This window comes from Streptomyces sp. NBC_00341, assembly GCF_041435055.1.
GTDB lineage: Bacteria > Actinomycetota > Actinomycetes > Streptomycetales > Streptomycetaceae > Streptomyces.
On record NZ_CP108002.1, the window covers coordinates 7,423,151 to 7,653,836 of the forward strand.

General features: G+C 71.7%; 181 protein-coding genes, 1 tRNA gene and 3 pseudogenes (1 of these 185 only partly in view). 114 read left to right on the forward strand and 71 right to left on the reverse strand.

From position 1 onward, the window contains the following. Nucleotides 1–111: 111 nt before the first annotated feature. Nucleotides 112–1,020: a hypothetical protein gene (locus OG892_RS33350; protein WP_328864780.1), complete on the reverse strand. Its 909-nt coding sequence runs from the start codon at nucleotides 1,018–1,020 to the stop codon at nucleotides 112–114. Nucleotides 1,021–1,033: 13 nt separating this feature from the next. Further along, nucleotides 1,034–1,576, reverse strand: coding sequence for an RNA polymerase sigma factor (locus OG892_RS33355; RefSeq protein ID WP_327339813.1), 543 nt, complete (start codon nucleotides 1,574–1,576; stop codon nucleotides 1,034–1,036). Between the two features lie 787 nt (nucleotides 1,577–2,363). Here OG892_RS33355 and OG892_RS33360 point away from each other — a divergent pair. The 3 genes from OG892_RS33360 (at nucleotide 2,364) to OG892_RS33370 (ending at nucleotide 5,178) form a co-directional block, all read left to right on the forward strand. Then, the gene (locus tag OG892_RS33360; protein ID WP_073735131.1) at nucleotides 2,364–3,659 is read left to right on the forward strand and encodes an alpha/beta fold hydrolase; all 1,296 of its coding nucleotides are present in this window, start codon (nucleotides 2,364–2,366) and stop codon (nucleotides 3,657–3,659) included. Between the two features lie 22 nt (nucleotides 3,660–3,681). After that, a complete protein-coding gene (locus OG892_RS33365) occupies nucleotides 3,682–4,335 on the forward strand; it encodes an MBL fold metallo-hydrolase (RefSeq protein WP_371631731.1) in 654 nt (217 codons plus the stop codon). A 63-nt stretch (nucleotides 4,336–4,398) separates the two neighbouring features. Beyond that, complete coding sequence (locus OG892_RS33370) at nucleotides 4,399–5,178, forward strand: exodeoxyribonuclease III (RefSeq protein WP_371631030.1); 780 nt, start codon at nucleotides 4,399–4,401, stop codon at nucleotides 5,176–5,178. A gap of 62 nt (nucleotides 5,179–5,240) precedes the next feature. On the opposite strand, the gene OG892_RS33375 is transcribed toward OG892_RS33370, so the two are convergent. Continuing rightward, nucleotides 5,241–6,431: a Cmx/CmrA family chloramphenicol efflux MFS transporter gene (locus OG892_RS33375; protein WP_371631031.1), complete on the reverse strand. Its 1,191-nt coding sequence runs from the start codon at nucleotides 6,429–6,431 to the stop codon at nucleotides 5,241–5,243. A 482-nt stretch (nucleotides 6,432–6,913) separates the two neighbouring features. On the opposite strand from OG892_RS33375, the gene OG892_RS33380 reads away from it, so the two are divergent. From OG892_RS33380 to murJ, 6 genes are all read left to right on the forward strand, one after another. Next, complete coding sequence (locus tag OG892_RS33380) at nucleotides 6,914–7,354, forward strand: DUF6278 family protein (protein ID WP_073735135.1); 441 nt, start codon at nucleotides 6,914–6,916, stop codon at nucleotides 7,352–7,354. 194 nt (nucleotides 7,355–7,548) lie between these two features. Further along, nucleotides 7,549–8,292 (forward strand): amino acid ABC transporter ATP-binding protein, encoded by a 744-nt coding sequence (locus tag OG892_RS33385; RefSeq protein WP_073735136.1) that lies wholly within the window; start codon nucleotides 7,549–7,551, stop codon nucleotides 8,290–8,292. A gap of 14 nt (nucleotides 8,293–8,306) precedes the next feature. Beyond that, the gene (locus OG892_RS33390; protein WP_073735137.1) at nucleotides 8,307–9,218 is read left to right on the forward strand and encodes a glutamate ABC transporter substrate-binding protein; all 912 of its coding nucleotides are present in this window, start codon (nucleotides 8,307–8,309) and stop codon (nucleotides 9,216–9,218) included. Nucleotides 9,219–9,234: 16 nt separating this feature from the next. Then, on the forward strand, nucleotides 9,235–9,879 hold the full coding sequence (locus OG892_RS33395) for an amino acid ABC transporter permease (protein ID WP_073735138.1): 645 nt from the start codon (nucleotides 9,235–9,237) through the stop codon (nucleotides 9,877–9,879). Beyond that, complete coding sequence (locus OG892_RS33400; protein WP_073735139.1) at nucleotides 9,876–10,748, forward strand: amino acid ABC transporter permease; 873 nt, start codon at nucleotides 9,876–9,878, stop codon at nucleotides 10,746–10,748. Before OG892_RS33395 ends, OG892_RS33400 begins: the two co-directional genes overlap by 4 nt. Nucleotides 10,749–11,239: 491 nt before the next feature. Then, a complete protein-coding gene (gene murJ / locus OG892_RS33405) occupies nucleotides 11,240–12,928 on the forward strand; it encodes a murein biosynthesis integral membrane protein MurJ (protein WP_073735225.1) in 1,689 nt (562 codons plus the stop codon). Nucleotides 12,929–12,997: 69 nt separating this feature from the next. On the opposite strand, the gene OG892_RS33410 is transcribed toward murJ, so the two are convergent. The 4 genes from OG892_RS33410 to lanL all read right to left on the reverse strand — a co-directional run bounded on the left by OG892_RS33410 (nucleotide 12,998) and on the right by lanL (nucleotide 17,983). After that, nucleotides 12,998–13,855, reverse strand: coding sequence for an ABC transporter permease (locus tag OG892_RS33410; protein ID WP_371631032.1), 858 nt, complete (start codon nucleotides 13,853–13,855; stop codon nucleotides 12,998–13,000). Then, nucleotides 13,852–14,976 carry an ATP-binding cassette domain-containing protein gene (locus OG892_RS33415; protein ID WP_371631033.1) on the reverse strand — a complete coding sequence of 375 codons (1,125 nt, stop codon included), beginning with the start codon at nucleotides 14,974–14,976 and terminating at the stop codon, nucleotides 13,852–13,854. Before OG892_RS33415 ends, OG892_RS33410 begins: the two co-directional genes overlap by 4 nt. A gap of 119 nt (nucleotides 14,977–15,095) precedes the next feature. Further along, on the reverse strand, nucleotides 15,096–15,251 hold the full coding sequence (locus tag OG892_RS33420) for a VenA family class IV lanthipeptide (RefSeq protein ID WP_199884376.1): 156 nt from the start codon (nucleotides 15,249–15,251) through the stop codon (nucleotides 15,096–15,098). Nucleotides 15,252–15,298: 47 nt separating this feature from the next. Further along, the gene (gene lanL, locus OG892_RS33425; RefSeq protein ID WP_371631034.1) at nucleotides 15,299–17,983 is read right to left on the reverse strand and encodes a class IV lanthionine synthetase LanL; all 2,685 of its coding nucleotides are present in this window, start codon (nucleotides 17,981–17,983) and stop codon (nucleotides 15,299–15,301) included. A gap of 434 nt (nucleotides 17,984–18,417) precedes the next feature. Between lanL and ggt the strand changes: the two genes are divergently transcribed. Next, nucleotides 18,418–20,226 (forward strand): gamma-glutamyltransferase, encoded by a 1,809-nt coding sequence (gene ggt, locus OG892_RS33430; protein WP_371631035.1) that lies wholly within the window; start codon nucleotides 18,418–18,420, stop codon nucleotides 20,224–20,226. 146 nt (nucleotides 20,227–20,372) lie between these two features. Next, complete coding sequence (locus tag OG892_RS33435) at nucleotides 20,373–21,212, forward strand: glycoside hydrolase family 75 protein (RefSeq protein ID WP_371631036.1); 840 nt, start codon at nucleotides 20,373–20,375, stop codon at nucleotides 21,210–21,212. A gap of 74 nt (nucleotides 21,213–21,286) precedes the next feature. Here the strand turns inward: OG892_RS33435 and map are convergent, their stop codons facing one another. Continuing rightward, on the reverse strand, nucleotides 21,287–22,054 hold the full coding sequence (gene map, locus OG892_RS33440) for a type I methionyl aminopeptidase (protein ID WP_371631037.1): 768 nt from the start codon (nucleotides 22,052–22,054) through the stop codon (nucleotides 21,287–21,289). 41 nt (nucleotides 22,055–22,095) lie between these two features. Here map and OG892_RS33445 point away from each other — a divergent pair, with 41 nt between their 5' ends. The 5 genes from OG892_RS33445 (at nucleotide 22,096) to OG892_RS33465 (ending at nucleotide 26,669) form a co-directional block, all read left to right on the forward strand. Beyond that, nucleotides 22,096–22,365, forward strand: coding sequence for a helix-turn-helix domain-containing protein (locus tag OG892_RS33445; RefSeq protein WP_073735146.1), 270 nt, complete (start codon nucleotides 22,096–22,098; stop codon nucleotides 22,363–22,365). 79 nt (nucleotides 22,366–22,444) lie between these two features. Beyond that, entirely contained in the window at nucleotides 22,445–22,825 is a 381-nt protein-coding gene (locus OG892_RS33450; RefSeq protein ID WP_073735147.1) for a PPOX class F420-dependent oxidoreductase, read from the forward strand. Between the two features lie 173 nt (nucleotides 22,826–22,998). Next, nucleotides 22,999–24,345: a hypothetical protein gene (locus tag OG892_RS33455; RefSeq protein ID WP_371631038.1), complete on the forward strand. Its 1,347-nt coding sequence runs from the start codon at nucleotides 22,999–23,001 to the stop codon at nucleotides 24,343–24,345. 201 nt (nucleotides 24,346–24,546) lie between these two features. Further along, nucleotides 24,547–25,389, forward strand: coding sequence for a nitrilase-related carbon-nitrogen hydrolase (locus OG892_RS33460; protein ID WP_073735148.1), 843 nt, complete (start codon nucleotides 24,547–24,549; stop codon nucleotides 25,387–25,389). Then, complete coding sequence (locus OG892_RS33465) at nucleotides 25,386–26,669, forward strand: aspartate aminotransferase family protein (protein ID WP_371631039.1); 1,284 nt, start codon at nucleotides 25,386–25,388, stop codon at nucleotides 26,667–26,669. Before OG892_RS33460 ends, OG892_RS33465 begins: the two co-directional genes overlap by 4 nt. 58 nt (nucleotides 26,670–26,727) lie before the next feature. On the opposite strand, the gene OG892_RS33470 is transcribed toward OG892_RS33465, so the two are convergent. After that, the gene (locus tag OG892_RS33470) at nucleotides 26,728–27,678 is read right to left on the reverse strand and encodes a hypothetical protein (protein ID WP_371631040.1); all 951 of its coding nucleotides are present in this window, start codon (nucleotides 27,676–27,678) and stop codon (nucleotides 26,728–26,730) included. 270 nt (nucleotides 27,679–27,948) lie between these two features. Between OG892_RS33470 and hydA the strand changes: the two genes are divergently transcribed. The 4 genes from hydA to OG892_RS33490 all read left to right on the forward strand — a co-directional run bounded on the left by hydA (nucleotide 27,949) and on the right by OG892_RS33490 (nucleotide 33,830). Then, nucleotides 27,949–29,349, forward strand: a complete 1,401-nt coding sequence (hydA, locus tag OG892_RS33475) for a dihydropyrimidinase (RefSeq protein ID WP_371631041.1) — start codon at nucleotides 27,949–27,951, stop codon at nucleotides 29,347–29,349. Nucleotides 29,350–29,360: 11 nt separating this feature from the next. Beyond that, nucleotides 29,361–30,362: a TIGR03842 family LLM class F420-dependent oxidoreductase gene (locus tag OG892_RS33480; protein WP_327339829.1), complete on the forward strand. Its 1,002-nt coding sequence runs from the start codon at nucleotides 29,361–29,363 to the stop codon at nucleotides 30,360–30,362. A gap of 74 nt (nucleotides 30,363–30,436) precedes the next feature. Then, nucleotides 30,437–31,750: an acetyl-CoA carboxylase biotin carboxylase subunit family protein gene (locus tag OG892_RS33485; RefSeq protein ID WP_371631042.1), complete on the forward strand. Its 1,314-nt coding sequence runs from the start codon at nucleotides 30,437–30,439 to the stop codon at nucleotides 31,748–31,750. A 34-nt stretch (nucleotides 31,751–31,784) separates the two neighbouring features. Continuing rightward, the gene (locus OG892_RS33490) at nucleotides 31,785–33,830 is read left to right on the forward strand and encodes a CocE/NonD family hydrolase (protein WP_371631043.1); all 2,046 of its coding nucleotides are present in this window, start codon (nucleotides 31,785–31,787) and stop codon (nucleotides 33,828–33,830) included. Nucleotides 33,831–33,944: 114 nt separating this feature from the next. Here the strand turns inward: OG892_RS33490 and OG892_RS33495 are convergent, their stop codons facing one another. The 3 genes from OG892_RS33495 to OG892_RS33505 form a co-directional block, all read right to left on the reverse strand. Beyond that, the gene (locus OG892_RS33495) at nucleotides 33,945–35,210 is read right to left on the reverse strand and encodes a sodium:proton antiporter (RefSeq protein WP_073735228.1); all 1,266 of its coding nucleotides are present in this window, start codon (nucleotides 35,208–35,210) and stop codon (nucleotides 33,945–33,947) included. A 314-nt stretch (nucleotides 35,211–35,524) separates the two neighbouring features. Then, nucleotides 35,525–35,878, reverse strand: a complete 354-nt coding sequence (locus OG892_RS33500) for a PRC-barrel domain-containing protein (RefSeq protein ID WP_328864766.1) — start codon at nucleotides 35,876–35,878, stop codon at nucleotides 35,525–35,527. A 272-nt stretch (nucleotides 35,879–36,150) separates the two neighbouring features. Continuing rightward, complete coding sequence (locus OG892_RS33505; RefSeq protein ID WP_073735156.1) at nucleotides 36,151–36,924, reverse strand: hypothetical protein; 774 nt, start codon at nucleotides 36,922–36,924, stop codon at nucleotides 36,151–36,153. Between the two features lie 207 nt (nucleotides 36,925–37,131). Here OG892_RS33505 and OG892_RS33510 point away from each other — a divergent pair, with 207 nt between their 5' ends. Together OG892_RS33510 and OG892_RS33515 are read left to right on the forward strand one after the other, a co-directional pair. Continuing rightward, on the forward strand, nucleotides 37,132–37,494 hold the full coding sequence (locus OG892_RS33510) for a hypothetical protein (RefSeq protein ID WP_371631044.1): 363 nt from the start codon (nucleotides 37,132–37,134) through the stop codon (nucleotides 37,492–37,494). A 216-nt stretch (nucleotides 37,495–37,710) separates the two neighbouring features. Continuing rightward, a complete protein-coding gene (locus OG892_RS33515) occupies nucleotides 37,711–39,162 on the forward strand; it encodes an amidase (RefSeq protein WP_073735158.1) in 1,452 nt (483 codons plus the stop codon). Nucleotides 39,163–39,174: 12 nt separating this feature from the next. Here the strand turns inward: OG892_RS33515 and OG892_RS33520 are convergent, their stop codons facing one another. Further along, complete coding sequence (locus OG892_RS33520; protein ID WP_371631045.1) at nucleotides 39,175–40,149, reverse strand: carboxymuconolactone decarboxylase family protein; 975 nt, start codon at nucleotides 40,147–40,149, stop codon at nucleotides 39,175–39,177. A gap of 169 nt (nucleotides 40,150–40,318) precedes the next feature. Here OG892_RS33520 and OG892_RS33525 point away from each other — a divergent pair, with 169 nt between their 5' ends. Then, nucleotides 40,319–41,467, forward strand: coding sequence for a sensor histidine kinase (locus OG892_RS33525; RefSeq protein WP_371631046.1), 1,149 nt, complete (start codon nucleotides 40,319–40,321; stop codon nucleotides 41,465–41,467). Then, nucleotides 41,464–42,168, forward strand: a complete 705-nt coding sequence (locus OG892_RS33530) for a response regulator transcription factor (protein ID WP_328864764.1) — start codon at nucleotides 41,464–41,466, stop codon at nucleotides 42,166–42,168. Before OG892_RS33525 ends, OG892_RS33530 begins: the two co-directional genes overlap by 4 nt. A gap of 15 nt (nucleotides 42,169–42,183) precedes the next feature. Here OG892_RS33530 and OG892_RS33535 read toward each other — a convergent pair whose 3' ends face one another. Then, a complete protein-coding gene (locus OG892_RS33535) occupies nucleotides 42,184–43,248 on the reverse strand; it encodes a biotin/lipoate A/B protein ligase family protein (protein WP_328864763.1) in 1,065 nt (354 codons plus the stop codon). A 405-nt stretch (nucleotides 43,249–43,653) separates the two neighbouring features. Between OG892_RS33535 and OG892_RS33540 the strand changes: the two genes are divergently transcribed. Continuing rightward, the gene (locus OG892_RS33540) at nucleotides 43,654–43,938 is read left to right on the forward strand and encodes a hypothetical protein (RefSeq protein WP_371631047.1); all 285 of its coding nucleotides are present in this window, start codon (nucleotides 43,654–43,656) and stop codon (nucleotides 43,936–43,938) included. A gap of 171 nt (nucleotides 43,939–44,109) precedes the next feature. On the opposite strand, the gene OG892_RS33545 is transcribed toward OG892_RS33540, so the two are convergent. Then, nucleotides 44,110–44,868, reverse strand: a complete 759-nt coding sequence (locus OG892_RS33545; RefSeq protein WP_371631048.1) for an SDR family NAD(P)-dependent oxidoreductase — start codon at nucleotides 44,866–44,868, stop codon at nucleotides 44,110–44,112. A 155-nt stretch (nucleotides 44,869–45,023) separates the two neighbouring features. Here OG892_RS33545 and OG892_RS33550 point away from each other — a divergent pair, with 155 nt between their 5' ends. Then, nucleotides 45,024–45,671, forward strand: coding sequence for a TetR/AcrR family transcriptional regulator (locus OG892_RS33550; RefSeq protein ID WP_371631049.1), 648 nt, complete (start codon nucleotides 45,024–45,026; stop codon nucleotides 45,669–45,671). Between the two features lie 517 nt (nucleotides 45,672–46,188). On the opposite strand, the gene OG892_RS33555 is transcribed toward OG892_RS33550, so the two are convergent. After that, a complete protein-coding gene (locus OG892_RS33555) occupies nucleotides 46,189–48,891 on the reverse strand; it encodes a glycoside hydrolase family 97 catalytic domain-containing protein (RefSeq protein WP_371631050.1) in 2,703 nt (900 codons plus the stop codon). A 691-nt stretch (nucleotides 48,892–49,582) separates the two neighbouring features. Between OG892_RS33555 and OG892_RS33560 the strand changes: the two genes are divergently transcribed. Further along, nucleotides 49,583–51,823: a DNAJC11 domain-containing protein gene (locus OG892_RS33560; protein WP_371631051.1), complete on the forward strand. Its 2,241-nt coding sequence runs from the start codon at nucleotides 49,583–49,585 to the stop codon at nucleotides 51,821–51,823. Between the two features lie 90 nt (nucleotides 51,824–51,913). Here OG892_RS33560 and OG892_RS33565 read toward each other — a convergent pair whose 3' ends face one another. Continuing rightward, on the reverse strand, nucleotides 51,914–52,861 hold the full coding sequence (locus OG892_RS33565) for a methionyl-tRNA formyltransferase (protein WP_328864757.1): 948 nt from the start codon (nucleotides 52,859–52,861) through the stop codon (nucleotides 51,914–51,916). Nucleotides 52,862–53,110: 249 nt separating this feature from the next. On the opposite strand from OG892_RS33565, the gene OG892_RS33570 reads away from it, so the two are divergent. The 5 genes from OG892_RS33570 to OG892_RS33590 all read left to right on the forward strand — a co-directional run bounded on the left by OG892_RS33570 (nucleotide 53,111) and on the right by OG892_RS33590 (nucleotide 71,725). Further along, a complete protein-coding gene (locus tag OG892_RS33570; RefSeq protein ID WP_073735169.1) occupies nucleotides 53,111–54,460 on the forward strand; it encodes a lysine N(6)-hydroxylase/L-ornithine N(5)-oxygenase family protein in 1,350 nt (449 codons plus the stop codon). A 119-nt stretch (nucleotides 54,461–54,579) separates the two neighbouring features. Then, a complete protein-coding gene (locus OG892_RS33575) occupies nucleotides 54,580–55,623 on the forward strand; it encodes an iron-siderophore ABC transporter substrate-binding protein (RefSeq protein WP_371631052.1) in 1,044 nt (347 codons plus the stop codon). Nucleotides 55,624–55,747: 124 nt separating this feature from the next. After that, nucleotides 55,748–70,060, forward strand: a complete 14,313-nt coding sequence (locus OG892_RS33580; protein ID WP_371631053.1) for an amino acid adenylation domain-containing protein — start codon at nucleotides 55,748–55,750, stop codon at nucleotides 70,058–70,060. Continuing rightward, nucleotides 70,057–70,266: an MbtH family protein gene (locus OG892_RS33585; RefSeq protein WP_073735172.1), complete on the forward strand. Its 210-nt coding sequence runs from the start codon at nucleotides 70,057–70,059 to the stop codon at nucleotides 70,264–70,266. The genes OG892_RS33580 and OG892_RS33585 overlap by 4 nt, the downstream gene beginning before the upstream one ends. Nucleotides 70,267–70,492: 226 nt before the next feature. Further along, the gene (locus OG892_RS33590) at nucleotides 70,493–71,725 is read left to right on the forward strand and encodes a hypothetical protein (RefSeq protein ID WP_073735173.1); all 1,233 of its coding nucleotides are present in this window, start codon (nucleotides 70,493–70,495) and stop codon (nucleotides 71,723–71,725) included. Nucleotides 71,726–71,792: 67 nt separating this feature from the next. Here the strand turns inward: OG892_RS33590 and OG892_RS33595 are convergent, their stop codons facing one another. Next, nucleotides 71,793–73,676: an ABC transporter ATP-binding protein gene (locus OG892_RS33595; protein WP_371631054.1), complete on the reverse strand. Its 1,884-nt coding sequence runs from the start codon at nucleotides 73,674–73,676 to the stop codon at nucleotides 71,793–71,795. Next, the gene (locus OG892_RS33600; RefSeq protein ID WP_073735175.1) at nucleotides 73,673–75,370 is read right to left on the reverse strand and encodes an ABC transporter ATP-binding protein; all 1,698 of its coding nucleotides are present in this window, start codon (nucleotides 75,368–75,370) and stop codon (nucleotides 73,673–73,675) included. The genes OG892_RS33595 and OG892_RS33600 overlap by 4 nt, the downstream gene beginning before the upstream one ends. 258 nt (nucleotides 75,371–75,628) lie before the next feature. On the opposite strand from OG892_RS33600, the gene OG892_RS33605 reads away from it, so the two are divergent. From OG892_RS33605 to OG892_RS33620, 4 genes are all read left to right on the forward strand, one after another. Continuing rightward, a complete protein-coding gene (locus tag OG892_RS33605) occupies nucleotides 75,629–76,696 on the forward strand; it encodes an iron ABC transporter permease (RefSeq protein ID WP_079193377.1) in 1,068 nt (355 codons plus the stop codon). Then, the gene (locus OG892_RS33610; protein ID WP_328864752.1) at nucleotides 76,693–77,793 is read left to right on the forward strand and encodes an iron chelate uptake ABC transporter family permease subunit; all 1,101 of its coding nucleotides are present in this window, start codon (nucleotides 76,693–76,695) and stop codon (nucleotides 77,791–77,793) included. Before OG892_RS33605 ends, OG892_RS33610 begins: the two co-directional genes overlap by 4 nt. A gap of 125 nt (nucleotides 77,794–77,918) precedes the next feature. Next, nucleotides 77,919–78,806, forward strand: coding sequence for an ABC transporter ATP-binding protein (locus OG892_RS33615; protein WP_371631055.1), 888 nt, complete (start codon nucleotides 77,919–77,921; stop codon nucleotides 78,804–78,806). A 148-nt stretch (nucleotides 78,807–78,954) separates the two neighbouring features. Beyond that, on the forward strand, nucleotides 78,955–79,494 hold the full coding sequence (locus OG892_RS33620) for a GNAT family N-acetyltransferase (RefSeq protein ID WP_371631056.1): 540 nt from the start codon (nucleotides 78,955–78,957) through the stop codon (nucleotides 79,492–79,494). A gap of 87 nt (nucleotides 79,495–79,581) precedes the next feature. Here the strand turns inward: OG892_RS33620 and argB are convergent, their stop codons facing one another. From argB to OG892_RS33635, 3 genes are all read right to left on the reverse strand, one after another. Further along, nucleotides 79,582–80,352, reverse strand: coding sequence for an acetylglutamate kinase (gene argB / locus OG892_RS33625; protein ID WP_371631732.1), 771 nt, complete (start codon nucleotides 80,350–80,352; stop codon nucleotides 79,582–79,584). A gap of 181 nt (nucleotides 80,353–80,533) precedes the next feature. Further along, nucleotides 80,534–81,190 carry an isochorismatase family protein gene (locus OG892_RS33630; RefSeq protein WP_371631057.1) on the reverse strand — a complete coding sequence of 219 codons (657 nt, stop codon included), beginning with the start codon at nucleotides 81,188–81,190 and terminating at the stop codon, nucleotides 80,534–80,536. A gap of 121 nt (nucleotides 81,191–81,311) precedes the next feature. Next, entirely contained in the window at nucleotides 81,312–82,031 is a 720-nt protein-coding gene (locus tag OG892_RS33635) for a DUF2470 domain-containing protein (protein ID WP_371631058.1), read from the reverse strand. Between the two features lie 144 nt (nucleotides 82,032–82,175). Here OG892_RS33635 and OG892_RS33640 point away from each other — a divergent pair, with 144 nt between their 5' ends. From OG892_RS33640 to OG892_RS33660, 5 genes and pseudogenes are all read left to right on the forward strand, one after another. Beyond that, entirely contained in the window at nucleotides 82,176–82,742 is a 567-nt protein-coding gene (locus tag OG892_RS33640; protein ID WP_371631059.1) for a GNAT family N-acetyltransferase, read from the forward strand. A gap of 499 nt (nucleotides 82,743–83,241) precedes the next feature. Continuing rightward, the gene (locus OG892_RS33645; RefSeq protein WP_371631060.1) at nucleotides 83,242–84,516 is read left to right on the forward strand and encodes a ricin-type beta-trefoil lectin domain protein; all 1,275 of its coding nucleotides are present in this window, start codon (nucleotides 83,242–83,244) and stop codon (nucleotides 84,514–84,516) included. Then, nucleotides 84,516–85,916, forward strand: a complete 1,401-nt coding sequence (locus OG892_RS33650) for a ricin-type beta-trefoil lectin domain protein (protein ID WP_371631733.1) — start codon at nucleotides 84,516–84,518, stop codon at nucleotides 85,914–85,916. The genes OG892_RS33645 and OG892_RS33650 overlap by 1 nt, the downstream gene beginning before the upstream one ends. A gap of 158 nt (nucleotides 85,917–86,074) precedes the next feature. Then, the gene (locus OG892_RS33655; protein WP_371631734.1) at nucleotides 86,075–88,258 is read left to right on the forward strand and encodes an RICIN domain-containing protein; all 2,184 of its coding nucleotides are present in this window, start codon (nucleotides 86,075–86,077) and stop codon (nucleotides 88,256–88,258) included. 105 nt (nucleotides 88,259–88,363) lie between these two features. Beyond that, nucleotides 88,364–89,224: pseudogene (locus OG892_RS33660) on the forward strand (ThuA domain-containing protein); the annotation flags it as partial. Nucleotides 89,225–89,242: 18 nt separating this feature from the next. On the opposite strand, the gene cynR reads toward OG892_RS33660, so the two are convergent. After that, complete coding sequence (gene cynR, locus OG892_RS33665; RefSeq protein ID WP_371631061.1) at nucleotides 89,243–90,175, reverse strand: transcriptional regulator CynR; 933 nt, start codon at nucleotides 90,173–90,175, stop codon at nucleotides 89,243–89,245. 123 nt (nucleotides 90,176–90,298) lie between these two features. Between cynR and OG892_RS33670 the strand changes: the two genes are divergently transcribed. From OG892_RS33670 to OG892_RS33700, 7 genes are all read left to right on the forward strand, one after another. Then, on the forward strand, nucleotides 90,299–90,892 hold the full coding sequence (locus OG892_RS33670) for a carbonic anhydrase (RefSeq protein ID WP_371631062.1): 594 nt from the start codon (nucleotides 90,299–90,301) through the stop codon (nucleotides 90,890–90,892). Between the two features lie 122 nt (nucleotides 90,893–91,014). After that, a complete protein-coding gene (gene cynS, locus OG892_RS33675) occupies nucleotides 91,015–91,485 on the forward strand; it encodes a cyanase (protein ID WP_073734186.1) in 471 nt (156 codons plus the stop codon). Between the two features lie 53 nt (nucleotides 91,486–91,538). After that, complete coding sequence (locus tag OG892_RS33680; protein ID WP_371631063.1) at nucleotides 91,539–92,036, forward strand: nucleoside deaminase; 498 nt, start codon at nucleotides 91,539–91,541, stop codon at nucleotides 92,034–92,036. 98 nt (nucleotides 92,037–92,134) lie between these two features. Then, entirely contained in the window at nucleotides 92,135–92,509 is a 375-nt protein-coding gene (locus tag OG892_RS33685; protein WP_371631064.1) for a VOC family protein, read from the forward strand. Between the two features lie 169 nt (nucleotides 92,510–92,678). Continuing rightward, nucleotides 92,679–94,799, forward strand: coding sequence for a phosphocholine-specific phospholipase C (locus OG892_RS33690; RefSeq protein ID WP_371631065.1), 2,121 nt, complete (start codon nucleotides 92,679–92,681; stop codon nucleotides 94,797–94,799). A gap of 151 nt (nucleotides 94,800–94,950) precedes the next feature. Further along, on the forward strand, nucleotides 94,951–96,804 hold the full coding sequence (locus OG892_RS33695; protein WP_371631066.1) for a gamma-glutamyltransferase family protein: 1,854 nt from the start codon (nucleotides 94,951–94,953) through the stop codon (nucleotides 96,802–96,804). 63 nt (nucleotides 96,805–96,867) lie between these two features. Continuing rightward, a complete protein-coding gene (locus OG892_RS33700; RefSeq protein WP_371631067.1) occupies nucleotides 96,868–97,695 on the forward strand; it encodes an inositol monophosphatase in 828 nt (275 codons plus the stop codon). A gap of 67 nt (nucleotides 97,696–97,762) precedes the next feature. Here OG892_RS33700 and OG892_RS33705 read toward each other — a convergent pair. Then, nucleotides 97,763–98,209 (reverse strand): annotated as a pseudogene (locus tag OG892_RS33705) (3-oxoacyl-ACP reductase); the annotation flags it as partial. Nucleotides 98,210–98,245: 36 nt separating this feature from the next. On the opposite strand from OG892_RS33705, the gene OG892_RS33710 reads away from it, so the two are divergent. Continuing rightward, nucleotides 98,246–98,617, forward strand: a complete 372-nt coding sequence (locus OG892_RS33710; protein ID WP_073734192.1) for a MarR family winged helix-turn-helix transcriptional regulator — start codon at nucleotides 98,246–98,248, stop codon at nucleotides 98,615–98,617. 103 nt (nucleotides 98,618–98,720) lie between these two features. Here OG892_RS33710 and OG892_RS33715 read toward each other — a convergent pair whose 3' ends face one another. After that, nucleotides 98,721–99,527 carry a nucleotidyltransferase domain-containing protein gene (locus OG892_RS33715; protein WP_371631735.1) on the reverse strand — a complete coding sequence of 269 codons (807 nt, stop codon included), beginning with the start codon at nucleotides 99,525–99,527 and terminating at the stop codon, nucleotides 98,721–98,723. Nucleotides 99,528–99,716: 189 nt separating this feature from the next. On the opposite strand from OG892_RS33715, the gene OG892_RS33720 reads away from it, so the two are divergent. Further along, nucleotides 99,717–101,135 carry an NAD(P)/FAD-dependent oxidoreductase gene (locus tag OG892_RS33720; RefSeq protein WP_073734194.1) on the forward strand — a complete coding sequence of 473 codons (1,419 nt, stop codon included), beginning with the start codon at nucleotides 99,717–99,719 and terminating at the stop codon, nucleotides 101,133–101,135. A 213-nt stretch (nucleotides 101,136–101,348) separates the two neighbouring features. Continuing rightward, nucleotides 101,349–105,413 carry a molybdopterin-dependent oxidoreductase gene (locus tag OG892_RS33725; protein ID WP_371631736.1) on the forward strand — a complete coding sequence of 1,355 codons (4,065 nt, stop codon included), beginning with the start codon at nucleotides 101,349–101,351 and terminating at the stop codon, nucleotides 105,411–105,413. Nucleotides 105,414–105,448: 35 nt separating this feature from the next. On the opposite strand, the gene OG892_RS33730 is transcribed toward OG892_RS33725, so the two are convergent. Next, on the reverse strand, nucleotides 105,449–105,760 hold the full coding sequence (locus OG892_RS33730) for a UBP-type zinc finger domain-containing protein (protein WP_073734196.1): 312 nt from the start codon (nucleotides 105,758–105,760) through the stop codon (nucleotides 105,449–105,451). A gap of 183 nt (nucleotides 105,761–105,943) precedes the next feature. Here OG892_RS33730 and OG892_RS33735 point away from each other — a divergent pair, with 183 nt between their 5' ends. After that, nucleotides 105,944–107,431 (forward strand): AlkA N-terminal domain-containing protein, encoded by a 1,488-nt coding sequence (locus OG892_RS33735; protein ID WP_371631068.1) that lies wholly within the window; start codon nucleotides 105,944–105,946, stop codon nucleotides 107,429–107,431. Then, nucleotides 107,428–107,958, forward strand: coding sequence for a methylated-DNA--[protein]-cysteine S-methyltransferase (locus OG892_RS33740; protein WP_073734198.1), 531 nt, complete (start codon nucleotides 107,428–107,430; stop codon nucleotides 107,956–107,958). Before OG892_RS33735 ends, OG892_RS33740 begins: the two co-directional genes overlap by 4 nt. A gap of 69 nt (nucleotides 107,959–108,027) precedes the next feature. Here the strand turns inward: OG892_RS33740 and OG892_RS33745 are convergent, their stop codons facing one another. Both OG892_RS33745 and OG892_RS33750 read right to left on the reverse strand, forming a co-directional pair. Beyond that, on the reverse strand, nucleotides 108,028–108,612 hold the full coding sequence (locus OG892_RS33745) for a TMEM165/GDT1 family protein (RefSeq protein ID WP_371631069.1): 585 nt from the start codon (nucleotides 108,610–108,612) through the stop codon (nucleotides 108,028–108,030). Nucleotides 108,613–108,873: 261 nt separating this feature from the next. Further along, nucleotides 108,874–109,374 (reverse strand): NUDIX hydrolase, encoded by a 501-nt coding sequence (locus OG892_RS33750; RefSeq protein WP_073734200.1) that lies wholly within the window; start codon nucleotides 109,372–109,374, stop codon nucleotides 108,874–108,876. A 139-nt stretch (nucleotides 109,375–109,513) separates the two neighbouring features. Between OG892_RS33750 and OG892_RS33755 the strand changes: the two genes are divergently transcribed. Further along, nucleotides 109,514–110,629, forward strand: a complete 1,116-nt coding sequence (locus tag OG892_RS33755) for a glycerate kinase (protein WP_371631070.1) — start codon at nucleotides 109,514–109,516, stop codon at nucleotides 110,627–110,629. A gap of 106 nt (nucleotides 110,630–110,735) precedes the next feature. Here OG892_RS33755 and OG892_RS33760 read toward each other — a convergent pair whose 3' ends face one another. Beyond that, on the reverse strand, nucleotides 110,736–113,129 hold the full coding sequence (locus tag OG892_RS33760; protein WP_371631071.1) for a discoidin domain-containing protein: 2,394 nt from the start codon (nucleotides 113,127–113,129) through the stop codon (nucleotides 110,736–110,738). 396 nt (nucleotides 113,130–113,525) lie between these two features. Between OG892_RS33760 and OG892_RS33765 the strand changes: the two genes are divergently transcribed. Together OG892_RS33765 and OG892_RS33770 are read left to right on the forward strand one after the other, a co-directional pair. Continuing rightward, nucleotides 113,526–113,948: a hypothetical protein gene (locus OG892_RS33765; RefSeq protein ID WP_328864740.1), complete on the forward strand. Its 423-nt coding sequence runs from the start codon at nucleotides 113,526–113,528 to the stop codon at nucleotides 113,946–113,948. Beyond that, nucleotides 113,948–114,640 carry a DUF6338 family protein gene (locus tag OG892_RS33770; RefSeq protein ID WP_371631072.1) on the forward strand — a complete coding sequence of 231 codons (693 nt, stop codon included), beginning with the start codon at nucleotides 113,948–113,950 and terminating at the stop codon, nucleotides 114,638–114,640. Before OG892_RS33765 ends, OG892_RS33770 begins: the two co-directional genes overlap by 1 nt. 282 nt (nucleotides 114,641–114,922) lie before the next feature. On the opposite strand, the gene OG892_RS33775 is transcribed toward OG892_RS33770, so the two are convergent. Beyond that, a complete protein-coding gene (locus tag OG892_RS33775; protein ID WP_371631073.1) occupies nucleotides 114,923–117,814 on the reverse strand; it encodes a CHAT domain-containing protein in 2,892 nt (963 codons plus the stop codon). A 328-nt stretch (nucleotides 117,815–118,142) separates the two neighbouring features. Here OG892_RS33775 and OG892_RS33780 point away from each other — a divergent pair, with 328 nt between their 5' ends. Then, a complete protein-coding gene (locus tag OG892_RS33780; RefSeq protein ID WP_371631074.1) occupies nucleotides 118,143–118,850 on the forward strand; it encodes a trypsin-like serine protease in 708 nt (235 codons plus the stop codon). A gap of 69 nt (nucleotides 118,851–118,919) precedes the next feature. Here OG892_RS33780 and pssA read toward each other — a convergent pair whose 3' ends face one another. The 8 genes from pssA to OG892_RS33820 form a co-directional block, all read right to left on the reverse strand. Further along, a complete protein-coding gene (gene pssA, locus OG892_RS33785; RefSeq protein WP_199884337.1) occupies nucleotides 118,920–119,774 on the reverse strand; it encodes a CDP-diacylglycerol--serine O-phosphatidyltransferase in 855 nt (284 codons plus the stop codon). After that, on the reverse strand, nucleotides 119,761–120,408 hold the full coding sequence (locus tag OG892_RS33790) for a phosphatidylserine decarboxylase (RefSeq protein ID WP_073734208.1): 648 nt from the start codon (nucleotides 120,406–120,408) through the stop codon (nucleotides 119,761–119,763). The genes pssA and OG892_RS33790 overlap by 14 nt, the downstream gene beginning before the upstream one ends. 181 nt (nucleotides 120,409–120,589) lie before the next feature. Then, nucleotides 120,590–121,795 (reverse strand): acyl-CoA dehydrogenase family protein, encoded by a 1,206-nt coding sequence (locus OG892_RS33795; protein ID WP_371631075.1) that lies wholly within the window; start codon nucleotides 121,793–121,795, stop codon nucleotides 120,590–120,592. Between the two features lie 2 nt (nucleotides 121,796–121,797). After that, nucleotides 121,798–122,325 (reverse strand): MaoC family dehydratase, encoded by a 528-nt coding sequence (locus OG892_RS33800; protein WP_073734210.1) that lies wholly within the window; start codon nucleotides 122,323–122,325, stop codon nucleotides 121,798–121,800. A gap of 1 nt (nucleotide 122,326) precedes the next feature. Then, complete coding sequence (locus tag OG892_RS33805) at nucleotides 122,327–123,346, reverse strand: CoA ester lyase (RefSeq protein ID WP_107421709.1); 1,020 nt, start codon at nucleotides 123,344–123,346, stop codon at nucleotides 122,327–122,329. Next, a complete protein-coding gene (locus tag OG892_RS33810; protein ID WP_073734211.1) occupies nucleotides 123,343–125,355 on the reverse strand; it encodes a protein meaA in 2,013 nt (670 codons plus the stop codon). Before OG892_RS33810 ends, OG892_RS33805 begins: the two co-directional genes overlap by 4 nt. Nucleotide 125,356: 1 nt before the next feature. Then, on the reverse strand, nucleotides 125,357–126,730 hold the full coding sequence (gene ccrA, locus OG892_RS33815; protein WP_073734212.1) for a crotonyl-CoA carboxylase/reductase: 1,374 nt from the start codon (nucleotides 126,728–126,730) through the stop codon (nucleotides 125,357–125,359). A gap of 358 nt (nucleotides 126,731–127,088) precedes the next feature. Continuing rightward, entirely contained in the window at nucleotides 127,089–127,898 is an 810-nt protein-coding gene (locus tag OG892_RS33820) for a GNAT family N-acetyltransferase (protein WP_371631076.1), read from the reverse strand. A 174-nt stretch (nucleotides 127,899–128,072) separates the two neighbouring features. On the opposite strand from OG892_RS33820, the gene OG892_RS33825 reads away from it, so the two are divergent. Further along, nucleotides 128,073–128,840 (forward strand): restriction endonuclease, encoded by a 768-nt coding sequence (locus OG892_RS33825; protein ID WP_371631077.1) that lies wholly within the window; start codon nucleotides 128,073–128,075, stop codon nucleotides 128,838–128,840. 49 nt (nucleotides 128,841–128,889) lie between these two features. Here the strand turns inward: OG892_RS33825 and OG892_RS33830 are convergent, their stop codons facing one another. Both OG892_RS33830 and OG892_RS33835 read right to left on the reverse strand, forming a co-directional pair. Continuing rightward, nucleotides 128,890–129,705: a TetR family transcriptional regulator gene (locus OG892_RS33830; protein WP_327339884.1), complete on the reverse strand. Its 816-nt coding sequence runs from the start codon at nucleotides 129,703–129,705 to the stop codon at nucleotides 128,890–128,892. A 91-nt stretch (nucleotides 129,706–129,796) separates the two neighbouring features. Continuing rightward, nucleotides 129,797–131,578 (reverse strand): 3-hydroxyacyl-CoA dehydrogenase family protein, encoded by a 1,782-nt coding sequence (locus tag OG892_RS33835; RefSeq protein WP_073734215.1) that lies wholly within the window; start codon nucleotides 131,576–131,578, stop codon nucleotides 129,797–129,799. 372 nt (nucleotides 131,579–131,950) lie between these two features. On the opposite strand from OG892_RS33835, the gene OG892_RS33840 reads away from it, so the two are divergent. Continuing rightward, complete coding sequence (locus OG892_RS33840) at nucleotides 131,951–132,523, forward strand: adenylosuccinate lyase (RefSeq protein ID WP_371631078.1); 573 nt, start codon at nucleotides 131,951–131,953, stop codon at nucleotides 132,521–132,523. A 20-nt stretch (nucleotides 132,524–132,543) separates the two neighbouring features. Here the strand turns inward: OG892_RS33840 and OG892_RS33845 are convergent, their stop codons facing one another. The 3 genes from OG892_RS33845 to OG892_RS33855 form a co-directional block, all read right to left on the reverse strand. Then, nucleotides 132,544–133,098: a GNAT family N-acetyltransferase gene (locus tag OG892_RS33845; RefSeq protein ID WP_073734217.1), complete on the reverse strand. Its 555-nt coding sequence runs from the start codon at nucleotides 133,096–133,098 to the stop codon at nucleotides 132,544–132,546. 50 nt (nucleotides 133,099–133,148) lie between these two features. Beyond that, complete coding sequence (locus tag OG892_RS33850) at nucleotides 133,149–134,750, reverse strand: alpha/beta hydrolase (protein WP_371631079.1); 1,602 nt, start codon at nucleotides 134,748–134,750, stop codon at nucleotides 133,149–133,151. A 159-nt stretch (nucleotides 134,751–134,909) separates the two neighbouring features. Beyond that, the gene (locus tag OG892_RS33855) at nucleotides 134,910–135,959 is read right to left on the reverse strand and encodes an Rv2578c family radical SAM protein (protein ID WP_073734219.1); all 1,050 of its coding nucleotides are present in this window, start codon (nucleotides 135,957–135,959) and stop codon (nucleotides 134,910–134,912) included. A 148-nt stretch (nucleotides 135,960–136,107) separates the two neighbouring features. Between OG892_RS33855 and OG892_RS33860 the strand changes: the two genes are divergently transcribed. From OG892_RS33860 to OG892_RS33875, 4 genes are all read left to right on the forward strand, one after another. Continuing rightward, nucleotides 136,108–136,551, forward strand: coding sequence for an SRPBCC family protein (locus OG892_RS33860; protein ID WP_073734220.1), 444 nt, complete (start codon nucleotides 136,108–136,110; stop codon nucleotides 136,549–136,551). Between the two features lie 187 nt (nucleotides 136,552–136,738). Next, nucleotides 136,739–139,189, forward strand: coding sequence for an MFS transporter (locus OG892_RS33865; RefSeq protein ID WP_073734221.1), 2,451 nt, complete (start codon nucleotides 136,739–136,741; stop codon nucleotides 139,187–139,189). Between the two features lie 159 nt (nucleotides 139,190–139,348). Further along, nucleotides 139,349–141,805 (forward strand): SpoIIE family protein phosphatase, encoded by a 2,457-nt coding sequence (locus OG892_RS33870; protein WP_328864729.1) that lies wholly within the window; start codon nucleotides 139,349–139,351, stop codon nucleotides 141,803–141,805. A 113-nt stretch (nucleotides 141,806–141,918) separates the two neighbouring features. Further along, nucleotides 141,919–142,638, forward strand: a complete 720-nt coding sequence (locus OG892_RS33875) for a class I SAM-dependent methyltransferase (RefSeq protein ID WP_073734223.1) — start codon at nucleotides 141,919–141,921, stop codon at nucleotides 142,636–142,638. Nucleotides 142,639–142,681: 43 nt separating this feature from the next. Here the strand turns inward: OG892_RS33875 and OG892_RS33880 are convergent, their stop codons facing one another. Further along, the gene (locus tag OG892_RS33880; protein WP_073734224.1) at nucleotides 142,682–143,572 is read right to left on the reverse strand and encodes a LysR family transcriptional regulator; all 891 of its coding nucleotides are present in this window, start codon (nucleotides 143,570–143,572) and stop codon (nucleotides 142,682–142,684) included. A gap of 129 nt (nucleotides 143,573–143,701) precedes the next feature. Here OG892_RS33880 and OG892_RS33885 point away from each other — a divergent pair, with 129 nt between their 5' ends. The 8 genes from OG892_RS33885 to OG892_RS33920 all read left to right on the forward strand — a co-directional run bounded on the left by OG892_RS33885 (nucleotide 143,702) and on the right by OG892_RS33920 (nucleotide 151,516). Continuing rightward, nucleotides 143,702–144,703: an aldo/keto reductase gene (locus tag OG892_RS33885; protein ID WP_073734225.1), complete on the forward strand. Its 1,002-nt coding sequence runs from the start codon at nucleotides 143,702–143,704 to the stop codon at nucleotides 144,701–144,703. Between the two features lie 78 nt (nucleotides 144,704–144,781). Continuing rightward, nucleotides 144,782–145,336, forward strand: coding sequence for a DinB family protein (locus tag OG892_RS33890; RefSeq protein ID WP_371631080.1), 555 nt, complete (start codon nucleotides 144,782–144,784; stop codon nucleotides 145,334–145,336). Between the two features lie 87 nt (nucleotides 145,337–145,423). Then, a complete protein-coding gene (locus tag OG892_RS33895; RefSeq protein WP_371631081.1) occupies nucleotides 145,424–146,257 on the forward strand; it encodes a M55 family metallopeptidase in 834 nt (277 codons plus the stop codon). Beyond that, nucleotides 146,250–147,593, forward strand: coding sequence for a M20/M25/M40 family metallo-hydrolase (locus tag OG892_RS33900; protein ID WP_371631082.1), 1,344 nt, complete (start codon nucleotides 146,250–146,252; stop codon nucleotides 147,591–147,593). Before OG892_RS33895 ends, OG892_RS33900 begins: the two co-directional genes overlap by 8 nt. A gap of 21 nt (nucleotides 147,594–147,614) precedes the next feature. Next, entirely contained in the window at nucleotides 147,615–149,600 is a 1,986-nt protein-coding gene (locus OG892_RS33905; RefSeq protein WP_371631083.1) for an LpqB family beta-propeller domain-containing protein, read from the forward strand. Then, nucleotides 149,597–150,559, forward strand: a complete 963-nt coding sequence (locus tag OG892_RS33910) for an LD-carboxypeptidase (RefSeq protein WP_073734229.1) — start codon at nucleotides 149,597–149,599, stop codon at nucleotides 150,557–150,559. The genes OG892_RS33905 and OG892_RS33910 overlap by 4 nt, the downstream gene beginning before the upstream one ends. A gap of 134 nt (nucleotides 150,560–150,693) precedes the next feature. Further along, the gene (locus OG892_RS33915) at nucleotides 150,694–150,933 is read left to right on the forward strand and encodes a LapA family protein (protein WP_073734230.1); all 240 of its coding nucleotides are present in this window, start codon (nucleotides 150,694–150,696) and stop codon (nucleotides 150,931–150,933) included. A gap of 34 nt (nucleotides 150,934–150,967) precedes the next feature. Next, complete coding sequence (locus OG892_RS33920; RefSeq protein ID WP_371631084.1) at nucleotides 150,968–151,516, forward strand: GNAT family N-acetyltransferase; 549 nt, start codon at nucleotides 150,968–150,970, stop codon at nucleotides 151,514–151,516. A gap of 19 nt (nucleotides 151,517–151,535) precedes the next feature. Here the strand turns inward: OG892_RS33920 and OG892_RS33925 are convergent, their stop codons facing one another. Beyond that, nucleotides 151,536–152,486: a MerR family transcriptional regulator gene (locus tag OG892_RS33925; protein ID WP_371631085.1), complete on the reverse strand. Its 951-nt coding sequence runs from the start codon at nucleotides 152,484–152,486 to the stop codon at nucleotides 151,536–151,538. Between the two features lie 94 nt (nucleotides 152,487–152,580). Between OG892_RS33925 and OG892_RS33930 the strand changes: the two genes are divergently transcribed. Beyond that, nucleotides 152,581–154,101, forward strand: coding sequence for an alpha/beta fold hydrolase (locus OG892_RS33930; protein WP_371631086.1), 1,521 nt, complete (start codon nucleotides 152,581–152,583; stop codon nucleotides 154,099–154,101). A gap of 10 nt (nucleotides 154,102–154,111) precedes the next feature. On the opposite strand, the gene OG892_RS33935 is transcribed toward OG892_RS33930, so the two are convergent. The 3 genes from OG892_RS33935 to OG892_RS33945 are packed head-to-tail and all read right to left on the reverse strand — an operon-like array spanning nucleotide 154,112 to nucleotide 155,828. Then, nucleotides 154,112–154,903: a uracil-DNA glycosylase gene (locus OG892_RS33935; RefSeq protein WP_371631087.1), complete on the reverse strand. Its 792-nt coding sequence runs from the start codon at nucleotides 154,901–154,903 to the stop codon at nucleotides 154,112–154,114. 6 nt (nucleotides 154,904–154,909) lie between these two features. Then, nucleotides 154,910–155,473, reverse strand: coding sequence for a DJ-1/PfpI/YhbO family deglycase/protease (locus OG892_RS33940; RefSeq protein WP_371631088.1), 564 nt, complete (start codon nucleotides 155,471–155,473; stop codon nucleotides 154,910–154,912). Between the two features lie 28 nt (nucleotides 155,474–155,501). After that, nucleotides 155,502–155,828 (reverse strand): hypothetical protein, encoded by a 327-nt coding sequence (locus OG892_RS33945; protein WP_024489858.1) that lies wholly within the window; start codon nucleotides 155,826–155,828, stop codon nucleotides 155,502–155,504. Between the two features lie 325 nt (nucleotides 155,829–156,153). Between OG892_RS33945 and OG892_RS33950 the strand changes: the two genes are divergently transcribed. Further along, nucleotides 156,154–156,813, forward strand: a complete 660-nt coding sequence (locus OG892_RS33950) for an endonuclease (RefSeq protein ID WP_328864721.1) — start codon at nucleotides 156,154–156,156, stop codon at nucleotides 156,811–156,813. A 98-nt stretch (nucleotides 156,814–156,911) separates the two neighbouring features. Here OG892_RS33950 and OG892_RS33955 read toward each other — a convergent pair whose 3' ends face one another. Continuing rightward, complete coding sequence (locus OG892_RS33955) at nucleotides 156,912–158,435, reverse strand: catalase (RefSeq protein WP_073734238.1); 1,524 nt, start codon at nucleotides 158,433–158,435, stop codon at nucleotides 156,912–156,914. A gap of 399 nt (nucleotides 158,436–158,834) precedes the next feature. On the opposite strand from OG892_RS33955, the gene OG892_RS33960 reads away from it, so the two are divergent. Together OG892_RS33960 and OG892_RS33965 are read left to right on the forward strand one after the other, a co-directional pair. Further along, nucleotides 158,835–159,044 carry a hypothetical protein gene (locus OG892_RS33960; RefSeq protein ID WP_073734239.1) on the forward strand — a complete coding sequence of 70 codons (210 nt, stop codon included), beginning with the start codon at nucleotides 158,835–158,837 and terminating at the stop codon, nucleotides 159,042–159,044. 78 nt (nucleotides 159,045–159,122) lie between these two features. Beyond that, a complete protein-coding gene (locus OG892_RS33965; protein WP_073734240.1) occupies nucleotides 159,123–159,950 on the forward strand; it encodes an aldo/keto reductase in 828 nt (275 codons plus the stop codon). Nucleotides 159,951–160,268: 318 nt separating this feature from the next. Here OG892_RS33965 and OG892_RS33970 read toward each other — a convergent pair whose 3' ends face one another. Continuing rightward, complete coding sequence (locus OG892_RS33970; protein ID WP_073734241.1) at nucleotides 160,269–160,613, reverse strand: DUF6204 family protein; 345 nt, start codon at nucleotides 160,611–160,613, stop codon at nucleotides 160,269–160,271. 98 nt (nucleotides 160,614–160,711) lie between these two features. Here OG892_RS33970 and OG892_RS33975 point away from each other — a divergent pair. Beyond that, nucleotides 160,712–160,900 (forward strand): annotated as a pseudogene (locus OG892_RS33975) (arginase family protein); the annotation flags it as partial. 96 nt (nucleotides 160,901–160,996) lie between these two features. Beyond that, nucleotides 160,997–162,967: a DUF5107 domain-containing protein gene (locus tag OG892_RS33980; protein ID WP_073734242.1), complete on the forward strand. Its 1,971-nt coding sequence runs from the start codon at nucleotides 160,997–160,999 to the stop codon at nucleotides 162,965–162,967. A 16-nt stretch (nucleotides 162,968–162,983) separates the two neighbouring features. Here OG892_RS33980 and OG892_RS33985 read toward each other — a convergent pair whose 3' ends face one another. From OG892_RS33985 to OG892_RS33995, 3 genes are all read right to left on the reverse strand, one after another. Beyond that, on the reverse strand, nucleotides 162,984–163,346 hold the full coding sequence (locus tag OG892_RS33985) for a VOC family protein (protein ID WP_073734243.1): 363 nt from the start codon (nucleotides 163,344–163,346) through the stop codon (nucleotides 162,984–162,986). 51 nt (nucleotides 163,347–163,397) lie between these two features. Beyond that, a complete protein-coding gene (locus OG892_RS33990) occupies nucleotides 163,398–164,207 on the reverse strand; it encodes a methyltransferase domain-containing protein (RefSeq protein ID WP_073734244.1) in 810 nt (269 codons plus the stop codon). Nucleotides 164,208–164,447: 240 nt separating this feature from the next. Further along, nucleotides 164,448–165,953, reverse strand: a complete 1,506-nt coding sequence (locus OG892_RS33995) for a bifunctional phosphatase PAP2/diacylglycerol kinase family protein (RefSeq protein ID WP_073734245.1) — start codon at nucleotides 165,951–165,953, stop codon at nucleotides 164,448–164,450. A gap of 251 nt (nucleotides 165,954–166,204) precedes the next feature. Between OG892_RS33995 and OG892_RS34000 the strand changes: the two genes are divergently transcribed. The 3 genes from OG892_RS34000 (at nucleotide 166,205) to OG892_RS34010 (ending at nucleotide 169,252) form a co-directional block, all read left to right on the forward strand. After that, nucleotides 166,205–166,978, forward strand: coding sequence for an IclR family transcriptional regulator (locus OG892_RS34000; RefSeq protein ID WP_371631089.1), 774 nt, complete (start codon nucleotides 166,205–166,207; stop codon nucleotides 166,976–166,978). Beyond that, nucleotides 166,975–167,826, forward strand: coding sequence for an SMP-30/gluconolactonase/LRE family protein (locus OG892_RS34005; protein ID WP_328864716.1), 852 nt, complete (start codon nucleotides 166,975–166,977; stop codon nucleotides 167,824–167,826). Before OG892_RS34000 ends, OG892_RS34005 begins: the two co-directional genes overlap by 4 nt. Nucleotides 167,827–167,986: 160 nt before the next feature. Beyond that, complete coding sequence (locus tag OG892_RS34010) at nucleotides 167,987–169,252, forward strand: aminotransferase class I/II-fold pyridoxal phosphate-dependent enzyme (RefSeq protein ID WP_371631090.1); 1,266 nt, start codon at nucleotides 167,987–167,989, stop codon at nucleotides 169,250–169,252. A 37-nt stretch (nucleotides 169,253–169,289) separates the two neighbouring features. Here OG892_RS34010 and OG892_RS34015 read toward each other — a convergent pair whose 3' ends face one another. Both OG892_RS34015 and OG892_RS34020 read right to left on the reverse strand, forming a co-directional pair. Then, on the reverse strand, nucleotides 169,290–169,910 hold the full coding sequence (locus OG892_RS34015; protein ID WP_328864714.1) for a VTT domain-containing protein: 621 nt from the start codon (nucleotides 169,908–169,910) through the stop codon (nucleotides 169,290–169,292). Further along, entirely contained in the window at nucleotides 169,907–170,689 is a 783-nt protein-coding gene (locus tag OG892_RS34020) for an MBL fold metallo-hydrolase (RefSeq protein WP_199884338.1), read from the reverse strand. The genes OG892_RS34015 and OG892_RS34020 overlap by 4 nt, the downstream gene beginning before the upstream one ends. 174 nt (nucleotides 170,690–170,863) lie before the next feature. Between OG892_RS34020 and OG892_RS34025 the strand changes: the two genes are divergently transcribed. Next, nucleotides 170,864–171,268, forward strand: coding sequence for a hypothetical protein (locus tag OG892_RS34025; protein ID WP_327339919.1), 405 nt, complete (start codon nucleotides 170,864–170,866; stop codon nucleotides 171,266–171,268). Between the two features lie 138 nt (nucleotides 171,269–171,406). Next, nucleotides 171,407–173,485: a phage holin family protein gene (locus OG892_RS34030; RefSeq protein ID WP_073734251.1), complete on the forward strand. Its 2,079-nt coding sequence runs from the start codon at nucleotides 171,407–171,409 to the stop codon at nucleotides 173,483–173,485. 12 nt (nucleotides 173,486–173,497) lie between these two features. Here OG892_RS34030 and OG892_RS34035 read toward each other — a convergent pair whose 3' ends face one another. The 4 genes from OG892_RS34035 to OG892_RS34050 all read right to left on the reverse strand — a co-directional run bounded on the left by OG892_RS34035 (nucleotide 173,498) and on the right by OG892_RS34050 (nucleotide 177,670). Continuing rightward, nucleotides 173,498–174,550, reverse strand: coding sequence for a LacI family DNA-binding transcriptional regulator (locus tag OG892_RS34035; protein WP_073734252.1), 1,053 nt, complete (start codon nucleotides 174,548–174,550; stop codon nucleotides 173,498–173,500). A gap of 74 nt (nucleotides 174,551–174,624) precedes the next feature. Beyond that, on the reverse strand, nucleotides 174,625–175,236 hold the full coding sequence (locus OG892_RS34040) for a DUF305 domain-containing protein (RefSeq protein ID WP_371631091.1): 612 nt from the start codon (nucleotides 175,234–175,236) through the stop codon (nucleotides 174,625–174,627). A gap of 109 nt (nucleotides 175,237–175,345) precedes the next feature. Continuing rightward, nucleotides 175,346–176,308: a DUF1996 domain-containing protein gene (locus OG892_RS34045; RefSeq protein WP_073734254.1), complete on the reverse strand. Its 963-nt coding sequence runs from the start codon at nucleotides 176,306–176,308 to the stop codon at nucleotides 175,346–175,348. Between the two features lie 282 nt (nucleotides 176,309–176,590). Then, a complete protein-coding gene (locus tag OG892_RS34050; RefSeq protein WP_371631092.1) occupies nucleotides 176,591–177,670 on the reverse strand; it encodes a transposase in 1,080 nt (359 codons plus the stop codon). Between the two features lie 237 nt (nucleotides 177,671–177,907). On the opposite strand from OG892_RS34050, the gene ligA reads away from it, so the two are divergent. The 5 genes from ligA (at nucleotide 177,908) to OG892_RS34075 (ending at nucleotide 184,970) form a co-directional block, all read left to right on the forward strand. After that, nucleotides 177,908–180,034, forward strand: coding sequence for an NAD-dependent DNA ligase LigA (ligA, locus tag OG892_RS34055; RefSeq protein WP_371631093.1), 2,127 nt, complete (start codon nucleotides 177,908–177,910; stop codon nucleotides 180,032–180,034). Nucleotides 180,035–180,198: 164 nt separating this feature from the next. Continuing rightward, entirely contained in the window at nucleotides 180,199–181,017 is an 819-nt protein-coding gene (locus OG892_RS34060; RefSeq protein ID WP_371631094.1) for a rod shape-determining protein MreC, read from the forward strand. After that, entirely contained in the window at nucleotides 181,014–181,745 is a 732-nt protein-coding gene (locus tag OG892_RS34065) for a hypothetical protein (protein WP_371631095.1), read from the forward strand. The genes OG892_RS34060 and OG892_RS34065 overlap by 4 nt, the downstream gene beginning before the upstream one ends. Nucleotides 181,746–181,791: 46 nt before the next feature. After that, the gene (gene secD / locus OG892_RS34070; RefSeq protein WP_371631096.1) at nucleotides 181,792–184,089 is read left to right on the forward strand and encodes a protein translocase subunit SecD; all 2,298 of its coding nucleotides are present in this window, start codon (nucleotides 181,792–181,794) and stop codon (nucleotides 184,087–184,089) included. A 137-nt stretch (nucleotides 184,090–184,226) separates the two neighbouring features. Continuing rightward, nucleotides 184,227–184,970, forward strand: a complete 744-nt coding sequence (locus OG892_RS34075; protein ID WP_327340785.1) for a YoaK family protein — start codon at nucleotides 184,227–184,229, stop codon at nucleotides 184,968–184,970. 3 nt (nucleotides 184,971–184,973) lie between these two features. On the opposite strand, the gene OG892_RS34080 is transcribed toward OG892_RS34075, so the two are convergent. Beyond that, nucleotides 184,974–185,780, reverse strand: a complete 807-nt coding sequence (locus OG892_RS34080) for a helix-turn-helix domain-containing protein (protein ID WP_371631097.1) — start codon at nucleotides 185,778–185,780, stop codon at nucleotides 184,974–184,976. A 50-nt stretch (nucleotides 185,781–185,830) separates the two neighbouring features. On the opposite strand from OG892_RS34080, the gene OG892_RS34085 reads away from it, so the two are divergent. Beyond that, nucleotides 185,831–186,136: a 4a-hydroxytetrahydrobiopterin dehydratase gene (locus OG892_RS34085; protein ID WP_073734260.1), complete on the forward strand. Its 306-nt coding sequence runs from the start codon at nucleotides 185,831–185,833 to the stop codon at nucleotides 186,134–186,136. Between the two features lie 17 nt (nucleotides 186,137–186,153). Here the strand turns inward: OG892_RS34085 and OG892_RS34090 are convergent, their stop codons facing one another. Beyond that, nucleotides 186,154–187,116: a LysR family transcriptional regulator gene (locus OG892_RS34090; protein WP_371631098.1), complete on the reverse strand. Its 963-nt coding sequence runs from the start codon at nucleotides 187,114–187,116 to the stop codon at nucleotides 186,154–186,156. 91 nt (nucleotides 187,117–187,207) lie between these two features. On the opposite strand from OG892_RS34090, the gene OG892_RS34095 reads away from it, so the two are divergent. Then, on the forward strand, nucleotides 187,208–190,414 hold the full coding sequence (locus tag OG892_RS34095) for a BTAD domain-containing putative transcriptional regulator (RefSeq protein ID WP_371631099.1): 3,207 nt from the start codon (nucleotides 187,208–187,210) through the stop codon (nucleotides 190,412–190,414). On the opposite strand, the gene OG892_RS34100 is transcribed toward OG892_RS34095, so the two are convergent. From OG892_RS34100 to OG892_RS34115, 4 genes are all read right to left on the reverse strand, one after another. Beyond that, the gene (locus OG892_RS34100) at nucleotides 190,372–191,160 is read right to left on the reverse strand and encodes an ABC transporter permease (RefSeq protein ID WP_073734262.1); all 789 of its coding nucleotides are present in this window, start codon (nucleotides 191,158–191,160) and stop codon (nucleotides 190,372–190,374) included. The genes OG892_RS34095 and OG892_RS34100 overlap by 43 nt on opposite strands. Then, nucleotides 191,157–192,134, reverse strand: coding sequence for an ATP-binding cassette domain-containing protein (locus tag OG892_RS34105; protein WP_371631100.1), 978 nt, complete (start codon nucleotides 192,132–192,134; stop codon nucleotides 191,157–191,159). Before OG892_RS34105 ends, OG892_RS34100 begins: the two co-directional genes overlap by 4 nt. 84 nt (nucleotides 192,135–192,218) lie before the next feature. After that, nucleotides 192,219–192,584: a DoxX family protein gene (locus OG892_RS34110; protein ID WP_073734264.1), complete on the reverse strand. Its 366-nt coding sequence runs from the start codon at nucleotides 192,582–192,584 to the stop codon at nucleotides 192,219–192,221. Beyond that, nucleotides 192,581–193,198: a TetR/AcrR family transcriptional regulator gene (locus OG892_RS34115; RefSeq protein ID WP_328864702.1), complete on the reverse strand. Its 618-nt coding sequence runs from the start codon at nucleotides 193,196–193,198 to the stop codon at nucleotides 192,581–192,583. Before OG892_RS34115 ends, OG892_RS34110 begins: the two co-directional genes overlap by 4 nt. Nucleotides 193,199–193,405: 207 nt before the next feature. Here OG892_RS34115 and OG892_RS34120 point away from each other — a divergent pair, with 207 nt between their 5' ends. Further along, nucleotides 193,406–194,170, forward strand: a complete 765-nt coding sequence (locus OG892_RS34120) for a class I SAM-dependent methyltransferase (RefSeq protein ID WP_371631101.1) — start codon at nucleotides 193,406–193,408, stop codon at nucleotides 194,168–194,170. Between the two features lie 33 nt (nucleotides 194,171–194,203). Here OG892_RS34120 and OG892_RS34125 read toward each other — a convergent pair whose 3' ends face one another. Next, nucleotides 194,204–195,070, reverse strand: coding sequence for an NmrA family transcriptional regulator (locus OG892_RS34125; RefSeq protein WP_371631102.1), 867 nt, complete (start codon nucleotides 195,068–195,070; stop codon nucleotides 194,204–194,206). Between the two features lie 81 nt (nucleotides 195,071–195,151). On the opposite strand from OG892_RS34125, the gene OG892_RS34130 reads away from it, so the two are divergent. Next, the gene (locus tag OG892_RS34130) at nucleotides 195,152–196,177 is read left to right on the forward strand and encodes an AraC family transcriptional regulator (RefSeq protein WP_371631103.1); all 1,026 of its coding nucleotides are present in this window, start codon (nucleotides 195,152–195,154) and stop codon (nucleotides 196,175–196,177) included. A gap of 20 nt (nucleotides 196,178–196,197) precedes the next feature. Continuing rightward, nucleotides 196,198–197,124 (forward strand): class I SAM-dependent methyltransferase, encoded by a 927-nt coding sequence (locus tag OG892_RS34135; RefSeq protein WP_328864700.1) that lies wholly within the window; start codon nucleotides 196,198–196,200, stop codon nucleotides 197,122–197,124. 110 nt (nucleotides 197,125–197,234) lie between these two features. On the opposite strand, the gene OG892_RS34140 is transcribed toward OG892_RS34135, so the two are convergent. The 3 genes from OG892_RS34140 to OG892_RS34150 form a co-directional block, all read right to left on the reverse strand. Further along, on the reverse strand, nucleotides 197,235–198,071 hold the full coding sequence (locus OG892_RS34140; RefSeq protein ID WP_371631104.1) for an aldo/keto reductase: 837 nt from the start codon (nucleotides 198,069–198,071) through the stop codon (nucleotides 197,235–197,237). A gap of 166 nt (nucleotides 198,072–198,237) precedes the next feature. Beyond that, complete coding sequence (locus OG892_RS34145) at nucleotides 198,238–200,037, reverse strand: long-chain fatty acid--CoA ligase (RefSeq protein ID WP_371631105.1); 1,800 nt, start codon at nucleotides 200,035–200,037, stop codon at nucleotides 198,238–198,240. A 333-nt stretch (nucleotides 200,038–200,370) separates the two neighbouring features. Beyond that, complete coding sequence (locus tag OG892_RS34150) at nucleotides 200,371–201,255, reverse strand: LysR substrate-binding domain-containing protein (protein WP_073734271.1); 885 nt, start codon at nucleotides 201,253–201,255, stop codon at nucleotides 200,371–200,373. A gap of 134 nt (nucleotides 201,256–201,389) precedes the next feature. Here OG892_RS34150 and OG892_RS34155 point away from each other — a divergent pair, with 134 nt between their 5' ends. Next, complete coding sequence (locus tag OG892_RS34155; RefSeq protein WP_371631737.1) at nucleotides 201,390–202,418, forward strand: bile acid:sodium symporter family protein; 1,029 nt, start codon at nucleotides 201,390–201,392, stop codon at nucleotides 202,416–202,418. 40 nt (nucleotides 202,419–202,458) lie between these two features. On the opposite strand, the gene fdhD is transcribed toward OG892_RS34155, so the two are convergent. Beyond that, complete coding sequence (gene fdhD, locus OG892_RS34160; protein WP_328864698.1) at nucleotides 202,459–203,313, reverse strand: formate dehydrogenase accessory sulfurtransferase FdhD; 855 nt, start codon at nucleotides 203,311–203,313, stop codon at nucleotides 202,459–202,461. 317 nt (nucleotides 203,314–203,630) lie between these two features. Between fdhD and OG892_RS34165 the strand changes: the two genes are divergently transcribed. The 19 genes from OG892_RS34165 (at nucleotide 203,631) to OG892_RS34255 (ending at nucleotide 228,647) form a co-directional block, all read left to right on the forward strand. Then, nucleotides 203,631–204,581, forward strand: a complete 951-nt coding sequence (locus OG892_RS34165; protein WP_073734273.1) for a beta-ketoacyl-ACP synthase III — start codon at nucleotides 203,631–203,633, stop codon at nucleotides 204,579–204,581. 72 nt (nucleotides 204,582–204,653) lie between these two features. Beyond that, nucleotides 204,654–205,322 carry a GntR family transcriptional regulator gene (locus OG892_RS34170; protein ID WP_371631106.1) on the forward strand — a complete coding sequence of 223 codons (669 nt, stop codon included), beginning with the start codon at nucleotides 204,654–204,656 and terminating at the stop codon, nucleotides 205,320–205,322. A 208-nt stretch (nucleotides 205,323–205,530) separates the two neighbouring features. Then, a complete protein-coding gene (locus OG892_RS34175) occupies nucleotides 205,531–206,712 on the forward strand; it encodes an ROK family transcriptional regulator (protein ID WP_073734275.1) in 1,182 nt (393 codons plus the stop codon). A gap of 305 nt (nucleotides 206,713–207,017) precedes the next feature. Then, nucleotides 207,018–208,544, forward strand: a complete 1,527-nt coding sequence (locus OG892_RS34180; protein ID WP_073734276.1) for a sugar ABC transporter ATP-binding protein — start codon at nucleotides 207,018–207,020, stop codon at nucleotides 208,542–208,544. Then, on the forward strand, nucleotides 208,541–209,590 hold the full coding sequence (locus tag OG892_RS34185) for an ABC transporter permease (protein WP_327339943.1): 1,050 nt from the start codon (nucleotides 208,541–208,543) through the stop codon (nucleotides 209,588–209,590). The genes OG892_RS34180 and OG892_RS34185 overlap by 4 nt, the downstream gene beginning before the upstream one ends. 71 nt (nucleotides 209,591–209,661) lie before the next feature. Further along, complete coding sequence (locus OG892_RS34190; RefSeq protein ID WP_073734278.1) at nucleotides 209,662–210,702, forward strand: substrate-binding domain-containing protein; 1,041 nt, start codon at nucleotides 209,662–209,664, stop codon at nucleotides 210,700–210,702. A gap of 68 nt (nucleotides 210,703–210,770) precedes the next feature. Next, nucleotides 210,771–212,021 (forward strand): Gfo/Idh/MocA family protein, encoded by a 1,251-nt coding sequence (locus tag OG892_RS34195; RefSeq protein WP_371631107.1) that lies wholly within the window; start codon nucleotides 210,771–210,773, stop codon nucleotides 212,019–212,021. A gap of 12 nt (nucleotides 212,022–212,033) precedes the next feature. Beyond that, nucleotides 212,034–213,038 carry a sugar phosphate isomerase/epimerase gene (locus OG892_RS34200; protein ID WP_073734280.1) on the forward strand — a complete coding sequence of 335 codons (1,005 nt, stop codon included), beginning with the start codon at nucleotides 212,034–212,036 and terminating at the stop codon, nucleotides 213,036–213,038. A 414-nt stretch (nucleotides 213,039–213,452) separates the two neighbouring features. Further along, the gene (locus OG892_RS34205; RefSeq protein WP_371631108.1) at nucleotides 213,453–217,163 is read left to right on the forward strand and encodes a ThuA domain-containing protein; all 3,711 of its coding nucleotides are present in this window, start codon (nucleotides 213,453–213,455) and stop codon (nucleotides 217,161–217,163) included. A gap of 163 nt (nucleotides 217,164–217,326) precedes the next feature. Beyond that, a complete protein-coding gene (locus tag OG892_RS34210; RefSeq protein ID WP_328864693.1) occupies nucleotides 217,327–218,445 on the forward strand; it encodes an inositol-3-phosphate synthase in 1,119 nt (372 codons plus the stop codon). Beyond that, nucleotides 218,442–219,377, forward strand: a complete 936-nt coding sequence (locus tag OG892_RS34215) for an SCO3242 family prenyltransferase (protein WP_371631109.1) — start codon at nucleotides 218,442–218,444, stop codon at nucleotides 219,375–219,377. The genes OG892_RS34210 and OG892_RS34215 overlap by 4 nt, the downstream gene beginning before the upstream one ends. Then, the gene (locus OG892_RS34220) at nucleotides 219,374–220,261 is read left to right on the forward strand and encodes a sugar phosphate isomerase/epimerase (protein ID WP_073734284.1); all 888 of its coding nucleotides are present in this window, start codon (nucleotides 219,374–219,376) and stop codon (nucleotides 220,259–220,261) included. Before OG892_RS34215 ends, OG892_RS34220 begins: the two co-directional genes overlap by 4 nt. Continuing rightward, nucleotides 220,252–220,950: an EboA domain-containing protein gene (locus OG892_RS34225; protein WP_371631110.1), complete on the forward strand. Its 699-nt coding sequence runs from the start codon at nucleotides 220,252–220,254 to the stop codon at nucleotides 220,948–220,950. Before OG892_RS34220 ends, OG892_RS34225 begins: the two co-directional genes overlap by 10 nt. Continuing rightward, complete coding sequence (locus OG892_RS34230) at nucleotides 220,950–221,798, forward strand: TatD family hydrolase (RefSeq protein WP_327339949.1); 849 nt, start codon at nucleotides 220,950–220,952, stop codon at nucleotides 221,796–221,798. Before OG892_RS34225 ends, OG892_RS34230 begins: the two co-directional genes overlap by 1 nt. Before the next feature lie 4 nt (nucleotides 221,799–221,802). Beyond that, entirely contained in the window at nucleotides 221,803–222,978 is a 1,176-nt protein-coding gene (eboE, locus tag OG892_RS34235; RefSeq protein ID WP_371631111.1) for a metabolite traffic protein EboE, read from the forward strand. Next, complete coding sequence (locus tag OG892_RS34240; RefSeq protein ID WP_371631112.1) at nucleotides 222,975–224,363, forward strand: alkaline phosphatase family protein; 1,389 nt, start codon at nucleotides 222,975–222,977, stop codon at nucleotides 224,361–224,363. Before eboE ends, OG892_RS34240 begins: the two co-directional genes overlap by 4 nt. A 52-nt stretch (nucleotides 224,364–224,415) precedes the next feature. Continuing rightward, complete coding sequence (locus OG892_RS34245) at nucleotides 224,416–225,594, forward strand: sugar phosphate isomerase/epimerase (RefSeq protein ID WP_073734288.1); 1,179 nt, start codon at nucleotides 224,416–224,418, stop codon at nucleotides 225,592–225,594. 354 nt (nucleotides 225,595–225,948) lie between these two features. Continuing rightward, nucleotides 225,949–227,652: a DUF4157 domain-containing protein gene (locus OG892_RS34250; protein WP_371631113.1), complete on the forward strand. Its 1,704-nt coding sequence runs from the start codon at nucleotides 225,949–225,951 to the stop codon at nucleotides 227,650–227,652. Next, on the forward strand, nucleotides 227,649–228,647 hold the full coding sequence (locus OG892_RS34255; protein WP_371631114.1) for a hypothetical protein: 999 nt from the start codon (nucleotides 227,649–227,651) through the stop codon (nucleotides 228,645–228,647). The genes OG892_RS34250 and OG892_RS34255 overlap by 4 nt, the downstream gene beginning before the upstream one ends. Before the next feature lie 44 nt (nucleotides 228,648–228,691). Here OG892_RS34255 and OG892_RS34260 read toward each other — a convergent pair whose 3' ends face one another. After that, nucleotides 228,692–229,996, reverse strand: a complete 1,305-nt coding sequence (locus OG892_RS34260; RefSeq protein WP_073734291.1) for a DUF2254 domain-containing protein — start codon at nucleotides 229,994–229,996, stop codon at nucleotides 228,692–228,694. Nucleotides 229,997–230,231: 235 nt separating this feature from the next. On the opposite strand from OG892_RS34260, the gene OG892_RS34265 reads away from it, so the two are divergent. Together OG892_RS34265 and OG892_RS34270 are read left to right on the forward strand one after the other, a co-directional pair. Beyond that, nucleotides 230,232–230,319: transfer RNA gene (locus OG892_RS34265), tRNA-Leu, on the forward strand. A 298-nt stretch (nucleotides 230,320–230,617) separates the two neighbouring features. After that, nucleotides 230,618–230,686 carry the beginning of a PLP-dependent cysteine synthase family protein gene (locus tag OG892_RS34270; RefSeq protein ID WP_371631115.1) on the forward strand. The gene runs 1,092 nt beyond the window's last position, so only the first 69 of its 1,161 coding nucleotides appear in the window; its start codon is at nucleotides 230,618–230,620; its stop codon lies beyond the right edge, outside the window.

A 230,686-nucleotide genomic window follows, 5' to 3' on the forward strand; every position in this document is an offset into this window, starting at 1 on the left:
GGGATCCTGTGGATCGCAAGTCCGGGAATCAGTCCACAGCGAGTGACTCGGCTGTTGGTGTGTCCTTCCTCGGACCGAGAAACGGGTGGACCTTCGGGCGGCCTGCCGGTGTCACTCGGTACGGCGGCTTGACGCCGGTCCTGACTCCAGGTAGGTCCGCCAGTCCACGCCCCCGCGGTCGCTGCGGTGAGACTCCTCCAGGATGCTTCCGGATGCCCTGTCGATCACGACCCGTATCGTGATGGCTGGGATTCCGAAATGCGGATCGGCAGCAATTGTTGTCTCGATCGCGGTCCCCGGTCGGCCCATGCTGTCCTTGACGTTCTTGAGGAGTCTCGCCCCCTCTGTCCGGGCCAGTACGTCGAACAGTGCCGAGCGCAGTGCCGGGCTCGCGGGCGAGTCTGCCAGGACGCCGGAGATCGAGCCGAACGGATTGTCGCCGAAGCGGTCCGCGAGCGCGTCCGGATCTGAGGGCAGGGCGTCCAGTTGGTCCCAGGTCAGCCTGTCCTCACCCACCAGCCACCGCATCTTCTTGCCTGAGACGACTCCGTAGCCGGGGGAGAGACTGTTCTGCGTCCAGATGGTGCCCGCACGGTCGAAGACGAGTGTGCTGGTGCCGGTTCCGTCATCCTCGTTCTCGAACTTGGTGCGGACCTTCCAGTACGGTGCCTGCGACGGGCGTGCGGCTCCTGCAGTTTCCGCCATGTCGTGCAGGAATTCGGCAGCCGACGCGGTCTGCGCGGGAGGGCGCCCGAGGTCGAGCACTGGATACGCGACCGCTCCGGTCGTCAACGTGGCCACCGCCGCTGCCGCCACGAGCAGGCGGCGGGTGAGCGGCACGCGGGTCCTCAACTCAGTGACCTGCTCGGCCGCCACCCGTCCGGCGACCGCGGTGACTGCCGCGTTCACCGCTGCCGCCGTCACGGGTGGCACCTTTGCCGCGGCAAGTAGCTCGTCCGCGCCGGGGAAGTCCAGCATGGCCGCCCGCGAAGACCTCGGTACGTCGTCGCTGTCGTTCATCGGTTCTCCTTCGTCATGCCGTGAAGAGAAAGGGAAGGGCTTCGCGGAGCCGTGTGCGAGCCCGGTACAGCCGTGATCTAGCGGTGCCGGCTGGTATACCGGTCACTACTGCGGCCTCCGTGGGACTGAGCCCCTCCCAGGCCACAAGGAGGAGTAATTCCCGCTCCGCCGGGGGGAGGTCGCCGATGGCGCGGCGCAGCTCAGGTCCGGCGGCCGCCGCGTCGAGCCGGTGGTCGACCGCCTGCCACGGATCGCCCACGAGGTCCGAGTGCGGCCCGCTGGCCCGCTCCTGACTCGTATGGCGCCAGTGGCCGGCCAGCACGTTCCTGGCCACTCCGAAGAGCCATGCCCGCGCGGAGCCGCGGACAGGGTCGAATCCCCGCCGTGCGGAGTACGCCTGCAGCCACAGCTCCGCGAGCAGGTCGTCGGCCGCGGCGGGTGCCCGCCGCGCGAAGTAGGCGTGCAGTGCCGCCGAGTGCCGTCGAACCAGTGGTTCGAAGGCCGATCCGTCGTACTGGGCGCGGGTCAGTTGATCGTCGTCCGGATTCCTGTCCACCGGCCGTCCTCTCCGGCCGCCGTTCGGCGCCCACACCCCCTACTTGTCGGCCGGCCGCGTGTGCGTTCGCGGTGGCGTCGAGGCCGGGCCGTCACTGAACCGTTCCGGGTTCGGTCGGGACTCGATCATCCCGCCACGGACCGTGCCGCGGCAGCGTCTCCGGGCCGGGCTGTCCGGCTGAACCACCGTGTGCCGGCCCGGGCCAAGTTTCCGCCGCTGCGTGCCCTGCCCGGCGGAGAGGCGGTCACGAGACCGGGCGAGCGGGAAACGTAGGAACCTCGTGGCTGACGTCGCGCCTTGGCCGCCGGCCTCTGGGGTGGCCAAGCCCGCCACATGGTGAGCTTGCCCAGGGCCCCCTCGAAGTCCCTTGCGGGGGAGCGTGAGCTTCCCCTGCCTGACCTGGTGGGCGAGGCTCTTGCCGCTTTCCAGGCCACGCAGGTCACCGAAAGCTCGATGCGGGGGAGAGGTACGAGGACAACGGTTACGTGCTCGTGGACGGGCTCGGCAGGGCACTCAACGGGCGCCAGTTGCGTGAGCGGGCATACAGAGTCATGGCCGAGAATTCGCTGCGCCGGGTGCGTTTTGTACGACGCCCGCGCGAGCTGCTTCACGTACCTCGCAAACAGGGGGTGCCGGACCATCTTCTTGCCCGCCGGGTCGGGCACACCGACGTCCGCACGGCCAAGCGCCGGTACGCGAAGCCGGATGTGGAGGATTTACGTCCGGGGCCGGATATGTGGGGAGAACTGGCGAGTGCCCCGGCCCCCGTTCACGGAGCGCGTCCGAGATGTGGGAGCGTGAGTGGGTGAGTCAGAAGAACGTTGAAACCCTCCAATACCGCTTTGACGGGCCGGAAGACGCACCAGTCCTGGTGATCGGTCCCTCCCTCGGTACCACATGGCACATGTGGGACCGGCAGATAGCCGAGCTCACCCAGCACTGGCGAGTCTTCCGCTTCGACCTTCCGGGTCACGGCGGCGCGCCCGCCCACCCGGCCACCGCCGTGGGTGAGCTCGCCGACCGGCTGCTCGCCACCCTCGACGGCCTCGGCGTCCAGCGCTTCGGATACGCGGGCTGTTCCATCTCCGGCGCGATCGGGGCCGAGCTCGCGCTGCGCCACCCGCACCGGGTGGCATCGCTGGCCCTGGTGGCCGCCTCCGCGCGGTTCGGCAGCGCCGACGAGTTCCGGCAGCGCGGGGTGATCGTCCGCACCAACGGGTTGGAGCCGATGGCCCGCGCCGCCCCGGAACGGTGGTTCACCTCGGGGTTCGCCGCCGCGCAGCCGGCCATCGTCGAGTGGGCCGTCCAGATGGTCCGGACCACCGACCCCGGGTGCTACATAGCCGCCTGCGAGGCCCTCGCCGCCTTCGACATCCGCGGGGAACTGGGCCGGATCGGTGTCCCCACGCTCGTCCTGGTCGGGGCCGAGGACCAGGTCACCGGGCCCGGCGATGCCCGCACCCTGGTCGCGGGCATACCCGACGCCCGGCTGGCCCTGGTCCCCGGCGCCTCGCACCTGGCCCCGGTCGAGCAGCCCGGAGCCGTCACCGATCTCCTGCTCACCCACTTCTCCGCCGCCTGGCAGGACACCCAGGCGGCGATCCCCGCCCCCTCCTTTGCACCCCGGCTCTCCGCCCCCGTACTGCCCGTCGCGGAGCTCACCGCGGCCACCGCGCGGCCCGCGGACCCCTCGCAGGGGCGCGCCGATCCGTACCCGCAGGGCATGCGGATCCGCCGCGAGGTGCTCGGGGACGCCCATGTGGACGCGGTCACTGCCGCCTCCGACGGGTTCACGGACGACTTCCAGGAGCTCGTCACCCGCTACGCCTGGGGCGAGGTGTGGGGCCGGGAGGGGCTGGACCGGCGCACGCGCAGCACCGTCACGCTCACCGCGCTGGTCGCCTCCGGGCACCTGGAGAGCCTCGCCGCACATGTCAGCGCGGCCCTGCGCAACGGCCTCACCCCGGTCGAGATCCGGGAGGTCCTGCTGCAGACGGCCGTCTACTGCGGCATTCCGGCCGCGAGTGCCGCGTTCACGATCGCGCAGTCGGTGATTCAGGCCGAAACGACACCGCCCGCGTAGCAGGATGGGGCACATGAACGCTGTGAACCCCGAGCCGTTCGCGCTCACGCTGACCAAGAAGTCCCACTCCTGTATCCGTCTGGAGAAGGCCGGGCGCACGCTCGTCATCGACCCGGGCGGCTTCTCCGAGCAGGACGCCGCGATCGGCGCGGAGGCGATCCTGGTCACGCACGAGCACCCCGACCACTTCAACGAGGAGCGGCTGCGGGCCGCTCTGGAGGCCAACCCGGCCGCCGAGATCTGGACCCTGCGCAGCGTGGCCGGACAGCTGAGCGCGGCGTTCCCCGGGCGCGTCCACACCGTCGGGCACGGTGACACCTTCACCGCCGCCGGGTTCGACGTCCAGGTGCACGGCGAACTGCACGCGGTGATCCACCCGGACATCCCGCGGATCACCAACATCGGCTTCCTGGTCGACGGCTCGCTCTTCCACCCCGGCGACGCGCTCACGGTGCCCGAGCGGCCGGTCGACACGCTGATGCTTCCGGTGATGGCTCCGTGGAACAAGATCTCCGAGGTCATCGACTACGTCCGCGAGGTGAAGCCGCGCCGCGCCATCGACATCCACGACGCGCTGCTCACCGATCTCGCCCGCCCGATCTACGACGCCCAGATCGGCGGCCTCGGCGGTACCGACCACGGCCGGCTGGCGCCGGGGGACTCGACGGAGGTGTGAGGGGCGGCGCCCCGGCGGCGGCCACGCGTATCGATGTCAGTGGGAGCCGCTAGGTTTACGTACATGCGCATCGCCACCTGGAACGTCAACTCGATCACCGCCCGCCTGCCCCGGCTGCTCGCCTGGCTGGAGAGCACCGGCACGGACGTGCTGTGCATCCAGGAGACCAAGTGCACCGCGGAGCAGTTCCCCACAGAGGCGCTCCGCGAGCTCGGCTACGAGTCCGCGGTCAACGCCACCGGCCGGTGGAACGGGGTGGCGATCGTCTCCCGGGCCGGCCTGTCCGACGTCGTGACGGGGCTGCCGGACGGGCCCGCGTACGACGCCGTGCAGGAGCCCCGCGCGATCAGCGCGACCTGCGGCCCGCTGCGCCTGTGGTCGGTGTACGTCCCCAACGGCCGCGAGGTCGAGCACGAGCACTACGCGTACAAGCTGCGCTGGTTCGAGGCACTGCGGACGGCGGTCGCGGCGGACGCCGCCGGAGCGCTGCCGTTCGCGGTCATCGGTGACTTCAACGTCGCCCCGACCGACGAGGACGTCTGGGACCCGGCCCTCTTCGAAGGCGCCACCCATGTCACGCCCGCCGAGCGGGCCGCCCTCGCGGCGCTGCGCGAGGAGGGCCTCTCCGACGTCGTGCCGCGCCCCCTGAAGTACGACCACCCCTACACCTTCTGGGACTACCGCGAGCTGCGCTTCCCGAAGAACAAGGGCATGCGGATCGACCTCGTCTACGGCAACGCCCCGTTCACCGCCGCCGTCAAGGACAGCTACGTGGACCGCGAGGAACGCAAGGGCAAGGGCGCGTCCGACCACGCCCCGGTGGTCGTCGACCTCGACCTCTGAGCGCGGGGGCTCGGCCGGGGGTGTCCGGCCCGGGGTCGGGCCGGACACCCCCGGCACGCACCTCAGCCGGAGCCTGGTGCCCCGCCCGGCACGGCTGCCGCCGCCTCCGGCGCCGGCCGGCAGGCCCACGCGGCTCCGGCGGCACCGAGCGCCAAGGCCATCAGCAGCGCGCTCACCCAGAGCGGCGCCCGGAAGCCGTACCCCGCACCGATCGCGAGCCCGCCGATCCAGGGTCCGAGCGCGCCGCCCACGTTGAACGCCGCGGTGGCGAAGGACCCGGCCAGCGTCGGCGCACCGGGCGCCAGGCGGAACACGTGCGAGATCAGCGCGGTGCCGGTGCCGAACGCCAGCATCCCCTGGACGAGAACGAGAACCACCACCGCCGCGGGGCTGCCCGCCGTACACGCGAACAGGGCCCAGCCGAGGGCCAGCGCCACCAGGCCGGCCGCGGTCAGCGCGATGGGCCGGGAGTCGATGACCCGGCCGCAGACGGTGACCCCGATGAACGAGCCGGTCCCGAACAGGGCGAGCAGGACCGGCACCCACGCCGGGCCGAACCCGGTGACCCGCGTGGCGATCGGTTCGAGATACGAGAACGCGCAGAAGGTCGCGCCCTGGACGAGCGCGCTCGTCAGCAGTGTCAGCCGCAGCCCGCGCCCGGCCAGGCTGCGCAGTTCGGCGCTGGCGCTCGGCAGGGCCGACGGAGGCCGGCCCGCCGGAATCGCCGCCGCGATCACGGCGATCGCAGGCAGCGAGACGAGGGCGACGGCCCAGAACGCCGCCCGCCACCCCCACTGCCCGCCCAGCCACGCCCCGGCGGGCACCCCCGCCACACAGGCGACGGTGACGCCCCCGACCACCACGGAGGTGGCGCGGGCGCGGGCCCCGGGCCCGGCCAGGGCGACCGCGGTCACCAGGGCGACCGCCCAGAAACCGGCGTTCGCCAGCGCGCCGACGACCCGCGTCGCGAGCAGCAGACCGTAGCTGGAGGTGACCGCGCCGACGACATGGACGGCCGCGAAGACGCAGAGGAAGAACAACAGGGCGCGGCGCCGCGGCCAGTTACGCCCCAGCAGCGCCATCAGCGGCGCCCCGATCACGAGCCCGACGGCAAACGCCGAGGTCAGGAGGGCTGCGGCGGGGATGGAGACGTGGAGCTCGGAGGAGATGCCCGAGAGCAGGCCGGACAGCATGAACTCGGAAGTGCCCTGCGCGAAGACGGCGAGCCCGAGCGCGTATACGGAAAATGGCATGAAGGAACCCCATGGACGGCTGATGGACAGAACCGGTCGGGGATGCGGGCCGCACCCGCTCGAATCGACGAGCGGCGACACGGCGGAACGGTCAGCGCGATCGTGGCCGTGAAACGACACGTCGGCGGAGCCGTGAATACCGGGGGATCAGCACCCCGGCGCGTACGCCCAAAGGCAACCCGCAACCGCATGGGTCCGGGATGGCAGCCGTATGTGACCGGCGAAGACCCTCAGGTCCGGCCGGTCCGGAAGCCACCGCGGACCGGTGGCCGGCTTCTGTCGGACTCGGGGCTGCACATGAGGCGAAAGTATCAGTCCGCGGCGGGCCGTCACCACCGCTTTCACCGGGCCGGACGCGGGGCCGCCGAACGTGTCCGGGTGTGTCCGGGTGAAGTCACGGGGTGCATCAGGTGTTCAGCGCTCGAACGGCGGGCCGCGCGTCCTGTGGTGCGGACACGGGGCGGGATGCGACCCTGAGCGGTATGAACATCCCTTTCTTGGACAACTGGCGTAAGCGTCACGACGGTAGGCCGGAGGCGGGGCTCGCCGCCGCCGTCGACGCCGATCCGGAAGGCGTGGCGCAGCTGCTCGCCGAATGTGACCTGCTCCGCGTCCGGGCGGGGGAGCGCGGGCTCGAACTCGACGACAGCCCGGTCTCTTTGGCGGCGCTGGACCAGCTTCCGCCGCGCTGGCGCGACGATCCGGAGGAGCTGCCCTGGCTGGGCAACGACGCGGGGCTCTACCTGGGCACGGTACTGGTGCGCAACGTTCCCGGCGCGCACTGGCACATCTGGCCGAGCGGTCAGCCCGTGGTGCGGCTCGCGTCCGGGCGTGAGATCGACGTGGTCGAGGCCGGACTGGGCTGGGCGATGTCCGGCAGTCCCGAGCTGTCCCAGATCTACTCGGAGTCGGCCGAGGGCTGAGGAGTCCGGCGCCCGGATCACGACGCTTCCCGAGCCGGTCCCCAAGCCGATCCCCGGGGCAATCCCGAGCCGTTCCGCGGCCCGGCTAGATAAAACGCCTTATGCCCCAATTGCGCGTGTCGGGTGTGAAGTCCCTTGCCGGGATGGATAGTTTGCGCTGACCTGGACCAAGCGACAAGTGGGTAGGGCAGCGTATGGCCGTCGATCCGTTGATCGAGCTGCGTGGCGTCAATAAGTTCTACGGAAAGTTGCACGTACTGCAGGACATCAATCTCACCGTCGGCCGCGGAGAGGTGGTGGTGGTCATCGGCCCCTCGGGCTCCGGCAAGTCAACGCTCTGCCGGACGATCAACCGGCTCGAAACGATCGAGTCGGGCCACATCACGCTCGACGGCAGACCCCTTCCGGAGGAAGGCAGGGGGCTCGCCGAGCTGAGGACCGAAGTCGGCATGGTCTTCCAGTCGTTCAACCTGTTCGCGCACAAGACCGTACTGGCGAACGTCTCGCTCGCCCAGCTCAAGGTCCGCAAGCGGAAGAAGGGCGAGGCCGACCGGCGCTCCCGGGAACTCCTGGACCGGGTGGGGCTCGCCTCGCAGGCCGACAAGTTCCCGGCCCAGCTCTCCGGCGGCCAGCAGCAGCGGGTGGCCATCGCCCGCGCCCTCGCCATGGACCCCAAGGCGCTCCTCTTCGACGAGCCCACCTCTGCGCTCGATCCGGAGATGATCAACGAGGTGCTGGAAGTGATGCAGCAGCTCGCCCGGGAGGGCATGACGATGGTCGTCGTCACGCACGAGATGGGGTTCGCCCGGTCCGCCGCCAACCGGGTCGTCTTCATGGCCGACGGCCGCATCGTCGAGGACCGCGTCCCGGAGGACTTCTTCACCGCGCCGGAGAGCGACCGCGCCAAGGACTTCCTGTCCAAGATCCTCAAGCACTGACGGGAGGCCCTGTGTTGCGTACGAGAAAAGTACTGGCCGTCTGTGCCGTCCTGCTGCTGGCCCTCCTCGCCGCGGGCTGTGGCAAGGACGGCAGCCCGCCGGTGAAGGGGCCGAAGGCCGGGGCGCTGCCCGTGTACCGGGTCGACACCGGATTCCGGCTGCCGGACTCCAGGACCTGGACGCAGGCGAAGAAGCGCGGATACCTCCGGGTGGGCGCCAAGGAGGACCAGCCCTACCTGGGCGAGAAGGACCCGGCCACCGGCGTCTACTCCGGCTTCGACATCGAGATCGCCCGGATGATGTCGGCCTCGCTCGGCTTCGACCCGAAGACGATCCGGTTCAAGACGATCGCCTCCGCCAACCGCGAGACGGCACTGCAGAACGGGCAGATCGACTACTACGTCGGCACCTACACGATCAACGACATGCGCAAGAAGCTCGTCGGATTCGCCGGCCCCTACTACATGGCCGGGCAGGGGCTGCTGGTCCGCACGGACGAGAACGACATCCACGGCCCACAGGACCTGGCGGGCAAGACGGTCTGCTCCGCGGCGGGTTCGACCCCGTACCAGCGGATCGCCGCCGACTACCCGAAGGCCGACCTGGTCTCGTACGACACGTACTCCATCTGCGTCGACAACCTGCTGACCTACCAGGTCGACGTCGTCACCACCGACGACGCGATCCTGCTCGGCTTCGCGGCCAAGGCGCCCGACGAGATGAAGGTCGTCGGCAAGCCCTTCTCGAAGGAGCCGTACGGCATCGGGGTCCCGCGCGGCGACAACGCCCTGCGGGCCGCGCTGAACAACGCGCTGGAGGCCAACGAGAAGAACGGCAACTGGAAGAAGGCCTACGAGGCCACGCTCGGTCTCTCCGGGGCGCCCGCGCCGAAGCCGCCGCCCATCGACCGCTACCCGGCGACCTGAGAGGACGACCAGAACCATGGACGTACTCACCGAGAACTTCTCGCTCTACGGCAAGGGCTTCCTCGGCACCCTCGAACTCACCGTCTACGCCTCGATCCTGGCGATGGTCCTCGGCTTCGTCATGGCCTCCTGCCGGGTGGCGCCCGTCGGCTCGTTCCGGGTGATCGGCACGGTCTGGGTCATGGTGCTGCGCAACACCCCGCTCACCCTGCTCTTCTTCGCCGTGCTGCTCGGCCTGCCACGCTTCGGCCTGGTACTGCCGTTCAAGGTCTTCGCGGTCATCGCGCTCGGCTGCTACACCTCCGCGTTCATCTGCGAGGTGCTGCGCTCCGGGATCAACACCGTGCCCACGGGACAGGGTGAGGCCGCGCGCAGCCTCGGCATGACGTTCGGGCAGACACTCGGCAACGTGGTGCTCCCGCAGGCGTTCCGCTCGGTGATCCCGCCGATCGGCTCGACGCTCATCGCACTGGCCAAGAACTCCGCGATCGCCGGGGCGTTCAGCGTCACCGAACTGCTCGGCACCTACAAGACCCTCAACGAGCTGGGATACAGCATCATCTGGACCTTCGTCTGGATCGCCGTCGGCTACCTGATCATCACGTTGTCCATCAGCGCGGTCTTCAACGTGATGGAGAAGCGCTGGGGAGTCGCCCGATGACCAGTCACTCCGCGCCCTCCGCCACCGCGCTCTACGACATCCCCGGACCGCTGACCCGCAGACGGCACCTCGTCTACGGAGTCGTCTCGACGGTCCTGATCCTCGCCCTCGTCGGCTGGGTCATCTACCTGCTCTTCGACACCGACCAGTTCACCAGCGCCAAATGGACGCCCTTCGAGTACAAGGGCATCCAGGAACTGCTGCTGCGCGGCCTCGGCAACACCCTCAAGGCGTTCGCGTACGCCGCGGTGCTCTCCCTGGCCCTCGGGGCCGTCCTGGCCGTCGGGCGGCTCTCCGACCACCGGCCGGTGCGCTGGGTGGCCACCGTCCTCGTCGAGTTCTTCCGCGCCATGCCCGTACTGGTGATGATCTTCTTCATCTTCGTCGCGCTGAAGGTACAGCCGCTGCCGGCGCTGGTCGCCGGGCTGACCCTGTACAACGGCTCGGTGCTCGCCGAGGTGTTCCGCTCCGGCATCAACTCGGTCGAACGCGGCCAGCACGAGGCGGCGTTCGCGCTGGGCATGCGCAAGACGCAGGTCACGACCTTCGTGCTGGCCCCGCAGGCGGTGCGCGCGATGCTGCCCACCATCATCAGCCAGCTGGTGGTGGCGCTGAAGGACACCTCGCTCGGCTATCTGATCACTTACGAGGAATTCCTTCATGCCGGGAAGCTCATCGCCTCCAACCTCGACTACGATCTTCCCTTCATCCCCGTGGTGATGGTGATCTCGCCGATCTACATCGGGATGTGCATGCTGCTCTCCTGGTTCGCGACCTGGGTGGCGAAACGGCAGCGGCGCAATCCGAGGACGGAGGCGGTGGACGTCGCACCCGCCCCACCAGGAACGCTCCAGCCGGGAGCGCAGTAGCCGGGAACTGCCGTGAGGCGGTGCCCGGGAGCGGTGCCCGCCCGGTAGCAGCCGGTGATCACTTCTCGTGCAACGGTACGGACCGCATGACGGTCCGCATCGGCGAGGGGAAGGTCAGCTGTGAGCCGGCCGGGCTGTGCTCGGTGCGCAACGGGCCGACGGTGTCGGCCATCGGGGCGCGTCGGTGACCGGCCGGGTCGCCGTGGGAGCCGGAGAACCACTCCGGGCCCACGGGGAACGGCCGGCCCGGCGTCCGCCGTGACGTGCCCGGCGGCCCGTGGCAGCGCCGCACACACCGGTACGAGAACGCCTTCACCGCGTCCGGTATCGTCCCCCCTTCGATCCCGACGACCGCCCCTCGTCCTGCCGCGCCCGCGAGCCGGGACCGGCGAGGAGGTCGTGGAGACCCTCGGAGAGTGGGAGACATCGGTGCGCGGAGCAGACGGCAACACCACCCCGTCCCGGACGGACCGGGCCTGCCCGGCGCGCCGGTGACGGCCGCGGACGCGACCACCGGGGCCGCCACCCAGGAGCACGAGCAGCCGGGATCCCGCTCGGTGCTGCGCAGCGGCGCCGTCATGGCCGCCGGCTCCGTCGTCTCACGGGCCACCGGATTCATACGCTCGGCGGTCGTCGTCGCCGCGCTCGGCACCGGACTGCGGGCCGACGGCTACACGGTCGCCAACACCCTGCCCAACATCCTGTACATGCTGCTGATCGGCGGCGCCCTGAACGCCGTCTTCGTCCCCGAACTCGTCCGCGTCGCAAAGGAGCACACCGACGGCGGGGCCGCCTACACCGACCGGCTCCTCACCCTCTGCACGGCGGGGCTCCTCGCCCTGACCGCGCTCGCCGTCGTCGGCGCCCCGCTGATCATCTCCCTGTACGCGCCCACCTACGACGGCGACCAGGCCGAACTCACCATCGCCCTGGCCCGCTACTGCCTGCCCCAGATCCTCTTCTACGGGCTCTTCACCCTCCTGGGACAGGTGCTCAACGCCCGCAACAGGTTCGGGGCGATGATGTGGACCCCGGTCCTCAACAACGTCGTGATCATCGCCGTGTTCGGGCTCTACCTCTGGACCGCGACGGACTCGGACGGCAGCCTCACCTCCGCCCAGGCCCAGCTGCTCGGCTGGGGGACCACGGCCGGAATCGCCGTACAGACCCTGGCACTCGTACCCGCCCTGCGCGCGGCGAAGTTCCGCTGGCGGCCGAGGTTCGACTGGCGCGGCAGCGGCCTCACCCGGCCGCTGCGCGCGGCCGGCTGGCTCGTCATGCTGGTGCTGACCAACCAGGCCGCCTACTGGGTGGTGACCCGGCTCTCCACCGCGACCGGCCAGCACGCGGTGGACCAGGGCGTGGCCGGCGGCGCCGGGTACACCGCGTACAGCTACGCCTTCCAGCTGTGGGTGGTGCCGCAGGGCATCGTGACCGTCAGCCTCGTCACGGCGCTGATGCCGAGGATGAGCCGGGCGGCGGCCGAGGGCGATCTGGCCGGGGTGCGCCGCGACGTCTCGTACGCGCTGCGGACCTCTGCCGCCGTGGTGGTCCCGGCCGCCGCCGCGCTGCTCGCGCTCGCGCCGTGGGTGATGGGAGCGGTGTTCGGCTACGGACAGACGGGCCCGGCCGACATCACCGTGATGGCGGGCATGATGGCGGCCTTCGCACCGGGGCTCATCGCCTACTCCGGGCAGTACGTGCTCTCCCGCGGCTTCTACGCGATGAGCGACACCCGCACCCCGTTCCTCCTGAACCTGGTCATCGCGGCGCTCAACGCCGGTCTCACGGTCGCCGCCTACCTGCTGCTCCCCGCGCGCTGGGCGGTCACCGGGATGGCCGGGGCGTACTCCGTCGCGCTGTTCGCCGGTTTCGCCGTCACGGCGTACGTACTGCACCGCAGGGTCTCCGGGAGCGGCGTGGAGCGGCCCTCGCTGTCGCGCTCGCCCGGAGTGCGGGCGCACGCGCGGCTGGTGGCCGCCTGCGTGCCGGCGGGGCTGCTGGCGTACGCGGCGGCCCGCGCCGTGGACACGGCAGGGTCCGGGCTCGGGGACTTCGGCGCTGCGGGCACCGGGATGGCCGTGCTCCTCCTGGTGGTGGCGCTGCTGGCGCGTCCGCTGCGGCTGACCGAGGTCAGCACCGCGTTGGCGGCCGTCCGGAGCCGGCTGCGCCGGGGCTGAGTCCCGCCACCGGGTCCCGTCCGCGCGGGCGCGGTGGGCGCGACCGGGGCCCGAGCCAGGACGGCGGGGCTACTCCAGGCGGTTGAAGCGGTGGCCGGCCCACAGCAGAGCCCCCGCACCGCAGGCCAGGAGCAGGACGGCTTCGAGCAGAAGAGAGGGCTGCCGGCCCGCCCAGTCGATCCCTCCGACGGCTGTCCGGCCCGGTGCCCGCATGGCGATGCAGCGGCGGAGCAGATCCACTCCGTAGGCCAGCGGGTTGGCGGCGGTGAGGGCGTGGGTCCAGGACGGCAGGGTCTGGAGTGGGAAGAAGCCGCCGGAGAGGAACAGGAGCGGCGTCATCACCACCCCGAGCAGCGTGTGGAACGTCTCGGCCCTCCGCAGGCTCACGGCCAGGGCCAGGGCGAGCGAGGTGATGGTGAAGGAGATCAGGATCATGCCGCTGAGAAGCAGCACCAGCAGGAGCGGGTCGTAGGGCAGGCCGACCAGGCCGGCCAGCCCGAGCAGTACGGCGCCCTGGACCGTGGCGACCAGCGTTCCACCGGCACAGTTGCCCAGGAGCAGGGTCGAGCGGCGGACCGGGGCCATCAGGAGTTCGCGGAGGTAGCCGCTCTGACGGTCCATGATCAGACGGATGCCGACCATGATGGCCGGTGTCTGCACCGTCATCATCAGCATGCCGGGGAAGAGGTAGGTCTGGTAGCCGACGCCCAGGGACGCGGTGGGGATGAGGGCGTTCAGCCCGCCTCCGAGGACGAGGAGGTACAGCACCGGGTGGAGCAGCATCAGCGCGACGTGGGCGCGCTGGCCGGTCAGGCGGAGCAGATCGCGGTAGACCAGACCGTGGACCGCGCGGAGTTCGTGCCGGGGGCGGCTCGCCCGTTCGCTGCCCGGGGCGATCACGGAGGGGCGCAGGGGGAGCGTGGTCATCGGCCACCGCCGGATTCCGCCGCTGCTCCGGACGGGCCGGAAGCGGCGGCTGCCGGCCCGGGGCGCGCCGTGTGGATGCTGCGGCCGGTGTGGTGGAAGAAGACGTCGTCGAGCGTGGGCGGGGTCGCCGACGCGGAGTGTACGGCGATGCCGTGGCCTGCCAACTCCGCGCACAGTCGGGGAATCCAGGAGCTGCCCTCGGGGACCCGGAGGCAGACGCCGTTCGCGTCCACCGTGACGGAGTGTCCCGGCGGCGCGCTCCGGCGGACGATCCGGTGCGCCGTGGCGTCCTCGCTGGTGCGCAGCACGACCCGGTCGTCCCCGATCGCGACCTTCAGCGCGAGCGGAGAGCCCTGTGCCACCAGTTCGCCGTGGTCGATGATGGCGATGCGGTCGCAGTTCTCCGCCTCTTCGAGGTAGTGCGTGGTGACGAAGAGCGTGCTGCCGTGCTGTTCGCGCAGGGCGAGCAGATGCTCCCAGATCTGCGCACGGGCGTGCGGGTCGAGACCGGTGGTCGGCTCGTCCAGGAACAGCACGGCGGGTGCGTGCAGCAGCTGACGGGCGATCTCCAGGCGGCGGCGCATACCGCCGGACAAGGTGCTCACGGGGGAGCGGCGCCGGTCGCTCAGCCCGGCCGTCGCGAGTACCTCTGCGGCGCGGCGGCGTGCTACGTCCCGTCTCAGCCCGTAGAGGCGTGCGTGGATGCGCAGGTTCTGCTCTGCCGTCAGGTCGGGGTCCAGAGCGCTGTGCTGGAACAGCATGCCTACCTGGCGCCGCAGTTGATGGGCCTGGGTGCGGACATCGGCTCCGGCGACGGTGGCGTCACCGGAGGTTGGGCGGGTCAGGGCGCACAGCATGGCGATCGTGGTGGACTTCCCGGCGCCGTTGGGACCGAGGAAGGCGAAGGTCTCCCCCTCCTCCACATCCAGGTCCAGTTCGCGCACGGCGTGGGTGGTGGTGCCGTCCGGGCCGGGGTAGCTCTTGGCCAGACCCCGCGTCCTGATCGCGTACCCGGGCCGGGGGCCCGGTACGGGAGCGGGGCGGGTGGCCTCCGGACCGGTGCGGGTGCTTGTCATGAGGGCTGCTCGGGAGAGATCGTCATCACCGGCGTGAAGCTGCATGTGGTCCGGTCCTCCTCTTGGGATGTTCGTCTCGACCCCCGCGAACCCGGCATGATCCAGACGCTGATCCGGCCGGCGGCTGTCCCGGGACAGCCGCCGGCCGGGTGGTGCCACCACGCCTAGGCGCAGCTGATGCCGATACACACCGTGTTCAGCACGGTCAGCAGACCGACGCACTCACACGTCCCGGAGAACGACGCTCCGTCGACGCCGACCGGGTCCGTCTCGGGAAGGGCGTGGAGGTGGGCGAGCAGTTCGAGGTCCTGGATGTCCATGGGATTCTCCTTTTTCTCTGAGGGGTTTGCGGCAGAGTTTCTGCCGCTCAGTCCGGCAACTGGACCATCCAGTGCCGGAGGTCTGTGTGGTGGATCCGCAGCAGGAACGCCAGGGTCCCGGCGGACCCGTCGCTCCAACTGGTCGAGACGTCCCCGTACTCGTTGGGGAAGACCACGTGGCCGTGGCGACGGGCTCCCTCCGCGGCGATGAGGCGGGCCAGCTCCTCCGCCTTCGCGCGGTAGTCGGGGTCGCCCGTGGCGACGGCCATGTCGAGCAGGAAGTCACCGTTGCCCGCCAGCCCGTGGCACTGGCTGAGCGGCGCGCGGGAGGCGCGTTCCGTAACGGACCGCGCGCTGCGCCGGGCGAGGTCACCGAACCTGTCGTCCCCGGTGACCTGCCACAGGCGGACGAGGAAGGTGCCGATGCCCGCTGCGCCGTGGCACCAGTACGGGGCCGTGGGCAGGTCCGCGGCCTGCGCGGGCCACTGGGCCGCCCGGCCGACGAGGACGGCGCTGTTCGCCAGATGCTCGCCGACCTCCACGGCCAGGTCCAGGTGCTCGGGGCGCCGTGAGACGAGCGCGGCGGAGAGGAGGAAGCAGCCGATGCCGGCCGAGCCGTGGGCGAAGCCGAGATAGCGCTTGCCGGCCTCTCCGGAGAGGGCCTCGGCAGGGATCGCCCAGCTCACCCCGGACGGCTCGCGTCGTGCCGCGCGGACCAGCCGGTCGGCCGCGTCGACGGCCAGCTCGGCGAAGCGCGGGTCCCCGCTGCGGTGCCAGAAGTGCAGGGCGGCCATGCCGCTGCCCGCGGTGCCGTGGGTGATGTCGTGGTGGAGTGTGGACTCCTGCGGAGCCAGCGCCAGTGCCAGCGCGTGGTCGACGAGTGCCCGGTCGTCAATGGCGCGTCCGGCGTCGTACAGCGCCCAGGCGGTGCCGCGGCCGCCGAAGTGCAGGCCGGGGCGGGTGGAGCGGGTGTCGGTGCGGTCCGCGATCCAGCGGCCCGCGGTGGCGAGCAGCGGGGGGACGCGGGGGTCGTTGACGTGTTCGCAGTACCGGGTCAGGACGGCCAGGACACCGGCCGCGCCCTGCTGAACGGTGCAGGGGTCGGTCTCCCCGGCCTTGGTGGACACCGGCCAGAGCCGCCGTTCGTCCGCCGGGGTCATCGAGTCGACGAGATGGGCGACGAGCCCGGTCACCGTGTCCTGAGGGGAGTCCGTACGGATGGTGAGCGCGGTACGGGCCGTGCGGTCCGCCGAGTGGGGCCCTGGGCGGGCCGGGGCGCCTGCCTGCTGGAGCGCCTCACGTGCCAGGGACGGATTCCAGCGCTCGGCGGGAACGTCCCGCATCAGGCCGAGGACCATGTCCACCAGGCTGTCGGCCAGTTGAAGGGATTCGGCGCAGGCCGTCAGCCATCCGGCAAGCCGCTCCTGGTCGGACCTGGCGGCGGGTTCCTCCGGCAGCAGGTTCGGGACCTTCCCGGCCAGGACGAAGCAGATGGTGGCGCCGAGGCTGTAGTAGTCGGCCGTCGTGGCGACGGGCGCGTCGGCCAGGCGTTCGGGGGCGCTGAAGCCGGGGGTTCCGACCCGGGTGGGCAGGGAGGAGCCGTCGGCGACGACGGCGAGTTCGAGGTCGATCAGGCGCAACTCACCGTCGGGGCGCACCATGACGTTGCCGGGGGTGAAGTCCCGCAGGACGCAGCCGTGGGCGTGAGCCGCTTCGACCAGCTCCACCAGGCGTGCCACCTGGGCCAGGGCATCGACGCGGTAGCGCTCGCTCCCGACATCACGGAAGTGCTCGGCGACCCAGACCCGCAGGGGGACGCCCGGGATCTCGCTCTGGGCCAGGAACAGATGCCGGCCGTGCTCGAAGAGCGCCAGCGCCTCCGGCGCCAGCCCCGAGCCCGTGAGTCTCTCCAGCGCACTGGCCTCGGCGCGCAGCCAGTCGCGGACATCGCGGCCGGAGGCGTCGGCCTCCACGTGCGGCCGGGTCTCCTTGATCACCACGGGGGCGCCGGTGGTGACATCGGTTCCCCGGTAGACGCCGCCCTTGTTGGTCTGCCGGATCGCCTCACGTACGGCGAAACGGCCTCCGAGCAGCACCGGTCCGCTCGCCGCTTCCGCCGTACGCGGAGCCTCGGGCATTGAGGCGGGGAACGGGCAGGCCGCCCAGGAGGGCGGAGCGTAGTGACCGGTGCGCTCGTCCTCCACGGGGTTTCCGTCGGGGTCCTCGATGCACCACACCAGCAGCCCCGACTCCGACAGCCGCTGCCGGCCGGCGAAGGCGCCGTAGCGGTAGTGCACCAGGCTGTCCGCGGCGTAGGGCCGATCCGACAGGATGCGCGGTCCGGCCAGCCCTGCCGTGGCCCGGTGCAACTTCTGGGCGAGCCGGATCGCGTCGCTGTCGGAGCGTGGGTAGACGGTGATGAACTTTCCCGAGCTTCCGCGGGGCGTGGAACGGGAGTTGAGCGCACTCACCTGGTCGAGCGACTGGGCGAACTTGAACGCGGACTCGTCGCGCAACAGCACGTCCAGGGACTTCGCGAGGACGGCGGGTGCGGAGGCGACCGTCGCCGACACATGGAGCTTCCAGCCCTGGGCGCGCCGGCTCCCCGACCACGGCACGACACGGCACCACATCTCGTCCGTATCGGCCGTCCAGCGTGCGATGGTGTCCGTCGCGTGCAGTGCTTCGCGGAGAAGGCTTCCCAGCCCGACCTCAGTTGCGTGGCTCGTCATCTGTCTCCCTCTCAACGGTGGGAACCGCTGATTGGAATGTGCCCACGTCACATGAGCTGCAACTCGCTGGCCTGCGGATTCACTTGACCGAGCGAGCGCGCGGCGTGCGTTTCGACGGGAGGGCGCCGCTCGGCGCGGAACAGCGCACTGACTCCAGCGCCGAGTGCGGCACGAGTGCGCGGTACGGGACCGCTGCCGGCGCGGGCGGGGCTGCCTCCGGCGAGGTCCGCGCCGGCACGCGGGTCGCCGGGTGGGCCGGGGCGGAGATGGTGCGGCGACGAGGCCGACGGCTATCACGCCCTGTTCCGCGTCGCGTACGCCGTCAGTCAGGGGCGGGCATGTCGGCGGGCATTCGGCCTCAAGTTCGAGGCGGTCCTGACGGGGCGGCCGGGGCGGCGCTACCCTGCGCGGACGATCCTGCACTGGAGGTGCGCATGCGACGTTCCGTCGCGCGGAATGTGTCGTTGTTAGGTGTTCTCGCCGCAGTGGTGTCGGTCGGGGCGGCTGCCCCGTCCTCGTCCGCGCCACCGGCCACGCCGACAGCCAAGTCCCCCGTCGCGGTGGGATACGGGGGAGCGGTCTCCAGCGTCGACGCCGACGCGACCGCCGCCGGTATCGAGGTGCTCCGCAAGGGCGGCAACGCGGTGGACGCGGCGGTGGCGACCGCGGCGGCGCTCGGGGTGACCGAGCCCTACTCGGCGGGGCTGGGCGGTGGCGGCTACTTCGTCCGCTACGACGCCAGGACCCGGACCGTGCAGACCATCGACGGCCGGGAGACCGCACCGCACAGCGCGGACTCCTCGCTGTTCATGGAGAACGGGAAGCCCCTCGCCTTCGACGACGCCGTCACCAGCGGACTCGGCGTCGGCACGCCCGGCACCCCCGCCACCTGGGAGACCGCACTCGACACCTGGGGCAGCAAGTCGCTCCGGCAGGTGCTGAAGCCGGCCGAACGCCTCGCCCGGGACGGTTTCGTCGTGGACAGCACGTTCCGGTCCCAGACGGAGGGCAATCAGGCCAGGTTCGCGGACTTCCCGGCGACCCGGAAGCTCTTCCTGCCCGGGGGGCAACTGCCGGTGGTCGGATCGGTGTTCAAGAACCCGGACCTGGCCCGTACCTATGACGAGATCGGCCACAAGGGGCTCGACGAGATCTACCGGGGCAAGCTGGCCGACGACGTCGTGCGCACGGTGCGCAATCCCCCCGTCGACCCCAGTTCTTCCCGGGTGGTACGGCCGGGCGATCTGACCACCAAGGACCTGCGCTCCTACCGGGCGCTGCGCCAGGCGCCGACGAAGACCGGCTACCGGGGGCTCGACGTGTACGGCATGGCGCCGTCCTCCTCCGGTGGTACGACGGTGGGCGAGGCGCTGAACATCCTCGAGTCGACCGACCTCTCGAAGGCGAGCGAGACGCAGTACCTGCACCGCTACATCGAGGCGAGCCGGATCGCGTTCGCCGACCGGGGCCGCTGGGTCGGTGACCCGAAGTTCGAGGACGTGCCGACGAAGGAGCTGCTCAGCCGGCGGTTCGCCGACTCACGGGAGTGCCTGATCAAGGACGACGCGGTGCTGACCAGCCCGCTCGCCCCGGGTGACCCCCGGCATCCGGCCGACTGCGCCACCGGCGGGAAGGCCGCGCCGACGACGTACGAGGGGGAGAACACCACTCACCTGACGACCGCCGACAAGTGGGGCAACGTCGTCGCGTACACCCTGACGATCGAACAGACCGGCGGCAGCGGCATGACGGTGCCGGGGCGCGGCTTCCTGCTCAACAACGAGCTGACGGACTTCTCGTTCGCGCCCGCCGACCCGGCCGTCCACGACCCGAACCTGCCGGGTCCGGGCAAGCGGCCCCGGTCGTCGATCTCCCCGACCATCGTGCTCAAGCACGGACAGCCCGTACTGGCCCTGGGCTCGCCGGGCGGCGCCACGATCATCACCACCGTGCTGCAGTCGCTGATCGGCAAGGTCGACCGGGGGCTTCCGCTGGTGGACGCCATCGCGGCGCCCCGCGCCAGCCAGCGCAACGCCGCGAAGACGGAGCTCGAACCGGGGCTGTGGAACAGCCCGGTGCGGGCGCGGCTCGAAGCGCTGGGGCACGTCTTCACGCCGAATCCGGAGATCGGCGCGGCGACGGGGGTGCAGCGGCTGCCGGACGGGCGCTGGCTCGCGGCCGCGGAGACGGAGCGCCGGGGCGGCGGTTCCGCGATGGTGGTGAGGCCCGCCGGACGGCCATGACGAGCCGTCGATAACCGTACGCAGGGGGGTCGGCCGACCGCGGGGGAGCCGCGGCGGCCGGCCTCGGCGGTATTGACGCGGGCATGACTGGGGGGCATCTTGGCATCTCGGTAAGGAAACTTTCCTAACAGAAGGGCACCCCCACCATGCGTATGCAAGCGCTTGCCCTCGCCGCAGCCTCCGGCGCCGCACTCCTCGCGGCCGGATCGCTGACACCGGCCGCCTCCGGCGGCTCCCTCACCCCCTCCACGGCAGCGCGGAACGCGCACCCGGGAGCGGTGCGCCTGGCGCCCGTCGCCCAGACCGCCCGGCTGTCCCACGACGGCCCCTCCAGCGGTTCCGGCTCCACCGCGGACGGCGCCTCCCGGGCCGGGGGGAAGCCGTCCGCCGGTATCAAGGAGGGCTCCGTCAGCGCGGCAGACCTGCTGGCCAAGGTCTCGTCGTGTTCGCAGATCTCTAACGGCAAGTACCGCACGGACGAGGAGACTTCGGCCACGGTGCCGGTCTGCGGCGCGAACGGCGCGGTGTTCTGGAAGGCCGACATGGACATCGACTGCGACGGGCAGGTGACCACGGCCTGCAACGAGGACACCGACCCCTGGTTCCAGGACGACACCGCGTTCCACACCTCCGGCGACAAGCCGCTGAGCGCCGAGAAGCTGCCGTACGTCGTCGTGCCGAGCAGCAGCTCGATCTGGAACTACAGCAGTGCCGGGATCAAGGGCGGTGGCGTCGTCGCCGTCATCTACGGCGGCAAGGTGGAGTACGCCGTCGTCGGGGACACCGGCCCCGACAAGATCATCGGTGAGGCCTCGTACGCCACGGCGAAGGCCCTCGGAATCGACCCCGATCCGGAGACCGGCGGCGCCGAATCCGGCGTCACGTACATACTGTTCAAGAACTCGAAGGTGTCACCGATCGAGAGCCATGACGCCGCCGTGACCGCCGGGGACGCGCTTGCGAAGGAGTTCTTGCAGAACAACTAGGGCACTGTCCGGTGGCCGTCCCCCGACGGCCGCTCCTCGGCGGTCGTCCCTCTGTGGTCGTCCCTCTGTGGTCGTCACAGTGCGGTCAGGATCCTGGGGCCTTCGTCCGTGATCGCCACCGTGTGCTCGGCGTGGGCGGCCCTGCTGCCGTCGGACGTGCGCAGCGTCCAGCCGTCCGGGTCGGTGCGGAAGGTGTCCAGGCCGCCGCCGAGCAGCATCGGTTCGATCGCCAGCACCATGCCGTGCCGCAGTGGCATGCCGCGGCCCGGTCGTCCCTCGTTGGGGACGCCCGGGTCCTCGTGCATGGACCGGCCCACGCCGTGGCCGCCGAACCCCTCCAGGATGCCGTAGCCGGCCGTGCGGCAGACCCGGCCGATCGCGTGCGCGATGTCCCCGATCCGGTTGCCGACGACGGCCGCGGCGATGCCCGCGTCCAGCGCCGTGAACGCCGTCTCGATCAGCCGGGTGTCCGCGGGCCGGGCGCGGCCGACGGTGAAGCTGATCGCCGAGTCCCCGACCCAGCCGTCGAGCGTGGCGCCCGCGTCGACGCTCACCAGATCACCCTCGCGCAGCCGCAGGTCCGTCGGGATTCCGTGCACGACCGCGTCGTTGACGGACGTGCAGATCACGCCGGGGAACGGGACCGGGGCGAAGTCCGGCCGGTAGTTCAGGAAGGGGGAGCCGGCGCCCGCCTCGCGCAGGACGTCGCGGGCCACCTCGTCGAGCTCGCGCAGCGAGACGCCGGGCGCCGCCGCGGCCCGGGCGGCTGTGAGCACCTGCGCCACGATCCGGCCGGCCTCGCGCATGGCTTCGATGGACGTGTCCGTCTTGAGTTGCACCATACCAATTACTATACCGGTTCAGGCGGTATTAGAATGACGGCATGGTACGAACACCCCTGACCCCGGAAGAGCACCTGCGCGGCGAGCGGCTCGGTCGTCTGCTCCGCGAGGCGCGCGGCAACCGCAGCATGGTCGACATCGCCCGCTGTGCCGGAATCTCGGCGGAGACGCTCCGCAAGATCGAGACCGGCCGCGCTCCCACCCCCGCCTTCTTCACCGTCGCGGCGCTGGCCGGGGCGCTCGGCCTCTCGATGGACGAGCTGCTCCTGCGCTGCGCGGCGGAACCGGCCGTCGTCCCGCTGGCGAGTTAGCCGAACCGGCTGCGGCCGGGGGCTGTTGGGGATTTCGGGCCGTGCGGCGGACCGGGCGCGAGGTGCGTAAGGTTGCGCCATGAGTCTCCAGGATTTCGCGCGCAGTGAGTACGTCAGCCTCACCACGTACCGGAAGGACGGCACGCCCGTCGCCACCCCGGTCTGGGCGGCCGTCGGCGGGGACGAACTGCTCATCTGGACCAAGGCCGATTCATGGAAGGTCAAGCGGCTGCGCAAGGACCCCCGCGTCCTCGTCACGGTCTGTGACGTGCGCGGCCGGATCGCGGAGGGTGCCCCGAGCGCCGAGGGGACCGGACGACTGGTCGATGCCAAGGACATGAGCGCGGTGCGCAAGGCCATCGGCCGCAAGTACACCTGGAAGTACTGGCTGCTCGACTACCCGGCGCTGGTCTTCCGGCTCGGCAAGCGGCCGCACACCGGGATCGCCATCACCTTCTGAACGCCGGACGCGTGTGCCCCGCGTAGCAGGCCTACTCGTACAGGCCACTCGTACAGGCCTGCTAGTGGGCGCCCGCACCGCTACCGAAAAGAGCGCGTAGCCGTCCCGTAACACGCCTGCGGTCGAATGCCTGCGGACTGGAAGGCTCCAGCCGACGGCGGCCGAAGGCGGAAATGACAGTGCATCAACCTGCGTTGTCCCTGGGTGAGTTCGCGCACTACCTGCGGTATCTGACGCGGCTGCTCGATCCCGCCCGGGGCTGGTACGGGGTCTTCTGCGCACGCGATCCGGAAGGGATGCGGGCCTGTCTGGAGGGCACCGAGATCCCGCCCTGGGATGTGGTGGATTCGCTCCTGGTGGACCTCGCGACGGTACGCGGCGACGTGTTCGCCGACCGGGAGTCGGTGCGCGCAGCCGAGCTCCACGCCACTTCGGCCGCCGCCCATGACCGCCGCCCCGGCGGGCGGCAGCAGCTCGTGGAGCGGCTGGAGCTGATGCTGCGGGAACAGGCACATGCCGCCCAGCGGCTGCGTGCGGCCCACGAGGGCGGCGCGGCGGGCGCGGTGGACGCCCAGGCGGCGGCCTGGGCCCGCGACGACCACGAACGCGCCGCCGCCCGCTGTGTGGAGCTGCGCCGACGGCTGGCGGCGGTACGGGACGCCGCCCCCGAAGTCGCGCCGCCGCCGGCCGCCCCGGCCCCCGCTGCGCCCGCGCCCGCCCCGGCGGCCCCCGGCCCGCCCGCTCCGTCCACCCCGGTCGCGCCCGCTCCGGATCCCGCCGCGCCCGCGTCGAATCCCACCCCCGCCCCCGCCGCACCCTTGCGCAGAAGGCCTCGCGGTGCCCGGTTCGCCGGTCTGGACGCGGATGAGGAAAGCCCCGCGTCCGCGGTGCCCGTCCTGCCCGTGCCGCCGGTGGCGGCCACCGTCCCGCGCGGGGCCCGGTTCGGCGGTGCGCCCGGCGTGGAGAAGGGCCCCGCAGAGGCCCCCGTGGACCCCGAGGCGGTGAAGGCCGCCCGGAACACCGTCGCGGCGCTGCTCCGGCTGCGGGCGGAGGGCCGCAGCGGGGAGGCGCACGGGGTGCTCTGCGAGGCGGCCGGCCGGCCCGCGGACCGGTTGCCGGTGCTCGCGGCCGAGCTTCAGCGGGCGGGGCTCGACGCGGACTGGGCCACCCTGCTGTGGGAGGTCTCCTCGCTGCCTCCGGCCGCACTCGCGGCAGCGGCCGCCGCGCTGTCCGAGGCGGGGCGGCCGGAGGACTGCGGCCGGCTGCTGCGCCAGGGCGTGGCGCGTCCGGCCGCCGAGATCGCCGACGCCGTGACCGCCCTCGACCGGGCCGGCCGGGGCCCCCAGGCGCAGGCGCTGCTCGGCGCCTTCGTCCGGGTCCGGACACCGCAGGACGCGGCCAGGATCGCGGAGAGCGATCCGCGCCGCCTCGTACCGCAACTGCTGGCGGCGGCCCGGGGGGTGTCACCGGCGCGGGAGCGGGACGTGGTGCACGCGCTGAGGGTCGCGGGGATCGGTTAGGGCGGCTCGTAGGCCATCCGGCCGATCCCCCCGCGCTCCCCGGGCTGGACCGCACGGGTGTGAAACATGATCGACTCCGCTGGTTCACGGCGATGGTCTTGCCCCGCTGTGTGACGGGGCTTACGTTCTCCTCCTACGCACGTGTCTACGGGCGTAGAAACTGCCAAGAGGCTCTCTGACGCCGCGTCGAAGGAGCAGCTCATGTCCCACGTCGTACGCGCCGCACTCGTCCAGGCGACCTGGACCGGCGACACCGAATCCATGATCGCCAAGCATGAGGAACACGCTCGCGAGGCAGCCCGGCAGGGGGCGAAGATCATCGGATTCCAGGAGGTGTTCAACGCCCCCTACTTCTGCCAGGTGCAGGAACCCGAGCACTACCGCTGGGCCGAGGCCGTGCCCGAGGGTCCGACCGTGCAGCGGATGCGGGAGCTGGCCCGGGAGACCGGCATGGTGATCGTGGTTCCGGTCTTCGAGGTCGAGCAGTCCGGTTTCTACTACAACACCGCAGCGGTGATCGACGCCGACGGCTCGTATCTCGGCAAGTACCGCAAGCACCACATCCCGCAGGTCAAGGGTTTCTGGGAGAAGTACTACTTCAAGCCCGGCAACGTCGGCTGGCCGGTCTTCGACACGGCGGTCGGCAAGGTCGGCGTCTACATCTGCTACGACCGGCACTTTCCCGAGGGCTGGCGTCAACTCGGTCTCAACGGGGCTCAGTTGGTTTACAACCCGTCCGCGACCTCGCGGGGCCTGTCCGGTCATCTCTGGCAGCTGGAGCAGCCGGCGTCCGCCGTCGCCAACGAGTACTTCGTCGCCGCGATCAACCGCGTCGGCCAGGAGGAGTACGGCGACAACGACTTCTACGGCACCAGCTACTTCGTCGACCCTCGGGGGCAGTTCGTCGGTGACGTGGCCAGTGACAAGGAAGAGGAACTGCTCGTCCGTGACCTCGACTTCGGGCTGATCGACGAGGTCCGCCAGCAGTGGGCGTTCTACCGGGACCGCCGACCCGACGCGTACGAGGGACTGGTCGAGCCGTGAGCAGCCTGCACCACCGCCATCTCGCCGTCAGCCCGGACTGGCTGGCCCTCTACTACCGGCACCCGCTGGAGATCACCCACGGCGAGGGCCGTCACGTCTGGGACGCGGACGGCAACCGCTACCTCGACTTCTTCGGCGGCATCCTCACGACCATGACCGCCCACGCGCTGCCAGAGGTCACCAAGGCGGTCACCGAGCAGGCCGGGCGGATCATCCACTCCTCCACGCTCTATCTGAACCGGCCGATGGTCGAGCTCGCCGAGCGCGTGGTCAGCCTCTCCGGCATCCCGGACGCGCGGGTCTTCTTCACCACCTCGGGCACCGAGGCCAATGACACGGCGCTGCTGCTGGCCACCGCGTACCGCAGGTCCAACCAGATCCTCGCGATGCGCAACAGCTACCACGGCCGGTCCTTCTCCGCCGTCTCCATCACCGGCAACCACGCCTGGTCGCCCACCGCCCTGTCCCCGCTCCAGACGCTGTACGTGCACGGGGGCGTCCGCGGCCGGGGGCCGTACGCGCACCTGAGCGACGCGGAGTTCATCGCGGCCTGCGTGGCGGACCTGGAGGACCTGCTCGGCCACACCAGGGACGCCGCCGCACTGATCGCGGAGCCCTTCCAGGGCGTGGGCGGGTTCACCTCACCGCCCGACGGCCTGTACGCGGCGTTCCGCGAAGTCCTCGACCGGCACGGCATCCTGTGGATCTCCGACGAGGTGCAGACGGGCTGGGGGCGCACCGGGGAGCACTTCTGGGGCTGGCAGGCCCACGCGGAGAACGGTCCGCCGGACATCGTCACGTTCGCCAAGGGCATCGGCAACGGCATGTCGATCGGAGGCGTCATCGCCCGCGCCGACGTCATGAACTGCCTGGACGCCAACTCCATCTCGACGTTCGGCGGTTCGCCGGTCACCATGGCCGCCGGACTCGCCAACCTCTCGTACCTCCTCGAACACGATCTCCAGGGCAACGCCCGCCGGGTCGGCGGACTCCTCGCCGAGCGGCTGCGGGCGATCGCGGCCGGTTCGGAGTGCGTCCGGGAGGTACGCGGCCGGGGCCTGATGATCGGCATCGAGCTGGTGAAGCCCGGCACGGACGAGGCGAACCCCGAAGCGGCCTCGGCCGTCCTGGAGGCGGCCCGGGAGGGCGGCCTGCTCATCGGCAAGGGCGGCGGCCACAACACCAGCGTGCTGCGTATCGCCCCGCCCCTCTCGCTCTCCGTCGCGGAGGCGGAGGAGGGCGCGGCGATCCTCGCCGACGCGCTGCGGGCGGCGGGGTGATCCCATGACGGGGCGCCGCCGGTCCGGCGCCCCCTCGGGCCCCTCGTCGGGCGGCCGGCTACCGCCCGACCGCATCGAACTTCACGGAGCCTCCGTAGTTCTCGTCGTCGGTGCCCCATACGGCCTGCCTGCCCGGCGCGAAGGCGATGGCCTCGATCTTCCGGTTGTCCCGTTTGGTGAAGAGGGCGAACGGGACGAGGTCGTCCTTCGGCGTCAGGCGCAGCACCGCGTCATGGGCCCCGTTCACGGTGAGCCGGCCCGCTTCGTAGACGGCGGAGGCGAACGGCCCGTCGTCCACATTAGGATCCGAGGCCGACGACGCCAGGACGGTGCCGTCGTCAAGGACCTTCAGGTCGCTGGCGTGGCGGACCTCGTCCTCGTTCGGGAACGGTACGGCGAACTCCTGCCGGGCCGTGACGGTGCCGAATTCCGGTCCGTGCGCACCGACGCGTACCGAGGAGGCGCTCACGACGGCCGCGCGGGGGCCGCTGCCCCGCGTCGCCCACACGGCGAAGGTCCGGCCCGACCTGTCGCGGTGCAGCGCGAAGCTCTCGTAGTTGTCCCCGTCGTGCCGGCCCGGCAGCGCGGCCGGGCCGCCCTGGACCACGGCCCGGCCGTCCGCCACGACGATGTGGTAGGCGTCGCCCCTGCTGGCCACGGCGATGTAGTGACCGGGGCGGCCGGGCACCGCGTCGAGCGCCTCCAGGTCTGCGGGGAGCACGCCGAGCCAGGGGAGTTCGCTGACGGCAGGTGCCCGGCCGGGCCGCAGGCGCAGCGTCGCCACCCTGCTCTCGTGATCGCCCTTGTTGTCCCGTACGACAACCGCGTCGGCCAGGCCCTGGGCCACCGGCGCGCCCTCGACGAGCGCCATGCCGCTGACCCCGCCCAGGATGCCGGAGCCGACCCGCTGCCAGCCGTCGGACGGGCCGGGAGCCCCGGCGGCCGGGGGAGCGGTGGCAAGGAAGGCGCAGAGGGCGGTGGCCGAGGCGATGACTGCGTTTCTGATCATGGAGCGAAGCTAGGCGACCGACCCCCGGATCCGGGACGAACTGCCGCCCGCCGCCCGGTGGGTTCCCCCGCACGGACTCGCTCCACTCGCCCGTCCGGTGCCAGGCGCGGGGCGCCGCGATGGGCCGGTGGAGTGCCGGACGGATGAAACGGAAACGTCTTCAGCGGTTGACCGCAGCGGTATTGCCACAGTGGGCAACCCACTTCTACGTTCTTCACCACGCACCGGTCTACGTGCGTAGACCCGTTCCGCCACAGTGAGGAGGGGTACATGAGCCGCACCGTCATCCACGGCGGCCTCGTCGTCACCGCATCCGACGAGATCCACGCCGACGTACTCGTCGAGGGCGGCCGCATCGCCGCACTCGCCGCGCACGGCACCGACGCCGCAGCGAGCTGGACCGCAGAGCGGACCATCGACGCCACCGGCAAATACGTCATCCCGGGCGGCGTCGACGCGCACACCCACATGGAGATGCCGTTCGGCGGCACCTACGCCGCGGACACCTTCGAGACCGGGACCCGGGCGGCGGCCTGGGGCGGCACCACCACCATCGTCGACTTCGCCATCCAGTCCGTGGGGCGCTCCCTGCGCGAGGGGCTCGACGCCTGGTACGCGAAGGCGGACGGCAACTGCGCCATCGACTACGCGTTCCACATGATCCTCGCCGACGTGAACGCCTCCTCGCTCAAGGAGATGGACCTGCTGGTGGCGGAGGGCGTCACCTCCTTCAAGCTGTTCATGGCCTACCCCGGCGTCTTCTACAGCGACGACGGCCAGATCCTGCGCGCCATGCAGCGGGCCGAGTCCAACGGCGGCCTGATCATGATGCACGCGGAGAACGGCATCGCCATCGACGTCCTGGTCGAGCAGGCGCTCGCCGCGGGCCGCACCGATCCGCGCTACCACGGAGACGTGCGCAAGGTGGCGCTGGAGGCGGAGGCCACCCACCGCGCCATCCAGCTCGCCCGCGTCGCGGGGGCCCCGCTGTACATCGTGCACGTCTCCGCCGACGAGGCCGTCGCCGAGGTCGCGGCCGCCCGCCACAAGGGACTGCCCGTCTTCGGGGAGACCTGCCCGCAGTACCTCTTCCTCTCCACCGACAACCTCGCGGAGCCGGACTTCGAGGGCGCGAAGTACGTCTGCTCCACACCGCTGCGGCCCAGGGAGCACCAGGAGGCGCTCTGGCGGGGGCTGCGGAACAACGAGCTCCAGGTCGTCTCCACCGACCACTGCCCCTTCTGCTTCTCCGGGCAGAAGGAGATGGGACGCGGCGACTTCTCGAAGATCCCCAACGGCATGCCGGGCGTCGAGAACCGGATGGACCTCCTGCACCAGGCTGTCGTCGACGGCCACATCTCGCGCCGCCGCTGGATCGAGATCGCCTGCGCCTCGCCGGCCCGGATGTTCGGCCTCTACCCGAAGAAGGGCACCATCGCGCCCGGGGCCGACGCGGACATCGTCATCTACGACCCGGCCGCCGAACAGACCGTCTCCGCCGAGACCCACCACATGAACGTGGACTACTCGGCGTACGAGGGAAAGCGGCTCACCGGACAGGTGGAGACCGTGCTCTCGCGCGGTGAGGTCGTCATCGACCGCCGCACCTTCACCGGCCGCGCCGGACACGGCATGTACACCCCCCGGGCCACCTGTCAGTACCTCAACTAGGAGCATCCGAAATGGACTTCGGACTCGTCCTGCAGACCGACCCGCCCGCCTCCGCCGTCGTAGGCCTGATGCGCCGCGCCGAACGCAACGGCTTCCGCTACGGCTGGACGTTCGACTCCGCGGTGCTCTGGCAGGAGCCCTTCGTCATCTACAGCCGCATCCTCGAACACACCGACCGCCTCGTGGTCGGGCCCATGGTCACCAACCCCTCCACCCGCACCTGGGAGGTCACCGCCTCCACGTTCGCCACCCTCAACGACATGTACGGCAACCGGACGGTCTGCGGCATCGGCCGCGGCGACTCCGCGATGCGGGTGGCGGGCCGCAGTCCCAACACGCTGGCCAGGCTGGGCGAGGCGATGGACGCCATCCGCGACCTCGCGGAGGGACGCGAGGCCGTGGTCGACGGGCAGCCGATCCAGATCCCCTGGGTCAAGGACGGCCGGCTGCCCGTCTGGATGGGTGCGTACGGGCCCAAGGCGCTCGCGCTGGCCGGGCAGAAGGCCGACGGCTTCATCCTCCAGCTCGCGGACCCCTTCCTCACCGAATGGATGATCAAAGCGGTGAGGGACGCGGCCGCGGAGGCGGGCCGTGACCCGGACTCCGTCACCATCTGCGTCGCCGCGCCCGCCTACGTGGGCGACGATCTCGACCACGCCCGCGAGCAGTGCCGCTGGTTCGGCGGGATGGTCGGCAACCACGTGGCCGACCTGGTCACCCGGTACGGCGAGCACTCCGGTCTCGTCCCCGAGGCGCTGACCGCGTACATCGCGGGACGGGCGGGCTACGACTACAGCCACCACGGCCGCGCCGGAAACCCCGACACGACCTTCGTACCGGACGAGATCGTCGACCGGTTCTGCCTGCTGGGACCCCCGGCGGCGCACATCGAGAAGCTCCGGGCCCTGCGTGATCTGGGCGTCGACCAGTTCGCCGTCTACAACATGCACGACGCCCGCGAGGCCACCATCGACGCCTACGGCGCCGAGATCATCCCCGCCCTCTCCGACTGACCCCTCCGCGGGGTGGGCCGGTTTGGAGCCTGTGTGGTGGGTACGCGCCGTGGACCCCACGAAAGGACCACGCCGTGCCCGTACAGCGGAAGAACATCTTCATACTCGGCCTGGACGAGGCGAATCTGCCGACTCTGGAATCCGTCCCCGAATCCGACACGTACCGCTTCCATCCCCTGCTGAGCATCAGCGAGCTGCAGGAGGGCGAGGTCTCGGTGGCCGATCTGATGAACCGTGCCCGCGAGATCCTGGACGCGCACGAGGGCAGCATCGACGCGATCGTCGGCTACTGGGACTTCCCCGTGAGCACGCTCGTGCCGATGCTCGGCAGCGAATACGGCACGCGCACCACGAGCCTTGAGTCCGTCGTCAAATGTGAGCACAAGTACTGGAGCCGGCTGGAACAGCAGAAGGTGATCGACGAATACCCGAGCTTCGGCGTGGTGGATCTGGACAGCGCGGATCCTCAGCCGCCCGAAGGCGTGGGCTTCCCCATGTGGCTCAAGCCTGCCCTCGCGTACTCGTCGGAACTGGCTTACGGCGTCTCGGACATGACGGAGTTCCGCACGGCCGTGAACAAGATCCGTGAGGGCATCGACCGGGTCGGAAGGCCGTTCAACGAGGTACTGGAGCTCCTGGAACTTCCGCCGGAGATGGCGGGAGTGGGAGGCCAGGTCTGTCTGGCCGAGGAAGCGATGACCGGCATTCAGGTGGCGGTCGAGGGATATGTGAACGACGGGGAGGTGACCGTCTACGGAGTACTCGACTCGATCAACTACTCCGGTTCCTCCTGCTTCCTGCGTCACCAGTACCCGAGCGCTCTGCCGCCCTCGGTGATCCAGAAACTGCACGAGGTGAGCGAGCGGACCATGCGGCAGATAGGCATGGACTCCGCCACCTTCAGCATCGAGTACTTCTACGACCCCAAGACCGGTGACGTCAGCCTGCTGGAGATCAATCCTCGGCACTCCCAGTCACACGCGGAGTTGTTCGACTATGTCGACGGCGCCCCCAACCATCACCGGATGATCAGCCTCGCACTCGGAAACGACCCCGCCCTCCCCGGCGGGCAGGGCCCGTACGGCGTGGCCGCCAAGTGGTACTACAGGTGGTTCGGGGAGGGGACGGTGCACCAGGTGCCCACCCCTGACGAGCTCGCGGCGATCGAGCGGGAGATACCCGGGGTGCGGATAGACGTCGTGCCCGCAGAGGGGCAGAAGCTCTCCTCCGTGTCCCAGCAGGACAGCTACAGCTACGAGATCGCCCACATCTTCACCGGGGCGGACGACGAGGAGGGCCTGCGACGCAAGTTCGACCAGTGCATCGCAGCCCTCGGCCTCACCTTTGACCACACCGCACCGGGCGGCCGTGACGAGAAGACGTCCTGAAGAGGCCCCGAGCGGAAAGGAGCACATCATCGGTATGCGATACGTCGACCAGCTTCCCCAAGCGGTCGAGCGGGAGGACCACGTCACCATCAGGATGTCGGACGGGGTCCGGCTGTCAGCGAGGATCTGGCGTCCGGTCACCTCCGGCCGGGAGCCGGTACCGGCGATCCTGGAGGCCATTCCGTACCGGAAGAACGATCTGACCTCCACTCGCGACGCGATCCACCACCCCTACATCGCCGGGCACGGCTATGCCTGCGTACGCGTCGACCTGCGGGGCACGGGCGAATCGGAGGGCGTCCTGCTGGACGAGTACCTGGAACGGGAGCAGTGCGACATCGAGGAGGTGCTCGCCTGGCTCGCCGAGCGGCCCTGGTGCGACGGAACCACGGGAATGATGGGCATCTCCTGGGGCGCGTTCGCCGCACTCCAGGTCGCCGCCCGGCAGCCGCCGAGTCTGGGCGCCATCGTCATCGCGTCCTTCACGGACGACAGGTACGCGGACGACATGCACTATCTCGGCGGTGCGATGCTGTCCGACAACCTGGCCGAGGCCGGGACCATGTTCGCCTACGCCACCTGCCCTCCCGATCCCGCCGTGGTCGGTGAGCGCTGGCGGGACATGTGGCACGAACGGCTGGCATCCGCGCACCCCTGGGTCCTGGAATGGCTGCGCCACCAGCACCGCGACGACTACTGGCGCCATGCCTCGCTCAATGAGAACTATGAGGCCCTGCGTTGCCCCGTGCTGGCCTCCAGCGGCTGGGCGGACGGGTACTCCAATGCCGTCACCCGGCTGCTGAGCCGTGTCCAGGTGCCCCGCAAGGGCCTGATCGGGCCCTGGTCGCACAAGATGCCGCACCTCGGCGAGCCGGGACCGGCCATCGGCTATCTGCAGGAGGTGGTCCGGTGGTGGGACCACTGGCTCAAGGGCGTCGACAACGGTGTGATGGACGGCCCCATGATCCGCGCCTGGATGCAGGAGAGTGTGCCGCCGTCCACCTCCTACGAGGAGCGGCCGGGCCGCTGGGTGGGGGAGCCGAGCTGGCCCTCGCCGCACATCCAGGAGGTGCCGCACCCCCTGCGCGACCGCGCCATCGTGCGCGCCGGCGCGGAACCCGCGTCATCGGAGGAAGACGAATCCGCGGGCCGGGTCCACACGGTGCAGTCGCCGCTCTCGGTCGGGCAGTTCGCGGGGAAGTGGGCCTCGTACAACGCCCCACCGGATCTGCCGTACGACCAACGAGAGGAGGACGGCGGCTCTCTCGTCTTCGACACCGAGCCGCTGACCGAACGCGTGGAGATCCTCGGCGCGCCCGCCGTGGAACTCCTGGTGTCCTCGCCCAAGGAGACGGCACAGATCACTGTCCGGCTCTCCGACGTGGCGGCCGACGGCCGGGCGACCAGGGTGACCTACGGTGTGCTCAACCTCGCGCACCGGGCGGGCGACAGCCCGGAACCGCTGGAACCGGGCCGGGCGTACCGGGTGCGCATTCCCCTCAACGGGGTCGCTCAGGTCTTCCCGGCCGGGCATCGCATCCGGCTCTCGCTCTCCACCTCGTACTGGCCGCTGGTCTGGCCGGCGCCCGAACCCGCTCTCCTGAGCGTCCACGAGAACGGCAGTTCCCTCACGCTGCCGATCCGGCCCACCGACACCCCGGACGATGGGACCTTGCAGCCCTTCGGTGAGCCCGAGGGCTGCACACCGGCGGAGGTGACCCAGCTGACCGAGCCCGAACAGGCCTGGACCGTGTCGAGGAATCTGGTCGACTACCACTCCTCGCTCGACATCATCAAGGACCGCGGACTTCAGCGGTACGAGGAGAACGGGATCGAGGTCGGGCTGCGAGCCGTCGAGAAGTACACGTCCGTCGCGGACGACTTCGATTCGGTGAGCGGCGAGTCCGCCTGGACGATGCGGTTCAGGCGTCCCGCATGGGACATCCGGGTGGAGACGCGCACCATCCTGACATCGGACGAGAACGCATTCCACGTCGATGCCACGCTGGACGGCTACGAGGACGGCCGCAGGGTCTTCTCCCGCACCTGGAACGAGAGCGTTCCGAGGACGAACGTCTGAGTCGCGACGTTCCCGGCCGCTGTAGGCGCCGGTTGCCGGAGGGCCGCCGAGTGGGGGGCGGCCCGGCGTCGAGGACGGGTCATCGGCCGGACCCGGGCCGCAACTGACGGCTGGTCACCCGGTGCGGCTCTGCGGTGCGTCGTCGCCCAGCCTGTCGAGGTGGGCGATCACCGGAGGCGCGGAGGCGCCGTGGAGGAGGACCGACACCAGGATGGTGAAGACCACCACTGACCACATCTCGTTCTGGTACGCGCCGAAGTCGCCCTTGCCGCAGGCGTAGGCGAGATAGAAGAGGGATCCGATTCCGCGGATCCCGAAGAACGCGGTGACCAGGCGCTCCTTCCGGCCGCCCCGCCCGCCGGACTGTGCGAACCACCCCGACACCGGTCGTATCAGCAGATGGAGGAGCAGACCCACGACGGCGCCCCGCCAGGTGAGGTGGCGCAGGGCACCCGTGGCCACGAAGGCGCCCACTCCGAAGAGCAGGACGGCCATCAGCAGCCTTTCGATCTGGTCGGTGAACTCGTGCAGGACCTTGTGATAGCCGTGGCCGTGCTCGAACCTGCGCACGGTGCAGGCAGTCACGAACACGGCGAGAAAGCCGTAACCGTGCAGGGACTCGGTGATGCCGTAGGAGGCGAACGTCGCTCCCAGCGCCACAAAGCCTCCGCCGTTCTCGGAGAGCCGGAAGGACCGCGTGTCGGAGCGGAAGACCATCCGCCCGAGCAGCAGGCCGGCACCCACGCCGACTGCCAGGCCCACGCCGATCCTGAGGAGAACGTCGCTCAGGACCCAGTGCGAGATCCAGTTGGTGGACCAGCCGTCGCCGGCCGCCGCCAGCGCGACGGCGGCCAGAACGAAGGGGAAGGCGAGCCCGTCGTTGAGGCCGGCCTCGCTCGTCAGCGCGAAGCGCACCTCGTCCTCGTCGTACTCGGCGTCCGTCGGTTCGCCGACCCTCACCTCGGAGGCGAGTACCGGGTCCGTCGGCGCCAGCACGGCCGCCACCAGAAGGGCGACGGACAGCGGCCAGTCGAGCAGCCACCAGGCCGCGAGCGCGGTGGCACCGATCGTCAGGGGCATGGCCAGTCCGAGCAGCCGCCATGTAGTGGACCACTGCCGCCACCCGAAGGGACGGTTGATGGCCAGCCCCGCGCCCATCAGCGAAGTGATGACGCACAGCTCGGTGAGATGCTCCACCCAGATCCGGTCCGTGACGGGGTCCACCGTGGGAAGAGGCAGAGGAAGCAAGTACGTGGCCGTACCCGCTGCGAGGAACACCATCGGAACGGAGACCGGCAGGCGGAAAAGCAGTCGGGGCAGCACCGCGGCGAGCAGGACGCCGATGCCGAGACACGCGTAGACCGCACCGGTGGTGGTTATCACGTCCGGCCGCTCCTTTCGGTTGGCCGCACGTGAGGCCGACGGAACGAATTCCGTCGGAGCGGGAACCTCGCGATTATCGGGGCGGTCAAGGAATAAGTGTCCCGCTTCAATGGCATGACCCCGGGCGTGGGGTGAAGGCTGAGGTGGAGGAAAGCAGACCGTAATAGACGTCGATACTTTGGTGAAGTGCGGGTTCCCGCTACGGAGCCGGCCGGTGCCGTCGGTACGCGTACTCCAGGGCCGTTGTACGCGCACGCCAGGGCCGGCCAGAATCTGCTGGCCGGCCCTGGCTTGAGGGTGGTGCCGCGGGGTCAGCGGCGGCGGTAGCTGTCGTAGTAGCCGCCGACCTGCTCGTGATATCCGGCGTCACCGACGTGCTTGTCCTTGTCGAACTCGGGGGAGTCCTTGATCTGGTCCTTCGTCAGTTCGACGAATATCTTGCGCTCGGCCTGGTCGACGGTGCGTACCGTACCGGCGGGCAGCATGACGTGCTTGCCGAAGATCCAGACACCTGTATCGACCACGATGTACGAGGAGTTGACGTCGTCCGAGTGCTTGTCGACCTTGCCGATGCTTCCGTCGGTGGCCTCGACCTTGTAACCGATGAGGTCAGTGCCCGCCGTGTGGCCCGCGGTCGGCTGATAGCCCCAGATGTTGTCACTCATAAAACTGCTCCCTCATTGAGATTCTTCGCTGCTCCACCGTCAAGACCGTGGAGTCGGCCGGCGTCTCTGAAATAGCCGGTGACGCGCTCTCAGAAGTTCGGGTGCCCTGCATCCTGGACCCCACACACATATGTTGCGGATGTTTTGTTGCGTCGATTTCACGGGACCGCAATGCCATGAATCCGGGCCGCGACGACGGTGCGTCGCGGCCCGGATTCATGGCACCCGCTGCTTCCTCGGGGGCTACGTACCCTGCCCGAGGAGACCGGGCGTCACGCCGTCCCCGTCGAGCGGCCCAGCAGGGCGTTGATGTCGAAGGTCTGGTCCGGCGGCGGGGTGGAGGTGGGCACCGGCTTGTCGAAGGCGGAGAAGTCCACGGTCGCGTCCGCCCCGTCGCCCTGGAGGGTGAGCCGCAGCGGGTACGGCTTGCCGGTGGCCGTCACGTACAGGACCAGCGTCCTGTCGTCCCGCGTCCTGGTCAGCGGTACGACCGATGTCGTGCCGAGCGTGGTCTTCGTGCCCTTGTTGAGCGTGCCGGCCTCGTTGTCCGCGTTGTCGCTGACCAGCTTCTGGAAGGTGTCCAGATCGCAGGCCTTCGTCAGCGGGAGCAGCCGGGAGTCGGTGGCCGAGGCCCTCATGTAGCGGCCGTTCAGGATCGCGGCGAAGGCCTGCCCGCCGTCGGGGACCTGGTTCTTCCAGAAGTCCGCGTCGGGTTTGACCCAGACATCGTTGCCGCGCTTGACGATCTGTACCGAGCCCTGGCTGTTGCCGAGGTCCACCGAGCCGTCGCAGTTGCCGCTCCGGTCCAGGGTGAGGTCCAGGGACATCGCCGTACTGCCCCTGCCGAGGTCTCCGCGGACGCTCAGGTGCATGGAATGGGCGTCGAGCAGGGCGTCGCGGGCGCGGTCCGCGATCTGCTGGGCGGTGAGGGTGTCGATGTCGTCCGCGTGTGCCACGCCGCCGCCGACGAGGCCGCCGCCGGTGACGGAGAGCACGATCGCCGCGGTCCATGCGGCCGGGCGTGTGCCGAGGTGTGGACCGGTCACGTCGCCTCCTCGAAGGGTGATGGCGGGGCTGCGCGGGGTTGAGGTCCGCGGTCCGGTCTTTCGAGCGTACGCCGGGGCAGGGACGGCCGCCCGACGGAGAAAACGGCGCCCGGACGGGTACCCGGCGTGACGTCCCGGGCCGATTCCGGTTATGCGGGTGAGGGGCGGCCGCGAGGGCGGCCGGTTCGTCACGACCGAGAGGAAACCATGAGGAAGACCATGCGGAATCTGTCCGTGACCATGCTGCGGAGCATCGCCGTCGCGGGCCTGACCGCGGCGCTCGCGGCCTCCACCGGACTGGCCACGACCGCCACGGCGGCGGCCCCGGCGGCGACGCCCCCCGGGCTGTCCTGCGAGACGGGCAAGCACGCCATCGACGACTACACCGGCTACGCGCTGTGCCGGAACAACGGCGGCGCGACGCAGACCTTCTGGGTACACCTGGTCTGCGGCTGGTCCCCGGACGTGGACGGCGAACACGTCACGCTCAACCCGGGCCAGTCCGGTCAGTCGACCGCGCACTGCGCCGGGCTCGGCACCGGAATCGGTGAGATCACGGTGCAGCCGTAGTTTCGTAGCTCCGGAGCCGCTGTGGGGGCCGTGGGGTCGGCGCGGGCCGGCTCCACACCCCTTGTCCGGGATCCGGCGGCCGCACCGTGGCTCCCGCAAGCCGTACCCGACACTCCCCGCCGAACGGTTGAGCGGACCGCGCCGACTCGTTACCCTCCAGTAGCGACCGGGCGGACAGGTGCGCGCACCTGACGGCACGAGGGAGGCGGGCAGCACATGTCCTCAGCGGAGTCCATCGAGACGGACGCGGCGGCCCCGGCCGGGCTGTCCGACAGCGCGCGGGCCCTGGCGGACGGGAGCACCACCGCCACCCGGCTGGTCTCCGAGGCACTCGCCCGGATCGAGGCGAGCCAGGGCACCCTGAACGCCTTCCGGCACCTGCGCGCGGAGGCCGCACTCGCCGAGGCGGCCGAGGCCGACCGCCGGCTGGCGGCCGGGGAGCGGCTGCCGCTCCTCGGAGTGCCCGTCGCGGTCAAGGACGACACCGATGTCGCCGGGATGCCCACCTACTTCGGCTGCGCGGGGGAGCTGCCCGCCGCCACCGCCGACAGCGAGGCCGTACGCAGACTGCGCGCCGCCGGGGCCGTGATCGTCGGGAAGACCAACTCCTGCGAACTGGGCCAGTGGCCGTTCACCGAGGGGCCGGCCTTCGGCGTCACCCGCAACCCCTGGAACACCGACCACACCCCCGGCGGCTCCTCCGGAGGATCCGCGGCCGCCGTCGCCGCCGGTCTGGTGCCCGCCGCGCTCGGCTCCGACGGCGCCGGGTCCGTCCGCATCCCGGCCGCCTGGACCCACCTCGTCGGCATCAAACCCCAGCGCGGCCGGATCTCGGTCCACCCCCACAGCGACGCCTTCCAGGGCCTCACCGTCAACGGGCCGCTGGCCAGGACCGTCGCGGACGCCGCCCTCCTCCTGGACGCCGTCGCGGGGGCGCACCCCGACGACCCGCACCGCCCGCCGCCCGTCGAGGCCCGCGCCGCCGCCCGCCGCGACCCGGGCCGGCTGCGCATCGCCGTTGCCTGGCGGCCGCCGCTCACCCTGACCAGGACCGCGCCCCACCCCGAGGTACGGCGCGCCGTCGCCGCCCTCGCGGAGACCCTGGCCGCGCTCGGCCACCACGTCGAGGAGGCCCGCCCCCGCTATGGGCTGATCGGCCTCGGCTTCGTGCCCCGCGCCACGGCGGGGATCGCGGAACTCGCCGCACTGCACCCCGAACCCGCGCTCCTGGACGCGCGCACCCGCAGCGCCCTGCGCACCGGCACCCGGCTCGGCGGCCGGGTGGTGCGGGCGGCCAGGGAGCGCGAACTGCGCCAGCACCGCCGGATCGGGGCACTGTTCCACCCCACGCGAGGTCGGGCAGGATCGGGATTCGACGTGCTGCTCACCCCGACCACCGCCCTCCCGCCGCCCCGCATCGGCAGCTTCGACGGGCTGAGCGCCTGGCGCACCGACGTGGCGATCACGGAGGCCTGCCCGTACGCCTGGCCCTGGAACGTACTGGGCTGGCCGGGGATCAGCGTCCCCGCAGGGTTCACCTCCGACGGCCTCCCGGTCGGCGCCCAGCTGCTCGGCCCCTCCCGCAGCGAGGAACGGCTGATCTCGCTGGCCGCCCAGCTGGAGGCCGACCGGCGCTGGTACGAACACCGCCCGCCGGCCCTGCCGTAGCTCCGGCGGCCTTCACACGGGCTGGGTGGTCAGGGTGGCCTCGACGCGTCCGACGGCGCGGATCGCGCCGAACGCGATCAGATGGACCAGGCAGTGATCGGTGAACGGCGGAACCAGCCAGGCCGCCACGTCCTCGTCCGTGATCCGGTAAGGGGCGCGCGCCGCGAGCAGCGCCAGCCTGGCACCCGGCCGCTCCGCCCGGTCCGGCAGCACCGCTCCGTGCGGCGGCAGCGGGGACACCCCGTCCCAGGCCGCCACCGATTCCCGGACGAACGCGGCGTCCTCCTCGCTGAGCAGCCCGGCACCCAGCTCCGCCGCGGTGCGCAGCGCGCCGAACGCGGTGCCGATGGCGGTGCCGGCCGCCCAGGACGGCGCCTCGCCCTCGGTTTCGAGCAGGGGCAGGCTCAGCCCCGTCGCCAGCTCCTGGCGCACGGTCCTGGCCAGGGTGCGGCCGGCCGCGCTCCGTACGGCACGGAGCCTCTGCAGACCGAACGGCAGCATGCTCTCGGTCAGCAGCGAGGAGACGACACGGTTGATGAAGTGGAAGGACAGTGCGGTCCCGATGTGTTCGGGCGCGTCGGTCGAAGGGAACGGCTGCGGTGTACTCATGTCCTTTCCCCAGGACAGGAGTTGACGGTGGGCCGGGTCCTGTGGCTGTTCGTCGCGGGCGATCGTCTCGGCCAGCCGGTGGTCACCGGTGGCGTGCAGCAGCACGGTGTGCGCGTCCACGCAGAACGGGCAGCGGTTGGCCAGCGACACTCCGGCCGCCACCACCTCCTTGTCAGTCCGGGACACCCGTCCGGCCAGCAAGGACTCGCGCACCAGCGCCCAGGCACCGGTCAGCAGTGGAGGGGAGGCGGCCAGTACGACGAAGGCGGAGGCACGCTCGATGCCGAAGTCCTTGGCCATCTGGGCGTACACATCGGCGACCACTCCGGTGGCCGACTCGGGCGGGGCGGGTGAGGTGTAGCGAAAAGGTCCGGTCATGGCACCGATGCTCACCCGCGGACCCGCCCCCGGTCGTCGTACCGCCGAAGGCCGTTCCCGCTGCTCCGGCCCGACGCCGGCCGGCCCCGCACTACTGCCCAGGGAGTAGTCCCGGGCCGGTCCTCGCGGGCGATGCCGCCGTCGGCGTACGGGAGTTAGGGTGCGGCACATGAAGGGCGAAACGGGGGAGAGCGGCCGGCGTGCGCTGCTGCTGGACGCGGCCCTGGCGGTCGCGATCGGGGCGGCGGTCCTCGGCGCGGCCTCGGTCGCGTCGGCGCCCGGCGCCCTCGATCTGCTGCTCGTCGCGACCGGTGCGCTGGCACTGGCCGGGCACCGCCGGGCGCCCCGCACGGTACTCGTCGTCACGACGCTCGCCATGTCCGGCTACGTGCTCCACGCGCATCCGGGCAGCTGGGCGGCGTTCCCCGTGCTGGCCGCGGTGCACGCCGCCGCCCGCAGCGGACACCGCCTCTGGGGAGTCGCGGCGGGCGCCCTCTTCCTCGCCGGCTACTTCACCGTCATGACGGCCGCCGCACCCGCCGCAGAGGGCACCGTGGAGCGCACCCTGCTGCTGCTCGGCTGGTTCCTGTGCGCCGGGGTCACCGGGCTCATCGACAAGAACTGGCAGGCCTACCTGCGCCAGACGGAGCAGCGCGCACTCGACGCCGAACGCGGCCGCGACGAGATCGCGCTGCGCCGGGCGGGGGAGGAGCGGCTGCGGATCGCCCGCGAACTGCACGACTCCCTCACCCACTCCATCTCGATCGTCAAGCTCCAGGCGGGAGTCGCCGTCCACCTCGCGCGCAAACGCGGCGCCGAGGTGGAGCCCGCCCTCCTCGCCATCCAGGAGGCGAGTGGCGAGGCGATGCGCGAGCTGCGCGCCACGCTGGAGGTGCTGCGCACGGACGTGGTCGAGCCCGGCACCGGCCTCGACCGGATCGGTGAGCTGGCCGAGCGCGCCCGCAGCGCGGGCATCGTCCTCGCGGTCACCGTCAGCGGCGACGAGCGCCCGCTGCCGGTGGACGTGGACCGGACCGCCTACCGCATCGTGCAGGAGGCCCTCACCAACGTGGCCCGGCACGCCGGCCGTGCCCGTACCACCGTCGAACTCGGTTACGGGGAACGGTCCCTGACCGTGCGCGTCGAGGACAACGGGCCCTGTGCCCCGGGTGACGCGGTCACCGCCGGCACCGGCCTCACCGGCATGCGTGAACGCGTCACGGCCCTCGGCGGCACGCTGGACGCCGCGCCGAGGCGGGCCGGCGGCTTCTCCGTACGCGCCGAACTACCGCTGCGTACCGCGCGGACCACCGCATGAGCGAGGACACCGGCGGCCCGTTGCGGGTACTGATCGTCGACGACCAGGCCCTGATGCGGGCTGGATTCCGGGCCCTGCTCGACGCGGAGGACGGCATCGAGGTGGTCGGTGAGGCCGCGGACGGCCGCGCGGGCCTGGAACTGGCCCGGCTGCACACCCCCGACATCGCGCTCGTCGATGTGCAGATGCCGGTGATGACCGGGATCGAGGCGACCCGGGCCATCGCCGCGGACCCGCTGCTGAACGGGGTACGCGTCGTGATCCTGACCAACTACGGCCTGGACGAGTACGTGTTCGAGGCGCTGCGTGCCGGGGCGGCGGGCTTCCTGCTCAAGGACACCGAGCCGGCCGAGCTGCTCCGGGCCATCCGCGTCGCGGCGAGCGGCGACGCGCTGCTGTCGCCCGCCATCACCCGCAGACTGATCGGCGCGTTCGTCGCCCGGCCCCCCGACCGGTCCACCGCCCCCGGATTCGAGACCCTGACCCGCCGGGAACGCGAGGTGAGCGCCCTCGCGGCCCGCGGGCTGACGAACGAGGAGATCGCCGCGCACATGGTGATCAGCCCCTTCACGGCCAAGACGCACATCAGCCGCGCCATGGTCAAGCTGGGCGCCCGGGACCGCGCCCAACTCGTCGTGTTCGTCTACGAGTCGGGTCTCGTCACCCCCGGCGGACCGGGGCGCGGTCCGTCTCCGTCCTGACCGGAACGACAGGCCCTACGGCACCCGGGCGGTCCACTCGGCCGTGCCGAACTTGGTGCGGACGAGCTCCTCCGCCCGGTCCTGCTCGTCCTGGCTCACGGTGCCGGTGGTGAGCCCGTGGCGGGTGCGGAACGACTCGATCATGTTGTCGATGACGGCACCGCGGGGGAGCCCGGTCTGCCGACGGAGGGGGTCGACGCGCTTCTTGGCGCTCTTGGTGCCCTTGTCGGACATCTTCTCGCGGCCGATCCGCAGGACGTCGAGCATCTTGTCGGCGTCGATGTCGTAGGACATCGTCACGTGGTGCAGCACCGCACCCGGTCCGCCGTCGTGGCCCACGACGCGCTTCTGCGCCGCCCCGGCGATCTTCCCGACCTCGGTCGCGATGTCGTTCAGCGGCTGGTACCAGGCCTTGATGCCCATGTCGCCGAGGGCTTCGAGCACCCAGTCGTCGAGGTAGGCGTAGCTGTCGGCGAAGGAGAGCCCGGAGACCAGGGCGTCGGGGACGGAGAGGGAGTAGGTGATGGTGTTGCCCGGCTCCACGAACATCGCCCCGCCGCCCGAGACCCGGCGCACGACGCTCACCCCGTGCCGGGCGGCGGCCTCGGCGTCGACCTCGTTGCGCAGCGACTGGAAGCTGCCGATGATCACGGCGGGCGAGTCCCACTCCCAGACCCGGAGCGTCGGCGGACGCCGTCCGGCCGCGACCTCCGCGGTGATGACCTCGTCGAGGGCCATGTGCAGGGCGGGGGACTGCGGCTGCTCGTGGATGAGCTGCCAGTCGTAGTCGCTCCACTCGGTGGCGTGGGCCAGTGCCCGGCGTACGGCGACGGCGATGCCCTCGGAGGTGAGGCCGAACATCACGGTCGAGGCGGGGAGCGCCGCGTCGATCCTGGCGGTCAGGTCCGCGGTGCCGGTGTTGGCCGGGGCCCCCTCCAGCGCCGTGTCGATGGCGAGGATCGCCTCGTCCGGTTCCAGGAAGAAGTCCCCGGCCACCCGTACGTCGCGCAGGGCGCCGCCCTCGACGTCCAGGTCCACCACGACGAGCTTGCCGCCGGGCACCTTGTACTCTCCATGCACGGCTTCTGTCCTTTCCCGTGCGCGGCAGGGGATAGACGCGCACATACCTCTCATCGCACTCTAATACCTGCTCGTGACGAGTGGCTGCGGAGCCTCGGAGCGACGGTTCGGACCGCAGTATCAGCTCCGGCACTGCCTGATACCCCGCGATCTTCGCCGGTCACCCGGACGGAGTCCCCCGGCGGGTCGCCTTGTCACTGGGACGACTTTCCACGTCTCTACCGCCGCCGCGTCCCGCGCATCATCCGCCCTCTTGTCGCCGGTCAGTTCCACGTCTCCGAGGAGCTGATCGCCACCCGCCTGGTCGAGGCGGGCCGGAGCACCTGGGAGGCGCCCCTGGCCGACGCTCTTCGCAACGTCTGGACCGCGTGGTGGCAGGCCACATTGCACACCTACCCCAGCCCGGTGTCGATCAGGGACACCCTCGCCGTGATCACCGTCGCCACCGACAGCCTGCGCCCCTGGCTGGACACCTGGACCGTCACCCGGACCCCGGCCGCCGACACGCACTTGGCGGACCTGATGGACGACGTGCTGTGCGAGTACGAGATCACCGACCTGAGCCTGGGGTTCTACAGCGAGTACCACGCCACCGCGGAGCTGGTGGATTGGCTCCTCACGGATGTGCGCGACCGTGTCACTGACTCCGTCTCGACGACCCGGATTTCATTCACCACCTCCAGCAGCTGATCAGCGCTCCAACTGGCGTCCCAACCGACGCGATTCACAACGACGACTTCTGAGCTCTTGGGGTCGGTGTCGGCCGGTCGGTGAGTGTGACTCCGGTGACGGCGAGGTTCCGGCTCGTCTCGGATCCTTGGTCGGGTGTCTGTGTAGGGGCTCGCGTATCACCGCGACCCCCTACAGCAGGACGCCGCCGGACACTTCGAGGCGCTGGGCGGTGACCCATCGCAGGTCCTCGGAGGCGAGGGCGGCGATGGCGTCGCCGATCTCCTGTGGTTCGCCGACGCGGCCGAGCGCGGTCTGCGCGCTCAGGCCCTCGCGCATCTGTGCGTCGTCCCGCATGGCGCCGCCGTTGAAGTCGGTGGCGGTCGGCCCCGGCGCGATGGCGTTGACGCGGATCTTGCGCGCCCCCAGCTCCACGGCCAAGGTCCGGCTCAGGACCTCGACCGCCGCCTTGGAGGCCGAGTAGACCGAGGTGCCGGCGCTGGTGTGGCGGCTGAGGGAGGAGGAGACGTTGATGATCCGCCCCCCGTCGGCCAGCACGGGCACGAGCGCCTGGATGAGGAAGAACGTGCCGCGCACGTTGGTGTCCATCACCGCGTCGTAGTCGTCGACCGTGACCGCTTCCAGCGGTCCGAACAGCCCGATCCCTGCATTGTTGACCAGGACGTCCAGCCGGGTCGCGTCCCAGCGCTCCAGTTGCGCGGCCAGGTGGGAGACGAAGGCGGGAAAGGCGGCGACGTCGCTGATGTCCAGCCGCAGTGCGGCGGCTGTGGCGCCGGTTTCCTGGATGCTTCTTACCGTCTCCTCGGCCTCCTGCGCGTCGCCGCGGTGGGTGACGATGACGCGCAGCCCGTGCCGGGCCAGCGCCTGGGCCGTGGCCCGGCCCAGCCCGCGATTGCCGCCGGTCACCAATGCGATCCTGCCTGACTCCATGAGTGCTTCTCCTTGCGGGAACGGAACGGAACGACGCCGGCGGGGAGGGTTCCCGCCGACCAGATGCGAGTCATCCGACTCGCCTCCTTGTCCACGTAAGCATCTGCATAGTGGCGAGTCAAGTGACTCGCCTCGTGATGGGGCATACTGGGCCCATGACCGCAGGACTCTCCGCGCACCATCAACGACTCGCTCAGCGCAAGCGCGAGGCGATCACCGCAGCGGCCACGAAGCTGTTCCTGGAGCGGGGCTACGACGGGACCTCACTGGCGAAGATCGCGCAGGAAGCGGTCGTCTCGAAGTCCACGCTGTTCAAGCAGTTCCCCACCAAGGCCGCGCTCTTCGAGGCCATCGTCACCGAGTACTGGAAGGGCGGGCCGGACCCGGCGGCGCCCGCGACGCAGCCCGGGGACCTGCGCGCCGGCCTGAGCGCGATCGGCCGCCAGTACGCCGAGCTGATCGGCCGGCCCGCGATGGCGGCCCTCTTCCGGATCGTCATCGCCGAACTGCCGCGCTTCCCGGAATTGGGACGGGCTCAGTTCGAGCTGGGCAAGCTGCCCTACTTCATCTCCGTCCAGCACTACCTGGACGCCGAGCACGCCGCGGGCACCGCGGTGGTGCCCGACGCGGAGAGCGCCACCAACCAGTTCCTCGGAATGATCGCCAACTACGTCCTGTGGCCGCGGATGCTGCTCGCCGACTGGAGCCCCGCACCTGCCGACGTCGACCGCGCCGTCGAGGAGGCGGTCACGACGATGCTCGCCCGCTACGCCCGCGGCGCCGGCGACCCGCAGCACTCCTGAGGGCTCCGACGCCGCCGCGGGACACCGTGGCGCGGGCCAGGAGCGTGGGTCAGTCATGGCTTAGCTGGAGCGCGGGGTCTGGCTGCTGGTCATGAATCCGGCCATGACCAGCTGTATGACCGCTGAGCCCGTCATCCTTGACGCCGAGGAGCTGGCATCCGATCCGGAGCTGGAGGCCCGGTTCACGGAGTCGGCCCACCGGATCCCGGCGGTCCTGGTCGGGGGAGGTGCCGCGCTGGGCTGGATCGAACCTCCCTCGCGGGAGGACGTGGTAGAGCCTCTCGGCCACGTCGTCTCCGCGGTGCGGGCCGGGGATGCGGCCCTGCGTGCCGCTTACCTCGACCGTCGGCCCCTCACCGATCCTGGCGGACTGCACCGCACAGCGCGGCTGCCCACCCTTCACGGGGATTCGCGGACGAGGCCGCGCCGGTCCGCCGGGTCTGTGACGTGGCCGCGCTGCTGTGAGCCGCGGAGGTTTCCGCGGCTCACGGCAGGGACGTCTCCTGGGCCCGTCCGGTTACCGGCGGGCGGAGCCGGCTGCGGTGTGCAGCCTTGCGTCGGCCCAGTCCGCGTGGTCCGAGTCGTTGCCGTCGCCGCCGTCCGTCACGCGCAGGGTCAGCTGCTGCACGCCGGTGACGTCGATGTCGAAGGCATGGGCGGCGTCATTCGGGCCCATGGTCCCGCTCGTGCCCAGTGCCTTCCCGTCGCCGATGACTTCGAAGACGACGGAACCCTTGTCCGACTTCTCCTCGTCGATGCCGGCGTCGGCGCTGAAACGGTCATAGGCACCGCCCAGGTCGACCGTCACCTCGGAGGGCGCGTGTGTGCCGAGCCCCTTGTCGTAGGTCCGGTCGCCGATACGCAGCGGGCCCCCGTCACCCTCGGCCGACTCGCCGTTGGACGTGTCCCGCTCGACCGGTCCCCAGCCGTTGCTCTCCGCCGAGAAGGGGAGATCGCTGACGTAGTCGATGCCGGGCGGTGACACGAAGACACGGGCCTGCCTCCGCAGGCTCAGTTTCGGGGCTGTCGCCCCCGCGGCCGGGTCCCGATAGGTGACGGTGACCGGAATTTCCGTCCAGCCGTAGGCGGGCTGCTTCGGCACAGTGATCCGCCAGCCCGCGGTCAGCGGCTGACCGGTGGCCAGCTCGGCGGCGGTCGCCCCCGGCCCCTCGACGCTCCAGCCCTCCGGGGCCTTCGCGCCCAGGGTGACATCGGTGACCGGACCGGACTCGTCGATCGCGAAGCTGCCGTCGAGCTTCACCTCCGTGCCCGGATCCGCCACGGTCTGCTGGGGGTCCACCGTCAGCGTGCCCGAGGGGACATGGCGTACGGGCTCGTCGCAACTGGCCCGGCCGGGCACAGCACGGCAGGCGATCGCGACGAATCCACCGTTCTCGGCACCCGGTACCTTCAGGGTGTCGTGGCGCGTGAGCAGTCGGCTCTCCCGGACCAGACCGTCCGAGCCGTCGCGGACCAGATCGACGCGCCACTTCCCGCCGCTCAGGAAGTCCAGCGGCACCTGGTGGGTGCGAGCCGAGCCTGCGGCCATCTCACCCAGGAACCATCGGGCGCCACTGCGTCGTGCGAAGCCGGCGCTCCGACCGGGCGCGCTGCCCTTGAGCAGCTTCGTCTCGTCCCAGACCGTCGGTACCTGCTCCAGGAAGCGGGCCAGTTCAGGACGGGCCCGGTACTCCTCGATGCTGCCCGCGAAGTTCTGCAGACCCGACTCGAATATGACGGACAGGGCCAGTTCCGCCGCATCGGATGTGTTGCGCTGACCGAACTGGAAACCCATCGGGGTGAAGTCCATCGACCCGACGACGTTACGGGTGAACGGCAGCGTCGCGATGTTGTCGGCCCGGACGTTGCCCTGCTCGGCGCCGTGCACCGCCTCCATCGACATCACCTGCGGCCAGGTGCGCTGGATGCCGTTCGGGATCGTGGAGCCGTGGAAGTCGACGACGAGTTCGCGCTCGGCCGTTGCCTTGAGTATTTCGTCGTACCACTGATAACGCTCACGGGTGTCGGAGTCCATGAAGTCGATCTTGAGTCCCGCGGCGCCCCATTTCTTGACCTTGTCCAGCTGGGCGTCACGCTCGGCGGCGGTGTCGAGGTCCGTCCAGGCCATCCACAGCAGGATCTTCACTCCGCGCCGTTTCGCGTAGTCCATGAGCTGCGGCATCCAGTCCGTGGTCTTCCAGCCGTCGTCGACGAGGGCGTACTGCCACCCGTGCGCCGCGGCGTAGTCCACGAACTTCTCCTGCGTCTCAAGGCTGCGCTGGGCCTCGCTGAACCCGGCCAGCCATGACCAGGCGACCTTCCCGGGTTTGATCCAGGAGGTGTCGCGGATCCGGGACGGCGGCGCCAGGTCGTCGATGAGGGTGGACTCGGTGACGGTCGCGAGATCGCCGATTACGGCGGTGCGCCACGGGGTGGCGAGCGGCCCGTCCGAGTGGACGTCCTTGTCGGCCAGGGCCACCTCGTAGCGTCCGCTGCCCTGTTCGTGTACGAGACGGCTGCCGGAGTACCGGCCGTCGAGGTCCGATTCGGCGAGCAGGACGTTCTCGGCGCCCACCTGGAAGAGTGCCGGGTAGCCGTACTCGCCGCTGCCCGCGGAGGCCGCCGTGGTCCGGTCGTAAGGCTGCTCGTGAGGGGCGGCGTAGGAGCTGAGCCAGGCCGGCGAGGAGGCCGGGAGCCGGAAGGCGGAGGCCTCGTGCTCGATGGTCACGCCGTCCTTGCCGGGCAGCACATAGCGGTATGCCACGCCGTCGTCGGAGGCCCGGACCACCAGGTCGAGGCGTGCACCGTCCTTCCCCTCGAATGCGAACCGCGACTCGTTCATGTGGACGGACCGCCGGAGCTGCTTGCCGACGGTCGTCGTGTACGTCTCGTTGACGGCCCGGCTGTCACGGTGCAGCAGGCGCAGTCCCGAGGTCAGATCCGCCCGCTCGGTGACCACACCGACGGGCGCGGGTTCCAGGACCGTCCGTCCGTGTTGCCGGACGGAGAAGTCGAGCGAGCCGTCGGCCCGGTCGAGGGTGACGACCGCGGTGGGCCCGCCGCGCTGCACGGTCCATGACGTGGCCGCGCGGCCGGAATGCGCGCTGACAACGTTGTCGGGGTGCGCGCTCGCCGGATTGGCCGAACCCAGGGCCAGTGCGGCGCTGACCGCCGCGGCCATCAGGGCCATGGGGCCGGCACGTAGGTTTCGCCGTCTCATTCGGTCCTCCGTATCGAAATCGACCAACTATCAACAGCACCGGACGACTTCGCACAGTGCTGGTGCTTGCTTACCGTCGGAGCGATGTCTGTAAACAGGCTGCGTCGGAATGGTTTCGTCGCATACAGCTGTGCAGGAGGGATTGAAACGTTCAATGGCGTCAGGCGTGGCTCGGTGAGGTTGCGTGCCGAGGGGTAGCGCAGATGAATTGCTTCCAGCGCATTGCCTGAATCGAAGCAACTGACTTAGCCTGTCGCACAGTTTGAATCGAATCAACGACATCGACGACGTCATCGTCTCCGTGAGCTGCCCGGCGTTCGACGCCGGTGGAGGAGCACGGCGAGCACTGGTCAGCCGGCCGGCCGGCCGGTCTCCCGCCGAGCGCGTGATGTGCGGACCGGGACACTTCGCCCGTCCACTGATGTCGCATCAGGTCCCGTGATGAGTGCAGAGACAACCGCCGGTACCTCGCCTGCATGGCCGAGACGGGTGGCCGTTCCATCTCTCAGTCAGGAAGCACCCTATGGTCACTCGTAGAACGTTCCTGTCCGGCTCGGCGGCAGCGGCGGTGGTCGGCGTCGCTTCGGAGCCCGCTGCCGCTTCGGAGCCCTCCGCCGCGGCTCGAACACCGGCCGATGCCCCGGCGCTGCGTCCGATCGATCGGCAATCCGTCGTGGCCCGCCATCGAGTCGTGCGCGGGAAACTCGACACGCAGAGCCCGCTGCAGGTCGGCAACGGCGGGTTCGCATTCGGTGTCGACATCACCGGGCTGCAGACGTTCGTCCCCTTCAACACCATGTCCGACTGGGGCTGGCACAGCTTCCCGCTGCCGCCCGGCCAGGAGCCGTCGGACTTCCGCGGCCAGACCTGGGACACGCACGGCCGCCCTGTCGACTACCCCATCCCGAATCCGGACCAGCCCGACCTGTCGTCGTGGCTCTACGCCAACCCGGCTCGCATCAACCTCGGACGTATCGGTCTGGAGCTGGCCATGCCCGACGGCCGCGCCGCCGGCGTCGGCGACCTCACGGGAATCCACCAGGAACTCGACCTGTGGACCGGCGTCGTCGACAGCCGGTTCGAGATCGCCGGTGAGCCAGTGCACGTCCGCACCTGCTGCCACCCGGATCACGACACGGTCGCGGTGGAAATCGACTCGCCGCTCGTCGCTGCCGAGCGGTTGGCGGTCTTTCTCGACTTCCCGTACGCCGATGGGCAGGAGTTCGCCGCGTATGTCGGCACCTACGGCGCACCCGACGCCCACGAGACGACGGCGACGACCCGCGGGCACGACCACGCCGACATCACACACCGCCTGGACTCCACCGAGTACCACGCCGCGCTCGCCTGGGAAGGCCACGGGGTGTTCACCGGCCCGGGCTCTCCCACCGGAGGACTCGCCATCCGCACCGCGCGGTACGGAACCGACGGACATTGGGCCGACGTCACCGGCAAGCTCGCACAACTGGTCGCGGACAACTCGCTCATCCTCCTCGTCAACCACCTGAACCTCGGCGACCCGGCGCCCGGCCTGGCCAAGCGCCTGGAGCTCGGGTACACGTTCGCGGGCCAGGACCACGACATCGTCGTCCCCGACGACCAGAGCCTGTCGATCGGAGCAGCGGCCAACCGGCACCGTTACCGTCTCGCCGGCGACCGCCACACCGGTCGGCTGCGCTTCACCTGCACGTTCACGCCCACGCCGTCCGGGCATGTGCCGACGTCGAGCGCGACCTTCGCGGCGAGCACGCGGTCCTGGCGGCAGTACTGGCTCTCCGGCGGAGCGATCGACCTCTCCGCGAGCAGGGACCCGCGCTGGAGGGAACTGGAGCGGCGTGTCGTGCTCTCCCAGTACCTGATGCGCGCGAACGAGGCGGGCTCGCAGCCGCCGCAGGAATCCGGGCTCGTCAACAACGGCTGGAACGGCAAGTTCCACATGGAGATGTACTGGTGGCACGGTGCGCACTGGGCGTTGTGGAACCGCTGGCCGATGCTCGACCGCAGCCTGGACGTCTATGAACGCTTCCACCGGTCGGCGCGCGAACGTGCGGAGTCCCAGGGCTTCCGCGGAGCGCGCTGGCCGAAGTGCACGACGGCCGACGGGCGCGAGTCGCCACACGTCATCCACGCCCTGCTGATGTGGCAACAGCCGCACCCGATCTTCCTGGCAGAGATGGACTACCGGGCGCATCCCGACGAGAGCACGTTGCGGAAGTGGCGCGACATCGTCTTCGACACCGCCGACTTCCTCTCCTCCTGGGCCTTCTGGGACGAGGAAACGCGCCGCTACATCCTCGGCCCTCCCATGCACATCGTCTCGGAGAACACCGACCCGAAGACCACGCGGAACCCGACGTTCGAGCTCGCCTACTGGCGCTTCGGCCTGCGGGTCGCGCAGCAGTGGCGCCAACGGCTGGGCCTGCACAGCGACCCGGGGTGGCAGCGTGTCCACGACGGGCTCGCGCCGTTGCCGGTGCAGGACGGCGCGTACGTCCTGCACGAAGGCGTTCAGGACATGTGGACACGGTGGAACTACGAGCACCCGGCCCTGATCGGCGCGTACGGCTGGCTGCCGGGCGACGGTGTCGACGTCCCCACGATGGCGCGCACCGCCGAGAAGGTCTTCACCGGCTGGCAGTTCGACCGGACCTGGGGATGGGACTTCCCGATGCTCGCCATGTGCGCCGCACGGCTCGGACGCCCCGACGACGCCGTGGACTTCCTGCTGCACCCGGCCGACGGTTTCCAGTTCGACGACGCGGGCCTGGCAACCGGCGGGCCGTTCCCGTACTTCCCGAGCAACGCCGCGCTGCTGTACGCCGTCGCGTTCATGGCAGCCGGCTGGGAGGGCGCACCCGACCGGCACGCGCCGGGCTTTCCGGCGGACCGGCGCTGGACGGTGCGCTTCGAAGGGCTACAGCCGGCCCTGTGAGTTCACGGACGACGAGCGAGTCGCCATGGCCATGAACTGCTCCCGCCGGCAAGCACGCCGGGGCTCCGGCCGGCGGGAGCCCCGCAGCGCTCAGGGGCGGCTGGTGAGGTATCCGCCCATGGAGGTGAAGTACTCGGTCGCGGGCAGCTCCCGGCCGTCCTCCGTACGCACCCGGGTGATGGCGAGACCGTGGTTGAGGCCCGTGCGCGCGTCGGCGCCGGCGACGATCACGACTCCCTCGCCCTCGCGGTAGAAGACGCGGCCGGGCGTGCCGCCGTACCGGCCCTCCGACACGACGGCGGACACCACCTCCAGCCGCTTGCCGCGGTGGAAGGTGAAGGCGTTCGGGTACGGCGACGTCTGGGCGCGGACCAGCCGGTCCAGCACCTCGGCGGGCCAGTCCCAGTTGATGCGGATGTCCTCCTCCGCGCGCTTGTGGAAGAACGTCGCCTGCGAGCGGTCCTGCCGGGTGAACTCCGTCTCCCCGGAGGCGATCCGGTCCAGCGCGCCGATGGTGACCGGGGCGATCAGGTCGACGGTCTTGTGGAACAGGTCCACGGAGGTGTCGCCGGGCTCGACCTTCACCGCGCGCTGGTCCACGATGTCGCCGGCGTCGAGCACCTCGTCCATCATGTGGGCCGTGACGCCGACTTCGGTCTCACCGTTGATGAGCGCCCAGATCAGCGGCGAGAACCCGGCGTACTTCGGCAGCAGCGAGTCGTGGACGTTCAGCGTGCCGTGCGGGGGCAGGTCGTAGATGCGCGGCGGGATCCAGGTGCGCCAGTTGTTGGCGACGATGATGTCCGGAGCGGCCTCCTGGAGCAGCCGGAACAGCTCCTCGTCGTCGGGCCGGTTGCGGATGATCACCGGGACGCCGTGCTCCTCGGCCAGGTCCGCTACGGAATCGCTCCAGATCTTCTCGTACGCGTGCTCGCTCTTGGGATGCGTCACGACTGTCACCACGTCGTGCTCGGACTCCAGGAGGGCTCGCAGGGTGCGGTGGCCCCAGGTCTGGTAACCGAACATGGCGACCCGCATGGGTTCCTCCTCAGGTGAGCGACTGATCGACGTCAAGTAAAGCAAGCCTTACCTAATGGCGCAACGGGCCCTGTTTTCTGGCGTGTTAGGTAGGGCACTTGGTGATTAGTCCGGTTTTGTCTGGTCGACAGAGTCGCTGAAGTCAGGTTAGCTTTACCTAAGTTCGACTGGCTGCCGCTCTCGGTGTGCCCGCGTCCCGTTCTTTTCGTCCACGCCTGACAGGCGGCTGTCCCGCACGATGGGAGTGACATGTCACAGGTTGATCCTGGCGACGCACCTCTGATCCACGACCTCATAGGAATCGGCTTCGGGCCGTCCAATGTGGCCCTGGCGATCGCGCTCAGCGAGCACAACGCGCGAGTGGGCAGGCAGGAGGCGGTCACGGCACACTTCTTCGAGCGCCAGCCCGCCTTCGGCTGGCACCGCGGCATGCTGATCGACGACGCGACGATGCAGGTGTCGTTCCTCAAGGATCTGGTGACGCTGCGGGATCCGTCCAGCGAATACACCTTCCTGCGCTACCTGCAGAGCAGGGGCCGGCTGATCGACTTCGTCAACGGCAAGAACCTCTTCCCGCTCCGCGTGGAGTTCCACGACTACTTCGAGTGGGCCGCCGCGAAGGTCGACGACATGGTCAGTTACGGCCACGACGTGATCTCGGTCGAACCCGTCCTGCGCGACGGGGTGGTGGAGTACGTCGATGTGACGGCCCGCTCCGGCACCGAGACGGTGGTCCACCGCGCCCGCAACCTCGTCGTCGGCACCGGGCTGCGCCCGCTGATGCCGGAGGGCGTCGAGCGCACCGACCGGGTCTGGCACAACTCCGACCTGCTGGCCAAGGTCGACGCGCTGGAGGGCACGGAGCCCGCCCGGTTCGTCGTGGTCGGCGCCGGACAGAGCGCCGCGGAGAACGTCGCCTACCTCCACCGCCGCTTCCCGCGCGCCGAGGTGTGCGCGGTCTTCTCCCGCTACGGCTACAGCCCGGCCGACGACAGCAGCTTCGCCAACCGGATCTTCGACCCGGAGGCGGTCGACGAGTACTTCACCGCCCCGGACGACGTCAAGCGCAAGCTGATGGGCTACCACGGCAACACCAACTACTCCGTGGTGGACATCGACCTGATCGACGACCTGTACCGCCAGGCGTACCAGGAGAAGGTGCTCGGCACGGAGCGGCTGCGCTTCATCAACATCTCCCGGCTGACCGGCGTGGAGGAGGCCGGGGACAAGGTCCGCGCCACCGTCACCTCCCTGGTCAGCGGCGAGGAGAGCACGCTGGAGGCCGATGTCGTGGTCCTCGCCACCGGCTACAGCCCCGTCGAGCCCCTGAGCCTCCTCGGTGACGTCGCACGCCACTGCCACCGCGACGGGGAGGGCCGGGTCCGGGTCGAGCGTGACTACCGCATCGCGACGGACGACGAACTGCGCTGCGGCATCTACCTCCAGGGCGGCACCGAGCACACCCACGGCATCACCTCCTCGCTGCTGTCCAACACCGCGATCAGGGTCGGCGAGATCCTCGACTCGATCGTCGAGCGCGGCCTGAAGAGCGCCTCGGACGGGCCCCGCCCGCTCGCCGGCGGCGTCGCCGCGCCCTGATCACCCCCGTTCCCGGCCCGTCATCGGTCCGCCCCCCACATCTCGCCCCGCCCGCCGCTCGTACGGCAGTACGCGGCGGGCCGGGCACGCACAGTGAAAACCCCTTGAAAGGAACATCCGTGTCCACTGGTACACGCCCCGCACTGACGCGGCTCGTCAGATTCGCACCCCGAGTGGCAGTCGCGGCCGTCGCCGCCGTCGCTCTGGCCGCCTGTGGGGGCGGCAACGACAAGGCACCGTCCAGCGCCTCGGCAGAGGCGGGCGCGAAGTCCGGTGCCTTCCCGGTGACGGTCCAGCACAAGTACGGCAGCACGACGATCGACTCGGAGCCCAAGCGGATCGTCACCCTCGGCCTCTCGGACCAGGACGCGGTCCTCGCGCTCGGTATCAAGCCCGTCGGCTCCGTGGACTGGTTCAAGGAGAAGCCGTACGGCAAGTGGCCCTGGACCAAGGCCAAGTGGGGCTCCGACACGCCGGACATCGTCGGTGAGCGCGACGAGTACAACATGGAGAAGATCGCCGCACTCAAGCCGGACCTGGTCATCGCCCAGTACTCGGGGATGAAGAAGGAGCAGTACGACACCCTCTCCAAGTTCACCAAGGTCGTCGCCCAGCCCAAGGACCTGCCCGACTACGGAGCCTCCTGGCAGGTGATGACCCGGCAGATCGGCGCGTCGCTCGGCAAGAAGGCGCAGGCCGAGAAGCTGATCACCGGCATCGACGCCGACTTCAAGAAGGTCCGCGACGAGCACCCCGAGTTCGCCACCAAGACCCTCGCCGTGGCAGACAGCTTCGAGGCGGGGAAGTACTCGGCGTTCACGAAGACCGACCCCAAGTCCATCTTCTTCTCCGAGCTGGGCTTCAAGCTGAAGCCGGGGATCGACAAGCTGGCCAAGCCGGGCTGGAACGCCGCAGAGCTCAGCTCGGAGAAGCTGAACGTGCTCGACGTCGACCGCCTGGTCTGGGTGACCTCCAGCACCGACGCCAACGACCGGATCAAGGCCGAGCCGCTCTACAAGAACCTCAAGGTGAGCAAGGACAAGCGCGATCTGTTCGTGCCCTACCAGGACCCGGACGTCGGCGCCGCGTTCTCCTTCAACACGGTCCTCTCGATCCCCTACGCGATCGACCAGATCGTGCCGCTGCTGACCGCCGTCAAGTAGCGCACCGCCCCACCTCAGCAGGACCGCACAGGGGTGCCCGTCCGATGGCGTGCCGGCCCGGCACGCCATCGGACGGGACGTCCTCTCCTTGCCGTACATCATCAGGGAAAGGCCATTTCGTACGATGTTTGACGCCGAGTCGGACCGCACATCCGCATCCGGAATCCCCATGACCGGCGGGCAGGCCGGGATCTGGCCGGCCCAGCAGATCGAGCCGGACAGCTCCGCCTACAACATCGTCTTCGCCCTGGACCTGCGCGGCTCCACCGATCTCGGCAGGCTCGCCGCCGCCGTCCGGCAGGCCGTCACGGAAGCCGACTGCCTGCACGTCGAGTTCGCCCCCGGTGACGGCGACGGCGGCCCGCGCCAGAGCGCCGCGACCGTCCCCTTCGAGGTGCCCGTCGTCGACCTGCGCGACGCCCCGGACCCCGGGGCGGCCGCCGCCGACTGGGCCACGGCCGAACGCGAACGGCCCGCCCCCCTGGACCGGGCACCGCTCTTCGCCCAGGCACTGCTGCGGCTCGCGGACGACCATGTCCGCTGGTACCAGCGCTACCACCACATCGTGCTCGACGGCATGGGCGTGACGCTGCTCAACCGCCGGGCCGGAGAGCTCTACACCCTGGGCACGAGGGCCCCCGCCCGCCCCGACCTGTCCCTCGCCCGGCTGGTGGACGCCGACCGGGCGTACCGCGCCTCCGCGCGGCACGAGGCGGACCGCGCCTGGTGGCAGGAGCACCTGACCGGCCGGGCTGAGCCCGTACGCCTCGTCGAACGCGGCCACTCCCTGACGGCCCGGCGGCTGCGGCGCACCGTCGAACTCACCGGTCAGGACGCCGAGCGGCTGCGCACCGCCGCCGGGAACGCCGGGGTCCGGCCCTCCCGGCTGCTGGTCGCGGCTGTCGCCGCGTATCTGCACCGGGCCACCGGCGAACAGGACCTGGTCCTCGGGCTGCCGGTCGCCGCCCGCCAGGACCCCGTGTCCGCCGTCGTCCCGGGCATGGTCTCCAACGTCGTCCCGCTGCGGCTGACCGTCCGCCCCGGCACCACGGGCGCGGACCTTGTCGCGGACGTGCGCCGGGGGATCTCGGAGGCGGCCGCGCACGGACGCCACCGCGCCGAGCACCTGGCCAGGGACCTCGGACTGGTCGACGGGGTCCGCGAGCTCGTCGGACCCACCGTCAACATCCTGCCCAGGGGCGAGGAGTTCGGCTTCGACGGGCTGCGGACCGAACTCCGCCCCGATTGGCTCGGACCGGTCAGCGACCTGGCGTTCGCCTTCTCCGAGAGCCGCGACGGCCACGCCGTCACCGTCCACCTCGACGCGGACGCGGACCTCTGCGACGCGGACACCCTCCACGACCACGAACGCCGCTTCCGCACCGTGCTCAGCGCCCTCATCGACCACCCGCAGCGGCCGGTGGGCCGGATCGAGCTGACCTCCGGCGCCGAACGCGAGCGACTGCTCGGCGAGCTGGCCGTCTCCCCGTGCGAAGTGGCCGAACTTTCCTGGCCCGCCGCCTTCGAAGCACAGGTCCGCCGCACACCGGAGGCCGTCGCGCTCGTCTGCGAGGACCGCGAACTCAGCTACGCCGGACTCGACGCCGCCGCCAACCGGCTCGCCCGGCTGCTGGCCTCCCGCGGCGTGGGCGCCGCCGACGTCGTCGCCGTGGCCCTCCCGCGCTCACCCGAACTCGTGGTGGCGCTGCTCGCCGTGATGAAGGCCGGCGCCGCCTACCTCCCGCTGGACGCCGACCACCCCCGGGACCGGACCGCCTACATGCTGGCCGACGCGGGGGCCACCACCGTGCTCACCGTCCGGGACCTCGCGCCCCACCTCCCGGCGTCGGACGCCGGCCACCTGCTGCTCGACGACCCGGAGACCGCCGCCGCCCTGGCCGCCCAGGACAGCACGGAGCCGGGCGTCCCGGTCGTCCTGGACCAGGCCGCCTACGTCATCTACACCTCCGGCTCCACCGGCCGCCCCAAGGGCGTGATCGTCACCCACGACGGCGTCGGCAGCCTCATCGCCACGGCCACGGAACGGATCGGCGTCACCTCGGAGAGCCGCGTCGTGCAGTTCGCCTCCGTCGGCTTCGACGTGACGGTCTGGGACCTGATCATGTCGCTGTGCGTCGGCGGCCGGATCATCGTCGTCCCCGCAGAGCGGCGGGTCGCCGGACCCGCCCTCACCGACTACATCGCCCGCCACCGCGCCACCCACATGATCCTGCCCCCGTCGCTCGTCTCCGCGCTGCCGCCGGAGTGCGAACTGCCCGAGGGCGCCGTCCTCGTCGTCGGCACCGAAGCCGTCCCGAGCGAGCTGATCGCCCGCTGGGCCGGGCGGCTCCAGGTCGTCGTCGCGTACGGACTGACCGAGGCCAGCGTCAACTCCACGCTGTGGCTCGCCCGTTCCGGACGGCCGGGCCCCACCCCCATCGGCCGGCCCGACCCCAACACCCGCACCTACGTCCTGGACTCCGCACTGCGGCCGGTGCCGGTGGGCGTCGAGGGCGAGCTGTACGTCGCCGGGCGCGGCCTCGCCCGCGGCTACCTGGGCCGGGCCGCCCTGACCTCGGAACGCTTCGTCGCCGACCCGTACGGCGAGCCCGGCACCCGGATGTACCGCACCGGCGACCGGGTCCGCTGGGGGGCCGACGGCAATCTGGAGTTCCTGGGCCGGGCCGACGGCCAGATCAAGATCCGCGGACACCGGATCGAGCCGGGCGAGATCGAGAGCGCCTTCATGGCCGCCCCCGGGATCGCCCAGGCCGCCGTCCTGGTCCGCGACGACCACCGGGGCGTCAAGCGCCTCGTCGCCTACCTCGTCGGGGACGGCGACGACGCCACCACCACCGGGACGGCCGTCACCGCCGCCCGCGCCCAGGTGGCCGGCGCCCTGCCGGACCACATGGTGCCGACCGCCGTCGTCGTCCTGGACGGGCCCCTCCCGCTCACACCCAACGGCAAGCTCGACACCCGCGCCCTGCCCGAGCCCCGTTGGACGGAGGTCAGCGGGACCGACGCGCCCACCGGCCCGGCCGAGACCGTGCTCGCCGCCCTGTTCGCGGAACTGCTCGACCTACCCGCAGTGGGCGTCCGGAGCAGCTTCTTCGAGCTCGGCGGCGACAGCATCGTCGCGATCCAGCTGGTGAACCGGGCCCGCGACGCCGGTCTCGCGATCACCCCGCGCGAGGTCTTCCGGCTCCGCACCGTCGAGGCCCTGGCCCGCGCCGCAGGGGCGACGCCCGCCCCGCCGGCACCCGCGCACGGTCTGGACGAGGACGCGCTGCCCGTCTCCCCGCTCCAGGAGGGCTTCTTCTTCCACGCCGCGTTCGACGCGGGCGCCGCCGACCTCTACCTCGTCCAGGAACTCCTGGAACTCGACGGGCTCGTCGACCCGGACCGGCTGCGCGGGGCACTCCAACTGCTGCTGGACCGGCACCCGTTGCTGCGCGCCTCGTTCCGCCAGCTCCCCGGCGGAGAGGTCGTCCAGCGCCTCGCCGGCCACGTCACCCTGCCCTGGCAGCAGGCCGACACCGCGGAGACCACCCTGGACGACGTGCTCCGCGCCGACCGCGCCCGGCCCTTCGACCTGGACCGGCCACCGCTGCTGCGCGCCACTCTCGTACGGGACGGCCACCGGCACCGGCTGCTGCTCACCCTGCACCACATCGTCGCGGACGGCTGGTCCGTCTCCGTACTGCTGCGCGAACTCACCGCCGCCTACCGGGGCGAGGAACTCCCCGCACCGGCCGCCCCCCACCCGTACCTGGCGTGGCTGGCCACCCGGGACCGGGACGGCGCGCGGGAGGCGTGGCGGCAGGCGCTGTCCGGGCTGGCGGGGCCGACCCGGCTCTCCGCCATCGCCGCCGCGGCGGACGGCGAGCGGGCCCCGGCCAGGCCGGAACAGGTGGACACCCGGCTGCCCGAGGAACTGACCGAGGCCCTCACCACGTACGCCCGCACCCACGGACTCACCCTGAGCACCGTCATGCACGGCGCCTGGGCGCTGCTGCTCGGCGCGCTCACCGGCAGCGACGACATCGTCTTCGGCACGACCGTGTCCGGCCGGACCACCGAGGTTCCGGGCCTGGACTCCGCGGTGGGCCTGTTCATCAACACCGTGCCCGCCCGGGTGGCCCTGCGGCCCGAGGAGTCGCTCACCGCACTGCTGCGCCGCGTCCAGGACGAGCACACGGCGCTCCTGGACCACCAGCACCTCGGCCTGGCCGACATCCAGCGGATCGCGGGCGGCGGTGAACTCTTCGACACCCTGGTGGTGTTCGAGAACCACCCGGCCCCGCGGACGCCCGCGGACCACGGCCCGGACGCGCTGCGCATCACCGCCAACGACGTCACCGATGCCGTGCACTACCCCCTCGCGCTCGTCGTCGAGCCCGGCGGCGACGGGCTGCTGCTGCGGCTCAAGCACGACGCGGCCCGCCTCGACCAGGTGACCGTGGCCGTCCTCGCCAACCGCTTCACCGCACTGCTGCGCACCCTGGTCGCAGAGCCCGGCCGCACCGTCGCCCGCACCGGCCTGCTGTCCGAACGCGAACACGCGCACCTCGCCGGGCTGAACGCCACCGCACGGCCCGTCCCGGAGGCCACGCTCGCCTCGCTGTTCGCCGCGCAGGCGGCCCGTACCCCCGAAGCCCCGGCCGTGGTCTTCGAGGACACCACGCTGACCTACGCCGAACTCGACCGGCAGGCGGAGGCGCTGGCCCGGCGGCTGCGCTCGCGCGGGGCAGGCCCCGAGCAGTACATCGCGGTGGCCGTGCCCCGCTCCGCCGAACTGATGGTCGCGCTGCTGGGCGTACTGAAGACCGGCGCCGCCTATCTGCCGGTCGACCTGGACTACCCGGCGGAGCGGGTCGCCTTCGTGCTCGGTGACTCCGGCACCCGTACGGTCGTGACCACGGCGGAGGCGGCCGGGCGGCTGCCCGTCGTCCCCGGCACCGACCTGCTGCTCGTCGACCGGGACGAGCCGGACGACAGGGACGCGCGTGTCCCCGGGGCCTCTGTACGGCACGCCGGTCCGGACCACCCCGCCTACCTGATCTACACCTCCGGCTCCACCGGCCGCCCCAAGGGCGTCACCGTCACCCACCGCGCCGTCGTCAACCGGCTCGGGTGGATGCAGGGGGAGTACGGGCTCGGCGCGGACGACCGGGTCCTGCAGAAGACCCCGGCCGCCTTCGACGTCTCCGTGTGGGAGTTCTTCTGGCCCCTGGTGGAGGGCGCGACCGTCGTCCTCGCCCGCCCCGGCGGCCACCGCGACCCCGGCTACCTGGCCGGGCTGATCCGGGCACGGCGGATCACCACGCTGCACTTCGTCCCGTCCATGCTGGCCGCTTTCACGCAGGCCCTGGAGTCCGACACGGAGCACCCGGACTGGGCGGCGAGCCTGCGGCGGGCGTTCTGCAGCGGCGAGGCCCTCACCGGGGCCCAGGCCGCCAACTGGTCTGAGCTGACCGCGCGTTCCGGGCGGGCTCCGGTGCCGCTGCACAACCTCTACGGGCCCACGGAGGCCGCGGTGGACGTGACCTCCTTCGCCTACCGCCATGACAGCGACGGCGGCTCCGGGCCCGCCGTCCCCATCGGCCGCCCGGTCTGGAACACCCGGCTGCACGTACTGGACCCGTTCCTGCGCCAGGTCCCCGACGGGGTGGCGGGGGAGCTGTACCTCGCCGGGGTGCAACTGGCGAGGGGCTACCACGACCGGCCGGGCACGACCGCGGAACGCTTCGTGGCCGACCCCTTCGGCGGACCGGGCGAGCGCATGTACCGCACCGGGGACCTGGTGCGGCGCCGCGCCGACGGCGCCGTCGAGTACCTCGGCCGCACCGACCGGCAGGTCAAGGTCCGGGGCAACCGCATCGAACTCGGTGAGATCGAGGCCGCCCTGGCCGCCCTGCCGGGCGTCGCCGCAGGAGCGGTGATCGTCCGTGACGGCGCACTGGCCGGCTACGCCGTGCCCGTACCCGGCACGGTCCTGGACACCGGCGCCCTGCGCGCGGCGCTGGCGGAGGTACTGCCCGCGCCCATGGTGCCGGGCACCGTCCTGGCCCTGGACTCCCTGCCGCTGACGCCCAGCGGCAAGCTCGACCAGAACGCCCTGCCGTCCGCCGCGCCCGCCCCCCTGACCGGCGGCAGGGCCCCGCGCGACGAGCGCGAGAGCGCCCTGTGCGAGATCTTCGCGGAGGTGCTCGGCGTACCCGGGACCGGCGTGGACGACGACTTCTTCGTCCTCGGCGGCGACAGTCTCAGCTCGATCGCCGTCGCCACCCGGGCCCGTGCGCGGGGTCTGGTGATCGGCCCCCGCGACGTGTTCGAGTGCCGGACCCCGGCCGCCCTGGCCGCCGCCGCGCAGACGGCCAACCCTGCACCGTCCGCCTCCTCCGCCCCTGAGCCGGTCGCTGCTGCCCCCGCCGACGCCGTCACCGTGACCGCCGCCGAGGCCGGACCGGCGGCCGCCGCCCTCCAGGCCGTGCTGGCCCTCCAGGAGCAGTCCGGCGCCGACGTGGACCCCGCCCTGCGGGCCCTGCTCGCCCAGCTGACCTCCGCCACGGGCACCGAGCAGTCGCCGGAGCCGGAGCAGCCCGCCCCGCTCGGCGGACTGGTGCTCTCGGCGGAGGAGAACGAGCGCGTCGCCGCCACCGCCGGGCTCCCGGTCGACGACATCTGGCCGCTCTCCCCGCTCCAGGAGGGCATGTACTTCCACGCCACCTACGACGCGGGCGAGGCGCTCGACGTCTACCTCTCCCAGGAGACCCTGGACTTCGACCACCGCGTCGACGCGGACCGGCTGCGCGCCGCCTGCCGGACGCTGCTGGCCCGCAACACCGGCCTGCGGGCCGGATTCACCGCCGACGGGCTGCCCCGCCCCGTCCAGTTCATCGTGGACGGCGCCGAGATCCCGTTCGTAGAGGAGGACCTCTCCGGACTGCCCGTGGCGCAGCAGCACAGCCGGACCCGGGAGCTGCTGGCCGCCGACCGGCGCCGCCGCTTCGACCTGTCCTCGCCCCCGCTCTGCCGGCTGCTGCTCATCCGGCTCGGGGACGGCCGGGACCGGCTCGTGATCACCCATCACCTCATCCTGTGGGACGGCTGGTCCGCGTGGCTGTTCCTGGAGGAGCTGTTCACGCTGTACGAGCGGGCCGGCGACGCCGCCGGACTTCCGGTGCCCGGTTCGTACCGCGACTACCTCGGCTGGCTGGACGAGCAGGACACCGGGGCCGCGCTCGGGGCCTGGCGCCGGTCGCTCTCCGGATTCGACGAGCCGACCCTGCTCGCCCCCTCCGGGCGCGACACGGGACCGGTCATCCCGGCGGACCACGACACCGTGCTCGGCCCGGAGACCAGTGAACTGCTGCGGGCCACGGCCCGCCGGCACGGGCTCACCCTGAACACCGTCCTGAACGCGGCCTGGGCCCTGGTGCTCTCCGCGACGACCGGCCGGGCCGACGTCGCCTTCGGCACCGCCGTCGCCGGACGGCCCGCCGACGTCCCGGACGCGGCCGGAATCATCGGGATGTTCCTCAACACCATCCCCGCCCGCGTCGCGTTCGCCCCGGACGAGCCGCTCCTCGCCCTCCTGCGCCGGATGCAGTCGGAGCGCGCGGCCGTCATGCCGTACGAGTACGTCGGACTCGGCGCCCTCCAGCAGGAGACGGGACACCGCCGGCTCTTCGACACCCTGTTCGTCCTGCGCTCGGCCGACGGCGAGGACCGCGCGGCCGAACTGCGCCGGCGGCACGGCATCACCGCCATGTCCAACGTGGACGGCACGCACTTCCCGCTCACCCTGATCGTCACTCCGGGCAGCCGGCTGCGGATCACCCTGGCGGCCAGGCCGGACCTGTTCGACGCCGAGGCCGCGGCCACCATCCTCGACCGCTTCACCGCGGTGCTCGGCCGACTGGCCGAGAGCCTCGACGCCGACCCCACGGGTCCGGCCGGGGCGCGGACCGCCGGTCTCGACCTGCTGCTGCCCGCAGAGCGGACCGCCACCGCCGCCGCGCACCGCACCGGTCGCGAACCGGTTCCCGACGAGACCGTCGCCGACCTGCTCGCCGCCCAGGTCGCCCGCACCCCGGACGCGGTGGCGCTCGTCTTCGGCGGCCGGGCCCTCAGCTACGCGGAGCTGGACGCCCGCGTCAACCGGCTCGCCCGGCTGCTGCTGGCCAGGGGAGCCGGTCCGGAGAAGGTCGTGGCGCTCGCGCTGCCGCGCTCCATCGAGATGGTGGCCGCGCTCTTCGCCGTACTGCGCACCGGAGCCGCCTACCTGCCGCTCGACCTGGACCACCCCGCGGACCGGCTGCGCCTGATGGCGCGCGACTCCGGGCCGCTTTGCCTGGTGTCCACCACGGCCGTCGCCCCCTCCCTGCGCGACGCGGACGGCTCCGTCGCTCCCGAACTCCTGCTGGACGACCCGGCCGTGGCCGCCGAACTGGCCGCGCTGCCGGGCGAGGAGATCACCGACGCGGAGCGTCCCGCGTTCGCGCACGGGGTGCCGGGCCGCCTCGACCACCCCGCGTACGTCATCTACACCTCGGGCTCGACCGGCCGCCCCAAGGGCGTCGTCACCCCGTACCGAGGGCTGACGAACATGCAGTACAACCACCAGAAGGAGATCTTCGACCCGGCCATCGCCTCGGCGGGCGGACGCCGGCTGCGCATCGCGCACACCGTGTCCTTCGCCTTCGACATGTCCTGGGAGGAACTGCTCTGGCTCGTCGAGGGCCACGAGGTGCACGTCTGCGACGAGGAGCTGCGCCGCGACGCGGAGGCGCTGGTCGCGTACTGCGACAGCCACCGCATCGACGTGGTCAACGTGACGCCCACCTACGCCCAACTCCTCATCGAGGAGGGCCTCCTCGACCAGGACGAGGCCGCCGGGAAGCACCGGCCCGCGCTCGTCCTGCTCGGCGGCGAGGCCGTCCCCGACCCGGTCTGGACCCGGCTGCGCCGCACCGAGGGCACCTACGGCTACAACCTCTACGGGCCGACCGAGTACACGATCAACACACTCGGCGCCTCCACCGCGGACAGCGCGACCTCCACGGTCGGGGTACCGATCCGGGGCACCCGCGCCCACGTGCTCGATTCGATGCTGCGCCCCGTCCCGCCCGGCAGCCCCGGCGAGCTGTACATCGCCGGTACCGGCCTGGCCCGGGGCTACCACGACCGGACCGCGCTGACGGCCGAGCGGTTCGTCGCCGACCCGTTCGGCGAACCGGGCGAGCGCATGTACCGCACGGGCGACCTGGTGCGCCAACGCCCGGACGGCCTGATCGACTTCCTCGGCCGCACCGACGACCAGGTGAAGATCCGCGGCTACCGCATCGAACTGGGCGAGATCTCCACGGCCCTGTCCACGCACCCCGAGGTCGCACACGCGGCGGTCGTCGTCTCCGAGCGGGCGGGCACCAAGCGCCTGGTCGGCTACGTCGTGCCCGAGGAGGGCGCCGGGACCGGTGACGCGCTGACCCGGCGGCTGCGCGACCACGTGAAGACCCGGCTGCCCGACTACATGGTCCCCGCCGCGCTCGTCACCCTCGACACGCTGCCCCTGACCGTCAACGGCAAGCTGGACGTCAGGGCGCTGCCCGCACCCGACCTCGCCGTCGCGGGCACCGGCCGCGCTCCCCGCGATCCGCGCGAGGGGACGCTCTGCGCCCTGTTCGCGGAGGTGCTCGGACTGCCCGAGGGCAGCGTGGACATCGACAGCGACTTCTTCGATCTGGGCGGGCACTCACTGCTGGCCACCCGGCTGGTCAGCCGGGCCCGTACCGCGCTCGACGCCGAACTGGCGATCCGGGACCTCTTCGAGGCACCGACCGTCGCGGAACTGGTGGCCCGTGCCGCCCGCACCGGCGGTGCTGCCCGTCCGGCGCTGACCGCGGGCGAGCGGCCCGACCGGCTTCCGCTGTCCCACGCCCAGCAGCGGCTGTGGGTCATCCAGCAGATCGAGTGCACCTCGGCCGCGTACAACTTCTCGCTGGCCATGCGGCTGCGCGGCCCGCTCGACCTGGCTGCCTGGCGCACCGCGCTCGCGGATGTGACCGCCCGGCACGAGGCCCTGCGCACCGTCTTCTCCACGTCCTCCGACGGCCAGGTGTTCCAGCGGGTGCTGCCCGCCGAGCAGGCGCACCCGGTGGTGGAGCACCTCCGGGCCACGGAGGACGAGGTGCCCGGCATCATCGACACCGTCGTCAACCGGCCGTTCGACCTCGCCGCCGAACTGCTGCTGCGCGCCACCGTCGTGGAGCTGTCGCCGGAGGACCACGTCGTCGTGCTGCTCCTGCACCACATCACCACCGACGAATGGTCCGACCGGCCGTTCCTGCGCGACCTGGCCACCGCCTACGCGGCCCGCCTCTGCGGCACGGCCCCCGACTGGGAGCCGCTGCCCGTCCAGTACGCCGACTACGCCCTGTGGCAGGACCGGCTGCTCGGCGACCCCGCCGACGGATCAAGCCTGGCCGCCCGGCAGCTGGACCACTGGCGCACGGCCCTGGCCGGAGCCCCGGAAGAGCTCGAACTGCCCACCGACCGGCCCAGGCCCGCCCGCCCGGCGTTCTCCGGAGCCGAACTCGACATCGCCTTCGACGCCCCGGTGCACGCCGGACTGAAGCGGCTCGCCCGGGAGACCGGCGCCAGCATGTTCATGGTCGTGCACGCGGCCGTCGCCGCGCTGCTCCACCGGATGGGCGCCGGGACGGACATCCCGCTCGGCTCGCCCATCGCGGGGCGCGGCGACGAGGCGCTGGACGAACTCGTCGGCTTCTTCGTCAACACCCTGGTGCTGCGCACGGACCTCGGCGGCGACCCCAGCTTCACCGAACTCCTCGCCCGGGTCCGCGACACCGACCTGGCGGCGTTCTCCCACGCCGACGTGCCCTTCGAGTCGGTCGTGGAGGCCCTCAACCCGACGCGCTCGCTCTCCCGCAACCCGCTCTTCCAGGTGATGGTGGGCTATCACGCCCGGACCGGGGACGAGATCCAACTGCCGTGCCTGAGCGTTGAGTTCGTGCCGTTCAGGATTCGCTCGGCCAAGTTCGACCTGGTGTTCAGCTTCACCGAGCACACCGCCCAGGACGGCGGTCCCGGTTCGCTCGGCTGCCGGCTGGAGTTCGCCACCGAACTGTTCGACCGGGAGACCGCGGAGGCGATCGGTGAGCGGCTGCGCACCCTGGTCGCCGCACTCGTCGCCGCTCCCGGACAGCCGCTGTCCCGGGCCGAGATCCTTTCCGGCCAGGAGCGGCGGACCGTCCTGGAGGGCTTCGACGACACGGCCCGCGAGGTCGAGGAGGAGTCCCTGCCCGCCCTGTTCGCCCGCAGGCTCACCGAACGGCCCGACGCCGTGGCCGTGGTGGACCGGGACCGCTCGGTGACGTACGCCCAGCTCGACGACCGGGCCCGCCGCATCGCCGGTCTGCTCGCCGCGCACGGAGTGGGCGCCGAGAGCGTGGTCGGGGTGGCCGTTCCCCGGTCCGTGGACATGATCGCCACCGTGCTCGCCGCGATGAAGCTGGGCGCCGCGTTCCTGCCGCTCGACCTGATCCACCCCGGGGACCGGCTCGGCTACATGATCGAGGACTCGGGGGCGGCCCTGATCGTCGGCACCGAGACCGTCGCCGGGAAGATCCCGGAGGTGGCGGGCGTACCGGTGGTTCTGCTCGACGCCCCCGACACCGCAGAGGCACTTCAGGAGCCGCCCCCGGCCGCCGTACCCGCCGGGCCCGCCGGCCTGGACCAGGCCGCGTACGTCATCTACACCTCCGGTTCGACCGGCCGCCCCAAGGGCGTGATCGTGCCCCACGAGGGCATCTCGTCGCTCGTGGCCACCGCCGTCGACCGGATGAACCTGCGCCGCGACAGCCGGGTGCTCCAGTTCGCCTCCACCGGCTTCGACGTCTTCGTCTTCGAGCTCTCCATGGCGCTGTGCCACGGCGGCAGTCTCGTACTCGTCACCGATGAGGCACGGGTCGCGGGGCCGGCCCTGACCGACTTCCTCGCGGACCGGCGGATCACCCACATGATCCTGCCGCCGTCCCTGGTCTCCGCGCTCCCGCCCGGCTGCGAACTGCCCGAGGGGTCGACCGTGCTGGTCGGCACCGAGACGGTGCCGCCGGACCTGTTCGACCGCTTCGGCGCCACCGCCGACCTGATCTGCGCCTACGGGCTCACAGAGGCGACGGTCAACTCGACGCTGTGGCGCGCCCGCGAGCACGGCGGCAGCCCGGCCGGCCGGGTGCCCATCGGCCGGCCCGACCCCAACACCCGCGCCTACGTGCTCGACGAGCGGCTGCGGCCCGTACCGGTGGGTGTGGTGGGCGAGCTGTACGTCGCCGGACGCGGGCTCGCCCGCGGCTACCTCGGCAAGGAGGCACTCACCTCGGAGCGGTTCGTCGCGGACCCCTTCGGGGCGCCCGGCAGCCGGATGTACCGCACCGGCGACCGCGCCCGCCGGCGCCGCGACGGCAACCTCGACTTCCTCGGCCGGGCCGACACCCAGGTGAAGGTGCGGGGCTTCCGCATCGAGCTGGGCGAGATCGAGGCGGCGCTCGCCGCGCACCCCGGCGTCGCCCAGGCCGCGGTGGTCCCCGACCGGGACGGCGACATCGTCCGGCTGATCGCCTACGCGGTGCCCGAATCCGGCGAACCCGAGCCGCAGGAGCTGCGCGCCCACATGGCCGGGCTGCTCCCCGAGTACATGGTCCCGGCCCTGGTCGTACCGCTGGACGGGCCGCTGCCGCTCACGCCCAACGGCAAGCTGGACCGCGCCGCGCTGCCCGCGCCCGACTGGTCCGCGATGACGGGCGACGCCCGCCCGGCCACCCCGGTCCAGAGCAGGGTCGCCGCGCTGTTCTGCGAGATCCTCAAGCTGGACGACGTCGGTGTGCACGACAGCTTCTTCGCGCTCGGCGGCCACTCCATGGCCTCGATGCGGCTGCTCGGCCGCATCCGCGCCGAGTTCGGCGTCGAACTCAGCATCAGGGACGTCTTCGACGCGCTCACCGTCGCCGGTATCGCCGGCGCGCTGGAGGGCGCGGGTACGGCCTCCGAGGGCACGGCACCGGCCCTGCCCGCGCTGCGCCCGGCCGGTCGACGGTCCGGGGAACTGCGGGCGGCGCCCGTCCAGGACTGGCAGTGGCAGTCCGGCCGCGACGCGCGGGGCGTCGACCACGCGCTGACGCTGCGCTCCACGGGCGGGCTCGACGCCGAGGTCCTCGCCGCCGCCCTCGCGGACGTGGTGGCCCGGCACGAGCCGCTGCGCACCGCCTTCACCGAACGGGACGGCGTCCTGTACCAGCGGCCCGCACCGGCCCCCGCGCTGACCGTGGAACGGTGCGCGGAGCTGGACGCACGGCTGGCCGAACTCGCGGGCCAGGCACCCGATCCGGCCGTGGAGGCACCGCTCAGGGCGCATCTGCTCACCGCACCGGACGGCGGCCAGGCACTGCTGCTGACCATGCACTACCTCGCCGTCGACGAATGGTCGGTGGTCCCGCTCTTCCGCGACCTGGTCACCGCCCACACGGCGCGCGCCCAGGGCCTCGCACCCGACTGGCAGCCGCTGCCGGTCCGCTACGCCGACTACGCCCACTGGGCCCACGAGGTCCTCGGCGACCCCGCGGACCCGGACAGCCGGGGCGGGCAGCAGCTCGCCTACTGGCGCCGGACGCTCGACGGACTCCCGGACCGGATCGTCCTGCCGGCCGACGGCCCGCACCGGGCAGGACCGGACACCTCCGTGCGGCCCGGATCCCACGTCGGGTTCGTCCTGGACGAGGAGCTGCACGCCGCCGTGGACCGGCTCGCGCGGGCCACCGGCACCAGCATGTTCATGGTGCTCCACTCGGCGCTGGCCGCGCTGCTCACCGGGCACGGCGCGGGCACCGATCTGCCGATCGGCACGATGGTCGCGGGACGCACGGACGAGCAGCTCAGCGATCTGGTCGGCTGCTTCTTCAACACCGTGGTGCTGCGCACCGGCACGGCGGGCGACCCGAGCTTCACGGAGCTGCTGACCCGGGTACGGGAGATGACGCTGAGCGCCCTCGACCGGCAGGACGTCCCGTTCGACGCCGTCGTCCGGGCCGCCGGACTCCCGCCCCGGGGACCGCAGGTGATGGTGATCCACCACGAACAGGCCGACGCGGAACAGCTGGAGGGCGGCATCGGCTCGCTCGCGGCCGTACCGACCGGCGTCACCCGGGCAGACCTGACCCTCAGTTTCTACGAGCCGCAGGGCGACGGCCCGGTGCACTGCGCGCTGATCCACGCCACCGGCCCGCTGGGCACCGCAAAGGCCCGGCAACTGGCCGACCAGTACCTGGAGCTGCTGCACCGCGCGACAGCTCATCCGGAACAGCCGCTGTCCGAGCTGTTCACCGCACCGTCCAAGAGGAGTGACAACGCATGACGACCAACCCGTTCGAGGACCCGCAGGGCACCTTCCTGGTCCTGGTCAACGAGGAGAACCAGCACTCGCTGTGGCCCGCCTTCGCCGAGGTGCCGGCCGGCTGGCGGACCGTCTTCGGCGCGGACACCCGTGAGGCGTGCCTCGCCCACGTGGAGGCGAACTGGACGGACCTGCGACCCGCCAGCCTCGTCGCACTCCAGGGCTGACCCCGTACACGAGCGGCCGCCCCCGGTGAGAACGCCTCACCGGGGGCGGCGGCGTCCGTGTGCCGTGGTGCTCCTGGGGCCGGTGCTGCGGCCGTGCCCGGAGGCCGGGTCGGGGATGGCCCTGTGCCTACCCTGACTTCGCGCTCCCGGCCTGTCGCCGTCGCCGCGGGGCGTGCCAGCCTCGATGGACGGTCCACCGGTCGTCGAGCGCAGGTGAGGGATTCGGATGAGGGACATATCGCGTCGGTCGGTGCTGGCCGCGGCCGGGACGGCGGGGGTGGTGCTCGCCACCGCGGGGGCGGCGCGGGCGGCCGAGCGCACGGCCGGCGTCGCTCCGGCCGAGGGGCCCGGCTCCGGCCGGGTGCGGCTCACCCTGCCGGCGCCGACCGGCACGCGGCGGATCGGCACCGCATCGCTGCGTCTGGTGGACCGTTCGCGCCGGGATCCCCGGGTCTCACCCGCCGCGTCCCGCGAACTCATGGTCAGCCTGTGGTACCCGGCGTCGCACACCCACGGCCGGCGCCGCGCACCCTGGCTCCCGCCGGCGGCGACAGCCCTCTACCGGCGGCAGGTCGCCCAGGACCTGCGCACACCGATGGACGACGTCGACTTCCCGGTGACGCATGCCTGGCAGGACGCCCCCGTGGAGGTACGGCGCCACGGCCATCCCGTGGTGCTCTTCTCCCCGGGCCTCCACACGATGCGCGCCATGGGCACCGCACTGGTCGAGGACCTCGCCTCCCACGGATACCTGGTGGTGACCATCGACCACACCCACGAGGCCTCGATCGTGGAGTTCCCCGGCGGCCGGGTGGAGCTGGGCCGGGACCTGGACCCGGTGGAGGCGCTGCGGGTCCGGCAGGACGACACCCGGTTCGTCCTGGACGAACTGGAACGGCTGAACTCCGGAAGGAACCCCGACGCCGACGGCCGCCGGTTGCCCCACCGCCTGCACGGCTCCCTCGACCTGTCCAGGACCGGCATGTTCGGGCACTCGATCGGCGGCGACACGGCCGCCGGGACGATGGCGCGGGACCGCCGCGTCCTGGCCGGCGCCGATCTGGACGGCAGCGTCAACGGGACGGTCCAGGACACCGGGCTCGACCGCCCGTTCCTGCTGATGGGCAACGCCACCCACGGACGCCACAACGACCCGTCCTGGGCGGCGTTCTGGTCGCATCTGCGCGGCTGGCGGCTCGAACTGCGTCTGCGCGACTCAGCACACCACACCTATACGGACATGTCCCCGCTGGCACAGCAGCTGGAGAGGGCGCTCCCGCTGCCGCCGGAAGCGGTCGCCGCACTCACCGGGTCCATCGGAACGATCGACGCCGACCGGGCCGTCGCCGCCCAACGCGCCTATCTGCGCGCGTTCTTCGACCTGCACCTGCTCGGCAGGGGCGGCCGCCTGCTGTCCGGTCCGTCCCCGCGCTACCCCGACATCGCGTTCATACCCTGATGAGGTGAGCTCTCTGCGGGGCGCGCGGTACGCCCCGCGCGCCGCGCCGGGTCCTCTGCGCGGCTGCCTACCGTACGTCCACCGGCTCCCGGCGGCTGTCGGACCACGCCTCCCACAGCGCCGCGTACCGGCCGCCCGCCGCGACGAGTTCGTCATGGCTGCCGGTCTCCACGACCCGCCCCTCGTCGAGGACGACGACGCGGTCGGCGGTCGCCGCCTGGGGGAGCCGGTGCGCGACGACCAGACCCGTACGCCCTTCCAGCGCCCGCGAAGCCGCCTCCTCCAGGACCCGCGCGCCCGCGCTGCCCGCGTCGGCGGTCGCCTCGTCGAGGATCGCGACCGGCGGGTCCGCCAGGACCAGCCGGGCCAGCGCGAGATGCTGCGCCTGGGTCACCGTCAGCCGGTGACCGCCCTCGCCGACGACCGTGTCCAGGCCGTCCGGCAGCGCCTGCGCCCACTCCAGGGCGCCGACCCGGTCCAGCGCCGCGCGCACCTCGTCCTCCGTGGCCTCGGGGCGGGCCAGGCGCAGGTCCTCGGCCAGCGGGCCCGCGAACACGTGCACCTCCTGGCTGATCAGCGTCACCGCGCGGCGTACTCCGGCGGCGCCCAGCTCGGCCGCGTCGACCCCGCCCAGCGAGATGGTCCCGCCGTGCGGTTCGTGGACGCCCGCGATGACCTTGGCCAGCGTCGTCTTGCCCGCGCCGCTGGCGCCCACCAGCGCCACCCGCTCCCCGCTGCGCACCTCCAGGTCGACCTTCCGCAGCACGGGCGCCCCGGTGCCGTACGCGTAGCTGACCGCGCTCACGCCGACCGAACCGTCCGCCGGAACGCTGCCGCCCGGAGCGGTCTGCTCGGCCGGCAGCTTGGACAGCCCGACCAGCCGGGCGAAGCTGGCACCCGCGGACTGGGCGTCGTCGATGAGGAACAGCGTGGCGTTGACCGGGTTGAAGAGGCTGTGGAAGTAGAGCGCGGCGGCGGTGGCCGTACCGATGCTCACCGAACCGCTGTCCACCAGCACGAAGCCCGCGCCGAGCACGGCGGCCAGACCGATGTACTCGGCCAGGTTCAGCCGGGAGAAGAAGCCGGTGACGATGTGGATTCCGCCCAGCGCGAGGTCCCGCGCCGACGCGGACCGCTGCTCCAGCAGCTCCGTGTGCGCACGGTTCAGCCGGAAGGCCCGAACGGTGCGCACCCCGCCGACACTGTCGAGCAACTGGTGCTGGAGCGCACCGGTCGCGACGCGGTGCTCGGCGTACACCGGAGCCGCCCGGCGCAGGTACCAGCGCACCGACAGCACCTGTACCGGCATCGCCAGCAGCGCCGCCACCAGGAACCGCCAGTCCAGCACGGCGAGTCCGACGAACGTCAGGACGATGGTGAGGGCTGAGCGGGTGAACTCGGGCAGCGCCTGGCGCACCGACTTCGCGATCATGGAGACATCGCTGGTGACCCGGGAGACCAGATCTCCCGAACCGGCCGCCTCGACGCGCTCCAGCGGCAGCCGCAGCGCCCGTTCGATGAACTGCTCGCGCACGGCGGCGAGTACGGTCTCGCCGAGCCGGGCCACGAGCGTGGAGCCGACCGCGGCGGCGGCGCCGCGCACCAGCGCCACGACGATGAGTAGCACCAGTGGCACCGTCAGCGCCCGCGAACCCCGCCGCTCCACCACCAGGTCCACGATGTGGCCGAGCAGGGGAGCGGTCAGCAGGCCGATCGAGGTCCCGGCGACCAGCACCGTGACGGCGGCCGCGGTCAGCCGCCGGTGGCCGCGCAGCATGGTGCGCAGTGCCGCGAGGCTCTCCGCACCGCTCGCGGTCGGCAGCAGCGCGCGGTCCGCGCCGGGTGTGCTCATGACCGTTTCCCCCTCTGTCCCTGTGCGGGCTTCTCCTGTGCGGGCGTTCCCGGCGCGGGTGTCCGTCTCTTCCGCGCTTCCCTCGTACGTGGACGTCATGCGAGCACCGCCGCCCGGTACCGCTCGTCACCCGCGACGAGTTCGGTGTGGTGGCCGGTCGCGCCGACGGTGCCCCCGTCGAGCACGACGACCCGGTCGGTGACCGCGAGGAGGGCCGGGCTGGTGGTGATCAGCACGGTGGTGCGCCCGTCGCGGACCTCCCGCAGCCGGGCGGCGATCCGGGACTCGGTGACGGTGTCCACGGCGGTGGTCGGATCGTGCAGCACCAGTACGGGGCTGTCGGCGGCCAGCGCCCTGGCGAGTGCGACGCGCTGCCGCTGGCCGCCGGAGAGGGACCGGCCGCGTTCGGCGAGTACGGTGTCGCCGCCGTCGGGCAGCAGCCGGGCGACCTCGTCCGCCGCCGAGGCGGCGAGGGCCTCTTCGACCGTGGCCGCGTCGTCGCGGGCTCCCGCCCGTACGTTGTCCAGCAGGCTGGTCTCGAACAGGTCGGCGTCGTGGTGGGCGACCAGGACGGCGCGCCGCAGCGCGTCAGGGGCGAGTTCGGTCAGCGGTACGCCGTCGAGCTCGATCAGCCCGTCGGCCGGGTCCCGCTCCCTGGCCAGGCAGAGCAGCAGATCGGCCGCGGCGGCCGGATCATCGGTGACCACTCCGATCAGCTCGCCGGGCCGGATGTCCAGATCGATCCCGCGCAGCGAGCCGAGCCGGACCCCGCTGAGGCGCAGCTGTCCCGCCGCGTCGTCGGGCACCGCGGTCTCGCCGCCCTCGACGGCCGCGGGCGAGTCCAGCACCTCGGCGATCCGGCGGGCGGAGGCGCGGCCCTGGGCGAACTCGGCGTTGACGTAGGTGAGCAGCTGGAACGGGCCGAGGAGGAACTGGGCCAGGCCCACCGCCGCCACCAGGTCACCGATGCTGATGCTGCCGCGCATGGCGAGGTAGGCGCCCACGATGCCGATGACCGCGATGAAGACGCCCGTGAGGGAGAGGACGGCGCCCTCGTGGCCGGCCCGGCTGCGGGCCGCCCGCAGCGCGGCGGCGAGCGAGTCCTGGCTGGTGGTGCGGTAGCGGGCGACGGCGGCCGACTCGGCGCCCATGCCCTTGAGGACCCGGAGCCCGGCGACCAGGTCGGCGGCGACGCCGGAGGCGTGCGCGGCCCGTTCCTGTTCGGTCTCGCTGCGGCGTTCGAGCGGCCGGCTGATGCGGTGTCCCAGCCACAGCAGTGGCGGGATGCCCAGCAGGACGAGGAGTCCGAGCGGGACGGAGATCCTGAGCAGGGCCACCGCGCTGATCACCAGCGCCGAGGTCGCCGCGACCCCGTACGCCAGGACCGTCGCCACCGAACCCACCCGGCGGGCGTCGTTGGTGGCGATGCTGGTGAGCGCGCCGGGCAGCCGGTTCGCGTCGGCGCCGCCGCGCGGGTCGAGCACCCGGGCGCCGAGCTCCATCCGGAGCCGGTGCGCGGCGCGTTCCCCCGCCCCCTCGGCGAGCCGGGCGCTGGTCCGGTAGCAGTTCGAAAGCACCAGGAACAGCCCCGCGAGCACCAGGAGCCAGCGCAGCAGCGACTGGGAGGAGCCGGTGGCCACCGCCGTGTCGATGGCCGCGCCGATGACGACGGGCACCAGGGCCTCACAGCCCTGGTGCACCGTGCCGAGCAGCGAGGCGGTGACGACGCGCCGCCGCTGCCCCCTGATCGCCCTGCGGAGGACGTGCCCCCCGGTCGGTCCTCCAGCTGGCATGCGGGCCTCCGCGAAGAGTCTGGGAATGTGGGTAAGGCTAAAAGTTAGGTAAGGCTACTCTAAATGGGTGGCCGCAGTGGTACGCCGCCCGCAATGTCCCCGGTCACGGCGGTGGACGCCATTTCGCCTGCGGGGGGCGCGCGTTGACCATCCGACGCTGTTCGGTTAGCCTCACCTAAGTTCCATCCGGGTCTTGCGTCATGTTCCGGCGCCCTATCGCTCGCGGTGCACCCGAACCGCCGTCAGGGGGAGTTGTCGTTGTCGGTCGAAACCCGGACGGCTCCCGAGGACCGGGCCGTCGTACCCGAAGCCGCGCCGCCCGCCCGGACCGCGAACACCCTGCGGGCCCTGGGGCTGGTCGCGGCGCTGGCCGCCCTCGTCCTGGTCGGACTGCTCAGCGTGTGGGTGGGCACCCGGGGCATCCCGTTCACCGCCACCTGGAGCGCGCTCTGGCACCCGGACGGCTCCGAGACCTCGATCATCATCCATGACTACCGCATCCCCAGAACGCTCCTGGGGCTGCTCGTGGGCATGGCGCTCGGCCTGTCCGGCGCGCTGATGCAGGCCCTCACCCGCAACCCGCTCGCCGACCCGGGGATCCTCGGCATCAGCCTGGGCGCCTCCGCCGGGGTCGTCGTGGCCATCGCCTTCCTCGGGGTGGGCTCGGTCCTCGGCTACGTGTGGTTCGCCTTCATCGGCGCGGCCGTCGCCTCCGTCGCCGTGTACCTCCTGGGCTCGTCGGGCCGCACCCTGGCCACACCCGACCGGCTCGTCGTGGCCGGGGCGGCGATGACCGCGGTGCTGTACGCCTTCAACTCGGCGGTGCTGCTGCTCAATCCGCGCGCCTTCGACCAGTACCGCTTCTGGACGGTGGGTTCGCTGTCCGGCCGGTACTACGACGTCATCTACGTCATCCTGCCGTTCATCGCGGTGGGCCTCCTGATCGCCCTCGGTCTCGCCCCCTCGCTCAACGCCCTCGCCATGGGCGACCAGCTCGGCCGCGCCCTCGGCCTGAACGTCGGCCGCACCCGGGTGCTGGGCGCCGTCGCCGTCATGCTGCTGTGCGGCGCCGCCACCGCCGCCGCCGGACCGATCGGCTTCGTCGGCCTCGCGGTGCCGCACGTCGCCCGGTTCGTCGTCGGCCCCGACCAGCGCTGGGTGCTGACGTACTCGATGCTGCTCGCCCCGGTCCTGCTGATCGGCGCGGACGTCCTCGGGCGGGTGCTCGGGTCGCCGGGCGAGGTCCAGGTGGGGATCATCACCGCGTTCCTCGGGGCACCGCTGTTCATCGCCCTGTGCCGCCGTCGAAAGCTGGTCATGCTGTGAGCGCCGTACGGGAGAAGAGCCCCGCCGGGGCCGCTACGGGGACCGAGCGGCCACGGGTCGTCAGCGGACTGGTCCTGCGCACCCGGCCCGGCGGGCTGTCCGTACGGGTCCAGGGGCGCGTCCTGGTGGTGACGGCCGTGATGCTCGTCGCGCTCGTCGCGGTCGCGCTCGTCACCCTCACCACCGGCGACTTCGAACTCTCCGTCGGTGAGGTCCTGCGGGCCGTACTGGGCCACGGCTCCGGCGGCGCCGACTTCATCGTCAACACCCTGCGCATGCCGCGCCTGCTCACCGCGATGTGCGTGGGAGCGGCCCTCGCGGTCAGCGGGGCCATCCTGCAGAGCCTGACCGGCAACTCCCTCGGCAGCCCGGACATCATCGGCTTCACCAACGGCTCGGCCGTCGGGGCGCTCCTCGTCATCATCGTGCTGCACGGCAGCATGACCCAGATCGCGGTGGGCGCGCTGATCGGCGGCCTCGCCACCGCCGCCGCGATGTACCTCCTCATGCTGGGCAGGGGACTTCAGGGCTTCCGGCTGGTCGTCGTCGGTATCGGGGTCAGCGCGCTGCTGCTCGCCGTCAACTCCTACCTGATCACCCGGGCGACCTGGCAGGAGGCGCTGGAGGCGCAGGCCTGGCTGATCGGCAGTCTGACCAACCGGGGCTGGCAGCAGGCCAACACCATCGGCATCGCCGTCCTCGTCCTGCTCCCGCCCGCGTTCTTCCTCGCCCGCCGGCTCTCCATGGTGGAGATGGGCGACGTCACTGCCATGGCGCTCGGCGTCGACGTGGCCCGTACCCGTGCGCTGCTGCTCGTCATCAGCGTCGCGCTCGCCGCCTTCGCCACGGCGGTCACCGGGCCCATCTGGTTCATCGCGCTGGCCGCGCCCCAGCTCGCCCGCCGACTGACCCGGGCCTCGGGCCCCGCCCTGGTCCCCGCCGCGCTCATGGGCGCCCTGCTGCTCGCCGCCAGTGACCTGCTGGCGCAACGCCTGTTCGCCCCCTCGCTGCTCCCGGTGGGCACGGCGACGGGGACCATCGGCGGGCTGTACCTCATCTGGCTGCTGATCACCGAGTCGCGAAAGAGCCGCGCATGACCCGAAAGACGACACTCACGACGGGTACAACGCGTACGACGGGCACGTCACGCACGACCGGCCCGGCCCGTACGTCCGATTCGACCGGCCCGGACGCGGACTCCGCGACGGCGGAGGGGACTCACATGAACGGGACGCACCCGGCGCCCGCCGCACGACTGCGGGCCGAGGACCTGACGCTCTCCTACGAGCAGCGGACCGTGGTCAGTTCGCTCGGCGTCGAGATTCCCGACCGCTCCTTCACGGTGATCATCGGGCCGAACGCCTGCGGGAAGTCCACGCTCCTCAAGGCGCTCGCCCGGATGCTCAAACCCCGTTCCGGGCAGGTCTATCTGGACGGCGCGGGCATCGCCACGTACCGCTCGCGCGAGGTCGCCCGGCGGCTGGGCCTGCTCCCGCAGTCCTCGACCGCGCCCGGCGGCATCACCGTGGGGGACCTGGTGGCGCGGGGCCGGTACCCGCACCAGGGCATGCTGAAGCAGTGGTCCGCCGACGACGAGACGGCCGTGCTGGACGCCATGCGGCAGACCGGTGTGCTGGATCTCGCCGACCGCCCGGTCGACGACCTCTCCGGCGGTCAGCGGCAGCGGGTCTGGCTCTCCATGGTGCTGGCTCAGCAGACCTCGATCCTGCTCCTGGACGAGCCCACCACCTTCCTCGACATCGCCCACCAGGTCGAGGTGCTCGACCTCTGCGCCGACCTGCACGCCCGCAAGGGACACACCGTCGTGGCGGTGCTGCACGACCTCAACCAGGCCTGCCGTTACGCCACCCACCTCATCGTCATGCGGCCCGGCGGCACGATCGCGGCCGAGGGCGATCCCGCCACCGTGATGACCGCCGAACTCGTCGAGGACGTGTTCGGGCTGCCCTGCCGGATCATCTCCGACCCGGAGACCGGCACGCCCCTGATGGTGCCGGCCGCGCCCCGGCGACACGTGCCCGAGGACGCGCCGGCCGGTGCGGAGTCCGGCGGCCCCGTGATGGCCGAGACCGGCGGGCGTGTGCGTTGAGCGATACGGAGAGGGAGTAACACCGCCTCCGGAGTGCCGACTTGGTCATTGAGGTTAGGTAAGGCTAACCTAACTCTTAATGGTTCACCGGGGGTACGCGGCGATCCGGCCGCTCCTCGCGCACGGTGGAACCCGAGGAAGGAACGCCTTGATCACGGCCACACCGCGCCCCTCAGTCGCGTCGACGCACACCCCGGACGCACCCCTCCTCCCTGACATCCTCCGGGTGCGCCGGGCTCACTCCGGGGACGCCGCCGCCCTCGTCGCACTCTCCGAGCCGTTCGTCCGCTCGGGGGCGCTGCGCCGCCGGCCCTTCGACGTCTACGCCGCCCGAGCGGCAGACTTCCTGGTGGCGGAGGAGCCCGGCGGCGCCCTGCACGGCTGCCTCGCGCTGCGGGCCCATCCCGACGCGGAACCCGGCACGACGGCCGAGGGTGCGGGCGTCCTCTACAACTTCTGTGTCGCCCGGCAGCGGCAGGGCAGCGGCCTGGGCGCCCGGCTGCTGGGCGCGGCACTCGCCGGGGCGCGGGCCCAGCCGCTGGCGGCCCTGTTCACCGCGACGACCGGCAGCGGGCGGCTCTTCCTCCGGCACGGATTCGCGCCGGTCCCGCCGGGTCTCGCCCCGCGCGCCTGGGCGCGCACGCTGGATCCCCGGCGGGGCGCGCGCGTTCTGGCCCGCGCGCTGTGACGACGGTGGCGTGCCCCGGACTCCGGGGCACGCCACCGCTCATGCCTCACGCGTCACACATCACGTCTCAGCGTCATGCCTCATGCCTCACGCGTCCGGGAGGATCGTCGTCCCGGGGCTCCGCTCGTCGAGTACGCCGCGCAGCACGGCGTGCGGGACCCGGCCATCCAGCACCTGCGCCCGCCCCACCCCGGCCCGGACCGCCCGCAGGCAGCCCTCCATCTTCGGGAGCATCCCGCTCGCCAGCCCCGGAAGCAGCCCGGCCAGCTCGGCAGCCGTCAGGCGCTCGATGACCTCCGTGCTGCGCGGCCAGTCCCCGTACAGCCCTTCGACATCGGTCAGCATCACCAGCCGCTCGGCGCCGAGGGCGACCGCGAGGGCCGAGGCCGCGAGATCGGCGTTGACGTTGTAGACCTCCCCCTCCGTGCCGCGCGCGAGGGGTGACACCACCGGGATGCGGCCCAGCTCCAGCAGTGAACGGACGGTGTCCGGGGCCACGTTCACGATGTCGCCGACCAGGCCGATGTCCACGGGCGCCCCGTTCACCCGGCCGGACCGGCGCACGGCCGTCATGGTGTGGGCGTCCTCGCCCGACAGCCCCACGGCGAACGGGCCGTGTGCGTTGATCGCGCCGACCAGTTCCCGCTGGACCCGACCGGTGAGCACCATCCGCACCACGTCGAGGGTCTCCTCCGTGGTCACCCGCAGACCCGACTCGAAGCGGACCTCCAGGCCGAGGCGGTCGAGCATCGCGCTGATCTGCGGGCCACCGCCGTGGACCACCACCGGTAGCAGGCCGGAGTGCCACAGCTCCACGACATCGCGCGCGAACATCTCCTGGAGCGATCCGTCGACCATGGCGTTGCCGCCGAACTTGACCACCACCACGCGGCCCCGGGTCTCCGTGGGCAGGGCCGGGCCGGACCGGGGCTCCGGCAGTGTCCGTCTCCTGTGCTGCGGTGACTGCTCATGGCTGCCGGCTCCGGCCGGCGCGACCCGTACGGTCATCTTCTTCCGTCTCTCCTGAGGTGGGGCGCCGTCACACGTCGTGGTGGACCCGGCCGAGCAGCAGATCGCGCAGCAGGCCGTCCGTCGTGCGGACGACCGCGCTGCGAGCCGCCCAGCGCAGCGCCATCGCGTGCTCCTCCGCGGTGAAGTCGGCCACGGCGTCGGCGACGACAAAGGGCTGGATGTCGTTCATGAAGGCGTCCGCGGCGGTCAGTAGCACTCCCAGGTGGGCGTGCACGCCGCACACGATCAGCTGATCGCGCCCCGTCGAGCGCAGCAGCCGGCCGAGGTGGCTGTGCAGAAAGGCGTTGGGGCGCACATTGGGCAGCACGTGCTCGCCCGGCCGGGGCGTCAGGGCCTCGATGATCGAGGAGTCGCCGGGTCCGTCACCGACGCCCGGACCCCAGACGTCCGCGACGAGCCCCCGCCTGCCCGGCGACTGGGCCGCGGGTTCGGCGCTGAAGACGACCGGGATGCCGAGCGTTCCGGCGAGTTCCCGCAACGCGGCGATGTTCTCGACCAGTTGGACGACCGGGGACCGGCCCGGCGGGAACGCCTGGACGAAGTGGTTCTGCATGTCGTGGACGAGCAGTGCGGCGCGGCCGGGGACGATCGTCCAGGAGGGCCAGGAGCGGGGGAGGGCCGTACCGTCGGGCATGTCGTAGGACTCGATGACTGGCAGGCCCATGACCGGCCCCTCCCCTGATGATCCGGCGATCCGGCCGTTGACGATCCGGCGATCCGGCCGTGGCGCGAGGATGCACTGCGACTTAGTGAAGCCTAACCTAAGTTTCTTGTGGCGGGAGGGGTCAGGGGTGGGAGTGGTGCTGCTGGTGCGCGCAGCTCCGGGGCGCGGTGAGGAGGCGTCGGATCTGCTCACCGGCATCAGTGGCGTCGCGAGCGAGCGCCGGGAAGAGCAACTGGAGGTCGCAGTGGCCGGATTCGTACTCGCAGCGCAGGGTGATGCCGTGCCGGTCCAGTGCGAGGGGGAGTGAGCGGATCATGCCGCGCGGCAGCCCGGAGCCCGCGAGCCCGAGCAGATCGGCCATCAACTCCTCGTGCGAGTCGGTCAGATGGGTCAGCATGGCGGCCTCCTCCACCGCCAGCGGGTCGGGTTCGGCGAGTGCGATCTCGTCCAGCCCGACGTCCGTCGCGCCCGCCGGGGTCCGCAGCGAGACCCGCGCCGAATCGAGCCGGAGCGCCCCGTCGGTCTCCGGTGCCAGCCAGCCGGACACCGTCACCCTCGCGCGGACCCGGTCGCGCAGCGGGGTGGGGGCGATGTCGGTGAACTGCAGCAGGACGGCGAGGCTGCCCATGGGGGCGTCGGCGGCCTCCCGCGCCAATGGGCTGTCGGGGCCGGGGTGGAGAGTGACCTGACCGGCGGCGCTGACCGAGTGGAGCCCGATCAGGTCGTACGCCTGCGCGGTCGTGGTGAGGGAGAGCGAGGTCGCGCGGGACAGCACGGTGCGGACCTGCTCCGCGTCGGTCGGCCCGGCCGGAACGGTGTCTGCGTCGGCATCGGTGTTCAAGGGGACTCCCGGTGAGACGGATTCAAGTTAGGTAAGCCTAACCTTATTTTGTGGGTCGTGCGGACGGGTGCTGCCTCCGCACCCCTCCGCACTACCGTTCGCCGGATGAGGGACGATCGGGTGAACCGTCCAGGGAGGGTCTCGATGAACATCACCTTGCGGGTGGACGCCACGCCGTCCGCCCCCGCGCTCCTGCTGCGCCCCTGGGGTGAGGCGGACATCGGGCCGCTGGGCAAGGCGTTCCGGGACCCCGCGTTGCGCCGAGGGGCGAGCGGCCCCATGGAGAGCGCCGAGGACCTACGGGCGTGGCTGGAGCTCCAGGGGCGCGGCTGGGTCACCGGGGAGCGGCTCGCCTTCGCCGTGATTGAGGATCACCCGGGCTCCCGCGAGGGCCGGTTGGCGGGCAGCGTGGTCATCAAGAGGGGCATTTCCGGCCAGGGGCCCGCGGAGGCCGGCTACTGGACGGCGGCGCACGCCCGAGGCCGCGGGGTGGCCCCCCGCGCTCTGGAGGCCGTCACCCGCTGGACCTTCGAGACCTTCGCGGCCGACGGCCTGGAGAGCATCAACCTGCTCCATCAGGTGGACAATCCGGCCTCGTGCCGGGTCGCGGAGAAGGCCCGCTACGAGTTCCGCCAGATCCTTCCGGCCCAGCCGCCGTCCTTCCCCCGGCCCGGCCATCTGCATGTGCGGCAGGCCGGCTCCCCGGCCTGATCCAGGCTGCGAGGCGCCTGGGGTGCGACGGTTGCGGGGTACCTGGGGCGCTACGGTTCCGGCGTCATGAGGCCGACGCTCGCGGCCCCGGATCGGGCCTGCCGCCTTTGACTCTTGTTCGCGCGGCACCATGCGCCGCATCGCCGTGAGTGACGGCATGGACACCTGAGTCATGTCCGCCCAAGCCGGACGGGGTGGGCGCGCGGACGTGCACTGGTACAGACCAGGGTCTTGACAGTCCATTGGTTCACTTCTTAAATCACGTAGTGAATTAAGTAGCGTGCACAGCAGCCCCACAGTGCCCCCGCATCAGTTCCACAGCACGTGCCTGCCATCCCCACCTGCACCCCACCCGCACCCGCAATTTCGCCCCACCTCCTGAACGGCACCCCGCCCCGGTCGGCGCAGCTTCGGCATGCCCCAACGCGCCCTGCGCCTGTCCTGTCATATACATGACATGACAGGCCCCCTTCCCCCTCATGCACCGGAAGGGAGAGTCATGGACTCCCCACGCCTGTCGCGGCGTCTGCTGCGCTCCGCACTCTCGGCCCTGACCCTTGCCCTGGTCACGACCGCCCTCGTGGGCGGTGGCGCCCACGAGCGGTCACCCGCCCTCTCCGATACGGCGGCCTCGGCCGCCATGACGTTCGACGAGGAGTTCGACGGTTCTGCCGGCTCGGCGGTCAACGGCTCCAGATGGCAGATCGAGACCGGTGACAACGTCGACAACCACGAGCGGCAGTACTACACCGCCGGGAACAGCAACGCCGCGCTGGACGGCCAGGGACATCTCGTCATCACCGCGCGCAAGGAGAACCCGAACAACTACCAGTGCTGGTACGGCACCTGTCAGTACACGTCGGCGCGGCTGAACACCTCGGGCAAGTTCACCCAGGCCTACGGTCATGTCGAGGCCCGGATGAAGATCCCGCGCGGCCAGGGCATGTGGCCCGCCTTCTGGATGCTCGGCGACGACATCGGGCAGGTCGGCTGGCCCAACTCCGGCGAGATCGACATCATGGAGAACGTCGGCTTCGAACCCGGCACCGTCCACGGCACCCTGCACGGACCCGGCTACTCCGGCTCCGCCGGCATCGGCGCCGGATACACCCTCCCCGGCGGCCGGGCCTTCGCCGACGACTTCCACACCTTCGCCATCGACTGGGCCCCCGACTCCATCACCTGGTCCGTCGACGGCAACGTCTACCAGCACCGCACCCCCGCCGACACCAACGGCAACACCTGGGCCTTCAACAAACCCTTCTTCCTCATCCTCAACCTCGCCGTCGGCGGCTACTGGCCCGGCGACCCCGACGGCAACACCACCTTCCCCCAGCAACTCGTCGTCGACCACGTCCGCGTCACCACCAACGACAACCAACCCCCGGCGGGTTCGGGCACCATCACCGGCCTGGCCGGAAAGTGCGTCGACGTGGCCGCGGCGAACAGCGCCAACGGCACTCCCGTCCAGCTCTACGACTGCAACGGCTCCGCCGCTCAGCGCTGGAGCGTCGGCGCGGACGGCACGATCAGGGCCCTGGGCAAGTGCCTTGACGTCGCGTCAGGTGGTACGGCGAACGGTTCCGTCGTCCAGTTGTGGGACTGCAACGGCTCCGCTGCCCAGCGCTGGGCCGTCAGCGGTGCGCACGACATCGTGAATCCGCAGGCGGACAAGTGCCTGGACGTCACGGGGAACAGCTCGGCCAACGGCACCCGGCTCCAGATCTGGACCTGCACCGGAGCAACCAACCAGAAGTGGACGGTGAACAGCTGATGCGCCGAGACCTGCTGCGCGGGCACGCCCCCGCCGTACGGAGCGCGCTGGGAGTCGTGGCCGCCGCCGCACTCCTCGCCGGACTGACCGGCTCGCCCGCCCTGGGCGCGGCCGCGGCCACCGGGCAGATCACCGGTACCGGCGGAAAGTGCGTCGACGTCGCGGCGGGAGCCACCGCCAACGGCACCCCCGTACAGCTCTACGACTGCAACGGCTCTGCCGCCCAGCAGTGGAGCGTGGGCAGTGACGGGTCGGTCAAGGCGCTGGGGAAGTGTCTTGACGTAGCGTCAGGTGGTACGGCGAACGGGGCGGTCGTCCAGTTGTGGGACTGCAACGGCTCCGCTGCCCAGCGCTGGAGCGTCAGCGGTGCGCACGACATCGTGAATCCGCAGGCGGACAAGTGCCTGGACGCGACGGGGAACAGCTCGGCCAACGGCACCCGGCTCCAGATCTGGACCTGCACCGGCGCGACGAATCAGAAGTGGACCGCGCCCGCGGCCGGCGGAGGCGGCGAGGACCCGGCGTCCCCCGGGGCGATGGCGGTCGCACCGTACCTCTACAACGGCTGGGGCAGCCCGCCCAGTCCGGCCACCGTCATGAACGCCACCGGCGTCAAGTGGTTCACCCTCGCCTTCGTCCTCAGCAACGGCTACTGCAACCCGCAGTGGGACGGCGGGAGGCCGCTGACCGGCGGCGTCGACCAGCAGACGGTGAACACCGTCCGGGCGGCGGGCGGCGACGTCATCCCGTCCTTCGGCGGCTGGAGCGGCAACAAGCTGGAGAGCTCCTGCTCCAGCGCCGGTGAGCTGGCGGCCGCGTACCAGAAGGTGATCAACGCCTACGGTCTCAAGGCCATCGACATCGACATCGAGGCCGACGCGTACGCCAGCGCCACGGTGCAGCAGCGCACGGTCGACGCGCTGAAGACCGTCAAGGCCAACAATCCGGGCATCAAGGTGTACGTCACCTTCGGCACCGGCCAGAGCGGGCCCGACGACAGCATGATCCGCAAGGCGTCGGCCTCCGGGCTGACCGTGGACAGCTGGACGATCATGCCGTTCGACTTCGGCGGGGCGGGCCAGAACATGGGCAACCTCACCGTCAGCGCCGCAGAGGGGCTGAAGAACGTGGTCAAGGGCGCCTACGGGTACACGGACGACCAGGCGTACCGGCACACCGGGATCTCCTCGATGAACGGCATCACCGACGACAACGAGACCGTGACGGTCGCGGACTTCCGCACCATCCTGGCCTACGCCCAGCAGCGCCACCTGGCCCGGCTCACCTTCTGGTCGGTCAACCGGGACCGCCCGTGCACCGGAGGCGGCGCCGACACCTGCTCGGGCGTCTCCCAGCAGCCCTGGGACTTCACGAAGGTGTTCGCCCAGTACGCGGGCTGACCGTCAGGACCGTCCCCTCACCGCGCCGTCTCACCCGCACAGGAGAACCCGTGCTCAGATCCGTCCGAAGAAGACCCGCCACCCCCGGAAGACCCACGACTTCCGCAAGCCCCGCCGGCAACCGGTCCGGACCCGCGCCGGCCCGTCGGCGGCGGGCGCTGACCTCGGTGCTGGTGGCCGGTGCGCTGGCCGGCTCCGTCCTGGCCGCAACCCCGGCCCCGGCCGCGGTCCGGGCCGCCACCGCCCCGGCCGCCGCCGCGCTGCCGACCGGCTGGGCCACCGTCGTCAACAGCGGCAGCGGCAAGTGCCTGGACGCCCGAGCCGCCGCGACCGTCAACGGCACCGCCGTCCAGCAGTACACCTGCAACAGCTCCACCGCCCAGCAGTGGAGCCTGACCGCGACCAGCGGCGGCTATGTGCGCATCAACAACCGCAACGACGCCGGCCAGGCGGTGGACGTCACCGACGTCTCCACCGCCGACAGCGCCGCCGTCCAGCTCTGGACGTACAGCAACGGCGCCAACCAGCAGTGGCAGCCGGTCGACGAGGGCGGCGGCGCCTACCACTTCGTCAACCGCAACAGCGGCAAGTGCCTGGACGTGCCCGCCGCCTCGACGGCCGACAGCGTCCAGCTCGTCCAGTACACCTGCAACAACTCCGCCGCCCAGCGCTTCCAGGTCACCCCGGTGAGCACCGCGCCGGGCGATGTGGACCTGGGCCCCAACGTGGTGGTCTTCGATCCGTCGATGCCCTCCGCCACCATCCAGAGCCGGCTCGACTCGATCTTCCGGCAGCAGGAGACCAACCAGTTCGGCAACCAGCGCTACGCGGTGATGTTCAAGCCGGGTACGTACAGCAACGACGTCAACGTGGGCTTCTACACCCAGGTCCTCGGGCTCGGGCAGTCGCCCGACTCGGTGACGATCAACGGCGCGGTCCACGCGGAGGCGGACTGGTTCCCGCCGAACAACGCCACCCAGAACTTCTGGCGCGGCGCGGAGAACCTCTCGGTGAACCCGACCGGCGGCACCGACCGCTGGGCCGTCTCCCAGGCCGCCCCGTACCGGCGGATGCACGTGCGCGGCAATCTGGCCCTGGACGACGGCGGCTGGGCCAGCGGCGGCTTCATGGCCGACACCAAGATCGACGGCCAGGTGCGGTCCGGCACGCAGCAGCAGTGGCTCACCCGCGACTCCACGCTCGGCGGCTGGACCGGCTCCAACTGGAACATGGTCTTCGTCGGCAGCCAGGGCGTCCCGGCCACCAGCTTCCCCAACCCGCCCTACACCACGGTGAACCAGGCACCCGTGGTCCGCGAGAAGCCCTTTCTGTACGTGGACGGCAACGGCGCCTACCAGGTGTTCGTTCCGGCCGTCCGGACCAACGCCTCGGGCACCACCTGGGCGGGCGGCAACGCCGCGGGCACCTCGGTCGGCATGGACAAGTTCTTCGTCGTGAAGGCCGGAGCCACCGCCGCGCAGATCAACGCCGCGCTGGCCGAGGGGAAGAACCTGCTGGTCACCCCGGGCGTCTACCACCTCGACCAGACGCTGAAGGTGACCAGGCCCGACACCGTCGTGCTGGGGCTCGGCCTCGCCACGTTCATCCCGGACAACGGGGTCACCGCGATGACGGTGGCCGATGTCGACGGGGTCAAGGTCGCCGGCATCCTCCTCGACGCCGGAACCACCAACTCCGCGACCCTGATGGAGGTCGGCCCGGCCGGATCCTCGGCCTCGCACGCGGCGAACCCGACCTCGCTGCACGACGTCTTCTTCCGGGTCGGCGGCGCCGCCGTGGGCCGGGCGACCACCAGCCTGGTGGTCAACAGCGACCACGTCATCGGCGACCACATGTGGATCTGGCGCGGCGACCACGGCAGCGGCATCGGCTGGAACAGCAACAAGGCGGACACCGGCCTCGTCGTCAACGGTGACGACGTGACGATGTACGGGCTCTTCGTCGAGCACTACCAGAAGCACCAGACGATCTGGAACGGCAACGGCGGGCGCACGTACTTCTACCAGAACGAGATGCCCTACGACGTGCCCGACCAGGCGTCCTGGATGAACGGCTCCACCCAGGGCTACGCCGCCTACAAGGTCGCGGACTCCGTCACCAGCCACCAGGCGTACGGGCTCGGCAGCTACTGCTTCTTCAGCTCGAACCCGGGCGTGACCGCGGAGCACGCCTTCGAGGTGCCGAACAACCCGAACGTCCGGTTCCAGAGCATGGTGACCGTCTCGCTCGGCGGCACCGGGACCATCCGGCACATCATCAACGGGCGGGGCGGCCCCTCCAACTCCTCCTCCAACGTGGCGAACCTCGTCAGCCAGCCCTGACCCGACCCCGACAGTTCCGTGCGACGTCCTCATGACACACCGGGCCGGATCCGGACACCACCGGATCCGGCCCGGCCCCCCACCGGTTCGGAACGGACGATTCCAATGAACACCCACACCACCAGGCCGAAAGCCCGGTCCCGCGGCGGCATCGGCCGCCTGCTCCTGCGGCTGCTCCTGCTGCCGGCGCTCCTGCTCGGACTCACCGCCGCCCCCGCCCACTCGGCGGCGAAGGCGCCCGCCTTCAAAGTGATCGCCTTCTACAACGGCACCTGGGACGCGGCGCACATCAGCTTCGTCCAGGAGGCCAACCGCTGGTTCCCCACCACCGCGGCGGCCAACAACTTCTCGTACACCTCCACCAACGACTGGTCCCGGCTGGACGGCATCACCCGGGACGAGTACCAGGTCGTCCTGTTCCTCGACGACGCCCCGCAGACCGCGTCCCAGCGCTCCGGATTCGAGCGGTACATGCGCTCCGGCGGCGCCTGGATGGGCTTCCACGTCTCCGCGTTCACCACGGAGGCCCAGAACTGGCCCTGGTACTACGACCAGTTCCTCGGCAGCGGCGACTTCAGGTCGAACACCTGGGGCCCGACCACCTCCGTGCTGCGCACCGAGGACCGGACCCACCCCGCCACCACGGGCCTGCCCGCCACCTTCACCTCGTCGGTCAGCGAGTGGTACTCCTGGTCGAACAACCTGCGGGACAACCCGGACATCAAGGTCCTCGCCTCCGTCGACCCGGTCAGCTTCCCGCTGGGCACGGACCCCAACCAGTCCTGGTACAGCGGGGACTACCCGATCCTGTGGACCAACACCGGCTACCGGATGCTGTACGCCAACTTCGGCCACAACGCCATGGACTACGGCTCCGGCACCACCCTGTCCTCGACCTTCGCGAGTGAGACCCAGAACCGGTTCGTCGTGGACGGGCTGAAGTGGCTGGGCGGCGCGTCCGCGAACGGAGGCGCCCGGCCCTGATCACCGCCCCGGCCCGCCCTCGGGCATCGGGGCGTCGAGGGTGTCGAGGGTCCGGACCCAGTCACGCGTGAGCCGGGTGAACTCCTGCGCCGCGGAGCTCTGATACGCGGCTTCGCGGCGCAGCAGCGTGACCGTGCGCGAGGGAAGGGCCGGGGTGAGGGGGACGGGGCTGAGGTGGGGGTGGTCGCGGGTGAGCGCGTCGGGCAGGACCGTGGCCAGCGGGGTGCGCCGGACGATCTCGGTGAGGGCGCTGATGGAGTTGGCCTGCACCGCGACCGACGGCGTCGTGCGGTGGAGGGTGAAGTAGGCGTCGATGTGGCCGCGGGTCGCGAAGTCGCCGCTGAGCAGGGCGAGCGGCTGCCCGGTGAGGCTTGTCACCGGCAGGGCGCGGGTGCTCCCCGCGCGGGAGTGGCGGGGGCCGACGACAAGACTCAGGGTCTCGGTGAACAGCTCTGTGGCGGTGATGCCGGGCAGATGCGGGCCGTGGAAGGCGATGCCGAGATCGAGTGCGTCGGCCAGCAGCGCCGACTCGATGCGGTCCTGGGGCAGCTCCCTGACATCCAGCGTGATTCCCGGGTGGCGGGTGTGGAGCAGCTCCGCCAGCGGGCCGATGAGGTACGCCGTGAAAGTCGGTGTCATGGCCAGCCGCAGCGCGCCGCGGGACAGGTCCCGCACGTCGAGCACGGCGCGTTCCGCGGCGGCGAGGTCCTGGAGGGCGCGGCGGGCGTAGTGCGCGTACGACTCGCCCGCGTCGGTCAGCCGGACCGCGCGGCCGGAGCGGTCGAGCAACTGGACCCCGACCGCCCGCTCCAGCTGCTTGACCTGCTGGGACAGGGTGGGCTGGGAGATGTGCAGCTCCTCGGCCGCCCGGGTGAAGTTGGCGTGTTCCGCGACGGCGAGCAGATAGCGGAGATGACGTAGTTCCAGGGCCATACCTCACACCATAGATCACATCTATGACAGGTATGGATATTACGTCTTGGACACTATAGATACAGGTCATGCATGGTGGATCTCGTCAGCCCGACGGGCCGACAGCCACCGAAGGGAGTCACCGTGCACGACCTCGCAGCAGGCGTCGCGCGTTTCCGCCGGGATGTCTTCCCGGCAAAGGCGGAGCTCTTCGCCCGCCTGGCGGGCACGCACACGCCGACGACACTGTTCATCAGCTGCTCCGACGCCCGCGTGGTCCCCGAGCTGATCACCGGCAGCGAGCCGGGTGAGCTGTTCGTGATCCGGACCGCCGGCAATCTCGTCCCGGCCTACACCCCCGGCGCCGAGGGAGTGGCGGCGAGCATCGAGTACGCGGTGGCGGTCCTGGGCGTCACGGACATCGTCGTGTGCGGTCACTCCGCCTGCGGCGCCATGACGGCCCTGGCCGAGGGCCACGACCTGAGTGCCCTGCCGACCGTCGCCGGCTGGCTGCGTCACGCGGACGCCTCCGTGGCCCGCGCCGCGGAGTCCGGGGTGGACGCGCTGGTCCGGGCCAACGTCCTCGCGCAGCTCGCCGGCCTGGCCACCCATCCCTCGGTGGCCAGGGCACTGGCGGCGCGGAAGGTGACGCTGCACGGCTGGGTCTACGACATTCCCACCGGCGCCGTCACCCGACTCGACGCGTCCGGCGCCCCGGCACCGGCCGGGGTGTCCTGACCCGGGACAACCAAGCCCCTCCCGTTCCCCGGCTACCCCCGTCCCCGGCCCACTGTCCCGGGACGCCCCACGAGCCGCCGCCCCGGCCCCGGAGCGGCACTCCACGAAAGGACCCCACCGTCATGGTGCACGCCCAGTTCGACAACACCGCCCGCCAGCAGCTCGCCATCACGGCCGTCGAGGCCAAGACGCGCAAGGACCTGTCCTGGCAGCAGATCGCCGACGCGGCGGGCTTCTCCGTCGCCTTCGTCACCGCCGCCGTGCTCGGCCAGCACGCGCTGCCCAAGCCCTCCGCCGAAGCGGTCGCGGAACTCCTCGGCCTGGACGAGGACGCGGTGATGCTGCTCCAGACCATCCCGACCCGCGGCTCCATCCCGGGCGGCATTCCCACCGACCCGACCATCTACCGGTTCCACGAGATGCTCCAGGTCTACGGCACCACCCTGAAGGCCCTGGTCCACGAGCAGTTCGGGGACGGCATCATCTCGGCGATCAACTTCCGGCTGGACGTGAAGAAGGTCGCGGACCCCGAGGGCGGCGAGCGCGCCGTCATCACCCTGGACGGCAAGTACCTGCCGACCAAGCCGTTCTGAGCAGCCCCGCCTCCGCGTACCCCCACACTCACCGCACCACCCCGAGGACCCCCATGGACTTCGCGCAGCGCACCATCGACATCGCCCGCCGCAACGTCGCGGAGGGCGGCCGCCCCTTCGCCACCGTCATCGTCAAGGACGGCGAGATCCTGGCCGAGAGCCCGAACCGGGTCGCCCAGACCAACGACCCGACCGCCCACGCGGAGATCCTCGCCATCCGCGAGGCCTGCACGAAGCTGGGCACCGAGCACCTGACCGGCACCACCATCTACGTACTCGCCCACCCCTGCCCGATGTGCCTGGGCTCCCTGTACTACTGCTCGCCGGACGAGGTCGTCTTCCTCACCACCCGGGACGCCTACGAGCCGTACTACGTGGACGACCGCAAGTACTTCGAACTCGACTCCTTCTACGGTGAGTTCGCCAAGAACTGGGACGAGCGCCGGCTGCCGATGACACACACGCCCCACGAAGGGGCGACCGAGGTCTACCGGCTCTGGCAGGAGGGCAACGGCGGCGAGCGCCGGGTGCCGGGCGCTCCCACCGCCTGAACGTCCGGCGGTCGGGTCCCACCGCCTGACCGTCCACCGGCCCGACGGCACACCGATGGGCGCGTGCGGTGCGGCCCGTTCCGGGGAAGGCGAAGGTCATGACGACATCGCTCGGTGCATTTGTCCTCGGTACTCCGGACCCGCCCGCCCTCGCCGACTTCTACCGCGCCCTGCTGGGCTGGGAGGAGGTCGAGCGGGGTGCGGAGTGGGTCCGGCTGCGGTCCCTCGAACAGGAGCGGCCTGGCCTGAGCTTCCAGCTGGAGGCCGACCACACCGCTCCCGTATGGCCGCCACGACCGGGTACCCAGCAGATGCAGGCACACCTGGACGTGCAGGTCGACGACCTGGACGTGGAGACCGCTCGGGCCTGCGCGCTGGGTGCGACGGTCGAGGAACACCAGCCGGAGGACGACGTGCGGGTCCTCCGCGACCCGCACGGTCACCTGTTCTGCCTCTTCCTTCCGGGAGCGTGAGCGGCGTTCACGACCCGGCCGACCCTCCAGGGCGCCTGAGGCGCCGACCACCGGTTGGACTTCCCGTACGACCTGTTGGAGGTTCACCGCGAAGCCGTACGAAATCCTTCCCCGCGCCACCCGGCTTGATTAGCTTCCCGGCTGTACGACAGAACTCGGGAGGCTCAACTTGACCACGGACATTTCACGGCGACGGCTCTTCGCGCTCGGCGGCGGTGCGCTCGGCGCTGCGGCGGCGGGGTCGCTGCTGCCGCCCTCGCTGCAGGCCGCGATAGCCGCGCAGCCGGCACATGCGGCGGGGTCCGGAGGCCGTGACGGGCTCGGAGCCATCAAGCACGTGGTGATCCTGATGCAGGAGAACCGTTCCTTCGACCACTACTTCGGGACGCTCCGGGGCGTACGCGGCTTCGGCGACCGCAACGCCGTCGAGCTGCCTTCCGGCAGGCCCGTCTTCGAGCAGCCGGGCCCGCTGGGCACCAGCGTGCTGCCGTTCCCGGTGCGCGGTGCCGCCGAGACGCAGAAGAAGGACCTCCAGTACATCGGTGCTCTCGACCACTCCTGGAGCGGCGGCGGCAAGGCGTGGGCCGGCGGGTGGATGAACGGCTGGGTATCCGCCAAGACGGCCGCCACCATGGCCTACTACGACCGCCGTGACATCCCGCTGCACTACGAGCTGGCCGACACCTTCACGGTCTGCGACGCCTACCACTCCTCCATCCACTCCTCGACCAGCCCCAACCGCAACCACCTGTGGAGCGGGAAGACGGGCAACGAGCCGAATGGCAAGCGCGCCGTCGGCAACGACGCGTACGACGAGGGCACCCACCCCGGGTACGACTGGGGCACCTACACGGAGCGGCTGGAGAAGGCCGGGCGCAGCTGGCGCACGTACACCGAGTGGGAGAACTTCACCGACAACCAGATCGAGTTCTTCGCCACCTTCAAGGCCGTCGCCCGCAAGGTGCTGGCGAAGACCGGCGGGCACACGTACATGGAGTCGTTCTACTCCGCCGTGCGGGACGCGGACGCGGCCGGGCGGGAGCGGCTGTTCGGCCTGCTGGAGGAGGGTGTCGCCACCCTGGACAAGGCCGAACGCCGTCTCTTCGAGCGGGCGTTGCGCCGGGTGGAGACCGGAACGCTGGCCGACGAGTTCGCCAAGGACGTGGCGGCGGGCACGCTGCCGGAGGTCTCCTATCTGGTGCCCTCCGCCGTCGACTCGGAGCACCCGAGCGTCTCCTCGCCGGTCCACAGCGCGACGATCGTCTACAAGGTCCTGGACGCGCTGGGCAAGCACCCCGACGTGTGGCGGCACACCGCCGTCATCATCAACTACGACGAGAACGACGGCTTCTTCGACCACGTGCCGCCACCGGTCGCCTCGCCAGAGGTGACCGAGGAGCAGTGGGAGGGCAAGCCCACCGGTCTCGGCATGCGAGTGCCGATGCTCGTCGTGTCGCCATGGACCATCGGCGGCTACGTCTGCTCCGAGGTCTTCGACCACACCTCCGTGATCCGCTTCCTGGAGCGCTGGACCGGGGTGAAGGAACCGAACATCGGCGACTGGCGCCGCACGGTCACCGGCGACCTGACCTCTGCTTTCGACTTCTCGCGAGCACGTCGCCGACCTGAGACGGAGCGGCCGGGCGCCATTCCGCCGTTCAGTGGCCGCTGGTCGCCGATCCCGCCGCTCGTGCAGCACATGCCCGTGCAGGAGCCGGGTACGCGTCCGGCCCGTGCACTGCCCTACCAGCCGGACGCGCAGGCGAAGGCGGTGGATGGCGCGGTGCGGGTGGCCCTCAGCAACACGGGGCGCTCGTCGGCGCACTTCGTGCTGTATCCGTACGCGGGCGAGTTCCCCGTACCGCAGCACCGGGACGTGAAGGGCACGACGCAGTGGACGGTGCCCGTCACCGGCCCGGCGTACCGGTTCACGGTGACGGGGCCGAACGGCTTCCGCCGCGAGTTCGCCGGGTCGGCGAAGGACGGTGCTCCGGCCGAGGTCGCGTCGCGGGTCGACGCCCGTGAGCGCGACCTGCATCTCACGCTGCGCAACACGGGGCGGACGGCGCTCACCTTCAGGGTGCGGCCGCGGGGATACGTCGAAGAGGCGGACCTGCGCGACTGGACCAGGACCGTCAAGGTCAAGCCGGGGCGCAGCCGCACGGTGGTGCACTCGGCGGCCGACGCGCACGGCTGGTACGACCTGGACGTCACCGTCGACGGCGACGATGCCTTCCGGCGCCGGCTGATGGGGCACATCGAGAACGGCCGGGCGAGCGTCTCGGGCTGACCCGGGGCCGGACGCCGTGGCGCCCCTCGCCTCCGGCGGCCCGCCGTTCCGGCGTCGGGCCGGCGAGCCGGTCGAGGAACAGCGTCACGGGTACCCTCGCTACCTGCAAGGCGACCGTCCGGCGCACGTAAACAGCGAGGTGCGAGTCCGTATGTTCACCACCCGGCCCACCCTCCAGGGCACCTTCGGCATGGTGTCCTCCACCCACTGGCTCGCCTCGCAGTCAGCGATGGCGGTCCTGGAGGACGGCGGCAACGCCTATGACGCCGCCGTCGCCGCCGGATTCGTCCTGCACGTCGTCGAACCGCACCTGAACGGACCGGCCGGCGAAGTGCCGGTGATCCTGGCGCCCGCGGACGGCGAGGTCCAGGTGCTGTGCGGCCAGGGCCCGGCCCCCGCCGGGGCCACCGCCGCCCACTACCGCTCGCTCGGCCTCGGCCTGGTCCCCGGCACCGGTCCGCTCGCCGCCGCCGTGCCGGGAGCCTTCGACGCCTGGATGCTGCTGCTGCGCGACCACGGCACCAAGACCGTTGCCGAGGTGCTGCGGTACGCCATCGGTTACGCGGAGGACGGCCACCCGCCCGTGGAGCGGGTCGGCCGGACCGTCGAGAGTGTCCGCGAGCTCTTCGAGACGCAGTGGCCCACCTCCGCCGCCGTCTACCTGCCCGGCGGCGCCTCCCCGAGGCCGGGCGACCTCTTCCGTAATCCGGCCCTGGCCGCGACCTGGCGCCGACTGATAGCCGAGGCCGAGGAGACCGGCGGCGCGGACCGCACCGCCCAGATCGAGGCCGCCCGCGCGATCTGGCGCGAGGGCTTCATCGCCGAGGCGCTGGTCCGCCAGGCGGCCGTCCCCACCATGGACACCAGCGGCGACCGCCATCCCGGCACCCTCACCGCCGCCGACCTGGCCGGCTGGTCCGCGTCCTACGAGGCGCCCGCCACGTACGACTGGAACGGCTGGACGCTCGCCAAGGCCGGCGGCTGGAGCCAGGGCCCCGCCTTCCTCCAGCAGCTGGCCCTGCTCCCCGCCGAGCTGCCCCGCTACGGCTCCGAGGAGTACGTCCACCTGCTCATCGAGGGCTGCAAGCTCGCCATGGCCGACCGCGAGGCCTGGTACGGCGACGCGGACGAGGTGCCGCTCGCCACCCTGCTCTCCGAGCCGTACAACGCCGCCCGCCGCGCCCTGGTCACCGAGCGCGCCTCGCACGAGCTGCGGCCGGGCAGCCCCGACGGGCGGGTTCCCGTCCTGAGCGAGCACGCCCGCGCCGTGGCCGACGGCTTCGACGTGACGGGTCTCCCCGTCGTCGGTGCCGGAGAGCCGACGGTCGCGAAGGAAGGGGGGGAGCCCACGGCGACCGCGGACCGTACCGGAGAGCCGTCCGTCGGCGCGGACGGCGCCACCCGCGGGGACACCTGCCACGTGGACATCGTCGACCGCTGGGGCAACATGGTCTCGGCCACGCCAAGCGGCGGCTGGCTCCAGTCCAACCCGGTCGTCCCCGAGCTCGGCTTCCCACTCGGCACCCGCCTCCAGATGGCCTGGCTGGACGAGGGCCTGCCGAACTCCCTCACCCCCGGCCGCCGGCCCCGCACCACTCTCACCCCGACCCTCGCCCTGCGCGACGGCGTCCCCGTCATGGCGTTCGGCACCCCGGGCGGCGACCAGCAGGACCAGTGGCAGCTGCACTTCTTCCTCGCCGTCGCGCTGCGCGCCGAGGTCCGCGGCGGCCTCGACCTCCAGGGCGCCATCGACGCCCCGAACTGGCACAACGACAGCTTCCCCGGCTCCTTCTTCCCGCGCGGGATGCTTCCGGGCAGCGTCACCGTCGAGGCGGGCATGGACCCGGAGGTGGTGGCCGGGCTGCGCCGGCGCGGCCATGACGTCACGGTGGGCGACGCGTGGTCCGAGGGCCGGATGTGCGCGGTCGCCCGCGACCCGCGCACCGGGATCCTGTCCGCCGCCGCGAACCCGCGCGGAATGCAGGGGTACGCGGTCGGACGCTGACCGGCCACCTTCCCGTCACGACCGGGTCGTCGGCGCTCCGGCCACCCGTGCTTAGCTGGGGGCATGATCGATGACTTCCTCGCCGGGGACCTGACCGAGGTCGAGGCGGCGGTCCGCGCAGCGGCCGCCGCCGAGATCATGCCGCGCTTCCGGCAGCTCGCCGCCCACGAGATAGTCGAGAAGAACGGCCCGCACGACCTGGTGACCACCGCGGACCGGCTGGCCGAGGAGCACCTCACCGCCGCCCTGAGCCGGCTCCTGCCCGGCTCCGTGGTCGTCGGCGAGGAGGCGGTCCACGCCGATCCGGAGGTGTACGGGGCGCTGGGCGGCGACGCACCCGTATGGATCGTCGACCCGGTCGACGGCACCCGGCAGTTCGTCCGGGGCGAACCCGGCTTCTGCACCCTGGTCGCGCTCGCGCACCACGGCGAGACCCTGGCCTCCTGGACGTACGCCGCCGCCCTCGACGAGATGGCCGTGGCGGTACGGGGCCGGGGGGCGACGCTCAACGGTATAAGCCTGAAAGCCGGTTCGCCCGTGCCCGGCGAAGCCCTGCGGGTCGCGATGTCACACCCCGACTACACCACCGACGCGCAGAAGCGTGCCCTGCTGGGCCTGCGCACCGAAGGCATCGACGCCCGCCCCTGCGGATCGGCCGGCCTCGAATACCTCGCCGTCGCCCGCGGCACCCTGGAGGCGGTCGCCTTCAACTGGGAGTTCGCCTGGGACCACGCGGCGGGGCTCCTCCTGGTCACGGAGGCGGGCGGCGCGCAGTCCACGCTGTCCGGTGCGCCGTTCCGGATCGCCGGGGGCAACGACCTGCCCTTCACGGCGGCCCGCGACCGGGCGACGGCGGACACCGTGCTGACCGCGCTCCGCACCGGGGCCTGACGGGGCGGGGCCTGACGCACCGGGGCCTGAACGAGCGGTCCGCGCACCGGCCGCTCCCGACGGCTGATCAGTCCAGGAGGTCGCGGGTCAGCGCGGCGAGGCGCTCGCGGGCGCGCGGATCGTAGGCCTGCTCGTGGGCGGCCGTGTCGGTGAAGCGGTCGAAGTAGCGTCCGGTGACCTCGGCCAGCGCCGGATCGGTGATCAGCCGGACCGTGGGGCGTACGCCCTCCTCGACGGAGACCTCCGGGGTCAGGCCGTACTCCCGGACACCCCGGGTGTCCATCAGATGGGCCGGGTGCAGGGCGTTGAAGGTGACCCCGGTGCCGGACGTCTCCTGAGCGGCAAGATCGAACGTCGACATGATCATGGCGAGTTTGCTCCGGCAGTAGGCCTCCAGGCCTTCGTAGCCGCGCTCCATCATGACGTCGTCGAAGTCGACGGCCGACTGTCCCACCGACGCCACCTGGACGACGCGCGCCGGGGCCGACGCCGACAGCAGCGGAAGCAGCTCCCTGATCCGGCCTGATCCAAACGAAAGACCCTAGCCCTCATGGCAGCCAAGAGCGCCGCGCTGAAGGGCGCCGACCTCACCGTCGCCCAGTACGCGGCACTGTTCGCCCTCGCCGACCACCCCGGAATGCCGGGTGCCGCGCTGGCCAGGGTCTGCCTGGTCACCCCGCAGGCCATGGCGGCGGTGCTCAAGCACTTGGAGGAGCGCGGACTGGTCGTCAGGACCGTGCACCCGTGGCACCAGAAGATGCTGGAGACCCGGCTGACGGAGGCCGGTACCGAAACGCTGCGCCGGGCCGACGAGCAGGCGGTGCGGATCGAACGCCGCATCGCCGACGAGTTCACCCCGCAGGAGCGGGACGCCCTGCGGTCTCTGCTCAGCCGCTGCGTCGCGGCCATTCAGCGCGACTGAACCGCGCTCGGGCCTCGCTCAGGCCATGCTCAGGCCGCGCTCAGGCCGTGCTTCACCAGGCAGAACGGGTGCTCTTCGGCCCACCGCGGTTTGACGACACGCCCTAGGCGGACATACCGGTCAGCACCGCCCGTACGTCGTTCACGACCTCCCCGGCCGTCTCCACCGCCGCGGCGTCCAGACCCCGCAGCGCCTCGCCGGCCCGCTCAGCGAAGCCCGCCGGGGTGTCCGGCAGGGCGGCGGCCGCCGCCAGCGCGCCCTTCTCGTTGAGGCACCAGGTGCGGTGGTGGGCGTGCAGCGACTGGGCGAGGATGCCGAACGCCCGGGACAGGCAGAGCGACACGTGCAGCCGGTCACCGGAAGGGGCCGACTTGCGGGCCGACACCACCGAGAAGTCCGCCTCCCAGGCCGCGTCGGCAAGGGCCTTGCGCAGCGGCTCCGGATAGTCGAGCGTCTCGGCCCGAAGCCCCGTCAGTTCGTCCCGGGTGTCGGCGAGTACGTGGCCGAGGGCGACCTCGCCCGGATAGGCGGGGGACCAGAAGCCGAGCGGGTGGCCGGGCTGGACGCCCACCTCGTAGCGCCCCTGGCGGCAGTCGGACCAGACCGCCTCGACCCGGTCCAGATCGCGCAGGATCCAGTCCACCGGCGTGCCGTCCACCCGCAGCCAGGCCCCGCCGTTGACCCACGGCCCCCAGCCGCCCGGCCCGGCCACCTCGACCGGCGAACCCTGTACTTCTTGGGCCAGCGCGCTCAGCGCGGCCAGGTCCAACGCGCCCCGGTAGTAGAGGCCCAGGTCCCAGTCGGAGTCCGGGCGGTGGGTGCCCCGGGCCCTGCTGCCGCCCAGGGCGACGGCGTGGATCCCGGGTACGGCGACGAGCCGTTCGGCCATGGCGTCGATCCGCCGCCGCATCCCGGAATCCTCCGGGGCGGTCCCGGGGGCGGCGAGCGGGCCGGAGGGCGCTTGCGGGCGGGGGCCGGGGTGCGGCGGCCGCGCGGGGTTCGGAGTGGTCATCGAGCGGGAACCCTACCCGCGCCCGGACCACTCGCGCCTGTGAATATCCTGGGGCCTCCGACCGTCGGCTGACAAAGGAGTCCGAAGGTGCCGTCGATGCTTGACGCAGTCGTCGTTGGGGCCGGCCCCAACGGGCTGACCGCCGCGGCCGAACTGGCCCGCCGCGGTTACGCCGTGGAGGTCTTCGAAGCCGGGCGGACCGTCGGCGGCGGAGCCCGTACGGAGGAGCTCACGCTCCCCGGCTTCCGCCACGACCCCTGCTCCGCGGTCCACCCGCTGGGCATCGGCTCGCCCGCCTTCGATGCGATGCCGCTCGCCCGGCACGGCCTGGAGTGGCTCCAGCCCCGGCTGGCCCTGGCCCACCCGTTCCCGGACGGTTCCGCCGCCGTGCTGGCCGACTCGGTGGGGGAGAGCGCCATGTCCCTCGGGCCGCGTGACGCGGGGGCGTACCGCAGGCTCGTCGCACCGTTCCTCGGCCACTGGGACAGCCTCGCCCAGGACTTCCTGCGCACCCCGTGGGACGGCCTGCCGCACGACCCGTACCGCTGGGTGCGGTTCGGGCTGAACGCCATCCAGCCCGCCACCCTGCTGTCCCGCCGCTTCAGCGGCGAGAAGGCGCGCGGCCTCTTCGCCGGGCTCGCCGCCCATGCCATAGCCCCCACCAACGGGATCGCGACCGGCGGAATCGCCCTGCTCTTCGCGCTGGCCGCGCACGAGAGGGGCTGGCCGGTGCCGCGCGGCGGCTCCCAGGCCATCTCCGACGCCCTCGCCTCCTACCTGCGGGAGCAGAGCGGCGTCATCCACACCGGTACGGAGGTCAAGCGGCTGGACGAGCTCCCGCCGGCCCGCGCCTACATCTTCGACACCTCACCGACCGCGCTGGCCCGGATCGCCGGACTGGGCAACGCCTACAGCGGCTACCGCTACGGCGCCTCCTGCTTCAAGATCGACTACGCCCTGTCCGGCCCCGTTCCCTGGACCGCGCAGGAGGCCCGCCGGGCGGGCACGGTGCACATCGGCCCCACGGCCGGCGAGATCGACTCCGCCCTGCGCGCCGCGGTCACCGGCCGCGACCCGAGCGTGCCGTTCCTGATCACCGCCCAGCCCAGCCTCGTCGACCCGTCCCGCGCCCCCGAGGGCAAGCAGGTGTTCTGGGTGTACGGGCACGTACCGGCGGGCTGGCAGGGCGACGCCACCGAGGTCATCGAACGCCAGCTGGAGCGTTTCGCCCCCGGCTTCCGTGATCTGGTGCTCGCCCGCTGCGTGGCGGGACCACCCGGGATCGCCGCGCGCAACGCGAACTACGTGGACGGGGACATCGCCTGCGGCGCGTTCTCAGGACTGCAGACGGTGATCCGCCCCAAGCTCGCCCGGGTCCCGTACGCGACGGCGCATCCGGCGGTCTTCATCTGCTCCTCCGCGGCCCCGCCCGGACCCGGTGTGCACGGCATGTCCGGTCACCACGCGGCGAAGGCCGTATGGCGTCGGCTGCGGTCCCGCCCCTGACGCACCGCCCCCGTCTCACAGCACCGGGCCGGCGGCTGTGCGGCGAGCGTTACCGCCCGTGATCCGCCCGGGTCACACCGGTGTAATGGGCCATTCGTACCGTCGGGACCTCGATCCGATCCACGGGAAGGTCCCCCGGTGCCCCCAGAGAGCTCGTCGGCCGCCGTCACCCAGGTACGGACGGTCTGCTCGTACTGCGGGGTGGGCTGCGGCATGGTGCTCGACATCGGCTCGGGCCCCGACGGCCGCCGCAAGGTCCTCAAGGCGTCCGGCGACAAGGCCCACCCCGCCAACCGCGGCCGGCTGTGCACCAAGGGCGCGACCACCGCCGACATGCTCGCCGCCCCCGGACGGCTGACCACCGCGCTGATCCGGCCCGAGCGCGGCGCCGAGCCCGTACCGGCGGGCGTGGACGAGGCGATCACCGACACGGCCCGGCGGCTGCGGGCGGTCATCGACGAACACGGACCCGACGCCGTGGCCTTCTACGTGTCCGGGCAGCTGAGCCTGGAGGCCCAGTACCTCGCCAACAAGCTGGCCAAGGGCTTCGTCCGCACCAACCGCATCGAGTCCAACTCGCGGCTGTGCATGGCCAGTGCGGGCAGCGGCTACAAGCTCTCCCTGGGCGCCGACGGCCCGCCCGGTTCGTACCAGGACTTCGACCACGCCGACGTCTTCCTCGTCATCGGCTCCAACATGGCCGACTGCCACCCGATCCTCTTCCTGCGCATGATGGAACGGGTGAAGGCGGGCGCCAGACTGATCGTCGTCGACCCCCGCCGCACCGCCACCGCGGACAAGGCCGGCCTCTTCCTCCGGATCAGACCCGGCACCGACCTCGCACTCCTGAACGGACTGCTGTACCTCCTCCACGAGAACGGGCACACGGACACCGCGTTCATCGCGGAGCGCACCGAGGGCTGGGAGGCCATGCCGGAGTTCCTGACGGACTACCGGCCCGCCGCCGTCGCGGAGATCACCGGCATCCCGGAGGCGGACATCCGGCAGGCGGCGCAGTGGATCGGCGGCGCGGGGGAGTGGATGAGCTGCTGGACGATGGGGCTGAACCAGTCCACGCACGGCACCTGGAACACCAACGCGCTGATCAACCTGCACCTGGCCACCGGGGCGATCTGCCGCCCCGGCAGCGGACCCTTCTCGCTCACCGGCCAGCCCAACGCCATGGGCGGCCGCGAGATGGGCTACATGGGGCCCGGTCTGCCGGGGCAGCGGTCGGTGCTGGTGGACGAGGACCGCGCCTTCGCCGACGCACTCTGGGGCCTGGAACCCGGCACCGTGCGCGAGGACGGCTCCGGCGAGGGCACCGTCGACATGTTCCGGCGGATGGCGGCGGGCGAGATCAAGGCCTGCTGGATCATCTGCACCAACCCCGTCGCCTCCGTCGCCAACCGCCGGACCGTCATCGAGGCCCTGGAGACCGCCGAACTCGTCATCACCCAGGACGTGTTCGCCGAGACCGAGACCAACGCCTACGCCGATGTGGTGCTGCCCGGCGCGATGTGGAGCGAGAGCGAGGGCGTACTGGTCAACAGCGAGCGCAACCTCACCCTCGCCCGCCGGGCCGTGGACCCGCCCGGTGAGGCGCTGGCCGACTGGCGGATCATCGCGCGGATCGCCTGCGAGATGGGATACGCCGACGCCTTCGGCTACGGCAGTGCGGAGGAGGTCTTCGCGGAGATCAAGCGCGCCGCGAACCCGCGCACCGGCTACGACCTGCGCGGTGTGAGCTACGAGCGGCTGCGCACCACCCCCGTGCAGTGGCCCGCCCCCTCGGCCGACGGCCCCGACCGCAACCCGGTCCGCTACCTCGGACCGGACGGCGGCCCGGTGTTCCCGACCGCGAGCGGGCGCGCCGTCTTCTTCGCCCGTCCGCACGTGCCGGCCGCGGAGATGCCGGACGACGACTACCCGTTCGTCCTCAACACCGGTCGCCTGCAACACCAGTGGCACACCCTCACCAAGACCGGCAAGGTCGCCAAGCTCAACCGGCTCGATCCGGCCCCGTTCGTCGAACTCCACCCCGAGGACGCGCGACGCCTCGGGATCGCCGGGGGCGACTCCGTCGAGATCGCGTCCCGGCGCGGCCGGGCCGTGCTCCCGGCCGTCGTCACGGACCGGGTGCGGCCGGGCTGCTGCTTCGCACCCTTCCACTGGAACGACCTCTTCGGGGAGTACCGCTGCGTCAACGCGGTGACCAGCGACGCGGTCGACCCCGTCTCCTTCCAGCCGGAGTTCAAGATGTGCGCGGTGACGCTCGCCAAGGTCGCCCCCGTGCCCGGCGTCTCCGCGGCACCGGGCGCCGCCCCCGCCGCTCCCGAGGCCCCCGGCAGCGAACCGGCGCAGCCGCTGCCGGTTGCCACCGCGCGGCCGGGTGCCGGGGCCGTGTTCGGGCTGGAGGACGCACCGCCGCCGGTCCTCGCGGAGCACGAACGGCAGTACCTGGTCGGCTTCCTCGCCGGTCTGCCGTCCGGCACGCCCGGCGTCCCGGTGCTGCCGGCCGGTGCGCCGTTCACCGGGGAGCACGCGCGATGGGTGAACGGTGTGCTCGCCGGGATGTACTCACGTGCTCCGCAGACCACGGACGAACCCGCCGCGGCGGACCCCTCCGGCAGCCGCGAGGTGGTGGTGCTGTGGGCGTCGCAGACCGGCAACGCGGAGGAGTTCGCCACGACCGCCGCCGACCGGCTGACCGCCACCGGACACCGGGCCCGGCTCGTCGGCATGGCCGACGCGGACCCTCGCGCCCTCCCGCCCGCCGCCGACCTCCTGCTGATCACCAGCACCTTCGGTGACGGCGACGCCCCCGACAACGGGTCCGGGTTCTGGGAGGCCCTGACCGCCGCCGACACCCCGCCCCTGGACGGCACGCGGTACGCGGTCCTGGCCTTCGGGGACTCCTCGTACGACGACTTCTGCGGCCACGGCCGGCGGCTGGACCAGCGCCTCGACGAGCTGGGCGCGGTCCGGCTGGCCCCGCGCACCGACTGCGAACCCGACTACGAGCCCTCCGCCCTGAGCTGGCTGGACCAGGTGCTCACCGGCCTCACCGGCCAGTCGGCACCCGCCTCCCCGCTGCCAGACGTGGCAGCCGGCAGTGGCACCGCAGCGGCGGCCGTGCCCCTTCCCACGCCCGGCGCCAAGCCGGTGCCCGTCACGGCCCGGCTGGCCGGAAACCGGCTCCTCAGCCTCCCCGGCGCGGGCAAGGAGGTCCGCCGGTTCACCTTCGACACACGTGGCGCAGACGGCCCCCTCACCTACGAGGCCGGAGACGCCCTCGCCGTACACCCCGTCAACAGCACCGGCCTGGTGGCCGAATGGCTGGCGGTCACCGGCCTGGATGCCGACGCCCCCGTCGAGATCGCGGGGCTCGACGGAATCCCGCTGGCCGAAGCCCTGCACCGCCGGCTGGACATCACCGCCCTCACCCCCGCCCTGCTCGGGTTCATCACCGAACGGACCGGCGACCGGGCCCTGAAGAAGATGCTGCGCCCCGACAACAAGGGCGAACTGGCCCGCTGGTCCTGGGGACGCCAGGCGGTGGACGTGCTGGCCGAGTACCCGGTCCGCGCCGCACCGCAGGAATGGGCCGGCGTCCTCAGACGGCTCCAGCCCCGCCTGTACTCGATCTCGTCCAGCCCGCTCACCGACCCCCACCAGGTGTCCCTGACCGTCTCCGTCGTCCGGTACGAGAACCCGCGGGGCCGCCCCCGCAACGGGGTGTGCTCCGCCTTCCTCGCGGACGCGGCCCCCGACGCCCCGGTGTCGGTCACCGTGCGGCGCGCCCCGCACTTCCGGCCACCGCCGGGCCCCGACACCCCGCTGGTGATGGTCGGCCCGGGGACCGGCGTCGCCCCGTTCATCGGCTTCCTGGAGGAGCGGCGGGCCCGCCGCCACCGGGGACCCAACTGGCTCTTCTTCGGAGAACAGCACCGGGCCACCGACTTCACCTACGAGCAGGAGCTGACGGACTTCCTCGCCGACGGCACCCTCACCCGCCTGGACACGGCCTTCTCGCGCGACCAGCGCGCCAAGGTCTACGTCCAGGACCGGATGCGTGAACACGGCGCCCGGCTCTGGTCCTGGCTCCGGGACGGCGCCCACTTCCACGTCTGCGGCGACGCCGCGCGCATGGCCAAGGACGTCGACCGGGCCCTGCGCGACATCGCCGTCGCGCACGGCGGCCTCGACCAGGACGCGGCGGCCCTGTACGTCAAGCAGCTCGCCGCCGACAAGCGGTACGTCCGCGACGTCTACTGAAGCGGCACCGCTGAAGCCGCCCCGACGGTCCGGCCTCAGGCGGCCCGCGCGGGTCCGGCCCCTTCGACGTCGAAGGTCAGCTCGTCCTCGTAACACCACCACCAGGTCTCGCCCGGCTCGTAGGAGCGGATGAGCGGGTGCCCGGTGGCGGAGTGGTGCGCGGTGGCGTGCTTGTTGCGCGAGGAGTCGCAGCAGCCGACGTGGCCGCAGGTCGGGCACACGCGCAGGTGCACCCAGGTGTCACCCTTCGCGACACACTCCGTGCAGGAGTCGGCACTGTCCGGGGCGACCCGCCGCACCTGGTCCAGGTGGGAGCAGAGCGGCGGCGTCGCCTGTGCGTCCGTCATCGTCGGCCTCCTTCTCGTCGCTCCCCGCAGCGGCCCCGTTCCATTCTCGTGCGAAGTGCGGAACGGGGCGAGGGGAGAGCTCGAAGCGGGGCGGGCGGGAGCGGATCACGGCGGTGCAGGCAGCTCAAGGCTGATGTCGGATTCCCGCCAGCCCTGCCCGGCCGGGTGCCCCATGCTTGAACCATGCACACCGACACCGAGCGCTGCGTGCGGGCCGTCCGCTCCAAGGACTCCCGCTTCGACGGGTGGTTCTTCACGGCGGTCCTGACCACCAGGATCTACTGCCGGCCGAGCTGCCCCGTCGTGCCGCCCAAGGTCGAGAACATGACCTTCTACCCGAGCTCCGCCGCCTGCCAGCAGGCCGGATTCCGGGCCTGCAAGCGGTGCCGGCCCGACACCAGCCCGGGATCGCCCGAGTGGAACGCCCGCGCCGACTCCGTCGCCCGTGCGATGCGGCTCATCCGGGACGGGGTCGTCGACCGCGAAGGGGTGACCGGTCTGGCCACCCGGCTCGGCTACTCGGCCCGGCAGATCGAGCGGCAGCTGCTCGCGGAACTGGGAGCGGGGCCGCTGGCCCTGGCCAGGGCGCAGCGGGCACAGACCGCGCGGGTGCTCATCGAGACCACTGGGCTGCCCATGGCCGAGGTGGCGTTCGCGGCCGGGTTCTCCTCGATCCGCACCTTCAACGACACCGTCCGCGAGGTCTTCGCCCTCGCCCCGGGCGAACTGCGCGGCCGGGCCGCCAAGTCGGCGAAACCTCCGGCCACACCCGGTGTGATAGCGCTGCGGCTGCCCTACCGCGCCCCGCTCAACCCCAGCAACCTCTTCGGGCACCTCGCCGCGACGGCCGTCCCCGGCGTGGAGGAGTGGCGCGACGGCGCCTACCGCCGCACCCTCGACCTCCCCTACGGGCACGGCATCGTCGCCCTCACCCCGCACCCCGACCACATCGCCTGCCGGCTCTCGCTCACCGACCCGCGCGATCTCACCCGGGCCATCAGCCGCTGCCGCTGGCTGCTGGACCTCGACGCCGACCCGGTCGCCGTCGACGAACAGCTGCGCACCGATCCGCTGCTCGCCCCGCTGGTCGACGAGGCACCGGGGCGGCGGGTGCCGAGGACCGTCGACGGCGCGGAGTTCGCCGTACGGGCCGTCCTCGGCCAGCAGGTGTCGACCGCCGCGGCCCGTACCCACGCGGCCCGGCTGGTCACCGCCCACGGCACGCCCGTCGACGACCCGGAGGGCGGTCTCACCCACCTCTTCCCGGCCCCCGGGGCGCTCGCCGGACTCGACCCCGGTCAACTGGCCCTGCCGCGCAGCCGCCGCCGGACGCTCACCACACTCGTCGCGGCCCTGGCGGACGGTTCGCTGCGGCTCGGCACCGACACCGACTGGGAGAAGGCGCGGGCCGAACTGGGCGCGCTGCCCGGCTTCGGGCCGTGGACGGTCGAGGTCATCGCCATGCGGGCGCTCGGTGATCCGGACGCCTTCCTGCCGACGGACCTCGGCATCCGGCGGTCCGCGCAGCAGCTCGGCCTCCCCTCGACACCGGCCGCGCTCACCGCCCGTGCGGCGGGCTGGCGCCCCTGGCGGGCGTACGCGGTCCAGTATCTGTGGACCGTCGACGACCACCCCATCAACCACCTTCCGGCACAGGGAAGTTCATCGTGACCTCAGCACGCACCAGCACTGTCGCGGCGGCCCGGCGGCACACCGTGACCGACAGCCCCTACGGCCCGCTGACCCTCGTCGCCACCGACGGGGTCCTGGCCGGCCTCTACATGACCGGTCAGCGTCACCGTCCGCCCGAGGAGACCTTCGGCACGCCCGATCCCGGCCTCTTCGACGGGACGATCCGGCAGCTGGACGCCTACTTCGCCGGTGAACTGCGCGAGTTCGACCTTCCGCTGGACCTCGACGGGACCCCGTTCCAGCGCACCGTCTGGGCCGAGCTCCAGCGGATTCCCTACGGCGAGACGCGTTCGTACGGCGAACTGGCGGAGATCCTCGGCAAGCCCGGGGCCTCGCGCGCGGTGGGGCTGGCCAACGGCAAGAACCCGGTCGGCATCATCGTGCCCTGCCACCGGGTGATCGGAGCGTCGGGGAGCCTGACCGGCTACGGCGGCGGGCTCGACCGCAAACAGCGGCTGCTGGCCTTCGAGAACGGTACGCGGGACACCACCCCGGCGCTCTTCTAGTGCTCTTCCAGGTACGGGTGAGGGCTCCGCGCATGCCCGGAGCCCACACCCGTACCTGCCTCGGCCGGGTCAGCCGGTGAAGATCTCGATGACCGTCCAGATCGCCAGCCCCAGCATGCACAGGCCACCGACCCGCTGGACCGTCTTGAGGGGTACGCGCTTGGCGATGAACCGCCCGGCGAGCAGCGCCAGCGCCGATACGGACATCAGGGCCGCCGCGGACCCGATCGCGGTGGACCAGGCGCCGTTGCTCGCGGCCAGGTTGGCCGTCGTGATCTGGGTCAGGTCGCCCCACTCGCTGATGAACACCGCCATGAACGCGGTCGAGTACACCGGCCAGAAACCGGTCACGGTCTTCGGGGCGTCCTCGTCGTCGTCGTCGCCCCCGCCGGCCCGCAGGAGCATGAACGCCCCGAACGCGAAGAGCAGCGCCGAGACGAGCTTGACGATCCAGTCGGGCAGCAGCCCGAGCAGGCCACCCGCACCGACCGCGATGGCGACATGGACGATGAACGCGGACGACGTACCGAACCAGACGTAGAGCGGGCGCATGCGGGTGCCCATGGCCAGCGACGCGAACATCGTCTTGTCGGGGAGCTCCGCGAGGAAGATCAGCCCGAAAGCGGTGAGGATCGCCAGGGGGTCGAGATGCATTCCGGGTGGCTTTCTGTAAGAGCCGGGCCCCGGATCTTCCGCGAAGTGCCACTCGGGCTTTTCGGAGGACCACTCGGCCCGGCATGACGGCACCACCCGCGGGATGCGGGTGTGTCATACCTGACCGAAGGTCTCGCCCGTCCGTGACCATCCACGGACCCGGCCACCGGGAACCCGGAGGTTCCAGTGTGTCGACGACCGGTTTGCGGGGCTACTCCCCTTCGCAGCCCTCCACATTACCCCACCCGGCGGTGGGGGAGATCACCTGTTCGAGCCGGCGGGCAGTCCGTCCTCCAGCTCCGCCGCGCCCGCGCCCGAATCCAGCACCTCCAGCGCCGCCCGCACCCGCAGCCCGAGTCCGGCGGGCAGATGGCTGCCGAGTTCCGCCCGGTCGACCAGCTTCCACGACAGCAGTTCTTCCTCCTGAATGCGCACCGCCGCCAGCTGCCGCTCGTCGAGCACGCCGCCGTCGTATACGTAGGCGACGATCGGCGGGCGCGCGGTGCCGCGCGCCCAGTCGACCGCGAGCAGCCGGCCCGGCTCCAGATCGAGGCCGATCTCCTCGGCCGACTCGCGCCGGGCCGCCTGCCGGGGCGTCTCGCCGTCGGCCGACTCGATCGTGCCGCCCGGCAGGGTCCAGCCGTCCCGGTAGTTCGGCTCGACGAGCAGCAGTCGGCCCTCCGCGTCACGGAAGACGCAGGCGGCGCCCGCGAGCACCTTGGGGAGTCCGTCGATATACGTGGCGTAGTCATCGGTGGTCACACGAGCAGCCTAGGGTCTTTCCGGCGCGGGTCCAGGGCACGGACACCCATGGGCATGGAGCGGGTGATCCGGATAGGGTCGGGGCGGCGCGACTGCCTGTTCGAAAGCAAAGGGATTCAAGGTGACGGACGGAGCAGTGATGGAGACCGCACGCGTACTCGTCGCGGCGGACAAGTTCAAGGGCTCGCTCACGGCTGTACAGGTCGCGGAGCGGGTGACGGCCGGGCTGCGGCGCATCGCGCCCGAGGTGCCCGTCGAGACCCTGCCCGTGGCCGACGGCGGCGACGGCACGGTGGCCGCCGCGGTGGCCGCAGGGTTCGAGCGCCGCGAGGCGCGCGTGACCGGGCCGCTCGGTGACCCGGTGACGGCGGCGTACGCCCTGCGCGACACCACGGCTGTGGTGGAGATGGCCGAGGCCTCGGGCCTCCAGCACCTTCCCGAGGGGGTGTTCGCCCCGCTCACCGCGACCACGTACGGCTCCGGCGAACTGCTGCTCGCCGCGCTCGAAGCGGGCGCGCGGACCATCGTGTTCGGGGTCGGCGGCAGTGCGACCACGGACGGCGGCGCGGGCATGCTGGCCGCGCTCGGCGCACGGTTCCTGGACGCGGACGGCAAGCCCGTGGGTCCGGGCGGCGGCGGGCTCGCCGGCCTAGCCTCGGCCGATCTCGCCGGGCTCGACCCACGGCTCACCGGGGTCGACCTGATCCTCGCGAGCGACGTGGACAACCCGCTGACCGGGCCGAAGGGCGCCCCCGAGGTGTACGGGCGCCAGAAGGGCGCGACCGAGGAGGACATCGCGGTCCTCGACGCGGCGCTCACCCACTACGCGTCCGTGCTGGGACCGGACCACGCCCGGCTGCCCGGCGCGGGTGCGGCCGGCGGTATCGGGTACGGGGCGCTGGTCGCCCTCGGCGCGCGGTTCCGGCCCGGGATCGAGGTGATGCTCGACGTTCTCGGCTTCGCCCCCGCGCTGGCCCGTGCCACGCTGGTCATCACGGGTGAGGGCTCGCTCGACGAGCAGACCCTGCACGGCAAGGCCCCGGCGGGGGTCGCCGCGGCGGCCCGCGCGGCGGGTATCGAGGTCGTCGCGGTCTGCGGGCGTCTCGCGCTGCCCCCGGAGGCGCTCGGCCGGGCCGGGATCCGGCGCGCGTACGCGCTCACCGAGCTGGAGCCGGATCCGGCGGTGTGCATGGCGGAGGCGGGGCCGCTGCTGGAGCGGGCGGCGGAGAACATCGCCCGGGATTTCCTGCGCTGACCCGCTGGGAGGGCCATGCCGACCCTCCCGCAGCATCCTCGCAACGGCGGGGCCGGCCGCCGGACGGACGTCTCACGTGTCCGTCCGGCGGCCGGCCTGTTACGGGTCAGTCGGTGGTGGTGTAGGCCTCCAGTTCGGAGAGCTGCGCCGCCGGCCACCCGGTGTTGCCGGTGAACGTCAGCCGCAGATACCGGGCCGACGTGCCGGGCAGGGTGACGGTCGCCTTGTTTCCGCTCGACGGGTCGAAGGTGTAACCCGCAGAGCCCTTCAGCGAGTTGAACGTGTTGTTGTCGGTGCTGCCGGACACGCCCAGGGTCTGCGTACGGGTGGCCCAGGCCGCTGCCGGCGGCAGCTTCAGGACCAGTCGCTTGACCGCCTTGGCCGCGCCCAGATCGACCGTGATGGTCTGCGGGAAGGCGTTGTTGGTGCTCTCCCAGTAGGTGTTCGCGTCACCGTCCACGGCCCTGGACGCGCCGTACACATCCGCGTGGCCGGACTCGGTCACGCTGTGGCCCCGGGCGAGGTTGCCCGTCTCTGCGGGCGGGTCGGTGGGCGGATCGGTCGGGTCGGTGGGGTCGGTCGGGTCGGTCGGCGGGTCCGTGGGATCCGTCGGGCCGGTGCCGCCCTGCGGCACACCGCCGTTGGTCCACACCGGGGCCGGCCAGTTGCCGGTGCAGGCAGGCGGGTCGGAGTACCAGCCGGAGTTGCCGGCGCCCCGGGTGATCTGGAAGCCGCTGCCGACGCAGTTGTGGATCGGGTTGGACTGCGCGATGTGGGTGGCCACCACGTTGGTGAAGGTGGCCGTGCCCGGCGACTGGATCTGGAGCGCGTAGGTACCGGCGCCGTCGATCTTGATGTTGTTGAAGTGCAGCCCGTTGGTCGCGCCCTCGATGAGGTGGATCGCGGCGTAGGAGCTGTCGAGTATCTCCGTGTCGGAGATGTTGACGGTGGCGTTGATGGGCTCGTTGAGCCCGCTGAACCAGATCGCGCCGACGCCGAACTGCCAGTTGTAGTCGTTGTTGCCGGTCCGGATCAGGGTGTTGCGGGCCGCTGTGGTGGTGCCTGAGACAGCGGTTCCCTGACCGGAGTTGACCCCTGGATAGCGGTTGGCGATGTGCAGGCCGCCGCCGTTGGTGATGGTGTCCGACATGACGTTGTCGGAGATCGTGATGTCCTTGCCGCCGTACGTCACGATGTTGTTGGCGAGGATCGGCAGGACCACGGTGTTGAACGTGAACTTGTTCTTCACGTTCGGGACGTTCTCCGCCCACATCGCCAGTCCGTCGTCGCCGGAGTTGCGGACGAAGGTGTTGGTGACGGTGGAGTTGGTGACGCCGTAGTGGAAGTTCACGCCGTCGGCGGTCTGGTCCAGGATGCGGCTGTTCTTGATGGTGAGGTTGTCCATCGGACCGTCCATCCAGGCGCCGCACTTGGTGTGCTGCATCCAGATGTTGTCGACGGTGGAATTCGACAGGGCACCGCCGATGGCGTTGACCTGGTCGTCGTCCACCCGCTCCTGGATGTCACCGATGATGGCGAAGTCCTTGAGCGTGACGTTGCTGCTGCCGCCGTCCCTGGCGTACTTCCCGTAGACGCCGACGGCCTTGCTCCGGTTGACGGGATCGCGTCCCGTCAGCACGGAGTACCAGGGACCGGCGCCGCGCAGCGTCACCTTGTCCACGACGATGTGGTCGCGGACCTGGAAGGTGCCCTGCGGGATGTAGACCTCCTTGCCCTGCGCCTTCCCCGCGTCCACGGCCGCCTGGATCTTGGCGGTCGAGTCCGCCGCCCCGGTCGGGTCGGCGCCGAAGTCGGAGACGACGTCGAGTGCGCCGGAGGGCTTGGCGGTCGGTGCGGCCACCTGCTCGAAGTCCGCCAGGTCGATGGTGAACGACGGTGACGCGGAGGTGGAGGAGACCTGCAGCCGGACCTTCGTACCGGCGGCGAGGGTCGACCCGAACATCGTCCGGGCCTCGTCGTAGAAGTGGTGCGGGTTGGTGTCGCCCGGGTTGTTGTTGAAGGGATAACCGCCGTAGTACCAGCCGTACTTGGAGGTGACGGGCACCGACTTCGGTGATGCGCCGTTCACCAGCACGTTGATCGAGGCGTCCCGGCCCGATCCGGCGGCGCTGTCCGGCAGCGAGTAGCGGAAGGACATCGCGTTGGCGGGTGCGGTGAGCGTGAACTCCACGTACTCACCGACCGCGTCCAGCGTCACGGCCTGCCGGCCGGAGGCCTCTGAGGGCAGCGTGCCGTACAGCCGGTTCGGGCCGATCAGCGTGCCGTTGGTGGCCGCGTACTCGGCTTCCTGCTCCTTGAACGGAACGGTCGCGCCGCGACCGGGAACCGCGACGGGGGAGGGGGCGGGGACCCCCGCCGCCTGGGCGGCCGGAGCGCTGGACAGGACCACGGCGGCAGCGGTGCCGACCGCGGCGAGTGCCAGCGAGAGAGAGGCGGATATGGAGCGTCTGAGCAACTGGCGTCTGGGAGTCGAGGTCACTTATCAGTCGTCCTTGCGGCTCGTGGGGGCACTTCGGACGCCCCACAGGCTAGGAGTGATGCCGCAAGGAAGTCCATGCCGATGCGCAAAATTCTGCTTGTGCTACTTAATTTTGTGACTCAAACCTGTGAATAGGGTGCGACATGCGGTACTTGGTCGCCTGCGGTGAGGGAGAACGTGAGGCCCAGGCGTGGGCTGCCCAGGTGGCTCACGGGTCGTGGCTCCTGTGCAAAAGATTTGCATCCATGCGTAAAAAGTGGCAGGCGTGGGTCGCGGCGGACCGGAGACCTTCCGGTAGCGCAATCACCCGAACGAGGGACCGCGATGTTCCCCGGGTATCACTAGCATCTGAGGCAGGACGCCCATGGGCGTACAGCCGGGCGGGGGAGTCGGTTCATGCGGGTACCGGAGTCCGTGGTGTACGGATTGGTGCTGGGCCTTGTGGTCCTGTCACCGCTCATCGGCTTCGGCCGGGCCAAGTGGCTGGCGGTGCTGAGCCTGTTGAACATCGGGGAGTACCGGGTGCTCGTGGCGAGTGACCCGTTCACGCTGGTGGTGGCGGTCACCGCACTGCTCGGAGCGATGCTGCTGCTCGCGGAGATGACCGCGCCGAGGCGGCTGTCGGGGACCCTGTGGATGGTCGGCGGGCTGCTGGTCGCGCTGGCCGCCGCCCGGCAGTCGGAGACCGCCGCGCTGATCGTGCACGCGAGACCCTGGGTGGCGATCTCGACGCTGGTGGCGGTGGCCGTACTGGCGCTCCGCGCGCGGCGGGCGAGACTGATCGCGCACGATCCGTCCGAGGGCCTGCGGGGCATGTGATGGGGCAGTCCCCGTCCACCCCGCTCCAGATCGCCATGCTGGTGCTCTTCGTCCTGCCGGGCGTCACCTACCAGTTCCTGCGGGAGCGCTGGCGGGGCCCGGTCCCCGGCGAACGCGACCTGGGGGAGCGGGTGTTGCGCGCCGTGGCGGCGTCCGTCGTGCTCGACACCCTGTATCTGGTCGCGGCAGGGCCCCGGTTGGTGCGCTTCGCCCGGCACGCCGGAGCGGGCGGCGGAGAGGCCGTCGCGCAGCAGCCCCGGACGGCCGGGCTGCTGGCCCTGGTGCTCTTCATCGTCGTGCCGGGGGTGGCCGCGGGCGGTGTCACCTGGTGGCAGCGGCGGCGGCGGCCCGCGCGCTACCGCTCGACGCCCACCGCCTGGGACCATCTGTTCCGCAGGTCCGGCCCCTGCTTCGTCCGCATGCGGCTGCGGGACGGCGCCTGGGTGGGCGGCTGGTACGGGGGCCGGTCGTACGCCACCTCGTATCCGCAGGCCCCCGAGATCTACCTGGAGACGGCGTGGCTGATGAAGCCGGACGGCGGCTTCGTCCGGCCCGTCCGGGACAGTGCCGGGATCCACATCAGAGCGGCGGACACCGATGTGCTGGAACTCCTCGCCCCGCCGTCCACCGCACCCCCGGACCCCCCTGCGGCGACCCTCCCGGCCGCCCGCGTCACCGAGGAGCCAGGATGACCGCACCCCGGGCAGAAGAGCCCGAACCCACCGCGTTCGAGAAGAAGTTACGGCTGAGGGGCGGAGGGGATTTCCGGGGACACACGCCGGTCCTCTCCATCCCGGAACCGACCCGGGGCCCCTCGGACCGGGCGGGGGTCTCCTTCCCGGCGCGGGACGCCGACGCGACCGTGCCGCCGCCGGAGAACCCGGAATCTCCGGAGCGATCCGGCCTGTCCGGCGATCCGTCCGGGCCGTCCGGTCCACAGCCCGCCGGGTCCTGAGCCGCCGGTCACCGCGCGGTCAGCATCCGACGTGCAGATAACTCGCCCAGAACTGCGGCAGATTGGGACACAGCTCACGGACCGCCAGGGTGGCGCGCCGCACCGCGGCCGCCGCGTCGACCGGCGCGCCGGACCGTACCGCCTGCGCCAGCGACGCGTAGACGTTCTCGGCGAACACGGAGCTGACCTCGTCCTCCACCCGCCACAGCGTCGCGATGACCTGCCGGTAGCCCGCCAGTTGGAAGGCCGAGGCGAGGTGGATGGCCTCATCGGCATGGCGGGGCGCGGTGCGGGCGGTGTCGCACGAGGACAGATAGGCGAGCTCCGGGCTGCCCAGCTCCAGCCGCGACACGTCCTCGACGGTGAGCAACTGCCGCTGGTGATCGTGCAGGAGCAGCCCGCTGCGTGAGGGGACGTCGGGATCGGTCGCCGTGTGGCAGGCGAAGTGCGCCCAGGCATGGTGGGGGAGCGCGCTCAGGACCCGCTCCCGGGTCGCGTCCGCGTCGGTGAGGCGGACGGTCCCCGGGAACAGCCCCCGCACCATCCGTGCCTCCGCCTCCGCCCCGGCGAGCGGCCCCGCTCCCGGCGTGCTGGACATGGCGACCGCGAGGGGCACCCGCCGTCGGGCCGGAACGGCTCGGGAGGTCCGGGCCGTCCGGGCGGTGGCCAGGGAACGCATCGTGGGCGTGTAGGACGAGATCACCCGGTCGAGCAGGGAACGGGTACCGCCCCGGTGCCCCGCCGCGTGGACGGGCAGCAGCGCGAGCGACCCGGTGGGCACCCACCACACACGCGGCAGCCCCGGCCCGCGATGTGCGCCGTGCAGATCCTTCAGGCCGTTCAGCACCGGTTCTGCCAGGGCGTCCCACAGCCAGCCGAGCACCTCGTGCACCGCCGCCGCCCGCTCCGCCTCGCCCCCGTACCCGGCGGCCAGGGCGGCGTCCAGCGTGCGCTGCCGGTGCTCGGCCTCGTCCGGGGTGACCCGCAGCGGGACGGAACGGATCCCGTCGGGGGCGACGATGACCGCGTCGGAGCGGAACCGGCTCACGTTGAGATACACGACGGCGCCCTCGGCCGCCCCGGCGAGCAGGCGCTGCGGGGACGGCGGCCCCGCGAAGTCCGCGAGCCCGTCGAGCGCCCGGATCTCGCGCAGCAGCACGTCCCAGCGCTCGCCTTCCGCACGCCGCCGGGAGCGCGCGTCCGCGGCATCGCCCGCGGGCCGCTCGGCGCGCCCCTCGGTGAGGGATGCCCGCAGCTCCTCGAACTCCCGGGCCAGCGAGGGGTTCCGGTCCCGCAGCTCACCGATGTCGGAGCGCAGGTCCAGCTCACGCGACAGCAGCACCCCGCGCCCCAGCTCCAGCATCGCCACCGCCCGCTCCGGCGCACCCTCGAACAGGGCACACGCCGCGGCGTCCGCAGCGATACCGCTGTACCGGCCGAGCCGGTCCTCCTGGTCCGCCCGGCGCAACTCGCGGCCGGCCAGCCGGGGGAGCAGCGCGATGACGGTCTCGAACGCCGTCATCGCGTCCCGGTAGCGGGCTCCGGAGGCCGCGATGTCGCTCCAGAGCAGCCCGGCCCGCATCCGTGTCGGGACGTCGGCCCTCGGGTGGGTCGCCGCGGCCCGTGCCGCGTCGAGGGCCAGGTCCAGCCTTCCGGTGCGGTCGTCACCGGCTGCGGAACCCCCGCCGTCACCGGCCGTGGGACCCGCTCTGTCGGCTGTCCCGCCCGGTGCGCGGGCCGTGTCGTACTGGCCGCGGTCGCGAAGGGCCAGCGCCGCGACGAACTGGTACACCGCCCGTTCCGGGGCATCGGTCGGCGCCGTGCTCAGGGCTCGCTCGCTCAGGCTGATCGCCTCGTCCAGATCGTCCGTGGCCGGCGCGCGCTCCGCGCCCGCCCGCAGCCCGTGCCGGGTGCGCAGAGCCAGGCCGAGGTTGCTCAGGCACGTCCCGTACAGCGCCTCGCCCGGTGCGATCGTCTCCAGCGCCTCCCGCCCCGTCCGCACGGCCCGGTCGATGTCCACGAGGTCCCCGGTGCGCTTCCCGCGCTGCACCAGCAGGTAGCAGAGGGTGGCCCGGTCCGCCGCGCGCCGGTAGCCGCGTCCGTCGGACCAGTCCACCGCGGCCGACACCTGGGCGACTGCCTGTTCCAGGACATCCATGTCATCGGTGCGCAGGAACTCGCTGTGCAGGGCGGCGCCGAGCTGGCCGCAGGTTCCGGGGAAGTGAGGACTGCGGGACGGGACGAGCCGTACGGCCTCGCGGCCGGTGGCGACGGCCCGCGTCAGATCGTCCGCCGCGCCGAGATGGTCGTAGCGCAGCCGCAACGCGGTGCTGAGCTGGCAGAGCATCCGGCCCCGGGCCTGGCCGGCGCCTCGGGCCCGGCTCGCCCGCCCACCGGCTTCGATGGCCTCGTCGAGGTCCTGGAGCCGCCCGAGCCGCTCGTACCGCATCCGGGCCGCCCGGATGAGGCCGGTGACGTGGACGAGGTGGTTGGCGTGTCCCACGCTCTGCCGGGTTGCGGTGCGGAAGTCGTCCACGGCCGAGTCCAGGACCGCCAGATCGTCGGATACGGCGAAGCTCCGCAGTCGGTCCTCGCCGGCGGCCGCGTGCTCGTTCGCTGCCAACGGATTGTTGTCCGGGTTGGCACGCTGCTCCGCGCTGGTCAGCTGGAGGCGTGCGACGCCCGCGAAACCGGCCACCATCGCGGAGACGTAGGTTGACGGCCCGTACCAGGCGGGGGTGGAGCCGGGGAAGAGCCAGATCCCTTTCTCCACCATCTGTGAGACGACGAAACCGAGGATGCCCCAGGGGGTGCGGCCGCTCGCTCTGCCGACGAGCCGGTCACCGGCGCAGAAGAAGAACAGCATCACCAATGTGCCGAGCACACCGATCGCCAGTGGCCAGTCCGACATCCGCTGAACTCCCCCTCTTTCCGTTCACGCCGGGTCGCGACGGCGCTTCCGCGCTGGCACCGTACCGCCTGGCCCAGCGGGAAATCGGCGGAGTTTCCGTATGGGGGACGGCCGCAATGGGGGTGGTATTCGGCCACGTGTACGCAATCGGAATCAGGGGTTTCACATCGGAGATTGAATGCGAAAGTTCATTCGGGCCATTCGCTTTATTCGATTCATTCGTTCCAATCGGAACCTTTCGTCCCGGCCGGGTATCTGACCAGCAGTACGTTCCGTGCCCCGATCAGAGGAGCTGTTCCGAATGGTTCGTCGTGTTCGTGTACTGCTGATGACCGCCTTACTGGCGGTGACGGCTTCGGTGATGTCCTCACCGTCCGCCTCCGCCGTGATCGGCGGATCGAAGAGCGCCTACGGTCCGTGGGCGGTGCGCATGTTCGTCGACGGCGCCCCGGCATGCACCGGCACCGCGATCGCCCGCCGCTGGATCATCACTGCCTCGCACTGCTTCTTCGAGCAGGGGCAGCCCGTCGCGGACAAGCGGATCTCGTTCCGGGCCGGCAGCCTCGACGTGCGCAAGGGCACCACACTGCACCCGGTGCCGCGCGGCCGGGTGGGAAGCGCGCGGGCCGACATGATGCTCGTCGAGGTCCCGCCGATGAAGATCCGCACCGCCCGGCTCGCCACCGCCGGTGTGCACCCCGGCCGGCTCGTGCGGCAGTACGGCTGGGGCGCCACCTGCACGGGGGACGAGAACAGCTGTCAGTCACCCGTGCTCAAGCAGTCGGTCCTGCGGGTCCTGCGCCCGGCAGACCCGCGTTGCGAGGGCTACACCGTGCCGGGCGGATCGGACTTCTGCATGGCGAAGGTGTCCGGGATCCCCGCGGGCGGCGACTCCGGCGGCCCGGTGATGAGCATCGGCCCGCGCGGCACCGAGACCCTCCTCGGCGTCTTCGACGGCTCCGACCGGGAGCGGACGGCGGGGGCGGGCGAGGTCTCCCAGCAGCTCGACTGGATCCACTCGGTCATCAGGGGATAGCCCCGGGCATGCACGAGGGCCCGGATGCTGGGGAGCATCCGGGCCCTCGTGCATGACGTGCGTGAGCCGTTACGGCAGCTGCGCCGCCCGTGCCTCGCGCCGGTTGTCGCGGAACGTGTTCACGCGGCGGGCGGTCGCGAAGAGCGGGATGACCGCGCCCAGGACCACCTGGAGCGCACAGCCGGTCTGGAGCAGCAGCTGACCGCCGGGGGCATCGAACGCCCATGCGGCCAGGAGGCCCATCGCGGCCACGATCCAGCCGAGCATCGCCACCGCGAGGACACCTCGCGGCTTGGGGTACTCGACCCGGCTGACCATCAGCCACGCCACTCCGACGATCGCGAGCAGCGTCGGCACGAAGGGCAGCTCCAGGAGCACGATCGAGATGACCGTGAGCGCTCCGAAGGGGCTCGGCATGCCCTGGAACATGCCGTCCTTCAAGGTCACGCAGGAGAATCTGGCAAGCCTGAGCACCACCGCCAGCAGCACGACGATCGCCGCCAGTGCCGAGACCCGCTGGTGTGCGTCGTCCGCGACCATGCCGTACACGAGGACGAAGTACGCCGGGGCGAGCCCGAAGCTGACGAGGTCCGAGAGGTTGTCCAGCTCGGCACCCATCGGCGAGGAGCGCAGCTTGCGGGCCACGAGTCCGTCGAACAGGTCGAAGATCGCGGCCATGAGCATCAGGATCACGGCGGTGGCGGCGGAGTGCCGCGCCATGCCGCTCTCGTCGCTGCCCGTGAGGTGCGGGATGAGGATGCCCGTGGTGGTGAAGTACACCGCCATGAAACCGCACGTGGCGTTACCGAGAGTGAGGGTGTCCGCTATCGACAGCCGCATTGAGAGCGGCATGTCCTCGGTGTCGTCCTCGGCTTCCGCCTCGGGTACCCAGCCCGCCTGTGTCTCAGGATCAATCACGGTCAATTCGAGTCACCCCCGCGGTGGTGGCCTGGCCGACCTCGACCGCGACATCGATACCTTCCGGAAGGTAGATGTCGACCCGGGAGCCGAACCGGATCAGGCCAATCCGCTCGCCCTGATCCACCTTCGTGCCCTGCGGGACGTACGGGACGATGCGGCGGGCGACGGCACCCGCGATCTGCACCATCTCGATGTCGCCGAGCTCGGTGTCGAAGTGCCAGACAACGCGCTCGTTGTTCTCGCTCTCCTTGTTGAACGCCGGAACGTAACCGCCGGGGATGTGCTCGACCGATGTCACCGTGCCGGCCAGTGGCGCGCGGTTGACGTGGACGTTGAGCGGGCTCATGAAGATCGCGACGCGGGTGCGCCCGTCCTTCCACGGCATGATGCTCTGCACCACGCCGTCGGCCGGTGAGATGACGCGCCCCTGGGTGATCTCGCGCTCGGGGTCGCGGAAGAACCACAGCATGCCCGCCGCGAGCGCGGTGGTGGGCACGGCCACGGCCGCCCAGCGCCCGGACCTGCGGGCCCGGGACAGGCTGAGTGCGGCGGTGGCGACGGTCGGGAGGAGCCACGGCGAAGCTCCGCGTGCAAGGCGGACCCCGCCGCGTGGTGCAGAGGTATGGCTGTCGGGCATGGATGACCTTCGTAGCGGATGATGCCGCGCTGGCAACGGGGGACGGCGGCTTTTCCGGCGATGTTATCGGTTGCGGACCGCAACTGGGCAAGCCAGCAGCCGAGTCGGACGTCTGGAAGGCACCGCAAGAGGATGACAGGGTGTGATCTTCTTCGCGGTTAAATCACCGCGAATGGGGCAATCAACCCTGGAACCGGTACTCCTCAAGGAGTCGGCGCCCGATGATCATTTTCTGGATCTCGGCGGTACCTTCACCGATCAGCAGCATCGGGGCCTCCCGGTAGAGGCGCTCGATCTCGTACTCCTTGGAGAAGCCGTAACCGCCATGGATCCGGAAGGCGTCCTCGACGACTTCCTTGCAGTACTCGGAGGCGAGGTACTTCGCCATCCCTGCCTCCAGGTCGTTTCGTTCCCCGGAGTCCTTTTTGCGCGCTGCATTTACCATCATCGCATGCGCGGCCTCGACCTTGGTGGCCATTTCGGCCAGCTTGAACTGGATCGCCTGATGCTGGGCGATCGGTTTTCCGAAGGTGTGGCGCTGCTGTGCGTAGGAAACGCCCAGCTCGAATGCACGCTGTGCGACGCCACAGCCACGTGCGGCGACATTTACCCGGCCCACCTCCACTCCGTCCATCATTTGGTAAAACCCTCGGCCGGTGGCGCCACCGAGTACACGATTGGCTGGAATGTGTAGCCCGTCCATGATGAGTTCGGTCGTGTCGACGCCCTTGTAACCCATCTTGTCGATCTTCCCGGGGATGGTGAGGCCGGGCCGGACCTCGCCGAACCCGGGCTCCTTCTCCACCAGGAACGTGGTCATCGACTTGTGCGGCGGGGTGCCCTCGGGGTGGCCTTCGTCACTCCGGCACAGCACGGCGACGAGATTGGACGTGCCGCCGTTCGTCAGCCACATCTTCTGGCCGTTCAGGACGTACTCGTCGCCCTCCCGTACGCCCTTGGAGGTGATCGCCGCGACGTCGGAGCCCAGGCCCGGCTCGGACATCGAGAACGCGCCGCGCACCTCGCCCAGCGCCATCCGGGGCAGGAAGGTGTCCTTCTGCTCCTGCGTGCCGTGCTGCTTGAGCATGTACGCGACGATGAAGTGCGTGTTGATGATCCCGGACACGCTCATCCAGCCGCGGGCGATCTCCTCCACGCACAGCGCGTACGTGAGGAGGGACTCACCCAGCCCGCCGTATTCCTCGGGGATCATCAGCCCGAAGAGTCCGAGTTCCTTGAGGCCCTCGACGATCTCGGCCGGGTACTCGTCGCGGTGCTCCAGCTGGGTAGCGACCGGAATGATCTCTTTGTCGACGAAATCACGGACCGTGGAGAGAATTTCCTGCTGGACATCGGTGAGGCCGGCAGTCCGGGCGAGTCGGGCCATGGCTACTTCTCCACGTTCTTCTGCGAAGGCTGCTTGGGCTCCGGGCGGCCGGGCTGTTCCCCGCCCCGCTCCTTGATGTACGTCTCCGTGGGGACCATCACCTTGCGACGGAAGACACAGACCAGCGTGCCGTCCTGCTTGTGGCCCCTGGTCTCCACGTAAACGATTCCCCGGTCGGTCTTGGACTTCGACGGAGTCTTGTCCAGGACCGTCGTCTCGCCGTAGATCGTGTCGCCGTGGAAGGTCGGCGCGACATGCTTCAGCGATTCGACCTCCAGGTTGGCGATCGCCTTTCCGGAGACGTCCGGCACCGACATGCCGAGCAGCAACGAGTAGATGTAGTTGCCGACGACAACGTTCTTACCGAAATCCGTGGTGCTCTCCGCGTAGTTGCTGTCCATGTGCAGCGGGTGGTGATTCATGGTCAGCAGGCAGAAGAGGTGGTCGTCGTATTCGGTGACGGTCTTTCCGGGCCAGTGCTTGTAGACGGCACCGATCTCGAATTCCTCATATGTGCGCCCGAACTGCATATCAGGCCTCCGGGGCTTCGAACTTGGAGGTGCGCTCCATGCCGGCCGCGCGGCCCTTGCCGGCGATGACCAGGGCCATCTTGCGGCTGGCCTCGTCGATCATCTCGTCGCCGAGCATCGCAGAGCCCTTCTTGCCGCCCTCCTCCGAGGTGCACCAGTCGTAGGCGTCGAGGATCAGCTCGGCGTGGTCGTAGTCCTCCTGCGAGGGCGAGAACACCTCGTTCGCGGCGTCGACCTGACCGGGGTGCAGCACCCACTTGCCGTCGAAGCCCAGCGCCGCCGCACGGCCCGCGACCTCGCGGTAGGCGTCCACGTCGCGGATCTGGAGGAACGGGCCGTCGATCGCCTGGAGATCGTGCGTGCGGGCCGCCATCAGGATGCGCATCAGGATGTAGTGGTACGCGTCCGCGCCGTACCCGGGCGGCTGCTGGCCGACGACCAGGGTCTTCATGTTGATCGACGCCATGAAGTCGGCCGGGCCGAAGATCAGGGTCTCCAGGCGGGGCGAGGCGGCGGCGATGTCGTCGATGTTGACGAGGCCCTTGGCGTTCTCGATCTGCGCCTCGATGCCGATCCTCCCGACCTCGAAGCCCATCGTCTTCTCGATCTGGGTGAGCAGCAGGTCCAGGGCGACGACCTGCTGGGCGTCCTGCACCTTCGGCAGCATGATGCAGTCGAGGTTGGGGCCCGCGCCCTCGACGACCGTGATGACGTCGCGGTACGTCCAGTGCGTCGTCCAGTCGTTGACCCGCACGACCCGGGTCTTGCCCGTCCAGTCGCCGTTGTTCAGCGCGTCGACGATGTGGTGCCGGGCGCCCTCCTTGGCGAGCGGCGCGCAGGCGTCCTCCAGGTCCAGGAAGACCTGGTCGGCCGGGAGGCCCTGGGCCTTCTCCAGGAACCGGGGGTTGCTTCCCGGTACCGCGAGACAGGAGCGGCGGGGGCGCAGGCGGGAGGTGCCGTCCCGCAGGGACGTCTCTTGAGGGTGGTGGTGGGAGACGGGCGGGCGGTTGACGGCAGTCATGCGGGGACCTCCAGAGGGTCGAGCTTGTTCGCTTTCCGGATCTCGTCGACGATACGGCCGATGATCTCCGTGATGCCGAAGTCCTTCGGGGTGAATACGGCGGCCACACCGGCCTTGATCAGGGCCGCGGCGTCGGCGGGCGGGATGATCCCGCCGGCGATGACCGGGATGTCGCCGGCGCCGGTGCGGCGGAGCCGGGTCAGTACGTCGGGTACCAGTTCGGCGTGCGAGCCGGACAGGATCGAGAGGCCGACGCAGTGCACGTCCTCGGCGACGGCGGCCGAGACGATCTGTTCGGGCGTCAGGCGGATGCCCTGGTAGACGACCTCGAATCCGGCGTCGCGGGCGCGTACCGCGATCTGCTCGGCGCCGTTGGAGTGCCCGTCCAGTCCGGGCTTGCCGACGAGCAGACGCAGCCGGCCCGCGCCCAGGTCGGCGGCGGTACGGGCGACCTTCTCGCGCACCAGGGCCAGCGGAGTGCCTTCCTCGGCGGTCACCGCGACGGGGGCGGACGACACTCCGGTCGGGGCGCGGAACTCACCGAAGACGTCGCGCAGCGCCCAGGACCACTCGCCCGTGGTGACGCCCGCGCGGGCGCACTCGACGGTGGCCTCCATCATGTTCTCGGTGCCCGCGGCGGCCTTCTTCAGGACGGCCAGTGCCTCGGTGGCGCGGGCCTCGTCGCGGTTGTCGCGCCACTCGTGGAGCGCGGCGACGACCTTGGCCTCGTTGGCCGGGTCGACCGTCATGATCGCGGCGTCGAGGTCGGCGGTGAGCGGACTGGGCTCGGTGCCCTGGTGGATGTTGACGCCGACGATCTTCTCGTCGCCGCCCTCGATCCGGGCCCGCCGGGCGGCGTGCGAGGAGACCAGCTCGGACTTGAGGTAGCCGGACTCGACGGCCGCCATGGCGCCGCCCATCCGCTGGATCCGGTCGATCTCCGCGAGCGATTCGGTGACCAGCTCGTCCACCTTGGCCTCGATGACGTGGGACCCGGCGAAGATGTCCTCGTACTCCAGCAGATCGCTCTCGTGGGCGAGCACCTGCTGGATGCGGAGCGACCACTGCTGGTCCCAGGGGCGCGGCAGCCCCAGCGCCTCGTTCCAGGCGGGCAGTTGCACCGCGCGGGCGCGGGCGTCCTTGGAGAGGGTGACGGCCAGCATCTCCAGCACGATGCGCTGGACGTTGTTCTCCGGCTGGGCCTCGGTCAGGCCGAGCGAGTTGACCTGGACGCCGTAGCGGAAGCGGCGCTGCTTTGCGTCGGTGATGCCGTAGCGCTCCTGGGTGATCCGGTCCCAGATGCGGCCGAAGGCGCGCATCTTGCACATCTCCTCGATGAACCGGACGCCCGCGTTCACGAAGAAGCTGATCCGTGCGACGACGGCGCCGAACTTCTCCGGCGGCACCTGGCCGGAGTCGCGCACGGCGTCGAGGACCGCGATGGCCGTCGACATGGCGTACGCGATCTCCTGGACCGGGGTGGCCCCGGCCTCCTGGAGGTGGTAGCTGCAGATGTTGATCGGGTTCCACTTGGGGATGCGGTTGACCGTGTACGTGATCATGTCGGTGGTCAGCCGCAGTGAGGGGCCCGGCGGGAAGACGTGCGTCCCGCGCGAGAGGTACTCCTTCACGATGTCGTTCTGCGTGGTGCCCTGGAGCTTGTCCGCGTCGGCGCCCTGTTCCTCCGCGACCACCTGGTAGAGCGCCAGCAGCCACATCGCGGTGGCGTTGATCGTCATCGAGGTGTTCATCTGCTCCAGCGGGATGTCCTGGAACAGCCGGCGCATGTCACCGAGGTGGGAGACGGGCACGCCGACCCGGCCCACCTCGCCGCGGGCGAGGATGTGGTCGGGGTCGTACCCGGTCTGGGTGGGCAGGTCGAAGGCGACCGACAGCCCTGTCTGGCCCTTGGCGAGGTTGCGCCGGTAGAGCTCGTTGGACGCCTCTGCGGTCGAGTGACCGGCGTACGTCCGCATGAGCCAGGGGCGGTCCTTCTGGCGGCCGGCCATGTCAGACGTTCCGGATCTGCTTGTCGGTCCGCTCCGCCGACGCGTCACGGAACAGGTTGATGGCGTCGATGTGCTGCTCGCGCATCGCGTGGTCGCGCACGCCCAGGCCCTCGCGCGGCGCCAGCGCCAGAACGCCGACCTTGCCCTGGTGGAGGTTGCGGTGCACGTCGTACGCGGCCTGGCCGGTGTCCTCCAGCGAGTAGACCTTCGAGAGCGTCGGGTGGATCTTCCCCTTGGCGATCAGGCGGTTGGCCTCCCACGCCTCGCGGTAGTTGGCGAAGTGCGAGCCCACGATCTTCTTCAGCGACATCCACAGGTAGCGGTTGTCGTACTCGTGGGTGTAGCCGGAGGTCGAGGCGCAGGTGACGATCGTGCCGCCCTTGCGGGTCACGTACACGCTCGCGCCGAAGGTCTCGCGGCCCGGGTGCTCGAAGACGATGTCGACGTCCTCGCCGCCGGTCAGTTCGCGGATGCGCTTGCCGAACCGCTTCCACTCGCGCGGGTCCTGGTTGTGCTCGTCCTTCCAGAACTTGTAGCCCTCCGCGTTGCGGTCGATGATCGCCTCGGCGCCCATCTTCCGGCAGATCTCCGCCTTCTGGTCGCTGGAGACGACGCAGATCGGGTTGGCGCCGCCGGCCAGCGCGAACTGGGTCGCGTACGAGCCGAGTCCGCCGCTCGCGCCCCAGATCAGCACGTTGTCGCCCTGCTTCATCCCCGCGCCGTTGCGCGAGACGAGCTGGCGGTACGCGGTGGAGTTGACCAGTCCGGGAGACGCGGCCTCCTCCCAGCTGAGGTGGTCCGGCTTCGGCATCAGCTGGTTCGACTTCACCAGGGCGACCTCGGCCAGGCCGCCGAAGTTGGTCTCGAAGCCCCAGATGCGCTGCTCGGGGTCGAGCATCGTGTCGTTGTGCCCGTCGGAGGACTCCAGTTCGACCGAGAGGCAGTGCGCGACGACCTCGTCGCCGGGATGCCAGGCGTTCACGCCGGGACCGGTGCGCAGGACGACACCCGCCAGGTCCGAGCCGATGACGTGGTACGGAAGGTCGTGGCGCTTGCTGAGCTCGCTGAGCTTTCCGTACCGCTCCAGGAAGCCGAAGGTCGAGACGGGCTCGAAGATCGACGTCCACACGGAGTTGTAGTTGACCGAGCTGGCCATGACCGCCACCAGCGCCTCGCCCGGCCCCAGCTCGGGCACCGGCACGTCCTCGATGTGGAGGGACTTGCGGGGGTCCTTGTCGCGACTGTCGACGCCGGAGAACATCTCGGCCTCGTCCTTGTGCACGGTCACCGCGCGGTACGACTCGGGGACGGTCAGCGCCGCGAAGTCCGCGGCCGTGCTGTCCTGCGATTGGATCGCGTCCAGGATTTCCTTCACGGTGTGCCTCCGATGGAGCTGCGTTTGAGGGAACGCTTGAGGGTCCTGCGGAGCAGGGGGAGCGGTGTTGCGTGGAGGTGTGCCGTCGGTTCGGCTGGTGGTGCTTCGGCTGTTTGCTCTGTGGAGCAGAAGGGTTTGCCTGTGACGCAGGCGTCCGGGCACGCAGGCACCTGGCTTGCGGGGACAGCCGGCGTACGTGAGGTCTCAGCACGCCGGCCGCCCGGACGACTTCAACGTATGGCACTCCGTGACAGCTGGCAAGGCACTGGGTGCCAGCAATTTCCCTCAATTGTCATCCGGGTGCCACGCATGAGCAACAGGAGGGGCGTTTTGGTGCGTTGTGCCCCGTCGTGGAAGGTCAGGAGGCGGGGCGGTAGATGTACGGGGTCGTCGTGGTCAGGGCCGTGAACCCGAGGCGCTGGAGGATCGGGCGGCTGTCCTCGGTCGCGTCGACCTGGAGGTAGCGATAGCCGCGCTCCGCGGCGATCCGGGTCCGGAAGGCGATCAGCGCCCGGTAGACGCCCCGGCCGCGCCACGCCTCCACCGTGCCGCCGCCCCACAGCCCGGCGAAGCCGGTGCCGGGGTACAGCTCCATCCGGGCCGAGCTGACCGGCTCGTCGCCCGCCATGGCGAGCACCCCCACGAAGTGGTCCGGGTCCTCCTTGAGCTGAGCCAGCACCTGCTGCCGCAGCCGGGCCGAGTCCGAGCCGAACGCCTGCTCGTGGGCGCGGGCCATCAGCTCCACATCGGCCTCGTCACGTACGGTGCGCAGCCGGACGCCGTCGGGGAGCACGACCTCCGTGGGCAGCTCCGCGACCGGCGCGACCAGCAGGGTCTCCGGCTCCTCCGCCTCGAAACCGGCCGCCAGCAGCCGGTCCCCCAGATCGGCCGGGCGGTCGTGGCCGTACAGCTTCCACTCGAACTCGTCGTACCCGTGCTCCACGCAGTGGGCCACCTGTGCGGCGATCGCCGCGTCGGCCCGCGCGGCGTCCAGGTCCGGGGACGACCACACGACCCCGTTCCAGTCGTGGGCGGCGCCGGTCCGGCGTACCACGTCGCCGGTGCGCTCGACGCGGACGCCGGGGCCGTCGGGGTGGGCGAGCTCGCGCATCTCCCGGTCGAAGACGGCCAGCAGTCCTTCACGGTGTGCGGTTGGTTGATCGCTCATCCGCACACCACAGCACCGGGCCGGTTCGCCGGCAACCGGATTTGCCGCCGTTGGATCGGTCCGGGCGGGGCAGACGGCAGACATGGATGATCTTGGAAGAGGCATATCGGGGCGGAGCGCATGACGGTACCGGTGCGAGGGCGGGGCTCCGGCGGCTCCCCGAAGGCTTTCAGCGTGCGCACGACCGCCGGCGGATTCGGGGCCGTGGCCCTGCTGATCTGCGGTGGAGGACTGATGGTGCGCATCGCCTGGGAGGGGATGCTCAGGCATCCGGCCGCTGTCGTGCCGGCCGCCGCGCTCGCCGCTGCGGGCGCCCTTCTCCTGTACCTCCGCCGGACGCGTCGCCGCCCGCGCGGCGGCCCCGGCCCGCTCTCCGAGGCCGTGCAGGAGCTCTTCGAGCCGCCCCAGGAGCCCGGTGGCTCCCCGGGCCCGGAGTTCCGGCCCCTCCACGACGACGGCATGGAGCGCACGGCCGTCCTGCCGGAACCGGAACCGGTGCTGGAGCCGCTGCCGGAACCGGTGCTGGAACAGTGGGAGCCGGCCGAGCCCGAGGAGGAGGCGCAGGACCACGAGGCCCTGGACGCCGACGGGTTCGAGGACGCGATCGCCGCGCTCTGCGAGCGGGACGGCTGCTCCGACGTGCAGGTCGTAGGCGGAGCGGGCGACCTGGGGGCCGACGTGATCGCGACCGCCCCCGACGGACGGCGACTGGTCGTCCAGTGCAAGTACTACGGGCCGGACAACAAGGTCGGCTCACAGGACCTCCAGCGATTCGGCGGAACCTGCTACGCCGTGCACGAGGCCGAGATCGCCGTCTGCGTCACCACCAGCGCCTACACCACTCCGGCCCTGGAGTACGCGGAGCAGCGCGCGATCCTCTGTGTGGACGGCGAGGCGCTCGCGGACTGGAACGACGGGACCGCGCCGCCGCCGTGGTGCTGAGTGGCGCCGTCGCCGTGGCTCTGAGGCCGCCGGGAGCCGTGCGCCCCGCTCAACGCTCCTTGAGTGCCTGCTGGATCGTGCGCATGACCTCGTCCAGCGGCGCGTCCGTGCGGGCCACGGCGACCAGCACCTCTCCCTCGCCGCTCACCGAGGCGGCGGGCGGCTTCGCCGGCTCGCTGCCCGCCGTGCGGCCCGCGCCGATCCCGGTGCCGAAGGTGTCGCGGACGATGGCGAACGCGTGGTCCAGCTGCGCCTCCACATCGCCCTGGCCGTCCACCCGCAGCCAGCGGCGCAGCACGTGGTTGTGCGCGGTGACCACGGCGGACGCCGCGACCTCCGCCAGCAGCGGGTCGTCGTTGCCGACATGGTGGTCGCGCTCGTCGAAGTGGCCCAGCAGATAGCGCGTGAACAGCCGCTCGTAGCGGGCCACCGAGGCGATCTCGGCCTCCCGCAGGGTGGGCACCTCACGGGTCAGCTTGTAGCGGGCCACCGAGACCGCGGGCTTCGCCGCGTACATCTTCATGACTTCCTTGATGCCCCGGCAGACCGTGTCGAGCGGGTGCTCGTGCGCCGGAGCGGCGTTCAGGACCGCCTCCGCGCGTACGAGGGTGTCGTCGTGGTCCGGGAAGATGGCCTCTTCCTTGGAGCGGAAGTGCCGGAAGAAGGTGCGCCTGGCGACGCCCGCGGCGCCCGCGATCTCGTCGACCGTCGTCGCCTCGTACCCCTTCGTGGCGAAGAGCTCCATCGCCGCCGCGGCCAGTTCGCGGCGCATTTTGAGCCGTTGGGCGGCGGCACGCGTGCCCGCGGCACTTTCCGGGGCGTCGGGCGCGGCGGACACACGGGGGGACCTGGCGGGCTGGGGCATGGTGTGAACGTACTGCATCGGTGCGCGGGAGTGCGCCTGTGGGGGCGGGCCGCCCGTAGGGCCGAGCAGCCCGCCCCAGCCGCCGTCCTCGTCAGCGACGGGCATATTCGCGGAAGCCGCGCCCCGTCTTGCGGCCGAGGCAGCCGGCGGCCACCAGATGCTCCAGCAGCGGCGCCGGGGCGAGTCCCGGGTCGCGGAACTCGCTGTGCAGCACCTTCTCGATGGCGAGCGAGACATCGAGGCCCACGACGTCCAGGAGCTCGAACGGGCCCATCGGATAGCCGCCGCCCAGCTTCATCGCGGCGTCGATGTCGTCCAGCGTCGCGTAGTGCTCCTCGACCATCTTGATCGCGTTGTTCAGGTACGGGAACAGCAGCGCGTTCACGATGAACCCGGCCCGGTCCCCGCAGTCCACCGGGTGCTTGCGCACCTTCACGCAGACCTCCCGGACCGTGGCGTGCACGTCGTCGGCCGTCAGCACCGTGCGGACCACCTCGACCAGCTTCATCGCGGGAGCCGGGTTGAAGAAGTGCATCCCGACGACGTCCTGGGGCCGCGAGGTGGCCCGCGCGACCGAGACCACCGGCAGCGAGGACGTGGTGGTGGCGAGCACCGCGCCGGGCCTGCACACCTTGTCCAGGGTGGCGAACAGCTGCTGCTTCACCAGCAGGTCCTCGGCCACGGCCTCGACGGCGAGATCGACCTCCGCGAAGGCGTCCAGCGACCCGGCCGCGGTGATCCGGGCCAGCGTCTCGTCCCGTTCCCCGGCCGTCAGCCGCCCCTTGGTGACCGACCGTTCAAGTGACTTCGCGATCCGTCCCTTCGCGGTCTCCGCCTTCTCCTGGCCGCGTGCGGCGAGCACCACGTCGTAACCGGCCTTCGCGAAGACCTCCGCGATCCCCGAGGCCATCGTCCCGGAGCCGGCGACGCCCACCGAGCGCACGGTCCGCCCGGCGCCCGCACCGCTCTCCGGCGACGGCGTCAGCGCGTCCGGAACCACGTCCTGGCTGCCCGGCTCCGTGTACGTGTAGAAACCGCGGCCCGCCTTGCGGCCGGTCAGCCCGGCCTCGCTGAGCTGGCCGAGGACCGGTGCGGGGGCGTGCAGCCGGTCGTGCGAGGCGCTGTACATCGCCTCCAGGACGGTACGGGCGGTGTCGACGCCGATCAGGTCCAGCAGGGCGAGCGGGCCCATCGGCAGTCCGCAGCCCAGCTTCATCGCCGCGTCGATGTCCTCACGCGACGCGTAGTTCGCCTCGTACATCGCCGCGGCCTGGTTGAGGTAGCCGAACAGCAGCCCGTCGGCCACGAACCCCGGGCGGTCGCCGACCGCGACCGGCTCCTTGCCCAGCTGCCGGGCGAGCGCGGTGACGGCCTCCACGGCCGGCGGCGCGGTCAGCACCGACGAGACCACCTCGACCAGCTTCATCGCGGGCGCCGGGTTGAAGAAGTGCAGGCCGAGCACGCGCTCCGGATGCTGCGACTCCGCGGCGAGCCGGGTCACGGACAGCGCGTTGGTACCCGTCGCGAGGATCGCGGTGGGCGACACGACCGCGTCGAGCTCCCGGAACACCTGCTGCTTGATCTCGTACGACTCGGGCACGACCTCGATGACCAGCTCCGCCTCCGCGGCGGCCCGGACGTCGGAGAAGGTACGGAACCGGGCGAGGACGTGGCGCCGCTCCTCCTCGGTGATCCGCTCGCGCCGCACGGCCCGTGCGGTGGAGGCCTCCAGGGCGGCGACGGCCTGGCGGGCGGCCACGTCACTGATGTCGATACCGATGACCTCGCGGCCGGAGCGGGCGAGGACCTCGGCGATGCCGGTGCCCATCGTGCCGAGGCCGACGACGGCGATGGTGCTGAGCGGGGTGTCCATCACGGGACTCCAGGGATGAGTGACGACTGAGGGACGCACGGCGCGCGCGGTCGATGAGAGGGGCCGACGGCCCGGACCGCCGCACGGCGTGCGGGAGTTGCCTGTCGTGGTGCTCACGTCCGGGTGCTGAGGGCACGCCCGGACCGGGAAGGGGCGGCGGACTCTGTCCCGGAGTCACGCCTCGCGAAGCTGCCGAACCGACATCCACTCCGGGTGGCTGCGTCACCAGGCCACCGGAGCCGGCGGGGGAGTGTCCCGCTCACATGAGGTTAACCGGCGAGTAACGAGCGCGCCAGCCCTGGGATGTTGTGGGCCCCCTCACATTCGACACGCCCTCCGGAACGCTGTGTGCTCACCGATAAGCTGACGGTCATGGATGAGGAGCTGCGGTCACTGACGCACCGGCTGGCCGATGAAGCTGGAGGGTCTGCCGCTTACCACCGGCTGGTCGCCACCGAGGACGACGAGGAGCTGGCACGGGTCCTCATCGAGCGCGAACGCCCGCTGTGGGCACGCGAGATCGCGGCGTTCCGGCTGGGCTGCGGCGGTGACCGCCGGGCCTTCGAGACCCTGGTGCTGCTGCTCAACCACCGCGACCCCGAGCGCTGCGCCGGGGCCGCGCACGCGCTGGCCCGCCTCGGTGACCCGCGCACCCCGCGCGCCGCCGCCGCGCTCGCCACCAACTCCCTGCGCACCGCCTACGCGTTGTACCCGGTCCGGCTGCTCGGTGAGTTGCGCGCCCCGGAGTCCGTGCCGGCCCTGATGACCACCCTGCGCGGGCTCCTCGGGCCGGACGAACCGTACTGGCGGGTGGCGCTCGCCTGTGTCGAGGAGCTGGGCACGCTCGGTGACGTACGGGCCCGCCCGCTGCTGGAGGCGGCCCTGCCGCACCCCCGGCTGGGCGACGCGGCGGGGGAGGCGCTCAGCCGGCTGCCGGCGCCCTGAGGTGGTGTAGCCCGCGCGCCTCAGGGCGCGCCGAGCGGGCGTACGTAACGCACCTCGGGCACCGGTACGCCGTCCACCTCGAAGGATTCCTCGGCGCCGTCCGGCCGGAAGCCCGCGCGGGCGTAGAAACGGCGGGCCGGCGCGTTCTCCCTGAGCACCCAGAGCGCGAGATCCGGATGACCCGCCGCGCCGGCGCGCGCCAGCACCTCGGACATCAGGGCCCGGCCCACCCCCGTCCCCGTCAGCTCCGGCAGTACGTAGATCGCGTACAGCTCGCCGCGCGCGAGCCGTGCGCCGTTCTCGCGGTACGGCCCGTACGCCGCCCAGCCGATGACGCCGAGGCCCGCCCGCTCGGCCACCACGTTGACGACCTCGTTGCCCTCGGTGAAGAACCCTCTGCGTCGCTCCGCGTCCTCGGCGACGCTCATCGCGTCCAGATACGCCTGCGGCATCAGCCCGGCGTACGCGCTCCGCCAGCCGCGCACCCGGACCGCCGACACCGCCTCGCAGTCATCGATGGTCATGTCCCGGACCAGCGGTTCGGGAGCGTGCGCCGGAGTGGGGCGGGTGGTCATCCGCCCATCCTCTCGCGCACGCCCCCGATGGGGAACGCGGTTTCGGCCCGTCAGCCCCGGAAGCCGAGCATCCCGTGCAGTGCGCTGCCCCGGTCCCCGGTGCCTGCGCGGGGTGCCGCCTTCGCGGTCTTCGCCGTCTTGCCGGTCGCGGGCTTCGGGTCCGGCGACTTGGCGCAGACCGCGTCCACGTCGCCGCCCTTACCGCGCGGCACGGTGCCCTTGGCGAGATAGTCCGCCAGATACGTGTCGAGGCAGTCGTTGCCGCTCAGGGTGACGCCGTGGTTGCCGCCGCCCTGCTCGACGACCAGGCTGGAGCCGCGGAGCTTGCGGTGCAGGGTGACCCCGCCCTCGTACGGTGTGGCCGCGTCGTCCGTTGCCTGGAAGAGCAGCGCGGGCGGCAGGCCGTGGTTGGAGACCCGGACCGGGTTCAGCGGCTCCACCGGCCAGTCGGCGCACGGCGCGTTGTACCAGGTGTTGCTCCAGGCCATGAAGGGCGCCTTGCTGTGCACGCGCCAGGCGTCGTTGCGCCAGACGTTCCAGTCGCGCGGCCACTGGGCGTCACGGCACTGCACGGCCGTGTAGACCGAGTACCCGTTGTCGCCCTCCGCGTCGACCGCGCCGAACCGCTCGTACGCCTTGACCAGCGTCTTCTCGTCCTTGTGGTGCACGTAACCGGCGAACGCCTCGGCCAGCGCGGGCCAGTAGCCGTTGTAGTAGCCGCCCGGCAGGAACGTGTCGTCCAGCTCGCTCGCGCCGACCTTCCCGCCCGCGGGATGCTTCTTGACGGCGTTCCGCATCCGGTACCAGACGGCCTCGACCTTCGCGGGGTCGCTGCCCAGCTTGTACGTGCTGTCGTACTTCGCCACCCAGGCCATGAACGCCTTGTGCCGAGTGTCGAACGCGTAGTCCTGGCTCAGGTTGTCGTCGTACCAGATGCCGGTCGGGTCGACGTTCGAGTCGAGCACCAGGCGCCGCACCCGGTCCGGGAACAGCTTGGCGTACACCGAACCCAGGTAGGTGCCGTAGGAGTACCCGAGGTAGTTGAGCTTGGCCGCCCCGGCTGCCCGGCGGATCACATCGAGGTCCTTGGCCGCGCTGACCGTGTCCATGTACGGCAGCAGGTCCGGGTACTTCCTGCCGCAGGCGGCCGCGAAGGACCGGGCGCGGTCCCGGTTGACCCGCTCGCCCCCCAGCGAGTTCGGCACCGAGTCCGGCCGCACCGGATCGGAGTACTTCGGCACGCAGTCCAGGGCCGGCCGGCTCTTGCCCACGCCGCGTGGATCGAAGCCGATCACGTCGTACTGGGCGGCCACCGCCTTCGGCAGCGAGGCGGCGACGAAACCGGCCATCGACAGTCCGCTGCCGCCGGGACCGCCGGGGTTGACCAGCAACGGGCCCTGGAAGGTCTTCGAGGTGTGCGGCACCCGGGTCAGGGCGAGGGTGACCTTCCGGCCCGACGGGTCGTCATGGTCGAGCGGGGCGCTCACCGACGCGCACTGGAGCGTCGGGGACGCCTTGGTGGCGCAGTCGGTCCACTTGAGCGCCGCGACGCGCTGCGTGCCCGTGTCGGCGGTCGCCGGGGACGGGGCGACGGTCACCAGACCGGCGACCGTCGCCCCGACGGCGAACAGAATTCCTGAACGTTTCGTCATATGGCCTCCCGTGATGGGGGGAACACGGCTGCGCGTGGCGGCAGCCCCCGCGGGATGCTCCCCGTATTCGGGACCGGAAGGACCTGTTGTGATGAGAGATGACCCGTTTGCCGTGCGGGCTCCCGGCGCGCCGCAGCCGTCGCGGCCGCGACGGCCCGGTCAGAGCAGGGTCAGCTGGGTCGGCTCGGAGCCTTCCGGCGGGGGCTGCGGCTCGTCCCGCGCGGGGAGCGCGCGGGAGGTGCCCCGGCGCGAGGGCCCGATGCCGTACTCGGTCGCCAGCTCGTGCACATGACGCGTGATCCGGCGCTGGTACCAGGTGGGCGCGTACGCCCCGTCCGCGTACAGGCGCTCGTAACGGCCCACCAGCTGCGGGTGGTGCCGGCCGAGCCACTCCATGAACCACTCCCGGGCGCCGGGGCGCAGATGCAGGACGAGCGGGGTCACCGAGGTCGCACCGGCGGCGGCGATCGCGCGGACGGTCGCCCGCAGCTGTTCCGGCCGGTCCCCGAGGAACGGGATGACGGGCGCCATCAGGACCCCGCAGCCGATGCCGTGCCCGCTGAGGGCGCGTACGACGTCGAGGCGGCGCTCGGGGGAGGGGGTGCCGGGCTCCACGGTGCGCCACAGCTCGGGGTCGACGAAGCCTACGGAGACCGAGACGCCCACCTCGGTGACCTCGGCGGCCTGCCGAAGCAGTTCCAGATCGCGCAGGATCAGCGTGCCCTTGGTCAGGATCGAGAAGGGGTTCGCGTGGTCGCGCAGAGCCGTGAGGATGCCGGGCATCAGCCGGTAGCGGCCCTCGGCCCGCTGGTAGCAGTCGACATTGGTCCCCATCGCTATGTGCGCGCCGTGCCAGCGCGGGGAGGCGAGTTCGCGGCGTACCAGCTCCGGGGCGTTGACCTTGACGACGATCTGGGAGTCGAAGCCGAGCCCGGTGTCGAGGTCCAGATAGCTGTGGGTCTTGCGGGCGAAGCAGTAGACACAGGCGTGCGAACAGCCGCGGTAGGGGTTCACGGTCCACTCGAAGGGCATCCGGGACGCGCCGGGCACCCGGTTCACGATCGAGCGGGCCCGGACCTCGTGGAAGGTGATGCCGCGGAACTCCGGAGTGTCGAAGGTGCGCGTCGTCACCGCGTCCGCGGCGAAGAGCGCGGCTTCCCCGCTCTTGGTGGTCTTGGCGGGGTTATCTGCCAGATTGTCCCAGCGCATGGACGCCTCCTAGGTAGCACTGACCAGAGAATAGAACACTTGTTCCCTTGATCGTTTCCTCCCCTTCGTCCCCGGCCGGATTTTGAGCCGGGTGCCGGAGGTGGTTGGCTCAGCACACCCCGAACAACCGAGTGCTGGAGGAACAGCCATGGCGCAGGTCGAGGCCACGACAGAGCGGATCATCGCGGCGGACCCGGAAGCGGTGTTCGACGCGCTGGCCGACTACAAGGACGTCCGCGGCAAGGTGCTGCCCGGCCAGTTCAGCGAGTACGAGGTGCGTGAGGGCGGCGACGGGGAGGGCACCCTCGTCCACTGGAAGCTCCAGGCCACCAGCAAGCGGGTGCGCGACTGCCTGCTGGAGGTCGGCGAGCCCACGGACGGACAGCTCGTGGAGAAGGACCGCAACTCCTCGATGGTCACGACCTGGACCGTCACCCCGGCCGGCGAGGGCAGGTCCAAGGCCGTCGTCTCGACCGTGTGGGACGGCGCCGGCGGCATCGGCGGATTCTTCGAGCGGACCTTCGCGCCCAAGGGACTCGGCCGCATCTACGACGAACTGCTGCAGAATCTCGCCACAGAGGTGGAGAAGTAACCCCCGGTCCCGCTTTCCCGCCTCACCGGTTCGGGTGGTCTTTTCATCCGCCCGGTTGTGCGCCGTAGTGGCTCTCACCGGGGGATAAGCCCTCCGTATGCGCCGCCAGCGCCCCCCGCCGCGTTTGCCCTCCCTTGTATCGCGATGCGAGAAATGGGCGGCGCAGACGCGACGAGGGGAGCGGCACGTGGTGGGTGGGATCACTCTGGTGAAGGACGAGCCCGACGGTCCGGGCGACACCGCGACGGTGCGGACGTCCGAACCGCCCCCGCCGCCGCCCGTTCCACCCGCGACGGCACCGGCCGCGGTCATGCCGCCCGGCTTCGAGACGGACCCGCGCCGCATCCGGCTCATCTTCATCGGGCTGATGCTCACGCTGCTGCTCGCGGCGCTCGACCAGATGATCGTCGCCACCGCGCTCCCGAAGATCGTCGGTGAGCTGCACGGCCTGGAGAAGATGTCCTGGGCGGTCACCGCCTATCTGCTCGCCTCCACCATCGGGCTCCCGGTCTACGGAAAGCTCGGCGACCTCTTCGGGCGCAAGGGCGTCTTCCAGTTCGCGATCGTCGTGTTCGTCATCGGCTCCGCGCTGGCCGGCTGGTCGCGCACCATGGACGAACTGATCGCCTTCCGCGCCCTCCAGGGCGTCGGCGGCGGCGGGCTGATGATCGGCGTCCAGGCGATCATCGCGGACGTCGTGCCGCCCCGGGAGCGCGGCCGGTTCATGGGGCTCATCGGCGCGGCCTTCGGACTCGCCTCCGTGGCGGGCCCGTTGCTCGGCGGCTTCTTCACCGACCACGCCTCCTGGCGCTGGTGCTTCTACATCAACATCCCGTTCGGCCTGGTCACCTTCGCCGTCATCACCGTCGTGCTGAAGCTGCCGAAGCCGGCCGTCCGGCCCCGGCTCGACATCCTCGGCGCCGTGCTGCTGGCCGCCGCCTCCACCTGCGTGGTGCTGGTGACCAGTTGGGGCGGTACGGAGTACGCCTGGGGCTCCGGCACCATCCTGGGACTGGCCGCCGGAGCCGTCGTAACGACCCTGCTCTTCATCGTCGTCGAGCACCGCGCGCCCGAACCGATCATTCCGCTGCGGCTGTTCCGCGACTCGATCTTCAACGTCAGCGCACTCGTCGGCGCGGTGGTCGGGGTCGCCCTGTTCGGCGCGGCCAGCTACCTGCCGACCTTCCTGCAGATGGTCGACGGGGCCACCGCCACCGAGTCCGGCCTGCTGATGCTTCCGATGATGGGCGGCATCGTCGCCGCTTCGGTCATCTCCGGCCAGCTGATCTCCCGCACCGGCAGATACCGCGTCTACCCGATCGCCGGCAGCGCGCTGGCGGCGATCGGCATGTGGCTGCTGTCCCGGCTCGAAACGGACACCCCGCGGCTGGAGTACAGCATCTCGCAGGCGGTGCTCGGGCTCGGGATCGGACTGATCATGCCGGTGCTGGTGCTCGCCGTGCAGAACTCCGTACGGCCCGCCGACCTCGGCACCGCCACCAGCGCCAACAACTACTTCCGGCAGATCGGCGGCAGCGTCGGCGCGGCCGTGTTCGGCACGCTCTTCGCCGGGCGCCTCGCCGACGCGCTCGCGGTGCGCCTGCCGGCCGGAGCCGGTCTGCCCGACCCCGAGTCGATCACCCCGCAGCTGGTCCACGCCATGGAGCCGGCGCTGCGCGACAGCTATATCCAGGCGTACGCGGACGCGATGCCCCGGATCTTCCTCTACCTTGTGCCGGTCCTCGTGCTCGGCCTGTTCTTCGCCTTCTTCCTCAAGGAGAAACCGCTGGTGTCCCACCACAACCCGGAAACCGCAGCAGAGCCCGCGACGATCCCCTCCGCCCGCGTGGACCTCGGCACCCAGCCCGCCGGGCACCTCGCGGGGGTGCCCGTCAGCGGCAGCGTCCAGCACCCCGACGGCACCAGGGTCCCGCGCGCCGCCCTCACCCTCATCGACGTCCAGGGGCAGCAGGTCGGCAGGGGCGCCAGCGGTGAGGAGGGACGGTACGCGCTGAGCGTCCCCGGCGCCGGTTCGTACGTCCTCATCGCCGCCGCGGGGGGCCACCAGCCGCAGGCGGTCAGCGTCACCGTGGGCGAGCGGCCGGTGGAGCTCGACGTGGTGCTCGGCGGGGCGGGCCGGCTGGCGGGGACCGTCCTGACGGCCGACGGTGTTCCGGTGCGGGACGCCGCCGTCACGCTCACCGACGTACGCGGCGAGGTCGTCTCCTCCACCCGCAGCGGCCGGGAGGGCGGCTATGTGATCGCGGAACTGGTGGCGGGGGAGTACACCCTCGCGGCCAGCGCTCCCGCGTTCCGGCCCGCCGCGCTGCCGGTCAGCGTGCAGGCGGCCCGGGAGACCCGGCAGGACATCGAGCTGGCCGGCGGCGCCGTGCTGCGCGGCGTCGTGCGCGCCAGTGGCGGGCGGCTCGTCGAGGACGCCCGGGTCACGCTCCTGGACGCGGCGGGCAATGTGGTCGACACCCTGACCACCGGGCCCGACGGCGCCTTCCGGTTCGTCGACCTGTCCACCGGCGAGTACACCGTGATCGCCGCCGGTTACCCGCCGGTGGCCACGGTCCTCCAGGTCGCGGGCGGCGGGCGCACCGAGCGGGACCTTCAGCTGGGCCACGAGGACTGACTCCGCGGCAGCGGTGGCGAGGGTGATGCGCCCCCCGGGTGCGCGGGGCGCACCACCTTCGCGGGTGATTCTGTCGATGACCGGCGGGCGTCGGTCACGGCCCCGTACGGTGGAGCCACGTACCGCAGAACCTTGCGGTGGGGAAGGAGCCTTCCACCCATGGACCTCGATGTGCCGGAGCACAGGACACCTCAACCGCGAGACGCCGCGGCGGGCCGTGTGCCGCTCGCCGTGGTCGTCGTCGACGCGGACGGACGGGTGTCGCACTGGTCGTCCGGTGCCAGAAAACTCTTCGGTGTCGCCCGGGAGGAAGCGGTCGGCTGCCCGGCCGGTGAACTGCTCCCGGTCGCGGGGGCGTTGCAGGACCGCGGCGAACCGACGCAGGACGCGATGTACGCCGAGTTCGGTCCGGAACTGGACAGCTCCCTCAGCGGCACCGCCGCCTACCCGACGGCGGGCCGGGCCCGGGTGGACGGACCGGACCGGGGCCGGATCGAGGTCCTGTGGTGGGCCTATCCGCTCGTCGGGCCCGGCCCGGAGCGGCTGCTCGTGCTCGCCGCGGACTCCGCGCAGGTACGCGGCGGCGGGGCGGGAGAGGGGCGGGGCGCCGAGACGGTCGCACCCGGATTCGCCCTGCACACCGATTTCCCCGGCTACCGGGAACTGTCCGGTCGGCTGCCCGAAATCCTGCCCAGCATGAGCGTCCAAGAAGCCACCAGGATCGTCTCCCAGGTACTCGAACTCGGCTACCCCGTACTGGATTTCAGCCGCCACGACCGGATCCCGGTGACCCCCGACTGGGGAGTGCCGCAGCGCGTCGGACACCGCGGCCCAGAGGCCTCGCAGCGCATCGACGTCGGGCAGCTCGCACCCCGCGCGGTGCCCCGCCCCGAGCTGGACCTCGAATACGCGGCGGTCCGTGAGCGGCTGGAATTCCTCAACGAGGTCAGCGGCCGAATCGGTTCCTCCCTCGACCTGGAACGCACCATCCGCGAGGTCACCAGCGCCGCCGTGCCCCGCTTCACCGACTTCGCGGGTACGCATCTGCGCGCCGCCGTCCTCGCCGGTGAGGGCTTCCCGGACGGCCCGCCCGACGTCACGACGGTCTGGCACCGGGTCTGGGTCGAGCACAACGACGAACCCGGCCGCTGGGACGACACCGTGCCGGTGGGCGAGTCCATCGCCTTCCCGGAACACACCCCCTTCTTCCAGTGCATGGTCACCGGCGAGCCGGTCATCATCCCGTACGTCAGCGAGGAGTTGAGCAACCGGATCTCCGGCGAGTTCGAGAAGCGCGACCTGCGTCCGCTGATCACCCACCGGTCCCTGCTCATCGTGCCCCTCAAGGCCCGCGACGTAGTGCTCGGCTTCATGGTCCTGATGCGGCGCCCCGGGCGGGAGCCCTTCGACGACATGGACCGCACCACCGGCGCGGAACTCGCCGCCAGGGCTGGGCTCGTCCTCGACAACGCCCGCATGTACACCTACCAGGAGAACGTCGCCGAGACCCTCCAGGACAGCATGCTGCCCCAGGTCGAGCCACGCATGGCCGGCTGCGACATCGCCACCCGCTACCTGCCGGGCGCCCGGCTCGGCAGGGTCGGCGGCGACTGGTTCGACTCGGTGAAACTTCCCGGCTCCCGGACCGCCCTCGTCGTGGGCGACGTGATGGGGCACGGTCTCAACTCGGCCGCGATGATGGGCCAGTTGCGGACCGCAGTGCTGACCATGGCCACCATGGAGATGCCGCCCGCGCAGCTGCTGCGCAATCTGGACGACCTGGCCCAGCGCCTCGGCGAGCAGTACCTCGCCACCTGCCTCTACGCGGTGTACGACCCGATCCGTTCCGAGCTCCAGATCGCCAACGCCGGGCACATCCCGCCGGTACTGGTCCATGCCGAGGACGGCCGGGCCGAGCTGCTCGATCTGCCGACCGGCGCCCCGATCGGGGTCGGCGGGGTGGCCTTCGCGACTGCGACCGTACGGGTCCTGCCGGGCGACCGCCTGGTGCTCTGCACCGACGGGCTGGTCGAGGTGCGCGGCCAGGACATCGGTGCCGGTCTCGCCGCGCTCTGCGCCTCCGCCGCGCATCCCGCCGCGTCCATGGACGACGCCTGCGACACGATCATCCGGGCACTCAACCCCCGCGACGGCCGCAAGGACGATGTCGCCCTGCTGATGGCCCGGCTCAACGGCATCCCGGAGGACGACGTCGCGGAGTGGCAACTCGCCCTGGACCCGCGCGAGGTGGCGCGTGCCCGCCGGATGGTCCGGGGCAAGCTGCTCGACTGGGAGCTGCCCGACGCCGTGGAGTCGGCCGAGCTGATGGTCAGCGAACTCGTCACCAACGCCGTGAAGCACGGACGCACCCATCACATCGGTCTCCGCCTGGTGCGTACCGGCGCCCTGCTCTGCGAGGTCAGCGACGACGAGCCCGCCCCCGCCGCACTCCTCGACGCCACCGCGGAGGACGAGTTCGGCCGCGGCCTCGTCCTGGTGACCGGCCTCGCCCGGGAGTGGGGCAGCAGCACGACGGCCCGCGGCAAGACCGTCTGGTTCGAGCTGGCGCTCTCCCGGCTGCCCGGCCGCCGGCGGAACGGCGGTAACCGCAGGTAAGGGAGAGGCCGCCACCGGCTGCCGATTACGTGCGCGCACTTGCCCCGACCCGCCGGGGAAGGTAGTCCCTTGTCGTACAAGGTGCCTCTTCGTGACCGGACTTGGGAGTGCGCATGAACGATCCACAGCGGTACCGCGAGGCGTGGGAAGGCTTCTGGGAAGCGACATCGGACGCGCCGGGCGAGGCGATCTGGGACTCCGATCCCTCACTGAGCGCCGTACCGCACAGCGAACTGCTCCTGCCGTACGCCGACGCCTCGCTGCCCGTCGTCGACCTCGGCTGCGGCAACGGCACCCAGACCCGCTACCTCGCCACCCGGTTCGCCCACGCCATCGGAGTGGACCTCTCGCACGCCGCGATCGGCCATGCCCGCCGGGCGGACACCGAGGGCGTCGCCGAGTTCGCCCAGCTCGACCTGACCGACGGCGACGCGGTCCGCGCCCTGCACGAGCGGATAGGGGACGCCAACGTCTATATGCGGGCGGTGATCCACCAGAGCGAGGCCGAGTCCAGGCCCGCGGTGGCCGCAGCAGTGGCGACGCTGCTAGGCGCGCGCGGCCGGGCCTTCGTGGCGGAGCTGACCCCGGCCTCCAAGGACGTACTCCGGCTGGCGGCACAGGGGCCGGACGGTCCGCCCAAGAAGCTGCGCCGGGTCTACGACCACGGGCTCAAACCGGCGGATGCCGCCGAGGAGGAGGTGCCCGGCCTCCTGAGCGCTGCTGGGCTGACCACGCTGGACAGCGGTCGCACGGCCCTGCCGCAGACCGAGCAGCTGCCCGACGGGACCCGGATCGACCTGCCGGCCAGGTGGTTCGTGCTGGCCGTCGGCTGAACGGGGTCCGCGAGCGCGCCGGGGTCCCGGGCCGGGAGAGACCTCAGCGCGCGTCCTGCCCCCGCACCAGGGTCATGAGCGCCCGCGCCCCGGGGCTCATGACCCGCGCGTCCGGAAGCACCACGACGCTCTCGTAGTACGGCTGGACGGGCCCGTCCAGCCGTACCGTCGCCAGGCCCCGCGCCTCGGGCTTGCGGGTGAAGTGGTGCGGCACCACCGCGATGCCGAGCCCTTCCTGCACCAGTTCGAGCAGGCTGTGGACATCGTTCACCTCAAGTGCCACCGTGCGGCGGACCAGCGCGGCCGTGAACGCCTCGTCGGCCGCCCGGCGCGGACCCCAGTCCGGATGGAAGTCGATGAACGGCTCGCCCGGCAGCTCGTCCCACCCGGCCCGGTCCCTCGCGGCCAGCCGGTGGCCGGGGGCGCACAGCAGGACCATGGGCTCACGGGCCAGCGGGACCAGCTCGCCGCGCCACTCCACGGAGCTGACCGTGGCGGCGAAGGCGATGTCGAGCCGCCCGCCGGCCACCCCGTCCACCAGACTCGTCGTCCCCTCCTGGCGGAGCCGGATCTCCATGTGCGGATGCTCACGGTGGAAGGCGGCGAGCAGCCGGGGCAGACTCACCCCGGCCACGCACTGCTCGACCCCCACCGACAGGGTGCCGCGCAGCAGCCCCCGTACGGCGTCGACGGCGTCCTTCGCCGCCCGCGCGCCCGCCAGCGTGCGCTCGGCCTCCACCAGCAGGGCGCGCCCCGCCTCGGTCAGCCGGACGCTGCGGGTGGTCCGGCTGAACAGCGGGGTCCGCAGCTCCTGCTCCAGCGCCCGGACGGAGGCGGAGAGGCCGGACTGCGACACGGCGAGGCGCTCGGCGGCCCGGGTGAAGTGCTGTTCCTCGGCGACCGCGACGAAGTGTTCCAGCTGGCGCAACTCCATGATTGAGAAATATAGGCGCTGAATCCAAGCGGAATCTCCTGTTGGACTGCTGGATCGTTCTGCGCGAGCCTGGAGCCCGCACGGCGTACCCCGTCGTGGACCGGAACGATCTCTCCCGTGGAGCCCCGCATGTACATCCCGTCCGCAGACCGCTACCAGGACATGCCCTACCGGCGCACCGGGCGCAGCGGTCTGAAGCTGCCGGCCCTCTCGCTCGGCCTGTGGCACAACTTCGGCGGGGACCGGACTCCGGAGACCCAGGGGCAGATCCTGCGCCGGGCCTTCGACCTCGGCATCACCCACTTCGACCTGGCGAACAACTACGGACCGCCGCCCGGCTCCGCCGAGACCGCGATGGGCCGCGCGCTGGCCACGGACTTCGCCCGGCACCGGGACGAGATCATCGTCTCCACCAAGGCCGGCTACCTGATGTGGGACGGCCCGTACGGGGAGTGGGGCTCGCGCAAGAACCTGCTCTCCTCGCTCGACCAGAGCCTCGGCCGGCTCGGGCTCGACTACGTCGACATCTTCTACTCCCACCGCCCCGACCCCGAGACCCCGCTCGAAGAGACGATGGGCGCCCTCCACTCGGCGGTCCAGCAGGGCAAGGCGCTCTACGTGGGCGTCTCCAACTACTCCGCCGAGCAGACCCGGGAGGCCGCGCGCATCCTGAAGGACCTCGGCACCCCGCTGCTCATCCACCAGCCGCGCTACTCGATGCTGGACCGCTGGGCCGAGGACGGCCTGCTCACCGCCCTCGACGAGCTGGGCGCCGGCTCCATCGCGTACTCGCCGCTGGAACAGGGCATCCTCTCCGACCGCTACCTCCGCGGCATCCCGGAGGGCTCACGGGCGGCGGGCAGCAGCCCGTTCCTGTCGGCCGACTCCGTCACCCCTGAGCTGGTTGGACGCCTCCGCGAGCTCGACGAACTGGCCTCCGAGCGCGGCCAGTCGCTGGCCCAGCTGGCGCTGGCCTGGGTGCTGCGCGGCGGCCGGGTCACCTCCGCCGTCGTCGGTGCGAGCAGCGTCGCCCAGCTGGAGAACAGCGTCCAGGCGGTCCGCAACCTGGAGTTCAGCGACAAGGAGCTCAAGCGGATCGAGAAGCTGCTGAAGGGCGCGAAGCGCCGCTGAGACAGCCGCGCGTGCGGGCGCCCCGCAACAGGGGAGCCCGCACTCCCCGTCCGGCAGCGGGCTGTGAGGATGGCCGCCATGACATGGACGGCGCCCCACCGCACCCGTACGACCCCCGACGGCCTCCAGCTGAACGCACCCGGCACCGCGGACGAGCGGACCATGCTGGCCGGCTGGCTCCAGTGGCACCGCGAGACGCTCCTGGTCAAATGCGCCGGACTCGGCCCTCAGGAGCTGGCCCGCACCACCGCAGGACCGTCCGGGCTCAGCCTGCTCGGGCTGGTGCGGCATCTGGCCGAGATCGAACGCTGGTGGTTCCGGCGGAGCTTCGCCGGCCAGCCGCTCGGTGAGGTGTTCACCGGGCCGGACGACGGTGACGAAGGTCTCCAGGGTGTGGACCCGGCCCGCGCGGAGCACGACTACGCGGCCTACCTGGCCGAGGTCGCGGCGGCCGGGGAGGCGGTCGCGGGCCGGGACCTCGACGAGACCTTCGTGACGGCGCAGGGCGGCAGGACCTGCAGCCTGCGCTGGGTCTACCTGGCCATGATCCAGGAATATGCCCGGCACAACGGCCACGCGGATCTGCTGCGCGAGCGGACCGACGGCGAGACCGGTGACTATCCACGGGGCTGAGCCGCACGGCGCCCTTCAGTGGAATGGACCAATGGAGGTCCCGACAGCCCTGGCCTGCCCGTTCTGTGACGCGTACCGTGTGGCCGCATGAAGATCCTCGTGAGTGCCGACATGGAAGGCGCCACCGGCGTGACCTGGCCGGCCGATGTGCTGCCCGGCACGCCGCAGTGGGAGCGCTGCCGTTCCCTGTTCACCTCCGACGTCAACGCCGCGGCCCTCGGGTTCTACGACGGGGGCGCCGACGAGGTGCTCGTCAACGAGGCCCACTGGACGATGCGCAACCTGCTCCTGGAACGGCTCGACGACCGGGTCCAGATGCTCACCGGCAAGCACAAGTCGCTCAGCATGGTGGAGGGCATCCAGCACGGGGACGTCGACGCGGTCGCCTTCATCGGCTACCACACGGGTGCCGGTACGGAAGGCGTCCTGGCCCACACCTATCTGGCCAACTCCATCACCGGGGTCTGGCTGAACGGGATCAGGGCCAGTGAGGGGCTGCTGAATGCGCACGTCGCGGCCGAGTACGGCGTCCCCGTCGTGCTCGTCACCGGGGACGACCTGACCTGTGTCGATGCGGCGGGCTACGCGCCCGACGCCCGCACGGTCGCGGTCAAGGACTACGTCTCGCGCTACGCGGCGGTCTGCCGCACCCCCGCCCGTACCGCCGCCGACATCCGTGCGGCGGCCAAGGAGGCGGTCGCTTTGGCGGGCCGGTACTCGCCCGTCGACGGCGGACCGTTCACCGTGGAGCTGGAGTTCGACGCCGAGCACCTGGCAGCGGCGGCCACCGTCGTACCGGGCGTCGCGGTCTCCGGCGAGAGGCGTGTCGTCTATACGAGCGAGACGATGTACGAAGGTATCCGCACGTTCAAGGCGGTGACGACCATCGTGTCGTCCGCCGTGGAGGAACAGTATGGCTGAGGTGACCAACCCCAGGAGCGGCGTCGACGCACTCGCGCTCGACGAATCGGTGACGTTCACCTCCGAACTGATCCGCATCGACACCACCAACCGGGGCGGCGGCGACTGCCGCGAACGCCCGGCGGCCGAGTACGTGGCCGAGCGGCTGGCCGCCGCCGGACTCGAACCGACGCTCCTGGAGCGCACCCCCGGCCGCACCAACGTGGTCGCCAGGATCGCCGGCACAGACCCGTCCGCCGACGCGCTGCTGGTCCACGGACACCTGGACGTGGTGCCCGCGGAGGCCGACGACTGGTCCGTGCACCCCTTCTCCGGTGAGGTCCGCGACGGTGTCGTCTGGGGCCGGGGCGCCATCGACATGAAGAACATGGACGCGATGGTCCTCGCCGTCGTCCGGTACTGGGCCAGGGCGGGCGTCCGGCCCCGCCGCGACATCGTGATCGCGTACACCGCCGACGAGGAGGCCAGCGCCGACGACGGCTCGGGCTTCCTCGCCGATCAGCACCCCGGACTCTTCGAAGGCTGTACGGAGGGCATCAGCGAATCCGGTGCCTTCACCTTCCACGCGGGGCCGAACATGCCGCTCTACCCCATCGCGGCGGGCGAGCGCGGCACCGGATGGCTCAAGCTGACCGCCCACGGCAAGGCGGGGCACGGCTCCAAGGTCAACAAGGCCAACGCGGTCAGCACGCTGGCCGCCGCCGTCGCCCGGATCGGCGCCCACGAGTGGCCGGTGCGCCTCACCCCGACGGTCCGGGCCGCGCTCACCGAGATCGCCGCACTGCACGGCATCCACCCCGACCTCGACGCCCCCGGCTTCGACGTGGACGAGCTTCTCGGCAAGATCGGACCGGCCGCCGCCCTCATCGAGCCGACCGTCCGCAACAGCGCCAACCCGACGATGCTGGACGCCGGGTACAAGGTCAACGTCATCCCGGGCCACGCCACCGCGTTCATCGACGGCCGTACGGTGCCCGGCGGCGAGGACGAGTTCCACGCCACCATGGACCGGCTGACCGGACCCTCTGTCGACTGGGAGTTCCACCACCGCGAGGTGGCCCTCCAGGCCCCGGTCGACTCGCCCACGTACGCGAAACTCCGGTCCGCCGTCGAGCGGTTCGACCCGGACGGCCATGTGGTGCCGTACTCCATGTCGGGCGGCACCGACGCCAAGCAGTTCTCCCGGCTCGGCATCACCGGCTACGGCTTCTCCCCGCTGAAGCTGCCCGTCGGCTTCGACTACCAGGCCCTCTTCCACGGCGTGGACGAACGTGTCCCCGTCGAGGCGCTGCACTTCGGCGTCCGGGTCCTGGACCACTATCTCCGCACCGCCTGAACCACTCGGGGGAATTCGAACATGGCAACCACGCAGGCCTACGGAAGCTGGCCGTCCCCGATCGACGCCGCGCTGGCCGCCTCGCGGGACGGCCGGCCCGAGTACGTCGAAGCGGTCGGCGACGAACTGTGGTGGACGGAACCCCGCCCGGCCGAGTCCGGCCGGCGCGCCCTGGTGCGACGACTGGCCGACGGCACCACCGAGGAGCTGCCCGCCCCCTGGAACGTCCGCAGCCGGGTCATCGAGTACGGCGGACGGCCCTGGACGGGTACGGAACGCGCCGAGGCCGGCCCGCTGATCGTCTTCGTCCACTTCGACGACCAACGGCTGTACGCCTACGAGCCGGACGGGCCCGGCGAGCCGTGGCCGCTCACCCCCGTCTCGGCGGTCGGCGGCGGACTGCGCTGGGCCGATCCGCGACTGCGTCCGGACCGGGGCGCCTCCGGCGAGGTCTGGTGCGTCCTGGAGGAGTTCACCGGCGAGGGGCCGGCCGAACTGCGCAGGCTGATCGCCGCCGTGCCGCTGGACGGATCGGCGGCCGGTGACCGCTCCGCGGTACGCGAACTCTCCGACGACCGGCACCGGTTCGTCACCGGACCCGAGCTCTCGCCCGACGGACGGCGGGCGGCCTGGATCGCCTGGGACCACCCGCGGATGCCGTGGGACGGCACCGAGGTGATCGTCGCGGACATCGGTGACGACGGAACGTTCCACGCCCCCCGGACCCTGCTGGGCGGTCCGGAGGAATCCGTACCGCAGATCCAGTGGGCCGACGACGGACGGCTGCTCTTCGCCAGTGACCGCAGCGGCTGGTGGAACCTGTACCGCGCGGAACCGGACGGCAGCGCGGTGGAACTCTGCCCCAGGCAGGAGGAGTTCGCCGGACCGCTGTGGAAGATCGGGCTCAGCTGGTTCCGGCCGCTGGAGAACGGGCTGATCGCCACCCTGCACGGCACGGGCGCCACCACGCTCTCCGTCCTCGACCCGGAGACCGGGACGCTCGTCGACATCGCCGGGCCCTGGACCGAATGGGCCGGGACGCTCGCCGTACAGGGCAGCCGGGTCATCGGCATCGCCGCGAGCCCGCACAGCGCGTACGAGATCGTGGAGCTGGACACAGCGACCGGGCACACCCGGATCATCGCGGCGGAGCACGAGGACGCCGTCGACCCCGCGTACTACCCCGAGCCCGCGGAGCGCACCTTCGCCGGTCCCGGCGGCCGGGAGATCCACGCCCACATCTACCCGCCGCACAGCCCCGACCGGACCGGACCGGCCGGCGAACTGCCGCCCTACGTCGTATGGGCGCACGGCGGCCCCACCGGGCACGCCGCCCTCGTCCTCGACCTGGAGATCGCCTACTTCACCTCGCGCGGCATCGGGGTGGCCGAGGTCAACTACGGCGGCTCGACCGGTTACGGACGGGAGTACCGCAACCGCCTGCGCGAACAGTGGGGCGTCGTCGACGTGGAGGACTGCGCGGCCGTGGCCGGCGCGCTCGCCGCCGAGGGCACCGCGGACCCGGACCGGCTCGCCGTCCGTGGCGGCAGCGCCGGCGGCTGGACCACGGCCGCCTCGCTGACCGGCACCGACGTCTACGCCTGCGGCACGATCATCTACCCCATCCTCGACCTGACCGGCTGGGGCAGCGGCGAGACCCACGACTTCGAGTCGCAGTACCTGGAATCGCTGGTGGGCCCGCTGGCCGAGGTCCCCGAGCGCTACCGCGACCGCTCTCCGAGCACCCGCACCGACCGGCTCACCACACCGTTCCTGCTGCTCCAGGGCGAGGACGACCCGATCTGCCCGCCCGTACAGTGCGAGCGGTTCCTGGCCGCCGTGGAGGGGCGCGGCATCCCGCACGCCTACCTCACCTACCCGGGCGAGGGCCACGGCTTCCGCCGCGCCGACACCATGATCAGCGCGCTGGAGGCCGAACTCTCCCTCTACGCCCAGACCTTCGGCATCGAGAGGCCCGACGTGCCGAGGCTGGAGCTGCGGAAGTGACGCTCGCGCCTTCCGCGCCCCTAGCCCCGCTCACCCGCCCCGCCCGGCTGCGCGCGGGCGCCAGGGTCGCCGTCGTCTCCCCGAGCGGGCCCGTACCCGTCGACCGCCTGGAGCCCGGCCTGGACATCCTGCGCGGCTGGGGCCTCGAAACCGTGACGATGCCTCATGTCCTGGACGTACACCCCGGCCTCGACTACCTGGCCGGTGCGGACGAGGCGCGTGCCCGGGATCTCCAGGAGGCCTGGTGCGATCCGTCGGTCGACGCGGTGATCTGTGCACGGGGCGGGTACGGGGCGCACCGCATGGTCGATCTGGTCGACTGGGCGGCGATCCGGGCCGCCGGACCCAAGGCGTTCGTCGGCTACAGCGACATCACCGTCCTCCACGAGGCGTTCGCCATCCGGACGGGCTTCGCCACCCTGCACGGCCCCATGGTGGGCACGGAGGCCTTCCTCAAGGACCCGCGCACCCAGGAGTCGCTGCGGGCCACCCTGTTCGAGCCGGAGACCGTGCGGACGCTGGGTCTCGACGGGGCGGGAGTGCTGGCGCCCGGCCGGGCCGGGGGGATCACCTACGGCGGCTGCGTGAGCCTGCTCGCCGCCGGACTGGGCACCCCGCACGCCCGGCGACCGGCCCGCGGCGGGCTGCTGGTCATCGAGGACACCGGCGAGTCCCCGTATGCCATCGACCGCATCCTCACCCAGCTGCTGCGGGCCGGGGCGCTCGACGGCGTCGCCGGGGTGGCCTGCGGCTCCTGGATGGGCTGCGGGCCGTACGAGAAGGTGCGGGCGGTGCTCGCCGACCGGCTCGGCGGCCTCGGTGTCCCCGTCGTCGAGGAGCTGGGTTTCGGGCACGGCCCCACCGGGCTGACGATCCCGCTCGGGGCGCCGGCCGTACTCGACGCGCCTGCGGACGGCGGCCCGGCCACCCTCACGGTCCAGGTCGCGGCGCTGCTCTGAGCGGGAGGGACCGGCACGCCTGCCCGCGCCGCTGTCACCCGAATGGGCGTACAGAACGGCCCCCGGCCCCCGGACGGAGTCATCCTGGTGCCCCGGGGGCCGAGGCCGCACCAGGAGCAGGGAAGGGGCCGTTCATGAGCCCGAAAGACGTGTCGAGCGGCGGTACGCGCAGCACCGGTCCCTTCACCCCGGCCCGCATCCTGATCCTCGTCATCGCGGTCCTGTCGGTGGTGTTCATCGCCGAGAACACCACCGACGTGACGGTCCGCCTGCTGATCCCGCTGGTGACGATGCCGCTCTACGTGGCGCTGGTGGTGATGTTCGTGGCCGGGATGGCCTGCGGCGCCTACTTCTTCCGCAGGCGGCCCAAGTAGCACCGGGGCCCCGCACGCCACATACGCTGGGCCGATGTCCGACACCACCTACCTGGCCGAGGGACCGCGCACCGCGATCCGCCCCTTCACCCCCGCGGACGCGGACGAGTTCACCGCACGTGCGCGGGAGAGCCGCGAACTGCACCGGCCGTGGCTCTTCCCGCCTACCGATCCGGACACGTACGCGGCCTACGCGACCGTACTCATCGAGGATCCGTCGAAGGCGGGCTTCCTCGTGTGCGAGCGGCACGGGGCCGGTGGTGACGGTGCCGTCGCCGGCTTCATCAACATCAACAACATCGTCATCGGCGGCTTCCGCTGCGGAGCGCTCGGATACGGCGCCTTCGCCCACGCGGCCGGGCGCGGACTGATGGCCGAGGGGCTCGGACTGGTGCTTCGGTACGCCTTCGGACCCCTCGGCCTGCACCGCCTCGAAGCCAACGTTCAGCCGGGCAACGAGGCGTCGATCGCGCTGGTGCGCCGGGCCGGATTCCGGCTGGAGGGCTTCTCGCCGGACTTCCTGTTCATCGACGGGGCCTGGCGCGATCACGAGCGCTGGGCGATCACCGCGGAGATGCGCTGACCACACCGGCCCGGTGGCCTCAGCCCGTCCCGGCGACCAGTTGCGCGTCCAGCGCCGCGAACAGCCAGTCGTGCGCGGACCCCGGGGTCGGCTCCGGTGTTCCGCCCGGCGGGGTGACCACCTCGGACACCAGCTCCCAGTAGCGGTCGATCCGGGGATCGGCCGCCAGCTGCCCGGCCAGCACCCGGCGGAAGGCGAGGGTGTCCCGGCTGCCGTACGCGCTCGCGTACGCGTCCACGAAACTGTCCAGCTCCGGGCCCGGAGACGGCCGCAGTCCCCGGCGCATCCGGGCGCCCGCCAGCTCGTAAGCCTCGGCCAGACCGGCGTACAGCACAGCCGGCCGGCCGGCCCCCTCGCTCCGGTGCGCCGCCGGCTGAGGTCGCTCGGTGCCGGCGCACGGACGGGTCACGAAGGCGTACAGCCGGGCGAAGGCGAGAACCTGGGCGGGCTCCGGCTCTTCGGGCGGCTGCGGCACCACAGCCTCCAGGAACGCGGCGGTCGCCCCGGCCGGCATCCGGGGCGGCAGCCAGCCCCGCCAGAAACGGGCCAGCGGCGCGGTGTCCGGAGGCGCGGACACCGCGCCGATCAGGCGCAGCCGGTCCGCACGCTCACCCGGCCGGCACTCCTGCACCAGCCGCAGCCCCGCCTCCCGCCAGCGCAGCGCCCGGAGCTGGGAGCCCAGTTCGCGCAACTGCCCCGCGACGGCGTCCTCCAGCACGCTGCCCGCCCCGGTCTCCTCCTCGTCGAGGACCCGGTGCACCTCACGCACCGGAAGGCCCAGCGCACGCAGCGAGCGGACCAGCCGCAGCCGGCCGAGCGCCTCCGGGCCGTACCGGCGATGCCCGCCGGCGCTGCGGCAGGCCTCCGGCAGCAGGCCGCTGTCCGAGTAGAAGCGGACGGTCTTGACGGTGACACCCGCACGCTCGGCGAGTTCACCGATGCCGTACAGGCCGTCGTGGGACGGGAACACTTGAACCTCCCTCCGGGGGAGCTTCTACCGTACCGGCGGGCGCTGCCGCAGAGTCGTGGCGGCGTCGCGGGCGAGGAGCGCTGAGGAGAGACCGATGACCGCATTCATCCTGGTACCTGGCATGTTCACCGATACACACGTATGGCGGGAGACCGCCGCGCGGCTGACCGCGGAGGGCGACGAGGTGCACGCGGTGGCCCTCACCGGAACCGGTGGCCCCCGCCCCGCCGCGGCGGACACCATCGATCTGGAGACCCACATCGCGGACGTGCTCGCGGTGATCGACTCGGTCGGCGCCGCGCCCGGCCGGCCGATCGTGCTGGTCGGCCACGACTACGGCATCCATCCGGTGCTGGGCGCCGCCGACCGCAGGGCCGAGAGCGTCGGCCGGATCGTGTACCTGGACTCGGGGCTGCCGCAGGACGGCGTTCCCGCCCTGGCCGCGGTACCCGACCCGGCCCTGCGTGAGGAGCTGGCCGAGCGCGCCGGTACCGACGGGGCCCACGGGGAGCTGCCCGCCCCGGCCCGCGACGGGTGGCAGCGCTGGGGCAGCACCGAGGGCGTTCCCGACGCGGCGCTGGACCGGCTCACCGCGTCCGCCACGCCGCAACCGCTGCGCACCCTGCTCCAGCCGCTGCGGCTGACCGGCGCGGCGGCCTCGCTGCCCGTCACCGGGGTGCTGTGCAACGCGGGCGGCTCCAGCATCGAGATGGTCCAGCGGGGCGTGGACTTCGGTGAACCCACCCTCCAGGTCTTCACCGGCCCACAGGTGACGTTCTTCGAACTCCCCACCGGCCACTGGCCGATGCTGTCCCTCCCGGCCGAGCTCGCGGAGGTCCTGCGGCGGGCGGCCGAGGGCGGGGGACACCGGCTGGTGGCCCCCGACGCCGCGCAGCCGCCCGCACACCTGCGGCCGTTCCTGCTCGACGTACCGGACATCCCGCGCGAGCGGACCGGCCACACCGACCTGTACCTGCCCGCCGCAGAGGGCCCGCGCCCGGCCGTGGTGTTCGTGCACGGCGGACCGGTACCCGCCGAGGCGAGGCCGACCCCGAGGGACTGGCCGGCCCTGACCGGGTACGCCCGCTACGCGGCCGGGCAGGGCGTCGTGGGCGTGACCCTCGATCACCGACTGCACGACGTCGCCGACTACCCGCTCGCCGCCGAGGACATCGGGGCCACCCTTGAGCTGGTCCGGGCCGATCCCCGGGTGGACGGGGAGCGGATCGCTCTGTGGTTCTTCTCGGGCGGCGGTCTGCTCATGGCGGACTGGCTGCGGCAGCCGCCGTCCTGGCTGCGCTGCCTGGCGGCGAGCTACCCGGTGCTGGCGCCACTGCCCGTGCTGGGCCCGGTCGACGCCCGATTCCGGCCGGCGGACGCGGTGCCGAAGGCCGGCGCCCTGCCCCTCGTGATCACCCGCGTCGGCCGCGAGAGGCCGGAGATCGCCGCCACGGTGGAGGAGTTCCTCACCGCGTCCCGGGACTGCGGGGCGGCGGTGGAGGTGATCGACGTACCGAACGCCCACCACGCCTTCGAGACCATCGACCTGACCCCGGAGTTGCGCGACGCGGTGCATCGCGGGATGCGCGCGGTGCTGGACCACCTGGCGGTGTGAACGCGGGGCCCTAAGGCGTTTCCCGTGGACGGGTGGCCGGCAGGCGGGCCAGTACGGCGCCCCGGAGCAGCACCTCGCGCAGCTGTACGGGGGTCAGCGTGCGGGTGGACATGTTGCGTTGGCTGGGGTGGTAACTGCCGACCAGGTGCAGTGTTCGTTGTCCGTCGCGGCTGGTGAGGGCTGCTTCAGCGCCGTGCCCGAAGGCGGGACGGGGGCGGGGCAGCTGCCAGCCGGCGTCGGCCAGCACCGGGAGCAGTGTCTGCCAGGCGAAGCCGCCGAGCACCACGACGGCGCGCAGCGCCGGGCTCAGCAGTGCCAGTTCGCGGACGAGCCAGGGGCGGCAGGTGTCGCGCTCGGCGCTGGTCGGCCGGTTGCCCGGCGGTGCGCAGTGCACCGGCATCGTGATGCGTACTCCGTGCAGCCGCAGGCCGTCCCCGCGGTGCGTGGAGGTCGGCTGAGAGGCGAGCCCGACGTCGTGCAGGGCGGCGAACAGCGCGTCCCCCGAGGCGTCGCCGGTGAAGATCCGTCCCGTGCGATTGCCGCCGTGTGCGGCGGGCGCCAGCCCGACGAGTGCCAGCGGGGCGTCCGGGGGACCGAAGCCGGGCACCGGTCGTGCCCAGTACGTCCAGTCCTGGAACGCCGGACGCTTGACCCGGGCGGTCTCCTCCCGCCAGGCGACCAGCCGTGGGCAGGCGCGGCACGTGGCCAGTGCCGCGTCCAGCTCGGGCAGGGAACGGGCCTCCGAAGCCGCGACGGCCGGGAAGTCGGCCGCCTCCGGCACGGGGGGAGTCGTGTCACACATGCCGGCTCATTCGACAGCGAGGGCGGCATCGATCTCGTGGAGGAAGGGGTCCAGGTCTCCGGGGTTGCGGGAGGTGATGAGCGTCCAGCCGTTCGTGTCATCGGTGACTACCGGCTCGTCGGCCCAGGTGCCGCCCGCGTTGCGGATGTCCGTGGCCAGCGAGGAGTACGACGTGAGCCGCTTGCCCGCGACGACATCCGCCTCGACCAGGGCCCACGGCCCGTGGCAGATCGCCGCGATGGGGCGCCCCGTCTCCTTGAAGGCGCGGACGAGCTCCACCGCCGGGCCCTGACAGCGCAGCTTGTCCGCGTTCAGGGTCCCGCCCGGAATGAGCAGCAGGTCGTACGCGGCGGCGTCGGCCGCGTCCAGCGTGAGATCGGGCCGCACGGTCTTACCGGGGTCCTTGTCACCGACGAGCGTCCGGATGTCGTCGGTGGACAGGGCCGCGATGTCCACGTGGGCGCCCCAGCCGCGCAGATGTTCGACAGGCACCACGAGTTCGTCCTGCTCGACGCCGTAGTTGGTCACGACGGCCAGTACCTTGCGCTTGCTTCCGTCATTCGCGGTCATGATCTCTGCCTCTTTCCCGGGGAGCGGCTCAGCGGCCGACGGCCTTGAGCAGCTGCTCCTTGTTCATCTTCGAGCGGCCTTCGATGTTCTTCCTCTTGGCGTCCTCGTACAGCTGGTCCCTGGTGCGTCCCTGGGCGCCGCTGTGGGAGCGCTGCCCGCCACGCTGGGAGGCGGACTTCGGGTCACGCGTCGACGACTTGCTCGCCGTCTCCGCCTCGCCCGAGCGCGCGCGCTCCTTGTTCACGGTCCGGGCCGCGATCTCCTTCGCCCGCTTCTCCGAGGTACCGCGCTTCTCCGCGCTCTCCTTCACGTGCTCGTACTGACGCTCGCGCTTCGGGCTGGATCCAGCGGGCATGGGACTCGCCTCGTCTCTCTGTGTCTCTTCTTCCGAGTCTCTTCTTCCGACTCGGACTCGGGTTTCCCTCAGTCCACTTCCGAAACGTGTTCTCCGCGACGTGAGCGCGACCACCCGAGGGGTGACTGTTCGGGGTGCCCACGGCGGCTGAGCCCTCATCCAGCCGAGGTGTCCACTCGGTGAATGCGGCTTAGGTTGAGAGGGGCGGGAACCCGTTCCCCGTCCCTCATGCGTCCTCTGCACGTGGCCCGTGCTTCCGGTCCGGACGCGCCATCGCGGGTGACCCGCGGGTGACCGGCCACCGTCCCGGAGGAGATGACCGGTTGTGAACAACCGTAGGACCATAGAGGCGCTGCTCACCGAGCACGGCCGGACGTTCGCCGACGAGGCGGGCATCCGGCTGCGTGACACTCCACAGCCGCTGTACCAACTGCTGGTGCTCAGCCACCTCCTGAGTGCCAGGATCAGAGGCTCCGTCGCGGTGGCCGCCGCACAGGCGCTCTTCGCGCATGACATGCGATCGCCCCGCCGCATGCTCGAATCGACCTGGCAGCAACGTGTGGACGCCCTCGGGGAGGGCGGCTACCGCCGCTACGACGAGAAGACCGCTACCCAGCTCGCCGACGGGGCCGAGCTGCTGCTCGACGAGTACGGCGGTGACCTGCGGCGTCTCCGCCGGTCGGCCGACGGTGATCTCGACGCCTTGCGGAGCGGGCTGCGCCGGACGCCGGGCATCGGACCGGCCGGCGCCGACATCTTCCTGCGCGAGGCCCAGGCGGTATGGCCCGAGACAGCGCCGTACCTCGACAAGAAGGCCCTCCAGGGTGCGGAGAAGCTGGGGCTGCCGACCTCACCGGAGAAGCTGGCCGGACTGGCGGAACAGGCCCGCCCCTCCGGCCACCACGGGCCCGCGGTCCTCGCGGCGGCGCTGGTACGCGCGGCCTTGGACAAGGACATCGTCGCGGACCTCCGGGCGCGCGCATAAGCCACTACGGGCGCACGCCGCAAATCTGCCGGAGCGGCCCCGCTACCGAGGTGCCGGGCCGCCCCCCAAGCAGACCCGGCACCCCGACAGCTCCGCGATCAGGCCTTCGCCTGCATGTTCCGCCGTGCGGGGTTGCCCTGCTCCGCGGCCTTCGGGTCCTTCTCGTCGGCCTTGGCGCGCACACCCTGCTCGATGCGCTCACCGATCGACTTGTCGATGTTCGACCAGTACTGGAAGGCCCGTCGCAGAACAGGCTCGGTGACCCCGTTGAGCAGATGGCCGACGACGTTGTCCACCAGCCGCTCGCGGGCCGCGTCGTCCAGGACCTCACGGACCAGGGTGCCGGGCTGTCCCCAGTCGTCGTCCTCTGCGTGGTCCACATAGGCCGCCCGGGTGATCTCACCGTCGGCGTACCAGCTCGGCGGGGAGCCGTGCCGCGCGGTGTCGGCGGCGGGCCCGCCCTTGGAGTTCGGGGCGTACACGGGATCGCTGGTCTTCCGGTACGCCATCGCCCCGTCCTTCGAGTACGTGTTCACCGGAACGACAGGCGCGTTGACGGGCAGCTGCTGGTAGTTGGCCCCGATGCGGTAGCGGTGCGCGTCCGCGTACGAGAACAGCCGCGCGAGCAGCATCCGGTCGGGGCTCGGGCCGATGCCGGGGACCAGGTTGTTCGGCTGGAAGGCCGCCTGCTCGATCTCGGCGTGGTTGTCGGTGGGGTTGCGGTCCAGCGTCATCCGGCCGACCTCGATCAGCGGGTAGTCGCTGTGCGGCCACACCTTGGTCAGGTCGAACGGGTTGAAGCGGTACCCCGCGGCGTCCTCGTACGGCATGACCTGCACGTGCAGCGTCCAGCTCGGGTACTCACCGTCACGGATGTGTTCGAAGAGATCCCGCGTGTGGTAATCGGTGTCGGCCGAGGCCATCTGGTCGCCCTCGTCCTGGGTGAAGCACTCGATGCCCTGGTCGGTCTTGAAGTGGTACTTCACCCAGAAGCGCTCGCCCTGCGCGTTGATCCACATGTAGGTGTGCGAGGTGTAGCCGTTCATGTGCCGCCAGCTACGCGGGATGCCCCGGTCGCCCATCAGCCATGCGACCTGGTGGGCCGACTCGGGCGAGAGGGTCCAGAAGTCCCACTGCATGTCATGGTCGCGCAGGTTGTTGTCCGCGCGGCGCTTCTGGGACCGGATGAAGTGCTGGAACTTCATCGGATCCTTGATGAAGAACACGGGGGTGTCGTTCCCCACCATGTCGTAGTTGCCCTCGCTGGTGTAGAACTTCACCGCGAAGCCGCGCGGGTCCCGCCAGGTGTCCGGGCTGCCGCGCTCGCCGGCGACGGTCGAGAACCGGGCCACGAGATCGGTCCTGGTGCCGGGCTGGAAGACCGCGGCCTTGGTGTAGGCGCTGATGTCGTTGGTCACCTCGAAATGCCCGAAGGCACCGCTCCCCTTGGCATGGGGCTGACGCTCGGGAATCCGCTCCCGGTTGAACTGCGCCATCTGCTCGATCAGGTAGGCGTCCTGCAACAGGACCGGTCCGCCGGGGCCGACGGTGAGCGAGTGTTCGTCACTCTCCACCGGAGCGCCGGAATCCGTGGTGGTCGCCTCGCGTGAGGTGTCGGTCATCGGGCTGTCCTCCTGCTGCGTTGTCAGGTGCGCGATGTAGGTCGGGATCACGCATGCGGTGGGCGTCTCGCGACTACGCGCCTAGCCCTGTCTGGATGGTGCCAAACATTGACAGACCGCGCTCTTCGGCGATCAGGTGCCGGCACCTGCGCGAAGGCGCCCTGTGCCGGTACGGCGTTCCGTGGGAGCGGCGGTCCGGACTGCCCCCGCGCCCGGAGTCCGTGCTCCGGATGCGAGGCGGGTGCAAAAGGGTGAAGGATGGACTGACGGGGTTCCCCTGTGCCGCGTTCTCGGCTCGGGGTGACGCTCCGGCCGACAGGGGGGCACATCACCCGCGGATATCCGCAGATGTCCACGGATATGCGCGGATGTGCGATGCGAGCAGGGAAGTGGGTTCCGATGTCGGACAGAACAGGTGCAGCAAAGGTCCAGGAAGAGCCGCAGGAGGAGCGCGGGGCGATGGGGTCCCGCGACACGGGCTCGGACAAGCCCTCCGGCGGGCCGGTCGACAGGCCCGCCGGTAAGGCGGACGAGAAGGCCGACACCTCCGTCAAGCCCCGCAAGTCCTCCCATCCGGACGCCCCCGACCTGCAGTCCGGCGGCGGCTGAGACATCTCCGGCCCGAGGGCCCCGGGAAGCCCGGGGCACCACGCGGAGAGCCTTGTCAGCGAGGAGCGAGGAGTGGCTATGACCTCAGTACCTACCATCACCCTCAACAACGCGGTGCGGATCCCCCAACTGGGTTTCGGCACCTTCCAGATCCCGCCCGACGCGACCCGGGAGGCGACGCTGGCCGCGCTGGAGACCGGCTACCGGCACATCGACACCGCGGAGATGTACGGCAACGAGAAGGAGGTCGGCCAGGCGGTCCTGGAGTCCGGCCTGGACCGCGCCGACGTCTTCGTGACCAGCAAGCTCAACAACGGCGCCCATGGCCACGACGAGGCTCTCCTGGCGTTCGACCGCACCATGGATGAGCTCGCTCTCGACTACCTGGACCTCTTTCTCATCCACTGGCCGCTGCCCGGAAGGGGCGACTTCGTGGAGACCTGGAAGGCGCTGGAGGAGATCTACCGATCCGGCCGGACCAAGGCCATCGGGGTCTCCAACTTCCAGCCCCACCACCTGCGCCGACTGCTGGAAAGCAGCGAGGTGGTGCCCGTGGTCAACCAGATCGAGGCGCACCCCTACCTCACGCAGGACGATGTCAGGGCGTTCGGCGCGGAGCACGAGATCGTCACGGAGGCCTGGTCGCCCATCGCGCAGGGCAAGGTGCTGGACGACCCGGCCATCAACCGCATCGCGGACCGGGTGGGCAGGACGCCTGCCCAGGTGACCCTGCGCTGGCACATCCAACGCGGGGACATCGTCTTCCCCAAGTCGGTGACGCGGAAGCGCGTCGAGGAGAACTTCGCCCTCTTCGACTTCGACCTCAGCGAGGGCGACATGGGCGAGATCTCCGCGCTGAACCGTAACGAGCGGACGGGGCCCGACCCCGACCGTTTCACCGGCTGACGTCGGACTTCGCGTCCACATCAGCGGGAGGACGGCGGCTCCGAGAGGGGAGGCCGTCAGGAGTAGCCGATCAACGTCGACCTCGGCCACCTCACGCCGGGCCGACTCGGCCAACTCGCGGCGATCATCGCTGTACTCGCTCATGGTCGTCATGGCGTTGGTCACCACGGCGATGACGGGGCCGCTGCTGAGCTGGGTGTGCCGCAAGCCGATTGAGGAACTACCGGTGCCGGTCCCACTGCGAGAGACCGCTGGGCGGTAGTTGTCCGGCTGCGCTTCCTGGCGGGTGCGGCGCGGTCGGATCGCCCCACGGCGGGCTCACACAGGCCTGCGCCCCTTGTAGTTGATCTTCATGGTGTCCATGTCCGTCGCCGTGGATCGCAGTTCGCCATGCCCGTACCCGCGCTTGCGCAGCTCCGTCTCCGCGCGGTCCTCGGCGATCGCGCACGCCATCTCCGCACCGTCCTCGGCTTCCGACACCACCACGTAGCGGAAGCTGAAGTGCTTGAGGACGCGGTCGTAGGTGAGCGAACCCGTTTCGCTGAACGCCATGGACGCCAGGCCGTGCTGCTCCACCTCGGCCAGCATCCGCTCCCGCGCCGCGTCCGTCAGCCCGTCCCAGGTGCCGCGCACGATCACTCGGTAGGTGTGCTGCGTGCTCATCGTGATCCACCGTCTCCATAACGTCCCGCAACCGCTTGAGCGGCAAGCCTACGGCCAGGAGGATGGCGGCCACGCGGAATATTGTCGTGCGCGACGCGCCCCCGGTGGACAGCCCCGACGACGGCGGACCGCTCCCCGGTGAGCTGGGCCCGCTGCTGCGTGCACTGGTCCGCTCACCTCGCTGTGTGGGGCTCAACATCACCGTCTACGATCCCGATCCGGACCCGGACGGAACCGCCGGCGCCCTGCTCACCGACCTGGTGGTCGCGGCTTTTGCCGAAGAGTGACGGCCGATCCCCTGGTCCGGGCGGCCTCCAGCGTGTTCCATGGTCATCGGGGGGCGCCCGGACCTGCGGCGGCCCGCGCGAGGGAGCGAGGTTGCCTTGGCCACCACCGTACGACGTGACGTACTGACCCTGCCCGCTGCGGCGGTGGGAGCGGAGAATCCGCTGCCCGCGTTGCGGCCCCTCGACGAGATGCATGTCGTCGACGACCGCGACCGGGCCGGTCTGCCCCGTGACATGGCCCGGCAGATCGGCCACGAGCCGCTGGCCACCGTCCTGCCCGTGGCCGTCCTCGACGGGTACGGGCGCGAGCGCACCGCCACGGACCTCGATGTGATCGTGATCGAGAACGACCGGCTCCGGGCCACCGTGCTGCCCGGGTTCGGCGGCCGTATCCACTCCCTCTTCCACAAGCCCACCGGCCGGGACCTCGTCTACACCAACCCCGTCCTCCAGCCCGCCGACTTCGCGCTCAACGGCGCCTGGTTCTCCGGCGGCATCGAGTGGAACATCGGCGCGACCGGCCACACCACCCTGTCCTGCGCCCCCGTGCACGCCGCCCGGGTCACCGCACCCGACGGCGGCGAGATGGTCCGGCTCTGGGAGTGGGAGAGGCTGCGCGACCTGCCGTTCCAGGTGGACCTGTGGCTGCCCGACGGCTCCGACTTCCTGCACGTCGGCGTACGGATACGCAATCCGCACGAGCGCCCCGCACCGGTCTACTGGTGGTCCAACATCGCGGTACCGGAGGGCGAGCGCACCCGGGTGGTGGCCCCGGCCGACCGGGCCTGGCACTTCGGCTACGAACGCACCCTGAACCTGGTCCCGGTCCCCGAGAGCGGCTCGGTCGACCGGACGTACCCGCTGCGCAGCGACTTCCCCGCCGACTACTTCTACGAGGTGCCCGACGACGCCCGCCGCTGGATCGCCTCCCTCGACGAGAACGGCCACGGCCTCGTCCAGACCTCCACCGACCTGCTGAAGGGCCGCAAGCTGTTCCTCTGGGGCAGCGGGGCCGGCGGCCGCCGCTGGCAGGAGTGGCTCACCGAACCCGGCACCGTCGGCTACGCGGAGATCCAGGCGGGACTGGCCCGCACCCAGCTGGAGCACGTGCCGCTGGAGCCCGGCGCCGAGTTCAGCTGGCTGGAGTCGTACGGGCCCCTGTCGGCGGACCCCGCCGCCGTGCACGGCGACGACTGGCCGGCCGCCCGCGCGGAGACCGAGCAGCGGCTCGCCGCCGCCCTGCCGCGTGCCGATGTGGACGCCGCGTACGAGGCCTGGCGCCGCTGTGCCGACACCGAACCCGGCGAGGTCCTCGCCACCGGTTCCGGCTGGGGCGCGCTCGAAGTCCGGCGCGCGGGGTACAAGCTGCCGGGCACCCCCTTCGCCGAGTCCACGCTGGGTGAACAACAGTCGCCCTGGCTGGAGTTGCTGGAACAGGGGACCTTCCCCGAACCGCCCGGGGCGACGCCGCCCGGCCCCTCGCTGGTCTCCCCGCACTGGCGCGACATGCTGGAGACGGCCGCCGCGGAGCCGCTCACCGAATACCACCTGGGCGTCGCCCAGTGGCACGCCGGCGACCGTGCCCAGGCGGTCCGCAGCTGGGAACGCGGACTGGCACTGGCCCCGTCCCGCTGGCCGCTGCTGCGCTGCCTCGCGGTCGCCGCCCAGGAGAGCCGTCAGTGGGAGCGGGCGGCCGACCACTACACGGAGGCGTTCGACGACCTGTGCGCCCGGCGCGGCGACGACGGCGACACCTGGGCGGCCGCCACCGCCGCCCTTGGCCGGGAGGCGATCGAGGCACTGCTGACGGCGGGCCTGCCGGGGCAGGCCCGCACCGTCTGGGACGGGCTGCTCCCGGCGATCCGCAGCCGTGGCCGCTTCCGTCTGCTGGAGGCGCGGCTGCTGATCGCGGAGGGCGAACGCGCCGCCGCCCGCGCGCTGTTCGACGAGGGCTTCGAGGTCGCCGATCTGCGAGAGGGCGCGGAGGTCCTGGACGAGGTGTGGGCCGAGCTGACGGACGAACCGCTGCCGGACCGGTACAACTACCGGATGCGCCCGCGCTCCTGACGTCCATACAGGCGATTCAGGGGGTACCGGCGGACGGGTTTCGGTCGACGTACTCGAAGACCGAACCGTCCGGGTGTACGGCGATCAGGTTGCGGCCGACGGGCGTGTGGACCGGGCCCGCGATGACGCGGGCGCCCACCCGGGTCAGCGAGGCGTTGGCCTCGTCCACGTCCTTGACCGCGATCGTCGCCGTCACCTTGCGCAGGATCTCCAGCTCGGACTCGGGGCCGCTCATCAGCAGGAAGCAGCTGATGGCGGCCACCGAGACCCCGCCGCGCTCGAAGCGCAGCGCCGAGCTGCCCGTGAGGTTCTCGTAGAAGGCCACCGCGGCCTCCAGGTCGTCGACGCAGATCCGCAGCGTGGTTCCCAGGATTTCCATGCGGAACAGGGTAGTTGGCCGGTCAGCGGGGTGTGATCGGTTCGGTGGCGCTCATGCGCGGCAGAGCACCTCGCCGTGCGGGACCATGAACCAGCCGTCGCTCTGCTCGCCCCAGGTGCGCCACGCCTCGGCGATCGCGGTCAGCTGTTCCGGCGTCGCGTGCCCGCCCTCGACCGCCAGTTTCGCGTAGACCGAGCCGACGGTACGGTCCGCCCACAGCCCGCTCCACCAGTCCCGGCTCTCCGGGGTGGCGAAACACCAGGCGGCGGCCGTCGGGATGATGTCGGTGAAGCCGGCCTGCCGGGCCCAGGAGAGCAGCCGACGCCCCGCGTCCGGCTCACCGCCGTTCGTGCGGGCCACCCGGCCGTACAGGTCCAGCCAGGCGTCCATGACGGGCACCTCGGGGAACCAGGTCATCGCCGCGTAGTCGCTGTCACGGGCCGCGACCACGCCACCGGGGCGGCAGACCCGGCGCATCTCGCGCAGCGCCTGCACCGGGTCCCCGACATGCTGGAGCACCTGGTGGGCGTGGACCACGTCGAAGGTGTCGTCGGGGAAGTCCAGGGCGTGCACGTCGGCGGTGGTGAACTCCAGGTTTTCCAGAACGCGTTCGGCCGCGACCTCGGCCGCCTGGTCCAGGATCTCGCGGGTGGTGTCGACGGCGGTCACCCGGCCGGGTGCGACGAGCGCGGCGATGTCCGCGGTGATGGTGCCGGGACCGCAGCCCACGTCCAGCACGGCCATGCCGGGGCGCAGTTCGCCGAGGAGATATCCCGCGGAATTGGCGGCGGTGCGCCAGCGGTGCGAGCGCAGCACCGACTCGTGGTGGCCGTGGGTGTAGACGGCGGTCTCCTTCGACATGGCCGTGCGTCCTTTCTCGAAGTGCGACATGCGGGGCGTGGGACGTGAACCGCGCGAAACGCGAGCCGCGAAGTGCTGATCGGTACGGCTACGGTACGCCCGGACGCCGAATAATGAGATGGCTATCTTGCGATGTGAGACAATTCGGCCCGGGGTCGGAACACGCGAAGGGGCGGCCGACTCGGCGTCGGCCGCCCCTCGTTCGCCCGTCCCCGGGCCGGTCTCACATCCGTAGACGGGTCAGAGCTGCATCGGGCAGTACACCGTCAGCGCCTCCGGCAGCTTGTCGATCATCAGCTCGCGTCCGCTGTGCGCCACTTCGCCGTCGTACGCGTACGGTGTGCCCGGCCGCAGCCCGGCGATCCGGACCCGGTGACGCCGGACGGCGGCATGCATGGGGGAGCGGGTCAGCGGACCCGCGACGGCCGCCGCGAGCAGCCGGAGCCCCGGGGTCCGTCCGCCGTGCACCACCCGTACGTCCAGCAGTCCGTCCGCGAGGTTGTGCCGTCGGCCGGGTGCCGGGCCCACCCGCTGGAACAGCCCGTTGCCGACGAACAGCAGCCACAACGGGCGCCGCCGCCCCTGGAGTTCGGCCTCCAGCGGGCGCCGGCCGCGCAGCACCTGCAACGCGGCGAGCACGCCGGCCGGCCAGCCGCCGATCCGGGGGGACCAGTGCTCGCGGGTCCGCACCAGCTCGGGATAGACACCCATGCTGAACGCGTTGAGGAAGTAGCCGTGGGCGCCGCCGGGTCCGTCGGGGCCCGGCCGGAAGCGGCCCAGGTCCACCCGGACCGCGTCGCCCGCGGCGATCGCGGCGCAGGCGTCGGCCACGGTCTCGATGCCCAGGTCGTACGCGAAGTGGTTCAGCGTCCCGCCGGGGAACACCGCGAGCGGCAGACCGTGCACGGAGGCCACCGCCGCCGCCCGGTTGACCGTGCCGTCGCCGCCGCAGACGCCCAGCGCCAGGCCCCGGTCCGCCGCCTTCTCCAGCTCGGCGGAGACCTCCTCGGGGGGACACTCGACCACCTCGGCGTTCGGCAGCGCGTCCCGGACCAGCGCGGCCGTGGCCGTGGCCGTCCCCGACGCCTCGTTCACCACGACGACCAGGTTCTGGCCGTCGGGCAGCGCGGGCGCGTGGGCGGGCGGCCTGCCCGGTGCGGGCAGCTGCCCCCGGGTCGGTACGACACCGCGCAGGGCGAACGCCGCTCCTATGCCGAGCGCCGCACCGGCCAGCACATCGCTCGGATAGTGGACGCCGGTGTAGACGCGGGAGGCCGCCACGGACAGCGCGACCGGCGCGATGACCGCTCCCCAGCCCTTCGACTCCAGGGCCACCCCGGTGGCGAAGGCGGCGGCGGACGCGGCGTGCCCGGAGGGGAACGACGTGGTGACCGGCTGGCGCTTGAGCTGTCGAATCACCGGAACGGCGTCCAGTATCGGCCGCTCCCTGCGGACCGCCCCCTTGCCGACCGTGTTGATCGCGGCCGAGGCCACGGCCAGTGAGGCGATCCCGCGGAACGCGGCCCGCCGGGCACGGGCGCTGCCGCCGAACGCGGCCATGCCCGCCGCGGCACCGGCCCACAGCAGCCCGTGATTGGCGCTGCGGCTGAGCCGCGGCAGCACGGGTGCGGCGGCCGGCCAGTCCCGTCGGGCCAGGCCCTGGAAGACGGCGAGATCGCATCGGTGCAGCAGGTTCCGCAGCCCGGCGGGGCTCGGCGGATGTGAAGGGTTGCTCGGTGACGACATGGGACAGCGAATACCCTGCCGGACCGCTCCGAATCAAGAGGCGCGACCGGACGGCGCGGTCCGGCCCGCCCGCCGGACGGCTCCGGCCGCCCCCCATTCGATGACACAAGCGGAGAATTGCCGCGAAAGCGCGCATGGTCCGGTGTCGGACGTCACTGCGTCATTGCCCGGACAAGTGCGCCACCCGTAGCCTGCGTTCGTGATGCCGGTCACTGACCGGAATGCCGAACGCGAGAGGGTGGTGCGCGACCATGGGGCGACTTGTACCGGCGGTGACCAGGGCGCTGGACGTGCTCGAACTGTTCCTCGACGGCGACGGGACGCTCTCGGCGCCCGAGGTCACCCGCAGGCTCCAGCTGCCCCGCACCACCGTCCATGAGCTGCTGACCACGCTGGCCGCCCGCTCCTACCTGGTCACGACCCCGGACCAGCCCGGCCGGTACCGCCTCGGCGTCCGCACCTACCAGCTCGGCAGCCGCTACGCCGAGCAGCTCGACCTCGCCGCCGAGGGCCGGCAGGTGGCCCAGCAGGTGGCCGAGACGTGCGGGGAGACCGTTCACGTGGCGATCCTGGAGGAGACCGACGTCATCTTCATCGCCAAGGTGGACTCCACCCACGCGGTCCGGATGGTCTCGGCTGCCGGCCGCAGGCTGCCCGCCCACTGCACGTCCGTCGGCAAGATGCTCCTCGCTGCCCTGCCCGGCCCGGAGCTCGACGCCCGCCTCGACGGCCTCGAACTCACCGGCATGACCCCGGACAGCATCACCGAGGAGGCGGAGCTGCGCACCGCGCTCGACGCCGTCCGGGAGCGGGGCATCGCGGTGGAGCACCGCGAGTCCAACCGCGATGTGAGCTGTGTGGCCGCGCCCGTACGGGACCGGACCGGCCGGGTCGTCGCCGCGCTCTCCATCTCCGTCCCGATGATCCGCTGGAGCGACGGGCGCGAGCAGGAGCTGGCCTCCCTCGCCGCCGAGGGGGCCGAGGCGCTCTCCGGCCGGCTCGGACACCACGGGGGGCGGGGATGAACCGCCCGCGCCCCGAAGTCGCCGTCCGCGCGCACGCCGCCCTCGGTGAGGGCCCGACCTGGGACCCGGCCACCGGACGGCTGATCTGGGTCGACATCCTCGCCGCCCGGATCCACACCTACGAACCGGCCACCGGCCGCCGTACGGTCATGGCCACCGAACAGCACGTCGGAGCGGCCAAACCACGCGCGGGCGGCGGCCTGGTCGTCAACCTGCGCGACGGCATCGGTCTCTACGACGCCGACGGCGCCTTCCGCTGGCTCGTCCACGACGCCGAACCGGGACGGCGCGGCAACGACGCGGCGGTGGCCCCCGACGGGGCGCTGTGGGCGGGCACCATGCGCTACGACGACACGGAGGCGGGCGGGAGCCTCACCCGCGTCGCACCCGACGGCACGGCCACCCGGGTGCTGCCCCTGGTGGCCTGCAGCAACGGCACCGGATGGAGCCCCGACGGGCGGCTGATGTACTACATCGACACAGCGACCCGCCGGATCGATGTCTTCGACGTGGACGGTGAACAGGTCCTCGACCGCCGCCCGTTCGCCACCGTGGAGGAGGGGGCCGGCTTCCCCGACGGGCTGACGGTGGACGCGCTGGGAGCCGTCTGGGTCGCCCTGTGGGACGGGGCCGCGCTGCGCCGCTACACGGCGGACGGTGTGCTGGAGCACATCGTCGAACTGCCGGTGCGACGGCCGACGTCCTGCGCCTTCGGCGGCCCGGACCTGCGCGACCTGTACATCTCCACGGCCCGCGGCGGCCTCGACGCCCCGCACCCGCTCGACGGTTCGCTGCTGGTCCTGCCGGACGCCGGCCGGGGCATGCCCGCCACCCCCTTCGCGGGCTGACGGGCCAGGCCGAGCGGGACCCGCACGGGGGCCGTGCCCAGGACGTCACGGCGGTTACGCTTCCCGGCCCACCGGGCGGCCCGCGCCATTCCCTCGTATAAAGGGGCTCACACGGCCCGCTCGACGGGCGGCTGACCGAGCGGCGGCGGAGGAGGCCCGGATGGGCCGGGAACGGACCGGGCGTCAGGGACGCGGGCGGACCGGGCGCGGCGCACCGGGAGTCCGGGAGGACCGGGGCCCGGTGCGGTACGGACCGCCCGCGCCCGGCCCCGGACTGCCGGTCCTGCCCGAACTGGCCGAGGTACTGGCGGCGGCGGCCGGCCGCGGCGTGCCGGAGCCGGCCGGGGGCTCGGCGGCGCTGCGCGAGGCGGCCTGCGCCTACTGGGAGCGGCGCGGACTGCGCGGCGGCCCCGAGCGCGTCGCGGCCGCGCCGGGCACCTCCGCGCTGCTGCTGGCCCTGATCGCCGCGCACGGCGGCGACGTGCTGATGCCGCGCCCCTGCCCCGCTGCCTGGATCCCGCAGGCCCGGCTGCTGGGCCGGCCCGCCTACCACGTGCCGACCCCCGCCGAGTGCGGCGGCGTGCCCGACCCGTACGCGCTGCTGGAGACCGTCCGCAGGGTGCGGGCCGAGGGCGGCAGGCCCCGGCTGCTGCTGATCTCCGTCGTCGACGACCCCACCGCCACCGTCGCGCCGCCGGAACTCGTGCGCGAGGCCTGCGAGGCCGCCGTCGCGGAGGGGCTGCACATCGTCAGCGACGAGACCTGGCGCGACACCCTGCACCGGCCGCGCGACACGGTGCTGCTGAGCCCGGCCGAGATGTGCCCCGACGACGTGACGGTGATCTCCGACCTGACCGGTGCGCTGACCCCGTCCGCCTGGCCGGTCGCGGTCGCCCGGTTCCCGGACACCGGCCGGGCGGCGGTCCGCCACGCCCGTACGCTCGACATCCTCACCGCGCTCGGCGCCTTCGTCGCCGGTCCGGTCGCGGCGGCCGCGGCGCACGCGCTGCGCGAACCGGACGCCGTCACGGAGCGGGTCCGCCGGGCGGCGGCCATGCAGGCACAGGTCGCCGCCGCCGCCCACCGGGCGGTCCTCGCCTCCGGCGCGCTGGCCCGGCCCCCGCAGGCCGGCCGCCACCTCTACGCGGACCTCGGCCCGCTCAGGTCCCGGCTCGCCGCCCGGGGTGTCACGGACTCGCTGGAGCTGGAGGAGTACCTGACGGAGCGGCTCGGCGCACCGGCCCCCGGCGGCCACCGGTTCGGCGACGAGCTGGGGGCCCTGCGGGTGCGGCTGGGCACCGGGACGCTGCTCGGGTCGACCCCGGAGCAGCAGCTGGAGTCACTGGCCGCGGCGCGGCCCCTGGAACTGCCGCACGTCGAGGCAGCCCTCGGCGTCTTCCGCTCCGCCCTCGACGAACTCCGCTGACGGACCCCCGGGCCGCTCCGCCGGAGCACCCCGGCCGTCAGCGGCCGAAGCGCACCCGCAGCCGGCGCCACAGCGCGGGCGCCCCGCTGATCAGCAGCGTCAGACCCACCGCGGCCACCACCCCCTGCCACGGCTCGGGGAACAGCGAGCCGCCCAGAACGCCGATCAGCTGGTACGTGGCGGCCCAGGCCAGACAGGCCGGCACATCCCCGCGGGCGAACCGCCGCATCGGCATCCGGCCCAGCAGGCAGGCCAGCATCACCGGAATCCGCCCGGCCGGTACCAGCCGGGACAGCACCAGCACCATCGCGCCGTGCTCGTCGAGCTTCTGCTGCGCCTGCGCGAGCCGCTCCGGAGCGGCCCGTTCGCTGATCACCCGCAGCCACTTGGAACCGTTCTTCGAGCGCACCCCGCGCTGACCCAGCCAGTACAGGCAGACGTCTCCGAGGAACGCGGCGCCGGACGCCACCGCGAAGACGTACAGCAGCGCGAACGGCGACGACTGGTGGAACGCCACCACCGCCGCCGAGCTCACCAGCGCACCCGTCGGCACCACCGGCACCAGCGCGCCCAGCGCCACCAGCAGGAACAGCGACGGATAGCCGACCGCCTGCTGCGTCGACTCCGTAGGGAGCCGGCTCACGACCTCGTGGATCACCCGTCGGCCTCCGGCCGGACATGTTCGCCGTGCTCCAGCCGGTGCACCGCCACCCCCGGCGCCAGCAGCGCCGCCTGCCGGACGAACTCGTCACCCGGCGAATGGAACTCGTGCGGCCGGATTCCGTCCATCCCGATCGGCCAGTACGTGCCGTAGTGCACCGGCACCGCCGAGCGCGGCGACAGCCGGGCCAGCGCCTGGGCGGCCCGCCCCGCGTCGAGGTGGCTGTGGCCCAGGTAGGGCCCCCAGCCGCCGACCGGCAGCAGCGCCACGTCCACCGGCCCGACCTCCTCTGCCATGTCGTCGAACAGTCCGGTGTCCCCGGCGAAGTAGGTGCGCGCCGAGCCCTGGACGACGTAACCAAGGGCTGGGGAGCGGTGCGGGCCCACCGGCAGCCGCCGCCCGTCGTGCAGGGCCGGGACCGCACGGATCAGCACCGCACCGACCCGCACCTCGTCGCCGGGCACGACCTCGGTGATCCGCAGCCCGCGCATCCTGCGCAGCAGCCGCAGCCCCGGAACCGCCCGGACCGCACCCAGCGGCACGATCAGCCGGCCGCCCGGGGCGATGCGGGCCAGCGACGGCAGATGCAGATGGTCGGAGTGCAGATGCGAGATGAGGACGACATCGGCGACGGCCGCCGCCGGGCCGGGCAGCTCTCCACGACGGCGGCGCAGATGCGCGATGCGCCGTACGAAGAGGGGGTCGGTCAGCACCCGGACCCCGGAGTCCTCGATCGTGCAGGTGGCATGACCCCACCAGGTGACTTCCACCGGCACGCGCCGCCTCCTGTTCCCCGGACCTGCCGTCGAGCCTACGGGTAACAGCCGCGCCCGGTCCGTGAGCCCCGGTGCTCCCGCTCCCGTGCGCCCCCCGCGCGTCCCGCCACGCGCCTTTTTGTACGGGGACCCGGGGCGTAGGGTCGCAGGACGCCTAGCTCGGGGAGAACGGCCATGGGGGACGTACGGGTGGCGGCCATCGCCAGTCTCACGCCGCTGGAGGAGCTCGACAGCGATCCGTTCCTCGTGGACACCCGCAGCCAGCACGAGATGTGCGCCCGCTGGGCGGCCGACAAGGGCTACGTCGTCACCCGGCAGCTGCGCCTGTACGGACTGCGCCCCGACCACCAGGCACTCTGGGCCGATGTCGAGGACGGCGAGGTCGAACTCTTCGTCGCCCCCAACGACCGGGTGCTCGCGCGGGCCGTCGCCTCGGTCCCGCGGTTCACCGAGGAGTGCGAGCGGCGCGGCGTCCGCCTGGAGATCGCCGGTCTGGACGAGCCGCTCTACAGCTCCCGGACCAAAGCCGGTGTGCACCGCAGGCTCTCGATGCCGACCGCCGGATACGACGGCTCCTGAACCGCCCGGCCGGAGATCGCCGGTCCAGTGGGCCGTCCCGCTGTGAAAAGCTGGACCGGGGCCCGGAAGAGCGGGGCCCGGACGTGAGGTGGCAGCGGCGTGGGTGACGGGCGATGGCGAAGAGCCGGAAGCGCCCTGATGCGGGTGATTGTGGTGTGGGGCGTCTCGACGCTCACGATGCTTGTGCTCGCGGGGATTCTGCCGGACTTCCAGCTCCAGTCGGACGACGGCGACAGCATCACCAAGACCGCGTTCACCGCGGCCTGGGGCGCGGGCGCGTTCGGACTGCTCTCCGCACTGGTCTGGCCGGTGCTGGTACGGGCCCTGCTCATCGTGCCGGCCCTGGTCCTGGGCGCGCTGGTGTTCTTCCTCAACGGCTCGCTGCTGCTGATAGCGCTGCGGCTCATCCCGGACGGGCGCGGCGCGGCCGACCCGCAGATGGCGGTCGTCGTCGCGGCCGTGATGTCCGCGGTCGCCTCGGCGACGTCCACCGCCCTCGCCGTCCGTGACGACAACGCCTACCGCCGCCGTCTGTCGCGCCTCGCGGACCGGCGGCGCCGCCGCAGCGGCAGCGGTGACGGCGCGGACGGGGGGCCGCCCGGCACGGTCTTCATCCAGCTCGACGGAGTCGGCCACGACGTCCTCGCGCAGGCCGCCGCCGACGGCCTGATGCCGACCGTCGCCCACTGGCTGGCCGACGGGACGGGCCACCGGCTCACCCCGTGGCGCACCGACTGGTCCAGCCAGACCGGCGCCAGCCAGCTCGGCATCCTGCACGGCACCAACTTCGACGTCCCGGCCTTCCGCTGGTACGAGAAGGAGACCGGCGACGTCATGGTCTCCAGCAGACCGGCGAGCGCCCTCGAAATGCAGCGCAGAGCCGTCCTCCGCACCCGTGACGGCGGACTGCTCACCCTCGACGGGGCCGGCCGGGGCAACCTCTTCAGCGGCGGCGCCGACCAGCTCGCGCTCGTCCTGTCGATGGCCGCCAGACGCGGCAAGGGCCGCCGCTCACGGGCCGGGTACTTCGCCTACTTCGCGGACCCGGCCAACGCCGTCCGTACCGCGCTCTCGTTCGTCGCCGAGGTCGGCAGGGAGATAGGCCAGTCCACCCGGGCCCGCCTCCGCAAGGAGACGCCCCGGATCAAGCGCGGCGGGCTCTACCCCTTCATCCGGGCCTTCGCGACCGTCGTCGAACGCGATGTGGTGGTCGCCGCCGTCATGGGCGACATGTTCGCCGGACGGACCGCGGTCTACGCCGACCTGGTCGCCTACGACGAGGTCGCCCACCACTCCGGGCCGCGCAGCCGGGACGCGGAGAAGGTCCTCGCCCGGCTGGACCGCTCGCTCGCGCTGATCGTCAAGGTCGCGGAACACACCCCGCGCACGTACCGGATCGTGCTCCTGTCCGACCACGGCCAGAGCCCCGGGGAGACCTTCGCGGGGGTGTACGGGCTGACGCTGAAGGACCTGGTGCGGGCGGGCAGCGGACTGCCGGTGCCCCGCCGGGCGCAGCGCACCCGGAGCGGTTCCGAAGCCCGTGACGCGGTACGGATCGCGCTGCACCGGCCGGTCGACGGGGACCGGCAGGAGAACCAGGCCCACCCCTCGGAGCCGGTCGTCCTCGCCTCCGGCAACCTCGGCCTGATCTCCTTCCCCGACCTCGCCGGCCGCGCCTCCCTGGAGCAGCTCGACCGCCGCCACCCCGCGCTGCTCAGCACGCTCGCCAACCACCCCGGCATCGGCTTCCTGCTGGTGCGCAGCGAGGCCCACGGCTCCGTGGTGCTGGCGCGCGGCGGCACCCGGATCCCGGTGGCGGAGCTGCGGGACGGGGACGGGCCGCTGGCCCCCTTCGGCCCGGGAGCGGCGGCCGCGATCCGGCGCACCGACACCTTCCCGCACGTCGCGGACGTGATGGTCAACTCGATGTACGACCCGGAAACGGGCACCGTGCACGCCTTCGAGGAGCAGATCGGCTCGCACGGGGGCCTGGGCGGCGAACAGTCCCGGCCCTTCCTGCTCTGGCCGCGCGGGATGACGGACCCGCTCGACGCGGCGGCCGCGGAGGGCGAGGAGCGGCCGGCCGAGCTGGTCGGCGCGGAGACCGTCCACCGGGTCCTGCGGCGCTGGCTCGACGAGGTCTCGGGGCCGCAGGTGCCCGTGGGACAGCCGGACCGGGCCGGTGACGCCGACGCGGGCACCGGCGCGCGCGGCTGACCGCCGGCGGCGTCAGGCGGAGCGGCGCCTCACCAGGGTCGGATGGAAGATCGCCGACGGCACCGGCTCACCGGGGCTGCCGATCTGCTTCAGCAGCAGCCGGGCCATCTCGGCGGACATCTCCTCCACCGGCTGCCGGACCGTCGTCAGCGGCGGATCGCAGGCCGTGGCCGCACTGCTGTCGTCGAACCCGACCAGGGCGATGTCATCGGGGATCTCCTTGCCCGCCCGCAGCAGCACCGGGAGCGCGCCCAGCGCCATCAGGTCGGACGCGATGAACACCGCGTCCAGGTCCGCACGGTCGTCGAGGAGCCGCTTCATCGCGGCGGCGCCGCCCGTATGCGTGAAGTCGCCCTCCACGGCCGTCACGTCCCGGATGCCGTGCGCCGAGAGCGCGTCCAGGAAACCCGTCAGCCGCGCCTGACCGGCCGGCATGTCCTGCGGGCCCGACACCGTGCCGATCCGGCGGCGGCCCAGCGAGACCAGGTGTTCGGCGGCCAGCTGCGCCCCCGCCCGCTGGTCGGCCTCGACATAGGTGAGCGGGGTCGGCCGGCGGGGCTCACCCGCGAGCACGGCGGGCAGCCGGGTGTCGTGCAGCAGCCCCGGCAGCGGGTCGTCCGCGTGCGAGGAGATGAGAACCACCCCGTCGACGTGCCCGTGGCGCAGGTAGGACAGCAACTGGTCGCGGGAGGACTGGTCGTCGGCCAGCATCAGCACCAACTGGATACCGGCCGGGCGCAGGACTTCGAGCAGCCCGCTGACCACCCGCCCGAAGTACGGGTCGGAGAACATCCGGCCTATGAAGGGCTCGGAGACCGGGCGCCGTTCGCGTTCCGAGACGACGAGCGCGACCGAGTCGGTGCGCCGGGTGACCAGCGAGCGGGCGGCGCGGTTGGGCACGTATCCGGTGGCGTCCACGGCCTCTTCGACCATCCGGCGCAGCGCCGGGTCCACGGTCGTCGCGCCGTTGATCACCCGGGAGACGGTGGCCCGTGACACCCCCGCCACGGCGGCCACGTCCTCCAGAGTGGCGGGGCGCGCGGGCAGCGGTGAGTCGGCAGTCATGCAGTTCTTTATACCGGGCGGTACGGGCGGTCCGGAAACGGGTACGGAGCCTTGCGGCGGCACGCAGCGGGGCGTCAGCCGGCGACCCCGGAGGGGCCCGGAAGCCGATCGAGTTCGGTGAGTTCCGCCTTGCGCGCGGACACCAGGGCAGTGGCCAGCCGCTTGGCATCGGGCCTGGTCCCGGACTCCGTCTCGGAGCGCGACACCTGGGCGGACTGGCGCAGATGGTCGCGGATCAGGGCCGTGAAGAGGCGGTCGAACGCCCGGCCCTCGACGGCGCGGGCCTGTTCGAGATCGTGCTCCGTCACCATCCCCGGCATGTCGTGCCCCTCGTGCACATTGGTGTCGGGCAGTCCCATCCGGGCCAGCAGCGGGCGCAGCCGCGCGAGTTCGCCGTTCTGCGCGGTACGGAGCCTGACCGCCCAGCCCCGTATGCGAGGATCGGCGGCGCGCTGCCCGGCGAGTGAGAGCAGGGCCACGGCCTGCTCGTTCATCGGGGTCATCAGCTGCGCCCAGGCGGCGTCCGTCGGATCGGCCGGAGTCCCGCCCCCGGTGGCGGCGGATGCTGCGGCGGCGACCGAGGGGGCGGGCGGGGCCGGGTGCTTCGCGTCGGCCGGGGCATCGCATCCGGCCAGGAGGAGGAACAGGAGCAGCGACAGCGCTGCGGTGCTGCGGGCCGCCTTCATGGCGAGGTCCTCGGGGGAAGGGCCCGCCCGGGGCACGGGGCCCCGGGCAGGCATCGGACGGACGGCGGCGGTTCAGCCGGTGGCCGGCGGGCGGTGGAGTGACGGTTGATCAGGGGGTGCCGTCGGCGCCGCACTTCACGATGGCGTTGATGCAGTCCCGGACGCGCTGGGCCATCTCGGCCTCGGGCCACACGTTGAAGAAGTCACCGTGCATCGTGTAGCCGGGGCCGGACGCCAGCCGGAACCGGGCCGGGTCGCCGTTGACCGGGTAGCGGAGCACCTGGCGCAGCTTGGGAACCGGAACGGGGTGGGTCGAGGGGCATTCGCCGTTGACCGGATACGCCATGTGGCTCTTGTGGTCGGCGGAGTCGAGGTCCGTGCCGTTCCAGCACTGCGGGAAGTCCAGGTACGACTCCAGCATCCCGTCCGCCGGGCAGTTCACGAAGTCGTGCGACGGGTTGACCTCCCCGTGGTGGAGGCACGACCAGCGCGAGATCGTGTTGTCGTCGGGACCGGTCGCCTTCGCGTTCCCCGCGACGATGCGCAGTCCGCGCGGGAAGGGCTGGATCCGCTGGATGACATCGTCGCGGACGCCTTCGCCCAGGTAGTAGAACGTGGTGCCGGTGGGTTCGACCTCCTTGTCGCCGTCGTACAGGGTCGGCACCCAGTACGACGACAGGTCCGTGTCGGGTGAGCAACTGCTCCTGGCCTTCTCCAGCGAGGCGAGGTCGGAGTTGCCGTTCGTCGAGTCGTTGCCGAAGAAGCTGTGCATGTGCGAGGCGCCGGGCAGGCCCGGGAAGACGATCGGGTCGTCGGGCGCCCGGTGGGTGTAGGGGCATTCGGCGAGGAACTCGGCCACCCGGACGACGTCCGCGGCCTTGGCGGCCGGAACGGCGTTCGTGCCCGAGTCCGGACCGGCGGACGCGTTGCCGGTGGCGGACTGGAGGAAGGAGACGGCGAGCGCCGCGGCGACGAGTCCCGCGACGCGGTACCGCCGGCGCGGTGGCACCGCGCGGTGACTGTGTTCGCCGGTGGGACGAGGACGGGCGAATCTCTGACGGAAGAAGAGCACGGCACTCCTGTTCGGAGGAAGTGGGGGTTCCTTGTGCGAGAGAGCGCTCTCTCAAAGGAACGTAAAATGATGCCCTGGACATGTCAATAGAGTGAACGGCGCCGCAACTGGCTGCTGTTTGCAGCTTGTTGAGGGGCCGTTCGTTGGGAGAGCGCTCTCTCAATATCATCCCCGATTCGGCTTCGACGGAAGTCGGCACGCGCCGGGGCGGGCGGCGGGCCGAGGGGATCGCGGAGGCCCCGGCGGGACTCCGCCGCCGGGGCGTTGATGCTCCTATGGCTGTCAAGCGGCTTGGAGCCATTGGCGGTAGGCGTGGATGAGGTCGTCGTTGCGGCTGGTGCCCTTCTCGAGCCGGGAGATGGTGGTCGGCCAGGTGCCGAAGTGCTGGGCGGCGGCGGTGAGTGTGATGTTCTTGGCCCGTCGCAGGGGGAGGAGATCAGCGATGCCGGGAGTGGTGACCGTGGTGGACAGGCATCGGAAGATCTCTCGGGTGATGGCCCGTTTCAGCAGGCGGATGATCTCTTTCTTCGTCCGGCCGGCAGTGGTGTGTCGGGAGACGTGTTCGCGGGTTCGGGGATCGCCTGCCATGCGGGTTGGGGCGATGCGGTAGAGGGCTGCGTTGGCGGCCCGGTCGCCGCCGCGAGAGAGACGGTGGCGGTTGGTTCTGCCGCTGGAGGCGGGGACCGGGGCGGCTCCGCAGAGGGCCGCGAAGGATGCCTCGGTCCGCATCCGTTCGGGGTTGTCGCCTGCGGTGATCAGCAGTTGAGCGGCGGTGTCGGGGCCGACGCCGTAGGCGGCCCGTAGGCCCGGGTTGGCTGTGGTGACCTCGGTGTTCAGCGCCCGCGTAAGCGCGTCGTGCTCGGCGGTGAGGTCCATGACCCGGCGGGCGAGGCTTTTCAGCGCGGTCAGGACGCCGGTGCGGGCCTTGACCGCGGAGCGGGCGGCGTTGTGCAGGGCGCGTATTCCGGCGACGGTGTCGTCCTTGGGGGCGCTGGAGGCGCGTCCGGACAGGGCGGCGCGGGCGGCGGCGTAGGCGTCGATCGGGTCGGACTTGCCGGTGCGGCGGCGTTCGGCCCGGTCGGGCCGGTTGACCTCGACGACCCGGAAGCCATGGGCGCGTGCCGCCCGGGTGAAGCCGGCCCCGTAGGAGGCGGTGCCTTCCACCCCGATCGCGACCACCTGCCCGTGTGCGGCCAGGAAGGCCGGGGCCGCGGCGTATCCGGGGGCGGTGGTGGCGAACTCGGCGTCCGCGAGGTGGCCGCCGTTGTCGCTGATCACCGCGACGTGGATGGTGTCGGCGTGGGAGTCGACCCCGCCGAAGACGTTTCCGTCCACGGTGTCCGACGCGACTGCTGCTGTCATGCTGATACTGCCTTCCCAGCCGAAGGTGGGCGCCGGCCGGGTGGCGCAGACAGGACATTGAAGGGGCTTCTGACCAAGCTCCTATCAGGTCATGTTCCGCCCGGCCGGAGCCATCAGAACAGGTCCCGGCAGCCGGACAGACCAACGGGAAGACAGCCCAGCAGGGCGTCAGTCAGTGGTAGAGCCACGACCACCGGGACCTGAGTACCAGCATCAATGTCAGTGGTGGGCGGCAGTATGGAGGGCATGACGAACTCAGCTGTTGTGCTCGCCGATACCGCCGCATACGCCGTCGCGGTCGAAGAGGCGTCGCAGGCCGCCGCCGCGTACTACGCCACGGGCGAGAGCACGCTCGACGACGATGCGTACGACCGGCTGGCGCGCGGGATCGCCGCCTATGAGCAGGCCCATCCGCAGGAAGTGCTGGCCGACTCGCCCACCGGCAAGGTGGCGGGCGGCGCGGCCGTCGGGGATGTGCCGCACACCGTCCCGATGCTCTCACTGGACAACGTCTTCTCGGCCGAGCAGTTCGTCACCTGGACCGCGTCGCTGGAGCGCCGGATAGGCAGGCCGGTCACCGCCTGGAGCGTCGAGCCGAAGCTCGACGGGCTGGCGGTCGCCGCGCGTTACCGCGAGGGCCGGCTGGAGCAGCTGGTCACCCGTGGCGACGGCACGGCCGGTGAGGACGTCTCGCATGCGATCGGTACCGTCGCCGGTCTTCCCGAGCAGCTCGGTGAGTCGGTCACGATCGAGATGCGCGGCGAGATCCTGATGACGGCCGAGCAGTTCGAACAGGCCAACGCGATCCGTACCGAACACGGCGGCGCCCCCTTCGCCAACGCGCGCAACGGCGCGGCGGGCACCCTGCGCGCCAAGGACCGCCCCTACACCGTGGAGATGACGTTCTTCGCGTACGGCGCCCTGCCGCTGCCCGAATCCGGCGAGCTGACCGGCACCCTGGCCGAGCTGCCCCACAGCGAGGTCCTGGGATACGCCGCGCGGCTCGGCGTGCACACCGCGGCGGACACCGACGTGGCGCCGCGCACCGTCACCACCGTCGAGGACGTCCAGCTGCGGGTCGAGGAAATCGCCGCGCTGCGCGCCTCGTTGCCCTTCGGGATCGACGGCATCGTGATCAAGGCCGACCTCGCGGCGGACCAGCGTGAGGCCGGCTCCGGCACCCGCGCACCGCGCTGGGCGATCGCGTACAAACTGCCGGCCGTCGAGAAGGTCACCCGGCTCCTCGCCGTCGAGTGGAACGTGGGCCGGACCGGCATTATCGCGCCGCGTGCGGTGCTGGAGCCGGTCGAGATCGACGGATCGACCGTCAGCTACGCCACGCTGCACAACCCGGCCGACATCACCCGCCGCGATCTGCGCCTGGGCGACCATGTGATGGTCTACAAGGCGGGCGACATCATTCCCCGGATCGAGGCCCCCGTCGCCCATCTGCGGACCGGCGAGGAGCAGTCGATCGAGTTCCCCGAGGCCTGCCCGCAGTGCGGCTCCGAGATCGATACGAGCGAGCAGCGCTGGCGCTGCGTCCGCGGCCGGAACTGCCGCCTCGTCGCCTCCATCTCGTACGCGGCAGGGCGCGACCAGCTCGATATCGAGGGGCTCGGTGCGACTCGGGTCGTCCAGCTGGTCGATGCCGGACTGGTCGCGGACTTCGCGGATCTGTTCGCACTGGAGCGTGAGCAACTGCTCGGTCTGGAGCGGATGGGGGACACCAGTACGGACAATCTGCTGGCCGCGATCGACACGGCGCGCACCCAGCCGCTCTCGCGGGTGTTCTGCGCCCTGGGAGTACGTGGCACCGGCCGCTCCATGTCGCGCCGGATCGCCCGGTACTTCGCGGACATGGACCGCATCAGATCCGCCGACGCCGAGACGCTCCAGCTCGTCGACGGCATCGGCAAGGAGAAGGCCGGGGGAGTCGTCGCGGAGCTGGTGGAGCTGGCACCGCTGATCGAGAAGCTCGTCGCCGCCGGGGTCAACATGACGGAGCCGGGCGCGACCCCGCCCCCGGAGCCGGGCCAGGAAACCGACGCGAATGGCGAGGGCACGGATGGCAAGGGCGCGGAGGGCGACGATGCGGACGGGCGGCCGCTCGGCGGGATGACCGTCGTGGTCACCGGGTCCATGACGGGCGCCCTGGAGAAGCTCTCGCGCAACGAGATGAACGAGCTGATCGAGCGGGCGGGCGGGAAGGCCTCCTCCAGCGTCTCCAAGCGCACCACGCTGCTGGTGGCCGGCGAGAAGGCCGGGTCCAAGCGCACCAAGGCGGAGGATCTGGGTATCCGGATCGCCGCGCCCGAGGAGTTCGCCGAGCTGGTCGGTGCGTTCCTGCCGTCCCAGGTGTGAGGAGGATGGGGGCGATCAGGGGATCAGGGGATCAGTCCTTGGATGTTGCGCGGGAGTGGCTTTCTTTGCCTGCCTATTGCATAGTGAGGGCTCGGTCATGCCTCGCTATCAGCGGGTCAATGGGTGTGTGAACGGCTGCGAGAGCAGGCCGGGGGTGAGGGGCGATGCGTTCTTTGCGCGACGGACAGCGGCACGTTCGCTCCGTTCACCGGCAGCACCGGGGAGCGACCCGGGGGCTCGCGCTCGACCTCGGCAGCTCCCGGACCCGTGCCTGGCTTCCCGGGCAGGGTGTCGTGTCCGACACCGGAAACGGCCCCGGCGGTGAGTACGGCCGCGGCGGCCCGGTCCGGCGCGGACGCATCGTCGACGCCGAGTCCTGCGGGCGGATGCTCGGCCGGATCGCGGACACGGCGCTGGGTGCCGACCGCAGCGACACCGTGATCGTCCTCAGCCACCCCGTCCTCGCGGGCCCCGAACACCGCGCCGCCGCGCGGCAGATCCTTGGCGCGCTCGGTCCGTCGAGCGTCATCGTCCTGGACAGCGCCAGGGCCGCCGCCGCGTGCGCGGGGCCGCAGGACGGCGGCCCGCTGCTCGTCGTCGACATCGGTGCCGAACTGACCGAGGCAACGCTCCTGGTGGACGGGCGGGTCCGCGACGCGCGGCTGGCCGAGACCGGGCTCAGCGATCTGGACCCGGGCGAACCGCCCACCGCCGTCGTCCGGGCCGTCCTGGACATGATCATGGCGATGTGGCAGCAGGACCGTCACGGCGCGGTGCTCGGCGCCCTGCGCAGGGGCCCGCTGCTCGCCGGAGGCGGTGCGCTGCGGCCGGACGTCACCAACCGGATCGCGGTCCGCCTCGGCGTCCCGGTCCGGCTCCCCGACGATCCGGCGACCACCGTCGTGCGCGGGGCCGGGCTGGTCCTCAGCTCCGTGCTCCGCCACGCCACCGTCGCACCGGCCCTGCCCGGCCGAGCCGGGTGACCCACCTCCCGGGGGCGTCCCGGCGCGGCGCGCGGCCACGGGACCGGCGGGACACCCCGGCGTACCTCCGGCGTGACTGGCGGGACACCCCGGCGCACCTCCGGCGCGCGGCTCCGCTGCGGCAGTACCTTGCCGCGCTGCTCCTCGCCGTCCTCACTGTCACTGTCACTGTCACAGCAACAGCAACAGCAACAGCAACAGCAACAGCCACAGCCACAGCCACCGCCAGGGCCACCGTCGGGGGCGGTGCGTCCGCCGCCGGAGCCGGGCTGCCCGCCCGGACCATGGCCGGGCCGGTGTTCCCCGCCGGCCACACCGCCGGAACCCGGCAGGCCGACCGGGACCTCCTCAGGTCCAGTGCCACTGCCACCACCCGTGCCACTGCCCCCACCCGTGCCGTCCCCGGCCCCGGTCCCGGCCCCCGTACGCGCACCGCCGTCGAGGGGCTCCGGCCGGTACCGGTGACCGCGCCCCAGCCCTGGGCCGCCGCCGAACACCCCCGTACCCCTCAGCACCTCCCACCGCCAGGGCCCGGTGCCCCGCTCCCGCGCCCGCCCGGCCTGCTGCCGCCGCTCCCCGTCCCCGTATCCGCCCCGGCCGCGCCCCCGGCCGCCGCCGACCGCTTCCGCGCCGCGCTCCCCGGTGTGCGCGGGCCTCCGGGCACGGCCGTTCACCTGCCGTGGGACCCGTCACCGGTCCCGTCCCGCACCCCTGCCGCGGCGCCCTGATCCAAGGCGAGAGCCCGAGGGCCCCGGCGACCCTCGGAGGAAACCCATGACTCGCGCCACCACGGTGCGGGCGGTTCTGGCTGCTGCCGTTCTGCTCGTCGCCGTGTTCATCACGCTGACCATGTCCCCCAGACTCGGCCTCGACCTCCAGGGCGGCACCAGAATGGTGCTCCAGGCCAAGGACTCCACCACCGCGAAGGCGGACCGGGAGAGCACGGACCGCACCCTGGAGGTACTGCGCAAGCGCATCGACTCACTCGGCGTCGCGGAACCGACCCTGACCCGCTCCGGCGAGGACCGGATCATCGTCGAACTCCCGGACGTCCAGGACCCCCGCAAGGCCGCCGAGGTCATCGGCAGAACCGCCCAGCTGACCTTCCACGCCGTCCAGGGACCCGGCACACCCGACGGCTCCGGTGCCAAGGACGGGACGACGCTCCCCGACGAGCAGGGCCGCCGCCTCGCCCTGGGGCCCGCCGCGCTGTCCGGCGCGGGCGTCAAGGACGCCTCCGCCTCCTTCGACGCCCAGCAGGGCGCCGGCTGGTCCGTCTCGCTGGACTTCCACAAGGACGCCGGCCGGGACTGGACCCGGCTCACGGGGGAGGCCGCCTGCCACCCGGTCCAGGACGAGCGGCGCCGGGTCGCCATCGTCCTGGACAAGCAGGTCATCTCCTCGCCGCAGGTCTCCCCGACCGTCGGCTGCGGTACGGGCCTGCCGTCCGGCTCCACCCAGATCACCGGCTCCTTCAGCGCCGACGAGGCCCGCGAACTCGCCCTGCTGATCCAGGGCGGCGCCCTGCCGGTGCCCGTCGAGATCGTCGAGCAGCGGACCGTCGGTCCGACGCTCGGCGCCGCCGCCATCGACGCCAGCGCCCGCGCCGCCCTCATCGGCGCCGCGGCCACGGCCCTGTTCATCACCGTCGTCTACCGGCTCTTCGGCGCGCTCGCCGCCGTCGCGCTCGGCGCCTATGGAGTGATCTCGTACGCGGCGCTCGTCGCACTCGGCGTCACCCTCACTCTGCCCGGACTCGCCGGATTCGTGCTCGCCATCGGCATGGCGGTCGACGCCAACGTGCTGGTCTTCGAACGGGCCAGGGAGGAACACGCCCAGCATCCGGGCCGCTCCCTGCGCACCTCGCTGACCGCCGGATTCCGGCACGCCTGGAGCGCCGTCGCGGACTCCAACGTGACGACACTGATCGCGGCGGGCCTGCTCTTCTTCCTCGGTTCAGGACCGGTCAAGGGCTTCGGCGTCACGCTCGGCATCGGCGTCCTCGCGTCGATGTTCTCCGCACTGGTCATCGCCCGCGCCCTCACCGAGATCGCCGCGGGCTCCACGTTCGTCGGTACCTACCGGGGCGTCAACGGCATCGCGAGCCCCGGCCGGGTCCGGACCTGGCTCAACCGCCGCGATCCCCAGCTGATGCGGTCCCCGCGCCGCTGGCTGCTCGTCTCCGCGGTGCTGGTCGCCGTGGCGGTCACCGGCATCCTGGTGCGCGGGGTCAACCTCGGCGTCGAATTCACCGGGGGCCGCCTCGTCGAGTACGCGACCAGCCGTCCGGTCGACGTCGAGAGCGCCCGTTCCGCGCTGGCCGGCGCGGGCTTCGCCGACGCGGAGGTCACCACGGCGGGCGCGGGCGACATCTCGGTGCGGACCGGGGAACTGGACAACGCGGGCGAACACGCGCTGCGCGCCGCGCTCGCAGAGGAGGGCGGCGCGACCACCAAGGTCCGGGACGAACTCATCGGCCCCAGCCTGGGCGACGAGCTGCGGCGCAACGCGCTGATCGCACTGGCCATCGCCGTACTCGTCCAGCTCGTCTATCTGGCCGTCCGGTTCCGCTGGACGTTCGCGGTGGCCTCGGTCGGGGCGCTGGTCCACGACGTGATCGTTCTGGTCGGCGCCTTCGCCTGGCTGGGACGCACCGTGGACGGCATCTTCCTGGCGGCGCTCCTCACCGTCATCGGCTACTCCGTCAACGACTCTGTGGTGGTCTTCGACCGGGTGCGGGAGCTGTGGGCCAAGGCCCGCCGGGAGCCGCTCGGGACCGTGGCGAACCGGGCCGTTCTGCAGACGGTCCCCAGAACCGTCAACACCGGGATGGGCGCCCTGTTCATCCTCGTCGCGCTGGCCGTCCTGGGCGGTGACTCGCTCGCGGACTTCGCCCTCGCCCTGCTGATCGGCATCGTCGTCGGCACGTACTCCTCCGTCATGACCGCGGTACCGGCCGCGCTGCTCCTGGAACGCGGCAGCAAGACGCCGCCGCCCGTCCGGAAGGGCGTCCCGCGCGGCCGGCCCGGCGCCGGGCGCCGGGCGCCGCTCGACAACGGGGCGCGCGTGTAGCCCCGCCACTGCCCCGCCTTGCCACCGTGCCGCCGGACCGGCGCGGTGGCGAGGCGCGTCGGTCGTGGCATTCGTACCGGGCACAACGGCACAATCCTGGTCAACCAACCCGTGCTCGTCGTGATCGGAGCGTGCCCGTGCCCGTCGTGCTGCGTGAGGCATGGACCACCCTCGTACCGGACATGAACGACCGGCACGGGCCGCTGCCGCCGCTGATGCTCGCCCTGACCGTCGTCACCGGACTGGTCGACGCCGTCAGCTACCTGCAACTGGGCCGGGTCTTCGTCGCGAACATGACCGGCAACGTGGTCTTCTCCGGCTTCGCGTTCGCCGGCGCCCCCGGCTTCTCGCTGGCCGCCTCGCTCGTCGCGCTCGCCGCCTTCGCGGCCGGGGCGCTGACCGGCGGCCTGCTCGTCCACCACTCCCACGCCCACCGCGGCCGCATGCTGCTGCACGCGCTGTGCGTCGAGACCGTGTGCGTACTGGCCGCCCTGGTCGTCACGCTGATCTCCGGCAGCCCGTACGACGGCGGCGTGCGGTTCGCCCTCATCGTGCTGCTCGCACTCGGACTCGGTGTGCAGAACGCCGTCTCGCGGGCGCTCGCCGTACCCGACCTCACCACCACCGTCCTGACGCTGACCATCACCGGCATCGCCTCCGACGGGAGGCTCGCCGGGGGCGGCGGCAGCAGGGCCGGCCGCCGCATCCTCTCGGCCGCCGCCATGCTGGCCGGCGCCCTGGTCGGAGCCGTGGCCGTGCTGCACGGGCATCCGGTGCTGCCGCTGGTCCTGGCCGTGGCGATCCTCGCGGTGGTGTGCCTGGCCGCGCGGGTCCTGGCACGGGACGACGGACCGTGGACCCGGCCCGTCGTCAAGAAGTGACCGTCAGGACGCGAGTGACCGCAGATACGCCGCGGTGCCGGGGTCGGCGGGCAGGAACGTCTCGATGGCCAGCTCCGCGACCGTCACGTCCATCGGCGTGTTGAACGTGGCGATGGACGCGACGAACGAGAGCAGCCGGCCGTCCTGCTCGATCAGCAGCGGCAGCGCGAACGGCACCGACGACGAGGGCCCGTCCCACCCCCGACCACCCGGCGCCGGCTCCACCGGATAGCCCGCGACCTCCTCGTACAGCTCACGCAGCTCCGCCGAACGGACCAGGGCGATCTGACGCTCCATCTGCGCCAGCAGATCGGCCCGCCACTCGCGCAGATTGCGGATCCGGGGGGCCAGGCCCTCCGGGTGCAGGGTGAGCCGCATCGCGTTCAGCGGCGCGGCGAGCAGGTGCTCCGCGACCCCGGCCGTCATCCGGGCGATCCCCTCATTGGCCGCCACCACGTTGTACATGCCGTCCACGACGAGCGCCGGATACGGGTCGTACCCCTGGAGCAGCCGGTCCATCCCCTCGCGCAGCGCGCCCATCGCCGGGTCGTCCAGCGCGGTCTCCGTGTAGCGAGGGGCGTAACCGGCGACCACCAGCAGGGCGTTGCGTTCCCGCACGGGCACGTCCAGGTGCTCCGCCAGCCGCAGGACCATCTCCTCGCTCGGGCGGGCGCGGCCCGTCTCGATGAAGGAGATGTGCCGGGCGGAGGAGTCGGCCCGCAGCGCGAGCTCCAGCTGGCTGATCCGGCTCCGCTCCCGCCAGCTGCGCAGCAGCGGCCCTACCCCCGTGTCAAGCGCGACAGTTGTCATGCCGAGACCGTAACGTCACCGGCACCGACCACGAGCGAGGGAGCCCCCGTATGCCCGCCGAACCGCTGCCGCGGAACGAGATCGAGAACCGGCTGCGCGAACTGCCCGGCTGGACGCTGGAGGGGGACCGGATCACCCGCACCTACCGGCTCCCGTCGCATTTCGCCGCCGCCGGGCTCACCGTCCATGTCGCCCAGATCCAGGACGAGCTGAACCACCACTCCGATCTGACGCTCGGGTACGACACCGTCGCGCTCTCGGTGAACTCCCACGACGCGGGCGGGAAGGTCACCGAGAAGGACCTGTCCCTCGCCGCCAGGGTGGCGGCCGTAGCTCCGGGCCACGGCGCACGGTAGCCGGGGCCGGCGGCCCGTCAGGTCACCGGGCCGAACCGGGGATGCGCGGCCAGCCAGCGCGCGCAGCTCTCGCTGCGCTCCACCGCCTCCGCGTACGCGGCCCGGGTGTGGCCGCTCACCGCGGCGGCCGCCGCGGAAGCCGCCGCCGAGCGCGGATGCCAGCCCAGCAGATGGCGCCAGCTCAGCGGTGAACCGGTGATCGGACGGGTCACCACGCCGGGCGTCGGCGGGAAGGTCGCCCGGCACAGCCCGACGGCCCGCCCCACCTGCACCAGATGGACGACGGACGCGGTGTCCGTCTCGTACACCGACACCGGGCTGAAACCCGCCCGCGCGCAGGCTGCCACGAAGCAGTCCGCGAAGCACCCCTCACCCGGCACATCGGCCCAGCACTCGTTCGCCAGCGCGGCGAGCTCCAGCTCGGGCGCCCCGGCCAGCGGATGGCCCTCCGGCAGCATCACGAAGACCGGATCGACCCCGACGACCTGCCACGTCAGCCGGTCCGCGACCGGCGGCGGACTCTCACCGCAGGTACCGATGAGGGCGAAGTCGAGCCGTCCGTCGACCAGTTGGGCGGCGATCTCGGCCACCGACCAGCTGGTGTACGTGGACACCTGCGCGGCCGGGTGCGCCGTCGCCAGCCGGTCCACGAGCCCGCCGAGCAGCGGACCGTGCGTGCCGCCCAGCCGGAAGCGCTCCATGACCCCTCGCGCGTTGGCGAACCGCACCGCCTCCGCCTGGAGTTCACTGACGGCGGGCAGCACCACCCGGGCCCGTTCGAGCACCAGCTCACCCAGCGGTGTCGGCCGCGCACCCGTGTGGTCCCGGTCGAACAGCGGGCCCCCGAGCGCCTTCTCGATCCTCCGCAGCTGTGCGCTCAGCGCCGGCTGCGCGAGGCCGAGCGCGGCGGCGGCCTTGGTGAGACTTCCGGTGTCGGCGATGGCACGTACGGTACGCAGATGGCGCAACTCCAGCTCCATAAGCGCAAGTTATGGCCCATTGCGGCTGCTGGCAATCGTGACCGGAGCGGCGGAGGGAGTTCCGGCCGACGGCGCTGGCTACGCTGCGAGGGTGACCACCGATCTGATCCTGCTGCCGCGTGTCGCCTATCGCGGGCAGGAGATCACCGCGCCCCGGCTGCGCGGTCTCCTCGCGCTGCTCGCGGGCGACCTGCGCACGGGTTGCAGCACCGAGCGGCTGGTGGCGGGGCTGTGGCCGGACGAGCTGCCGCAGCGGCCGGGAAAGGCGGTTCAGGTCCTGGTGTCCAGGGCGCGGGCGCAGCTGGGCGCCGGTGTCCTCGTCAGTACGCCGACCGGATACCGCCTCGCGCTGGACGAGGACCGGGTCGACAGTTCCGCGCTGCTGCTGCACGCCGCCGCGAGCGCGGACCGGGCCAGGGCCGGCGACCACGCGGGATCACTGGCCGAGGCCGAGGCCGGGCTCACCCTGTGGGAGGGCACTGGTGACGGCGCGGCCGGCACCGCAGACCCGGTGGCCGTGCTGCGCGCCGATCGGGCCCCCGCCCACGCCGCCCTGGTTCGCGCGCGGGCGCTCGCGCTCGCCCGGCTCGGACGGCACGCGGAGGCGGCCGGGCCGCTGGCCGGGTCCGCGTCCGGCCATCCGCGTGACGAGGAGGTGCTGGCCGAACTGCTGCGCGCCGAGGCGGCGACGGCAGGCCCGTCCGCCGCGCTGACCCGGTACGAGGCGTACCGCCGCGAGCTGCGCGACGGGCTCGGCACGGAGCCGGGCGCCGGGCTCCGGGCGCTCCAGCGGGAGCTGCTGCGCGGGGAGCCGCCCGTCGTCAGGCACGGCGTGCCGCACGAGCCGAACCCGCTCCTCGGCCGGGACGAGGACATCGCGGCGGTGGAGCGGCTGCTGCTCGCCTCCCGCGCCGTCACCGTCGTCGGTCCCGGCGGCCTCGGCAAGACCCGGCTCGCGCACGCCGTCAGCCGCCGGGCCGGGCAGCGCGTCGTCCACTTCGTAGCGCTGGCCGGTGTCACCGCGGACGGGGACGTGGCCGCGGAGGTGGCCTCCGCGCTCGGTGCGGGCGAGGGCCGGCCCGGCGCCCTGGGCGGCCATGTCCCGGCCGACCCGGTGGCCGGCATCCTCGGCGCGCTAGGCCCGGGGCCCGCGCTGCTCGTCCTGGACAACTGCGAGCAGGTCGTCCGGGGCGTCGCCGGACTCGTACAGGCCCTGGTCGCGTCCTCGCAGGACCTGCGGGTACTCGCGACCGGCCGCGCGCCCCTGGGCCTGACGTCGGAGGCGGTGTACGCGCTGTCGGAGCTCGGGCTCGACACCTCCGTCGAGCTGTTCACCCAGCGGGCCCGGGCCACCCGGCCGGGCGTGCTGCTGCCCTCGGACGCGGTGGCCGGACTGTGCCGACAGCTCGACGGACTGCCGCTCGCCGTCGAACTGGCGGCGGCCCGGGTGCGGGTGCTCTCGGTGCCGGAGATCGCCCGCCGCCTCGGTGACCGGTTCGCGCTGCTGCGCGGCGGGGTGCGGGGTGTGCCGGAGCGCCACCGCACGCTGCACGCGGTCGTGGAGTGGAGCTGGAACCTGCTCACGCGGGACGCCCGGGCCGCGCTGCGCACGCTGTCCGTCTTCCCCGGCGGCTTCTCGGGCGATGCGGCGGAGCACGTCATAGGCGAGGACGCGCTGCTCCTCCTCGAACAGCTGGCGGGCCAGTCGCTGGTCACCGTCACGGACACCCCGGCCGGGGTGCGGTTCCGGATGCTGGAGACGGTACGGGAGTTCAGTGCGGCCCGGCGTACGGAGAGGGGCGGGGACGGGGAGGCCGTGGGCCGGTTCCTCTGCTGGGCGCGGGACTTCGGGGTCGCGCACCACGAGGTGCTCTTCGGCCCGGACCGGTCGGCGGCCTGGGAGCGGACCAAGGCCGAGCAGGACAACCTGGTGGCGGCCCTGCGGGAGGCCCTGGCCCGTGCCGACGGCCCGGCCACGGCCGCGGTCACCGCCGTCCTGGCCGCCCTGTGGCTCACCGACTCCAACCTTCCCCGGCTCACCGCCCTCGCGGCGGACACCGGCCCACCGCTCTCGCACTTCAGGCCCGGGCCCGAGTACGTCGAAGTCGCCCGCGCGGCGGCGGTGTTGTGCGCGGCGGCCCTGCTGATGGGCCACGGACTGCGGGCCGTACGCCAGCTCGTCACCCTCCGGCGGCTGCCCCCGGCCCCGCCGGACACGCTGCTGCGCGCGACCTCGACCGTGCTGAGCGCGGTCCCCGAGATGCTGCCGCCCGACTACGGCGTGCTGGGTGAGCTCTGCGGCAGCGGGCAGCCGCTGGTGGCCGGCGTGGCGGAGTGCATCGCCACCTACGTCTGGGAGTACGGGCACGAGACCGACCGGGCGCTCGCCTCGGCCCGCCGGATGATCGCCGCCCTGGAGCCGGTCGACAACCCGGCCATGCAGGTCATGGGCCTTTCCCGGGCGAGCGAGCTGTGCCTGAAGACCGGGCGGGGCGAGGCCGCGTACGGATATCTGAGGACCGCCCTGGAGGTCCTGCCGCGGCTCGGTGACGAGCACGACTACATCGGCATCCGCAGCGGCCTGGCCCTCGCCTGCCTGCAACGGGGGGACCCCGACGAGGCCGAGTACTGGCTCCGGCAGGCGGAGGGCGACGGCACGTGGCAGCAGGACGTGTTCTACAGCCCCGACCTCGGTGTGCGGGCCGAGATCGCGCTCGCCCGCGGGCTGACGGAGGCCGGGCTCGCCCTGTGGCGCGGCGCGGTGGACCGGCTGCCCGGGGCCGGTTCGATGTACGGCGGCGATCCATGGGCGGACCCGTGGGCGCTGCAGATCCAATCGGTCGCGGTGACGGCTCACGCACACGCCGGCCGCCTCCGGCTCGTCGCGGAGCCGGTGGAACGGCTGCGGCGGCTCCTGGGAGCGCTGGTCTCCGGCCCGGCCGGCACGCCGGTGGAACTCCCCGTCGCCGGGACGGTGCTGCACGCGCTCGGTTCGGCGGGGCTCGCGTCCGGCGACGTCTCAGCCGTCCGGATGATCGCGCTGGCCGAACGGCTGGGGGTGCTGCGGGAGTTCCAGCCGACGATGTCGCAGGCCCGCGCCCGGCAGGCGGCCGAGTGCGCCGACGCGGCGGCGTACCGCCACGCGGTGTCCCAGTACGCCGCCCTGGGGCGGGACGGGCTCCAGGAGGCGGTCCGGGCGTGCACGGCCGCATCCGCCACCGGCTCCGGCGCCGCCGACGAGCACGGCCGGGGCGGCTACTTCGGGTCGCGGCCGAACAGCGACGTCGACCACCAGTAGCCGAGCACGGCCAGGGCCACGCACCACAGGACCGCGAGCCACCCGTTGTCGCCGATCCCGCTGCCGAGCAGCAGCCCGCGAAGGGTCTCGATGGCCGGGGTGAACGGCTGGTACTCGGCGAAGGGGCGGAACCAGCCCGGCATCGCGTCGACGGGGACGAAGGCGCTCGAAATGAGCGGGAGGACGACCATCGGCAGCGCGTTGTTGCTCGCCGCCTCGGGGTTCGGGGAGGCCATGCCCATTCCGACCGCGATCCAGGTGAACGCGGTGGCGACGAGTACGAGCAGCCCGAACGCCGCCAGCCACTCGACGGGCGTGGCGTCGGTGGACCGGAAGCCGATGGCCACGGCGACTGCGCCGACGAGGACCACGCTGAGGACCGACTGCAGCACACTGCCTACGACATGCCCGATGAGCACCGCCCCCCGGTGGATCGCCATCGTGCGGAAGCGGGCGATGATCCCCTCGGTCATGTCCATCGAGACGGACACCGCGGTTCCCGCCGGGGTGGAGCCGATGGTCATCAGCAGGATGCCCGGCACGAGATAGGCGATGTAGGCGGAGCGGTCGGCGCCGCCGCCGATGCCCGCGCTCATCACGTCACCGAAGACGTAGACGAAGAGCAGCAGCAGGACGATCGGCATGAGCAGCAGGTTCAGGGTGAGGGACGGGTAGCGCCGGGCGTGCAGCAGATTGCGGCGCAGCATGGTGCCCGAGTCGCGTGCGGCGAGGGAGAAGGTGCTCATCGGACGGCTTCCTTGGTTGTGGGGGGCGCGTCGGTGCCGCTGGTGAGGGCGAAGAACACGTCGTCGAGGTCGGGGGTGTGCACGGTCAGCTCGTCGGCTTCGGTGCCGGTCGCGTCCAGCCGGTCCAGGACGGAGCGCAGTTCGCGCTGGCTGCCGTCGCTGGGCATCCGCAGCGAGAGCGCCTCGTCGTCCCGGGCGCCCTCGGGCAGCGCGACGGCGGCGGTCCGGTACGCGGACGGGTCGGTGAACCTGAGCCGCACGTGCCCGCCGGGGACGAGCCGCTTCAGCTCGTCGGCGCTGCCCTCGGCGGCGACCGTTCCGTCGCTCAGTACCGCGATGCGGTCCGCGAGTTCGTCGGCTTCGTCCAGGTACTGCGTGGTGAGGAAGACGGTGACGCCACCGGAGACCAGTCGGCGGATGACGCCCCACATGTTGTGACGGCTGCGCGGGTCGAGACCGGTGGTCGGCTCGTCGAGGAAGATGATCCGCGGGCCGCCGACCAGGGTCATGGCGATGTCGAGGCGCCGCTTCATGCCGCCGGAGTAGGTGGCGGCGGGCCTCTTCGCCGCGTCCGTCAGGTCGAAGCGCTCCAGCAGTTCGGCGGTGGCGGCGCGGCCGTCGCGGCGGGAGAGGTGGTGCAGGTCGGCCATGAGGAGCATGTTCTCCTCGCCGGTGATCAGGCCGTCGACGGCGGAGAACTGCCCGGTGACGCCGATCGCCGCCCGCACGGCCTGCGGGGAGGCGGCCAGGTCGTGGCCGGCGACCCGGATGTCACCGGAGCCGGCGTCCGCGGAGACGAGGGTGGAGAGGATCTTGACGGCGGTGGTCTTCCCGGCGCCGTTCGGGCCGAGCAGGGCGAAGACCGTGCCGGCCGGCACCGCCAGATCGATGCCGTTCAGTACGGTCTTGTCACCGTAGGTCTTGCGCAGCCCCCTGGCCGCGATGGCGAGAGGGCGAGTGGTTGTTGTGGTCATGCCGCGCAGGTTGCGGCATGACGCGTTCAGCGTGGTTTCACGATGGTTTCAGCGCGCTGAAACCGGGCGGCGGGCCGGGGCCGGTCAGAGCGTGGACAGGTGGGACAGGAACAGGACCGCTGTCGACAGCGCCAGCATTCCCAGGCAGTTCAGCCAGAACTCCTGCTTGAGGAACCGGGCCCGGTAGTGGGCGTAGGAGGCGCACAGGAAGTACACGATCACCGCGGCGTTGGTCGTCACGGCGACACCCTCGTACCGGAGTCCGGCGGCAAGTCCGGCCGCCGCCAGGAACTTGACGACCACCAGCACCCACCACCAGTCGCGGGGGAAACGCACTCCCTCCAGGCATTGCTGGACGAACATCGGGGGGCGCACGGACATGACCGCGTCGCAGAAGAGCACCAGGGCGAGCAGTGCGGTCGGCCACCACGGATCGGGAGTGCTGATCATCGTTGGGTTCCTTCACGGTCGACGACGAAATGGATGACTTCCTGGAACTGGGAGATCGCGCCCCGCTGGTCGAGAGCGCCGTTGCCGACGGTCATGAGGATGCCCAGGTAGGCGAAGTAGAGGGTGCGCGCACCGGCGCCCGCGCCGGTGGCGGTGAGCGGCGTGCGGGCCAGCAGGGATTCGAGTTCGGTGAGCAGGGCCCGGGCGAGGGCCTGGAAGACCTCGGACTCGTGGGTGCCCCGGACGATGACCGCGGCGTACTCCCGGGACAGTTCGAGGTCGAGTGCGAAGTAGCTGATGAAGGGTTCGACGAGATCCAGGACCTCCCGGGCCGCCGCGGCGGGCGGCAGCGGTGTCGCCCCGCCCCGCCCGTGTTCGGCCTCCCGGCCGTGGTGCACGGCGGCGATCCAGGTGTCGAAGATGGCGACGAGCAGCGCGTCCTTGTCACCGACCGACATGACGGTCCCGGTGCTCACCTCGGCGTCTGTGGCGATCTGGCGGATCGTGCTGGAGCCGAACCCCTGCTCGCGGAAGAGCCGTTCGGCCGATGACAGCACCCTGAGCCGGGTCGCCTCCCGCTTCGCCGCGCGCGACTGAACGCGTTCAGTGAACATGTTCAGGATGGTAGGGCGGCCCGCCCGCACACGCAAGAGGACGCTCCCGGGCCGGTACGGGAATCGGCTTACGGCCCAGAGGGCGACCATGGGCTTCTTCGGCAAGTCGCCAGGCGGCAGCGGCCTCGCGGCACGGTCGCCGCCCATCTGGAGCCCGCCCTCCGGGCGGACGACGCGATGTTGCGGACACGCCCTAGAGTCGTTCGCATGCTGGACTACGACGACGAGGCGGCCGTCTACGACGCCACGCGCGGCGGCGTGCCGCGGGCCGAGGCCGCCGCCGCCGCGGTGCTCGGTCTGATCCCGCCCGGTGCCCGCTCGCTGCTCGACATCGGCTGCGGGACCGGGCTGGTCACCGAACGGATCGCCGCGGGACGGCCAGGTCTGCGGGTGTCCGGCACCGACGCCGCGTTCGGCATGGCCCGGGTCGCGAAGCAGCGCGTCGGCGGTGTGGCGCTCGCCGACGCACGCCGACTGCCGCTGCGGGACGGGGCCGTCGACGCGGTGACGGCGGTCTGGCTGCTGCACCTGCTGCGCGGCGACGGCGATGTCCGGGCCGTGGTGGCGCAGGCGGCGCGGGTGCTGCGGCCCGGCGGCGTGTTCGTCGCCACGGTCGACAAGGACGCCTCGCACGACGTGGCCGGCGACATCGACGCGGCGTTCGCCCCGTACCTGGCGCCCTCCCCGTCCGACGCCACGGACCGGGTCATCGGGTACGGGGCCGAGTGCGGCCTCGACGTGGTGGGGAGCGCGGTCTTCCGGGGGCACGGGCAGGGCCGGACGCCGATGAGCGCGGCACGCGGAGTACGCCGCGGGTACTACGCCTCGCGCCTGGAACTGCCCGGGGCGGCGGCCGACCGGCTCATCGAGGCCCTGGCCGCGCTGCCCGGCCAGGACCGGTGCCGCGCGGAACCGGAGTACCGGCTGCTGGCGTTCCGTCGTGGGCCGGGACCGGGGCCGGCCCGGGGGTGACGCGGGCCCCGGCCGGACAGTGTCCGACGCCCCCTACGCGTCCCAGGCACCGCTCCGCGCGGCCTCTGCGGCGAAGGCGGTGAACGACGTCGCGTCACGCTCCAGGGCGTGCTTGACGCCCTCCGTGACCGTGGCGTTGTGCCCGTCCAGCAGCATCGCGAACAGCTCCGCCAGGAAGCCCGCTTCGGCCTCCGGCACGCCGAACTCGGCCAGCATCGCCGCGTACTGAGGGGCCGTCACGGCGAGGTAGCGTACCTCGCGGCCGCTCGCCCGGGTGATCTCCGCGGCCGCCTCAGCGAAGGTCAGCAGCCGGGGGCCGGTCAGTTCGTGCACCTGCCCCGCACCGCCGTCCCCGCACAGCGCCGCGACCACCACGTCGGCGAGGTCCCCGGCGTCCACGAACGGCTCGGCGGTGGAGCCGGCCGGGAACACCAGCTCGCCGCCCAGCACCCCATCGAGCAGCGCGCCCTCGCTGAAGTTCTGCGCGAAGAACGCCGAGCGCACCACGGTGAGTTCGGCATCCCCGGCCGCCGACCGCAGCGCCTCCTCCGCGACCACCGCCTGCGGTTCGCCCCGCCCCGACAGCAGCACGAGCCGCCGCACCCCGCAGCCCCGCGCGATCCGCCCGAAGGCCGCCATCGCCTCCGGTGCGCCGGGCGCCGCCAGATCGGGGTAGTACGCGATGTACGCCGCCTCCGCACCCCGCAGCGCCGCCTCCCAGCCCGACTCGTCCGCCCAGTCGAACACCACCTCGCCCCCGCGCGATCCGGCCCGCACCGGCACCCCGCGCGCCGCGAGCCGCTCCACCACCCGGCGGCCCGTCTTGCCCGTCCCACTCGTCACCAGCACCGGGCCGGCCGTACGCGATTGCTGCTGCTGCTTCGCCCTGTCGTTTGTCATGACCCAAGGCTCGCCGCGCAGCCCCGCCCCCTCCATCCCTCAGCCGCTCAGCTCCCTTCGTGAACGTCTACGCTGCTGCCCATGGACGCACTTGCCGGACTTCTGGACGGGCCGCGGGCCAGAGGGGCCTTCCTGCTGCGGATGGTGATGGAACCGCCGTGGTCCGTACGGATCGAGGACCGGGCCCCGCTCTGCCTGATGTCGATGACCGAGGGCGAGGCCTGGATCGTGCCCGCCGACGACGCCGAACCCGTACTGCTGCGCCCCGGCGACCTGGCCATCGCGCGCGGCCCGGAACCGTACACCGTCGCGGACCGGCCCGGCACCCGGCCGCGGACCCGGATCGGTCCGGGCGGCGTCTGCACCACCCTGCGCGGCGAACCGCTCGCCCAGTCCATGCACTTGGGCGTACGGACCTGGGGCAACGCCCCGGACGGCGAGGCGTCCATGCTCGTCGGCACCTACCTGCTCGACGGTGAGATCAGCAGGCGCCTCCTGGACGCCCTGCCCGCCCTGATCCTCCTCCCCGGTGACGGTGACGGTGACGGTGACGGTGACGGTGACGGTGACGGCGTGGGCGTGGGCGACGGCCGCGGCAACCCGCTGCTGACCCTGCTCGACCGCGAGATCGCCAGGGACGAGCCGGGGCAGAGCGTGGTGCTGGACAGGCTGCTCGACCTGCTGCTGATCGACGCCCTGCGCACCTGGTTCTCCCGGCCAGGGGCCGAGGCCCCCGCCTGGTACAGAGCCATGGGCGACCCCGTCGTCGGACAGGCGCTGCGGCTGCTCCAGAACGAGCCGGCCCACCCCTGGACGGTCGCCGCGCTGGCCGACCGGACCGGAGTCTCCCGGGCCGGGCTCGCCCGCCGCTTCACCGAACTGGTGGGGGAGCCCCCGATGGCGTACCTGACGGGCTGGCGCCTCGCCGTCGCGGCGGATCTGCTGCGGGAGACGGACGCGACGGTCGAGGCCGTTGCCCGGAAGGTCGGCTACAGCCAGGCGTTCGCCTTCAGCACCGCTTTCAAGCGGGTGCGCGGGGTCGGCCCGCAGGACTACCGGAACGGCCGGGACTTGCCGGACCGGCAACAAAGTTTGCCCGTGACCTGATGTGTGGTGAGGCTGTCCCCATGAGCAACGACACCGGTCACGGTCACCACCACGACAGCAGCCACGGGCACCGGCACGAGAGCGGCCATGCCCACCATCACGGCACCGATCTCGACTGGGACGCCATCGGCCCGCTGCTGGAGAAGGACGCCGAACTCAGCACCGGCCAGTACACGGAGGCCGCCCGCTGGATCGCCGGTCTGCCCGGCGCCCACGAGGTCCGCCGGGTCCTGGACATCGGCAGCGGACCGGGCGTCGTCGCCTGCCTGCTCGCCGAGGTGTTCCCGCAGGCCGAGGTCGTCGCCGTGGACGGCACCCCGGCCCTGCTGGAGCGCACCCGCGACCGCGCGAAGCGGCTCGGGCTCGGTGACCGCGTCACCACCCTGCACGCGGACCTGCCCGCCGAACTGGACCGCGCCGGGGAGGCGGACCTCATCTGGGCGGGCAACGCGCTGCACCACATGGGCGACCAGCGCGCCGCACTGGCCGGATTCGCCGGGCTGTTGCGTCCCGGCGGCACCGTCGCACTCGTCGAGGGCGGGCTGCAACCCCGCCATCTCCCGCGCGACATCGGCTTCGGCCGGCCCGGTCTGGAGGAGCGGCTCGACGTGATCCAGGCCGAGACCTTCGAGCAGATGCGGGCGGACCTGCCCGGCACCAAGCGGGAGACCGAGAACTGGGCCGCCCTCTTCACCGCGGTGGGCCTCGACCCGCACGGCACCCGGAGCTTCCTGCTCGACCTGCCCGCGCCCCTCACCGACGTGGCACGGAATCACGTCATCGACAACTTCACCCGCCGCCGCGAGACCCTGGGCGAGCGGCTGGACGCCGAGGACAACGCGCTGCTCGACCGGCTGACCGACCCCGAGGACCCGGCCGGACTGCACCGGCGCACCGACACCTTCCTGCTGCTGGCCCGGACGTTCCACCTCGGCCGCAAGGCCTGAGCGCGACAAGGCTCGGCCGCAGGGCCTGAGCACGACGAAGGGAGTCCGCCGGACCGGCGGACTCCCTTTCTGTGACGTCAGTGGCGGGACGTCACCGCTGGCCTTCCGGCTCAGGCGCCGAGGTTGAACTCACCCGGGTGCGAGCCGAGCCGCTTGCCCTCGTCCAGTGCCGCGAACGCGGCCAGGTCGTCCTCGTCCAGCTCGAAGCCGAACACATCGATGTTCTCCGCGATCCGCGACGGGGTCACGGACTTCGGGATCACCACATGGCCGGTCTGGAGGTGCCAGCGGAGCACCGCCTGAGCGGGCGTGCGGCCGTGCTTCCGCGCGACCGCGACCACCGTCGGGACCTCCAGGAGGCCCTTGCCCGAGCCCAGCGGCGACCAGGCCTCGGTCAGGATGCCGTGCTTGGCGTGCAGCGCGCGGGACTCGGCCTGCTGGAGCTGCGGGTGCAGCTCGATCTGGTTGAGCGCGGGTACGACCGAGGTCTCGCCGAGCAGCCGCTCCAGGTGCTCGGGGAGGAAGTTCGACACGCCGATGGCCTTCGCGCGGCCGTCCGCGTAGATCTTCTCGAACGCCCGGTAGGTGTCCACGTACGCGTCCTTGGCGGGAACCGGCCAGTGGATCAGGTACAGGTCGACGTAGTCGAGACCGAGCTTGTCCAGCGAGGCGTCGAACGCGCGCAGCGTCGAGTCGTAGCCCTGCTCGCTGTTCCACAGCTTGGTGGTCACGAAGAGCTCGTCGCGGGCGATACCGGAGGCGGCGATGGCCTTGCCGGTGCCCCCCTCGTTCCGGTAGATCGCGGCGGTGTCGATGCTGCGGTACCCGGACTCGATGGCTGTGGCGACCGCCTTCGCGGCCTCGTCGTCCGGCACCTGCCAGACTCCGAAACCGAGCTGGGGCATCTCGACGCCGTTGTTGAGGGTGAGGGAGGGGACCTGGCTCACGAGCGGTCGATCCTTACGTTGGGGGGTGGGACTCGAAGCTTCAACGATCAAGACGGCCCGCACATTCCCGTCCGCGGACGCATTCTTCCCGGCTCAGCGGTACGGCCAGTGCCCGGCTCAGCGGTACGGCCTCTTCCCGGCTCAGCAGTACGGCTTCTCCCCGCGCTCAGCGGTACAGCGCGTCCACCTCGGCCGCGTACGCCGTCTCGATCGCCTTGCGCTTCAGCTTCAGCGACGGGGTCAGCAGCCCGTGCTCCTCGGTGAACTGGTGGGCCAGAATCCGGAACGTCCGGATCGACTCGGCCTGTGAGACCGCCGTGTTCGCGGCCACCACCGCCCGCCGGACCTCCATCTCCAGATCCGGGTCCCGCACCAGTTCGCCCGGTGACAGCCGCTGCCGGCCCTGCATGGCGAGCCAGTGCTCCACCGACTCCTGGTCCACGGTGACCAGGGCCGCGATGTACGGCCGGTCGTTGCCGACCACGATGCACTGCGCCACCAGCGGATGCGCCCGCACCCGCTCCTCCAGACCGGCCGGCGAGACGCTCTTGCCGCCGGACGTCACCAGGATCTCCTTCTTGCGCCCGGTGATCGTCAGATAGCCGTCCTCGTCCAGCGCGCCCAGGTCCCCGGTGGCCAGCCAGCCGTCGTTCAGCACCGCGTCGGTGGACTTCGGGTCGCCCAGGTACCCGGAGAACACATTGCGGCCGTACACCCAGATCTCGCCGTCGGCCGCGATGTGCACCGTGGTGCCGGGGATCGGCTGCCCGACCGTGCCGTACCGGGTGCGCTCCGGCGGATTGGCGGTGGCCGCCGCGGTCGTCTCGGTCAGCCCGTACCCCTCGTACACCGTGACACCGGCCCCCGCGAAGAACAGCCCGAGCTGCCGCTCCATCCCCGAGCCGCCGGACATGGCGTGCCGGATCCGGCCGCCCATCGCCTCGCGCACCTTCTTGTACACGACCTTGTCGAAGAACTGGTGCTGCATCCGCAGCCCGGCGGACGGGCCGGGACCGGTCCCGAACGCTCGCGCCTCCATCGCCTCCGCGTACTTCACCGCGATGTCCACGGCCTTGTCGAAAGGGCCCAGCCTGCCCTCCGTCTCGGCCTTGCGGCGGGCCCCGTTGAAGACCTTCTCGAAGATGTACGGCACCGCCAGGATGAACGTGGGGCGGAACGTCACCAGGTCCGGCATCAGCGCCTTCGCCGACAGCTCCGGCTGGTGGCCCAGCTTCACCCGGCCCCGGATCGCCGTGACCTCCACCATCCGCCCGAAGACGTGCGCCAGCGGCAGGAAGAGCAGGGTCGAGGCCTCGTCGCCCGGCCGGGAGTGGAAGACCGACTCCCACCGCGATGCCATCGTCTCCGTCTCGAACATGAAGTTGGCGTGCGTGATCACACAGCCCTTGGGCCGCCCCGTCGTGCCCGACGTGTAGATGACGGTCGCGACCGAGTCGGGCGTCACGGCACGCCGGTGCCGGTGCACCACCTCGTCCTCGACATGGGCGCCCGCGGCGACCAGCTCGGACACCGCGTCGGTGTCCAGCTGCCACAGCCGCTTCAACTGGGGCAGCTGGTCGATGACCGAGGCGACCGTCATCGCGTGGTCCTCGTGCTCGACCATCACCGCAGAGACCTCGGCGTCGTGGAGCATCCACAGGACCTGCTCGGCCGAGGACGTCGGATAGACCGGAACGGACTGCGCGCCGACCGCCCACAGTGCGAAGTCGAAGAGCGTCCACTCGTAGCGCGTGCGCGACATCAGGGCGACCCGGTCCCCGAACCGCACGCCGTGCGCGATCAGTCCCTTGGCCAGTGCGAGCACCTCGTCGCGGAACGTGCCGGAGGTGACATCGAGCCACTTCCCGGACGCGTCCTTGCGGCCGAGGGCGATCCGGTGCGGATCCTCCTCGGCGTAGTCGAAAACCACATCAGCGAGCCCGCCCACGTGGGGCGCGGCCGCCATGGGTGGGACAGTGAACTCGCGCAATGACCTGCTCCTTGTGGCGCTCCGCACAGCGCCGTGACGCTACCCCACCGGACGCTGCCGCGGGAGAGCCCGCAACAACCGGTGAAACATGGCGTCTGCACTGGTCAGGGGCTGAAATCCGGCCAGATGGGCAAGGCTCGGGCGCGCTTCCGACCAAGGAGTAAGTGGCTCGCGCGGGAATCTCCACCGAATCTGTACGCCGCGATCACTGCCGTTCCGTGCGGATACGGGGGTTTGGTCCGCAGCTGCCGGGCCTGACCGGGTTGGGCCGCCCCGGCCCGGACCGCGGCGTCCCGTTGATTGTCCCCCTCAAGGCCGCCCCGCAACCCCCGGCGGACGGATCAGCCGCTCGCCGCCCGCCAGGATCGCCGCCGCGAGCGCGTCCGCCGCCTTCTGCGCACCGTCCCGGCGGCGGCCGTGCAGCAGGACGAAGTCCACCTCGCCCAGATCCGGCAGTCCCGCTCTGGCCGGCAGCGGGACCAGGCCGGGCGGGACCAGACCCCGGCTGTGCGCCATCACGCCGAGCCCCGCGTGGGCGGCGGCGGTCAGCCCGCTGAGGCTGCCGCTGGTGCACGCCACCCGCCAGGAACGGCCCGCGCCCTCCAGCACCTCGAGGGCGCGGGCCCGGGTGATGGCCGGCGGCGGGAAGAGGACGAGCGGCACCGGCCGGTCCGGGTCGATCCGCAGCGTCGGCGCACCGATCCAGGTCAGCGCGTCCTGCCAGACCAGCTCCCCGTGCGTGTCACCGGTGCGCCGCTTGGCCAGCACCAGATCGAGCCGGCCGGCCGCCAGCTGCTGGTGCAGTGTCCCCGACAGCTCCACGGTGAGCTCCAGCTCGACCTCGGGATGGTCGTGGCGGAACGCCTGGAGGATCTCCGGCAGCCGCGTCAGCACGAAGTCCTCCGAGGCCCCGAACCGCAGTCGGCCGCGCAGCCGGGTGCCGGTGAAGAACGCCGACGCCCGCTCGTGGGCCTCCAGGATCGTCCGGGCGAAACCCAGCATCGCCTCACCGTCCACGGTGAGGTCGACCCGGTGCGTGTCACGGGTGAACAGCTGCCGTCCGGTCGCCTCCTCCAGCCGCCGCACGTGCTGGCTCACCGTGGACTGCCGCACCCCGAGCCGGCGGGCGGCCCGGGTGAAGCTCAGCGTCTGGGCGACCGCGAGAAACGTACGCAACTGCGCGGGTTCGTACATGCCCGCCACGTTATCGCGAGACACGATCACAGTCAGAGCGGTATACGGGATTCCCGATGTCGGCGGGCAGGGGCACGATGGCTACGGGACAGCCCCTGGGGCAAGGCCCCTGAACGAGAGAACACGTGGAGCACATGAGCCGCCGCAAGCCGAAGCTGCCGTCCTGGCTGCCGCTCGACCCGTACATCCTGGCGCTGATCGGCACCGTCGTCCTCGCGGCGCTGCTGCCGGCCTCCGGCGCGGCCGCCGAGGTCGCGGGCGGGGCCTCCACCGGCGCGGTCGCCTTCCTCTTCTTCCTCTACGGCGCACGGCTCTCCACCGCCCAGGCGCTCGACGGCGTCCGGCACTGGCGGCTCCACCTCACCGTCCTGGCCTGCACGTTCGTCGCGTTCCCGCTGCTGGGGCTGGCGAGCGAGGGGCTGGTCCCGTATGTACTGACGCCCCAGCTCCAGAGCGGCTTCCTCTTCCTCTGCCTGGTCCCCTCGACCATCCAGTCGTCGATCGCCTTCACCTCGATCGCCCGGGGCAACGTGCCCGCAGCGATCTGCGCGGGCTCCTTCTCCTCGATCGCCGGAATCTTCGTCACCCCGCTGCTCGCGGCGGCGCTGCTCGGCAACAGCGGGGGCGGATTCTCCGGGGACGCGCTGCTGAAGATCGGCGTCCAGCTGCTGCTGCCGTTCGTCGCGGGACAGCTGCTGCGCCGCTGGATCGGCGGCTTCATCGCCCGGCACAAGAAGATCCTCGGCCTGGTCGACCGGGGCTCGATCCTGCTCGTCGTCTACACCGCGTTCAGCGAGGGCATGGTCGCGGGCATCTGGCACCAGGTCACCCCGGCCCGGCTCGGGGCGCTGCTCGGCGCCGAGGCGGTGCTGCTCGCACTGATGCTCACGCTGAGCTGGTACGGGGCCAAGCGGCTCGGCTTCGGCCGGGAGGACCGCATCGCCATCCAGTTCGCCGGCTCGAAGAAGAGCCTGGCCTCCGGCCTGCCCATGGCCAGCGTCCTGTTCGGCGCGCAGGCGAGCCTGGCCGTGCTGCCGCTGATGCTCTTCCACCAGACGCAGCTCATGGTGTGCGCGGTGCTCGCGAAGCGGCGCGCCCGTGACCTGCGGGAGACGGCCACGGACGGCGAGGCGCTGACGGCGGCGCCCGTCACCGTGACCTGACGGCCGCGAGGGCGCCTCGCGGCCGGGCGGCGGAGGCGCCTCAGCCCCGGCCGGCCTCGGTATCCGCCTCCAGGGCGATGCGGTGCTCACCCGCGTACACGTTCATGGAAGGCCCCCGCAGGAAGCCGACCAGGGTCAGACCGGTCTCCGCCGCCAGGTCGACGGCGAGGGAGGACGGCGCGGAGACGGCCGCCAGCATCGGGATGCCGGCCATCACCGCCTTCTGCGCCAGCTCGAACGAGGCCCGGCCGGAGACCAGCAGGATCGACCGGGACAGCGGCAGCCGGTGGTCGGTGAGGGCTCGCCCGACCAGCTTGTCGACCGCGTTGTGCCGCCCCACGTCCTCCCGTATGTCCATCAGCTCGCCCGTCTCGGAGAACAGCGCCGCCGCGTGCAGGCCCCCGGTCCGGTCGAACACCTGCTGCGAGGCGCGCAGCAGGTCGGGGAGGGCGGACAGCAGCGCGGGCTCCACCCGGAGCGGGGGAGTGTCGGCGACGGGGTGCCGGGTCGTGGTGCGGACCGCGTCCAGACTGGCCTTCCCGCACAGCCCGCAGGACGACGTCGTGTAGACGTTGCGCTCCAGCGTGATGTCCGGGACCACGACACCGGGCGCGAGCCGCACGTCCACCACGTTGTACGTGTTGACCCCGTCGGCCGTCGCCCCGGCGCAGTACACGATCGACTGCACCTCGTGGCCCTCACCGATCACGCCCTCGCTCACCAGGAAGCCCGCCGCCAGCGCGAAGTCGTCGCCCGGGGTGCGCATCGTGATGGCGAGCGGCTTGCCGTTCAGCCGGATCTCCAGCGGTTCCTCCGCGACGAGCGTGTCGGGGCGGGTGGACACGGCCCCGTCCCGGATACGGATGGTGCGGCGGCGCTCGGTGACCCGTCCCATGACAGCCAGACCCGATTTCTGTACGTGGTGGAAGCCGAAGCGGCCCTTGGTGCGGAGGTTGCCCGTCGGGCACCGGCTGCGTCGAGGTGACCCCCACGGTCTCATTCTGCTGCACGTGCGGGGTGACACCGATGATGGTCCCGGAGTGCGCGCCGGGAGACAGAAATATTGTCTACAGTATGCGGTCCGCCGCGCAGAGGCTGTTGTCAAGCCTCCAATCGTTGAGCGGTAATCCTGTGGGATCACGTGCCTCTGTACCGGTCAGTAGCGACCAAGACTGGATGGTTCCTGCCATATGTAGCGAGGGGAACCTGAATATGACCGGCTCACGTGTCGTGGCGCTCGGCCACTATCAGCCCGCCAAGGTGCTCACCAACCATGACCTCGCGGCCATGGTCGACACCAGTGACGAGTGGATCACCAGCCGCGTCGGCATCAAGACCCGTCACCTCGGCGGCCCCGAAGAGCCGGTGGACGAGCTGGCCGCGCACGCGGCGGCCAAGGCGCTCGCCGCTGCCGGGCTCCAGCCCTCGGCCATCGATCTGGTTCTGGTCGCCACCTCCACCGCGATCGACCGGTCACCGAGCATGTCGGCCAGGGTCGCCGCCCGCCTCGGCATGACGTCGCCCGCGGTGATGGACATCAACGTGGTCTGTTCCGGTTTCACCCACGCCCTCGCCACCGCCGACCACGCCGTACGCGCGGGGGCGGCCACCCGCGCGCTGGTGATCGGCGCCGACAAGATGGGCGACATCGTCGACTGGACCGACCGCTCCAGCTGCGTGCTGATGGGGGACGGCGCCGGGGCCGCAGTGGTGGTCGCGGACTCCGGCTCGGCCGCCCGGCCGGGGATCGGGCCGGTGCTGTGGGGCTCCGTGCCCGGTATGGGGGACGCGGTACGGATCGAGGGGACGCCGCCGCGCTTCGCCCAGGAGGGCCAGTCGGTCTACCGCTGGGCGACCACCCAGCTGCCGCCCATCGCGCGCAAGGTGTGCGAGAAGGCCGGACTCACCCCGGAGGACCTCGCCGCGGTGGTGCTGCACCAGGCCAACCTGCGGATCATCGAACCGGTCGCCAGGAAGATCGGCGCGGTCAACGCGGTCATCGCCAGGGACGTGGTGGATTCCGGCAACACGTCCGCCGCCTCCATCCCGATGGCCCTGTCCAAGCTGGTGGAACGGGGCGAGGTGGCGGCCGGGGCTCCGGCGCTGCTCTTCGGCTTCGGCGGGAACCTCAGTTACGCGGGTCAGGTGATCCGCTGTCCCTGAGGGGGCAATGGTGCTCGGTAGGCTGTAGACGGCAGGCAATCGCTCGTTGCTCGTTGCTCGGAGGGGACCGCAGTGTCGTCCGCAGGACTGCCGCCAGGGACCGTGCCGAAGCTGGAACGACCCGGTCCGCTGCGTGAGCAGGTGTACGGGACACTGCTCGAACTCATCGCCACCCGTGCGCTCCGCCCCGGCCGGCACCTGGTCGAGAGCGAACTGGCCGGCCGCCTCGGGGTATCCCGGCAGCCGGTGCGCGAGGCCCTGCAGCGGCTCAGCACCGAGGGCTGGGTCGATCTGCGGCCCGCCCAGGGCGCGTTCGTCCATGAACCCACGGAGGAGGAGGCGGACCAGCTGCTGTCGGTCCGGACGCTCCTGGCGGCCGAGGCCGCCCGGCTCGCCGCCGCCCACGCCGGTACCGCGGGCATCGCCGCGCTGGAGGAGCTGTGCGACACCGGTGAGCGGGCCGCCGCCGACGACGACGCGGACCTGGCGGCCGCGACCGACGCGGCCTTCCACGCCAAGGTCATGGAGCTGGCGGGCAACGCCGTACTGGCCGGGCTGGCCGGACAGGTGGACCGCAGGGCCCACTGGTACCGCACCCCCGCCGCCCGGGAGCGGGGCGCCGGGTCCTGGGCCGAGCACCGCGCCCTGACCGCCGCGATCTCCTCGCGCGACGAGCAGCGGGCCGCGGCGATCATGCGGTCCCGTACGGAACGCGGCCGCCACCAGCGCGAAGAGGGCTGACCTCCGCGTTCTCGTTGCCCTCGCACGCCGGCTGAGCAGTCGGCCGATCCGGTGACCGGGGCCGGTGCTCCCACCTCTTTGTCCTCAGGGTGGAGAAAGTTGCGGTCGATTCCTGCGCAACTTCTTCCCACTCCGGGCAAGCGCTGCTACGTTCCCCTCCAAAGCCCGACGGACAGGCCGATGTGGCGGGGAGGGGCGCGTGAGACGTATGACGGCACGACCCGCGAATGCGCATCAGGCGCGACTGCTTCGGCTGTTGCGCGACGGCGGGCCCAACTCACGGGCACAGCTGGGGGATCAGGTCGATCTCTCCCGCTCCAAGCTCGCCGTCGAGGTGGACAGACTGCTGGAGACCGGCCTTGTGGTGGCCGACGGACTCGCCGCATCCCGCGGCGGGCGTCGCTCGCACAACATCCGGCTCGCCCCGGCGCTGCGCTTCCTCGGCGTCGACATCGGCGCCACCTCGGTCGATGTGGCGGTCACCAACGCGGAGCTGGAGGTCCTGGGCCACCTCAACCACCCCATGGACGTACGCGAAGGCCCCGTCGCCATCTTCGAGCAGGTGCTGTCCATGGCGGCCAAGCTCCGGGCCTCCGGGCTCGCCGAGGGGTTCGACGGCGCGGGCATCGGCGTACCGGGACCGGTCCGCTTCCCCGAGGGGATTCCGGTCGCACCGCCGATCATGCCCGGCTGGGACGGCTTCCCGGTCCGCGAGGCGCTCAGCCAGGAGCTGGGCTGCCCCGTGATGGTCGACAACGATGTGAACCTGATGGCGATGGGGGAGCAGCACGCGGGCGTCGCGCGCTCCGTGGGCGACTTCCTCTGCGTCAAGATCGGTACCGGTATCGGCTGCGGCATCGTCGTCGGCGGAGAGGTCCACCGCGGTACGACGGGCAGTGCGGGCGACATCGGCCACATCCAGGTCGAACCGGACGGGCGTCCCTGCGCCTGTGGCAACCGGGGCTGCCTGGAAGCACACTTCAGCGGCGCCGCACTGGCCCGCGACGCCGAGGACGCCGCCCGTGCCGGGCAGTCCGCGGAGCTCGCGGCCCGGCTGTCGGCGTCCGGGAAACTCACCGCCGTCGACGTTGCCGCCGCCGCGGCCGCCGGCGACGCCACCTCGCTCGACCTGATCCGTGAAGGCGGAAACCGGGTCGGGCAGGTCATCGCGGGACTCGTCAGCTTCTTCAACCCCGGTCTGGTGGTGATCGGCGGCGGGGTGACCGGACTGGGCCACACGCTGCTGGCCAGCGTCCGGACCCAGGTCTACCGGCAGTCACTGCCGCTGGCCACCGGCAACCTTCCCATCGTGCTGGGCGAGCTGGGACCCGCCGCCGGAGTGATCGGCGCGGCCAGGCTCATCAGCGACCACCTCTTCTCACCGGCCTGACCCAGCACCACCGGACCGTCCAGCACCACCGGCCTGACCCAGCACCACCGGCCAGGCCCCGGCCTCGGCCGGCCTCCGCACCACCGGCCCGTCCACCGGGCCGCAGCACGTGCAAGAGCCGCGCACCACCCGCCCGATCGCTCTCCCGCCCGATCGCTCTCCCGTCCGATCCGCTTCCCGCCGGACCGATCCTCGGCCGGCCGGCAACAACGGCACCGCCCCCGCGCCAGCGGCCGGGGTCCGGGTCAACCCCGGGACCGTACTTCGCCCTGCCCGCTCACCGGCACCCGCCGAGGGGATTTGTCATGGCTCCAGAACCACCCCTGCTCACCATGTCCGGCATCACCAAGACCTTCCCCGGCGTGCGCGCCCTGGACGGCGTCGACCTGGAGGTCCAGGCCGGCGAGGTCCACTGTCTGCTCGGCCAGAACGGGGCGGGCAAATCCACCCTCATCAAGGTGCTCGCCGGGGCCCACCAGCCCGACGACGGCGAGATCACCTGGCGCGGCTCACCGGCCGTGCTCAAGACGCCCATCGCCGCGATGCGCCTCGGGATCGCGACCATCTACCAGGAACTCGACCTGGTGGAGGGCCTGTCGGTCGCCGAGAACGTGTTCCTCGGCCATGAACCGACCACCGCGGGCTTCGTCGTCCGCACCCGTGACGGCCGCACCGCGGCCGGCGCACTGCTGAAACGCCTCGGCCACCCGGAGATCGACCCGGCCCGCCCGGTCGGTGAACTCTCCGCGGCCCAGCAGCAGATCGTCTCGATGGCCCGTGCGCTCTCCCACGACGTACGGCTCATCGTGATGGACGAACCGTCCGCGGCCCTCGACCCGGACGAGGTCGCCAACCTCTTCCGCATCGTCGCCTCCCTGACCGCCGACGGGGTCGCCGTCGTCTACATCTCCCACCGGCTGGAGGAGATCCGCCGGATCGGTGACCGGGTGACCGTGATCAAGGACGGCCGGACCGTCGCCGTCGGCCTCCCCGCCGAGTCCACCCCCACGCGCGACATCGTTGCCATGATGACCGGCCGCAATGTCGAGTACGTCTTTCCGCCGAGGCCCGAAGAGGTCCCCGCGAGCACCGGCGTGGAGCCGGTGCTCAGGGTCGAAGGCCTCACCAGGAAGGGCGAGTTCGCCCCGGTCGACCTGGAACTCAGGCCCGGCGAGATCGTCGGCCTGGCCGGACTCGTGGGCTCCGGGCGCTCCGAGATCCTGGAGACCATCTACGGGGCCCGCCGCGCCACCGCCGGGCAGGTCACCGTCGCCGGAAAGCCGCTGCGGACCGGCAGCGTCCGCGCGGCCGTCGCGGCGGGCATCGGCCTCGCCCCGGAGGAGCGCAAGGCACAGGCACTGCTGATGCTCGAATCCGTCACCCGCAATGTCTCGGTCTCCACCATGTCCCGTTTCTCCAGGGGCGGTTGGCTCGACCGGGGCGCCGAGCGCAAGGCGGCCCGCGCCGCCACCCGCGAGCTCTCGCTGCGCCCCGACAACCCGGACACCCCCGTCCGCACGCTCTCCGGCGGCAACCAGCAGAAGGCGGTCCTGGCCCGCTGGCTGCTGCGCGGCTGCCGGGTGCTGCTGCTGGACGAACCGACCCGCGGAGTGGACGTCGGCGCCCGCGCCGAGCTCTACGCCGTGATCCGCCGGCTGGCCGACGAAGGCCTCGCCGTACTGCTCGTCTCCAGCGAAGTGCCCGAAGTGCTGGGCCTCGCCGACCGGGTGCTGGTGCTCCGTGAGGGTCATGTCGTGCATACGGCGGACGCCACGGAGCTCGATGAGCACCGCGTACTCGACCTCGTGATGGAAGGGAGCCCGACGTCATGACGCAGCCCGTCTCCTCGGCACAGCAGACCGGGCCGGACAAGGGCTCCGCGCCCGCGTCCGTCCCCGCGTCCCCGCAGAAGGACAGGTCCCCCCGAGCCCTCGGGCTCCGCCTGGACCTGCGCAGTCTCTCGCTGCTCGGCGTCCTCGCCGCACTGGTGGTGGTCGGCGCCATCACGGAGCCCGACGCCTTCCTGGACACCGGGAACCTCCAGCTGATCCTGACCCAGGCGTCCGTCATCGGCGTCGTCACCGTCGGGGTGACCTTCGTCATCACCAGCGGCGGCATCGATCTGTCCGTCGGCGCCATGGTCGCCCTCGCCTCGGTCTGGGCCACCACACTCGCCACCCAGGAGTACGGCTTCGTCGGCATCCTGTTCACCGCGATGCTCGTCGGCCTCGGCGCCGGACTGGTCAACGGGGTGCTCATCGCGTACGGCCGGCTGGTGCCGTTCATCGCGACACTGGCGATGCTCGCCTCCGCCCGTGGCATGGCCCTCCTGATCACCGACGGCAAGACCCAGATCGTCACGGTCAAGTCCGTCCTGGACCTGGGCCTGCCCGGCTCCTACGTCCTCGGCATCCCGCCGCTGGTCATGATGTTCGCGGTGGTCACCGTCATCGGCTGGCTGCTGCTGAACCGCACGACCTTCGGCCGCCGCACCGTCGCCGTCGGCGGCAACGCGGAAGCGGCCCGGCTGGCGGGCATCGACGTACGGCGCCAGCGCCTCTACCTCTACCTGCTGTCCGGACTCTGCTGCGGCATCGCCGCCTTCATGCTGATCATCCTGTCCGGCTCGGGACAGAACACCAACGGCAACCTGTACGAGCTCGACGCCATCGCCGCCGCGATCATCGGCGGCACCCTGCTCACCGGCGGACGGGGCACCATCGTCGGCTCCGTGCTGGGCGTCCTCGTCTTCACCACGATCACCAACATCTTCGCGCTCAACAACCTGCAGAGCGACGTCCAGCAGATCGCCAAGGGCGCGATCATCGTCGCCGCCGTTCTGGTCCAGGGCCGCACCTCGGCCAACCGCGACAGCTGACGACCCAACACCTTCCTTACCACTTACGCCTGTTCCGCATGCCCACGCACCGGATGAAGGGTTTGACAGCCATGCCAGAAACCAGCCGCAGAGGACTGCTCTTCGGTACCGCAGCAGTCTCCGCGGGCGCCTTCCTGACCGCCTGCACCAGCAACGACCCCAAGGAGAAGGACACCGCGGCGCAGAGCAACGCTCCCGCCGCGGACGACAAGCCGGGTAAGGCCCTCACCATCGGCTTCGCGGGTCCGCAGGCCGACCACGGCTGGCTCAACGCCATCAACGAGAACGCCAAGTCGCGGGCGGAGAAGTACTCGGAGGTGACCCTGGAGACCACCGAGGGCTCCAACGACACCGCCGCCCAGATCGGCCAGGTCAAGACCCTCATCAACAAGAAGGTCGACGTCCTCATCATCCTCCCGGCCGACGGCAAGGCGCTCACCCAGGTCGGCCTGGAGGCCATGCGGGCGGGCATCCCCGTGATCAACCTGGACCGCGTCTTCGCCTCCCCGCAGGCGTACCGCTGCTACGTCGGCGGAGACAGCTACGGCATGGGCCTCAACGCCGGTACGTACATCGGCGAACAGCTCAAGGACAAGCCGAACGCCAAGGTCGTCGAGCTGGCCGGCATCGACGGTCTGGAGCTCACCAAGCAGCGCAGCCAGGGCTTCGCCGACGCGCTGAAGAACTACTCCAACATCAAGCTGGTGGCCCGTCAGGCAGCCGACTTCACCGTCGAGTCCGGCCAGGCGAAGATGTCCCAGCTCCTCCAGGCGCAGAAGAAGATCGACGCGCTGTGGAACCACGACGACGACCAGGGCGTGGGCGCGCTGCGCGCCATCCAGCAGGCAGGCCGGGACGAGTTCCTGATGGTCGGCGGGGCCGGGGCCAAGTCCGCGATGGACGCCATCAAGGCCGACAACAGCGTGCTCAAGGCCACCGTCCTCTACCCGCCGAGCATGGCGGCGTCGGCCGTCGACCTGGCCCGCGCCCTCGGCCAGAGCAAGGGACTCGCCGGCCTCTCCGAGGTGGAGATCCCGACCAACCTCACGCTCTTCTCCGCGGTGGTCACCAAGGAGAACGTCGATCAGTACCTGCCGACGGGCTTCAACTGAGAGGCCCCGCGGGAGGGTGCTGACCCTCCCGCCGCACCCACCGAACCACCGATGAGGAGGAAGCCCGGATGGCCCGTAGGGAAGAGACGGAGCAGGAGGCGGCGGCGCCGCCGACGTACCGGCCGATGGCGAGCGCACCCACGCTCGGGGTCGGCATGGTCGGATACGCGTTCATGGGCGCCGCCCACTCGCAGGGATGGCGCACCGCCGGCCATGTCTTCGAGCTGCCGATGCGGCCGGCTCTCGCCGCGATCTGCGGACGCGACCGCAGGGCGGTCGAGGCCGCCGCCGACCGGCACGGCTGGGCGGCGGCGGAGACCGACTGGCGGGCCCTGATCGCCCGGGACGACGTGCAGCTCGTCGACATCTGCACCCCGGGCGACAGCCATGCGGAGATCGCCATCGCGGCACTGGAGGCGGGCAAGCACGTGCTGTGCGAGAAGCCGCTCGCCAACACGGTCGCGGAGGCGGAGGCCATGACCGAGGCGGCGGCACGCGCCGCCGCCCGGGGCCAGGTGGCGGTGGTCGGCTTCAACTACCGCAAGGTGCCCGCCATCACCTACGCCCGGAAGCTGATCGAGCAGGGGCGGCTCGGCCCCCTTCGGCACGTGCGCGCCACCTACCTCCAGGACTGGCTGGTCGACCCCGGATCCCCGCTCACCTGGCGGCTGGAACGGGAACACGCGGGCTCCGGCGCGCTCGGTGACCTCGGGGCGCACATCGTGGACCTCGCCCAGTTCCTGGCGGGGGAGCTGCTGGTCGGGGTGTCAGCGGTCACCGAGACCTTCGTACGCGAACGGCCCCTGCAATCCGGCTCGTCGAACGGCCTGGCCGGGGTGGCGGACAGCGGGGCGCGGGGAGCGGTCACGGTGGACGACGCGGCGCTCTTCACCGGCCGGCTCGCCTCCGGCGCGGTCGCCTCCTTCGAGGCGACCAGGATGGCGGCCGGCCGCAAGAACGCGCTCCGGCTGGAGATCAACGGGGAGCTGGGCTCGCTCGCCTTCGACCTGGAGCGGCTCAACGAGCTGTCCTTCCACGACCACACGGAGCCCGCCACCACGGCCGGCTTCCGGCGGATCCTGGTCACCGAGCCCGAGCATCCCTACCTGGAGGCCTGGTGGCCGCCGGGGCACGCCCTCGGGTACGAGCACACGTTCATCCACCAGGCCCGTGACGTGGTGCGGACGATCGCGGACAAGACCGCGCCCACCCCGTCGTTCGCGGACGGACTCCAGGTGCAGCGGGTGCTGGCGGCGGTGGAGGAGAGCGCCGCGAAGAACTCCGTGCACACCCCCGTCCATTCGACCGCACAGCTCTAGGAGGTCCTGCGCATGCCCCGTCCCTTCACCCTCTTCACCGGTCAGTGGGCCGATCTGCCACTGGAGGACGTCTGCCGGTACGCCCGCGACTTCGGCTACGACGGTCTCGAACTCGCCTGCTGGGGAGACCACTTCGAGGTCGACAAGGCCCTCGCTGATCCGGGGTACCTGGACGGGCGCCACCAGCTGCTCGACAAGTACGGGCTGAAGTGCTGGGCGGTCTCCAACCACCTGGTGGGCCAGGCCGTCTGCGACAACCCGATCGACGAGCGCCACCAGGGCATCCTGCCCGCCCGGATCTGGGGCGACGGGGAGCCCGAAGGGGTGCGCCGCCGGGCCGCAGAGGAGATCAAGAACACCGCGCGGGCGGCCGCCGCCTTCGGGGTGGACACGGTCATCGGGTTCACCGGTTCGTCGATCTGGCACCTGGTGGCGATGTTCCCTCCGGTCCCGCCGCACATGATCGAGCGCGGTTACGAGGACTTCGCCGAGCGCTGGAACCCGATCCTCGACGTGTTCGACGCGGAGGGGGTGCGGTTCGCCCACGAGGTGCATCCGAGCGAGATCGCGTACGACTACTGGACGACGCACCGCGCGCTGGAGGCCGTCGGCCACCGGCCGGCCTTCGGGCTGAACTTCGACCCCAGCCACTTCGTCTGGCAGGACCTGGACCCGGTCGGCTTCCTGTACGACTTCCGGGACCGGATCTACCACGTGGACTGCAAGGAGGCGCGCAAGCGGCTGGACGGCCGCAACGGCCGGCTCGGCTCCCATCTGCCGTGGGGCGACCCGCGGCGCGGCTGGGACTTCGTCTCGGCGGGGCACGGCGACGTGCCGTGGGAGGACGTGTTCCGGATGCTGCGGTCCATCGAGTACGACGGACCGGTCTCCGTGGAGTGGGAGGACGCGGGCATGGACCGACTGACGGGCGCCCCGGAAGCGCTTGCATCGCTCAAGCGGTTCGACTTCGACCCGCCGAGCACGTCGTTCGACGCGGCGTTCGGCGGCAACGACTGACCGTCCGAACGGGGGCTCCGCCCCCGGACCCCCGCTCCTCAATCGCCGGAGGGGCTTAATGCTCAGCCTCGCCGGCGTTTGAGGCGCGGGGTCTGGGGCGGAGCCCCAGGTTCGGGAAGGGGCGGGTAGGGGAAAGCAACGCCCCCAGCCCGGTGGCAGACCACATGCGCCGCCGGGCGGGCGAGCCCTGCCCAGAACCCCCTTTGTCCTGACCAAGGAAAAAGTTCAACAAGACCGCTGCACAAGGGCTTTCCGTCCCGGACGAACAGGTCTACCGTCCAGAACGTGTACACGACATGACTCTCGTCACCGGAGCCGCACAGGCCCCGACTGACCTGCGCGGCAGTCCCCGCGCGGAACGGCACGGCAGCACCCGCACCCGCCCGTACAACCGGCACTCTCCGGAGGACACTCGTGCACAGAACCCGAAGCCGGACCAGGTCCAGGCTCCGCGTCCGTAAATCCCTCGCCCTCTTCACCGGCGCCCTGCTCGCCGCCGCCACTCTCAGCCTGGGCGCCGGCACGGCTGTCGCCCACGAGGAGCCCGCTCCGGCCCCGGCCGCAGAGGACTTCCAGCAGGTCACCCTCGCCAAGGGGGTCGCCGAGACCGGCGAGCCCATGACGCTGGCGGTGCTCCCGGACCGCAGCGTCCTGCACACCGCTCGCGGCGGCGAACTGTGGCTCACCGACAACGGCGGCGACACCACGCTCGCCGGCACCATCCCCGTCTACTCGCACGACGAGGAAGGCCTCCAAGGCGTCGGGGTCGACCCGGACTTCAGTAAGAACCGGGCGATCTACCTCTACTACGCGCCCCCGCTGGACACCCCGGCCGGTGACGCCCCCGAGAACGGCACCGCCGCCGAGTTCGCCAAGTTCGACGGAGTCAACCGGCTCTCGCGCTTCGTCCTCAAGGAGGACGGCACGCTGGACATGGCCAGCGAGAAGAAGGTCCTCGACATCCCGACCTCGCGCGGCATGTGCTGCCACGTCGGCGGCGACATCGACTTCGACGCGCAGGGCAACCTGTACATGTCGACCGGCGACGACTCCAACCCGTTCGCCTCCGACGGCTACGCCCCGATCGACGAGCGGCCGGACCGCAACCCCGCGTTCGACGCCCGCCGCTCCGCCGGGAACACCAACGACCTGCGCGGCAAGATCATCCGCATCAAGGTCGCGGAGGACGGCACGTACACCGTCCCCGACGGGAACCTTTTCGCGCCGGGCACGGACAAGACCCGCCCCGAGATCTACGCGATGGGCTTCCGCAACCCCTTCCGCTTCACCGTCGACAAGACCACCGGCATCCTGTACGTCGGCGACTACGGTCCCGACGCCGGTGCGGCCGACCCGAAGCGCGGACCCGCCGGACAGGTTGAGTTCGCCCGCGTCACCAAGCCCGGCAACTTCGGATGGCCGTACTGCACGGGCGACAACGACCCGTTCATCGACTACGACTTCGCGACGAAGACCTCCGGTGAGGCGTTCGACTGCGCCGCCCCCAAGAACACCTCCCGGTACAACACCGGTCTGGTGGACCTGCCTCCGGCCCAGCCCGCCTGGATCCCGTACGACAACGGATCCGTGCCCGAGTTCGGCACCGGCTCGGAGTCCCCGATGGGCGGTCCCGTCTACCACTACGACGCCGACCTCGACTCGCCCGTGAAGTTCCCCGAGGAGTACGACGGCGACTTCTTCGCCGGCGAGTTCGGCCGGAAGTGGATCAAGCGCATCGAGCAGGACGCCGACGGCAAGGTGGAGTCCATCAACGACGTGCCGTGGTCCGGCACCCAGATCATGGACATGGCCTTCGGGCCCGACGGCGCGCTGTACGTCCTGGACTACGGCACCGGCTACTTCGGCGGCGACGAGAACTCCGCTCTCTACCGCATCGAGAACGCCACCGACGGACGCTCACCGATCGCCGAGGCGACCGCGAACAAGACCTCCGGCACCGCACCGCTCAAGGTCGCCTTCTCCTCCGCCGGCACCACCGACGGTGACGGGGACGCGCTGACCTACAGCTGGGACTTCGGTGACGGCGGCACATCGACCGCGGCCAACCCCACGTACACGTACAAGAAGAACGGCACCTACACCGCGACCGTCACCGCCACGGACCCCACCGGGCGCACCGGATCGGCCAACGTCCATGTGACGGTCGGCAACACCGCTCCGCTCGTGAAGCTGGAACTGCCCGGTGACGGGCAGCTGTTCTCCTTCGGCGACGAGATCCCCTTCAAGGTGACCGTCACCGATCCCGAGGACGGCACGATCGACTGCTCCAAGATCGAGGTCCGCTTCATCCTCGGCCACGACGCCCACGGCCACCCGATCACCTCCGCGCACGGCTGCGAGGGCACCATCAAGACCGAGATGGACGGCGGGCACGACCCGAACGCCAACATCTTCGGAGTCATCGACGCCTCGTACACGGACGGCGGAGGCGGCGGCCAGGCGGCCCTGTCCGGTCACGACCAGTCCGAGCTGCAGCCGCGCCACCGCCAGGCCGAGCACTTCAGCGACTCGTCGGGCATCAAGACCTACGACAAGGCGAACGCCGAGGGCGGCAAGACCGTCGGCGACATCGAGAACGGCGACTGGATCTCCTTCAAGCCGTACCTGCTCGGTGACTCCACCAAGCTCACCGCCCGGATCGCCTCCGGCGGAGCGGGCGGCTTCCTCGAAGTCCGCACCGGCTCGGCCGACGGGAAGATCCTCGGCTCCGCACCCGTACCGGTCACCGGTGGCTGGGAGGTCTTCCAGGACATCGACGTCCCCCTGCGCGGCGTCCCGAAGAAGTCGACCGAACTCTTCCTGGTCTTCAAGGGAGGCGACGGCGCGCTCTACGACCTCGACGACTTCGAGCTCTCCAACACCCCGCCCGACAAGACCGCCAAGCGCGTCCTGGTCTTCTCCAAGACCGCCGGCTTCCGCCACGACGCGATCCCCGAGGGCATCGCCGCACTGAAGGAGCTCGGCAAGGACAGCAACATCACGGTCGACGCGACGGAGGAGGCCGGCCAGTTCACCACCTCCAACCTGGCCCGCTACGACGCCGTGGTCTTCATGTCGACCACGGGTGACGTCCTCAACGCCGACCAGCAGAAGGCGTTCGAGAACTTCGTGACCACCGGCGGCGGTTACGTCGGCGTGCACGCCGCAGCCGACACCGAGTACGAGTGGCCGTTCTACGGCGGACTCGTCGGCGCGTACTTCGACAGCCACCCCGCCATCCAGCCCGTCACCGTCCGGGTCGAGGACCACAAGAACCCGGCGACCGCACACCTGGGCGACACCTGGGAGCGCACCGACGAGCTGTACAACTACCGCACCAACCCGCGCGGCAAGGTCAAGGTCCTCGCCACCCTCGACGAGACGACCTACACCGGCGGCAACATGAAGGGCGACCACCCGATCACCTGGTGCCAGAGCTACCAGGGCGGCCGCTCCTTCTACACCGGCCTCGGCCACACCAAGGAGTCGTACGCGGACCCGGACTTCCGCAAGGTCCTCTCCGGCGGGCTGCGCTACGCGGCCGGCCAGGTGAAGGCCGACTGCAAGCCCGACACCGGCTACCGCTCGATCTTCAACGGCAGCACGCTCGAAGGCTGGAAGCAGGCGGGCCCCGGCAAGTTCAACGTCGTCGACGGCGAGCTGCGCTCCGAAGGCGGCATGGGCCTGCTCACCTACCAGGCCAAGGAGCTGAAGTCGTACTCGCTGAAGCTCGACTGGAAGCTGGCGGGCGATGACAACTCCGGCGTCTTCGTCGGCTTCCCGGAGTCGGACGACCCGTGGTCCGCGGTGGACAACGGCTACGAGGTCCAGATCGACGCCACCGACGCCCCCGACCGCACCACCGGGTCCGTCTACACCTTCAAGTCGGCCAACATCAAGGCCCGCGACCAGGTCCTGAGGCCGCCCGGCCAGTGGAACAGCTACGAGATCAAGGTCCAGGGTGAACGGCTCCAGATCTTCCTCAACGGAGTGAAGATCAACGACTTCACCAACACCGACCCGGCCCGCAGCCTCAAGGACGGCTACATCGGCCTCCAGAACCACGGGGCCGACGACCAGGTGTCCTTCCGCAACATCCAGCTGAAGGAACTGCCCTCCGCGTAGGGACACGTCCGGACGGCGGGCGGGCACCACACCCGCCCGCCGTCCGAACCCCCCCCGGGCCCCGCCGTCCGCGGCCCCGGGCCCCCGCCGTCCGCAGCCCTTCCCCTCAGGCACCGCGCCACCAGCTCTGCACCGCCAGGACCCCCAGCCAGGGAGGCAGCCCGTGTCAGCACCCGCCGTTCGTACCGGAGTCTGGTTCATCGGAGCACGCGGCTCCGTCGCCACCACCGCCACGGCGGGGTGCGCGGCGCTCGCGGCAGGCCTCCACCCGGCCGCCGGCATGGTCACCGAGACCGAGCCGTTCGCCGGGAGCGGCCTGCCACCCGTGGGCTCGCTCGTCTTCGGCGGGCACGACACCCTGGACTGCCCGCTCCCCAAACGGGCCGAAGTACTCGCCGCCGGGGGAGTGCTGCCGCACGGCCTCCCCTCCGCGGTCAGCTCAGAACTCGCAGCGGCCGACGCGGAGATCCGCCCCGGCGGACCGCTCCCCGGCGACACCCGGACGGATGACGAACTCGTCACCGCGTTCGCCGCCGACCTCACAGAGTTCACCCGCCGCAACGGCCTGGCCAGGACCGTCGTCGTCAACGTCGCCTCCACGGAGCCGGCCCCTGAGCCCGGCGCGCCGCGGCTGCCCGCCAGCTCCCTCTACGCCGCGGCGGCCCTGCGCGCCGGCTGTCCGTACGTCAACTTCACCCCCTCCACCGGACTGCGCACCCCCGCCCTCCAGGCCGCCGTCGCGGCCTCGGCCCTTCCTCACGCGGGCCGCGACGGCAAGACCGGCCAGACCCTGCTGCGCTCCGTGCTCGCCCCGATGTTCGTGCAGCGGGCCCTGCCGGTACGGGCCTGGTCCGGCACCAACCTGCTCGGCGGCGGCGACGGGGCGGCACTGGCCGACCCGGCGGCGGCCGCCGCGAAGAACGCCGGCAAGGAACGCGTCCTGGCCGACACGCTCGGCGCCGCCCCCGAGGGCGAGGTCCACATCGACGACGTGCCGGCGCTCGGGGACTGGAAGACGGCCTGGGACCACATCGCGTTCGACGGGTTCCTCGGCGCCCGCATGGTGCTCCAGACCACCTGGCAGGGCTGCGACTCGGCGCTCGCCGCGCCCCTGGTGCTGGACCTGGCACGGCTGCTGGCCCGCGCCCACGAGGTGGGCCTCACCGGCCCGCGCCCCGAACTCGGCTTCTACTTCAAGGACCCGGACGGCGGTCCCGCCGCACTGTCCGCCCAGTACCTGGCGCTGCTCTCCTTCGCGGAGCGGCTGCGGGGCGAGAAGTGACGGCACGCGCCTGGGCGGAGCTGCTCAGGGTCTCCGCGCTCTTCACCGTGCCGGGCGACGCGCTCGCGGGCGCGGCAGCGGTCGGGCGCCGACCCAACCGCTCCACCGCCCTCGCCGTCGGCGCCTCGCTCTGCCTGTACGAGGCGGGCATGGCCCTCAACGACTGGGCCGACCGCGAGGAGGACGCCGTGGACCGCCCGCACCGCCCGATCCCCTCCGGCCGGATCACGCCCCGTGCGGCGCTCACCGCGGCCGGTGCGCTGACCGCGGCGGGCCTGGCCCTCGCCGCACGGGCGGGCCGCCCGGCCCTGACGGTGGCCACCGGCCTCGCGGCCATGGTCTGGGCGTACGACCTGCGGCTGAAGCACACGCCGGCCGGCCCGGCGGCGATGGCGGCGGCCCGCGGCCTGGACCTGCTCCTGGGCGCGACGGCGACCGCGACGCCGACCGCGACAGCCCGAGCGACGACGACGAAGGCCCCCGCGCCACCGGCCCGTGCCGCCGTACCCGCCGCGCTCCCCGCCGCCGCCCTGCTCACGGCGCACACCTACGCGGTCACCGCCGTCTCGCGCCACGAGGCACAGGGCGGCTCCACCACGGCGCCCCTCGCTGCCCTCACGGCGGTCGCCGCGCTCGGCGGTGCGGTGGTACGGGACCGGCCGGCGGAGACGAAGCGCGCGTCGGCCCCCGCCCGGCTGCTGGTCACCGCGCTCACCGGCGCCTACCTCCGCACCGCGGGCCGTCCGCTCGCGCACGCCGCGCTGAACCCGTCGCCACCGCTCACCCAGCGCGCCGTCGGCGGCGGCATCCGGGCGATGATCCCGCTCCAGGCCGCCCTCGCCGCCCGCGCCGGAGCCTCCGGCACCGCGCTCGCCGTCATGGGCCTCGTCCCCCTCGCCCGCAGCCTCGCCCGGAAGGTGAGCCCCACATGACGATCCGCCTCGGCTACGGCACCAACGGCCTCACCGACCTCCGCCTGGACGACGCCCTCGGCCTCCTCTCGGACCTCGGCTACGACGGGGTCGGCCTCACCCTCGACCACATGCACCTCGATCCGATGGGCCCGGACCTCCTCGTCCGCACCCGCCGGGTCGCCGCACGGCTCCAGGAGCTGGGGCTCGGCGTCACCGTGGAGACCGGGGCCCGCTACGTCCTGGACCCGCGCCACAAGCACGGCCCCTCCCTGCTCGACCCGGACCCCGAAGCCAGGGCGGCCAGAACCGGGCTGCTCGTACGGGCCGTCGACGTCGCCGCCGAACTGGGCGCCCACGCCGTGCACTGCTTCAGCGGGGTCATGCCCCTGGGCACCGATGCCGGAACCGGCTGGGACCGGCTGACCGGCGCCCTCGCACCGGTCATCGAGGCGGCCGGACGAGCGGGGGTGCCGCTGGCCATCGAGCCCGAACCCGGACACCTCCTCAGCCACCTCTCCGACTTCCACCACCTGCGCGCCCTGTGCGGAGACCCGGAACCACTGGGACTCACCCTCGACATCGGCCACTGCCAGTGCCTGGAGACCGAGGCGCCCGTCGACTGCGTACGCGAGGTGGCCCCCTGGCTGCGACACGTCCAGATCGAGGACATGTGCCGGGGTATCCACGAACACCTTCCCTTCGGTGACGGCGAGATCGACTTCCCGCCCGTGCTCGCCGCCCTCGATGCCCTGGGCGACAACGGATACCAGGGGCTCACCGTCGTCGAACTGCCCCGGCACTCCCACGCCGGGCCCGAACTCGCCCAGTCCTCCATCGAGTTCCTGCGCAAGCACGGACCCTCGGCCCACAACGCGCGGAAGGGAGCCGCACCATGCCGATGACCTCGCCGGACGCCCCGCTGCTGAGCCGCGGGGAACTCGACGCACAACTCGGCGGCGGCGCCCGCGCCTGGCTCGACGAAGCCCTCGCCGAGGCCGCCCACGCCGCCGCCCACCCGGACGCCGGACCCTCCGCCAACGCCTACGCCGTCCCCCCGTGGGAACTCCGCTTCGCCGCCGCCGGCCGGCATTGCGGACTCGAACGCGCCGACTCCGTACGCTCCCTGCTGCTCACCGAGTCCCGCGCCGGACTCGACGCCGTGACCCGGCTCTACGAACAGGGCACCGCCGCCGAACGGCGCGCCGTGCTGCTCACCCTGCCCGCACTCGACCTCGGCGCCACCGCCGTGGCCCTCGTCGAGGACGCCCTGCGCGCCAACGACACCACGCTGATCGCCGCCGCCGTCGGCCCGTACGCCGGCGAGCACCTCGACGCGCACAACTGGCGCCACGCCGTCCTCAAATGCCTCTTCACGGGCGTCCCCGTCGACGCCGTCGACCAGCTGGCCCGGCGCGCCCGCGGCGACGCGGAACTCGCCCGGATGCTGGGCGACTACGCGGCCGAGCGCATCGCGGCCGGCCGCCCCGTACCCGCCGACCTGCACCGCGTACTCGCCTTCACGGCCCCCGGCCCCGAAGCCCCCGGTCCCGCCGCCCCCATGGCCTCAACGGCCCCATCGGAGGAGTCCTGATGCGCATCTTCGACCCCCACATCCACATGACGTCCCGCACCACGGACGACTATCAGGCGATGTACGACGCCGGGGTCCGGGCGCTCGTCGAACCCTCCTTCTGGCTCGGCCAGCCCCGCACCTCACCGAGCAGCTTCTTCGACTACTTCGACGCGCTGCTCGGCTGGGAGCCGTTCCGCGCCGCCCAGTACGGCATCGCCCACCACTGCACGCTCGCCCTCAACCCCAAAGAGGCCAACGACCCGCGCTGCACCCCCGTCCTGGACGCCCTGCCGCGCTACCTCGTCAAGGACTCCGTCGTCGCCGTCGGCGAGATCGGCTACGACTCGATGACCCCGGCGGAGGACACCGCGCTGGCCGCCCAGCTCCAGCTGGCCGCAGACCACGGGCTGCCCGCACTCGTCCACACCCCGCACCGCGACAAGCTCGCCGGCCTGCGCCGCACCATCGACGTCGTACGCGAATCCCACCTCGCCCCGGAACTGGTGGTGCTCGACCACCTCAACGAGACGACGGTGAAGGACGCCCTGGACAGCGGCTGCTGGGCCGGCTTCTCCATCTACCCCGACACCAAGATGGACGAGGACCGCATGGTCGCCGTCCTCAAGCTGCACGGCACCGACAGGATCCTGGTCAACTCCGCCGCCGACTGGGGCAAGAGCGATCCCCTGAAGACCCGCGGCGTGGCCGACGCGATGCTGGCCGCCGGCTTCACCGAGGACGACGTCGACCAGGTGCTGTGGCGCAACCCCGTCGCCTTCTACGGCCAGAGCGGCCGCCTCCACCTGGACACCGCCGCCCCCGAACCGCTCCACGAGGGCAACTCCATCCTCCGCGGCGGGGAGTGAGGCCATGCGCTTCCGCCACCCCGACGGCTCCGTCGTCCACCTCGCGTACTGCACCAACGTCCACCCCGCGGAGAACCTCGAAGGCGTCCGCGCCCAACTGCGCGACCACTGCGAACCGGTACGCAAACGGCTCGGCCGCGACCGCCTCGGCATCGGCCTCTGGCTCGCCAGGGACGCCGCCCGCACCCTGATCAACGACCCCGCCCAACTGCGCTCCCTGCGCGCCGAACTCGACCACAGAGGACTCGAAGTCGTCACGCTCAACGGCTTCCCGTACGAGGGATTCGGCGCCGAAGAGGTCAAGTACCGGGTGTACAAGCCGGACTGGACGGACCCCGAACGGCTCGCACACACCACCGACCTCGCCCGGCTCCTCGCCACACTCCTCCCCGACGACGTCACCGACGGCACCATCTCCACCCTGCCCCTCGCCTGGCGCACCCCGTACACCGGCGACCCGGAGGCGGCCCGCACCGCACTGGCCGCGCTCACCACACTCGGGGAACGCCTCGACGCGCTGGCCGAACTCACGGGGAAGTCCATCCGGATCGGCCTCGAACCCGAACCCGGCTGCACCGTCGAGACCACCGCCGACGCCATCGCCCCTCTCACCGCCATCGGCCATCCGCGCATCGGCATCTGCGTCGACACGTGCCACCTCGCCACCTCCTTCGAGGACCCGGACGCCGCACTCGACGCGCTCACCGCCGCGGGCATCCCCGCCGTCAAGGCACAGCTCTCCGCAGCCCTGCACGCCGAACACCCCCACCTCCCCGAGGTACGCACCGCGCTCGCCGCCTTCGCCGAACCCCGCTTCCTCCACCAGACCCGCGTCGCCACCGCCGCCGGGCTGCGCGGCACCGACGACCTCGACGAGGCGGTCAGCGGCGAGACCCTGCCCGACAGCGCCCCCTGGCGCGCCCACTTCCACGTCCCCCTGCACGCGCCGCCCGCACCACCGCTCACCTCCACCCTCCCCGTGCTCCGGTCCACGCTGACCCGACTGGTCGGCGGGGCACAGCCGCTCACCCGGCACCTGGAGGTGGAGACGTACACCTGGCAGGCGCTCCCGGTGGAGCTGCGCCCCAGAAGCCGTGCCCAGCTCGCGGACGGCATCGCCGCCGAACTCACCCTCGCCCGCGACCTGCTGGTCGACCTCGGCCTCAAGGAGCTGCCATGACCACCGACGGCTCACCCACGCCCCTCCTCGTCCTCGACGTCGTCGGGCTCACCCCCCGCCTCCTCGAACACATGCCGAACCTCAAGGCCCTCGGCGGGACCGGCGCCCACGCCCCGCTCGGCACCGTGCTCCCCGCCGTGACGTGCGCCGCCCAGTCCACCTTCCTCACCGGCACCACCCCCGCAGAGCACGGCATCGTCGCCAACGGCTGGTACTTCCGCGAGCTCGGGGACGTCCTCCTGTGGCGTCAGCACAACGGGCTCGTCGCGGGCGACAAGCTCTGGGACGCGGCCCGCCGCGCCCACCCCGGCTACACCGTCGCCAACATCTGCTGGTGGTACGCGATGGGCGCCGACACCGACTACACCGTCACCCCGAGGCCCGTCTACTACGCCGACGGCCGCAAGGAGCCCGACTGCTACACCCGGCCGCCGGCCCTCCACGACGAACTGACCGAGAAGCTCGGCACCTTCCCCCTCTTCCACTTCTGGGGGCCGGGCGCCGACCTCGTCTCCTCGCAGTGGATCATCGACGCCACCCGGCACATCATCGACACCCGCCACCCCGACCTCGCCCTCTGCTACCTCCCGCACCTCGACTACGACCTCCAGCGCTACGGCCCCGACGACCCGCGCGCCTTCAAGGCCGCGGCAGAGCTCGACCGGGCCGTCGCCCCGCTCCTGGAGGACGCCCGCCGCGAGGGCCGCACCGTCGTCGCCCTCTCCGAGTACGGGATCACCCGGGTGGAGCGGCCCGTCGACATCAACCGCGCCCTGCGCCGCGCGGGACTCCTGGAGGTCCACACCCAGGACGGCATGGAGTACCTGGACCCGATGACCTCCCGGGCCTTCGCCGTCGCCGACCACCAGATCGCGCACATCTACGTACGCCGTCCCGAGGACCTCGAAGCGACCCGCGAAGCGCTCGCCGGGCTCCCGGGCATCGAGCAACTCCTCGACGACGAGGGCAAGAAGGCCCACGGGCTCGACCATCCGCGCTCCGGCGAACTGGTCGCCGTCGCGGACCCGGACGCCTGGTTCACGTACTACTACTGGCTCGACGACGCCCGCGCTCCCGACTTCGCCCAGCTCGTCGAGATCCACCGCAAACCCGGCTACGACCCCGTCGAACTCTTCCTGGACCCCCAGGACCCGTACGTCCGGGTCAAGGCGGCCACGGCCGTCGCCCGCAAGAAGCTCGGCATGCGCTACCGCATGGCGGTCGTCCCCCTGGACCCGTCACCCATCCGGGGCAGCCACGGCCGCCTCCCCCTGAGCGACGAAGAAGGGCCGCTCATCCTCTGCTCCACCCCCCACGCGTTCAGCGGCCCGGTCCGGGCCACCGAAGTGAAGTCCCTGCTCCTCACGCTTGCCGGCCTCGCATGAGATCGGTCCGTGCACAGCAGCCCTGCGCGCTTCTTCCAGAAAGAGAGAGACCGTGACCGAGTACAACGACGAATCCGGAACCGACAACGCCCTGCGCCGCACCCTCGGTGTCGACCGCCGCCGCTTCCTCAGCACGTGTACCGCCGCCGCGGCGACGGCGATCGCCGCGCCCGTGATCGGCGCATCGCCGGCCTTCGCCCAGTCCTCCCACCGGGGCCACGGCCACGACCACGGTCACGACCACGGGCACGGCCACGGCCAGGATCTGGTTCCGGCGTCGAAGCGGGGAATCATCCTGTACACCGTGCGCGACGCCACGGCCCGGGACCCGCTCAGCACCAGCCTTCCCTCGGGCTTCCGCGCGGTCTTCAAGGAGCTGGCCCGCTACGGCTACAAGCAGGTCGAGTTCGCGGGGTACGGCCAGCACGCCAACGCGCCCGGCGGCAGCAACCTCGAAACGGTGGAGGGCGCGAAGCTGCTGCGCTCGTGGCTGGACGACTACGGTCTGCGCGCCCAGGGCAACCACGGCTTCATCCCGGGGTCCTGGCCGCTGAGCCAGAGCGACCAGGACGAGTTCAAGCGGCATCTCGAAATAACGAACATCCTCGGCATGGACCACATGGGCACCGGTGGCGACCCCACCGGCAGCAACTACCGCGCCGACTGGGACGTGGCCGCCGACAAGTGGAACGCACTGGGGAAGATCGCTCATCGCGCGGGCATCAAGCTGTACACCCACAACCACGACGCGGCCTATGGCTTCCTGCTCGACAGCGGTCCGCTGGACGATCAGGGGCGGCCCACCCGCAGCTCCGGCGTCCGCAAGCTCGAATACTTCCTCAAGGTCACCGATCCGAAGACCGTATGGCTTGAGATGGACATCTTCTGGGCGCATGTCGCCCAGTACAAGTTCCACACCTACACCACCCGTGACGGATCGCAGCGGGAGAACATCTTCGACCCCGCGGCACTGGTCAGCCGCTACAACAAGCGCTACCCGCTCTTCCACGCCAAGGACGGCGTGGTCAGCACGACCAACGGAGACGGCTACGAGATGGTCCCCTTCGGCACCGGGGTCATCGACTACCGGACGTTCTTCCGCCGCGTGGGGGAGACGAACTACCGCAACCCGATGATCGAGCAGGACACCGCGCCCAGCTCGACCGACCTCGCGCAGTCCCTGAAGCAGGCGCGGATCAGCTACCAGGGCATGGCAGCGTTGCGCAAGTAGCACCACCTGCGGGGTCCGCCCCGTCGCTCCTCTTACCCGGGCCTCTCCGCACACCGTGCGGGGAGGCCCGAGTACGTGTCGGGAAGGTGCCGCCTCCAGCGCCCGTCCTGCCGTCGAAAGCCTCTGGCCCTGCCCCATGGAGCCACCGGACTCTGCCCTTTGGGACGTAGCCCCGGGCGTGTTCCGGAAATAGGCTGACCGGGCCGCGCCAACGGGCTGTTTCCGCGTACTGGCCTGTGAGAAGGGGAGCCCATGGGATTCAGGAGGGACAGGGACCGGACCGGTCGCGCCGAGACGGAGCGCCCATCGGTTCATCCGTCGGCGCAGCGGGGCGACCAGCGTCTGCCCGGGCTGATGTCCCTGCAGAGGGGCATAGGCAACAGAGCCGTGGTGGAGACGCTCCGGCGCTCCGGGCACGCGGAGGCGCAGGAGCGGGAGAGCGACGGGGGGACCCCGGAGGCGCTGCCGTCGGCGGTGCAGCGATCCACCGTCCACAAGGTGCTGAACTCCGGTGGGCGGCCGCTGGACGATTCGACCCGCACCAGCATGGAGGCCCGGCTGGGCGCCGACCTCTCCGACGTCCGCGTGCACGACGACAGCGCGGCCAGGGCTTCCGCCACCGAGCTGGGAGCACGTGCCTACACCTCCGGCAGCCATGTGGTGATCGGTTCCGGAGGCGCCGACCGGCTGACCCTGGCCCATGAGCTGACCCATGTCCTCCAGCAGCGCAGCGGGCCCGTCGCGGGCACCGACAACGGTGCGGGCCTGAGCGTCTCCGACCCGTCCGACCGGTTCGAGCGGGAAGCCGAGAGCAACGCGCGGCGCGTCATGGCCGGGCCGGCCCCCGACCTGGCCACCGAGGGCGGGGAGACCGCCGGCCACCCGCAGCCCGCGCACGCCGTGCAGCGGCTGCCGGCCGGCGCGGGCGACCGTACGACGGCCTCCCCGGTGGTCCAGCGTGTGGCCGGGGGACTGACACTCGGGGCCAACACCAGCGAGGTCTCGCGGGCCTCCGATCCGGCGTTCGAAAAGGAAGCGGAAGCGTTCGAGCGCAAGCTCGCGGCCAAGGCGTCCTCGCACGAGGCAGCCAACGGGGCCCTGGCCGACATGGCGGCGAAGGCCAAGACGTACATCCGGAGCGGAGTGGGTGGCGCGTGGAACCATGCGGACCAGCGGCTGGCCGAGGTCTTCAAGATCGTCGGTCAGGAAGGTGTCGGTAAGTCGGGCTTCGTCGGCACAGCGGTCTCCGACGTGATGGCAGTCTTCGACGATGGAACCCTCAGCGAGCGCTACACCCACATCGTGCGCTTCTTCACCGAGGTGCTGGCCAGGGATCTCGCCGGCACCGAGAAGCGGGAGGAAATCGACGAGCAGATGAGGCAGGCCCAGTTCAACGTGCCGCTGCTCCAGGAGCGACGCCGGGCGATGGAGCAGGCCGACCTCACTCCGGACAAGGTCGAAACCCGTGACATCGCACCGGTTCCGAAGGGCTCGGCGGTGGAACACCAGACAGGAGCGCGAGTCCGGCGGGACGAGGTGATGAAGAAAATCGACCCGGACGTGGATACCGAGGACATCGGGCTCGGCGGCCACACGGTCGCGCAGACGGGTCTGGAGTTCAGCGACCGGCAGAACGCGATGCACACGAAGGAAGACCCGGCGTGGGACAAGGAGCAGGACGCTCTGAAGTGGGTGGCCGGTGCGAGGGTCTGGATGATCAACGAGGAGCACAGCTGGGTGGAGGCGCGGCGCAAGCTGAGCCTGCCGCTCGGCGGCGGGCCGTCGGGTACGACCAACACGATGATGAGCGCCGCCAAGTTGCTCGGCGCGGACAACTACGGTGCCAGGCTCGCTTCCATCGGGTTCCTCATCGGGGCCAGCCACCACACCCTGGTCGAGATCATGGCCGCGGCCGAGCCGTTCGGCTGCGAGTACGATCCGACGCAGGGGATCTACCGGAACATCAGGCCTCTCACACAGGAGGAGTTGCGATCCTGCGGCGAGGGCGGCAAGTTCCCCGGTGAGACGGCGTCCGCCGGGACAGGGAGCGTGGCATGACGAAGTGGTGCAGTCCCTTTCCCGAGCTCGTGGGCGCGCGCTTCTGGCTGCCGACGGAGCCGTTCGAGTTCGGCTGGGCCGCACTCGTGGGCTGCAACGCCCTTCGCTGCACGAGCTGCGGTGAGCCGGTGCACTCGGAAGTGCTGCCGGACGGCGAGCACCGGCGTTATGCCTGCGGGTGCCACCGGCGGGACACCGTCTGGAGCCACCGGATCGGGGCCGAATCCGATGATCTGTATCCGGCGTTCACGCAATGGGTGTGCGCCGGGCACCCCGACTTCGACCTCCCGGCCGTACTGGACGGGGTGGAGCTGGGGAACGCCACCGATTGGGACGCGTTGGTCGTCGAGGCGGTCCTCCGTCCGCCGTTCGAGCCGCCCGGCGTGGAGCTGAACGCCCTGTGGATCACCCGGCTCCACCGCCTTCTCGGGGCGGAACGGCCGCTGCTGGGCCGGGCGGTCGCCGGCCTGCTGGACGCCGAGGACCCGCGCCTGGTGCGGGCGGCCTACGACTTCTTCACCACCGAGAGGAAGGCCGTCGGAGCCGAACACGTGACGGCATCGGTGGCCGGGCGCCGGGAATGGCTGAGTGCGACGCCGGACCCGCGCCGGCCCTCGTCCTCGCTGCTCCGCAGTGCGGCCCTCCTTCTGCACCAGCGGCTGCTGGTCGTCGACGACACCGGCGCCCCTGTCGACGGTCCGGCTCTCGGACTGGCCGAGGAACTCGCGCTCGCCGGTCTGGGGCCCGGCGACAGCCCCCTGACGTTCCGCGACTACGACCCGGACTGGCTCTGGGCCCAGGGCGGCGCGCTGATCCGCGCGAACGAGAAGTGGGTCGACACGCTCGTCTACACCTCGGCGTGGGCCCCCGCCGCGCTCAGGGGAAAGCTGCTGGCGGACATGGCAGAGGTCGCCCCGGCGGCGGTCCGCGCGGCTGTCGTGCAGCACTTCGAGCAGCCTGAGCGCGACACGCTGCTGTCGGCCATCGAGCGGTAGCCCGGTCCGGGGCGCCCCGTTCCCGCGTCCCGTACGGGGCGGGCTCACCCGATCCCCTGCCGGTCGGGAAGCAGCGCGAACTCCCGCTCGGCCGCGCCCCGCACCGTCCGTTCCACCGCCTGAGTCAGCAGCGCCCGGTGCCGGACCAGCGGCTGCCGCCGGCCGGGCGGCGCCAGCAGCAGGAGATCGTCGATCCCGGCCAGCAGCCGCCGGGTGACCTGCGGACTGTCCGCGGCGCACCGCCGGACCTCCTCGAACCCGAGATCCACCAGGTCCGCCCACCCCGGCACGTCCTGCACCAGCCGCACGGCCCCCTTGCGGTCCCGGTGGTGGACGGCGCCGAGGGGCAGGTCCACGACGGCCGCGAGGAACTGCACGATTCGGTCGAGGCACTGCACGGCGGTGGTCGGATCGTTCACCGCCGTGGACAGGGCCCGCAGCGCGATGTCCGACAACTGGCGCAGCCCGAACGCCAGGTCCTGGTGCAGCGTGCGCTCGACCCCGACGGACACCGTGTACCGCAGCGCACGCCGGGGCGGCGCGGCTCCGCCGTGCACCGCCAGCACCGGCGTCCCCGGCACGACGAAGTCCCCGAGCCGCGGGATCAGCCGCAGAACGACGCCCTGGTGCCGCGCGGCCCGCACCAGCCGGGCCACGTTCACGTCCCGCAGCACCCCGGCCCGCCCCTCGTGCACGAGCTGCCCGCTCTCGGCACCGAGCGGTCCCTCCTGCGGCCGCCCGGCCGGCATCCGCCCCAGTACCCGGAACGAGTCCCGGGTGATGCGGTCGACGACGGGGCCCACCTGCATCAGGCGCAGGGTGGAGCTCACATAGGCGATGAAGAGCAGCAGGCTGAGCCCGACGAGCGCGGCGGTCAGCACGCTCTGCACGAACGGTACGGACGTGACCAGGTGCGGATCCGTCTCGCTCTCGTACGAGCTCAGGACCAGCAGCGAGAAGACGAACGTCGCCAGGAACACCGACAGCGTGAGCTTGCTGATCCGGCTCCGTACGAAGATCCGCACCACCCGGGGCGTGAGCTGTCCGCTCGCCATCTGCACGGCCACCAGCGAGATGCTGAAGACCACACCGATGAAGGTCATCATCGCCGAGCTGACCGTGACGACGATCTGCTTGGTGTCCTCCGCGACCGCGAGCAGGTCCTTGATCTCGTCGTACGCCCGCTCGTCCTTGAGATAGCCGATGAGCTGCTCGTCGAGCGCGGAGGCGGCGAACCAGAGCACGATGGCGCAGACCAGCGTCAGGGTCGGAGCGAACCAGAAGGTCTCGCGCAGGTGCTCACGCAGCGGTGACAGGGCACGGGGTGGCCGATAGCCGCGATCACTCATGCCGGCGAACGTAACCCGCCCCGCCCGCCCCCTCGTGGACCCCGCCGCCGACCCTCCGGGCGCACCGTGCGTACGGGGCCGGCGACGGAACGTGCGCGAGGGTGCGGCTGCGTCGCCCCGAGCGTCCGCCCGATCGGCCCGCACCCCGCTGACCACTGAATATGCAGGTGAGGCGGACCCCAAACCCCTGGTATTGTTTTCTTTGTCGCCACGGGAGACCGCGGCTGACCACCCAGTCCGGGTGGCGGAATGGCAGACGCGCTAGCTTGAGGTGCTAGTGCCCTTTATCGGGCGTGGGGGTTCAAGTCCCCCCTCGGACACCAGGGGTAGTTCACACAAATACCCTGCTTGGCCTCATAGAACTCCCAGTTCGGACTCGTCCGGGCTGGGGGTTCTTTTTGCGTTCGGGATCTTGTTCGGCAGGGGTGAGCTGACGGGTCGGCGACGTAGGCGATCGCCTGGTGGCCGTCGGCCGACGGGGAGGTGGTGGCGTTCGGCGTTGGGCCATGCAGGTGATCCACAGACATGGCTGCCCCGCGCCGGGATCGCACGGCCCATCATCGTCGAGTGTCGCCCGCCACACCGCGCGCGGCGACCACCCGAACCCGACGGAGGCTGTCGATGACAACGACGACGTACACGGAAGTCGAACACGACGTGGACGAGGACGTGTCGGACGTCTACCCCGAA

Excerpts from the sequence above, each read along its gene's own strand:
- OG892_RS33350 (WP_328864780.1), bottom strand. The coding sequence starts at position 1,020 with ATGAACGACAGCGACGACGTACCGAGGTCTTCGCGGGCGGCCATGCTG.
- OG892_RS33360 (WP_073735131.1), top strand. The coding sequence starts at position 2,364 with ATGTGGGAGCGTGAGTGGGTGAGTCAGAAGAACGTTGAAACCCTCCAA.
- OG892_RS33370 (WP_371631030.1), top strand. The coding sequence starts at position 4,399 with ATGCGCATCGCCACCTGGAACGTCAACTCGATCACCGCCCGCCTGCCC.
- OG892_RS33375 (WP_371631031.1), bottom strand. The coding sequence starts at position 6,431 with ATGCCATTTTCCGTATACGCGCTCGGGCTCGCCGTCTTCGCGCAGGGC.
- OG892_RS33380 (WP_073735135.1), top strand. The coding sequence starts at position 6,914 with ATGAACATCCCTTTCTTGGACAACTGGCGTAAGCGTCACGACGGTAGG.
- OG892_RS33385 (WP_073735136.1), top strand. The coding sequence starts at position 7,549 with ATGGCCGTCGATCCGTTGATCGAGCTGCGTGGCGTCAATAAGTTCTAC.
- OG892_RS33395 (WP_073735138.1), top strand. The coding sequence starts at position 9,235 with ATGGACGTACTCACCGAGAACTTCTCGCTCTACGGCAAGGGCTTCCTC.
- OG892_RS33400 (WP_073735139.1), top strand. The coding sequence starts at position 9,876 with ATGACCAGTCACTCCGCGCCCTCCGCCACCGCGCTCTACGACATCCCC.
- OG892_RS33410 (WP_371631032.1), bottom strand. The coding sequence starts at position 13,855 with ATGACCACGCTCCCCCTGCGCCCCTCCGTGATCGCCCCGGGCAGCGAA.
- OG892_RS33415 (WP_371631033.1), bottom strand. The coding sequence starts at position 14,976 with ATGCAGCTTCACGCCGGTGATGACGATCTCTCCCGAGCAGCCCTCATG.
- OG892_RS33420 (WP_199884376.1), bottom strand. The coding sequence starts at position 15,251 with ATGGACATCCAGGACCTCGAACTGCTCGCCCACCTCCACGCCCTTCCC.
- lanL (WP_371631034.1), bottom strand. The coding sequence starts at position 17,983 with ATGACGAGCCACGCAACTGAGGTCGGGCTGGGAAGCCTTCTCCGCGAA.
- ggt (WP_371631035.1), top strand. The coding sequence starts at position 18,418 with ATGCGACGTTCCGTCGCGCGGAATGTGTCGTTGTTAGGTGTTCTCGCC.
- OG892_RS33435 (WP_371631036.1), top strand. The coding sequence starts at position 20,373 with ATGCGTATGCAAGCGCTTGCCCTCGCCGCAGCCTCCGGCGCCGCACTC.
- map (WP_371631037.1), bottom strand. The coding sequence starts at position 22,054 with ATGGTGCAACTCAAGACGGACACGTCCATCGAAGCCATGCGCGAGGCC.
- OG892_RS33445 (WP_073735146.1), top strand. The coding sequence starts at position 22,096 with ATGGTACGAACACCCCTGACCCCGGAAGAGCACCTGCGCGGCGAGCGG.
- OG892_RS33450 (WP_073735147.1), top strand. The coding sequence starts at position 22,445 with ATGAGTCTCCAGGATTTCGCGCGCAGTGAGTACGTCAGCCTCACCACG.
- OG892_RS33455 (WP_371631038.1), top strand. The coding sequence starts at position 22,999 with ATGACAGTGCATCAACCTGCGTTGTCCCTGGGTGAGTTCGCGCACTAC.
- OG892_RS33460 (WP_073735148.1), top strand. The coding sequence starts at position 24,547 with ATGTCCCACGTCGTACGCGCCGCACTCGTCCAGGCGACCTGGACCGGC.
- OG892_RS33470 (WP_371631040.1), bottom strand. The coding sequence starts at position 27,678 with ATGATCAGAAACGCAGTCATCGCCTCGGCCACCGCCCTCTGCGCCTTC.
- hydA (WP_371631041.1), top strand. The coding sequence starts at position 27,949 with ATGAGCCGCACCGTCATCCACGGCGGCCTCGTCGTCACCGCATCCGAC.
- OG892_RS33480 (WP_327339829.1), top strand. The coding sequence starts at position 29,361 with ATGGACTTCGGACTCGTCCTGCAGACCGACCCGCCCGCCTCCGCCGTC.
- OG892_RS33490 (WP_371631043.1), top strand. The coding sequence starts at position 31,785 with ATGCGATACGTCGACCAGCTTCCCCAAGCGGTCGAGCGGGAGGACCAC.
- OG892_RS33500 (WP_328864766.1), bottom strand. The coding sequence starts at position 35,878 with ATGAGTGACAACATCTGGGGCTATCAGCCGACCGCGGGCCACACGGCG.
- OG892_RS33510 (WP_371631044.1), top strand. The coding sequence starts at position 37,132 with ATGAGGAAGACCATGCGGAATCTGTCCGTGACCATGCTGCGGAGCATC.
- OG892_RS33515 (WP_073735158.1), top strand. The coding sequence starts at position 37,711 with ATGTCCTCAGCGGAGTCCATCGAGACGGACGCGGCGGCCCCGGCCGGG.
- OG892_RS33520 (WP_371631045.1), bottom strand. The coding sequence starts at position 40,149 with ATGACCGGACCTTTTCGCTACACCTCACCCGCCCCGCCCGAGTCGGCC.
- OG892_RS33525 (WP_371631046.1), top strand. The coding sequence starts at position 40,319 with ATGAAGGGCGAAACGGGGGAGAGCGGCCGGCGTGCGCTGCTGCTGGAC.
- OG892_RS33530 (WP_328864764.1), top strand. The coding sequence starts at position 41,464 with ATGAGCGAGGACACCGGCGGCCCGTTGCGGGTACTGATCGTCGACGAC.
- OG892_RS33545 (WP_371631048.1), bottom strand. The coding sequence starts at position 44,868 with ATGGAGTCAGGCAGGATCGCATTGGTGACCGGCGGCAATCGCGGGCTG.
- OG892_RS33550 (WP_371631049.1), top strand. The coding sequence starts at position 45,024 with ATGACCGCAGGACTCTCCGCGCACCATCAACGACTCGCTCAGCGCAAG.
- OG892_RS33555 (WP_371631050.1), bottom strand. The coding sequence starts at position 48,891 with ATGAGACGGCGAAACCTACGTGCCGGCCCCATGGCCCTGATGGCCGCG.
- OG892_RS33565 (WP_328864757.1), bottom strand. The coding sequence starts at position 52,861 with ATGCGGGTCGCCATGTTCGGTTACCAGACCTGGGGCCACCGCACCCTG.
- OG892_RS33570 (WP_073735169.1), top strand. The coding sequence starts at position 53,111 with ATGTCACAGGTTGATCCTGGCGACGCACCTCTGATCCACGACCTCATA.
- OG892_RS33580 (WP_371631053.1), top strand. The coding sequence starts at position 55,748 with ATGTTTGACGCCGAGTCGGACCGCACATCCGCATCCGGAATCCCCATG.
- OG892_RS33585 (WP_073735172.1), top strand. The coding sequence starts at position 70,057 with ATGACGACCAACCCGTTCGAGGACCCGCAGGGCACCTTCCTGGTCCTG.
- OG892_RS33590 (WP_073735173.1), top strand. The coding sequence starts at position 70,493 with ATGAGGGACATATCGCGTCGGTCGGTGCTGGCCGCGGCCGGGACGGCG.
- OG892_RS33595 (WP_371631054.1), bottom strand. The coding sequence starts at position 73,676 with ATGACGTCCACGTACGAGGGAAGCGCGGAAGAGACGGACACCCGCGCC.
- OG892_RS33600 (WP_073735175.1), bottom strand. The coding sequence starts at position 75,370 with ATGCCAGCTGGAGGACCGACCGGGGGGCACGTCCTCCGCAGGGCGATC.
- OG892_RS33615 (WP_371631055.1), top strand. The coding sequence starts at position 77,919 with ATGAACGGGACGCACCCGGCGCCCGCCGCACGACTGCGGGCCGAGGAC.
- argB (WP_371631732.1), bottom strand. The coding sequence starts at position 80,352 with ATGGTCGACGGATCGCTCCAGGAGATGTTCGCGCGCGATGTCGTGGAG.
- OG892_RS33630 (WP_371631057.1), bottom strand. The coding sequence starts at position 81,190 with ATGGGCCTGCCAGTCATCGAGTCCTACGACATGCCCGACGGTACGGCC.
- OG892_RS33640 (WP_371631059.1), top strand. The coding sequence starts at position 82,176 with ATGAACATCACCTTGCGGGTGGACGCCACGCCGTCCGCCCCCGCGCTC.
- OG892_RS33645 (WP_371631060.1), top strand. The coding sequence starts at position 83,242 with ATGGACTCCCCACGCCTGTCGCGGCGTCTGCTGCGCTCCGCACTCTCG.
- OG892_RS33650 (WP_371631733.1), top strand. The coding sequence starts at position 84,516 with ATGCGCCGAGACCTGCTGCGCGGGCACGCCCCCGCCGTACGGAGCGCG.
- cynR (WP_371631061.1), bottom strand. The coding sequence starts at position 90,175 with ATGGCCCTGGAACTACGTCATCTCCGCTATCTGCTCGCCGTCGCGGAA.
- cynS (WP_073734186.1), top strand. The coding sequence starts at position 91,015 with ATGGTGCACGCCCAGTTCGACAACACCGCCCGCCAGCAGCTCGCCATC.
- OG892_RS33680 (WP_371631063.1), top strand. The coding sequence starts at position 91,539 with ATGGACTTCGCGCAGCGCACCATCGACATCGCCCGCCGCAACGTCGCG.
- OG892_RS33685 (WP_371631064.1), top strand. The coding sequence starts at position 92,135 with ATGACGACATCGCTCGGTGCATTTGTCCTCGGTACTCCGGACCCGCCC.
- OG892_RS33695 (WP_371631066.1), top strand. The coding sequence starts at position 94,951 with ATGTTCACCACCCGGCCCACCCTCCAGGGCACCTTCGGCATGGTGTCC.
- OG892_RS33700 (WP_371631067.1), top strand. The coding sequence starts at position 96,868 with ATGATCGATGACTTCCTCGCCGGGGACCTGACCGAGGTCGAGGCGGCG.
- OG892_RS33710 (WP_073734192.1), top strand. The coding sequence starts at position 98,246 with ATGGCAGCCAAGAGCGCCGCGCTGAAGGGCGCCGACCTCACCGTCGCC.
- OG892_RS33715 (WP_371631735.1), bottom strand. The coding sequence starts at position 99,527 with ATGCGGCGGCGGATCGACGCCATGGCCGAACGGCTCGTCGCCGTACCC.
- OG892_RS33725 (WP_371631736.1), top strand. The coding sequence starts at position 101,349 with ATGGTGCTCGACATCGGCTCGGGCCCCGACGGCCGCCGCAAGGTCCTC.
- OG892_RS33730 (WP_073734196.1), bottom strand. The coding sequence starts at position 105,760 with ATGACGGACGCACAGGCGACGCCGCCGCTCTGCTCCCACCTGGACCAG.
- OG892_RS33735 (WP_371631068.1), top strand. The coding sequence starts at position 105,944 with ATGCACACCGACACCGAGCGCTGCGTGCGGGCCGTCCGCTCCAAGGAC.
- OG892_RS33745 (WP_371631069.1), bottom strand. The coding sequence starts at position 108,612 with ATGCATCTCGACCCCCTGGCGATCCTCACCGCTTTCGGGCTGATCTTC.
- OG892_RS33755 (WP_371631070.1), top strand. The coding sequence starts at position 109,514 with ATGGAGACCGCACGCGTACTCGTCGCGGCGGACAAGTTCAAGGGCTCG.
- OG892_RS33765 (WP_328864740.1), top strand. The coding sequence starts at position 113,526 with ATGCGGGTACCGGAGTCCGTGGTGTACGGATTGGTGCTGGGCCTTGTG.
- OG892_RS33770 (WP_371631072.1), top strand. The coding sequence starts at position 113,948 with ATGGGGCAGTCCCCGTCCACCCCGCTCCAGATCGCCATGCTGGTGCTC.
- OG892_RS33775 (WP_371631073.1), bottom strand. The coding sequence starts at position 117,814 with ATGTCGGACTGGCCACTGGCGATCGGTGTGCTCGGCACATTGGTGATG.
- OG892_RS33780 (WP_371631074.1), top strand. The coding sequence starts at position 118,143 with ATGACCGCCTTACTGGCGGTGACGGCTTCGGTGATGTCCTCACCGTCC.
- OG892_RS33790 (WP_073734208.1), bottom strand. The coding sequence starts at position 120,408 with ATGCCCGACAGCCATACCTCTGCACCACGCGGCGGGGTCCGCCTTGCA.
- OG892_RS33795 (WP_371631075.1), bottom strand. The coding sequence starts at position 121,795 with ATGGCCCGACTCGCCCGGACTGCCGGCCTCACCGATGTCCAGCAGGAA.
- OG892_RS33800 (WP_073734210.1), bottom strand. The coding sequence starts at position 122,325 with ATGCAGTTCGGGCGCACATATGAGGAATTCGAGATCGGTGCCGTCTAC.
- OG892_RS33805 (WP_107421709.1), bottom strand. The coding sequence starts at position 123,346 with ATGACTGCCGTCAACCGCCCGCCCGTCTCCCACCACCACCCTCAAGAG.
- OG892_RS33810 (WP_073734211.1), bottom strand. The coding sequence starts at position 125,355 with ATGGCCGGCCGCCAGAAGGACCGCCCCTGGCTCATGCGGACGTACGCC.
- OG892_RS33820 (WP_371631076.1), bottom strand. The coding sequence starts at position 127,898 with ATGAGCGATCAACCAACCGCACACCGTGAAGGACTGCTGGCCGTCTTC.
- OG892_RS33830 (WP_327339884.1), bottom strand. The coding sequence starts at position 129,705 with ATGCCCCAGCCCGCCAGGTCCCCCCGTGTGTCCGCCGCGCCCGACGCC.
- OG892_RS33835 (WP_073734215.1), bottom strand. The coding sequence starts at position 131,578 with ATGGACACCCCGCTCAGCACCATCGCCGTCGTCGGCCTCGGCACGATG.
- OG892_RS33840 (WP_371631078.1), top strand. The coding sequence starts at position 131,951 with ATGGATGAGGAGCTGCGGTCACTGACGCACCGGCTGGCCGATGAAGCT.
- OG892_RS33845 (WP_073734217.1), bottom strand. The coding sequence starts at position 133,098 with ATGACCACCCGCCCCACTCCGGCGCACGCTCCCGAACCGCTGGTCCGG.
- OG892_RS33850 (WP_371631079.1), bottom strand. The coding sequence starts at position 134,750 with ATGACGAAACGTTCAGGAATTCTGTTCGCCGTCGGGGCGACGGTCGCC.
- OG892_RS33855 (WP_073734219.1), bottom strand. The coding sequence starts at position 135,959 with ATGCGCTGGGACAATCTGGCAGATAACCCCGCCAAGACCACCAAGAGC.
- OG892_RS33860 (WP_073734220.1), top strand. The coding sequence starts at position 136,108 with ATGGCGCAGGTCGAGGCCACGACAGAGCGGATCATCGCGGCGGACCCG.
- OG892_RS33870 (WP_328864729.1), top strand. The coding sequence starts at position 139,349 with ATGGACCTCGATGTGCCGGAGCACAGGACACCTCAACCGCGAGACGCC.
- OG892_RS33875 (WP_073734223.1), top strand. The coding sequence starts at position 141,919 with ATGAACGATCCACAGCGGTACCGCGAGGCGTGGGAAGGCTTCTGGGAA.
- OG892_RS33880 (WP_073734224.1), bottom strand. The coding sequence starts at position 143,572 with ATGGAGTTGCGCCAGCTGGAACACTTCGTCGCGGTCGCCGAGGAACAG.
- OG892_RS33885 (WP_073734225.1), top strand. The coding sequence starts at position 143,702 with ATGTACATCCCGTCCGCAGACCGCTACCAGGACATGCCCTACCGGCGC.
- OG892_RS33890 (WP_371631080.1), top strand. The coding sequence starts at position 144,782 with ATGACATGGACGGCGCCCCACCGCACCCGTACGACCCCCGACGGCCTC.
- OG892_RS33895 (WP_371631081.1), top strand. The coding sequence starts at position 145,424 with ATGAAGATCCTCGTGAGTGCCGACATGGAAGGCGCCACCGGCGTGACC.
- OG892_RS33900 (WP_371631082.1), top strand. The coding sequence starts at position 146,250 with ATGGCTGAGGTGACCAACCCCAGGAGCGGCGTCGACGCACTCGCGCTC.
- OG892_RS33905 (WP_371631083.1), top strand. The coding sequence starts at position 147,615 with ATGGCAACCACGCAGGCCTACGGAAGCTGGCCGTCCCCGATCGACGCC.
- OG892_RS33915 (WP_073734230.1), top strand. The coding sequence starts at position 150,694 with ATGAGCCCGAAAGACGTGTCGAGCGGCGGTACGCGCAGCACCGGTCCC.
- OG892_RS33920 (WP_371631084.1), top strand. The coding sequence starts at position 150,968 with ATGTCCGACACCACCTACCTGGCCGAGGGACCGCGCACCGCGATCCGC.
- OG892_RS33930 (WP_371631086.1), top strand. The coding sequence starts at position 152,581 with ATGACCGCATTCATCCTGGTACCTGGCATGTTCACCGATACACACGTA.
- OG892_RS33935 (WP_371631087.1), bottom strand. The coding sequence starts at position 154,903 with ATGTGTGACACGACTCCCCCCGTGCCGGAGGCGGCCGACTTCCCGGCC.
- OG892_RS33940 (WP_371631088.1), bottom strand. The coding sequence starts at position 155,473 with ATGACCGCGAATGACGGAAGCAAGCGCAAGGTACTGGCCGTCGTGACC.
- OG892_RS33945 (WP_024489858.1), bottom strand. The coding sequence starts at position 155,828 with ATGCCCGCTGGATCCAGCCCGAAGCGCGAGCGTCAGTACGAGCACGTG.
- OG892_RS33955 (WP_073734238.1), bottom strand. The coding sequence starts at position 158,435 with ATGACCGACACCTCACGCGAGGCGACCACCACGGATTCCGGCGCTCCG.
- OG892_RS33960 (WP_073734239.1), top strand. The coding sequence starts at position 158,835 with ATGTCGGACAGAACAGGTGCAGCAAAGGTCCAGGAAGAGCCGCAGGAG.
- OG892_RS33965 (WP_073734240.1), top strand. The coding sequence starts at position 159,123 with ATGACCTCAGTACCTACCATCACCCTCAACAACGCGGTGCGGATCCCC.
- OG892_RS33970 (WP_073734241.1), bottom strand. The coding sequence starts at position 160,613 with ATGAGCACGCAGCACACCTACCGAGTGATCGTGCGCGGCACCTGGGAC.
- OG892_RS33985 (WP_073734243.1), bottom strand. The coding sequence starts at position 163,346 with ATGGAAATCCTGGGAACCACGCTGCGGATCTGCGTCGACGACCTGGAG.
- OG892_RS33990 (WP_073734244.1), bottom strand. The coding sequence starts at position 164,207 with ATGTCGAAGGAGACCGCCGTCTACACCCACGGCCACCACGAGTCGGTG.
- OG892_RS33995 (WP_073734245.1), bottom strand. The coding sequence starts at position 165,953 with ATGTCGTCACCGAGCAACCCTTCACATCCGCCGAGCCCCGCCGGGCTG.
- OG892_RS34000 (WP_371631089.1), top strand. The coding sequence starts at position 166,205 with ATGGGGCGACTTGTACCGGCGGTGACCAGGGCGCTGGACGTGCTCGAA.
- OG892_RS34005 (WP_328864716.1), top strand. The coding sequence starts at position 166,975 with ATGAACCGCCCGCGCCCCGAAGTCGCCGTCCGCGCGCACGCCGCCCTC.
- OG892_RS34010 (WP_371631090.1), top strand. The coding sequence starts at position 167,987 with ATGGGCCGGGAACGGACCGGGCGTCAGGGACGCGGGCGGACCGGGCGC.
- OG892_RS34025 (WP_327339919.1), top strand. The coding sequence starts at position 170,864 with ATGGGGGACGTACGGGTGGCGGCCATCGCCAGTCTCACGCCGCTGGAG.
- OG892_RS34030 (WP_073734251.1), top strand. The coding sequence starts at position 171,407 with ATGCGGGTGATTGTGGTGTGGGGCGTCTCGACGCTCACGATGCTTGTG.
- OG892_RS34035 (WP_073734252.1), bottom strand. The coding sequence starts at position 174,550 with ATGACTGCCGACTCACCGCTGCCCGCGCGCCCCGCCACTCTGGAGGAC.
- OG892_RS34040 (WP_371631091.1), bottom strand. The coding sequence starts at position 175,236 with ATGAAGGCGGCCCGCAGCACCGCAGCGCTGTCGCTGCTCCTGTTCCTC.
- OG892_RS34050 (WP_371631092.1), bottom strand. The coding sequence starts at position 177,670 with ATGACAGCAGCAGTCGCGTCGGACACCGTGGACGGAAACGTCTTCGGC.
- ligA (WP_371631093.1), top strand. The coding sequence starts at position 177,908 with ATGGAGGGCATGACGAACTCAGCTGTTGTGCTCGCCGATACCGCCGCA.
- OG892_RS34060 (WP_371631094.1), top strand. The coding sequence starts at position 180,199 with ATGCGTTCTTTGCGCGACGGACAGCGGCACGTTCGCTCCGTTCACCGG.
- secD (WP_371631096.1), top strand. The coding sequence starts at position 181,792 with ATGACTCGCGCCACCACGGTGCGGGCGGTTCTGGCTGCTGCCGTTCTG.
- OG892_RS34080 (WP_371631097.1), bottom strand. The coding sequence starts at position 185,780 with ATGACAACTGTCGCGCTTGACACGGGGGTAGGGCCGCTGCTGCGCAGC.
- OG892_RS34085 (WP_073734260.1), top strand. The coding sequence starts at position 185,831 with ATGCCCGCCGAACCGCTGCCGCGGAACGAGATCGAGAACCGGCTGCGC.
- OG892_RS34090 (WP_371631098.1), bottom strand. The coding sequence starts at position 187,116 with ATGGAGCTGGAGTTGCGCCATCTGCGTACCGTACGTGCCATCGCCGAC.
- OG892_RS34100 (WP_073734262.1), bottom strand. The coding sequence starts at position 191,160 with ATGAGCACCTTCTCCCTCGCCGCACGCGACTCGGGCACCATGCTGCGC.
- OG892_RS34105 (WP_371631100.1), bottom strand. The coding sequence starts at position 192,134 with ATGACCACAACAACCACTCGCCCTCTCGCCATCGCGGCCAGGGGGCTG.
- OG892_RS34110 (WP_073734264.1), bottom strand. The coding sequence starts at position 192,584 with ATGATCAGCACTCCCGATCCGTGGTGGCCGACCGCACTGCTCGCCCTG.
- OG892_RS34115 (WP_328864702.1), bottom strand. The coding sequence starts at position 193,198 with ATGTTCACTGAACGCGTTCAGTCGCGCGCGGCGAAGCGGGAGGCGACC.
- OG892_RS34120 (WP_371631101.1), top strand. The coding sequence starts at position 193,406 with ATGCTGGACTACGACGACGAGGCGGCCGTCTACGACGCCACGCGCGGC.
- OG892_RS34125 (WP_371631102.1), bottom strand. The coding sequence starts at position 195,070 with ATGACAAACGACAGGGCGAAGCAGCAGCAGCAATCGCGTACGGCCGGC.
- OG892_RS34130 (WP_371631103.1), top strand. The coding sequence starts at position 195,152 with ATGGACGCACTTGCCGGACTTCTGGACGGGCCGCGGGCCAGAGGGGCC.
- OG892_RS34135 (WP_328864700.1), top strand. The coding sequence starts at position 196,198 with ATGAGCAACGACACCGGTCACGGTCACCACCACGACAGCAGCCACGGG.
- OG892_RS34145 (WP_371631105.1), bottom strand. The coding sequence starts at position 200,037 with ATGGCGGCCGCGCCCCACGTGGGCGGGCTCGCTGATGTGGTTTTCGAC.
- OG892_RS34150 (WP_073734271.1), bottom strand. The coding sequence starts at position 201,255 with ATGTACGAACCCGCGCAGTTGCGTACGTTTCTCGCGGTCGCCCAGACG.
- OG892_RS34155 (WP_371631737.1), top strand. The coding sequence starts at position 201,390 with ATGAGCCGCCGCAAGCCGAAGCTGCCGTCCTGGCTGCCGCTCGACCCG.
- fdhD (WP_328864698.1), bottom strand. The coding sequence starts at position 203,313 with ATGGGACGGGTCACCGAGCGCCGCCGCACCATCCGTATCCGGGACGGG.
- OG892_RS34165 (WP_073734273.1), top strand. The coding sequence starts at position 203,631 with ATGACCGGCTCACGTGTCGTGGCGCTCGGCCACTATCAGCCCGCCAAG.
- OG892_RS34175 (WP_073734275.1), top strand. The coding sequence starts at position 205,531 with ATGACGGCACGACCCGCGAATGCGCATCAGGCGCGACTGCTTCGGCTG.
- OG892_RS34180 (WP_073734276.1), top strand. The coding sequence starts at position 207,018 with ATGGCTCCAGAACCACCCCTGCTCACCATGTCCGGCATCACCAAGACC.
- OG892_RS34185 (WP_327339943.1), top strand. The coding sequence starts at position 208,541 with ATGACGCAGCCCGTCTCCTCGGCACAGCAGACCGGGCCGGACAAGGGC.
- OG892_RS34190 (WP_073734278.1), top strand. The coding sequence starts at position 209,662 with ATGCCAGAAACCAGCCGCAGAGGACTGCTCTTCGGTACCGCAGCAGTC.
- OG892_RS34195 (WP_371631107.1), top strand. The coding sequence starts at position 210,771 with ATGGCCCGTAGGGAAGAGACGGAGCAGGAGGCGGCGGCGCCGCCGACG.
- OG892_RS34200 (WP_073734280.1), top strand. The coding sequence starts at position 212,034 with ATGCCCCGTCCCTTCACCCTCTTCACCGGTCAGTGGGCCGATCTGCCA.
- OG892_RS34220 (WP_073734284.1), top strand. The coding sequence starts at position 219,374 with ATGACGATCCGCCTCGGCTACGGCACCAACGGCCTCACCGACCTCCGC.
- OG892_RS34225 (WP_371631110.1), top strand. The coding sequence starts at position 220,252 with ATGCCGATGACCTCGCCGGACGCCCCGCTGCTGAGCCGCGGGGAACTC.
- OG892_RS34230 (WP_327339949.1), top strand. The coding sequence starts at position 220,950 with ATGCGCATCTTCGACCCCCACATCCACATGACGTCCCGCACCACGGAC.
- eboE (WP_371631111.1), top strand. The coding sequence starts at position 221,803 with ATGCGCTTCCGCCACCCCGACGGCTCCGTCGTCCACCTCGCGTACTGC.
- OG892_RS34240 (WP_371631112.1), top strand. The coding sequence starts at position 222,975 with ATGACCACCGACGGCTCACCCACGCCCCTCCTCGTCCTCGACGTCGTC.
- OG892_RS34250 (WP_371631113.1), top strand. The coding sequence starts at position 225,949 with ATGTCCCTGCAGAGGGGCATAGGCAACAGAGCCGTGGTGGAGACGCTC.
- OG892_RS34255 (WP_371631114.1), top strand. The coding sequence starts at position 227,649 with ATGACGAAGTGGTGCAGTCCCTTTCCCGAGCTCGTGGGCGCGCGCTTC.
- OG892_RS34260 (WP_073734291.1), bottom strand. The coding sequence starts at position 229,996 with ATGAGTGATCGCGGCTATCGGCCACCCCGTGCCCTGTCACCGCTGCGT.